Below are 230686 nucleotides of genomic sequence, written 5' to 3'. Positions count from 1 at the left end.
GGCCATCCGCCAGTCGAGTTTCAGGGAGTAGTCGCCGGTCAGCTCCTGCGCGGAGTGCCAGAACAGCCCCATCCCGCCCACCGAGGTGAGCGTGCCGTCCGCGAGGCTGAACTGCCCCGGTCCCGCCTGCTTCCAGCCGCTCGTGGAGGTCCCGTCGAACAGGGACGTGTAGCCGGTCTCCGGGCGGCAGTCGGCGTCGGTCATTCCCGCCGCCCAGCGGATACCGCCGAGGAGGTGGCGCCGGAACGCGGGGTCGGCGTACGACTCCTCGGTGTGCCCGCCACCGGTGTAGAAGGACCGGCCGCCCTGGTAGTCCTTGCACCAGGTGATCGGGTGGTCGCCGGACATGTTCCCGCCCGAGTAGCTGGACTCGTCGAGCGAGGCCAGCACACGGGCGGTGGTGCGCGGATTGGTGCGGTAGTTGTACCACTCGTCGGTGCGCTGCCAGGTGGAACCGAGGTGCGAGGTGGCGTCGTGCGCCCGGTCCTCGACCTTCACGGTGGCGGACTGGATGGCCGGGTGCGAGTGGAACAGCGCGCCGGCCAGTCCTTCGTAGAAAGACCAGTCGTACTCGGTGTCGGCGGCGGCATGGATGCCGACGTACCCGCCACCGCCCCTGACATAACCCTCGAAGGCCGTCTGCTGGGCGGCGTTCAGTACGTCGCCCGTCGTCGACAGGAAGACGACGCTCTTGTACTGGGCGAGGTTGGCGGCGGTGAAGGTCCCCGCGTCCTCGGTCGCGTCCACGGTGAAGTTGTTCGCGGTGCCGAGGCCGCGCAGGGCGGTGATGCCCTCGTCGATCGAGTCGTGGCGGAAGCCCGCCGTCTTCGAGAAGACGAGGATCTTGTACGCCGGGTCAGCCGCGGCCAGGGAGCGTGCTTCGGCGGTGCCGGACCGGTCCGCCGCGCCGGGCAGCGCCATGGCTTGCGGCGACAGGCAGAGCGCGGCACCGACGAACAGGCCGAGGGCTGCTTTCAGGCTGGTGCGCACGAGGTGACGCATGGCAGGTCTCCTCCCTCCTACGGCAGGGTCCATTTCTGGTTGGCGGCTGTGTGGCAGGTCCACAGGTGGACGGGGGTGCCGTCGTTCCAGGTGGCGCCGGACGCGTCGAGGCACTTGCCGGACTGCGGGTTGCGGACGGTGCCGTCGGTATGGGGGGCCCAGGTCTGGGCGCCGGTGCCGTTGCAGGTCCACAGTTGGATCTTCGTGCCGTCGGCGGAGGCTCCGCCGGAGACGTCCAGGCATGTGCCGAGTGCCCGCAGGGTGCCGTCGCCGGGGACCGTCCACTTCTGGGCGGCGGAGCCGTTGCAGGTCCAGATCTGGACCTTGGTGCCGTCGGCGGTCTGGGCGTTGTCGATGTCCAGGCACTTGCCGTTCACGCCCTTCACCTCACCCGTGCGGGGGCCGCCCCCGGAGGTGGTGAAGGTGAAGTCGTCGAGGTCGAAGAGGGCGCCGCTGCCGCCCTTGAAGACCAGGTGGAGGGAGGTGGAGCCGGCGGGCTGGTTGCTCAGGCCGGCCGTCACGTCCTGGAAGGTCTCCCATCCGCCGGTCATGGGCACGGTCGCCGTGCCGAGCAGGGTGCCGGTGGGGGATCCGGCACGGACCTCGATGGTGCCGCCCGCCCCCGCGGAGGAGACCCGGGCGGTGAACCGGGTCGTGTTGCCGAGGACGTACGGGGAGAAGGAGATCCAGTCGCCGTTGTCGATGTTGCCGACGGTCTTGCCGCCGTGCGCGGGAGCGTGGGAGACGACGTCGACGCCGGACGAGGCGCCGTAATGCTCGCCCTGCCTGTGGCTGGGCTGGACGACGTGCTGGTCGTGCGAGGTCAGCGCGGGCTGTCCGGCGGCGCCCTTGTCGGTGTACTCGGCGTCGAGTACCCCGAAGATGTTGGCGTTGGGATCGTGCTCGCCGTCCGCCAGGGTCTGCAGCGTGCCGGTGCACCCGGTGGTCGAGGTCTGCGGATGGCCGTGGCTGTCGTGACCGACGACGAAGGTGATCTTCACCTTGGTGCAGTCGATCACGCCGTCTTCGGGGTCGGTCGCCGTCACCTTGAAGGGGATCGCGTCACCGAAGTCGTGGATGGCCCCGTCGAGCGGGAGGTCCAGCCGCACCGTGGGTGCGGTGTTGCCCACCGTGATCTGCACGGAGGCCGTCGCGGACTTGCCGGTGGCGTCCGTGACCTTGAGCGTGGCCGTGTACTGGCCGTTGCTGGTGTAGGTGTGCGACGGGTCGGCGGCGGTCGAGGTGCCGCCGTCACCGAAGGTCCAGGCGTAGCCGAGCGAGCCGCCGTCCGGGTCGGTGCTGCCTGCCGAGGAGAACGAGACGGCCAGCGGCGCCTTGCCCGAGGTGACGTTCGCTTTCGCCTGCGCGGTCGGGGCGAGGCCGTCGGTGACGTGCTCGATGCGGTACAGCGCCGAGTTCGCGTCACCGCTGAAGTAGCCGGTGCCGTAGTCGAGGACGTACAGGGCGCCGTCGGGGCCGAAGGCCATGTCCATCACCTGGGTGCCGCTCCAGGGGAAGGCGTTGATGGACTGCACGGTGCCGTCCCCGCCGGCCTCGACGCGCTTGATCCAGCGGCGCCCGAACTCCCCGGCGAAGAAGTCGCCGTCGTACTCCTGCGGGAACTTCACCTCGGACGTGGAGTTGGCGTCGTACCGGTAGACGGGGCCGCCCATCGGGGACTCGGAGCCGTTGCCGAACTCCGGGACGGACCCGCCGTCGTAGGGGATCCAGGCGGGCTGGGCGGGCGGCAGGGTGGTCAGACCGGTGTTGTTCGGCGAGTTGTTCGTCGGCGCGGCGCAGCTGAAGGCCGAGCCGGAGGCGCCGGTGGCGAAGTTGTAGTCGATGTAGGCGTCGTTCTTGCCGGTGCAGTACGGCCAGCCGTAATTGCCGGCCCTGGTGATCCGGTTGAACTCCACCTGCCCGCCCGGGCCGCGGGTGGGGCTGGCGGTGCCCGCGTCGGGGCCGTAGTCGCCGAGGTAGACGATGCCGGTGGCCCGGTCGACGCTCATCCGGAACGGGTTGCGGAACCCCATCGCATAGATTTCGGGCCGGGTCTTCGCGGTGCCGGGAGCGAAGAGGTTGCCGCTGGGTATCGTGTATGAGCCGTCGGCGTTGACCTTGATCCGCAGCACCTTGCCGCGCAGGTCGTTGGTGTTGCCGGAGGAACGCTGGGCGTCGAAGGCGGGGTTGCGGGTGGCGCGCTCGTCGATCGGTGTGTAGCTGTCCGAGGCGAACGGGTTGGTGTCGTCGCCGGTGGACAGGTACAGGTTCCCTGCCGCGTCGAAGTCGATGTCACCCCCCACGTGGCAGCACAGGCCGCGGGAGGCGGGCACGTCGAGGATCTTCTTCTCGCCGGCCAGGTCCAGGGTGCCATCGGTCCTCAGCACGAACCGGGAGAGCCGGTTGACCCCGTCGAAGGGGGCGAAGTCGGCGGCCGTGCCGTCCGCCGGGGCGTCACCGGCGGGGGTGCTGAGCTTGGGGGCGTAGTAGAGGTAGACGAACCGATTGGAGCTGAAGCCGGGGTCCACGGCGACGCCCTGCAGCCCCTCCTCGTCGTGGCTGTAGACGTCGAGTCTGCCCGCGACCGAGGTGGTTCCCGCGGCGTTGGTGAGACGGACCGTGCCGTCCCGCGCGGTGTGCAGGACCGAGCGGTCCGGCAGCACGGCCAGGGTCATCGGCTCGCCCGTCTCGGCCACGCCCTTGGCGAGCGTGACCTGCTGGTACTCGACTGCGGCAGCCTTCTGCCCGTCGGCCGGGCCCGCTTGCCGGGCGGTGGTGGCGGCGGCCGGGGACAGGGGGAGCAGACAGCCGACGGCGCAGGCCAGGGCGGTCAGCAGGTAATGGACACGTCTGTGTCCGAGCGGGTTCTCGCGCACAGAGCTCTCCCGAAGTGGGGTGGACGACAGCCCTCGCCGGACTGCCGAGCGGTGCACAGGCGCGCGCCGTCGCGCCGGTGAGCCCGGTCGCAGCGGTCACTTTGACCGGTTCATTTCAAGGAAGTTAGCGACCTTCGCTGAACTCCGTAACCCGCTGAGCACAACTTCCCGACACTTCTTCCCCACCGAGGACAAAGTCCCTGGCGGCAGCTCGGTAGGTGGAGGGCGGGCGGTCGCGCGCACCGCGCCCGCCTCTCCTTCGACGTCGAAATCCGGATCGCATCGAGGGCCGACTCACCCCCGGCCGACAACTGAACCTCAACAACCAGGGCCAGCCAGTACTCCAGCCGTAGATCATGATCGTCATGTCCGAGATGCGGTTTGTCGCCGTTGGTGGCCGGTGCGAACCAGGCTTGGGAGCGGCATCGCCGGTCGGACCGGCCGGGCCGGTGGGCTGTCTCATGGACCAGTCGGACGACGAGCGTGATGAATGGGCGCTGGATCTCGTTGCAGGACAGCGGGACCAGGTCGGCAGGACGCCAGGGGCCGGATCCGGCAACCGCTCAGCATCCGGAACGCCGCGTCCGAGCCAGGTGACACCCAGCCGGAGAGGGCCGGGGGCCGGATCGGACATCGCCATGCGCTGAGGGGGGTGGCAGCGTCCCCTGCCTCGGCGCGGCAAGTCGGTTCAGAATGGCCGGTATGGATCTGGCTGCATTCGGTGAGTTTCTGAGGTCGCGACGCGATCGCATCCGCCCCGGCGAAGTGGGGCTTCCTGAGTCGACACGACGCCGGGTGCCCGGGCTGCGCCGCGACGAGGTGGCTGTCTTGGCCGGCGCCTCGGTTGACTACTACAACCAGTTGGAGCAGGGCCGGGGCGCGCAGCCGTCCGAGCAGATGGTGGCCGCGCTCGCGCGGGCTCTGCGGCTGACGGAGGATGAGCGTGCGCATCTGTACTTTCTGGCCGGCCGTCCGCTGCCACCGCGGCACGGAACGTCGGCGCACGTTCACCCGGGGATGCTCGATCTGCTCGAACGCCTGCCGACCACCCCGGCGGCAGTGATCACCGACTTGCACGCGACGTTGGTACAGAACCGCCTCGCCGCTGCGCTGCTCGGCCCGATCCCCCGGGAGAAAGGCGTCGAGGCCAGCTTCGTGTACCGCTGGTTCACCGACCCTGAGGCCCGGCTGCGGTACCACCCCGACGAACACGATCACCAGTCGCGCGTCTTCGTGGCCGACCTGCGAGCGGTCTCGGCCCGCCGCGGCGGCGACAGCGAGGTGCGCGGACTGATCCGGCGACTGAACTCGGTGAGCAGTGAGTTCGCGGACCTGTGGGCTCATCAGGAGGTCGCCGTACGTCGGGCCGACCGAAAGAGGCTGATGCACCCGGACCTCGGCGCGATCGAACTCAATTGCCTCAGCCTGTTGAGTGAGGACGGTTCCCAGCGGCTGCTGTGGTTCACCGCCCCGGTGGGCGGCGACTCGGCGGAGAAGCTGGAACTGCTCGCCGTCCTGGGCAGCCAGGACATCGGGGCCGCGCAGCAGAGCCGGTCGACTCTACGCTGAGCGCGGCGTTCTGGTGCCCGGCCCACCGGGGCGACCGACCGACCGTCAACGTGTGTTCGAGAGCGGCAACGGCGGTGTGCCGTGGGTGTGGAACGTCTCGATCGTCTTCAACCCCGAGCCTCAGGACTGCAGCGTGATCCGGTCATCGACCCGGTTCTCGTGCACTGCCTGCCCGGCCCGCGCCTCCAGTGCGTCGAATGCTTCTTCGAGCTGCTCGCCGGTACGACGATCTGGCGGACCCCGAACTCAGCGCAGTGCAGCGGTCCGGCGCCGCCGTGAGCGTAGAGGGTGAGGTCGCGCGGTGGTGTCGTTGGTCGATGGTGGGCTCGCGCGACGTATCGGCCATCTGCGAGTCGACGATCCGACGGATGCCGGCTGCCGTGCGCTATCCGGTCGAGAAGCCGAGCAAGGTTGGTGCCGTCATCGGCGACGGCGCGGACCGCCGAGACCCTCGATACCTCGCTTCGCCTCCGGCTCCCGCTTGGGACGCACGCCCACGTAGGCTCCGCAATCGTGCGGCGGCCTCTACGAAGGGTCGGTCACCGGCTCGGACCAGTCCCGACGCTCCAGCCCAGCTCGGAAGCGAGTCGCAGGAGATGATCGCCGACGGATACGGCTGGCCCGGTTGTCCGGTACCAGCCATCTGCCGCGCCGTGACCGTGCTCAGGGGCGGAACCGCCGCCGCGTTTCAGCGGAAGGTGTCCGTCTACTGGCGCGAGCGGGGCCTCGTCCACCATGACGTACTCGGTGCAGTGGATTCCGTGGCCGCGGTCGAACGTGTCGAGCATCCCCGCCACCGGCGTGCCTACGGCGATGGGGGGGCACCGACTCCTGCCGGGTCCCGGCCGGAGGGGAGAAAGCCGTCGGGACGAGGAACTCCCTCGTCCCGACGGCTGCGGTGCGTCACGGCTGGACGATGACCTTGCCCTTGGCGTGGCCCTGGGCGAGGTAGTCGAACGCGTCCACAGCGCCACTGAGCCGGACCGTGCGATCGACGACGATGGCGAAGCCTTCGTTCGCTACCGCGACGACTTTCGCCAGTCGCTCGGCATCGGAAGCGTGGAAGACGAACTCGGCGCGGAACCCGCGAGCGGCGGCACGCTCGAAGTCCGGCGGGACGGGGAGGCTGACCAGCAGGCCACCCGGCTTGAGGACATCGAGCGACCGGGCCTCGGTCTCACCACCGACCGAGTCGACAACCACATCGACATCGGATACCGCGGTCCGGAAGTCGACGCTGGTGTAGTCGATGATCTCATCGGCCCCCAGCTTCCGGACGATCTCGGCGGCAGCACTGGATGCGGTGGTCACGACGTGCGCGCCGACGCGACGGGCCAGCTGGATGACGAAGCTGCCGACGCCGCCGGCGCCCGCGTGCACAAGTACCTTCTGGCCGGACTTCAGCCCCGCGATCTCGGTGACTGCCTGCCATGCGGTCGCCGCGGCGGTGGCCAGGCCGGCGGCGGCCTCGAGCGGAATCGTGGTCGGCGCTGCCACCAGACCCGCCGCCGGGACCACAGCGTATTCGGCGACAGCTCCACCGGCGGTCGGGTCGGTGCGGGTGATCACCGCGTCGCCGATGCTCCAACCCGTCACACCGAGTCCGAGTCGCTCCACCGTACCCGCGAGATCAGTGCCCACGGTCGAGGGGAAGGTGATCGGAAAATACTCCTGAACATGGCCCGCGCCGATCTTGACGTCGAGCGGGTTCAGGGCCGCCCCCGCGACCCGGACCAGGACCTCGCCCGGCCCGGGGACCGGCTCGGGAACATCGTTGACGACCGGGCTGCGGCCGTATGCGGTGTACTGCAATGCCTTCATGGATGTGCTCTCTCGTGTCGTTGCTTCAGCGGGCAGGCGAGGCGTCGACCTGCTGGAACCATCCGAGCCAGTCCTCCAGGTGCCAGGTGCGGACGATGCGCCCGTCGACCAGTTCATGGAACTCGTGGATCCGGATCTGGAACTCCCGCCCGGTCGCCGGGACGCCGAAGGTCTCGCCGCTGTGCACGCCGCGCATCTCGCCGCGCACACCGACGAACCCGTTGCCGTCGGGGCCTCGGCCGTCGACGATCTGGTGGACCACGACGCGGAAGTCGCTGAAGGCCTCGCCGACGCCCTTGATCAGCGGAGCGGCGCCGGCTCGGCCGGGGGGCTGGCCCGGCCCCAGCGGGATGTCGTCCCAGTCGTCGGCGACGATGTCGTCGAGGAGTTCGGGCTTGCCGCTGAACGCCGCGTAGAAGGTTCCGATCAGGTCCTCGATGGTGCGTGTCATCGCTTCTCCTCGATGGTGGTGGTGGGTACGGCGACCGTGAGGAGGTCGTCGATGCCCAGTTGACGGAAGAACGTGAGCTGCTTGGCCGCTCGCACGGCGTCGAGTTCCTCGACGCCCTTGTGCTGCGCGTCGACCACGACCCGGCGGGGGCGCGTGCCCTGGGGCTTCTCGAGCACCTCGACCAGAGCCCGGCCGACGGACTCCACCTGCGCGGGTGAGCCGTCGTTCGCGAGGTCGATGGCGTGCAGACGCTCGGGGATCTGCGCGACCCGGTCCGGCAGGTCGGCGTACTGGGTGACGACGGCCGTGTCCGCGGGCGGGTTGCTGTGCGCGAAGTGGTCGGTCCCCTCGGTGAAGGCACCCGGTACGACGATCACCGTGTCGATGCCCAGAGGCGCCACTTCCAGGCCCATCGACTCGGCGAGGAACTCGCCCGCGGCCTTGCTGGCGATGTAGGTCGCCATGAACGGCTCGGCGAGGTGGGCGGTCGTGCTGCTGATGTAGGCCAGCGTTCCCGAGCCCTGGCGGCGCATCACCGGGAGCACCGCGCGGTTGACTCGCAGCCAGGACACCGCGTTGGTGTCGAGGATGCGCAGGAACTGATCCGGGGTGAACCCCTCGGCGACGCCGGCCATCAGCATGCCGGCGTTGTTGACCACGACGTCGATCCGCCCGTATTCGCCCAGGACGACATCGACGGCGCTGCGGCAGCCGGGTTCGGACAGCACGTCCAGTTCGAGCGCCTTCAGGCGCACGTTCTCGGCGGACGCGAGTTCGCGCAGATCCTCGGCCCGCCGGCTGTTGCGTCCGTCCAGGTCGCGCATCCCGGCGTACACGATGTGACCGGCGCGAGCGAGCTCCACCGCCACGGCGCGGCCGATACCGCTGCCGGCCCCGGTGACGATGACGACGAGGCCGTCTGATTTTTCGGTGGTGGGGGTGGTGGGCATCAGGCGACTCCTCCATTGGTTCTGATGACCTGGCCGTCGACCCGTCCGGAGGCGGGAGAGGGCAGGTGGGTGACGAGGCCCGCGAGATCTACGGTGCCGAGCCGCTCCGCCGGCGACCCGGCGGCCATGCGAGCGATCCGCTCCTCGGACTCGCCGGTGGTGAACGTCTCGGTGTCGACGGCGGACGGCGCCGGAGTTCCCTTGAGGTAGACGCCCAGCATGTAGTCGTCATGCGGTCGTCGTCGGTCGGGTCGGCGACCGGGGATGCCTCGAGCGTTGCCGCTGAGGTCACCACCCGGTGAAGGGTGTCGGACTGCTCCGCTGTGCCGGACGGCTTCGCTGCCCCGGTCCGCGACGTTCACCGACACGGCGGACGCCTTGCCCCCGGCGGCTTCGGAGGCGACGACGTCGCCGGCAGCCGCACCGCTGCGGAGGTGGTCGAGCGCGGTGAGCCCCGCGTCCGCCAGGCCCTCCGCGGTCGCGCGCCCGATGCACCCTGACGCGCCGGTGACGAACGCCACCTGATTGGGCTCCACGGCGGTTGCGCCTCTCTGCTGGTTCGACCTTGCGGAATCAACAGTCGGCTGTGGCGGGCTGTGCGAGAAGGCGTGGCTCACACTGGTGACGGCATCACCACCCTTGTTCGTCACAGCGCGAGGCGGGACCGTCACGGGGTCTGTAAAATGATCCGGTCTGATCCTGAGGCGGTGAGCGGTGAGCGAGTGCCTGTCACCGGGGCCCGGAAGCCGCGGTGGTCGACTCGACCTGGGTGGAGCGCGACGCGAGGTCCGACGCGAAGAGCTCCTTGGTGAGCACCCTCATAGATCATCACCCTGTCCGGTACAACCAGAACCGGCACCGATCAGGAACAGGGAGAACTCGCCGATCACCGAGGGCAGCCGCATGACGTGGACCGCGACGAGCAGTGGAGCGGCACGCTCTACGAGCCGCTCGGCGACGGGAGGCGGACCGTCAGATCGCTGAGCGCGTGGATCGGGCGCCGGACTTCTCGACGACATCGGCGGGCACCTTCGTGAGCAGTCCGCCCCAGCATGGAGCGCCGGACGGGAGCGGGGCTCCGTAGGCGCAACCGACGGGCCGGTCCTGGCCGTAGCAGACCGACCGTGCGGGTTCAACCGTCCCGGCGGCTCAGCCGTCCCGTCCCGTCCCTTCGCGAGTCGGCCGGCGTCGGCGCACGGAGTGCGGGGACGAGCAGGGCGCTGTACAGGAAGGCGGTGTGGAGGAGGGCAGTCTTGGGTGGGGTCGCCGCTGTCGGGACAGGCAGGCGCAGCCAGCAGACGCGTACAGGCTCTGGTCGCTCCGTGCGGAGCGTGTTCGACACGCTCTCCGTAGGCGCGGCCGTCAGAGGTCGCTTTCTCCGTAGTTTCATTCCGGAACCTGTGGCTGGTGCGGCTTCGCGGGGTCGCGCCAGGAGACAGCGGTCACGCCGGTGAGGCGGCGGGCCATGAGGTCCGTCATGCCCACGATCTTCTTGCCCGCGTCCGTACCCCCCTGACTCACGGCGGGCACGCTCGTGGAGGTCTTCCCGCTCTGCGCGGCGATCACGCGCCATCGTCGCGGTTCCGCGCGCACAGTGCGGTTGATGCCGCCGTCAACTACGCCGGAGCCGAGCCGTGCCGGGATTCGGATCATGAATTCTAGATCCACCGAGAAATGCGAAAGTTACAGCAGACGCATTGACGCTGTGGTGACCCTCGCCATACCTTCAACAAGGTTCAACTGCCTCGGACTGCCCTCCCTGCAGGAGCATTATCCGAAACGAGGGAGCATGCGTGACACGTCTGACGTTCCGTTACGCAAGGCCACACCGAAACTCGGCACGGCGCATGGGTTCACCTATGCCGTGAGCTGCCTGCTCTTGTCCCTCAGCGCCCATTTCTTCATCCGGTCCGGTTTGGCACCGATCCGCTCGACGCCCTCTCGCTCGGCGTCCCGCGTCACCTCCCGCTGACGATCGGCGCCCACCAGGCAGCGGTGGCACTGCTGTGCGTCACCGCGTGGGCAGTGCCGAACCGGCGTCGGCCGGTGCGATCGCTCTTCATCACCTTGATCTCTGTGCGGGGGGCTGGCCACCGGCCATCTCGGCATCCGGGCCATCGGGCCCGTGGCCGTCACCGGGCGCGAGTGGCCGCGCGGGCCCTCCCGGCGCGGAAAAGGACTGGTCAAGGGAATTCCGCTGCTCGGCGGCCGACTGCTCGGTGGCCCCGTCGGAGAGGGAAAGGCGACCTTCCTGGTTTCCGTTGACCTCCTCATCGAGCCTTTCGTCGGATTCGATCGACGCTATCCCTCTCTTTCCGATCACGGGTTCTCGCCGACCTCACTCACGGTCTCCGCACTGAATAGCCAGGAACCCGTATCGCCGAAATCCCGGCACGGAGAATCGAATAGCCCGGAGAAGGGGGCCTGCATGACGTATGTGATCGCTCAGCCCTGTGTCGACATCAAGGACAAGGCCTGCCTCGACGTGTGTCCCGTCGACTGCATCTACGAGGGGGAGCGCAGCCTCTACATCCACCCGGACGAGTGCATCGACTGCCAGGCGTGCGAGCCGGCCTGCCCGGTCGAGGCCATCTATCCCGAGGCCGAGCTCCCCGCCGAATGGGCCGTGTTCACCGCCGTCAACGCCGAGTTCTTCGACGCCGCGGGCCTGGGTGCCCCCGGTGGCGCGGCCGCTCTCGGCCCGGCCGGCACCGACCATCCGTACATCATCGCCCTGCCCCAGCCCGAGCCTCAGAAGGAGAGCCGGACATGACCGAACCCGCGTGGAAACAGAACGCCTACCCGGCCCGACTCGAGGAGCGCCTCGAAGGGGACGTGGTGCGCTGCCATCTGAGCCCCCGCAACTGCCGTATCCGCCCCGGCCAGCACGGCTTCTGCATGGTGCGGGCCAACCGGGACGGCCGCCTCGTCAGCCTGAACTACGGACGGTCGGTGCACGCCACCGAGGAGACCATCGAGACCGAGGCCGTCTTCCACTACGCCCCGGGCGCCCGCATCCTCTCCATGGGCAATGTCGGCTGCATGCTCAACTGCGACTACTGCCACAACTGGAAGACCTCGCAGGCCCGGTACGTCGAGGACAAGGACGTGTACCACTACACGCCCGAGCAGGTCGTGGACATCGCGCTGCGCCATGACATCAAGGTCATCTCCTGGACCTACAACGACCCGGTCGTGTGGCACGAGTTCGTCGTGGAGACCGCCGCCCTCGCCCAGCGGGCGGGCATCGTCAACCTCTACAAATCGGCGTTCTTCATCAGCGAGGAGGCGATCGACGAGCTGATCCCGGTGATCGACATCTTCTCGATCTCGATCAAGTCGATGGACCCGAAGTACTACCGCAAGATCACCAAGGGGTGGCTGGAGCCGGTGCTCGCGGGCACCGAACAGGTCTTCCGGGCCGGTAAGCACGTCGAGGTGTCGACCCTGATGGTCACCGACCTCAGCGACGACGAGAAGACCGCCCGCAGCATGGCCGCCTTCGTCGGCGAGCGGCTCGGCACGCACGTCCCCACCCACTTCGTGCGGTTCCACCCCGACTACAAGATGACCGACACCGTCCGCACCCCCGTCGACCGCCTGGAACACGCCCGCAAGGTGGCCATGGACATGGGGCTGCACCACGTCTGCCTGGGCAATGTGTACGACACCGACTCGACCACCACCCGATGTCACAGCTGCGACCGGGTCCAGGTGACCCGCTACGGCCTCAACGCCCGCATCGTCGGCCTCACGCCCGACGGCCACTGTCAGGGCTGCGGCACCGATGCCCACTTCACACTGCTGCCCGGCGCCGAGACCAGGACCGCCGTCCCCGCGCTGCCCGGCCACAAGCTCGACCTCGCCTCGTTCTCCTGGCACGGCGACGTCCGCGCGCTGCACGTCCAGGTGAGCAATCCCTCGCCGGTGTCCAAGACCGTCTACCAGCGCAGGTTCGGCGACCCGGCGGTGCCGGAGAGCTGGGCAGTGATCGACCTGGCGCCCGGCGAGAGCTTCCGGTTCATCGCCGCCAAGTCGACCGCGGACGAGCAGGGCGTGACGGTCGCGATCCCCGAGGGCTGCGCCTCCAGCCTGCACGAGGTCTTCGACCGCGCGCACTTCCCGACCGTGGAGGTCTCCGCGGGCAGCAAGAACGACGACGTGACCCCGTTCCCCGCGTTCCTGCCCATCGTGCGCTGACCGCCCGGCGAGAAGAGAGAGGAGTCCGGCCATGCCGCGTCAGTCGGTCCTGCTGATGGTGCCGCCGCAGCAGTACGGGTACGGGTACATCAATGACTTCTTCTGGCAGGAAGGGCTCCTCTACCTCGCCTCCTACCTCAAGAAGCGCTTCGGCCACGAGCTGGACGTGGAGATCTGCGACGGCAACCACCGCACCATGGACGAGTGCCGCCGACTGCTCCACGAGCGGCGCTACGACCTGGTGGGCTTCCACTGCATCGACCACACCCGCGACGCCACCTTCGAACTGCTGCGCCTGGTCGGCGAGAGTGGCTGCCGCCGGGTCGCCTTCGGTGGCGCGGGCGCGATCTTCGGCCCCGAGCAGTACCTGCTGGCCGCCGGCCGGGCCGACCTCGCCGCCGAGGCCGTGGTGGGCGCCTGCACCGACGCGGGGGAGTACACCATCGAGGCCATGCTCCTGGACACCCCGCCCGCCGAGATCCCCAACTTCGTCTACCTGGACGGCTCCGGGCCCGCCCCCAGGCTGCGCCGCTCCCGCAGGGTCGCCGGGCGGCCGGGACCCACCGAGTACCTCGACCAGCTCCCCTTCGAGCTGTACACGGAGATCCTCGACTACTTCACGCTCCAGCTCTCCCGTTCCGACTACCCCTACCGCCCGCTCACCTACAGCGGGCTCAGCCATGAGGGCTGCCCGCACCGGGTCTGGCGCGACGACACCCTGGTCAAGAGCTGCTCCTTCTGCGCGATCCCGGCCCGGAAGCTCGCCTACCGGCCCCCGGGCGAACTGTGGCAACGGGTGGGCGCACTCGACGAGGTGTGCCGCCGCCGCTTCGACACCCCGCTCAACTCCATCAAGGACTGGGGCGACAGTCTGACCCCGCGCCTGCTGCGGGACCTCATCGACCTGCGCCCCGCCGCACACTCCGGCATGACGTACTCCGGCTATCTCAGCGTCGCCGACATGACCCCGCGCATGCTCGACGCACTGCGGGAGATGAACTGCTGGAGCGTCTACATGGGCGTGGACGGCACCAGTGACCAGGGCCTGGACTTCCTGGAGAAGGGCTACTCCGAGCCCACCCTGTGGGACCGGCTCCACCTCCTGTCCGACGGCTACGACTTCAGGGTCGAGGTCGGGGTGATCCTCGGCGTCGAGGGCGAGACGCCCGGCACCCTCGCCCGCAGCGTCGAGGTGATCCGCCGCATCGGCGATCTGTTCGGCGAGCGGGTCATCGTCGTCCAAGGCAACATGCTGGTGCCGATGCCCGGCAGCCTGGTCTTCAGCAGCCTGGCCCGGCGCTCCCGCGAGCGCGGCCTCGGCGACCCTCTGCGGCTCGACGTACAGGGCCGGATCGACCTGTGGCTGCGGGAGTTCACCCACGTCACCTTCGAGGAGTGCGCCGCGGCCCAGGCCGAGGTCGAGCGGATCTCCCCGCGCCGGCACAGCTACTCGATGCCCCGCCCTGCATGACGGGGCCGCTCCTCGCGGGACTGCTCGCCGGGTACGGCATCGCGATGCCGGTCGGCGCGATGTCCGTGCTGATCGTGACCCTGTCGTCGCGGGTCTCCCTGCGCCGCGGCATGGCGGCCGCCCTGGGGGTGGCGAGCGCGGACGGGCTGTACGCGCTGGCCGCCGTCGTGGGCGGCGCCGCGCTGACCCGCGTCCTCGCGCCCGCCACCCCTCCGCTCCAGGCCACCGCCGCACTGGTGCTCGCGGCGATCGCGGTACGGGGCCTGGCCGGGGCGGTACGGGCCCATCGCGCCCGGCGCCCGGCCCCGCCTCCCCTGGCCGACGTCTCGTCCTTGCGCACGTACACCGGCCTCCTCGGGCTTACGCTGCTCAACCCGGTGACCGTGGTCTACTTCGGGGCGCTGGTCATCGGTGGCCAGTCGGGGGCGGGCGGATCGACAGCGGGCGGGGTGGTGTTCGTCGCCGCCGCCTTCGCCGCCTCCGCCAGCTGGCAGGCGCTGCTCGCCTTGGGCGGCGCGTTCCTGGGCCGCCTCCTGACCGGCGACCGCGGCCGTACGCTGACCGCGGTCACCGGTAACACCGTGATCCTGCTCCTCGCCGCCCGCCTCGCGTGGTCGGCCGCCACCGGCTGAGGGCGGCGGCCCTCCAGCAGGGCGCGAGCCCGCCGCGACGATGGCTCCTGGCGCACACCTCCGCTCCGGACACCCGGCCCGCGGCGGTCGGCCGGGTCGGGTGTCGAGCCGGCGCGGGCGATCGTGCGGCGGTGGGTCTCGTCCGCCAAGCAGCGGTCGGCGTAGAGGGGTGCGTCGCAGCGCCCCGTACTGCTCGAGAATCGCGGCCGGAGCGTGCTGCCGTGAGGACGCGGAGAGCTGCCGACGATCGGGGAGGAGGTGGCGTACCCGAACTCGATCGATGCGGCGGGACCGAGCAAGTCGTCCGATTCTCCTGGACCCATCCCATGTTGATCCCCGGGGGCAGCAGCGGTCCGGAAACCGGCCAGAGCTCGCCGACGAGGATGGGCCGGCGAATGCGGGGAAGCGCCGTCGGACCCCTCGACAACCCCACCGGCCACACCCGATGCTGCGTGATGGCATGAGCGCGACACCCTTACTGCCGGTCCCGGCGGACCGGACCGGCAGCCGAGCCGGGCGGAGAAGCCATGATCCGACGCAGAGCCCTGCTGGCCGCGGCAGGCGGTACGTTTCTCGGCACCACCCTGGCCACCGGTACCGCACACGCGGACGCCACGATCGCCGTCGATCCGGGCACCACGTACGGTACGTGGGAGGGCTGGGGCACCTCCCTCGCCTGGTGGGCGAATGTCTTCGGCGCGCGGGACGACTTCGCCGACGCCTTCTTCACCACCAGGTCCGTCCCGTACGACGGCAGGACGCTGCCCGGCCTCGGCCTCACCATCGCCCGCTACAACCTGGGCGCGTGCAGCTGGAACAGCGTGAACGGCGAGACGATGGCGGCCTCGCCCAACATCCCCGGCTACAAGCAGATCGAGGGCTACTGGCAGGACTGGACGAACGAGGCCCCCACCTCCGCGGCCTGGAAGTGGACGGCGGACACAGCGCAGCGCACCATGCTGGTGAAAGCCACCCAGCGCGGCGCGACCACGGAACTCTTCGCCAACTCTCCCATGTGGTGGATGTGCCTCAACCACAACCCCTCCGGCGCCTCGGACGGCGGCAACAACCTCCAGTCCTGGAACTACCGCCAGCACGCCGCCCACCTGGCCGAGGTGGCCCTGCGCGCGAAGACCGACTGGGGCGTGAACTTCGCCTCGGTCGACCCCTTCAACGAACCCAGCTCCACCTGGTGGACGGCGACGGGCACGCAGGAGGGCTGCCACATGGACGCGTCGGTGCAGGCAGCCGTACTGCCGTACCTCCGCAGTGAGCTGGACGGACGTGGCCTGACCGGCACACGGATCGCGGCGTCCGACGAGACGAGCTACGACCTGGCCCGCACGACCTGGAACTCCTGGGGCGCATCGACGAAGGCCCTGGTCGACCGGGTGAATGTCCACGGCTACCAGGGTTCGGGCGGCCGCCGTGACCTCCTCTACACGGACGTGGTGACCACGGCGGGCAAGGCCCTGTGGAACTCGGAGACCGGCGACAGCGACGGCACCGGCCTCACCATGGCGAGCAACCTCTGCTACGACTTCCGCTGGCTGCACCCCACGGCCTGGGTCTACTGGCAGGTGATGGACCCGTCGTCGGGCTGGGGGATGATCGCCTACGACCCGAACACCCTCCAGCCCGGCGCCGTCCAGACCAAGTACTACGTGATGGCCCAGTTCAGCCGCCACATCCGCCCCGGCATGACGATCCTGGACACGGGCGTGAGCTACGCGGCGGCAGCACTGGACCGGACGACCCGCCGCCTGGTGATCGTCGCGGTCAACACCTCGGCATCCGCCCAGACCCTGACCTTCGACCTCTCCCGCTTCACCACGGTGACGGGCGGCACAGGCGGCCTGGTCCCCCGCTGGAACACGGTGACGACCGGCGGCGGAGACCTCTATACGGCCCGCTCGGACACGTACCTCTCGGGCAAGTCGGTGAGCGTCCCGTTCACGGCGAAGGCGGTGCAGACGCTCCAGATCGACGGCGTGACGATCTGAATCCGGGGCCGCGTCCGAAGGGACTGATCACCGGGGCGTCGACACAGGCCCCGCAGACGGTGCCGGGGATGCCCTGGCCTGCGCATGTCTCATCTCTGACGCAGGTCGGCAGAACGGTGTCCAGGGTACGCCCCGGCACGCGTGCCGAGAACGTCGATCGCACCACCGGGCGGCGCGCCTGGAGGGGACCGCTGTCGCAGGAGGCGGCCCGCCACTCGCCGGGCACAAGTCGGCCGGTCCGACGGGGGGCGGCTGCCTCGTTCCTCTTCTGTTCCACACGGCAGGCGGGGGCTTGGGGGGTGTCCCCCCCCGAGACCCTGCTCCTGCGGGACTGCGACGGCGGAGTGGATGTGGACGGCGGTGGGCAGGCACTTCCCTCTCCGTAGGGCCGGAAGGGCGGAGCCGCCCAGTTTTAGGGAAGCGAAGGCGGAGTACGCCCGCATCACCAGCAAGCGGCACGAAGGGACGTTCGTCCCACCCAACAAGATCACCGTGAACGAGTGGCTGGATCAGTGGCTCGTTATGAAGGCCGAAGACCTGGAGCCGACCACGGTCTACAACTACCGGGTGACGCTGGATCGTGTACGCGGGAAGCTCGGGAACGTCCGGCTGCAGGAACTCACGGAGGACCATGTGGTGGCGTGGATGCGGTGGGCTCTCCAGGGAGGCCGTGTGCGGGGCGGGAAGGCGGGAACAGGTCTCGGGGTCACCTCGGTTGACATGAGCCTGGCCAGACTGAAAGACGCCCTGAACCGCGCTGTCACGCGCGGTCTGGTGACCGTCAATGTAGCCAGTGAGGTGCACATTCCGCTGAAGGTCCGGAAGGCGGAGCGGAAGGCTGAGGAGGTTGTCCAGCCATGGAACGCCTCGGAGGTGGGTGCCTTCGTCGCTGCGATGAAGGGTGACCGCCTGTTCGCGCCGCTGCTGCTGTCCCTGATGGGGCTCCGTCCAGCGGAGGTCTGCGGCCTGCGGTGGTCGGACATCGACCTGGACGCGGCCACGCTCAGCATCGCCAACACCCGGACCATGATGGGCAACCGCACGGTGGTGGAGAAGGACACGAAAAGCATGGCGGGTGAGCGTGTGTAGCCGCTCCCGAGCCTCGTACGGGAGGCGCTGAAGACATTCCGCGCCACGCAGGCAGTGGAACGCCTGGCGGCGGGTGAAGGGTACGAGGGCGGCGGGTATGTGCTCGTGGATGAACTTGGGGGCGCGCTGAACAGTCGGCAGCTCCGAACGCGGGCCTGCAAAATAATGGACGCAAACGGCCTTCGCAGGGTCCGTCTGTACGATGCTCGGGCGTCTTGCCTCACGTACCTCGCCAACAACGGGGTGCCGGATCACCTGCTCGCCAGGTGGGCCGGGCACACCAACGTGAAGACGACGAAGAAGTGGTACGTGAAGCCGGATGTGGCGGACCTGCTTCCAGCGGCGGAGGCATGGGGAGGTCTCGCAGGGGGCGTGTGACAGATCGTGACAGATGAAGGTGTGAACCCGTGACCGAAGGCAAGACCGAGACTCTGCAATACCGCTTTGACGGGCCAGAACATCTACCAGTCCTGATCTTGGGGCCGTCTCTCGGTACCACATGGCACATGTGGGACCGCCAAGTGCCCGAGCTGGCGCAGCAATGGCGGGTCTTCCGGTACGACCTGCCGGGACACGGAGGCGCCCCGGCCCACCCCGGGGGATCCGTCGCCGACGTCACCACGCGGCTGCTGGCCACGCTCGACGAACTCGGCGTGCAGCGCTTCGGCTACGCCGGCTGTGCGTTCGGGGGCGCGGTCGGTATCGAGCTGGCCCTGCGCCACCCCGAGCGCCTCGCCTCGCTGGCGCTGATCGCCGCCTCGCCGCGCTTCGGGACCGCCGACGAGTTCCGCCAGCGCGGGGTGATCGTGCGGACCAACGGCCTCGACCCCATCGCCCGCACCTCGCCCGACCGCTGGTTCACCGGAGGGTTCGCCGCCGCCCAGCCGGCGATCACCGAGTGGGCCGTGCAGATGGTCCGCACCACCGACCCCGGTTGCTACATCGCCGCCTGCGAGGCCCTCGCAGCCTTCGACGTCCGGCACGAACTGGGTCACGTCGGCGTGCCCACCCTCGTCCTGGTCGGCTCCGACGACCAGGTCACCGGCCCCGCCGAGGCGCGCACCCTGGTCGCCGGCATCCCCGACGCCCGCCTCGCCGTGGTGCCCGGCGCCTCCCACCTGGTCCCGGTGGAGCAGCCCGCCGCCGTCACCGACCTGCTCGTACGCCACTTCACCACCGCCTGGCAGCCCGCCCCCGACGCCACCGGCCAGACCGTGCTCCCCGGTGTCCCCGGCGTTCCCGGCAAGCCGGTGCCGGTCGCGGCGCCGCAGTCCGTGCCGGTGGCCGAGATCGCCCCGGCGGTCGCGCAGCCGCAGGCCGCCCAGGGCCGTCCCGACCCCTACGAGGCGGGGCTGAAGGTGCGCCGCGAGGTGCTCGGCGACGCGCACGTCGACCGGGTGCTGGCGGACGCCGACGACTTCGCCGGCGACTTCCAGGAACTCCTCACCCGCTATGCCTGGGGCGAGGTCTGGAACCGTCCGGGCCTGGACCGCCGTACCCGCAGCTGCGTCACCCTCACCGCGCTGGTCGCCGGCGGCCACGCCGAGGAGATCGCCCCGCATCTGCGGGCCGCCCTGCGCAACGGGCTGACCCCGGCCGAGATCAAGGAGGTGCTGCTCCAGGCGGCTGTCTACTGCGGCATCCCCGCGGCGGACCGCGCCTTCCGGATCGCCCAGCAGGTGGTACGGGAGGAGACGACCCCCTCGGAGTGAGCCCTGGAGCGAGCCCCGATGTGAGAGCCGGAGCGAGCCCCGGAGTGACCCGCACCGGCCCCGGGGCCAGGATGGAACCATGAAGCTGACCAAGAAGTCCCACTCCTGCGTCCGCCTGGAGAAGGACGGGCAGACGCTCGTCCTCGACCCCGGAGCGTTCAGCGAGGAGGACGCGGCCCTCGGCGCGGACGCCGTCCTCATCACGCACGAGCACCCCGACCACTTCGACGAGCTGCGGCTGCGCGCCGCGATGGAGATCAACCCGGCCGCCCAGGTCTACACCCTGCGGGCGGTCGCGGAGAAGATCTCGTCGGCGTTCCCGGGCCGGGTGCACACCGTGGGCCACGGCGACACCTTCACCGCCGCCGGGTTCGACGTCCAGGTCCACGGCGAGCTGCACGCGGTGATCCACCCGGACATCCCGCGCATCACCAACATCGGCTTCCTCGTCGAGGGCGGCCGGCTCTTCCACCCCGGGGACGCCCTCACCGTCCCCGACCACCCGGTCGAGACGCTGATGCTCCCCGTGATGGCTCCCTGGAGCAAGATCTCCGAGGTCATCGACTACGTCCGTGAGGTCCGGCCGCAGCGCGCCTACGACATCCACGACGCCCTGCTCACCGATCTCGCCCGTCCCGTCTACGACCGCCAGATCGGTGCGCTGGGCGGCGCGGAGCACCTGCGGCTGGCCTCGGGCGAGACCACCGTCCTCTGAGTGTCGGACCCGCCGGGTAGGTTGTGGGGCATGCGCATCGCGACCTGGAACGTGAACTCGATCACCGCCCGCCTGCCGAGGCTGCTGGCCTGGCTGGAGAGCAGCGGCACCGATGTGCTCTGCCTCCAGGAGGCCAAGGTGGCCGAGGACCAGTTCCCGGCCGAGGCCCTGCGCGAGGCGGGCTACGAGGCTGCCGTCCACGCCACCGGCCGGTGGAACGGCGTGGCGGTGCTCAGCCGCGTCGGTCTGGAGGACGTGGTCAAGGGGCTGCCCGGCGACCCCGGCTACGACGGCGTCCAGGAGCCCCGCGCCGTCTCCGCGACCTGCGGCCCGGTCCGCGTCTGGTCGGTGTACGTGCCCAACGGCCGCGAGGTCGACCACCCGCACTACGCCTACAAGCTCCAGTGGTTCGAGGCCCTGCGGGCGGCCGTCGAGGGCGACGCGGCCGGCAGCCGCCCGTTCGCGGTCATGGGGGACTACAACGTGGCACCGACCGACGACGACGTCTACGACCGCGCCGCCTTCGAGGGCGCCACCCACGTCACCCCCGCCGAGCGTGCCGCCCTCGCCTCGCTGCGCGGCGCCGGACTGTCGGACGTCGTCCCCCGCCCGCTGAAGTACGACCACCCGTACACGTACTGGGACTACCGCCAGCTCTGCTTCCCGAAGAACCGCGGCATGCGCATCGACCTGGTGTACGGCAACGAGCCGTTCGCGAAGGCGGTCACCGACTCCTACGTGGACCGCGAGGAGCGCAAGGGCAAGGGCGCCTCCGACCACGCGCCGGTCGTGGTCGACCTCGACGTCCCGGTGCAGTGATCACGAGCGTTGTCGACGCCCACCGGGCCTACGGAACCAGCAGCCGCAGGTCCACCGAGTCGGCCAGCGCCTTCAGACCCGCGTCCCCGGGATGCAGGTGGTCGCCGCTGTCGTAGGCGGGCAGCATCCGCGCCGGATCGGCCGGGTCGCGCAGTACGGCGTCGAAGTCGAGCACGGCGTCGAAGGCGCCGGAGTCGCGGATCCAGGCGTTGACCTCGGTCCGCTCGGCGTCGACGGCGGCCGTGCACCCCGTCCGGCCGCCGCACGGCACGATCGTCGCCGCCAGCGTCCGCAGGCCGGCGGCGCGCGCCCGGTCCGCCAGCTCGCGCAGCCCCGCGGCCAGCGTCCCGGCGTCCGTGCCCGCCAGCAGGTCGTTGACGCCCTCGAACACCACCGCCGTGCGCACCGAGGGCTGAGCGGCCACGTCGCGGTCGAAGCGGTGCGGGGCGCTCACCCCGGCCTGGTCGGTGGAGACCCCGTCGCCGGGATAGCGGTCGGTGACGACGCGGTTGCCGGAGATCCCGTGGTTGAGCACCCCGTACCGGGGCACCGTGTCCTGCGCCCGCAGCCGGCCGGCCAGCACATCGGGCCACCGCCGGTTCGCGTCCACGGTCGACCGGTCACCGTCGGTGATCGAGTCCCCGAGCAGCACCACCGACCCCGGCCCGCCGCCCACGTCCACCCCGGCCAGCAGCGGCCAGGACGTCAGCGTCGAGGTGTACGCCCCGCCCGGCTCCTCCGCCGCGTGGTCGCCCGGTTCGCTCAGGTACGACCGCTGCACCGCGAGCCGGTGGACGGGCGCCGCCGTCACCGGGCCCGGCAGGTGGAAGCTCACCAGCAGATCGGCGCCGGCGGGGACCGCGAAGGCCAGCGGATCGCTGTACGCCTGTGCCCCCGCCGGGATCTCCACGCCGTCGGCGCCGCCGAACGACAGCCGCGCCGGGATGCCCCGGGCCGCCGCGCCGGACGCCCGCACCGCCACCGTCGCGCCGCCGATCCGTACCGGCGCCGCCGCGAAGGTGTTGTCGAACCGCACCCGCACCCGCGTCCCGCCCACCGAGGTGTGCACCACCAGCCGCAGCGTCCGGTCCGTCCACGGGCCCACCGCCGGGTAGCCCGACGTGGAGGCCGCCCACGTCCCCGTCCAGTCCCGTCCGGCGTCCCGCACCGCCAGTGCGAACACGTGCAGGTCCCGCGCGTACGGCAGCCGTACCGAGGCCACCTCGCGCTCCGCCGCCAGCGGCACCGTCACCACGTACAGCCGGGCCCGCTCGGCGATCCGGCCGGACGGTGCGCTGACGTGCGGCAGCGCCACCGCCTTGGTGGCGAGCGGACCGGTGCGCCAGTCTGGGGAGGCGAGGCGGAACGCCGACCGGGTGCCGTCCGCGTACGCCACCTCGCCCGCTCCGCCCGGCTCGCCGCCGCCGGTGCCCGCCACCAGGAAGGCGAGCGCGTCACCGCGTCCGGTGACCCGCACCTCCTGCCCGTTCGCCCGGACGTTGTCCGGCTCGCCCGGCGCCCGCGCGGGCCACCTCAGCCGCGCCCCCAGCACGGTGAGCGTGCGGCCAGGCGTCCAGCCCGCGGCGGCCAGGTCCCCGGCCGACAGGGAGGCACCCGAGCCGTCGAAGTCCGCCTCGCCGGGGCGGGCGTCGTCGCTGACGGCCGTGTTGTCGAAGTACCGCTCCAGCGGCAGCGGCGCGGCGGCGCGCGCCGGGGCGCCCGGTGACAGGGCCGCCAGCAGGACGAACACGACCGCGCAACCGCGGACCCCTCGGCGCACGGCGGCTCCTCCCCTCGACGGACGGAACGCGAAGGTAGGAAGAGACCCGGCGCGCGTCAACGCGCCGAGCCGTGCGGGCCCGTCATGTCACCCGTAAGCCGTACCCGCGCGCCTGTGGTGCGTACGGCGGTGCGAATGACACGCTGGAGAGATGAACATCCCCTTCCTGGGCAAGAGGCACGCGGATCCGGGGACTCGTGACCCGGAGGGCATCGCCGGCCTGCTCGCCGAGTGCGAACTGCTGCGGTCCCAGGCGTCCCGGGAGGGCGTCGGGCTGGACGACTCACCGGCCTCGCTGGAGCGGCTCGACCAGCTCGTGCCGCGCTGGCGGGACGACGAGGAGATCCTGCCCTGGCTGGGCAACGACGCCGGGCTGTACCTGGGCACCGTCATCGTGCGCACCGTGCCGGGTGCCGCCTGGGGGTTCCGGGCGGACGGCCAGCCCGTCGTGCGGCTCGACTCGGGCCGGGAGTTCGATGTGGTGGCCTCCGGACACGAGTGGGCCGCCAGCGGCGCGCCCGAGCTGTCGCAGTCGTACGCCGAGGTCGCGGAGGCGTGAACGCCCCGCCGCAACAATGGCCTTAAATACGGCTAATGCCCGAAAAGTGCGTGTCGGGTGCGGGGCGCCTCCTCGGCCGGATACGTTGCGGCAGCAGCCAGGACAGAGCTGAGGAAAAGGGCTGGAATGGTCGTCGATCCAGTGATCGAGTCGAGTGACGTCAGGACAGGCCCGTGGGAGAGGGCCTCGGGCAGCGGAGGGCGCGCGAGTCCCGCCCTCCGGCACATCGGGCAACCGGCCTGACCCGGCCGCGGGCACCCCTCCGCACGCCGGACCCGTCCGGTGCCAGCCGCAGATCACTCCTCGTGCCGGACGCGCGAGGGGAAGGTCAGCTGCGCGCCGGCCGGGCGGCGGAGCGGCCCGCACGGATCGCTCGGGGCCCGGCGCCGGACACCCCGTCCGGCGCCGGGCCCCGAGGCGTGCGGGGGCGGGCTTCAGGAGGTCCGGTGGGAGGTGCCCGGTCCGGTGCCGGGGCCGGCGGCGGGCTCGTCGCGGCCCGCGTCACATCCCCCGTCAACTCGACCACGTCCGGCCCGTACGCGTGCGAGCCGACCACCTCGGGCGGCAGGACGAACGTGCCGTTGCCGTGCTCGCGCACCCGGCCGGCGGAGGGTCCTGAACGCGGGGGCGGATGCTGGGGACTCGTCATGGGGTGCCGGCCGGCTGCGGGGGTGGGGTCGTCGCGGTGCGCCGATACGCGCTGGGGCTGATGCCGCGGATCCGCTTGAACGCCGCGCTGAACGCGAACGCGTCGGAGTAGCCCACGGCGCGGGCGATCTCCGCGACAGTCGCCGTCTCGCGCTCGGTCAGAAGGTCCGCCGCGAGCGTCATGCGCCAGTGGGTGAGATAGGTCAGCGGCGGTTCGCCGACCAGGTCGGTGAACCGCTTCGCCAGCGTGGCCCGCGACACCCCGGTCCGGCCGGCCAGCGAGGCAACCGTCCACGGCGCCGCCGGTTCCCCGTGCAGCAGGCGCAGTGCGCCTCCCACCACCGGGTCGCGCCCGGCGGAGTACCAGCCCGGCGGGGTACCGCCGGGCCGGTCGAAGTACTCGCGCAGCGCGCACACCAGCATCCAGTCCAGCAGCCGGTCGAGGACGACCTGCTGGCCCGGCGTGTCGGCGGCGACCTCGGCGGCGAGATGGTCCCACACGGGGTCGGGTCCGCCGCCGGACCCCACGCGCAGTACGACGGGCAGCGCGTCCAGCAGCCTGCGACTGATCTCGCCGCGCACCGGATAGGCACCGACGACCAGGGTCGTCGTGTTCTCCCCGCCGGTGCCGGCGTCGTGCCATCCGAGCCGGTAGCGGGTCCCGCCCTGCTCGGGCGTCGAGCAGAACGCGCCACACTTGACGGGTTCGGCCCGAGTGCCCACCTCGTCGACGAAGAGGAACGGCGCGGGGCCCCGCACGATCACTGTCTCGCCGACGCCCAGACGCTCGGGCGGGCGGCGCTCCGGCACGACCCAGCCGCCTCCGGAGAGGACGGTGCACAAGGTCAGCGGCGCGCCGTCCACGAAGTGCAGGGACCAGGGCGGGGCCAGGGTCGAGCTGCCGAACAACGAGCCCTGGGCCCGCACACCGCGCAGCAGATCGCCGAAAGCATCCACCCGCCAAGCCTAAACGATTCAGACGATTGCCCAGGTGATCTGGCTCATCACCTATGGAACCGTCCGGGCGCGTGCCGTTGACTCGCTGCCATGAGCAACGACATCACTCTTGTCCTCGGCGCGACGGGCAACACCGGCCGACGGGTGGCCGCCCGGTTGCGACTGCGCGACACGCCCGTGCGCGCCGCCTCCCGTTCCAGCCGGACCCCGTTCGACTGGTTCCACCCCGCCGGCTGGGATCAGGTCCTGCGGGGCGTCACCACCGCCTACGTGGTGCCTCCGCCCGTGCCCGGTCCGGTGCACGACTTCGTGGCGCGGGCCGAGGCCGCCGGCGTGCGGCGCCTGGTCCTGCTCTCCGGTCACGGCGCCGACGACTGGGGCGACTCCGCGTTCGGTCTGGACATGCGCTCGGCCGAGGACGCCGTGCGCGGCTCGGCGCTGGAATGGACCGTCCTGCGCGCCTCGAACTTCGCCCAGAACTTCGACGGGCACCCCTTCCGCGCCCCGCTGGCCGCCGGCGAGCTGGCGCTTCCGGCGGGTACGGTCCCCGAGCCGTTCGTCGACGTTGAGGACGTCGCCGACGTAGCGGCCGCAGTGCTGTCCGAGCCCGGCCGGCACGCCGGCCGGGTCTATGAGCTGACCGGGCCGCGCGGACTGACCTGGGCGGAGGCGGTCGAGCTGATCTCCCGGGCGTCCGGGCTGCCCATCGTCTACCGGCGCGTCTCCCCGGCCGAGTACACCGCGACGTTGGTCCAGGAGGGCTGGGACGAGGACGAGGCCCGGCACCTCACCGAGATGTTCGTACTGCTTGAACGCGGGACCGCCGCCTGGACGACGGACGACGTCGCCACCGTGCTGGGACGCGCGCCGCGGACCTTCGAGGACTTCGTCCTGCGGGCCACGGCAGCGCAAGCCTGGCGGCGCTGAGTCCCGCGGGCCCCGGCCTGGCGTACCGGGCTCCGGGAAGCGGAGCCCCGCGCGCCGTCCGCACGTCCACACCACTTGCCGACGTCCGTTCTTCACGTAACTGGAGCCATCGATGCATACCCTGCTGGTCGCCGCCAACCCCGACCCCGAGTCCCTGACGCATTACGTGCTGGGAAGACTTGAGGCGGCGCTTCAACCCGGTTCGGTCGAGATCGCCGACCTGGCCAAGGAGCGGTTCGACCCCCGGTTCACTCCGGCGGACCGTCGGGCGTACCACGACGCCGGCAACTATCCGGCTGACGTCACGGCTGAACACCGTCGTCTTGAGCGCGCCACCGATCTCGTGCTGGTCTTCCCCGTGTACTGGTGGTCGATGCCCGCACTGTTGAAGGGATGGATCGACCGTGTCTTCGTCAACGGCTGGGCTTTCCAACACTCGCCCGCTTCGGGGCTGCAGCCGAAACTGCGGGGTCTCACCACACATCTTCTGCCCATCGCCGGCGACGACTCCGGTGCGTACGAGCGCCACGGGTACGAGAGCGCACTGCGGACGCAGATCGAGCACGGCATCGTCGACTACTGCGGCAGCCGGCGCGGCGCTACAGCGTTCCTCTACAGATCCGAACAGCTCACCCCCGAGGCCACAGTGCGAGATGCCGACCGTGCGGTGCGGACCATCAGCGAAGCCATCCATGCCCGCCTGAAGGAATGAGGCGGCCGCGGCGGTACCACGGCCGGCGGTGGTCCGCGGTCCGAGCCGCCGGGGCGGCGATGTCGCTGGTCGTCGCGGCCGGACGGCGCGGCGGTTCTCCGCGGTTCCAGGTGGTCCTGGACCGTATCCGGGTGCCCAGGACCGGGCCGCCTCGCGCACCCGGCCGGACGAGGTCCGTGCCGACAAGGCGTACGGGGGTTCGAGGCAGGCTCGCCCACGCAGAACCCGGTCGCTCACCGACATGGGACGGCCGGCTCCGCGGCCGCCGGATCCCGGTGGACGACGAGCAGGCACTCGGAGTTCTCCGGCGGCCCGGAGAACGCCTGCCGGCGGCGGAGGCCGACGATGCCGCGGACGAAGTCATTCATGAGCGCGCATGCTGGCGGTCGGAGGTGGAGAGGTGTTCGACTGTCCCCTGACGGGGCATGACGATCAGTCAGCAGGAACGAACGGCAGTAACGAACGGCAGTAACGGTCGGCTATCTCTGGAGGTGTGGGGTGCGGATGCGTCAACCGGTCGCACGGAAACTGGCGGTCCTGGCGGTCTCGGCCGCCGTCGTGTCGGTGGGGGCGGCGGCGCCGCCCGCCGCCCACAGGGGAGACGGCGAACCGGCGAAGACACCGGTCGCCACCGGCTACGGCGGCGCTGTCGCCAGCGTGGACGCGGACGCCAGCGCCGCCGGCATCGAGGTGCTGAGAAAGGGCGGCAACGCGGTCGACGCGGCCGTCGCCACCGCCGCCGCGCTCGGCGTCACCGAGCCGTACTCGGCCGGCATCGGCGGGGGCGGCTACTTCGTCTACTACGACGCCGATTCCCGTACCGTGCGCACGATCGACGGCCGTGAGACCGCGCCGCTCACCGCCGACGAGGGGCTGTTCACGGAGGACGGCGAGCCGATCCCGTTCGCCGACGCCGTCAGCAGCGGCCTGGCCGTCGGCACTCCGGGCACGCCCGCCACCTGGCAGACGGCCCTCGACAAGTGGGGCAGCCGGAGGCTGGGCACGCTGCTGGCCCCCGCCGAGCGGCTGGCCCGCGACGGCTTCACCGTCGACGAGACGTTCCGCTCCCAGACCGCCGCCAACGAGACCCGGTTCCGCTACTTCCCCGACACCGCCGAGCTGTTCCTGCCGGGCGGCGAACTCCCGGTCGTCGGCTCCACCTTCAAGAACCCCGACCTGGCCCGCACGTACAAGGAGCTGGGCCGCAAGGGCGTCGGCGCGCTCTACCACGGCGACCTCGGCGAGGACGTCCTCGCCACCGTCAACAAGCCGCCGGTGGACCCCGGCTCGGGCTGGAACGCCCGCCCCGGCGACCTGTCGGCCAAGGACCTCGCGGCCTACCGCGCCAAGCTCCAGCCGCCGACCAGGACCTCCTACCGGGGCCTGGACGTCTACTCCATCGCCCCGTCCTCCTCCGGCGGCACCACGGTCGGCGAGGCCCTCAACATCCTGGAACGCACCGACCTGTCCGAGGCGAGCAGGACCCAGTACCTGCACCGCTTCATCGAGGCCAGCCGGATCGCCTTCGCCGACCGGGGGCGCTGGGTCGGCGACCCGGCCTTCGAGGACGTACCGGCGAAGGAGCTGCTGTCGCAGCGGTACGCCGACTCCCGGGAGTGCCTGATCCGCGACGACGCCGCGCTCACCAGCCCCCTCGCGCCCGGCGACCCGCGCGACCCGGCCTCCTGCGCGGCCGGCGGCACGGCGGCGCCGACGACGTACGAGGGTGAGAACACCACGCATCTGACGACCGCCGACAAGTGGGGCAACGTCGTCGCCTACACGCTCACCATCGAGCAGACCGGCGGCAGCGGCATCACCGTGCCCGGCCGGGGCTTCCTGCTCAACAACGAGCTGACGGACTTCTCCTTCGCCCCCGCCAACCCGGCGGTCCACGACCCGAACCTGCCGGGTCCCGGCAAGCGGCCCCGGTCCTCGATCGCCCCGACGATCGTCCTGGACCGGCACGACAAGCCCGTCGTCGCGGTCGGCTCGCCCGGCGGCGCGACCATCATCACCACCGTCCTCCAGACGCTGACCGGGTTCCTGGACCGGGGGCTGCCGCTGGTCGACGCGATCGCCGCGCCGCGCGCCAGCCAGCGCAACGCCGCGCAGACGGAACTGGAGCCCGGCCTGTACGACAGTGACCTGCGGGGCGCACTGGAGGCGCTCGGGCACTCCTTCAAGGCCAATCCCGAGATCGGGGCGGCGACGGGTGTGCAGCGGCTGCCGGGCGGGAAGTGGCTGGCCGCGGCGGAGACGGTACGGCGTGGCGGCGGGTCGGCGATGGTGGTACGGCCCGCGCGCTGACGGGAGGGGCGGCGCCGGCCCGCGGGCGCGGCACGCGGCTCAGCCGCGTAACGACACAGCCCCGCACCCCTAGGGAGCCGTCGCGCCCGGAGTGACGAAGGCCAGGCGGCCGTCCCGCACGTCGACGGTCACCTGGCCGCCCTCCGCCACCCGGCCGTCCAGCAGCAGGCGGGACAGCTCGTTGTCCACCTCCCGCTGGATGGTGCGGCGCAGCGGGCGGGCGCCGTACTCGGGCTGGTAGCCGCGCTCGGCCAGCCAGTCCACGGCCGCGTCGGTGAAGTCGACGGTGACGCCCTGGGCGCTGACCATGCGGCGGGTCTGGTCCAGGAGCAGGCTGGTGATCCGCCGCAGCTGTTCGCCGGTGAGCTGGCGGAAGACGACGATCTCGTCGACGCGGTTGAGGAACTCCGGCCGGAAGTGCTCGCGCAGCGGGCGCAGCACCTGCTCGCGCCGGGCCTCCTCGTCGGCCTCCGAGCCGCCGGCCCCGAAGCCCAGGGTGGCGCCGCGCCGGGTGATGACGTCCGAGCCCAGGTTGCTGGTCATCACCACCACCGTGTTGCTGAAGTCGACCGTGCGGCCCTGGGAGTCGGTGAGGCGGCCGTCGTCCAGCACCTGGAGGAGGATGTTGAAGACGTCCGGGTGCGCCTTCTCCACCTCGTCGAGCAGGAGCAGTGAGTACGGGTGGCGGCGCACCACCTCGGTGAGCTGGCCGGCCTCCTCGTGGCCGACGTAACCGGGCGGGGCGCCGACCAGGCGGGAGACGGTGTGCCGCTCCTGGTACTCGCTCATGTCGAGGCGGACCATCCGGTCCTCGCTGCCGAACAGCGCCTCGGCCAGCGCGCGGGCCAGTTCGGTCTTGCCGACGCCGGTCGGGCCGAGGAAGAGGAAGCTGCCGATGGGGCGGTTCGGGCTGGCGAGTCCCGCGCGGGAGCGCAGTACGGCGTCCGAGACGACGCGGACGGCCTCGTCCTGGCCGACGACCCGCTCGTGCAGGTGCTGCTCCAGGCCGAGCAGGCGGTCCTTCTCCTCCTGGGTGAGGCTGCTGACCGGGATGCCGGTCTGCCGGGACACCACCTCGGCGATGGACTCGGTGCAGACGACGAGGTTCTGGCCCTCGTCGGCCTGTCCGTCGCCGGCCGCCTCGGAGATCCGCCGCTTCAGCTCCACGATCCGGTCCCGCAACTGCGTGGCCTGCTCGTACTGTTCGTCCGCGACGGCCTGGTCCTTGTCCCGGATCAGCTGCTCGACGTCGCGCTCCATGGTCCGTACGTCCGTGCCCTTGGTGCGGGCCCGCAGCCGCACCCGGGCGCCGGCCTGGTCGATCAGGTCGATGGCCTTGTCCGGCAGCCGCCGGTCGGTGAGGTAGCGGTCGGACATCTCCACGGCCGCCACCAGCGCCTCGTCGGTGTAGCGGACCTGGTGGTGGGCCTCGTAGCGGTCGCGCAGGCCGCGCAGGATCTCGATGGCGTCCGCGGCGGACGGCTCGGGCACCAGGATGGGCTGGAAGCGGCGGGCGAGGGCCGCGTCCTTCTCGATCCGGCGGTACTCCTCCAGCGTGGTGGCGCCGACGACGTGCAGTTCGCCGCGGGCCAGGGCGGGCTTGAGGATGTTGCCCGCGTCCATCGAGCCGGACTCACCGCCGCCGCCCGCGCCGACCACCGTGTGCAGCTCGTCGATGAAGACGATCAGCTGGTCGGAGTGGGCGCGGATCTCGCCGACGATGTTGTTCAGGCGCTCCTCGAAGTCGCCCCGGTAGCGGGTGCCGGCCACCACGCCGGTCAGGTCGAGGGCGACCACCCGGCGCCCGGTGAGCACGTCCGGTACGTCGCCGTCGGCGATGCGCTGGGCGAGCCCCTCCACGATGGCGGTCTTGCCGACGCCCGCGTCCCCGATCAGCACCGGGTTGTTCTTGCCCCGCCGGGAGAGCACCTCCACGGTCTGCTCGATCTCGTCGTCCCGCCCGATCACCGGGTCGATCCGGCCCTGCTGGGCCAGCTCGGTGAGGTCGCGCCCGTACTTGTCGAGGGTGGGGGTGCCGCTGGTGCGCTGGCCCTCGGCGGTACGGGGCTGCGGACCGCCGGCCTCCGGGGCCTCCGGCGGCAGCCCGGAGGGCGAGAAGCGGGCCGCGTTCAGGATGTGCCCGGCCGCCGAGTCCGGGTTGGCGGCCAGGGCGCTGAGCACGTGCTCGGGGCCGATGTAGCCGGTGCCGGAGGCGCGGGCCAGCTCGTGCGCGTCCAGCAGGGCCCGCTTGACCGCCGGGGTCAGGGAGAGCGAGGTGGGCGGCGGGGCCTCGCCGGGGCCGTGCTGCACCGGTCCGGACCGGTCGTCGATCTGCGACGCCAGGGAGTCGGGGTCGGCGCCGGCCCGGCTGAGCAGGCTGCGGGTCGGCTCGGTGGTCAGCGCGGAGCGCAGCAGGTGCTCGGTGTCCAGGTCCCGGCTGCCGTGTTCGGCGGCGTACTGGGCGGCGCCCCGCACCAGCTCGCGGGCGGGCTGGCTGAGCAGCCGGCCGATGTCGATCTGGCGGGGCCCCTGTCGCGGTCCGCCGAAGAAGCGGGCGAAGAACTCCGCGAAGGGGTCGTATCCTTCCGGTCCGCTGAAGCCGCTGGTCATGGCCTTCCCATCCGGCGTCCCCGCGCCGGTCCGGGACGCCTTCGCTGGTCGACGTGCCGGGGCCGGGTAACCCGGACGGGCTCCGGTCACACACCGGGGCGTGCTCTGCGACCACCCTGGCACGGCCGGCCGGCGGTGGCATCTCCGGTGGGCGGCGAGGAGTACGGGGCCGGGGGGGCGAGGGCCTCGTACCGCCGTCTCCTCCAGCCGGACGGAGCGGTATTAGAATGACGGCATGGTACGCACCCCCCTCACCCCCGAAGAGCGCGCACGCGGCGAGCGGCTGGGGCGGCTGCTGCGTGAGGCGCGCGGCGACCGCAGCATGCCCGAGGTCGCGGCCGTCGCCGGGGTCTCCGCCGAGACGCTGCGCAAGATCGAGACCGGCCGGGCGCCGACGCCGGCCTTCTTCACGATCGTCGCGCTGGCCCGGGCCCTCGGCCTGTCGCTGGACACCCTGGCGGAGTGGTGCGCGCTCGCGACGGCGGAGGCCGGGCCCGACGACGGGGGCGGGGCGCTTCCGGTGGCGGCGGCCTGACGCGGCGGGTGCGGCGCGTGCAGGTGCGGGGCGTGCGCGGGCCCGGGTTTCACGTGGGGCGTGCGCACGCCCCGGGCTCCGCGCGGGGCGTGCGCGGGCCCGTTCGACGGCCGGGGGCGCTCGCCCACCGGAGTGTGAAACCTGATCGACACCCCGCCTTGACGACGATGGTCTTGGCAAGCTCGCCCGAGAGGCTTACGTTCATCCCTCTACGGCCTGTTCTACGGGCGTAGAGGCTCTGGCGTCGCGTCGAAGGAGCAGTTCATGGCCAACGTCGTACGTGCCGCTCTGGTCCAGGCCACCTGGACCGGAGACACCGAGTCCATGATCGCGAAACACGAGGAGCACGCGCGCGAGGCCGCGCGTCAGGGCGCGCGGATCATCGGCTTCCAGGAAGTCTTCAACAGCCCCTACTTCTGCCAGGTCCAGGACCCCGAGCACTACCGCTGGGCCGAACCCGTCCCCGACGGCCCCACCGTCCGCCGTATGCGGGACCTCGCCCGCGAGACCGGCATGGTGATCGTCGCCCCCGTCTTCGAGGTCGAGCAGTCCGGCTTCTACTACAACACCGCCGCCGTGATCGACGCCGACGGCACCGTCCTCGGCACCTACCGCAAACACCACATCCCGCAGGTGCAGGGCTTCTGGGAGAAGTACTACTTCCGCCCGGGCAACCTCGGCTGGCCGGTCTTCGACACCGCCGTCGGCAAGGTCGGCGTCTACATCTGCTACGACCGCCACTTCCCGGAGGGCTGGCGGCAACTGGGGCTCAACGGCGCCCAGTTGGTGTACAATCCGTCCGCCACCCACCGCGGTCTCTCCGCCCACCTGTGGCGCCTGGAGCAGCCGGCCGCGGCCGTCGCCAACGAGTACTTCGTCGCCGCGATCAACCGCGTCGGCCAGGAGGAGTACGGCGACAACGACTTCTACGGCACCTCCTACTTCGTCGACCCGCGCGGCCAGTTCGTCGGCGACACCGCCAGCGACAGCAAGGAGGAACTCGTCGTACGCGACCTCGACTTCGGCCTGGTCGAAGAGGTCCGGCAGCAGTGGGCCTTCTACCGCGACCGCCGCCCCGACGCCTACGAGGGGCTGGTGCGGCCGTGACCCACGACCTGCTGGGCCGCCACCGGGCCGTGCTGCCCGACTGGCTCGCCCTCTACTACGAGGAACCGCTGGAGATCACCCACGGCGAGGGCCGGTACGTGTGGGACGCCGCCGGCAACAAGTACCTCGACTTCTTCGGCGGCATCCTCACCACCATGACCGCCCACGCCCTGCCCGAGGTGTCCAAGGCGGTCGGCGAGCAGGCCGGCCGGCTCCTGCACTCCTCGACCCTCTACCTCAACCGGCCGATGGTCGAACTCGCCGAGCGCGTCGCCCAGGTGAGCGGCATCCCCGACGCCCGCGTCTTCTTCACCACCTCCGGCACCGAGGCCAACGACACCGCCCTGCTGCTGGCGACGACGTACCGGCGCAGCAACACGGTGCTGGCGATGCGCAACAGCTACCACGGCCGCTCCTTCAGCGCCGTCGGCGTCACCGGCAACCGCGGCTGGTCCCCGACCTCCCTCTCCCCGCTCCAGACCCTCTACGTGCACGGCGGCGTCCGCACCCGGGGCCCCTACGCGCACCTCACCGACCGCGAGTTCATCGCCGCCTGCGTCGACGACCTCACCGACCTGCTCGGCCACACCCGCCCGCCCGCCGCGCTGATCGCCGAACCCGTCCAGGGCGTCGGCGGTTTCACCTCCCCGCCGGACGGCCTGTACGCCGCCTTCCGCGACGTACTGCACGAGCGCGGCGTGCTGTGGATCGCGGACGAGGTGCAGACCGGCTGGGGCCGCACCGGCGACCACTTCTGGGGCTGGCAGGCGCACGGCCGGGGCGGCCCGCCCGACATCGTCACCTTCGCCAAGGGCCTCGGCAACGGCATGTCCATCGGCGGCGTCATCGCCCGCGCCGAGATCATGAACTGCCTGGACGCCAACAGCATCTCCACCTTCGGCGGCACCCAGGTCACCATGGCGGCCGGCCTGGCCAACCTCGCCTACCTCCTCGAACACGACCTCCAGGGCAACGCCCGCCGGGTCGGCGGACTGCTCATCGAGCGGCTGCGGGCCGTCGCCGCCGGCGTGCCGCACGTACGGGAGGTGCGCGGGCGCGGCCTGATGATCGGCATCGAGCTGACCCGGCCCGGCACCGACGAGGCCGACCCGCGCGCCGCCTCGGCCGTACTGGAGGAGGCCCGCGCCGGCGGACTGCTCATCGGCAAGGGCGGCGGCCACGACACCAGCGCCCTGCGCATCGCCCCGCCGCTGACCCTGACCGTCGCGGAGGCCGAGGAGGGCGCCGCGGTCCTGGAGCGTGCCCTGCGCGGCCTGTAAGCGCCCTGCCCTGACAGAGGGGAACCGCATGAGCAGCAGCAGCCGTACCGTCATCCGCGGCGGCCTCGTCGTCACCGCCTCCGACGAACTGCACGCCGACGTCCTGATCGAGGACGGCCGGGTCGCCGCCCTCGCCGCCTCCGGCACCCCGGCCGCCGAGTCCCTCACCGCCGCGCACACGCTGGACGCCACCGGCAAGTACGTCATCCCGGGCGGGGTGGACGCCCACACCCACATGGAGCTGCCGTTCGGCGGCACCTTCGCCTCCGACACCTTCGAGACCGGCACCCGCGCCGCCGCCTGGGGCGGCACCACCACCATCGTCGACTTCGCCGTCCAGACCGTCGGCCACACCCTGCGCGCCGGCCTGGACGCCTGGCACGCCAAGGCCGACGGGCAGTGCGCCGTCGACTACTCCTTCCACATGATCCTCTCCGACGTCGACGAGAACTCCCTCAAGGAGATGGACCTCCTCGTCGACGAAGGAGTGAGCTCGTTCAAGCTGTTCATGGCGTACCCGGGGGTGTTCTACTCGGACGACGGCAGGATCCTGCGCGCCATGCAGCGGGCCTCCGGCAACGGCGGCCTGATCATGATGCACGCCGAGAACGGCATCGCCATCGACGTCCTCGTCGAACAGGCCCTGGCCCGCGGCGAGACCGACCCCCGCCACCACGGCGAGGTCCGCAAGGCGCTGCTTGAGGCGGAGGCCACGCACCGCGCCGTCCAGCTCGCCCGGGTCGCGGGCGGCGCCCCGCTGTACGTCGTCCACGTGTCGGCCGAGGAAGCCGTCGCCGAGATCGCCGCCGCCCGCGACAAGGGCCTCGACGTCTTCGGCGAGACCTGCCCGCAGTACCTCTTCCTGTCCACCGACAACCTCGCCGAACCCGGGTTCGAAGGCGCCAAGTACGTGTGCAGTACGCCGCTGAGGCCGCGCGAGCACCAGGCGGCCCTGTGGCGGGGGCTGCGCACCAACGACCTCCAGGTCGTCTCCACCGACCACTGCCCCTTCTGCTTCACCGGGCAGAAGGAGCTGGGCCGCGGCGACTTCTCCAAGATCCCCAACGGCCTGCCGGGCGTGGAGAACCGCATGGACCTCCTGCACCAGGCCGTTGTCGACGGACACATCAGCCGCCGGCGCTGGATCGAGATCGCCTGCGCCACCCCGGCCCGGATGTTCGGCCTCTACCCGAAAAAGGGCACGATCGCCCCGGGCGCCGACGCCGACATCGTGATCTACGACCCGCACGCCGAGCAGGTCATCTCGGCCGAGACCCACCACATGAACGTCGACTACTCGGCGTACGAGGGCAAGCGGGTCACCGGACGTGTCGAGACCGTCCTCTCCCGCGGCGAACCCGTCATCGCGGACCGCCGCTTCGTCGGCCGGGCCGGGCACGGCGTGTACACACCGCGGTCCACCTGCCAGTACCTCGACTAGGAGCCCCGGCCATGGACTTCGGACTCGTCCTGCAGACCGACCGTCCCGCGTCGCGGGTCGTCGGACTCATGCGGCGCGCGGAGCGCAACGGCTTCCGCTACGGCTGGACCTTCGACTCCGCCGTGCTGTGGCAGGAGCCCTTCGTCATCTACAGCCAGATCCTCGAACACACCCGGAAGCTGATCATCGGCCCGATGGTCACCAACCCGTCCACCCGGAGCTGGGAGGTGACCGCCTCCACCTTCGCCACCCTCAACGACATGTTCGGCAACCGCACCGTGTGCGGCATCGGCCGGGGCGACTCCGCCATGCGCGTCGCGGGCCGCAGGCCCGACACCCTCGCCCGCCTCGGCGAGGCGATCGACGTCATCCGCGACCTGGCCGAAGGCCGCGAGGCGCTCGTCGACGGCAAACCGGTCCGCATCCCCTGGGTCACGGAGGGCCGGCTCCCCGTCTGGATGGCGGCGTACGGCCCGAAGGCCCTCGCCCTGGCCGGGCGGCAGGCCGACGGTTTCATCCTCCAGCTCGCCGACCCCTTCCTGACGCGGTGGATGGTCGCCGCGGTGCGCCGGGCCGCCGAGGAGGCCGGCCGCGACCCCGCCTCGATCACCATCTGCGTCGCCGCGCCCGCGTACGTCGGCGACGACCTGGCGCACGCGCGCGAGCAGTGCCGCTGGTTCGGCGGCATGGTCGGCAACCACGTCGCCGACCTGGTCGGCCGGTACGGCGAGCACTCCGGGCTGGTGCCCGAGGCCCTCACCTCGTACATCAAGGAGCGCGAGGGTTACGACTACAGCCACCACGGCCGGGCCGGGAACCGGTCCACCGATTTCGTCCCGGACGAGATCGTCGACCGCTTCTGCCTGCTGGGCCCCGTCGACGCCCACCTCGCCAAGCTCCGCGAACTGCGTGCGGTCGGCGTCGACCAGTTCGCCCTCTACGCCATGCACGACGCCCAGGAGACCACCATCGACGCCTACGGCACGGAGATCATCCCCGCGCTCACCGACTGACACCCGCCGGGGAGGGCACGCCCGCGGCGCGACGCCGGGACGTTCCCGGCTCTGCTGGACCGTCACACCGGGGCGACCGGCCGGCCCGGTGCGGGGGAGCCGAGGCGGGCGGCGTCCAGTTCGTCCCGCCAGGCCACGGAGGTGAGGGCGGAGCCGTACAGCGCGGCGCAGGTCGCCAGGTGTTCGGCGAAGGCGGCGCGCAGCCGGCCGGTGAGGTGGCGGCAGAGCGGCGCCGCCGGGGCCCCGCCGGCGGCGGCGTCGATCACGGCGGCGGCGAGGACGGCCGTACGCAGGGCCTGGGCGGTGCCCGTGCCGCTGAGCGGGTCGAAGCGGACGGCGCCCGCCCCGACGGTGATCCGGCCGGCCGGTGTCAGGTGGCCGGGCGGCAGTGCCGGCGCGTGGTGCAGTCGCGGGGCGGCCGGGATGCCGGTCGCGGCACGCGGTGCGTGGCGCAGTACGCGGCCCAGACCGGAGGAGGCGAGCAGCCGGGCCAGCAGTGCGGTGGGGTCCTCGGCCGGGCCCGGCACCATGGCCTGCGCCAGGCACCGGCCCTCGCCGAGCGGGGTGAGCTGGAGCCAGCCGAGTGCCGTGGTGTCCAACAGCGCGGTCCGCTCGTCCGTCCCGGACCGCAGCGGCGCGGTCCCCGCCAGCAGATGCCGCCGCCCGGCGGTCAGCCGGTCGCCCGGACCGTCCGGTGACCGCGCCGTCACCACCCACCGGGCGGTTCCGGCCGACGGGCCGAGGACCGTCCCGAGCCGCTCCCGCATCCTGGCCGCCAGCACCGCGCCGTCCACCACGCGGGCCGGCTGCGCGAACCGCGTCGGGCGCTCGCCCGCCCCCCAGCGCACCTGCCGCTGATCCAGTCGCCAGGTGCCGTGGAGGAGCCCGTCGCCCCAGAGCGAGCGGAGCAGTTCCAGCGTCGGCCCGGTCAGCAGCAGCGGCCGGGCGCCCGCTGCCGGAGCGTCCGCGGCCGGCCGGACCCGGTGCCCGCGCCGGGCCAGCAGCCAGGCGCAGGTCAGCTCGGCGAGCCCGGACCCGGCGATCGTGACGGCGGTACTCACCCGTCGCCGTCCGCTCCGCCACCGTCGTGCATGGTCAGCACGGCGAGCAGCGCCTCGACGTCGACCCGGTGGCGGGTCGCCAGTGCCCGCGCCCCCGGGCTGCCGAGCGCGAAGATCGCTTCATGGGCCCGGATCGCGGCCAGCGCGGCGGCCCGTGTGAGCTGCCCGACCGCGGCCCCGCCCTGCCCGCCGGGCCCGGTGAGCCAGGCGGGCAGCGTGAACCGGGGCGCCACGCCCCCTGCCGCGAGGATGTGGTTGATCTCGTGCAGGTTGGTCATCGTGCGGCGGGACTGCTCGATCAGCACCCCGCCCGCGCGGTCGCCGAGTCCGAAGGTGGGCCGCAGCATTCCGAGCAGGAGCGCGTAGTACTGGTCGCTGAGCGTCAGCAGGTGCGTCTGCAGCGGCGTTCCGCTGCCCGGCCCGAGGTCGCGCAGGTACTGCTGCTCGGTGAGCGCGGCCAAGTGGCTCCTGACCGCGGTGAAGCGACGGAAGTGGTCGCCGCCCTCGTCGATGATGAGCTTGACCAGGTGGGCCAGCCGGTCGGACTCCGCGAACAGCTCCGGCTTCCTCACCAGCGTCTCGTGCAGCTGGACGTACATCCCGTCGATCCCGGTGCCCACCTCTTGGCTCGGGGCCTCGACGTCGATGAACCACTGCAACTGCTCCGCGGTGAGCGGGCGCAGCGCGAAGGGGTGAACCCCGTCGCGCTCGATCTCCGCCGCACGGCCGAGCACCGCCGGCTCGCCCAGGGTCCCGAGGGCCTCGTTGACCCAGCGCAGATGCCGCATCTCGTCGACCGCGACGGCGAACACCTCCGCGGCGGCCGTGTGGATCAGCGTGGTCTGGGCGCTCGCGCCCTCGGGCAGCTCCAGGGGCGCGTTCAGCGAGTAGTGCGCGAACAGGTACTCCACGCACAGCGCGTGCTCGACCGTGGCCAGCCGCTTCAGCTCCTCGATCACCCTCGCCCGGTCCAGCGGCCGGACCGGGGACGGGCCCGGCGTCCCGAGGGCGTCGTCCTCGCGGTCGTTGAGGACCACGGGGAGCACTTCCCAGTCCGAGATCAGTCCGGGATACGTGAACTCCAGCAGCGTGCGCCTGCCCCGGTTCGAACCGGGCTCCGTCGCGTCCGAATCCAGATCGGCCGCCGGCCGCCGGTCGCGGCGCAGGAAGTTCATCTGGGCGACACCGCCGTCCGCACTGCTCGTGACGTCGGGCTTGGACGCGGCCCAGTACCAGCACCCGCAGTCACGGAAGTCGTACTGCCACGGGGCGCACAGGCTGCGCGTGAGATCGCCCGGCCGGTACGTCCCCGGGTCGATCACCCCGTCCTCGTCCAGGTAGCGGGCCCGCTCGGCGACCAGGACGGCGAGTTCGAAGCCGCCGGACGGGCCGCGCCGGACGAACCCGGCGTCGTTCCGCCGCAGGGCACCCAGGTCTCCGACGGCGAGCGTGCCCTCCGAGGAGGCTCCCGGCCCCGGACCGAGCAGGACGGCGATGCGCCCGGGCAGCAGATCGTGCACCCGCCGCCACACGTCCAGGCCGTCCAGTCCGGCGCAGTCGATGACGGGCGCCGAGAACTCCGTCTGGTCCACCGTCGTACGCCCGCACAGCCCCCAGATGTACAGGGGGCTGTCGGGGTCGTCCACGTCGGCCTGGGTCAGGCCCAGCTCCGCCGCGGCCCCGCCGTGCACGGCGAGCACCTTGGAGCCGCTGCGGCGCTGGAAGTCGACGGTCAGTCCCGGGAAGAAGGCCTTGTCCAGGTTGCGCTGATCGAACTCCAGACCAGGGAAGCAGTTGTCGACACCGCTCTCCGGGCGACTGCCCGCGGGGTTGCCGCGTACGACGTGGTCGGCCCTCGCGGTGAGATTGCGCGGGAAGATCTTCCCTTCGGGGGTCGGAAGGTCGGGCATGCAGGCTCCTTCAGACGGCGTCGACGGCGCCGACGGCGCTCACGGGACTGGCGGGGCTGACCAGCCGTACGGCCGGACCGGGCGACGGGAGGAAGAACTCCGGGGCCGCCTGGCAGAGTTCGACGTACGCCCTCAGGCAGAACTCCAGCCAGCCGCGGATGTAGTCGCAGCCGGGCCGGCCCCGGCGGCTCACCTCGTGGTAGCAGCCGCCGCCGCACAGGTAACGCGCCCAACAGGACCGGCACGGCTCCTGCCGGTCCACATGGCGCGCCGCCAGGTGGGCCGCGCGGGCCGGGACGTCCGACCCGGCGGCGAGCGAACCCATGGCGAAGGCGGGGTCGTCGACCAGCCGGTGGCAGGCGTACAGGCCGCCGTCGGCCGAGGCGCTGAGGTACCCGGCCCCCGCGCCGCACGGGTACGGCCGGTGCGTGCCGCGGTGCAGCTCGCGCATCGCGGTCTGGAAGTTGCCGAACGGACAGGCACGCCCCGCCGACAGCTCCCGCAGCGCCCACTCGCCGCACTCCACCATCTGGTCCAGGAAGCCGGTGAAGGTCTCGGCGGTGATCTCGTACGCCGGGTCGGGCGCGCTGACCACGGCGGCGAAGCCGACCTCGTCGAAGCCCAGTCCGATGCCGTGCTCCAGTACGTCGAGCAGCCGCCCCGTGCGCGGGGTGACGCTGACCCGTGCGGCGAGGTGGCGCGGGCGCCCGTGCCGGGCCAGCACGTCCAGGCCGGCCCGCAGCCGGTCGTAGGCGCTGCCGCCGCCCGGTGCCCTCCGCAGCCCGTCGTGGCCGGCCCGGTCCCCGTCGAGACTGACGGTGACGGTGAAGGGGTGCTCGGCGAAGAGCCGGGCGTCCTCGGGGCGTACGGTCGTCAGGTTGGTGGTGAGCGCGAAGCGGACCGGGTGGCCCGCGGCGGCACCGGCCCGCTCCGCGTAGGCGACCACCTCGTGCACCAGGTCCCGGGCGAGCATCGGCTCACCGCCCATGAAGCCGACCACCACGTCCGCCCCCGGCGCGGCTTCGGCCAGCAGGCGGTCGATCGCCGCGAACGCCGTCCGGCGGGGCATCGCGCGGGCGGCGCCCCCGAACCTGCCCTCGTCCGCGTAGCAGTGTCCGCAGCTCAGGTTGCAGGCCTGCATCACGTTGAGGGAGAGGGAGGACAGCGGTGGCGGCTCGGCGGGGGTGCCGTCGACGCGCTGCTCGGTCCACAGGGGGAGCGACAGCTCGCGGGCCAGCTCCTCCAGGGAGCCCTCCGGGGTTCGCGTCCAGCGCTGGAGCCTGGCCGCGGTCTCCTCGGGCAGGTCGTACACCCGGCTGCCGTCGGCCACGAACAGATGGGCGCCGTGCGCACTGCGGAAGACCCTGAACTCGGAGCCGGGCCCCGGAAGGCCGTCCCCGGGTCCCGGGTCCGGCGGCGGGCGGCGGCCGATGCGGAGCAGCACGGTCATGAGCCGGCCTCCGTGTTCCCGCGCAGCGTCCGTGACCAGTTGACCAGCAGGTCGTACTGCCGGCGGGTCAGGTGGAGGGCGTAGGAGTCGGCGCCGCGCATCGCGACGGGCATCCGCTCGTCCCACACCGGCTCCTCGGGGACGGGCTCGCGAACGACGCGGCGGAGGAGACCGGGCTGCTCGCGCAGCAGGTCCTCCAGGACCTCCAGCGCCACGTACCGGCGGTGCCGCCGGCGCCCGCGGTCGGTCAGTTCGAGCAGGACGCTCGTCAGTTTCCGCGGCGGTTCCAGCGGCGGCGTGCGGAAGCGGCCGTTCTGCACCTCGACGTTGACGTTCCCCATGGTCTCCAGGACCCGCTCGAACAGGTCCCGGACCTCCAGGGCGGTCAGCCGCTCGTCGGCGAGGTACGCGGGATCGTGCACGTCCTCCCGCCGCACCCGGTCCGCCAGCCCGTCGGCCAGCGAGATGAAGGGGCGCCGGTCCGGGGCGAAGTCGGGCGGGCCCACCACGATCCGGGCGGTCGCCGTCAGACCGCCCGGGAGGGTGGCGACGACCGTGCCGTCGCAGACGTCGTCGACGAGGCCGAGGCTCTCCTCCAGCTCCGCGCCCGCGAAGAGGCCGCCCGGGACCGTCCGCGGATCGTCACTGGTGTTCTGCAGCGGGAACCCGCACCAGACCGCACCCGCGTCGAGGATCAGCCGCTCCGGTGGCAGCCGGTACTCCGTGCCCCGCGCGCGGGTCGCCAGGTCGGTCGGCCCGTACACCGCGCCGGCTCCCGGGGTGAACCGCAGCCGCAGTTCCGGCAGGGCGGCGTTCGGGGCGGGCAGCTGGACCGCGCCGAGCGGCAGCCTGGCGCCGGCCGGGACCAGCGGCCGGGCGTCGCCCTGCGGAGAGGTGCCGTCCAGCGGGTGGCGGGTGTGGTCGTCGCCCCGCACCTCGGCGTGCGCCTCGACCCGGTCGCCGGTGGCCTGGGTGTAGTGGTACGCCTTGAGATTGGCGACCGCCACCCGCCAGCGCAGATCCGCGCGGCTCAGCCCGGACTCCGCCAGCACCGCCTCGGTGAGCGGCCCGGTCCTGCGGTCGCCGCCACTGGTCCAGGTGGCGTGCAGCTCGAAGTACGGGCACACCGGCCGCCAGCCGTCGGCGTCCTTGAACCGCGTCTGCGCCGGCATCCGCTCGGACAGTGTGCCGTCGGCGGCGAGGTCGAGGGTGACGGCCGGGACGACGGTGGTCTTGCCGGTACCGCGCGGCGACAGGTCGCTCGGCCCCCAGCGGTAGTTGTCGCACGGCACGGGGGACGGGCCCAGCCGGGCGATGGCGAGCGGCGGATGCAGCCAGATTCGGTCGATCACCGGCATCTCCTAGCGGTGGTGACCCCGGGTACGGAGAAGCGCGTGCGTGGCTCATGGCCTGCGGTCCCGCACGGCGCGACAGAAGAACGGGGCATGGCCGAATGTATGCGGAATGTCCCGATATGCCGCAGTGGACACGCGTGGCGATCAGAAGGACGGCCGGCCTCGGCGCCGCCGCACCCGGCGCGGACGCCGACCGCGTACCGCCGGACTCAGTCCTGGCCGTCCGCCAAGGAGGCCAGGGCCTCCTTGGCGGCCTTGATGGCGCCCTTGTTGATCGTGTCCGTGTCGGGCGCCTTCTTCGACTCGAAGTCGCTGCCGTTGTAGGTGATGACCACCAGGGCGTTGGCGGTACGCACCACCACGGTGCCCTCACGGGTCTGCTGCTTGTCCTCGGTGGTGAGGTTCACGACCGAGTACGCCGCGTCCCCGAGCCCCTCGACCGCGCCGCCGCCGCTCTTGTCGGCGAGCCGCTCGTCGTACGCCCTCTCGGCCGCCTCGTCCGACTCCGCGACCTCGTAGGAGACGTCGAGCCAGCGGTAGTCGTACTCCTTGAGCGCGTTCCACGAACAGGTGCGGCGGACCTCGGCGTCGGTCGAGGCGATCTCCTTGCCGGCCGTCTTGGCGCCCGGCACCAGCGAGGTGACCGTCTTCTTCGCCAGGCTCGCGCACGGGTCGGGGGCGCCGGCGTACGTCTTCGCGGGTGCCTCGGTGGCGGACGCGGCGGCGGTCGGTGTCCCGGACGCGGTCGCCGTCGCCCCGGGCCCGGCGGCCGAGGTGGTGTCGGACGGCGACGACAGAGCCCAGCCCGCCGTGGCGAGCACGGCGACCGGGGCCAGGCGCGCGGTGAGGGCGAGCGGCAGGGGTAGCGAAGGCACGGCGCACTTCTCGTGGGGGACGGTGCGGAGGGGGTCCGCACAGCGGACGGGACGACAGTGTCACACGTCTCCCTGTGGGGCGGAAGGGCGAACTCGGTGCGTGGCCGGCCGGTGACACAGCGGTCTGACGGAAGGCGGTACGACGTCCGCGCAGTGGCCCGCGACGGCCTCGGTACGCTATCGGACGGACCGTCAGAAGTCTTGCGCCCCGGCGCATTTGGGGAAGATGCCCAGGATGAGCGCCCCGCCAGAGGCCGGCGCTGCCGCGGGGGCTCCAGCCGCAGCGGTGCACGCCGCCCGGGGCCCTTCGCGGCGAGCGTCCCGGCGCCCGCCGGGGTGGCGGTGCCGCCCGCTTCCAGGACGGCGCGGGCACCGGCGTGGACCTGGTGCAGGCCGAGCGGCCCGGCCCCGTGGAGCAGTTCGCTGTCGCGCGGGGACACATCACGGTCAGCAGGGCGTCCAGGCGCGCCCGCGCCTCGGTGGCGCCCACCGTCCGGACCGTGGCCGGCGCCTCGCGCGCGGCGCACATGGGGAAAGCCCGCACGGGCCTCCCCGCGCGCACCGGCCGCGCCGTACTTCACCGCCATCGCCGAACCGCGCGTCGCCCTCAAGGGGGCGGTGCCGTCGGTGTGCGCGACGATGCGTTTCGTGGTCTGCGCGATCCCCTCGCCCGACGCGGACGGGCCGAGCGCGGCACTCGCCACCGGCAGGCCGAGCGGCCACAGAGCGCCGCGATGACCGCCGCCCGCCAGTCGGGGCGGGTGTTCGGCGCACCGGCCTGTCGAGCCGGGCTCCGCGCGCAGCGGGGCGGTGGGCCGCGCGGTGCGGCGGGCCGCGACGGCCATCGCCGTGAGGCCGGGGGTCAGGAGGGGGTTCAGCCGCTGAAGACGGCCACCGCGTGCGCCGTGTCGATGTACTCTCTGGCCGCGACGATCTTGTCATTCTTGATCTCGAAGAGGAAGTGGTAGACCTGGTTGAGGACACTGCCGTTGCTCAGCGTGCCCGTCGATTCGGCCTCCACGGCCACCCGATCGCCCTCCGCCGTCATCCCGGTGACGATCATGCGGAGTCCGCCGGGAGTCGATTTCCGGAAATCCGTGATGTGCCTGATGAACTGTTCCTTCGGCATGCCACCGGAAAGAGAGAACGAGTCAGGGTGCGCCATCACGGTCCATACGGCGTCCTCCCGGAGCAGGGCGAAGGTCGCGTTGATGTCGCCGTCCGCGGAGAAGCCCTCCACCAGCCGACGGGCGATCTCCTTGTTCCGCTCGATGCTCATCAGGATCTCCTGCTGTGTCGTGGACGGGCGCGGTGTCCCGCCGTGTCTTGTGGCCTGCCGACCGGTCCGGGCATGGGGGGTTGTCGCGCCGCCTGTCCGCGGACAGGCGGGAGGGCTTGCCGTGGTCAGCGACCACGTTTCGCTCACGGCCACCATCCTGTGCCCGACCGCTTGCACTTTGAATACGTGACAGTCCGGTTTCCCTTTGCGAGCGTGCGGGTATGACCGGTGACCAGCTGTCCGAGGTGCTCGATGTCGTCGAAATCCGCGGGCTGATGTCGGGCGGCTTCACCACGCGAGGGTCATGGGTGGCGCGTTCCGCCCTCGCCGACCCGCTGAAGTTCATCGCGATGGCGCGCGGCCAGGCCCGGCTGACCACGGACGGCGTCGCTGACCCGCTCGACTTGAAACCGGGCGACATCGCGATCCTGAACCACCGCGCATGGCTGGAGCTCCAGGGCGGCACGGGGGAGGGGCCGCCCCGCGAAATCGAGATGCCGGTCGGCTACTCCTCTTTCCACGATGACGCTGCCGACCTGGTCGGGGCCGACGACATCGTCCTCGCCGGACATATCGATCTCAATCCGGCAGGAGAGACCCTGCTGCTGGAGGCGCTTCCACCAGTCGGGCACGTCCGCGGGTCGGCCTCCGCGGCACCCCGCTTGTGCAGCAGCCTCGACCGGATCCTCGACGAGGTGGCCAGCAACCTCATGGGCTCAGCGTTCGCCATCCGGCAGCACGGTCGGCTCCTGCTGCTGGACATGCTCCGCGCCTACATCGATCAGGCCGAACTTCCCCCGGGACGGCTGCGGCTGCTGGCCGACGAACGGCTGCGTCCAGCGCTCGACCTCATGCACGCCGAACCCGGGCGACCCTGGCGGCTGGCGGAACTGGCGCGCGCCGCGTCGATGTCCCGGACGACCTTCGCCTCGCGTTTCCGGCTCGTGGCAGGAATGCCACCGCTCACCTACCTCAGCCACTGGCGGATGCTGCTGGCGCAGCGCGCCCTCCGTGAGGGAGACGACCGCATCGCCTCCCTCGCCTCTGTCCTGGGATATGCATCGGAAAGCACGTTCAGTACAGCGTTCAAGCGGGAGGTAGGGGAGTCGCCGCAGCGTTACCGGTCTCGGATGCGCGACGAGGCGGAGACAGGAGCCGAGCCCCCACGGACATGACGCCCTGACCGGCTCCGAACACAGGAACCCGGCCAACGGCGGGCGCTGGAACAGCACGATGCGGTCGGATGGCCGGCACGGTCAAGCCCGTTCCGGCCATCCCCGTTCCGGTCATCCGCTGTACGGGTCCAGACGCCGGCGCGGTGGCGTCTCGGCACCCAGTGTGCCGGTGTCGGCCTCGGGCACGCCCCGGGAGCTTCGTGACTGCTGCAACCGTTGGCGGATGCGTTGCCGTGCCCAGAGCGCCGAGACCGTGGGCACGATCGCGGGGCGTTCACCGCGGCCGGAGGCTCAGGAACCAGCCACGTTGGCGGGCGCGGTCCAGCCGGTAGCTCGGATCCACTCGGCCAGGTCCAGGGTGGCCGGCTCGATCGAGCGCACCACCGCGGGGTCCGAAGGGTATTCCGCCGCCTTCGCGAACTCGCGGAACATCACCCTGTCGAGGTCGGTGGGAAGCACGCTCAGCGGGAGGACCTCGTACCGTGCCGGGAGCCCGGCGCGCGCGCCGAACGCCGCGGCGATCTGGGGGCCCGTCAGCTCGTCGCCGACGAGCTCGACGGCTCCGCCGGGTGCCTCCGCGGTGCCGAGCAGGAGCGCGGCGGCGACCCGGCCGATGTCCCTGACCGAGATCATCTTCAGACCGACGTCCTCCGGCAGCGGCAGCCTCAGCACGATCTCGCCATGCTCCAGGCTCGGTGCCATCACGCTCGCGAAGTTCTCCATGAAGGCGGTCGCGCGAACCATCGTGGCCCTGAGGCCGGATTTTTTCAGGTGCTCCTCGATCCAGTGCTTCGAGTCGTGGTGCGGCACGCCCGACTCCCGGTCCGCTCCGAAGACCGAGTTGAACACGACGTGCGGGACGCCCGCCTCGACCGCCGCGTCGACGAGCGCGGTACCGATGTGGATCTCCGCCTCGACCTCTTCGAGGCTGTTCGCCTCCGGGGTCATGAAGTAGAACCCCTCGACCGTCGCCAGCGCGGCGGCCAGCGACGCCGGGTCGTCGGCCCGGATGGCCGCCAGCTCGACGCCGCGGGCGGCCAGCGCCTGAGCCCGGTCGGACTGCGGGTTGCGGACCAGAGCCCGCACCCGCGCCTTGTGGTCCAGCAACGCGTCGACCACCGCCCCACCCTGTTGCCCCGTCGCGCCGAAGACCGCGATCGTGCCGGTCGTCTGTGTGTTCATCGCTGCCACCCTTCATTGGTTCATGGCATGAACGAAAGTAGTTCATGCCATGAACTTCGTCAAGGTGTGGGGGCAGCGGGACCTCACGGTGTGATGGGTTGGTTCGAGGTGGGCGGAGAGAGGTCCGAGGTGTCCACGATGGCGGTGGCCAGGCGCTCGAAGTCGCGCTGGTCGTCGGCGTCGAGGTTCCTCGCGATCTCGGGCAGGCGCTTGGCGATCTCGGCGTAAATGGCCTCGGCGAGCACCTTCCCCGTGGGCGTCGCACTGAGCATGACGACCCGTCGGTCCTGCGCCGAGCCTGCCCGGCCGACCAACTCGCGCCGCGCGATGCGGTCGACCAGCTGGCTCAATGCGTTCTTGGTCATACCCAACGACGCGGCGAGGTCGGCCATCTGTCGCGGCTCGTTCCTGACTGCGCAGAGCAGCGTTGCCTGCGAGGGGGTCAGGTCGAACTCGGCGCAGACCTGCGCGTACTTCCGTTGGATCACAACCGAGAGCCAGAAAAGCTTGTCGCCATAGTCCACGCCGACCTCCCCGGTCCGATGACAAACGATCAGCCTACTCGTCGCGGGCCGGCAGGCCGCGCCACCCGCCAGGAGATGCACACCTCTGCGAGACCGGTCTGGCACTCCTGCCGCAACCACTTTGATCGATTTACGCTGTTTCCTTCACCCTCAGTATCCGGCACAGGTTGTCGAGATTCTCCACTGGCTCCTGCGGCGGGCGGATCGGAACCAATGGGACGGATCAGGTACGGATCAGATCCGGTGAGAAGAGACCAGCTCGGCTGAGAACCCGCACACGGAGGTCGATCGCGACACCTCACCATGTCAGCCCGCCGGCCCCAGGCTGATTCCCGGCCACTTTCACTCGCGTGTGGGGTGTGCTCGGTCGAGCGGGATGACGACGGCTGAGCGTTGGGCGATCTGCTCGCGGAGGGCAGTCGCCACGCTGTGGCTGACGTGGTTATCCCCGTCGATGAGCGCTGCGGTTGCCCGGTTGATCGTGGCCCGGCTGACGCCCGCCTGCCGCCAGAGGTTCTGCTTGGTGAGCTTGCCGTCGGTGCGGACGGGGCGACTGGTCGATCGGGGCTTTGCGGTTCGCCGGGAGCGTGGGCAGGCTCCGCAGTCTGGTCAGGGAGGCGTGCTCGGCCTGCCCGATACCGGCAACTGGTCAGCGCCGGGCCCAAAGCCGGTAGCACCGCCGCGGCTGTCGGTGTCGAAAGGTCCCGCGCGTCCGGACCTGGCGGACCATCCGCAACGACGGGCGGCATCGCCCGCGGAGGCGACCTCGCGCCTTCCCGGGCGAGGTCCCGAGCGGCCTCCTGCTGCACCCGCCGCAGGCCCTCGGTCAGAAGTCCGGAATCTCGATCAACTCGGTGGAGGTCCCCGGTGGCGCGGGCATCGGCTCCTCCCGTCGGCCGAACTGGCCCCGCTGGTGCCACTCGGGCTCGTACTGCGGCGCTGTCGCTTCGATCGAATCGGACAACAGATCCATGGCCTGGCCGGACTCCAGCGCGTCGGCGACCTGTTCCAACGACCGCCCGCCCTGGAACAGCTCGTCCATGTCCTTGAAGATCACCGGCTTGAAGCCGGCCGCCATCAGCAACCGAGGCAACAGCACATGGACGTTGAGCCGCCGGTTGGTGTCCTCGTACGGGTGGATGATGTGGATGGTCCGTACCGCCCAGGCGATGGCCTTCAGTTTTTCGCGGGGGGCCTGGGCCGCGCCGAGTTTCTCGTAGAAGCGCTTGAAGACATTGTCGAGGATCTCCTCGACCTCGGTGTCTCTGTAGAGGGTCTCGGTGTACATCCCGTCGGCACCATGGGGCTGGAAGTGGCCGCTCCAGGTGAGTGGATCGCGCGGGATGATACCGAATCTCATCAGGGGGTCCGCCTTGACCATGAGAGGTCTGCCGCCGATCTCCTCATCGAGCACCGAAGGTGTCGGGGAGTCGGCGCGGAGCGGATACATCGTGTGAAGACCGACCTCACCGGACTTTTCCACCTGGTTCCCCAGTTGAGAGCCCACGGTGTTGTGCATGGCCTCGTACATGCGGAAGTCGACGCGGTGGCCGATGGTCGCCGGATCGTTCAGGTATTGCTCGTAGGCGGCGTTCATGCTGCCCTGGAATCCCGGCGACTGCTGGTGGTCGTACAGCTCGCCGGGGTTGTTCGGGTGCGTCCGCCGTGCCTCATCGTGGTGCCGAGGGTCGAGTTGCAGGCGGTACCACTCCTCGCGGGGCAGCACCTCCTCCACATGCTTGGCCTGGTCGGTGACGCGCTGTACCGCCACGGCCCGGTCCGGCCCGTGTGCCCCATCCACGGAAGGCGCGGACGTCTGACCGGCGGAGGTCGGTGAGGCCGCTTCGTCCTGCCGCTCCGAAGCGGCCGTGGGGCGCGCACTGCGGGCGATCATGCGGGTCACCGCAGCGTTGCCCGCGCTGCGCTGAACCTCCCGGAACGCGTCGGCGGTATGCAGGGGCGGCGCGACGGCAGCGGCCCTGGACGACTCCCGCCGCACAACGGCCCCGCCATACGGTGCTTGCGGGATCTCGGGCCGCTCGCGCGGCTTACGCCTGTGCACCTGTTTTCCTCCTCGTCGGTGCTGCCCTCAACTCAGTGGATTGCACATGCGGCAATGGCGTTCAGGTCTGTTCGCGCAGGGTGACGGGGGCGCACGGGCAATGCCGGGCGATGCCGGGCTGGGTCGGTGCGAGCGTCCGGGAAGGCAACAGTACTGCCCTTGCGGTCACCGCTGTTCCAGTTGAATCCACCCGCCAAAGACCGGGTGTGGAGGGCAGTTGGGGCGGATTGGGGCGTTGAGCCAAGGTCGGGTAGTTGACGCTCTCGCGGGTCACGCGAGAAGTGTGGGCGTCCATGTGAGCTGTACGGGGAAGCCGTATCCCAACCGGTCTTGGGACATGCCGGTAGAACAGGGTTCCTGGTCGGGTGGTCTTCCGGCGGTACGCGATTGTCTCGCCCGCGCGTACGGCAACGCGGCCGATCATCCCGAACGGGTTCGCCGGTATCCGCCGGACATGACGGACGCGGAGTGGGCGGTCATCCGGCCGTTGCTGCGGTACCGGCCTGGTTCCGGGGGCGGGGACGGTGGGCGATGCCCGCGGACTTCCCCGCGTGGGGCCGGGTCCGCGCCTTCTTCGGCCGCTGCGCGAGCGCGGGCTGATCACCGGGTTCCACGACCGGCTGCGCGGGAGGGTCCGTGAACGCGAAGGCCGCGAGGGCGAGCCCACGGCGGGCATCGTCGACGCGCAGTCGGTGCGCAGTCGGTGCGGGCGGCCGCGACGGCGCCGGCCGCCTCCCGCGGCTACGACGACGGGAAGAAGGTGCCGGGCCGCAAACGACACATCGCGACCGACACCCGGTCTTCCTGTCGGAAGACCTCACCTGGCTGATGATTGCCCTGTGCCCGACAGTGATCAGGGAACGCGGGCCGTCCACTCCGGGCTGCTGAACTTGCTGTCGGCGAGTTCCTTCGCGCGGGCCATCTCCTCATCGGTGACGCTTCCCTCGGCCAGCCCGTAGCGGTTGCGGAAGGAGGTGAGTATCCGCTCGATGACGGTCTCACGGGGCAGGCCCGTCTGGCGGCGGAGCGGGTCGACGCGCTTCTTCGCGCTCCTGGTGCCTTTGTCGGACATCTTCTCCTTGCCGATGCGCAGGACCTCCAGCATCTTGTCGGCGTCGATGTCGTAGCTCATGGTGACGTGGTGCAGCACGGCGCCGGGGCCGCCGTCGGCGGCGACCATGCGCTTCTGGGCGGCGCCGCCGATCTTGCCGGCCTCGGTGGCGATGTCGTTGAGCGGTTGGTACCAGGCCTTGATCCCCATGTCGGCGAACGCGCCGAGCACCCAGTCGTCCAGGTAGGCATAGGACTCGGCGAAGGACAGCCCGGACACGAGGGGTGCGGGAACGGACAAGGAATAGGTGATGCTGTTGCCCACCTCTACGAACATGGCCCCGCCACCTGTGATGCGGCGCACCACGGTGATGCCGTGGCGGGCGGCACCCTCGGGGTCGACCTCGTTGCGAAGGGACTGGAAGCTGCCGATGATGACCGAAGGCTGGGCCCACTCCCACACCCGGAGGGTGGGGCCGCGACGCCCGGCGGCGACCTCGGCAGTGATGACCTCGTCGAGGGCCATGTGCAGGGCGGGGGACTGGGGCTCGTCGTGGATGAGCTCCCAGTTGTAGTCGGTCCAGTCCGTCGCCTTGGTCAGGGCGCGACGCACTGCCACGGCAACACCCTCCGACGTCAGGCCGTACATGACCGTTCCCTCGGGCAGGGCGGCTTCAATGCGGGCGGCGAGGCCGGCGGTGTCGGTTTCGGCCGCGGCGCCTTCGAGCGCCTGGTCGATGGCGGGCAGGGCCTCGTCGGGCTCCAGGAAGAAGTCGCCTGAGACCCGCACATCGCGGAGTCCACCGTCGACCACAGCAAGATCAACGACGACCAGCTTGCCGCCCGGGACCTTGTACTCCCCGTGCATTTTTCCTCCATGTGCCGTTTTCGGGTCCACGGTAACTCGGGGCGCCGATCATCTGCCCGCTCGGGGTGGCGACGCCGTCCGTCTCACCGAAACAGCGGGTCTCCTTCTGCCTCGGCACTTTTGGGATGACGGTATGGGAGCCGTATGGCGGGTATCGGCGGCCTGGCCGCCGAGTCGCATGCTGGACCTTGCCGCAGTCTTGGCCCTCGATACGGGGTCGGGACCGCGGAGGAGACTCAGGCCGACAGGGCCAGGTCCGCTCGTGAGGGTGGCGGAACCCGGAGCGGGCAGACACGAATCTTTCCCGGACCGCTCTTTCCCTTGTGTACGCGTATCTCGCGCACGAGGCGCGACACGAGGTGGCGGCGGTCTGCCTGGCCGGCCGAGTCATGGATCCTGCGTGCGCCGAGCACTGTCGCTGTGCTCATCGGCGAGCCGTACCTCCACGTCCACCACGACGAGCTCGCCGCCGGGAACCCCGTACTCACCGTGCACTGATCCGCCTCCGTATTCCGGAGCGGGACGGGAACACCGGGAGTGACCCGGGTGTCGCCGGCGCGGCGCCGGCGGGCGGCTCGCCGTGCCGGGCGGCCGGGCGGTCCCACCGCATGTTCGTCCCGATTCCACCCGGAGTACGCCACCCGGGTGGGGATTGTCAGTGGCGCGTGCTCTCATGGACGCATGATCGAGAACAACGAAACCATCGACGAGTTTCTCGCCCGGTACGCCGACGACGTGGAGGAGGCCGTCCGCAAGGCGGCCGCGCAGGAGGTCATGCCGCGCTGGCGGCGGCTGGCCGCCCACGAGGTGGACGAGAAGACCGGACCGCACGACCTGGTGACGGACGCCGACCGCGACGCGGAGATGTACCTCACCGAGGCGCTGGTCGCCCTGCTGCCCGGCTCGGTCGTCGTCGGCGAGGAGGCGGTGCACGCCAACCCGGTCAGCTACGAGGCGCTGCGCGGCGACGCGCCGGTGTGGATCGTCGACCCCGTCGACGGCACCCGGCAGTTCGTCCACGGCGACAGCGGCTTCTGCACCCTGGTCGCCCTCGCCCACCGCGGTGAGCTGCTCGCCTCCTGGACCCACGCGCCGGCCCGCGACCAGTTCGCCACGGCGATACGGGGCAAGGGCGCCTTCCTGGACGGCGAGCGGCTGTACGCCGGTCCGCCCGAGCCCGGCCACGACCTGCGGATCGCCACCTCCCACCCGGACTTCACCACGGACGAGCAGAAGCGCGTCCTGGCGGCCCTGGAGGTCCCGGGCATGGCACCCCGCCCCTGCGGCTCGGCCGGCCTGGAATACCTGGCCGTGGCCCGCGGCGAGGTGGACGCCACCGCGTTCTCCTGGGAGGCCGCCTGGGACCACGCGGCCGGGCTGCTGCTCGTCGAGGAGGCCGGCGGCACCCACCTGACCCTGACCGGCGAACCGTTCCGGATCACGGGCGGCAACGAGCTGCCGTTCACCGCCGCCCGCGACGCGGCCACCGCCCGGCGGACGATCGCGCTGCTGTCCGGCGGCGGCGCCGCCTGACGCCGCCGCGTCAGGGGCCGCGGGTCACCGGTGCCCCGGAGCCGCCGGTGCCCCGGGGCCCCGGACCGCCGGTGACCCTGGGCCTATCCTGGTCCCAGTGGCCGTCGGCTGACGAAGGGGTCCGAAGGTGCCGTCGATGCTCGATGCGGTCGTGGTGGGTGCGGGACCGAACGGACTGACCGCTGCCGTGGAGCTGGCCCGGCGCGGCTTCTCCGTCGCCGTCTTCGAGGCCCGCGACACCGTGGGCGGCGGCGCCCGCACCGAGGAGCTGACCCTCCCCGGCTTCCGGCACGACCCCTGCTCCGCGGCCCACCCGCTCGCCGCCGGCTCACCGGCCTTCCGCGCCCTGCCCCTGGACCGCTACGGCCTCCAGTGGCTGCACGCCGAGCTGCCCATGGCCCACCCGTTCCCCGACGGCTCGGCCGCCGTGCTCTCCCGGTCGGTGGGCGAGACCGCCGCCTCACTGGGACCGCGCGACGCGGGCACCTACCGCAGACTGGTCGAACCGTTCCTGCCGCGCTGGGACACGCTGGTGAGGGACTTCATGTCGCTGCCGCTGACCGCGCTGCCCCGCGACCCCGTCACCCTCGCCCGCTTCGGCCTCACCGGGCTGCCCCCGTCGACCTGGCTGATGCGCCGCTTCCGTGACGAGCGGGCCAGGACCCTGCTGTCCGGTCTCGTCGCGCACGTCATGGCCCCGCTCGGCGGCCTCGCCACCTCCGCCATCGGCCTGGTCTTCCTGCTCGCCGCGCACGCCCACGGCTGGCCGGTGGCCCGCGGCGGCTCCCAGGCGATCTCCGACGCCCTCGCCGCGCACCTCACCGATCTCGGCGGCACCGTGCACACCGACTACGAGGTCAAACGGCTGGACGACCTGCCGCCCGCCCGCGCCTACGTCTTCGACACCTCACCCACCGCGCTGGCCCGCATCGCGGGCTTCGGCCGGGCCTACGACGGCTACCGGTACGGCCCCGGCGTCTTCAAGATCGACTACGCGCTGGACGGCCCCGTCCCGTGGACCGCCCCCGAGGCCCGCGCCGCCGGCACCGTGCAGGTCGGCGCGGACAGCGCCGAGATCGGCACCGCCCTGCACAACGCCTCCCGCGCCGGGCGCGCGCCCGAGCGGCCGTTCCTGATCACCGTGCAGCCGAGCGTCGTCGACCCCACCCGTGCCCCGGAGGGCAAGCACGTCTTCTGGGCGTACGGCCACGTCCCCAACGGCTGGACCGGGGACCTCACCGACGCGATCGAACGCCAGCTGGAGCGCTTCGCCCCCGGCTTCCGCGACCGCGTCCTCGCCCGCGCCACCGCCGGCCCGCCCGAACTGGCCGCCCGCAACGCCAACTACGTCGGCGGTGACATCGCCTCCGGCGCGATCAGCGGTCTTCAGGTGCTGCTGCGCCCCAAGCCGTCCCTCTTCCCGTACGCCACCCCGCACCCGGCCGTCTTCATCTGCTCGTCGGCCACTCCGCCCGGTCCCGGGGTACACGGCATGTCGGGACACAACGCGGCGAAGGCGGTGTGGCGGAGACTGAGGCGGACATGACCGTCATCACCCTGGTCCAGGGCGACATCACGCACCAGCGGGCCGACGCGATCGTCAACGCGGCCAACTCCTCCCTCCTCGGCGGCGGCGGCGTCGACGGCGCCATACACCGCCGGGGCGGCCCGGCGATCCTCGACGCGTGCCGCACGCTGCGCGCCTCGCGGTACGGCCGGGGCCTGCCCACCGGCCGGGCGGTCGCCACCACCGCCGGCGAACTGGACGCCCGCTGGGTCATCCACACCGTCGGCCCGGTGTACGCCGCCGGCCGCGGCGATCCGTCCCTGCTGGCGTCCTGCTACCGGGAGTCCTTGCGGGTGGCCGACGAACTCGGGGCCCGTTCCGTCGCCTTCCCGGCGATCTCGACCGGTTCCTACGGCTGGCCGCTGGACGACGCGGCGCGCATCGCGGTGGACGCGGTGCGGGGCGCCGACACGGCCGTCGAGGAGATCAGGTTCGTGCTGTTCGACGACCGGGCCCACGAGGCGTTCGCCGCGCGCCTCGGCTGACCGCCGTACCGGACCGGCCGCGCCGTCCTGACCGCGGTGGTGGCGGGGGTCGCCAGCGTCATGGTCACCGCGCCGCTCACCCCGCACGCCGTACCCGACGCGGAGATCGAGTACGGGCACGGTGCTCCTCGGCTTGGAGCACCGCGGTGCGGGCCCGGCGCGCCCTGACCGTCACCCGTACCCTCGGCGTCGCCCCCGGCCGGATCGTCATGGCCCTGTGCGCCGCCCAACCGCGGCCCGCCGCGCCGGCCGTCCTGCCGACGGCCGGCGCGCCGACCGCCCTGCCCGCCGGCCGCCGCGGCGGGCGCAGGTGCGCCCGGCCTCCGGTTGACGCTTTAATTGCGACTCATGTGCAATAGCTCATCCGCGTCAACTGCTCTGGGGGACACATGAGGACCCGTCGGATACGAGGCGCCGCCGCCGCGGCCGCACTGGCCGTGGGTGCCGGCGCCTGCTCCGCACCGGGAGGGAGCGGAGGCGAGGGAAAGGGCGGGGCCGAGTCCGTCGTGATCGGGGTGGCCTCCGAACCGGACACCCTCAGCCCGCTGCTCGGCTACGGCAAGGACGGGAACTCCAAGATCTTCGACGGGCTGCTCACCCGTGACGCCGACCTGAAGCTGAAGCCCGCGCTGGCCAGAGCCCTGCCCGAGATCGGCGACGGCGGGCGGACGTACACCTACACCCTGCGCGAAGGCGTCGAGTTCAGCGACGGCGAGCCGCTGACCGCCGAGGACGTCGTCTACACGTACGAGACGATCCTCGACCCGAAGACCAACAACACGGCGCGCAGCGAGCTGGACGCCGTCAAGAGCGTCCGGGCCGGCGGTGACGACCAGGTCGTCTTCACGCTCAAGTACCCCTACGCGGCCTTCGCCGCGCGCACGGTGCTGCCCATCGTCCCCGAGCACATCGCGGGCGGACAGGACCCCAACACCGGCTCCTTCAACACGGAGCCGGTCGGTACCGGACCGTACACGCTCGCGAAGTGGAGCAAGGGCGAGAAGCTCACCTTCAAGGCCAACCCCCACTACTGGGGCGGGGAACCGGCGGTCAAGTCGTTCACCATGGCGATCATCGCCGACGACAACGTCCGCGCCACCCGCCTGCGCTCCGGCGACCTGGACGGCGCCGTCCTGCCGCCCAACCTCGCCGCCACCTTCAAGGACGACGACAGCAGGCGCACGTACGACGCCAAGACCTACGACTTCCGCGCCGTCACCCTCCCCACGGCCGGCCCGGTCACCGGCGACCGCGCGATCCGGCGGGCCCTGGACGCCGCCGTGGACCGCCGGGCCATGGTCGACAAGATCCTCGACGGCGCCGGTCTGCCGGCGTACGGGCCGCTGCCCACCGACGACCCCTGGTACGCCAAGGAGATCGCCCGCGACCAGGACCTGGCCGAGGCCCGCCGCGTCCTCGACCGGGCCGGCTGGAAGACGGGTGGCGACGGCATCCGCGCCAAGGACGGACAGCGCGCCGCGTTCACCCTCTACTACCCCTCCGGCGACAAGGTCCGCCAGGACCACGCCCTCGCCTACGCCTCCGACGCCAAGCGGGCCGGCATCGAGGTGAACGTGGAGAGCGCCACCTGGGAGGTCATCGAACCCCGCATGGGCCGCGACGCGGTCCTGGCCGGCTTCGGCAGCGTCGGCGACCCCGACTTCGGCCTCTACACCCTGCTGCACTCCTCCCTCGCCGGCGACGGCTTCAACAACATGGCCCGCTACGACAACCCGGCCGTCGACCAGGCCCTCGGAACCGGCCGCCGCAGCCAGGACCCCGACGAACGCCGCGCCGCCTACGACACGATCCAGCAGGCGCTCGTCGACGACCCCGGCTACACCTTCCTCACCCACATCGACCACCTCTACGTCCTCGCCGACCGCTGGGAGGGCCTCACCACCCAGCTCGAACCGCACGAGCACGGCTTCGCCAGCGGCCCCTGGTGGAACATCGAGACCTGGCGGCCCAAGGCATGAGCGCGCTCCCCTGGGGAGCGATGGCACGGCTGACGGGACGGCGGGCGCTGTCCGCCGTCCCCGTCCTGGCCGTCGTCACCTTCGGCGTGTTCGCCATCGCCGCCGCCTCCCCGTTCGACCCCGTCAAGGCGTACGCCGGCACCGCCGCGCTCGGTGCCGACCAGGAGACCCTGGACCGGCTGCGCGCCAACCTCGGCGTGGACGAGCCGTTCGTCACCCGCTGGTGGCACTGGCTGACCGACGCGCTCTCCGGCGACCTCGGCCACTCCAGCGTGCTGCGGCAGCCGGTGGCCCAGGTCATCGGCGAACGCCTGGCCTGGTCCGCGCTGCTGTGCGCGGTCGCCTTCACCGCCGCCGTCCTCGCCGGCACCCTGCTCGGCGTCCTGGCCGCCCGCCGCCCCGGCTCCCTCCTCGACCGGGCGGTGACCTCCCTCGCGTACGCCCTGGAGGCGGCCCCGGTCTTCTGGACCGCGCTGCTCGCCGTCTGGCTGTTCGCCCTCCAGTGGGACCTCCTCCCGGCGGGCGGCCTCACCGACACCGCCAGCGAACAGGTCACCTTCGGCCAGGTCGCGAGCCACGTCGTCCTGCCCGCCGCGGTCCTCGCCGTCTCCCAACTCCCCTGGTTCACCCTCTACGTCCGTCAGGGCGTCGGCGACGCCCTCGCGGAGGACCCGGTGCGCGGCGCCCGCGCCCGCGGTCTCGGCGAAGGCACCGTCCTGCTCGGCCACGCGCTGCGCTCCGGACTGCTGCCGGTGCTCACCCTGATCGGCTCCCGCGTCCCCGAACTCATCACCGGCGCCCTGCTGGTGGAGACCGTCTTCAGCTGGCCCGGCATCGCCGCGGCCACCGTCGAGGCGGCCACCGCCGTCGACTTCCCGCTGCTCGCCGCGCTCACCACCCTCGCCACCGCCGCCGTCCTCGCCGGAAACCTCCTCGCCGACCTGCTCTACGGACTCTTCGACCCGAGGGTGAAGCTCAGTGACATGTGACGCCCCCGCCCCGCAGCAGTGGCGGTCCCACGGCACGGCCCGCCGCTCCACCCGCGCCCTGCGCCTGCGCGTCTCGGCCGGCCTGCTGGCCCTGACCGTCCTCGCCGTACTGCTCGTACCGCCGTTCGTCCGGCTCGACCAGCAGGCCGTCGACCTCGCCGCCAAGCTCCTGCCACCGAGCGCCGCCCACCCCTTCGGCACCGACGACGTCGGCCGCGACCTGCTGCTGCGCTGCGTGTACGGGCTGCGCGTCTCGCTGCTGGTGGGGGTGGCCGCGGCGCTGACCGCGACGGTCGTCGGCACCGCGGTGGGCGCCGCGGCCGGGGCGCTGGGCGGCTGGTTCGACCGCGCGCTGATGCGGGTGGTCGACGCGTTCTCCTCCGTACCCCACCTGCTGCTCGGCGTGTTCATCGTGGCCATGTTCCGGCCGGGGGTGTGGCCCGTGGTCGTCTCCGTGGCGGCCACCCACTGGCTGTCCACCGCCCGCATCGTCCGCGCCGAGGTGCTCTCCCTGCGCTCGCGCCCGTACATCGACGCGGCCGTCTCCGGGGGCGCCTCCCGGTGGCGGGTGACGGTACGGCACCTGCTGCCCGGCGTGCTGCCGCAGGCCGCGCTGGCCGCCGTACTGATGGTGCCGCACGCCATGTGGCACGAGTCGGCGCTGTCCTTCCTCGGGCTCGGTCTGCCCACCCACATGGCGAGCCTCGGCAACCTGATCCAGCAGGCCCGCGGTTCGCTGCTCGCCGGGCAGTGGTGGCCCACCCTCTTCCCGGGGCTGTTCATCATCGTCCCCACCCTCGCCGTCGCGGGCCTCGCCGGGGCTTGGCGGGAGCGGATCAACCCCCGGCGGCGATCGGAGCTGATGCTGTGAACGGGCGTCCCCCTGTGCTGGCGGTCCGCGGCCTGTCCGTCCGCTTCCTGATGCCGGGCGGGCGGCGGATCGCCGCCGTCACCGACGTCCGCTTCGACGTGGCGGCCGGTGAGTGCCTGGCCCTGATCGGCGAGAGCGGCTGTGGCAAGTCGGTGCTGGCCTCCGCCCTGCTGGGCCTGCTCCCCGGCAACGCGCAGACCGCCGGCTCGGCCCTCCTCGGCGACCTGGACCTGCTCACCGCGGACGAGCGGACCCTCGCCCGCACCGTACGGGGCCGCAGGATCGGCCTGGTCCCGCAGAGCCCGGCCGCCCACCTCACCCCCGTGCGCACCGTCCGCTCCCACCTCGCGGAGACCGTCGCCGCCCTCACCGGCCCGCGGGGCCGCGCCGCCCTGCGCGCCGCCGCCGAGGAGGCCGCCGCCCGCGCCGCGTTCCCCGCCGGCCACCTCGACCGCCACCCGCACGAACTCTCCGGCGGCCTCGCCCAGCGCGCCGCCACCGCCCTCGCCCTGGTCGGCGACGCGCCCCTGCTGCTCGCCGACGAACCGACCACCGGACTCGACCGGGACCTGGTGGACCGCACCGTCGACGAACTGCGCCGCCACGTCGACGCGGACGGAGGCCCGGACGGGGACGCGCAGGGGGAGGGCCGGGCCCTGCTGATGATCACCCACGACCTGGCGGCCGCCGAACGCATCGCCGACCGGGTCGCCGTCATGTACGCCGGACGCATCGTCGAACTCGCCGACGCGGACGCCTTCTTCGGCACCCCCGGCCCCCGCCACCCCTACAGCCGGGGCCTGCTCCAGGCCCTGCCCGACCGCGCGTTCACCCCCGTTCCCGGCCTGCCCCCGGAACTCGGCGACCTGCCCGCCGGCTGTGCCTTCGCCCCGCGCTGCGCCCGCGCCACCGACGCCTGCGGCACGCTGCCGCCGCTGTCCGGCACGGTCGCCTGCCACCACCCGCATTCCCACCCGCACACCACCGCCGACCCGGAGGCCGCCCGTGCTTGAACTGCGCGCCGTCACCGCCGGATACACCCGGGGCGCCCCCGTCCTGCGGGACGTCTCCCTGACCGTCGCGCCGGGCGAGGCGGTCGGCCTGCTGGGCCCCAGCGGCTGCGGCAAGTCGACCCTCGCCCGGGTCGCCGCCCTGCTGCACCGCCCCGACGCCGGCACCGTCGTCGTCGACGGCGAGCCGGTACGCCGCTGGCGGCACCGCGCGCCGCGCGAGGTGCGCACCGCCTTCGGCGTCGTCTTCCAGCAGGCCCGGCTCTCCGCCGACCCCCGGCTGCGGCTGGCCGACCTGATCGCCGAACCGCTGCGCGCCACCGGCCGCCGCGAGGGCCTGGCCGCCCGGGTCGCCGAACTGGCCGCCACGGTCGGCCTCACCGGCGACCTGCTGGGCCGCCGCCCGCACGAGGTCAGCGACGGCCAGCTCCAGCGGGCCTGCCTGGCCCGCGCCCTGGTGCTGCGCCCGCGCTGGCTGGTGTGCGACGAGATGACCGCCATGCTGGACGCGTCCACCACCGCCGCGCTGGTCGCGGTGGTCGAGGAGTACCGCGCCGCCACCGGGGCGGGCCTGCTGGCCGTGGGCCACGACCGGGTGCTGCTGGAGCGCTGGTGCGACCGCACGGTCGACTGGGGACGGCCGGCCGGGCAGTCGACGGAACAGGGCCCTCCTTCCCCAGGACCGCACAAAGCCCGACGGGGTGATTGATTCGATTGTGTTCGGGTCCTAGGGTGACCGTGTTTCAGTAGTCGCTCCCTCACCGGCAGTTGCCGGGCACCACCCCCGTAACCGCCGTTAGCGCACCGTGCGTTGAGCCGCCCACCGAACCCCACGGAAGGCCACGGTCATGCCGCACCCGTCCCTCTCCTCCGTCGTGCCCCCGGTCGTCAGCCGCCGCCGTCTCCTGGAGGGCGGCGCCGCCGTCCTCGGCGCGCTCGCCCTGTCCGTACCGCCCGCCAGGGCCCGTGCGGCGGCGGCCTCCGACGGCCCCCCGCAGTGGAACGACTTCGGTGTCTTCCGGCTCGGCACCGAGCCGCCGCACACCACGCTCATGCCGTACGCGGACGTCCGCCAGGCACTGGCCGCCGACCGCACCGACTCCCCGTACCGCCTCTCCCTCGACGGTACCTGGAAGTTCGCCTACGCCGACCGCCCCGAGGACCGGGACGCCGACTTCCACCGCACCGACCTCGACGACGGCGACTGGGACACCATCCCGGTCCCCTCCGTCTGGCAGCTGCACGGGCACGACCGCCCGATCTACCTGAACATCACCTATCCCTACTGGGGACCCAACGGCCTGGGGGAGGAGCCGCAGCCCCCCACCGCCCCCACCCGCCGCAACCCCGTCGGCCAGTACCGCCGCACCTTCACCGTCCCCCGCGACTGGGACGGCCGCCGCACCTTCCTCCACTTCGAGGGCGTCAAGTCCGCGCACTACGTGTGGATCAACGGCGAACTGGCCGGATACGACGAGGACTCCTACACCCCGTCCGAGTACGACATCACCGACCACCTCAAGCCCGGCACCAACCAGATCGCCGTCGAGGTCTACCGCTACGCCGACGGCGACTGGCTGGAGGACCAGGACATGATCCGGCTGAGCGGCATCTTCCGCTCGGTCTACCTCTACTCCACCCCCGCCGTGCACCTGCGCGACTTCCGCCTCGACACCCCGCTGGACGACACGTACACCGACGCCGAACTCGCCGTCACCGCACAGGTCCGGGCGTACGGCGGCGACGGCACCGGCCGGTACACCGTCGAGACCCAGCTGTACGACGCCCGCGGCCACGCCGTCTGGTCCCGCCCCCTCCAGGCCGGCGCCGACCTCGGCACGGTGAGCGCCGGTGAGGACGTCACCGTACGCGCCACCAGGGCCGTACCGGCGCCGAAGCTGTGGTCGGCCGAGCAGCCGTACCTCTACACGGCCGTGCTGCGCCTGCGCGACCCCGCCGGAAAGGTGACCGAGACCCTCTCGCACCGGGTCGGTTTCCGGGAGTTCGCGCTCAAGGACGGCCTGATGCGCGTCAACGGCAAGCCGGTCTCCCTGCGCGGCACCAACCGCCACGAGATGCACCCGGACCGCGGCACCGCCCTCAGCCGCGAGGACCTGGTGAACGACATCACGCTCATCAAGCGGCTCAACATGAACAGCGTCCGCACCTCGCACTACCCGAACAACCCGCTGTGGTACGAACTCGCCGACGAGTACGGCCTCTACCTCGTCGACGAGACCAACCTGGAGACCCACGCCATCCGCGACGAGTACCCCGGCGACCACCCCGAGTGGACCGCGGCGTGCGTGGCCCGCGCCCAGAACATGGTGCACCGCGACAAGAACCACCCCTCGGTGGTGATCTGGTCGCTGGGCAACGAGGCCGGCACCGGCTCCACCTTCACCGCCATGCACGACTGGATCCGCTCCTACGACAGCACCCGCGTCATCCAGTACGAGGGCGACGACCGCCCGGGGATCAGCGACATCCGCTCCGAGATGTACGACACCCCCCAGCGGGTCGAGCAGCGGGCGAAGGACACCTCCGACACCCGGCCGTACGTGATGATCGAGTACGCCCACTCGATGGGCAACTCCACCGGCAACTTCAAGAAGTACTGGGACGTCGTCCGCCGCTACGACGTGCTCCAGGGCGGCTGGATCTGGGACTTCGTGGACCAGTCCCTGGCCTGGCCGGTGCCCGCCCGCGTCCTGCTGCGGGAGACCGGCCCCGCCGGGCTGCGCGGCGAGATCATCAACCCCAGCGGCTCCTTCGACCGGGACGAGGGCCTGTCCGGCGGCACGCTCTTCGCCCGCGACGAGAGCCTGGACCTCACCGGTTCCCTCACCCTGGAGGCCTGGGTCACCCCGCGCTTCCTCGGCTACCACCAGCCGATCGTGGCCAAGGGCGACACCCAGTACGCCCTGAAGCAGAACAACCGGAACCTGGAGTTCTTCATCCACTCCGGCGGACAGTGGGTCACCGCGAACTGGGCGCTGCCGGACGACTGGACCGGCCGCGAGCACCACGTCGCCGGTGTCTTCGACGCCGACGCGGGCACCCTGACCCTCTACGCCGACGGCGTGGCCAGAGCCGTCCGCACCACCACCCGGCGCCCCGAGGTGAACACCGCGCCGCTCGCCCTGGCGACCGACGCCGACAACCAGACCCGCGAGTTCAGCGGCACGATCCGCGCCGCCCGTGTGTACGCCCGCGCCCTCACCGCCGCCGAACTGGCCGACGAGGGCCGCGGCAGCGACGACGACGGCGTGCGCTTCTGGTTCGACGCCGCCGAGGTCCGCAAGGAGGAGAAGCGGCCCGGGGAGAAGACCTTCTTCGCGTACGGCGGCGACTGGGGCGACAACCCCAACGACGGCGCCTTCGTCGCCGACGGCATCGTCCTGGCCGACCGCGGCCACACCGGCAAGGCCGCCGAGGTCAAGCGCGTCTACCAGGCGATCGACGTACGGCAGCGCTCCGGCGGCCCCGGCGCGGTGACCCTGGTCAACGAGTACCTCTTCACCGACCTGCGGGAGTTCGACGGCCGGTGGGAACTGGTCGCCGACGGCGCGGTGGTACGGCGCGGGCGGCTGACCCGCGACCAGCTGGCCGTGGCACCACTGTCCGGCAAGGACATCACCCTGCCCGTACGGCTGCCGGCCGACCCGGCGCCCGGCACCGAGTTCTTCCTCCAGGTCTCCTTCACCACCAAGGAGTCCGCCCCCTGGGCGAAGGCCGGCTTCGAGGTGGCCCGCGTCCAGCTCCCCCTCGACGCGGACGCCCCGGCCGTGACCCCCGTGCCGCTGGACCGGGTCCCGGCCCTGGAGCTGGACGAGGACGACGAGGAGATCACCGTCGACGGCGAGGACTTCACCGTCACCGTCGACCGGAGCAGCGGCACCATCACCTCGTACCGGGCGCGCGGCATCCGGCTGCTCACCTCCGGGCCGGTGCCCAACTTCTGGCGGGCGCCCACCGACAACGACCTCGGCAACGGCCAGCACACCCGCAACCGGACCTGGCGGGACGCGGGCGCCCGGCGGAAGGTCACCGACGTCGCCGTGCGGCGGCTCGGGGCGGACCGGGCCGTCGAGATCAAGGTCAGCGGCACGCTGCCGACCACGGTGGAGTCGTCGTACACCACCACCTACACGGTCTTCGGCAACGGCGAGATCAAGGTCGACCACACCCTGCACCCCGGCGCCGCGAACCTGCCGTACATCCCCGAGGTCGGCAGCCTGCTCTTCCTGCCGCGCGGCCTGGACCGGCTGCACTGGTACGGGCGCGGCCCCGAGGAGAACCACTGGGACCGCAACACCGGCACCGACGTCGGCCTGTACTCCGGGACCGTCGCCGAGCAGTGGTCCGGCTACATCCGCCCGCAGGAGAACGGCAACAAGACCGACGTCCGCTGGGTGGCGCTCACCGACCGGCGCGGCGCCGGGCTGCTGGCCTCGGGCGAACCCCTGCTGGAGGTCAACGCCTCGCGCTTCACCCCGGAGGACCTGTCGACGGGCGTGCGGCACGACTACCAGCTCACCCCGAGGGACGCGGTCGTGCTCCGCCTGAACCACCGGCAGATGGGCGTCGGCGGGGACAACAGCTGGGGCGCGCACACCCACGACGAGTTCAAGCTGTTCGCCGACCGGGACTACTCCTACACCTACCGGCTGCGCCCGATCACCGACGTGAAGGAGGCGATGACCGCCGCGCGGCGTCCCACCGCCGCCGAATAGCCGACGGCGCATGAGGCCGGGGGAGTCCGGGCAACCGGGCTCCCATGGGTGAGGTAAGGGTCGGCGCGTGTTCCTGGACGGACCGGCAGCTCGTCGCGAGCGGCTGGTACCCGCGCGGGCGGCGGGACGCCGAGGGGCGCCTCAGGCACTACGCCTCCCGGCTGCCCGTCGTCGAAGTGGACGCCGGATACTACGCGTTGCCCAGCCGCCGCAACAGCGAGCTGTGGCTGGAGCGCACCCCCGAGGGCTTCCGCTTCGACGTCAAGGCGTTCTCGCTGCTGACCGGGCACCCCACCCGGGCCGCGTCCCTCCCCGCCGACCTGCGGGGGGCCGAGCGGGGCCCGGCGCTCCTCGACGAGGTGTGGCGCAGGTTCGCGTACGCGGTCGGACCGCTGCGCGAGGCCGGGCGGCTCGGCGCCGTGCTGTTCCAGTTCCCGCCCTGGTTCGCGCCGGGCGGCGGCGCGGAGGAGACGCTCGAAGCCTGTGCCCGGCGCACGGCGGGCTGGCCGCTCGCCGTGGAGTTCCGGCACCCGGACTGGTGGGCCCCGGACCGGGCCGACGCCACCGCCGCGCTGCTCGCCGGCCTCGGCGCGAGCGCGGTGGGCGTCGACATGGCGCCGGGCCTGCCCGGATCGCTGCCGCCGGTCGTGCCGGTCACCCACCGCCCGCTGGCCGTCGTACGGTTCCACGGCCGCAGCCCGGCCTGGGGGAGGGGCAGCAAGGAGGACCGCTTCCGGTACGGCTACGACGTGGCCGAACTCGCCGCGTGGGTGCCCCGGCTGCGGCGCGCGGCCCGGCACACGGACGAGCTGCACGTGCTGTTCAACAACTGCTGCGGGGACGCGGCCGTACGGGCCGCCGAGACGATGCGGGGGCTGCTCAGCGCTCCGGACCGGTGTCGCTGATCCCCAGCCGCAGGTGCTCCACGTGGAAGACGGCCTGGTCCAGGAGTTCGGCGACGTGGTCGTCGTGCAGCGCGTAGACCACCGACCGGCCGCGCCGCTCGCCCACCACCAGGCCCAGGTTGCGCAGCAGCCGCAGCTGGTGCGAGCAGGCCGACTGCTCCATGCCGACCTGCGCCGCCAGCTCGGTCGCGGGCAGCGGGCCTTCGCGCAGCCGGGCCAGGATCAGCAGCCGGGAGGGGGTGGACAGGGCCTGGAGCGTGGTGGCGACCTTGGCGACATTGTCCGCGTCCAGACGCACGCGTGCGGTCTCCTGCGTGGTGCTGGCGGCTCCGTGACCCATGCGGCCATCCTACGCACCGCCCGGGAACACCCATACGCATGAACGAATGAATGGATGAACGAATGAATGAGTCTTCATGCGTTCCTGTATGGTGTGCGGCGTGTCCACCACCCTTGCCCCCACCGCGCCCGCGACGACGCCCCGCCGGCCGGCGCCCGGCCGCCGCACCCGCGTGCTGGCCCTGCCCGAGGCCCGCTGGGCGCTTGTCTCCCTGCTCGCGTTCCTGCTCGCCCTCACCCTCGACCTGACCGGGGTCACCGCCTGGGCGTACGGCCCGCTGTACGCCCTCGCCTACGCCGCCGGCGGCTGGGAGCCCGCCCTGGAGGGCCTGCGCGCGCTGCGCGAGAAGACCCTCGACGTCGACCTGCTGATGATCGTCGCGGCGCTCGGCGCGGCCTCCATCGGCCAGGTGCTCGACGGCGCCCTGCTGATCGTCATCTTCGCCACCTCCGGCGCCCTGGAGGCGCTGGCCACCGCCCGCACCGCCGACTCCGTGCGCGGCCTGCTCGACCTCGCGCCCACCACCGCGACCCGGGTGACCGGGGACCGCGAGGAGACCGTCGCCACCGCCGACCTGGCCGTCGGCGACGTCCTCCTGGTCCGGCCGGGCGAGCGGATCGGCGCCGACGGCACGGTCGTCGGCGGCGAGGGCGAGGTCGACCAGGCCACCATCACCGGCGAGTCGCTCCCGGTCCTGAAGACCCCCGGCGACGACGTCTTCGCCGGCACCCTCAACGGCACCGGCGCCCTGCGCGTCCGCGTCGGCCGCGACCCGGCCGACTCGGTGATCGCCCGCATCGTCGCCCTGGTCGAGGAGGCGTCCCGCACCAAGGCGCCGACCCAGCTGTTCATCGAGAAGATCGAGCAGCGCTACGCGGTCGGCGTGGTCGTCGCCACCCTCGCGGTCTTCGGCATCCCGCTCGCCTTCGGCGCCGGCCTCACCGACGCCCTGCTGCGTGCCATGACCTTCATGATCGTCGCCTCGCCCTGCGCGGTGGTCCTCGCCACCATGCCGCCGCTGCTGTCCGCCATCGCCAACGCCGGCCGGCACGGCGTCCTGGTGAAGTCGGCGGTCGCGATGGAACGGCTCGGCGAGGTCGACACCGCCGCCCTGGACAAGACCGGCACCCTCACCGAGGGCGCCCCCGAGGTCACCGCCGTACGCCCGCTGCCCGGCTCCGAGCTCGACGAGGACGCCCTGCTCGCGCTGGCCGCCGCGGCCGAACTGCCCAGCGAGCACCCCCTGGGCCGCGCCGTGGTCGCCGCCGCCCGCGCCCGCGGCCTCGCCCCGGCCGCCGCCGAGGAGTTCACCGCCGCCCCCGGCCGCGGGGTGACGGCGACCGTCGAGGGGAGCGTGGTGACCGTCGGCCGGGCCGGCACCGCCGCCGACGACGCCACCACCGTCCAGGTCGCCCGCGACGGCACCCCCGTCGGCACCCTCGTCCTCACCGACCGGCTGCGCCCCGACGCCGCCGGGGCCACCGCCGCGCTCACCGCCCTCAACGGCACCGCCCCCACCCTCCTGACCGGCGACAACGCCCGCGCCGCCGCCCGCGTCGCCGAGGCCACCGGCCTCACCGACGTCCGCGCCGACCTGTTCCCCGAGGACAAGGTCGCCGCCGTACGGGAGCTGGAGGGCGCGGGCCGCAAGGTGCTGTTCGTCGGGGACGGCGTCAACGACGCTCCCGCCCTGGCCGCCGCCCACGCCGGCGTCGCCATGGGCCGCGCGGGCTCCGACCTCGCGCTGGAAACGGCGGACGCGGTCGTCGTCCGCGACGAGCTGAGCGCCGTACCCGCCGTCGTCCGCCTCTCCCGCACCGCCCGCCGGCTGGTCCTCCAGAACCTCGTGATCGCGGGCACCTTCATCACCGTCCTGGTGCTGTGGGACCTGATCGGCCACCTGCCGCTGCCGCTCGGCGTCGCCGGCCACGAGGGCTCGACCGTGCTGGTCGGCCTGAACGGGCTGCGGCTGCTGCGCGAGTCCGCCTGGCGATCCGGGACCGCGCAGGAAGCGTGAGCACGATGTCGGATTCCCGCCAGAAGCGCCGGGCGCGGTGGACGATGCTGGACCCATGCAGATGGGGATGCACACCGACACCGAGCGCTGCGTGCGCGCTGTCCGGTCCAAGGACGCCCGGTTCGACGGCTGGTTCTTCACGGCCGTCCTGACCACCGGCATCTACTGCCGGCCGAGCTGCCCGGTGGTGCCGCCCAAGCCGGAGAACATGGTGTTCCACCCGAGCGCGGCGGCCTGCCAGCAGGCGGGCTTCCGGGCCTGCAAGCGCTGCCGCCCCGACACCACCCCCGGCTCCCCGGAGTGGAACCAGCGGGCCGACCTCACCGCCCGCGCCATGCGGCTGATCGCCGACGGGGTGGTCGACCGCGAGGGCGTGCCCGGCCTCGCCGCCCGGCTCGGCTACAGCACCCGGCAGATCGAACGCCAGCTGCTGGCCGAGCTGGGCGCGGGCCCCCTCGCCCTGGCCCGCGCCCAGCGCGCGCAGACCGCCCGGCTGCTGATCGAGACGACCCGGCTGCCGATGGCCGAGGTCGCCTTCGCGGCCGGCTTCTCCTCCGTGCGCACCTTCAACGACACCGTCCGCGAGGTCTTCGCCCTCACCCCCGGCGAGCTGCGCACCCGCGCCCCGAAGACCGGCGCCGCCGGCGCTCCGGGCGGCGCCCTCGCCCTGCGCCTGCCGTTCCGCGCGCCGTTCAACCCGGACAACGTCTTCGGCCACCTCGCCGCGACCGCCGTCCCCGGCGTGGAGGAGTGGAGGCAGGGCGCGTACCGCCGCACCCTGCGCCTGCCCTACGGTCACGGCATCGTGTCCCTCACCCCCACCCCCGACCACATCGCCTGCCGCCTCGTCCTCAGCGACCTGCGCGACCTGCCCGTCGCCATCAGCCGCTGCCGCCGGCTGCTCGACCTGGACGCCGACCCGGCCGCCGTCGACGGCCATCTGCGCACCGACCCGGTCCTGGCGCCCCTCGTCGACAAGGCGCCCGGGCGCCGCGTCCCGCGCACCGTCGACGAGGCCGAGTTCGCCGTCCGCGCCGTCCTGGGCCAGCAGGTCTCCACGGCCGCCGCCCGCACCCACGCCGCCCGCCTGGTCACCGCCCACGGCGACCCGGTCGACGACCCCGAGGGCGCTCTGACCCACCTGTTCCCCACCCCCGAGGCACTGGCGACGGTGGACCCCGCCACCCTCGCCATGCCCCGCACCCGCCGGGCGACCCTCACCACCCTGGTCCGCCACCTCGCCGACGGCTCCCTCGCCCTCGGCGTGGACAGCGACTGGCCGGCCACCCGCGCCCGCCTCCTCGCCCTCCCCGGCTTCGGCCCCTGGACCGCCGACGTCATCGCCCTGCGCGCCCTCGGCGACCCCGACGCCTTCCTCCCCACCGACCTCGGCATCCGCCGCGCCGCCCGGTCCCTCGGCCTGCCCTCGACCCCGGCCGCCCTCACCGCCCGCGCGGCCGGGTGGCGGCCCTGGCGGGCGTACGCCGTCCAGTACCTGTGGGCCACCGACGACCACCCCATCAACTTCCTGCCCGTGTGAGGACCCGGCATGAACCGACACCACACCGTCACCGACAGCCCCTACGGCCCGCTCACCCTGGTCGCCGAGGACGGCGTCCTGTGCGGCCTCTACATGACCGACCAGCGCCACCGCCCGCCCCAGGAGACCTTCGGCCCCCGCGACGACACCCCCTTCGGCGCCGCCCTCGACCAGCTGACCGCCTACTTCGCGGGCGAGCTGCGCGCATTCACCCTCCCCCTGCGCCTGAACGGCACACCCTTCCAGCGCACCGTCTGGGACCACCTGCGCGCCATCCCCTACGGCGAGACCCGCACCTACGGCGAACTCGCCGCCGCCCTCGGCAACCCGGCCGCCTCCCGCGCGGTCGGCCTCGCCAACGGCCGCAACCCGATCGGCGTCATCGTCCCCTGCCACCGCGTCATCGGCGCGAGCGGCGGCCTCACCGGGTACGGCGGCGGCCTGGAACGCAAGCGGCGGCTGCTGGACTTCGAGCGGGGGGCGGCGCTCTTCTAGGGCCTGTCGTTCGCGTCAGGTCGCAGGGCATCGGCGGCGACGAACACCTGGCAGGCCTGGGCGACGGACGCCGCCTCACCCGGCACCACGGGGCCGGCCGCTCACCGAACATCACCGTCGCCGGCTCCAGCACACCCCCGCGCTCCCGGCACGGCGGATCGTCCTCCCCGGCCGCCACCCGCGCGAGGGCGTCCTCCATCGGCCCCCGCACCCGGCACCCCGGCCCGCTCCGGCTCGCCCACCGCCCGGTGCGCGGCGTCGGGCCGGGCCCCGAGCGCTCCGCGGCCGGTGGAGACGCCCGCTCCGGTGAGCGGCGCGACGAGGGGCTCGCCGGTCATGGGGCCGACGGCAGGGCCGCCCGTCCGGCCGGGGCGAACGGATCACGGGGCGCGACGGGACCGGGCGGCAGTCGAGCTGACGGTGCTGCCAGGGACGGACGCCCGCCGGGTCCCACCGTCCGGCCGCCGCCCGCCGGGGCTCACCGGTCCACTCGCCGCCCGTTCTCCAGCTCCGCCGTCCCCGAGCCCTCCGCCAGGACGTCCAGCGCGGCCAGGACCCGGCCGTGCGTGGCGCCGAGCAGGAAGCCGGACAGCTCCTCGCGCGGGACGAGGCGCCAGGACAGCAGCTCCTCCTCCTGGAGGCGGATGGCCTTGAGGTCCTCCTCGGAGAGGATCCCCCCGTCGTAGAGGTACGCCACCACCGGCGGCCGGCCCGTGCCCCGCACCCAGTCCACCGCGAGCAGCCGGCCCGGGGTGGCGTCGAGGCCGATCTCCTCGGCCGTCTCCCGGCGGGCGCCCTCGCGGGGGGTCTCCCCGTCGTCGGACTCGATGGTGCCGCCCGGAAGCGCCCACCCCTCGCGGTAGTTGGGCTCGACCAGCAGTACCCGGCCCTCGGCGTCCCGGAACAGGGCGGCGGCGCCGGCCAGGACGCGCGGGAGGCCGGCGATGTACGTGGCGTAATCCGAAGTGGTCATCCCCCGCAGGGTATCGGCCGGGCATGACGCCGGGGGCGCGGTCCGGTTAAGGTCACACCGGCGCGACTGCCTTGACGTGCGCGGACGTGCGCAAGGCCCGGAAGAGCAAGGGGAGACCAAGGTGGCTGACGCTGTTGTGGACGGGACCCGGCGGGTCCTCGTGGCCGCGGACAAGTTCAAGGGGTCGCTGACGGCCGTACAGGTCGCCGAGCGGGTGACGGCCGGGCTGCGCCGCGTCGTGCCGGACGTGCGGGTGGAGGCGCTGCCGGTCGCCGACGGCGGCGACGGCACGGTGGCCGCCGCCGTCGCGGCCGGGTTCGAACGCCGGGCGACACGGGTCGCCGGGCCGCTGGGCGCCGAGGTGACGGCGGCGTTCGCGCTGCGCGACGGCACGGCGGTCGTGGAGATGGCGGAGGCGAGCGGGCTGCAGCGGCTGCCGGCCGGGGTCTTCGCGCCGCTGTCGGCGTCGACGTACGGCTCCGGGGAACTGCTGCGGGCCGCGCTGGACGCGGGCGCGCGCACGATCGTGTTCGGGGTCGGCGGCAGCGCGACCACGGACGGCGGCGCCGGGATGCTGTCGGCGCTGGGCGCGCGGTTCCTGGACGAGGCGGGGGAGCCCGTGGCGCCGGGCGGCGGCGGGCTCGCCGAGGTGGCCTCGGCCGACCTGTCCGGTCTCGACCCGCGGCTGTCCTCCGTGGAACTGGTCCTCGCCAGCGACGTCGACAATCCGCTGACCGGCCCGAAGGGCGCCCCGGCCGTCTACGGGCCGCAGAAGGGGGCCTCGCCGGACGACGTGGAGACGCTGGACGCGGCCCTCGCGCGCTTCGTGACGGTGCTGGAGGGCGCGGTGGGCGCGCGGGCCGCCGAGTACGCCGCCGCGCCGGGCGCGGGTGCCGCGGGCGGCATCGGCTACGGCGCTCTGCTGCTCGGGGCGCGGTTCCGGCCCGGCATCGAGGTGATGCTCGACGTCCTCGGCTTCGCGCCGGCCCTGGAACGGGCCGAGCTGGTGATCACCGGGGAGGGGTCGCTGGACGAGCAGACCCTGCACGGGAAGGCGCCGGCGGGTGTCGCGGCCGCGGCGCGGGCCGCGGGGCGCGAGGTCGTCGCGGTGTGCGGGCGGCTGGCGCTGGCGCCGGAGGCGCTGGGGCGGGCGGGGATCAGGCGGGCGTACGCCCTGACGGAGGTCGAGCCGGACGTGGCCAGGTGCATCTCCGATGCCGGGCCGATCCTGGAACGGGTCGCGGAGCGGATAGCCCGGGACTTCCTGAGCTAGGACTCCTGGGGCGGAGCCCGGCGAGGCCGGCACCGACGCCGGGCACAGGAAAGGGGGCCTTGGACCGAACCCGGTCCAAGGCCCCCTCGAACGCCGCTACGGCAGTTGCGCCGCCCGCGCCTCGCGCCGGTTGTCGCGGAAGTTGTTCACCCGCCGGGCCGTCGCGAACAGCGGGATCACCGCGCCCATGACCAGCTGCAGCGCGCAGCCCGTCTGGAGCAGCAGCTGCCCGCTCGGCGCGTCGAACGCCCATGCGGCCAGCAGCCCCATCGACAGCACGATCCACGACAGCATCGCCACCGCGAGACGTCCCCGCGGCTTGGGGTACTCCACCCGGCTCACCATCAGCCAGGCCGTCCCGACGATCGCCAGCACGGTCGCCACGAACGGCAGCTCGAGCAGCACGATCGACACGACCGTCAGCGCCCCGAACGGCGACGGCATCCCCTGGAAGGTGCCGTCCTTCACCGTCACGCACGAGAATCGGGCGAGCCTGAGCACCACCGCCAGCAGCACCACGATCGCCCCGACCGCCGCCAGCCGCTGGTGCGCGTCGTCCGCGACCATGCCGTAGACGAGGACGAAGTACGCGGGCGCGAGGCCGAAGCTGATCAGGTCGGAGAGGTTGTCCAGCTCCGCGCCCATCGGCGAGGACCGCAGCTTGCGCGCCACCAGGCCGTCGAACAGGTCGAAGACCGCGGCGCACAGCATCAGGATCACGGCGGTGGCGGCGCTGTGCCGCGCCATGCCGGTCTCCTGGCTGCCCTGGAGGTGCGGGATCAGGATGCCGGTGGTGGTGAAGTACACCGCCATGAACCCGCACGTGGCGTTGCCGAGGGTGAGGGTGTCCGCTATCGACAGGCGCAGTGAGAGCGGCATCTCCTCCTCTTCGAACACCTCGTCGACCTCGTCGGCGGCCTCCGGCACCCAGCCGGCCTTGGTATCAGGATCAATCACGGTCAATGCGAGTCACCCCAGCCACGGTCTTCTGACCGACCTCGACCGCCACCTCCACACCTTCCGGCAGGTAGAGGTCGACGCGGGAGCCGAAGCGGATCAGGCCGATCCGCTCGCCCTGCTCGACCTTGGTGCCCTGCGGCACGTAGGGGACGATGCGGCGGGCCACCGCGCCGGCGATCTGGACCATCTCGATGTCGCCCAGCTCGGTGTCGAAGTGCCAGACGACCCGCTCGTTGTTCTCGCTCTCCTTGTTGAAAGCGGGGACGAAGCCGCCGGGCACGTGCTCGACCGAGGTCACGGCGCCGGACAGCGGGGCCCGGTTCACGTGCACGTTGAGCGGGCTCATGAAGATCGCGACGCGGGTCCGGCCGTCCTTCCACGGCATGATGCTCTGCACCACGCCGTCGGCGGGCGAGATGACCCGGCCCTGGGCGATCTCGCGCTCGGGGTCGCGGAAGAACCACAGCATCCCCGCCGCGAGCGCGGTGGCGGGGACGGCGACGGCCTTGGCGGCACCCGAGCGGCGGGCGCGGACCAGGCTGACGGCCGCGGTCGCGACGGTCGGCAGGAGCCACGGCGATGCTCCGCGCGCGAGGCGTACGCCGGCGAGGCTGTCGCGAGGTGCAGAGGTTTGGCTGTGGGGCATGGATGACCTTCGTAGCGGATGATGCCGCGCTTCGGAAACGGGGGACGGCGGCTTTCTCGCGATCGTAGCGGGTACGCGCCACAACTGGGTAAGGCAGGAAACCGAGTCGGAGGCCGAAGAACGCCTACGGGGTGTGATCTTCTTCTCCAAGAAAACACCCCGTATCCGGACATCTAGCCCTGGAGTCTGTACTCCTCCAGCAGCCTGCGACCGATGATCATTTTCTGAATCTCGGCGGTGCCTTCACCGATCAGCAGCATCGGCGCCTCCCGGTAGAGGCGCTCGATCTCGTACTCCTTGGAGAAGCCGTACCCGCCGTGGATCCGGAAGGCGTCCTCCACGACCTCTTTGCAGTACTCGGACGCGAGGTACTTGGCCATCCCCGCCTCCAGGTCGTTTCGTTCGCCGGAGTCCTTTTTGCGCGCGGCGTTCACCATCATCGCATGAGCGGCCTCCACCTTGGTGGCCATCTCCGCGAGCTTGAACTGAATGGCCTGGTGCTGGGCGATCTGCCGGCCGAAGGTGTGACGCTGCTGGGCGTAGTGGACGCCGAGCTCGAAGGCGCGCTGGGCGACGCCGCAGCCCCGGGCGGCGACGTTGACACGGCCGACCTCCACACCGTCCATCATTTGGTAAAAACCTCGGCCGGTGGTGCCGCCGAGCACCCGATCGGCCGGAATGCGCAGTCCGTCCATGATCAGCTCGGTGGTGTCGACGCCCTTGTAGCCCATCTTGTCGATCTTCCCGGGGATGGTGAGACCGGGGCGGACCTCGCCGAACCCGGGTTCCTTCTCCACCAGGAAGGTCGTCATCGACTTGTGCGGGGCGGTGCCCTCCGGGTGACCCTCGTCACTCCGTACGAGTACGGCCACCAGGGACGACGTACCGCCATTGGTCAGCCACATCTTCTGCCCGGTGAGCACGTACTCGTCGCCGTCCCGCACCGCCTTCGACGTGATCGCCGACACGTCCGAGCCGAGCGCCGGCTCCGACATCGAGAAGGCGCCCCGGATGTCGCCGGCGGCCATCCGGGGCAGGAAGTGGTCCTTCTGCTCCTGGGTGCCGTGCTGTTTGAGCAGGTACGCCACGATGAAGTGGGTGTTGATGATGCCGGACACCGACATCCAGCCGCGGGCGATCTCCTCGACGCACAGCGCGTACGTCAGGAGGGACTCGCCCAGGCCGCCGTACTCCTCGGGGATCATCAGCCCGAACAGGCCCAGTTCCCGCAGCCCGTCGACGATGGCCTGCGGGTACTCGTCGCGGTGCTCCAGCTCGGTGGCGACCGGGAGGATCTCCTTGTCGACGAAGTCCCGGACGGTGGAGACGATCTCCGTCTGGACCTCGGTGAGGCCGTGGGTCTGGGCGAGGCGTGCCATCGGGTCAGCCCTCCTGGAGTTCGGGACGGCCCGGCTGCTCGCCGCCGCGCGCCTTGACGTACGTCTCGGTGGGCACCATGACCTTGCGGCGGAACACGCACACCAGGGTGCCGTCCTGCTTGTAGCCCTTGGTCTCCACGTGCACGATCCCGCGGTCGTCCTTGGACTTCGAGGGCCACTTGTCCAGCACGGTCGTCTCGCCGTAGACCGTGTCGCCGTGGAAGGTGGGCGCCACGTGCTTCAGCGACTCGATCTCCAGGTTGGCGATGGCCTTGCCGGAGACGTCCGGGACGGACATGCCGAGCAGGAGTGAGTAGACGTAGTTGCCCACCACCACGTTCCTGCCGAAGTCGGTGGTGCTCTCGGCGTAGTTGGCGTCCAGGTGGAGCGGGTGGTGGTTCATGGTGAGGAGACAGAAGAGGTGGTCGTCGTACTCGGTGACCGTCTTGCCGGGCCAGTGCTTGTAGACCGCCCCGACCTCGAACTCCTCGTAGGTGCGTCCGAACCGCATCGCCTCAGCCCTCCGGGATCTCGAACTTCGACGTGCGCCGCATCCCGGCGGCCCGCCCCTTGCCGGAGACGACCAGCGCCATCTTGCGGCTGGCCTCGTCGATCATCTCGTCGCCGAGCATCGCCGAGCCCTTCTTGCCGCCCGCCTCGGACGTGTGGTACGCGTACGCGTCCAGGATCAGCTCGGCGTGGTCGTAGTCCTCCTGGGAGGGCGAGAAGACCTCGTTGGCCGCCTCGACCTGACCCGGGTGCAGCACCCACTTGCCGTCGAAGCCGAGGGCGGCGGCGCGGCCGGCCACCTCGCGGAAGCCGTCGACGTTCTTGATCTGGAGGTAGGGGCCGTCGATCGCCTGGAGGTCGTTGGCGCGGGCGGCCATCAGGATCTTCATCAGGATGTAGTGGTAGGCGTCCGCGCCGTAGCCGGGCGGCTGCTCGCCCACCACCAGCGACTTCATGTTGATGGACGCCATGAAGTCGGCCGGGCCGAAGATGATGGTCTCGATCCGTGGGGACGCCTCGGCGATCGCGTTGACGTTGTTCAGGCCCCGCGCGTTCTCGATCTGCGCCTCGATGCCGATCCGGCCCACCTCGAAGCCCATCGTCTTCTCGATCTGGGTGAGGAGCAGGTCCAGGGCGACGACCTGCTGGGCGTCCTGGACCTTGGGGAGCATGATGCAGTCCAGGTTCGGGCCCGCGCCCTCGACGACCGTGACCACGTCCCGGTACGTCCACTCGGTCGTCCAGTCGTTGACGCGCACGACCCGGGTCTTGCCGGTCCAGTCGCCCTCGTTGAGGAACTTGACGATGGTGTGCCGGGCCTCCGGCTTGGCGAGCGGCGCGCAGGCGTCCTCCAGGTCCAGGAAGACCTGGTCGGCGGCCAGCCCCTGGGCCTTCTCCAGGAAGCGCGGGTTCGAGCCCGGTACGGCCAGGCAGGAACGCCGGGGGCGGAGACGGTCGACGGTCGTCATGCGGGGACCTCCAGGGGGTCGAGCTTGTTCGCGAGCCGGATCTCGTCCACGATGCGGCCGATGATGCCGGTGATGTCGAAGTCCTTCGGGGTGAAGACCGCGGCCACTCCGGCGTCCCGCAGCGCCGCGGCGTCACTGCTGGGGATGATGCCACCGGCGATCACCGGGATATCTGTGGCACCGGCCACACGCAGCCGCTCCAGCACGTCGGGGACGAGCCGCGCGTGCGAGCCGGAGAGGATCGACAGCCCGACCGCGTGCACGTCCTCGGCCAGCGCCGCGTCCACGATCTGCTCGGGCGTCAGCCGGATGCCCTGGTACACCACCTCGAAGCCGGCGTCACGCGCGCGTACGGCGATCTGCTCGGCGCCGTTGGAGTGCCCGTCCAGGCCGGGCTTGCCGACCAGGAACCGCAGCTTGCCGACGCCGAGGTCGCGGGCGGTCGCCGTCACCCTGCGGCGGACCTCCGCGAGCGCCGAGCCCGCCGCGGCCGGGACCGCCACCGGCGCCGCCGACACGCCCGTCGGCGCCCGGAACTCGCCGAACACCTCGCGCAGCGCCCCGGCCCACTCGCCGGTGGTGACCCCGCAGCGGGCGCACTCCAGGGTGGCCTCCATGAGGTTGGCGTCGGAGCGGGCCGCCTCCTTCAGCCGTTCCAGGGCAGAGCTGCACCGGGGATGGTTGAACGGCGGCTGCCACCGCGTGTCCCGCCACTGCCGGAGCGCGGCGACGACCCGCGCCTCCACCGCCGGGTCGACCGTGTGGATCGCGGTGTCCAGGTCGGCGGTGAGCGGGCTGGGCTCGGTGGACTCGAAGGCGTTGACGCCGACGATCTTCTCCTCGCCCGACTCGATCCGGGCCCGGCGTTCGGCGTGCGAGGCGACCAGCTGCGACTTGAGGTAGCCGGACTCCACGGCCGCCAGGGCGCCGCCCAGCTCCTGGATGTGCTCGATCTCCGCCTCGGCCCGCTCGACCAGCTCGGCCACCTTCGCCCCGACCACCGTCGAGCCCTCGAAGAGGTCGCCGTACTCCAGCAGGTCGCTCTCGTACGCCAGCACCTGCTGGATGCGCAGCGACCACTGCTGGTCCCACGGGCGGGGCAGGCCGAGCGCCTCGTTCCAGGCGGGCAGCTGCACGGCACGCGCGCGTGCGTCCTTGGAGAGGGTGACGGCCAGCATCTCCAGCACGATCCGCTGGACGTTGTTCTCCGGCTGCGCCTCGGTCAGGCCGAGCGAGTTGACCTGGACGCCGTAGCGGAAGCGGCGGTGCCTGGGGTTCTCGATGCCGTACCGCTCCCGGGTGACGCGGTCCCAGATGCGGCCGAAGGCGCGCATCTTGCACATCTCCTCGACGAAACGCACGCCCGCGTTGACGAAGAAGGAGATCCGGCCGACGACGTCGCCCATGCGCTCCTCGGGCACCTGGCCGCTGTCGCGCACGGCGTCCAGGACGGCGATCGCGGTGGACATCGCGTAGGCGATCTCCTGGACCGGCGTGGCACCCGCCTCCTGGAGGTGGTAGCTGCAGATGTTGATCGGGTTCCACTTGGGCAGGTGGGTGACCGTGTAGGCGATCAGGTCGGTCGTCAGGCGCAGGGAGGGGCCCGGGGGGAAGACGTGCGTCCCGCGGGACAGGTACTCCTTGACGATGTCGTTCTGGGTCGTGCCCTGGAGTTCGGCGAGGTCCGCGCCCTGTTCCTCGGCGACCACCTGGTAGAGCGCCAGCAGCCACATGGCCGTGGCGTTGATGGTCATCGAGGTGTTCATCCGCTCCAGCGGGATGTCCTGGAGCAGCCGGCGCATGTCCCCGACGTGCGCGACCGGCACCCCGACCCGGCCGACCTCACCGCGGGCCAGGACGTGGTCCGCGTCGTAGCCGGTCTGGGTCGGCAGGTCGAACGCCACCGACAGGCCCGTCTGGCCCTTGGCGAGGTTGCGCCGGTACAGCTCGTTGGATGCCTCGGCGGTCGAGTGGCCCGCATACGTCCGCATGAGCCACGGACGGTCCTTCTGACGCTCTGTCATCGAGGGCCCTCAGACGTTCCGGAAGCGGTTGATGGCGTCGGCGTGCCGGGCGCGCTTCTCCTCGTCGCGCACGCCCAGGCCCTCCTCGGGGGCGAGGCAGAGCACCCCGACCTTGCCCTGGTGCAGGTTGCGGTGCACGTCGTACGCGGCCTGGCCGGTGTCTTCGAGGGCGTACACCTTGGAGAGGGTCGGATGGATCTTCCCTTTGGCGATCAGCCGGTTGGCCTCCCACGCCTCGCGGTAGTTGGCGAAGTGGGAGCCGATGATCCGCTTCAGCGACATCCACAGGTAGCGGTTGTCGTAGGTGTGCTCGTAGCCGGAGGTCGACGCGCAGGTGACGATCGTGCCGCCCTTGCGGGTGACGTAGACGGAGGCGCCGAAGGTCTCGCGGCCGGGGTGCTCGAAGACGATGTCGACGTCCTCGCCGCCCGTCAGCTCCCGGATGCGCTTGCCGAACCGCTTCCACTCCCTCGGGTCCTGGGTGTGCTCGTCCTTCCAGAACCGGTAGTCCTCGGCGCTGCGGTCGATGATCAGCTCGGCGCCCATCCGCCGGCAGATCTCGGCCTTCTTCTCGCTGGAGACGACACAGACCGGGGTGGCGCCGCCGGCCAGCGCGAACTGCGTGGCGTAGGAGCCGAGGCCGCCGCTGGCGCCCCAGATCAACACGTTGTCGCCCTGCTTCAGCTGGGCGCCGTTGCGGGAGACCAGCTGCCGGTACGCCGTGGAGTTGACGAGCCCCGGCGCGGCGGCCTCCTCCCAGCTGAGGTGGTCCGGCTTGGGCATCAGCTGGTTGGACTTGACCAGCGCGATCTCCGCCAGGCCGCCGAAGTTGGTCTCGAAGCCCCAGATGCGCTGCTCCGGGTCGAGCATCGTGTCGTTGTGCCCGTCGCTCGACTCCAGCTCCACGCTCAGGCAGTGCGCGACGACCTCGTCGCCCGGCTTCCAGGAGTTGACGCCGGGCCCGGTGCGCAGGACGACGCCGGCCAGGTCGGAGCCGATGACGTGGTACGGCAGGTCGTGGCGCTTGGCCAGGTCGCTGGTGCGGCCGTAGCGCTCCAGGAAGCCGAAGGTGGACAGCGGCTCGAAGATCGAGGTCCACACCGAGTTGTAGTTGACCGAGGAGGCCATCACGGCCACCAGGGCCTCACCCGGGCCCAGCTCGGGCACCGGCACCTCGTCGAGGTGGATCGACTTGCGCGGGTCCTTGTCGCGGGTGTCGAGCCCCGCGAACATCTCCGTCTCGTCCTTGTGCACGGTGATCGCGCGGTACGACTCGGGGAGCGCCAGGGCGGCGAAGTCGGCGGGTGTCGCTTCGGGGGACTGGATCGCGTCCAGGATGTCCTTCACGGTCACGGTGTTGCCTCCGGCGGTGCGTGCTGCTGCTGAGGGTCGGAAGGGTGCCTGTGACGCAGGCGTCCGGGACGCGGGGACGGCCCGCGGGGACGGCCCGGACCACTTCAACGTATGGCACCCCGTGTCACCTCGCAAGGCACTGGGTGCCAGAAAGTTCGCTCAGGTGAAATCTTTACCCGACAGATGAGCGATGATCGATCAGTGCTCGCTCGGAAACGCGACAACGGCCACCCGGGTGGGTGGCCGTTGTCGCGGAAGGGGTGGCGGTCAGCGTTCCTTGAGCGCCTGCTCGATCGCCCGCATGACCTCGCCCAGCGGGGCGTCCGTGCGGGCGACGGTCACCAGTACCTCGCCCTCGGCGGAGGCCGTCGCCCCGGTCTGGTGGCCGGCCTGGTCGGAGGAGCGGCCGGCCCCGATGCCGGTGCCGAAGGTCTTGCGGACGATGGCGAAGGCGTGGTCGAGCTGGGCCTCCAGGTCGCCCTGCCCGGCCGCCCGCAGCCAGCGGCGCAGTACGTGGTTGTGGGCGGTGACCACGGCGGACGCGGCGACCTCGGCCAGCAGCGGGTCGTCGTTGGCGTCGTCGGCGTGCGCGTGCTCGTCGAAGTGGCCCAGGAGGTAGCGGGTGAACAGGCGCTCGTAGCGGGCCACCGACGCGATCTCCGCCTCGCGCAGGGTGGGCACCTCGCGCGTGAGCTTGTAGCGGGCCACCGAGATGTCCGGGTGGGCCGCGTACATCTTCATGACCTCTTTGATGCCCCGGCACACCGTGTCCAGCGGGTGTTCGTGCGCGGGGGCGGCGTTGAGCACCGCCTCGGCGCGGACCAGGGTGTCGTCGTGGTCGGGGAAGATCGCCTCTTCCTTGGAGCGGAAGTGGCGGAAGAAGGTGCGCCGGGCGACCCCGGCGGCCGCCGCGATCTCGTCGACGGTGGTGGCCTCGTACCCCTTGGTGGCGAACAGTTCCATCGCGGCGGCCGCCAGTTCCCGGCGCATTTTCAGCCGCTGGGCGGCGGCTCGGCCGCCGACGGCAGTCTCCGGCGCGTCGGGCGCGGCTGGTGTACGTGTGGACTTGGCGGGCTGGGACATGAACATGAACGTACTGCATGTGCCCAGCTCGGTGCGCACGGCCGGGGTTCCCCGGGCGGGGTTCCCCGGCCGTCGGCGGCCCCGGTCAGCGGGCGTACTCGCGGAAGCCGCGGCCCGTTTTCCGGCCGAGGCAGCCCGCGGCCACCAGGTGCTCCAGGAGCGGCGCCGGAGCGAGCCCCGGGTCGCGGAACTCGCGGTGCAGCACCTTCTCGATGGCCAGCGACACATCGAGGCCGACCACGTCGAGCAGCTCGAACGGGCCCATCGGATAGCCGCCGCCCAGCTTCATCGCGGCGTCGATGTCGTCGAGGGTCGCGTAGTGCTCCTGCACCATCTTCACCGCGTTGTTCAGGTACGGGAACAGCAGGGCGTTGACGATGAACCCGGCCCGGTCGCCGCAGTCCACGGCGTGCTTGCGGACCTCGGCGCACACCTGCCGGACAGTGGCGTGCACGTCGTCCGCCGTCAGCACCGTGCGCACCACCTCGACCAGCTTCATGGCGGGCGCCGGGTTGAAGAAGTGCATGCCGATCACGTCCTGCGGGCGCGAGGTGGCGCGGGCGCAGGCGACGACGGGCAGGGAGGAGGTGGTGGTGGCCAGCACCGCGCCGGACTTGCAGACCTTGTCCAGCGTGGCGAACAGCTGCCGCTTGACCTCCAGGTCCTCGGCGACCGCCTCCACCGCCAGATCGACGTCGGCGAAGTCGTCGTAGTCGCCGGTGGGGGTGATCCGGCCGAGGGCGCGCGCGGCGGCGTCGGCGGTCAGCCGCCCCTTGCCGACGGAACGGGCCAGGGACGTGCCGATGCGGGCCTTGGCGGCCTCTGCCTTCTCCGGGCTGCGGGCGGCGAGGACCACCTCGTACCCGGCCTTGGCGAAGACCTCGGCGATGCCGGACGCCATGGTGCCCGAACCGGCGACGCCCACCGCGCGGACCGGGCGGCCGGGGACCGGCGAGGCGCTCTCGCGCGGGGTGAGCGCGTCCGGGACGACGGTGGCGCCGCCCGGGGCGTCGTAGGTGTAGAAGCCGCGTCCGGCCTTGCGGCCGGTCAGGCCCGCCTCGCTGAGCTGCCGCAGGACGGGGGCCGGGGCGTGCAGCCGGTCGTGGGAGGCGGCGTACATGGCCTCCAGCACCGTGCGGGCGGTGTCGACGCCGATCAGGTCGAGCAGGGCCAGCGGGCCCATCGGCAGCCCGCAGCCCAGGCGCATCGCCGCGTCGATGTCCTCGCGGGAGGCGTAGCGCGCCTCGTACATCGCCGCGGCCTGGTTGAGGTAGCCGAACAGCAGCCCGTCGGCGACGAAGCCGGGCCGGTCGCCGACCGCGACGGGCTCCTTGCCGAGGTCCAGGGCGAGGTCGGTGACGGCGGCGACGGCGGCGGGCGCGGTGAGCACCGAGGAGACGACCTCGACCAGCTTCATCGCCGGGGCCGGGTTGAAGAAGTGCAGGCCCAGCACGCGCTCCGGGCGGGCGGTGTCGGCGGCCAGCCGGGTCACGGAGAGCGCGTTGGTGCCGGTGGCCAGGATCGCGCCGGGCCGCACGATGCCGTCCAGCTCCCGGAAGATCCGCTGCTTGACCTCGTACGACTCCGGCGCCACCTCGATCACCAGGTCGGCGCCGGCCGCGGCCGTCAGGTCGGTGGAGGTACGGACGCGGGCGAGGGCGTCCGACCGCTCCCGCTCGGTCAGCCGGCCGCGGGCGACGGCGCGGGCGGTGGAGGTCTCCAGCGCGGCGACGGCCCTGGCGGCCTGCGCCTCGCTGATGTCGATGCCGACGACCTCACGGCCGGCCCGGGCCAGCACGTCGGCGATGCCGGTGCCCATGGTGCCGAGGCCGACCACGGCGACGGTGCGCAGCGGGGACAGGGGGGCGTCGGAGAGGGGACTGCCGGAGACGGCAGCATCGGGCAGGGGAGTGGCCATGGCGGGACTCCAGGAATGAGGGTGACGACGGCGGACGCGCCCGCCGCGCCGGGCGGCGCACGGGTGCGTACGGAAAGGAGTGCGGGTGGTGCCGGGCTCACTGGCGCACACGCCCGGCGGAACCGACCGGCCCTGTCCCCGGGCCCGGTCGCGCTGCTCCCACGGCGGCCGCGTCACCAGACCGCCATGAGACGAACACGAGTCGCTGACTCGCTCGTCTGAGCTTAACCGGCGGGTAACGAGCGCGCCAGTCCCTCGTGTTGGTGATCCACGTCCCATCCGGACCGCGCCCCCTCTAGCCTCGGACGCATGGACGAAGAGTTGCGCGCGCTCACGGAGCGCTTACGGGCGGAGGCGGCCGGGGCGCCGGCGTACGACCGTCTGGTGGCGACCGCCGACCAGGACGAACTGGCCGAGCTGCTCACCGGACCCGGACAGCCGCTGTGGGCCAGGGAGCTGGCCGCGTTCCGGCTGGGGCTGGCGGGGGACCGGCGGGCCTTCGAGGCGCTGGTGCTGCTCCTCAACCACCGTGACCCACCGCGCTGCGCCTCCGCCGCGTACGCCCTCGCCCGCCTCGGCGACCCCCGTACCGCCCGCGCCGCCGCCGCCCTGGCCACCAACGAACTGCGCGTCGCCTACGCCCTGCACCCGGTCCGGCTGCTGACCGGGCTGCGCGCCCCGGAGTCCGTCCCCGCGCTGATCACCACCCTGAAGCGGCGGCTGCGCCCGCACGACCCGTACCGCCGGGTGGCGCTCGCCTGCGTCGAGGGACTCGGCGCGCTCGGCGACCCACGGGCCAGACCCGTGCTGACCGAGGCCCTCGCCCACCCGGCGCTGGCCGCGGCGGCGGCACGGGCCCTCAGGTGCCTGCCTCCCGAGAGGTGACGGTCCGTCAGCCGGTCAGTGCCCGCGCGTACCGCACCTCGGGCACCGCGGTCCCGGCCACCTCGAACGCCTCCGCGCCGCCGTCCGCCCGGAACCCGGCCCGCTCGTAGAAGCGGCGGGCACGGGTGTTGTCGCGGAGCACCCACAGCAGCATCCGCGGGTACCGGGCGGCGGTGCAGCGGCGGACCGACTCACCGAGCAGGGACCGCCCGACCCCGCGGCCGAGGTGGCGCGGATCGACGTAGAGCGCGTACAGCTCGGCGTCGGCCGTGCGCGTCTCGCCGTCCCGGTACGGCCCGTGGCAGCCCCAGCCGACGACCGTGCCGTCGCCGTCCCGCGCGACCAGGTTCGTCACGTCGGCCGGGGCGGCGGCGAAGTGGGCGCGGCGGCGCTCGGTGTGCTCCGCGACGCTGAGCCCGTCCAGGTAGGCCTGCGGTATCAGCCCCCGGTAGGCGTGCTGCCAGCCCCGGACGCGGATCTCTGCCACGCGCTCGCAGTCGGCCAGGGTCATCTCCCGTACGGGGAACGAGGTCACGGCGCGACCACCGCCAGTGCCTCGATCTCCATCAGGAACTCCGGGCGGACCAGGGCGGCGACCTGGACCGCCGAGGAGGCCGGCAGGCGGTCGTCGGGCAGGTGGGCGGCGCGGGCCGCGCGGACGGCCGGCATGTGGGCCATGTCCGTCACGAAGTACGTCAGTTTCACCACGTCGCCGAAGCCGGCGCCGGCGGCGGCCAGGCAGCGGCGCAGGTTCTCGAAGACCTGGCGGGCCTGGGCCGCCGGGTCGCCCTCGCCGACGATCCGGCCGTCCTCGTCCAGTGGGAGCTGGCCGGAGACGGCCACGAGCCGGCCCGTGGCCGCCACGACGTGGCTGTACTGCGCTGCGGGGAAGACGCCATCGGGGGCGGGGATTCTGGTCGGCTCGCTCATGTGCCCCATCATGGATCACGGGTCCGAGTGAGCGTTTGCCGCGCGGACAGTCAGCTGCTGTCAGTCGGTGGGCCGGCACCCGGCGTCCAGAAGCCGGGCCGCCCCTGCCGGGCAAGGCACCGGTTCATGTGAGGTGGGCCTTGCCGCGAGAGCCGGGCGCGCGGGCCGCGAGAGCGGTGACGGCGATGGCGACGGATGCGGCGTTCCAGCCGCAGGCGCCGTGAATGCCACTGCCGGGCTGACGGTCCGTCCCGCCCAGATGCATCCGGTCGACGTCAGGGGAGCGGTAGTGGTCGGAGCCGCCGCTGTCGAGAGCGACGGAGCGCGGCACGGGGTGGAGCGGCGCCATGACCGACTTGCGCACCGCGTCCTCGGTCACGTTGGGCGCGTAGTCACTGAGGCGTCGCACGGTGGCGGTGGGAAAGCCCGCCCGGACCGCCTGCCGTTCGTCCGCGGTCAGCGAAGCCAGGCTCGCGAAGGTCGAGTCGACAGCGAGCAGGCGGTCCGGCGTCGACGACTGAGAGGGGTCGGCAAGCGCGGGGCGGAGCAGGGCGCCCCCCGGGGCGGGCAGGAGCCCGCCCCGGATCTCGGCGAGGCGGCCCGCGACGGCGCCGGTGTCGTCCCAGCCGGAAAAGATCTGCACCGCCCGGGACACATCCGGTTCGTCGTCGGCCGGGGTGAAGCGTGGAGCTTCGCCCAGAACGACATGCTGTTTGATCACATCGGTTGCCCCTGGTGGCGCCGGTTCGGGGACGGGGCCCGCTCCGCCGTCCAGCAAGGAGTGTGTCCGCCGGCGCGGCAGGGCCGATGCCACCAGCCGCCGCGCGCCGATCTCCCGTCCGTCCGCGGTGACGACGCCGACCGCGCTGAAAGGGCAATCCGCCCACCTCGAACGCCCTCCGGCGACGCGCCCGCTCCCAGACGCTCGGCGGCGCGAGCCCGGCACGGAGCGCGCGCGAGCCCGGCTCAGAGCAGGGTGAGCTGGGTCGGCTCGGGCTCTGCGGGAGCGGGCGGTTCCGGTTCCGTGATCCGCCGCGCGGCCCCCGCGCGGGCCGGGCCGATGCCGTACTCCCGGGCCAGGTCGTGCACCTGCCGGGTGATCCGGCGCTGGTACCACTTCGGCGCGTAGGCGCCCTCGGCGTACAGCCGCTCGTAGCGGCGCACCAGGTACGGGTGGTGCCGCGCGAGCCAGGCCATGAACCACTCCCGGGCACCGGGCCGCAGATGCAGCACCAGGGGCGTCACGGACGTCGCCCCGGCCGCCGCGATCGCCCGTACCGTCGCCCGCAGCCGGCCGGGATCGTCGCCGAGGAACGGGATCACCGGCGCCATCAGCACCCCGCACCCGATGCCGCGCTCACCCAGCGCCCGTACGACGTCCAGGCGCCGCTCCGGCGCGGGCGTGCCCGGCTCCACGGTGCGCCACAGGTCGGTGTCGGTGAAGCCGACCGACACCGAGATGCCCACGTCCGTCACCCGGGCCGCCCGGGTCAGCGCGTCGAGGTCGCGCAGGATCAGCGTGCCCTTGGTGAGGATGGAGAAGGGGTTCGCGTGCTCGGTCAGGGCGTCGATGATGCCCGGCATCAGCCGGTAGCGGCCCTCCGCCCGCTGGTAGCAGTCGACGTTGGTGCCCATCGCGATGTGCTCGCCCTGCCAGGAGGGCGAGGCCAGGCGGCGGCGCAGCAGGTCGGGCGCGTTCACCTTCACCACGATCTGGCTGTCGAAGTCCAGGCCCGTGTCGAGGTCCAGATAGCTGTGCGTCTTGCGCGCGAAGCAGTAGACGCACGCGTGCGTGCAGCCCCGGTAGGGGTTCACCGTCCATTCGAACGGCATTCGCGAGGCACCCGGGACCCGGTTGACGATCGAGCGGGCCCGCACCTCGTGGAAGGTGACTCCCCGGAACTCCGGCGTGTCGAAGGTGCGGGTGGTGACCGCGTCCGCGTCGAACAGCGCGGCGTCGGACGCCCGGCCGTGACCGGACTCCGAGAGGTTCTCCCAGCGCATGGCGCCTCCTCGGTAGTGCAGGTCCACAGAATAGAACATGTGTTCCCTTGATCGTGCGGCCCGAGGTCCGGTCGCCCGCCCCCGGCCGCCGGGTGCCCCCCGATTTGGTGGCCGGGCGGCGGGGTGGTTGGCTTGCCCCGACCCCTCAGCACCAGGCCCTGGAGGTACCCGATGGCGCAGGTCGAGGCCACGACCGAGCGAATCGTCAACGCGGACGCGGAGACGGTGTTCGACGCGCTCGCCGACTACAGCGGCACCCGCGCGAAACTGCTGCCCGAGCAGTTCAGCGAGTACGAGGTCCGCGAGGGCGGTGACGGCGAGGGCACCCTCGTGCACTGGAAGCTCCAGGCCACCGGCAAGCGCGTCCGCGACTGCCTGCTGGAGGTGACCGAGCCCTCCGACGGCGAGCTGGTCGAGAAGGACCGCAACTCCTCGATGGTCACCACCTGGCGGGTCACCCCGTCCGGCGAGGGACGCTCGCGCGTCGTCGTCACCACGGTGTGGAACGGCGCCGGCGGCATCGGCGGCTTCTTCGAGAAGACCTTCGCCCCCAAGGGCCTCGCCCGGATCTACGACGCGGAGCTGGCCAAGCTCGCCGCCGAGGTCGAGAAGTAGCCAAGGGCCGTACGTGAGGCGGCCGTTGGGGCCGCCTCACCGGTTCGGGTGATCTCCACGCGTCCCCGCCGGACGCCGTAACCCCTCGCGAGTCCTCGCCGTTGTCGCCTGAGCGGGAATGGTGCGCTCAGGCGACGAATTGCGACAAGGGGAGCGGTACGTGGGCGGGATGACTCTGGTGCAGGACGAGCCGGCCGCCGTCGCGCCGCCTGATCCCCCCGGGCCGCCCGAGCCCGGACCGGCCGCCGCGCTCAGTCCGCGCCGGGTCCGGCTGGTCTTCTTCGGGCTGATGCTGGCGCTGCTGCTCGCCGCGCTGGAGCAGATGATCGTCGCCACCGCGCTCCCGAAGATCGTCGGGGAGCTGCACGGCCTGGACAAGATGTCCTGGGCGATCACCGCGTACCTGCTCACCTCCACCGTCGGCCTGCCGATCTACGGCAAGCTCGGCGACCTCTTCGGCCGCAAGGGCGTCTTCCAGTTCGCCATCCTGGTCTTCGTCGTCGGCTCGCTGCTGGCCGGCCGCGCGCAGACGATGGACCAGCTCATCGCCTACCGCGCGGTGCAGGGCGTCGGCGCGGGCGGCCTCATGATCGGCGTGCAGGCGATCATCGCGGACATCGTGCCCCCCCGCGAGCGCGGCCGGTTCATGGGCCTGATCGGCGCCGCCTTCGGTCTCGCGTCCGTCGCCGGACCGCTGCTCGGCGGCTACTTCACCGACCACCTCTCCTGGCGCTGGTGCTTCTACATCAACGTCCCCTTCGGCCTGCTCACCATGGTCGTCGTCGCCCTCGTCCTGAAGCTGCCCAAGCCGCGGGCGCGGGCCCGCCTCGACGTCCTCGGCGCCCTGCTGCTCGCCGCCGCCTCCACCTGCGCGGTGCTGCTGACCAGCTGGGGCGGGATCGAGTACGACTGGGGCTCCAAGGTCATCCTCGGGCTCGGCGCCGGCGCGTTCGCGGCCACCGTGCTCTTCCTGGCCGCCGAGCGCTTCGCCGCCGAACCCCTCATCCCACTGCGCCTGTTCCGCGACTCCGTCTTCAACGTCACCGGCCTGATCGGACTGGTCGTCGGCGTCGCCCTGTTCGGCGCCGCCAGCTACCTGCCCACCTTCCTCCAGATGGTCGACGGGGCCTCCGCCACCGAGTCCGGCCTGCTGATGCTGCCCATGATGGGCGGCATCGTCGGCGCCTCCGTCGTCTCCGGCCAGCTCATCAGCCGCACCGGCCGCTACAGGATCCACCCGATCCTCGGCGGCGCCCTGTCCGTCGCCGGCATGTGGCTGCTCTCCCGGCTCGACGCGGACACGCCCAGGGTGCAGTACAGCGTCTGGATGTTCGTCCTGGGCGCCGGCATCGGCATGGTGATGCCCGTCCTGGTCCTCGCCGTGCAGAACTCCGTGCGCCCCGCCGACCTGGGCACCGCCACCAGCGCCAACAACTACTTCCGGCAGATCGGCGGCAGCGTCGGCGCGGCGATCTTCGGCACCCTCTTCGCCGACCGGCTCACCGACGCCCTCGCCGTGCGGCTGCCCGCCGGTGCCGGGCTGCCCGACGCCGACGCCATCACCCCGCAGCTCGTCCACACCCTGCCGCCGGCGCTGCGGGACGCCTACATCCAGGCGTACGCCGACGCCATGCCGCGGATCTTCCTGTACCTCGTGCCGGTGCTCGTGCTCGGCCTGTTCCTCGCCTTCTTCCTCAAGGAGAAACCGCTCGTGTCCCACAACGCGCCCGTGACCGAGACGGGGACCGCGCAGGCCCCGGCCGAGGTCCCGTCCGCCCGCCCGCACGCCCCGGGCGGAAGGACCCCGGCCCCGCCGCGCTCGCCCTGCCCCGGCGGCGTCCCGGTCTGCGGCACGGTGCAGCACCCCGACGGCACCGTCGTGCCCCGCGCGGCGCTCACCCTCATCGACGCCGCCGGACAGCAGATCGGGCGCGGCGCCAGCGGCGGCGACGGACGGTACGCGCTGGCCACGCCCGGGACGGGGGCGTACGTCCTGATCGCCGCCGCCGGCGGCCACCAGCCGCAGGCCGTCTCCGTGACCGTGGGCGAGCGCCCCGTCGAACTCGACGTCGTCCTCGGCGGCGCCGGACGCCTCGCGGGCGCCGTCCTCACCGCCGACGGCACCCCCGTCCGCGACGCGACCGTCACGCTCACCAACGTGCACGGCGAGGTCGTCGCCAGCACCCGCAGCGGACGCGAGGGCGGCTACGTCATCACCGAGCTGGTGGCCGGCGAGTACACCCTGGCCGGCAGCGCCCCCGCCTTCCGCCCGGCCGCGCTGCCCGTCACCGTCCAGGCGTCCCGCGAGACCCGGCAGGACATCGAACTCGCCGGCGGCGCCCTGCTCAAGGGCACCGTCCGGGCCGGCGGCGGACGGCCCGTCGAGGACGCCCGCGTCACCCTCCTCGACGCCGCCGGGAACGTCGTCGACACGCTCACCACCGGGGCCGACGGCACGTTCCGCTTCGTCGATCTGTCCTCGGGCGAGTACACCGTCATCGCCGCCGGTTACCCGCCGGTCGCGACCGTGCTCCACATGGCCGGCGGCGGCCGTACCGAACGCGACCTCCAGCTCGGCCACGAGGACTGAGCGGACCGGGACGTGGGCCGGCCCCCCCGGCGCCCCTGTCCCTTCGTCCCTCCCAGTGGTGAACGGCGACGGAGGACCGGTGAAGGAACAGGTGGTCCGCTTGTGAGCCGGACCGGTGCGCGGTAGACCGTACTGGTCCGTCGCTCGGGACGGGCCTGGCCGTGGCACCTGGGGGAGTCGGGCATGAGCGTGACAAGTCGGTACCGGGACGCCTGGGAGGGGTTCTGGCGCGAGGCGCCCGACGCGCCGCACGCGGTGTTCTGGGACACGGAACCGGCCCTGACCGCCGGCCGCCACCTCGCCCTCTTCGAACCGCACCTGACCGACCCCGGCCTGCCGATGGTCGACCTCGGCTGCGGCAACGGCACCCAGACCCGCTACCTCGCCGACCGCTTCGCCCACGTCATCGGAGCCGACCTCTCCACCGCGGCGCTCGACCGCGCCCGGCGCGCCGACCCCGCGGGCCGGGCCGCGTACCGGCGACTGGACGCCGCCGACATGAGCGAGGCGCAGACGCTGCACGCCGAACTGGGCGACGCCAACGTCTATCTGCGGGGCGTCCTGCACCAGAGCGAGCCCGGGGACCGGCAGCAGGTGGCCGACTCCCTCGCCGCCCTCCTCGGCGCGCGCGGCCGGGCCTTCCTCGTCGAACCGTCCGAGGCGGCGGTGACCGTGCTGGCCGGTCTCGCCGAGGGTGCCGACGGGCCGCCGCCCAAGCTGGCGCCGGTCCTGCGGCACGGCATCGCGCCCGGCACCCTGGCCGACGACACGCTGCCGGAGCAGCTGCGCGCCGCCGGGCTGACGGTCCTGCGCCACGGCGAACTGCCGCTGATCACCACGGAGTACCGGCCCGACGGCACCCGGATCGAGCTGCCGTCGATCTGGCTGGTCGCCGGACGCGCGTGATGACCTACGGTCCTCCCCCGCCGGGAGCGGAGGAGGACCGTGGGCGAGGCGGGGCCGTGGTCAGCCCGCCGGGCGGTTGCGGCGGCGCAGGAACCAGCCCGTGGCCGACAGGGCGGCCGCGAGCGCGGCCGCCCCCAGCACGGTGACGCCGGTGGCGGCCAGGCTGCCGCCCGGGGACGAGGTGCCCGAGCCGCCGGCGGTGGAGCCGGTGCCGTGCGAGGCGGCCGGGGTGTCCGTGGCGCCGGTGCCGGGGTTGGTGCCGGCACTCGGAGGGGCGGTCGCGTCCGGGTCGTCCGTGTCCACCGGGTCCTGGCCGGTGAAGCTGACCGGGACCTTCACGTCCTGGGAGCGGTCGCCGGAGCGGGTGTGGTCGGCGCGGGTGGCGAGCACGCAGGTGGCCTTGAGGCAGTCGGTGAACTCGTCCTTGGCGTCCACGGTCAGCTCCACCTCGAAGGAGCCGTCCTCGCCGTACGGGGTCGCCAGGTCCTGCCCGTAGTCGGGCGGGTCCGACGAGATCCACGCCGAGGAGTGCGAGCCGCCCGTCATGTCGACGCCGCCGACGCACGGCGTGGGCAGCTCGCCCTCGCCGTTGTCGACGCACAGGGCGACGTAGACGCCCTTCTCCTCGTCGTAGCCGGAGCCGGTGACCTTCAGGGACTGGTTCTCGGTGGCCAGGTCGTTGACCGGGGTGACGGTGAGCCTCTGGCCCTCGGGGCCGGTGACGGTCCGGGTCCCGGAGGGGTCCCGCGGCTCCTCGCCGCCCCCGCCGCCCCCGCCGCCGGCTCCGCCCCCGCTCTCCTCGGTCACCGTGAGGGTGACCGGCGACGTGCGGGTGGTCCCGGCGGAGTTGGTGAACTCCGCGCGGTAGCGGTAGCCGTCGTGGGCGGCCCTGGCCGTGAAGGTGTACGTGGTGGCCGTGGCGTTCTCGACCGAGGACCAGGTCTGGCCGCCGTCCGCGCTGACCTGCCAGCGCACGGCCGGTTCCGGGGCGCCCTCGGCCGCGGCGGCGAAGGCGACCTCGTCGCCCGGGGCCGCGCTCCGGTCGGTGGGGCTCCGGGTGACCTTCGGGGACATCCGGCGGTTGAACCTGGTGACGGTCGCCTCGGCCGGGCTGCTCACGTACACGGCGGTGCCGCCGGGGGCCACGGTGACGGCGGCCTGGCCGAGCTGGCCCTGGTTGCCGGGGAGGGCGGTGGGCCGCGCGGCCTCCTCGAAGGTGGCGGTGTCGTACACCGCCAGCGAGCCGTTGTTGTCACCGCCGTCGCCCGTGTCGCCGTTGTCCTGCCAGACGACGAACGCCCGGCCGGTGGCCGGGTCGAAGGCGACGTCCGCCGCCCGGTCCGGTCCCTGGACCGTGGTCAGCAGCGTGGCGTCCTCGTCGTAGACGCGGACGGTGTTCCCGCTGCCCACCCAGACGTTGCCGGTGGCGGGGTCGGGCGTCACGAACCAGAGGGTCTCCGCGGGGAGTTCCGCCGTGGCGGTCACGGTGAAGGAGCCGGTGTCGATCCGGCTGAGCCGCCCGCCGGCCACCCCGGACCAGGCCAGGCCGCGCGCGGTGTCCGTGCCGAGGGCGCTGCCGCCGTCCAGGGTGAGGGTCTTCTCGACGGCCCCGGTGGCGGTGACGATCTCGGAGAGGGTGCCGCCCTGCTGGACGAGGGTGGTGGCGGCCCGGGTGCCCGGCCCGACGCCGGTGACGGTGGCGCCGCTCAGCCACACGCCCTGGGCGGTGGCGTCGCCGTCCTGGGCGGTGCCGATGCCGCGCAGCGGGTAGTGGAAGACGACGCCGTCACCGGCCAGCGGAGCGGCGATCCGCGCGACCCGGCGGCCGGCCAGGGTGCCGGTGGCGCCGGGGGCCTGGCTGAGGTGACTGCGGACCGTGCCGTCGGCGGCGTCCAGGACGTACAGGCCCTGCTCGTTGACGTCCGCCGTGTCGGCGATGTTGTCGGCGCCGACGTAGAGCTTGCCGGAGTCCGGGTGCAGGAGGAGGTCCAGCGGCTTGCCCGCGGCGGTGAACTCGGCGGTCTTGGCGTAACCGACGGTGCCGGGCGGTACGCCGACGCCGTCACCGCCGTCGTCCCCGCCGCCGTCCCCGGGTTGCTGGCCCTCGAAGGCGACGGGGACGCGGACGTCCTGGGAACGGTCGCCGCTCGCGCGGTGGTCGACGCGGGTGACGATGGAGCAGGCGACCTGGAGACAGTCGAGGCCGCTGTCCCGCGCGGTCAGTTCCAGCTCGACGTCGAAGGTGCCGCCGGCGCCCCAGGGCTGGGCCAGGCCGCCCGCGTACGGGTCGTCCGCGGGGACGATCCACTTGGACGCGCTGCCGCCGCCGGTGACGTCGGCGCCGCCGAGGCAGGGCGACGGGACGCGGTTGTCGCCGTTGTCCTCGCACAGGGCGACATAGATCCCCTTGGCCGCGTCGTAGCCGGAACCGGTCACGCGGACGGTCTCGCCGGCCGGGTCGAGGCCGGCGGAGGCGGAGACCGTGAGTCTCTGGCCGTCCTCGCCGAGCCCCGTGCGCGGGGTGCCGGCGGCCTGCGCGGCCGAGCCGGCGGCGACGGAGGCGAGCACCAGCCCGGCGGCGCCGAGAAGCGCCGCCGGGCGTCTGCGCCGGACCGTTGGGTCAACTGCCATGGTGGTCCTCAAGAGTGGTCACAGACGGGCCGGCGGCCGGTCACTGGAAGGTGATCGGGACGTGGACGTCGTACGTGCGGTCACCGGAGTCGAGGTGGTCGGCGCGGGTCACCACGGCGCAGGTGACGTCCTCGCCGCAGACGGTGCCGTCGTCGAGGGTGGCCTTGACGTAGATCCGCGCGCTGAAGGTGCCGCCGGTACCGAACTTGGAGCTGTTGGCGAACAGGCCGCCGAAGGTGTTGTTCACCCAGTGCGAGGCGCCGGTCGAGCCGCTCTCGTCCTGGCCGCCCAGGCAGGGGGTGGGCTTGGCCGCGCCCGGCGCGCCCTCGACGACGCACAGGCCGACGTAGATGCCCTGGGACGGGTTGAAGCCGGAGCCGGTGACGGTGATGACCTGGCCCGCGGCGGCGGCCGAGTCCGGGGCGGTCACCGACAGGTGGTAGGTGGTGGAGCCGTCGACGACGGTACGGGTCGAGGTGGCGGCGGAGGCGGAGCCGGCCAGGCCCAGGGTCAGGGCCGCCGAGGCGGCGACGGCGAGGGCGGCGCGGGCGGTGGTGCGGGGGTTCAGGACAGCTCTCATGGCGGTCGCCTTCCGGAAGAGGAAAACAGGAAACAGGGGGAAACAGAGGGAAAAGGACGGAACGCAGCGGGGACGAAGGTCAGTCGGCGGTGCGCACGTCGAACCGGGCCACGGCCCGCCCCGGTCCGGACACGGCGGTCAGCTCGACGGTGTGCGCGCCCTCGGTGGCCGTCGCGTACACCGGGAAGGCGCGGGAGACACGGCCACGGGTGTCGGCCACCGTCTGGTACCGGGTGTCGGCGTCGATCGCCACGAGCACGACCTCGCCGGGCGCGAAGCCGGTGCCGGTGACCTCCTGTTCGACGCCCGGGGCCAGGGTGGTGTGGCGCAGGGCGGCGGCCACGGTCGCCGACGGGGCGGGTGTGCCGGCGGGGGCGTCGCTCAGGCTCGGCTCCGCTGCCGCGGGCGCCTCGGTGGCGTCGCCCGTGCCCACCGTCACGTCCAGCCGGCCGAGGCCGTCGCCCGCCGCGAACTCCCGTCCGCTCCACGTGGACAGCAGCCGCGCGCCCTCCTCGGTGAGGGCCGCGTCCAGGCCGCTCCAGGTCACGCCCGAGGTACGGACGGCGGGGGCGGTGCCGCCCGAGGTGAGGCCGGCCAGGGCGACTTCGCGGACCTCGCCCCCGGTGACGGTCCGGGTCCGCAGGGTGCCGGTGCCGTCCCGCAGGTCCAGCCGCAGGCCGCCGAGGACGAGGGGGGCCGCGGCGGTGGCGTCGGTGAGCCGGGCGGTGCCCGCCAGTTCGACCCGTGCCGTACCGCTCGCCGGGTCCGTGCCGCCGCCGGTGGCCGGGAACCAGGCGCGGTCCGCGGCGTCGCGTACGGCGGGTTCGGCGACGTCGAACGACAGGGCCGAGTCGGACAGCGGGGTGCCGTCCGTCGTCCAGCTCGTGTAACCGCCGGATATTTCGCGGGGCTCGCGGGGGAGGGGCTCCGCGTCCTGTGCCGTCGCCGGGCTCGGGCCGAGCAGCGCCAGCAGGGCGCCGCCCGCCGCGACGGCGACGCCGGGTCTCTTGGTCATCTTCCAGTCTCCTCGGGAATCGGGTGCGGCGCCGTCAGCCGGCGTGCCGGGTGCGGCGCCCGCGCGCCAGGAACCAGGTGCCGGTGCCGGCCGCGACCAGTGCGGCGGCGGCGCCCCCGACCGTCAGGGCGGCCGAACCGGTACTGGCCAGAGGCCCGCCGGAGGTCCGGGAACCGGAGTCCGAGCCGGTGCCGCCCGTGCCGGAGCCGCCCGTGCCGGTGCCGCCGGTCGCGGCGGTGCCCGGCGTGCTCGCGGTGGAGCCCGGCGTGGCCGAGGTGCCGTTCCCCGGCGTACCGCCGCCGTCCGAGCCGCTCCCGAAGGTCACCGGCACCCGTACCGTCTGTGACTGGTCGCCGCCCCGGGTGTGGTCGTTGCGGGTGATCACCGCGCAGGTGACGCCTGACTTGGCGCAGTCGGTGTTGGCGTCCTTCGCGCGCACCTTGACCCGCACGCTGAACGTGCCCTTGTGCCCGCTGCCGCCGTAGGGCTCGGCGAGCCCCTCGCCGTAGGAGGGCGGGTCGGACGAGACCCAGACGGAGGCGCCGGACTCGCCCGACATGTCGACGCCGCCGACGCACGGCGTGGGCGTCTTGCCGGCGCCGTTGTCCACGCAGAAGGCGACGTAGACGCCCTTCTCCGTGTTGTAGCCGGTGCCGGACACCGTCACCGTCTCGCCCGCGGGGTCCAGGCCGGACGTCTTCGACACGGTGAGTTTCTGTCCCTCGGGACCGGTCGCCGAGGCACCGGCGGCCGACGCGGGTGCCGTCGAGAGCGCCAGCGCCATCGCGGCGATTCCCACAACTCGACTGCAACGCACAGCACTTGCGCTGTTCACAGCATCACCCCCACCAACGATGAATAAGGTAAACCTAACCTAAGCTAAGTCTCAACTGTGTGGCTCCGGAGAACCGAAAGGGCGAGCGATGCGCATGTGTGGAAGAGGCCGTTCGTCGTCATGGCGCCGGGGGCTGGCCCCCGTCGTTCTCGCCCTCGCGCTCGCGGTGACCGGTTGCGGAGGCGCGTCGGAGGTGTCGTCCGGGGCGAAGGCGCCCGCGTCCGCGGGCGAGCGGGCCGCCGCGGCCGAGCGGCGACTGGCGGAGAACACCCTGACACCGCTGGCGGGCCCGGCCCCCGCCCCGAAGCTGCCGGTCACCGTCACGTCGTCCGACGGCCGGAAGGTCACCGTCACCGATGCCTCGAGCGTCCTGCCGCTCAACGGCGGTGTCGCCGAGACCGTGTTCACGCTGGGGCTCGGTGACCGCGTCGTGGGCCGCGACATCACCGCGACCTTCGCCGAGGCGAAGAAGCTCCCGCTGGTCACCAAGGCGCACGACGTCAGCGCCGAGAGCGTGCTGTCGCTGCGGCCGACCGTGGTGCTGGCCGACACCGACACCGGGCCGCAGGAGGCGATCGACCAGATCCGCGACGCCGGGGTCCCGGTCGTCGTCCTCGACCCCGTGACCGACCTGGACGGCGTCGCCACCCGCACCACCCGGGTCGCCGAGGCGCTCGGCGTCCCGGCGGCCGGCGAAGCCCTCAACGCCCGTACCGACGGGGAACTGGCGGCCGCCCGTGCCGCCGTCCCCGACGGCAGCCGCCCCAAGGTGGCCTTCCTGTACATGCGCGGCAGCGCCGCCGTCTATCTGATGGGCGGCAAGGGGTCGGGCGCCGACTCCCTGATCGAGGCGGCGGGCGCGGTCGACGCGGGCGTCGAGACCGGCCTCGACAAGCCCTTCACCCCGCTCACCAGCGAGGCCCTCGTCGCGGCCCGGCCCGACGTCATCCTGATGATGGACAAGGGGCTGGAGTCGGTGGGCGGGCTGGACGGCCTGGCCGAGATCCCGGGCATCGCCCAGACCCCGGCGGGCGCGGACCGCCGGGTCGTCACACTGGAGGACGGCGTGCTGCTCGGCTTCGGGCCGCGCACTCCGCTGGTGATCGACATGCTCGTGGACCGTATCCACGCCGGGTGAGGCCGGGGAGACCGTGAGACCGGGTGAGGCCGGGGGGCCGGATGTCCGGTCTCGCCGGTCGGCACCGGTTCCCCGCGACCGCGTGCGGGCGGTGGTCCCGGCGCCCCGCGGCGGCCGCTCCGTTCGCGGGTTCGGCCCGGGGTCCCCCGGGAGAGCTACCTGTCTGTCCTCTCCGGGGGGACGCGCGCCTCCGGTGGTCTCTTGTTGAGTCGAGTCGTCAACACAGCGGCCCGACAAGGCCGATCAGCCCAGTAGCCAAGGACGACGCCATGACCACGGTACGCAGTTCCGCGCAGCACGGTCTCCCCAGAGGCCACCGAATCGCCGCAACTCTGCTGGCTTCCACACTGGCGGGAGCCGCACTGGTCGCGTGCGGTGCCGACGCCGAGGGCCTGCGAGTGGCCAAGGCCTCCGGCGAGAGCGTCGGCGAGACCGCGGGCGACGCCGCGATCACCTGGGGCGAGTGCCCGGCCCCGGCCGAGGGGCAGCCCCGTGATTCCCACCTGACCTGCGGGACGTTGGAGGTGCCGCTCGACTACGAGAACCCGGGCGGCGAGAAGATCGACGTGGCGGTCTCCGGGCTGTCCACCGCACAGCCCGGGAAGCGACGCGGCGTTCTGCTGCTGAACCCCGGCGGGCCGGCCCTGGGCGGTCTCGACATGCCCGGGACCATGGCGTCCACACTGCCGAAGTCCGTGCTGGACCGCTACGACCTGATCGGTTTCGACCCGCGCGGCGTCGCACACAGCACCCCGCAGAGTTGCGGTCTGGAGGACCCCAGCGTGTCCGGGCTCTTCCCCTATCCTGCCGCGGACGGCTCGATCACCGGGAACGTGGCCCTCGCCGAAGCCGACGCCAAGCAGTGCGCCGACGCGGTGGGCAAGGGTCTGCGGTACTACAACACCGCCAACACCGCCCGCGACATGGACCGCATCCGCCAGGCGCTCGGTGAGAAGAAGATCTCCTACTGGGGCCAGTCCTACGGCACCTACCTCGGCGCCGTCTACCGCTCGCTCTTCCGGGACCGCACCGACCGGATGGTCCTGGAGGGCAACGTCGACCCCACCAAGGTATGGGCCGGCCAGGTGGCGGACACCTGGGGCAAGGGCATGGCCGACCGGTTCCCCGACGCCGCCCGCGTCGCCGCGGCGCAGGCCGGCACCCTCGGACTGGGCACGAACGTCGCGCAGGTGACCCGCACCTACCTCACCCTCGCCGACCGGCTGGACCGCACGCCCGCAGCGATCCCCGGCACAACGGTGTCGCTGGACGGGGCGCTGCTGCGGAACACGACCTACGCCCTGCTGCTGAACAACGACACCCTTCCCGTGCTCACCCAGTTCTGGAAGGCAGCCGACAACCTGGCCCACGGCAGCACCACGGCCGCCGACATCGCGGTCCTCCAGCAGGCGTCCGCCGCCGCGCCGGCGTCCCCGGGCGTTCCCGCGGACAACCAGGCCACCATGTTCATGGCCCTCACCTGCGGCGACGCCGAATGGCCGCGCGACGTGGCCGGCTACGCCGCCCGCACCGCCGCCGACCGCGAGAAGTGGCCGCTCACCGCGGGCATGCCCGCCAACATCTGGGCGTGCGCCTACTGGGACAAGCCGGCCGAGGCGCCTGCCAAGATCGTGAAGGGCGGCCCGCGCAACACCCTCGTCCTGCAGAACCGCCGGGACAACGCCACCCCGTGGGAAGGCGGCGTCGGGCTGCACAAGACCCTCGGCGGCGGCTCCGCGTTCGTCGGCGTCGACAACGGCGGGCACTACGTCTACGGCGAGGGCTCCGCCTGCGCCGACAAGGCCACCGTCGCCTTCCTGGCCACCGGCCGCCTGCCGCACAAGGACGTCCACTGCACCGACGTCGCCCAGAAGTGACCCGCCGGAAGGCGATGCTCCGCTGTCCGGTCCGCTGTCCGGTCCGCTGTCCGGTCCGCCGTCCGGCCCGGCAGCCCGGCGGAACGGCGCTGTACGGGCAGCGGGTCGGCCGCGACAGGGTCTAGTCGTGGAACGTGGTGGTTGCCTCCAGAGCCGCCCGGCCGGTCGTGACCCGGTTCACCGGCGCGTTCTGGTCGGCGTAGCCGAAGGAGATGCCCACGAGCAGCTTCCCCTCGTCCACACCGAGCTGGTCGCGGACGGTGTCGGCGTAGAAGCTGAGCAGGCCCTGCGGGCAACTGGCCACGCCGTAGGCGGTCATGGCCAGCAGCAGCGTCTGCAGGTAGGCACCGGCGTCGGCGGCCAGTCGCGGCCCGCCGTCGCCGGTGACGAACAGGAAGGCGGCATGGGGCGCCCCGTAGAACCCCAGGCTCTCCGCGTCGTAGGCCGCGCGGGCCGGGTGGTCCTCGGGGCCGATGCCCAGCGCTCCGTACAGGCCGGCGCCGAAGGCGGCCCGCCGTTCTTGGTGGACGGGGGCGTACATGTCCTCGGAGTACGGGTAGTCGGCCGTGACGCGTCGCTCGGCGTGGGCCGTTCGCAGGGCGTCGGCGAGACGGTCCCGGCGCGCGCCGCCGACGACCTCGACCCGCCACGGCTGCGCGTTGGAGTTGGACGGCGCGGCACCGGCCAGGGTGAAGATCGCGCGCAGAGTGTCCTGGGGCACCGGGTCGGGGCGGAACGCGCGGATCGCGCGGCGCCCGCGGATCAGCCGCTCGCCGTACTCCCACGTCGGCGTCCCGCCCGTCTGTGTCCCGCCCGTCTGTGTCCCGCCCGTCTGTGCCCCGCCGGTGGGTGTCCGGCTCGTGTGTGTCCGGGTGAAGGCCGGCCCGCTCATGGAACTCTCCTCAGGATCGCTTAAGTAAACGAGAGCGTTTACCTGGGGATGCACTATAGCCAGTCACTCGCCTGAAGTAAACGAGGGCGTATACTTACGTCATGACCACGGTGACGACCACGTCTCGACGGCAAGGGCGCGGAGGCAGGGAGCGCATCCTGGCCGCCGCGGCCGGACTGTTCGCGGTCCAGGGGATCAACGCGACCGGCATGGAGCAGATCGCGGAGCGGGCGCCGGTGTCCAAGCGCACCCTCTACGCGCACTTCCGGACCAAGGACGAGCTCGTCCTCGCCCACCTCAAGGACCTCGCCTCGGCGGGGCGCACCCTGGAGGGGGCGCTGGTACGCGAGGACGTCCCCGCCAGGGAGCGCGTCCTCGCGCTGTTCGACCCGCCCCCGACGGGCACGGATCCCGTGCGCGGTTGCCCGTTCATCGACGCCGCCGTGGAGTTCCCCGACCCGCGGAACGCGGTGCACTCCTACGCCCGCGAACGGAAACTGCTGATGGTGCGGCTGGTGACCGAGCTGGTGGCGGAACTGGGCTGCCGGGAACCCGCCGACCTCGCCGAGCAGCTCGTCACCCTCGCGGACGGCGCCGCCAGCCGCGCCATGGTGCTGGATGACCCGAACTACGGCCGGCACGCGCGGGCGGCGGCGGAGATCCTCCTGGACAACGCGCTGCCGGCCACGGTCTGACCGGCCCCGCCGGGCCGGCGGGCCACGAACGGGTCGTCCGGAGGCCGGCGGGGACGACGGGCTGCGGGCCCGCTGCCGGAGTGTGGTCCCTGGCAGGCCTGTTCGGCGGCCTGTAGCGTCGTCCGCATGAAGATCCTGATCAGCGCCGACATGGAGGGCGCCACCGGGGTGACCTGGCCCGCCGACGTGCTGCCGGGCACGCCGCAGTGGGAGCGGTGCCGGTCGATGTTCACCTCGGACGTCGACGCCGCCGTACGGGGGTTCTACGACGGCGGCGCCGACGAGGTCCTCGTCAACGAGGCCCACTGGACCATGCGCAACCTGCTCCTGGAGGAACTGGACGAGCGGGCGCAGCTGCTCACCGGACGGCACAAGGCGCTGTCGATGGTGGAGGGCGTGCAGCACGGCGACGTGGACGGCATCGCCTTCGTCGGCTACCACGCGGGCGCGGGCCAGGAGGGCGTGCTCGCCCACACCTACCTCGCCAACCAGATCACCGGCGTCTGGCTGAACGACGTACGGGCGAGCGAGGGGCTGCTCAACGCGCAGGTCGTCGCCGAGTACGGCGTGCCGGTGGTGCTGGTCACGGGCGATGACGTGGCCTGCGAGGACGCCCTCGGGTACGCGCCCGAGGCGCTGAAGGTCGCGGTCAAGGACCATGTGTCGCGGTACGCGGCGGTGTGCCGGACGCCGGCCCGGACCGCCGCCGAGATCCGGGCGGCGGCCAAGGAGGCGGCCACGCTGGCGGTGCGGTACGAGCCGGTCGCCGGCGGGCCGTTCACCGTCGCCGTCGAGTTCGACGCCGAGCACCTGGCGGCGGCCTCGACCGTCGTACCGGGCGTCGAGCGGATCGGCGAGCGGAAGGTGGCGTACACCACCGGCACCATGTACGAGGGCATCAGGACCTTCAAGGCGGTCACCACGATCGCCTCGGCCGCCGTGGAGGAGACCTATGGCTGACCAGCAGGCCCTCGACGAGGTCGTCCGCTTCACCTCCGACCTGATCCGGATCGACACCACCAACCGGGGCGGCGGCGACTGCCGGGAGCGCCCCGCCGCCGAGTACGCCGCCGCCCGGCTCGCCGAGGCGGGGCTCGACCCCGTCCTGCTGGAGCGCACCGAGGGCCGTACCAACGTCGTGGCCCGGGTCGAGGGCAGCGACCCGTCGGCCGACGCGCTGCTGCTCCACGGTCACCTGGACGTGGTCCCGGCCCAGGCCGCCGACTGGAGCGTGCACCCGTTCTCCGGGGAGGTCCGCGACGGCGTCGTCTGGGGGCGCGGCGCGGTCGACATGAAGAACATGGACGCGATGATCCTGGCCGTCGTGCGGGGCTGGGCCCGGCAGGGGGTACGGCCCCGGCGGGACGTGGTGATCGCGTTCACCGCCGACGAGGAGGCCAGCGCCGTCGACGGCTCCGGTTTCCTCGCCGACCACCATCCCGAACTGTTCGAGGGCTGCACCGAGGGCGTCAGCGAGTCCGGGGCGTTCACCTTCCACGACGGCGCCGGCCGCCAGATCTACCCGATCGCGGCAGGCGAGCGCGGCACCGGCTGGCTGAGGCTGACCGCCCGCGGCCGGGCCGGACACGGCTCCAAGGTCAACCGGGAGAACGCGGTCACCCGGCTCGCGGCGGCCGTCACCCGCATCGGCGAGCACGAGTGGCCGCTGCGCCCGACCCCGACCGTGCGCGCCGCCCTCGTCGAACTCGCCGCGCTGTACGGCATCGACAGCGACCTGACCGATGTGGACGCCCTGCTGGAGAAGCTCGGCCCGGCCGCGGGGCTCGTCGAGGCCACCGTCCGCAACAGCGCCAACCCGACCATGCTGGACGCCGGTTACAAGCTCAACGTCGTCCCCGGCGAGGCCGTCGCGTACGTCGACGGACGGTATCTGCCCGGCTTCGAGGACGAGTTCCGGGCCACCCTGGACCGGCTCACCGGACCCGACGTGGACTGGGAGTTCGCCCACCACGAGGTCGCCCTCCAGTCACCGGTCGACTCACCGACGTACGCCCGGATGCGCGCCGCCGTCGAGGAGTTCGCGCCCGAGGGGCACGTGGTGCCGTACTGCATGTCGGGCGGCACCGACGCCAAGCAGTTCTCGCGGCTGGGCATCACGGGCTACGGCTTCACCCCGCTGCGGCTGCCCGAGGGCTACGACTACCAGGCCCTCTTCCACGGCGTGGACGAGCGGGTCCCCGTGGACGCCCTGCGCTTCGGGGTACGGGTACTCGACCGGTTCCTGCGGACGGCCTGAACGAGATGGGGGAGACAGTGCGGACCCTGGCGTACGGATCGTGGCCCTCGCCCATCGACGCGGCGCTCGCCGCCGCGCACGGCGGGCGCCCCGACGACGTGGGCTTCGTCGGCGAGGAGGTGTGGTGGACCGAGCCCCGGCCCGCGGAGGGCGGGCGGCGGAGCCTGGTGCGGCGGCGCGCGGACGGCGGTGAGGAGGACCTGCTGCCCGCCCCGTGGAACGTGCGCAGCCGTGTCATCGAGTACGGCGGCCGGCCCTGGGCGGCGGCGCCGGACGGGGACGGTCCGCTGGTCGTCTTCGTGAACTTCGCCGACCAGCGGCTGTACCGGTGGCGGCCGGGCGGCGAGCCCCGCCCGCTCACCCCCGTCTCGGCGGTCGGCGGCGGCCTGCGCTGGGCGGAACCGCGGCCCATGCCGGAGCGCGGCGAGGTGTGGTGCGTCCTTGAGGAGTTCACCGGCGAGGGTTCCTGCGACGTGCGCCGCGTCCTGGCCGCCGTACCGCTGGACGGCTCGGCCGCCGAGGACCGCGCCGCGGTGCGCGAACTGAGCGACGGACGGCACCGGTTCGTCACCGGCCCCCGGCTCTCCCCGGACGGGCGGCGCGCGGCCTGGCTCGCCTGGGACCACCCCCGGATGCCCTGGGACGGCACCGAACTGCTGGTCGCCGAGGTCGCCGCCGACGGCACCTTCGGCCCGGCCCGGACCGTCGCCGGCGGCCCCGACGAGTCGATCGCGCAGGCCGACTGGGACCGCGACGGTGCCCTGCTGTACGCCTCCGACCGCACCGGCTGGTGGAACCTGTACCGCGACGGACGGCCGCTGTGCCCCCGCGAGGAGGAGTTCGGCGGGCCGCTGTGGCAGCTGGGCCCGCGCTGGTTCGCCCCGCTGGACAGCGGCCTGATCGCGGTCGTGCACGGCCGGGGCGCCACCGCCCTCGGCGTCCTGGACCCCGAGACCGGCGAGGTCGTCGACGCGGCCGGCCCCTGGACCGAGTTCGCCGCCGGGGTCGCCGCGTACGGCGAGCGGGTCGTGGCGGTCGGCGCCAGCCCGCGCAGCGGCCCCGAGGTGGTCGAACTGGACGTCCGTACCGGCCGGGCCCGGGTGATCGGCGCCGCGCACGTCGACGTCGTGGACCCCGCCCACTACCCCGAGCCGCAGATCCGCACCTTCACCGGACCCGACGGCCGCGAGGTGCACGCGCACGTCTACCCGCCCCACCACCCCGGCTGCGTCGCGCCCGCCGACGAACTGCCCCCGTACGTCGTGCGGGCACACGGCGGGCCCACCAGCCGCTCCGCGCTCGTCCTCGACCTGGAGATCGCCTACTTCACCTCCCGGGGCATCGGCGTCGCCGAGGTCGACTACGGCGGCTCCACCGGATACGGCCGGGAGTACCGCGAGCGGCTGCGCGAGCAGTGGGGCGTGGTCGACGTCGAGGACTGCGCGGCCGTCGCCCTCGCCCTCGCCGACGAGGGCACCGCCGACCGGGACCGGCTCGCCGTGCGCGGCGGCAGCGCGGGCGGCTGGACCAGCGCCGCCTCGCTCGCCACCACCGACGTCTACGCCTGCGGCACCATCCTCTACCCCGTCCTCGACCTGACCGGCTGGGGCACCGGGGAGACCCACGACTTCGAGTCCCGGTACCTGGAGTCCCTGGTCGGCCCGTACGACGAGGTGCCCGCCCGGTACGCCGAACGCTCGCCCGCCGAGCACGCCGACCGGATCACCGCGCCGTTCCTGCTGCTCCAAGGCCTGGACGACGTGATCTGCCCGCCCGCGCAGTGCGAACGGTTCCTGGCCAGGATGGCGGGGCGCCGGGTGCCGCACGCCTACCTCACCTTCGAGGGCGAGGGGCACGGCTTCCGCAAGGCGGAGACCCTGGTGCGCGCCCTGGAGGCGGAACTCTCCCTGTACGCCCAGGTGTTCGGGCTCAACCCGCCCGGCATCCCCACCCTGGAGCTGACCGGGTGAACGGCCTGACCCGGCCCGCGCGGCTCGCCCCCGGCGCCCGGGTGGCCGTCGTCGCGCCCAGCGGACCGGTCCCCGAGGAACGCCTCCAGGCCGGCCTCGACGTACTGCGCGGCTGGGACCTCGACCCGGTCGTCGCCCCGCACGTCCTGGACCGGCACGGCACCTTGGACTACCTGGCCGGCGACGACGCCGACCGGGCCGCCGACCTCCAGGCTGCCTGGTGCGACCCGGCCGTCGACGCGGTGCTGTGCGCCCGCGGCGGCTACGGCGCCCAGCGCCTCGTCGACCTGCTCGACTGGGACGCGATGCGCGCCACGGGCCCTAAGGTCCTCGTCGGCTTCAGCGACATCACCGCGCTGCACGAGGCGTTCGCCGTCCGGCTCGGCCTGGTCACGCTGCACGGCCCGATGGCGGCGGGCGTCGACTTCCTGAAGAACGCGCGGGCCCAGGAACACCTGAAGGCCACCCTGTTCGCTCCGGAGACGGTCCGCGCGATCGCCTCCGGCGGCACGCCGCTGGTTTCCGGCCGGGCCCGGGGCGTCACCCTCGGCGGCTGTCTGTCCCTGCTCGCCGCCGGGCTGGGCACCCCGGGCGCCCGGCCCGGCGCGCGCGGCGGACTGCTCTGTCTGGAGGACGTGGCGGAGGAGCCGTACCGCCTCGACCGCTGCCTGACCCAACTCCTGCGGGCCGGCTGGCTGGAGGGGGTACGGGGCGTCCTGCTCGGCTCCTGGGTGGGGTGCGGGCCGCCCGACCGGGTCCGGGCGCTGCTCCTGGACCGGCTCGGCGGCCTCGGTGTGCCCGTCGCCGAGGAGTTCGGGTTCGGGCACTGCGTGGCGGCGCTGACCGTGCCGTTCGGGGTCGGCGCCGAGCTGGACGCGGACGCGGGCACGCTCACCCTGGACGAACCGGCGCTGCGCTGAGGCCCGCGTACGCCGGCGGGAGGCCGCACGACACGCCGTCCCGCCACCTCGCCGAGGGCCCCCGGGTGGGCATACGCCGCTTCACCCTCGACGACGAAGCCGAGTTCACCGCCCGGACCCGGGAGAGCAAGGACCCGCACCACCCCTGGCTCTTCCCGCCGGACACCGCCGAGGCGTACGCCCGGTACGCGGGCCGGCTGATCGAGGACCCGGCCAAGGCCGGGTTCCTGGTCTGGGAGAAGGCCGCGACGACGGAAAGGGTGGCCGACGGGGCGGCCGGAGGGGCGACCGCCGGGTCGACCGCCGGGTCGATCGCCGGGTCGATCGCCGGGTCGATCGCCGGGTCGATCGCCGGGTCGATCGCCGGGTCGATCGCGGGGTTCGTCGACATCAACAACATTGTCGAGAGCGGGTTCCTCAGCGGAACGCTCGGCTACGGCGCCTTCGCCCACGCCGCCTCCATCGCCCTGGCCCGCGCCTGCGGCTTCCGCCTGGAGGGCTTCTCGCCGGAGACGCTGTACGTCGACGGGGCCTGGCACGTGATCACCAGCGGTGGGCGATCACGGCCGGCCCCGGGATCTGACGCGGGCCGCCGTCACGCCTTCCGGTCGGCGTACTCGTACACCGAACCGTCCGGGTGACGGGCGATCAGATTGCGGCCCGCGGGCGTCGGGAGCGGACCGGCGACGACCTCGCCGCCGAGGCCGGTCACGACCTGGGCCGTCTCCTCCACGTCGGTCACGGCGATCGTCGCGGCCACCTTGCGCAACACTTCCAGCTGGGACTCCGGCCCGCTCATCAACAAGAAACAGCCGACCGCCGCCACGTGGACGCCGCCACGTTCGAAGCGCATGGCCCGGCCGCCGGCGAGACCCTCGTAGAAGGGGATCACCTTGTCCAGATCGTCGACGTAGACGCGCAGTGTGGTTCCCAGAATGTCCATGCGGAAAAGCCTAGTTGGCGACGGGGGCGGGCCGCCCATGGACCACCGGGTCGCGGGTACCCGGCCGGCATGGACGACCGACTGACACACGTGCAGCACCTGGACCGGCACCTGGTCGACGAGTTGGCCCAGGTGGCCCGCGAGACCATCCGGGACGAGCTGCGCGAGCAGACGCGCAAGCAGCGCCGTACGGCGACGCTGTACGCGGCGTCCGGCGCCGCCGCCCTCTACGCCGGCGCGGCGGTGGCGCTCGCCGTGGGCCTGGCGCTCGCCGTCGGGCTGCCCGGCTGGGCCGCCGCGCTGATCACGGCCGCGCTGCTCGCCGTCGCCGCCTGCCTGCTGCGCGGCGCCGCGAAGCCCTCCGGGGCGGGTACGGGCGCGGGGCACGGGGCCGTCGGCGGGCGCCCGCTGGGCGGGACGGCACCCGCCGCGCCGCCGAGCGGGGCCCGCGTGCCCCACCCGCCGATGCCGCCCACCGCGCCCGGGACGCCGGGTACGGGGGCCGGGGCGCCCCGCCGGGGCGACAGCGGCGCCGAGGGGCCGCACGGCGGGGCGTGACCACGGGCCGCCGGCGTCAGAGCCGCGGCAGCACCTTCGTGCGGTAGAAGTCGAAGAAGCCGCGCAGGTCGGGGCCGATCTGGTTGACGTAGACCCGGTCGAATCCGGCGTCGGCGAACCGCTTCAGCTCGGCGACGTGGGCGTCCACGTCGTCGCCGCACACCCGGCCGCGGCGCACCATGTCCTCGGTGACCAATGTCTGCGCCTGTTCGAAGTGCTTGGGCGAGGGCAGTACCTGGCCCAGCTCGCCGGGCAGCAGCTCGTTGGCCCACAGCCGGTGCACCGTCCGCACGGCCGCGTCCGCGTCGGTGTCGTAGCAGACCTTCGTCCCGCCGCTGACCGGCTTCCCGGCGCCGCCGCCCTTGCGGTACTGCTCCACCATCGAGGCGTCGGGCATCATCGTGATGTACCCGTCGCCGACGCGGGAGGCGAGCCGGGTGGCGGCGGGGCCGAAGCCGGAGACGTCGATGGGGACGGGCTCGTCCGGCACCGTGTAGAGCCGGGCGTTCTCCACCGTGTAGTGCGCGCCGTGGTGGTTGACCTCCTTGCCGGAGAACAACTGGCGCATCACCTGGATCGCCTCCTCCAGCATCTCCAGCCGTACGTGCGCGGGCGGCCACGGGCCGCCGACGATGTGCTCGTTGAGCGCCTCGCCGGTGCCGACGCCGAGCCGGAACCGGCCGCCGGTCAGCACCGCGCTGGTCGCCGCGGCCTGCGCCACCACCGCCGGGTGCATCCGCACCGTCGGACAGGTCACCGCCGTCTCGACGGGCAGCGACACCGCCTCGGCCAGCGCGCCGATCACCGACCACACGAAGGGGCTCTGGCCCTGCGCGTCGTTCCACGGGTGGAAGTGGTCGGAGATCCACAGCGCCTGGAAACCGGCCTGCTCGGCCATCCGGGCCTGCTCGATCAGCTCGGCCGGACCGTACTGCTCACAGGAGAGGAAATAGCCGTACTCGGGCATGGGGGCCTCCGGGGTGGGGTGCGGGAGGGGACCGGGGGAGGGGGACAGATGGCTGTCGGCCGGGTACCCGGAGGCCGGGCCGGAAACCGGCGGTACGGGTCGCTTGCGCACGTTCGGCACGTTTGGGGGGCCTGACCGGGGGGACGCGAAAGTCCCGACGCGTCGCCGCCGCGGAGGTGCCGCGGGTGTGCCGCGGGCGCCGAGCGGGTCGGCGGCGGGCATGTCCGCGAGGTGAGCCGGATCGGTGAGGTGAGTCAAGGTGAGTGCGGCGAGCGGGCCGGGCAACGAGCCGGCCAAGGGACAGCCGGGCGGAGAGCCCGCCAAGGGACAGCCCGGCGGGGAACCGGCCAAGGCGCAGCCCGGCGGCGAACCCGCCAGGGCCCACCGGGGAGACCGGGCCGCGAGGAGCCGGCCCGCTGTGGAACCCCCGCCGGACCAGCCGCCCCCCGGCCCCGGCGTGGCCCCCGGCCCCGTCAAACGTGCCGACGACGACCCCGCGGAAGGAGACGTATGAACACCGAGGAACTCGTCGAACTCGGACAGCAGCTGCGCGTCGACAGCGTGCGCGCGGCCGACGCCGCGGGCTCGGGACACCCCACGTCCTCGATGTCCGCCGCCGACCTGATGGCCGTACTGCTGGCCAACCACCTGCGCTACGACTTCGAGCGCCCCGCCCACCAGGGCAACGACCGCTTCGTCCTCTCCAAGGGACACGCCTCCCCCCTCCTCTACTCCGCCTACAAGGCGGCCGGCGTCATCGACGACGAGGAACTGCGCACCTTCCGCAAGCTGGGCAGCCGGCTGGAGGGACACCCCACGCCGCGACGGCTGCCCTGGGTCGAGACCGCCACCGGGTCGCTCGGGCAGGGCCTGCCCGTCGGCGTCGGCATCGCGCTGGCCGGAGCGCGCCTGGACCGCACCGGGTACCGCGTGTGGGTGCTGTGCGGGGACAGCGAGCTGGCCGAGGGGTCCGTCTGGGAGGCGGCCGAGCACGCCGGGTACGAGCGGCTCGACAACCTGACCGTGATCGTCGACGTCAACCGGCTCGGCCAGCGCGGCGCGACCCGGCACGGCCACGACCTCGACGCCTACGCCCGCCGCTTCCGCGCCTTCGACTGGCACACCGTCGAGATCGACGGCCATGACGTGGACGCCGTCGACCGGGCCTACGGAGAGGCGCTCTCCACCCGCGGCCAGCCCACCGCGATCATCGCCCGCACCCTCAAGGGCAAGGGTGTCGCGGCCACCGAGGACCGCGAGGGGCTGCACGGCAAGCCGGTCAAGGACGCCGCCGAGGCCATCGAGGAGCTGGGCGGGCCGCGCTCCCTGACCGTGCACGTGCAGGAGCCCGTCGCCAGGTCCGCGCAGGCACCGCACCCGGACGGCGCCGGCCCGCTGGAGCTGCCGCGCTGGGAGAAGGGCGAGCAGGCGGCCACCCGGGACGCCTTCGGACAGGCGCTGACCGCGCTGGGCACCGCCCGCGGTGACGTCGTCGTCCTGGACGGCGAGGTGGGCGACTCCACCCGCGCGGAGCTGTTCGCCAAGGAACACCCCGACCGCTACTTCGAGTGCTACATCGCCGAACAGCAGCTGGTCGCCACGGCCGTCGGCATGGCGGCGCGCGGCAGGCTGCCGTACGCCTCCACCTTCGCGGCGTTCCTCACCCGCGCCCACGACTTCATCCGCATGGCCTCCGTCAGCGGCTCCGGGATCGTGCTCAACGGTTCCCACGCGGGCACCGCCATCGGCCAGGACGGGCCGAGCCAGATGGGCCTGGAGGACCTGGCGATGATGCGGGCCGTGCACGGCTCGACCGTGCTGTACCCGTGCGACGCCAACCAGACCGCGCGCCTGGTCGCCGAGGCGGCCGGCCTCACGGGCATCCGCTATCTGCGGACCTCGCGCGGCGGCAGCGAGGTGATCTACGGGCCCGACGAGGAGTTCCCCGTCGGCGGCAGCAAGGTGCTGCGCTCGTCCGGCGCGGACGACCGGCTCACGTTCGTCGCGGCGGGCGTCACCGTGCCCGAGGCGCTGGCCGCCGCCGACGCCCTGGCCCGGGAGGGCATCGCGGCCCGGGTGATCGACCTGTACTCGGTCAAGCCGGTGGACCGGGACACCCTGCGCCGGGCCGCCGAGGAGACCGGCTGTCTGCTCACCGTCGAGGACCACCACCCCGAGGGCGGTCTCGGCGACGCGGTCGCGGAGGCGTTCGCCGACGGCGGCCCCGTGCCCCGGCTGGTCCGGCTCGCGGTGCGTACGATGCCGGGCTCGGCCGCGCCGGACGAGCAACTGCACGCGTCCGGCATCGACGCCGAGTCGATCGCCACGGCCGGCCGGCTGCTGGTGGAGCAGGCGGTGGTGCCGTGAGCCCAGCCGCCGCACGGAGGGTGCGGGCCGGCCGCGGCACCGTCGAGGTGCACCGGCCGGACAAGGTCCTCTTCCCGGCGGAGAAGGCCGCCGACCAGGTCACCAAGGGCGACCTGGTCGACTACTACCGGGCCGTCGCCCCGTATCTGCTGCCGCACCTGCGGGGCCGCCCGCTGATGCTGGAGCGGCACCCGGACGGCATCGACGGCCCGGTGTTCATGCAGAAGAACACGCCCGCGCACTACCCCGGCCGGATCACCCGCGCGGAGCTGCCCAAGGAGGGCGGCACGGTCTGCCACACCGTCTGCGACGACACCGCCACCCTCCTCTACCTGGCCGACCAGGCGGCCCTCACCCTGCACCGCTGGCTCTCCCGCGCCGACCGCCCGCACCACCCCGACCGCATGGTCTTCGACCTCGATCCGGGCGTCGACGACTTCGAGACCGTCCGCGAGGCGGCCGTGCTGCTGGGCGAGCTGCTCGGCTCACTGCGGCTGCCGTCGGCGCTGATGACCACCGGTTCCCGGGGTCTGCACGTGATCGTGCCGCTGCGCGGGCGGCCCGACTTCGACGAGGTACGGGAGTTCGCCCACCACGTCGCCGAGACCCTGGCCGCCGCCCACCCCACCCGGCTCACCACCGCCGCCCGCAAGAAGGACCGCGGCGACCGGCTCTACCTCGACGTCCAGCGCAACGCCTACGCGCAGACCGCCGTCGCCCCCTACACGGTCCGGGCCAGGCCGGGCGCCCCCGTGGCCACCCCCCTCGGCTGGGACCAGCTGGACGACCCCGCGCTGCACGCCCGCCGCTGGACCGTCGCGGACGCGGTCGAGCAGGCCCGTACCGACCCGTGGGGCGACCTCATGCGGCGTGGCCGGGCCCTGGGGCCGGCCCGGCGGCGGCTGGCGGCCCTGCGCGGCTGACCCGGTGGACCCGGTGGACCCGGTGGGCCCGGTGGACCTGGCGGTCCGGCCCTCACCCGTCCGGCCTGCTCCGGGTTGCGATGAGCAGATGGGTGTGCTCGTGCAGGTTTGGCGAACACTCTTGCGGCCACACGGAGGGGGAGGTGGCCATGTCGAACACAAAGAACACGTCCGATTCGCAACCCACGCAACAGAGTTCACAGGATTCACAGAAGTCTCAGAAGTCGCAGACGTCCGGTGAGTCACGTCGGCCCCGCCCGATGGAGGTGCTGCGCGAGGCACGCGCACAGCTCGCGGAGCTGACCGGCATGACCGCCGAGTCCGTGTCGTCCTTCGAGCAGACGGAGGAGGGCTGGGCCCTGGAGGTCGAGGTGCTCGAACTGGAGCGGGTCCCCGACACGATGAGCCTGATGGCGAGCTACGAGGTGGAACTCGACGCCGACGGGCAGCTCACCGGATACCGCCGGGTCCGCCGCTACGAGCGCGGACGGTCCGACGCACGCAGGTCCGGCGGCCACTAGACCCGGGCCGGGCGGACCGGCCCCATCGGCACCACAGCCACAGATCCACAGCCACAGACCCCGAGATCCGAGGAGGGATCAGCCGGCATGACTGTCGTACCGGCACAGCAGACCGGAGGCGGAGGCGGCAGCAGCGGCCTCTACGACGTGCTCGAACTCGTCCTGGACAGGGGGCTCGTCATCGACGCATTCGTGCGGGTGTCCCTGGTCGGCATCGAGATCCTCAAGATCGACGTCCGGGTCGTCGTCGCCAGCGTCGACACCTACCTGCGCTTCGCCGAGGCGTGCAACCGCCTCGACCTGGAGGCCGGTCCGCGCAAGAACCCGGGCCTGCCCGACCTGGTCGGGACCATGACCGAGTCCGGCGCGCGCGGCAAGTCCAAGGGGGCGCTGTCCGGCGCCGCCGAGACCATCTCGGACGCCTTCAAGCAGGCCCGCGGCGAGGCCGAGACCGAGTCCCGCCCGCGTGCCCGCAGGTCGACGTCCTCGCGCCGTAAGGAGGAGCAGGAGTGAGCACGTACGTCTACGGCATCACCGCGAGCGCGCACCCCTCGCTCCCCGAGGACCTGGCCGGCGTGGGCGATCCGCCGCGCACGGTGCGGGTGCTGACCGAGGGCGAACTGGCGGCCGTCGTCAGCGACGCCCCCGAGGGGCTGCGGCCCAAGCGCAAGGACCTGCTCGCCCACCAGAACGTGCTCGCCGAGGCGGGCGCGGCCGGCTGCGTGCTGCCCATGCGGTTCGGCAGCGTCGCCCCCGACGACAAGGCGGTCACCGGCGTGCTCGCCGAACGCGCCGAGCACTACAAGGAGCGGCTGCGCGCCCTGGACAACCGGGTCGAGTACAACATCAAGGCCAACCACGTGGAAGAGGCCGTGCTGCACCACGTCATGGCCGAGAGCCCGGAGATCCGCGCACTGGCCGAGGCCAACCGGAAGGCGGGCGGCGGCAGTTACGAGAGCAAGATCCAGCTCGGTGAGATGGTCGCCGCGGCGGTCCAGGCCCGGGAGGCGGAGGACGCCGCCGCGCTCCAGCGCGTCGTGGAGCCGGAGGCCGACGCGGTCAGCGTCGGACCCGAGTCCACGGGCTGGCTGGCCAACGTGTCGTTCCTGGTGGACCGGGAGCGGGCCGAGACCTTCCTGGCGGCCGTGGAGCGTGCCCGCCAGGAGCTGCCGCACCTGGAGGTGCGGATCAACGGGCCGCTCCCGCCGTACAGCTTCGTGGAGCCCGGCCCCGCCGAGCCCGCGGGCACCGCGGCGGGCGGCGGCGCCGGTACCGGAGCGGGGTGACGGACATGGGCCTGATCTCCGAGGTGCTGCTGCTGCCGTTCGCACCGGCACGCGGCAGCGCCTGGGCCATCAGACAGGTACTCCAGGAAGCCGAGCGCATCTACTACGACCCGGCCACCGTACGAGCCGAACTGGCCCGCCTGGAGGAGCGGTTGGAGGCAGGCGAGATCACGGAGGAGGAGTTCGACCGGCAGGAGGACGAACTCCTGGACCGGCTGGAGATCGCTTCGCGCCACAGCGCGGGCACGGGCGACGGGACGACACCATGAATCGAGTGGGACTCGGCCTCGCGGTAGGGGCCGGCTATCTGCTGGGACGCACCAAGAAACTGAAAGTCGCGATCGCCGTGGGCACGGCGGTGGCGGGCAAGCGGATGAACCTCACCCCGCGCGGCATCGCGGACCTGGTCTCCACCCAGCTGCAGAACAACCCGCAGTTCAAGGAGATCGGCGACCAGCTGCGGCAGGACATGCGGGGCGTCGGCAAGGCGGCCACGGGCGCGCTGGTCGAGCGGCAGATCAATGGGCTTGCCGACCGGCTGCACGGCCGTACCTCCCAGGTACGCGACCAGCTCTCGGGCGTCGCCTCCCGCGTGCCCGGCACGGACACCGACGAGGACCGTGACGACGAGTACGACCGTGACGACGAGCGCGGCGGTGACGACGAGTACGGCGGTAACGGCCGTAACGGCCGGTACGAGCGTGACGACGGGTACGACGCCGACGACGCCGACGAGGCGGACGAGGCGGACGAGGCGGACGAGGCGGACGAGGCGGCGCCGAAGGCCGCGAAGAAGGCGCCCGCGTCGGCGAAGAAGGCCGCCGCCAAGAAGACCGCCGCGAAGAAGGCCCCGGCGAAGAAGGCCCCGGCCAGGAAGACCGCGGCCACGAAGTCCGCGGCGAAGCGGACGCAGTCGGCGACGAAGTCGGCCCGGGGCGCCGCCCGCGGTACCCGGGCCCGGCTGCCGAAGGGAGGCGGTGAGCGATGACCGACACCCTCGGATCCGCGGCCTCGAAGGCGGGCGGTGCGGCGAAGAACAACCCGCTGACCGACCTGGCCCGCAGCGAGGCCGCCGACCGGCTCAAGGACGAGGTGCAGCAGTACCTCGCCGCCCAGGCCACCCGCGTGCTGGTCGGCGTCGGCCGCAAGCTCGGCGAGACCACCGTCAAGCTGAACGACATCGCCGACGGCAACAGCCCCGGCTTCGCCAAGCTCGCCCTGGACGGCGGCCGCAAGCTCGCCGAGGGCAAGAGCCCGGTGCGCACCGCGATGGAGGTGGGCGCCGGCCGGCTGAAGGACAACGTGGCCGGCGCGTTCAGGAATCTCGGCGGCGGCAAGGGCAAGCGCAAGGGCGGCGCCGGCAAGAAGCCGACGGTCATCATCGAGTACGTCGACGTCGGCGTCCCGCTGCGCACCGCCTACGACCAGTGGACCCGGTACCAGGACTTCAGCACCTTCGCCAAGGGCGTCAAGAGCGCCGGCCGCGCCGACGACACCACCTCGGACTGGCAGCTGAAGGTCTTCTGGTCCAACCGCGGCTGGAAGGCGAAGACCACCGAGCAGGTGCCGGACGACCGGGTCTCCTGGACCTCCGAGGGCGCCAAGGGCACCACGAAGGGCGTCGTCTCCTTCCACCGCCTCGCCGAGAACCTCACCCGGGTCCTGGTGGTCGTCGAGTACTACCCCCAGGGCCTGTTCGAGAAGACCGGCAACATCTGGCGGGCCCAGGGCCGCCGCCTGCGGCTCGACCTGAAGAACTACGTCCGCTTCATCACGCTCAAGGGCGAGGCGGAGGACGGCTGGCGCGGGGAGATCCGCGACGGCGAGGTCGTCCGCAGCCACGAGGACGCGGTCGAGGAGGAGGAACAGGAGGAGCGGGAGAGCCAAGGGGAACACGGGGAACCTGAGGAAGAGGCACCGTACGCCGAGGAGGACGAGGAGGACGAGGAGGCCGCCGAGTACGACGAGGACGAGGAGCCCGAGGCCGAGGCCGAGCCCGAGGACGAGGACGAGTACGCGGAGGACGCCGAGGACGACGAGGACGCCGCGTACGAAGCCGAGGACAAGGGCGGCCTGGACGACCGGGACGACCAGGACGACGCGTACCGCGAGGAAGACGAGTACGCCGAGCACGGGAGCCGTAGATGACGACACCCAGCCGTATGCCCGAACCCTTCGGCCAGGGGCAGAGCGCCAATCTCGCCGACATCCTGGAGCGGGTGCTGGACAAGGGCGTCGTCATCGCGGGCGACATCCGGATCAACCTGCTCGACATCGAGCTGCTCACCATCAAACTGCGGCTCATCGTCGCCTCCGTCGACAAGGCCAAGGAAATGGGCATCGACTGGTGGGAGAGCGACCCGGCGCTCTCCTCGAACGCCAAGCACAAGGAACTCGCCCGGGAGAACCGGGAACTGCGCGAACGGCTGGCCGAGCTGGAGTCGGGCCGCACCCCGCTGGAGCAGGGCGAGCGGGGCCGGGCCCGCGAGGAGGAGGAAGCCCCATGAGCGGACTGCGGTACGTCTACGCCGTCTGCCGCCCCTTCGACGCGGCCCTCCAGTCGCAGCTGACCGGGGTGGCGGGCGACCCGCCCAGAATGCTGCGCCACCACGGTCTGGTCGCCGTCGTCAGCCACGTCCCCGAGGCCGACTTCACCGAGGAGTCCCTCAAGGCCCACCTGGAGGACCTGGACTGGCTGGCGGCGACCGCCCGCGCCCATCAGCAGGTGATCGACGCGCTCACCGCCGTCACCACACCGCTGCCGCTCCGGCTGGCCACGGTCTTCCGGGACGACAGCGGCGTCCGCGTGATGATGGAGGAACGCGAACGGGACTTCCTGCGCACGCTCGAACGGCTGGACGGCCGGGTCGAGTGGGGCGTCAAGGTGTACGTCGAGGGCGGCGGGCGGAGCGAGGCCCAGGAGCCGCCCGGCAAGCCCGCCTCGGGGCGCGACTACCTGCTCCGGCGGCGCATGCGCACCCGGGCGAGCGAGGATCTGTGGCAGCGGGCGGAGGAGTTCGCCGGCCGGCTGCACGAGACGCTGTCCGACCGGGCCGACGACACCCGTCTGCACGCGCCCCAGAATCCCCAGCTTTCCGGCGCCGCCGGGCGCAACGTACTCAACGCCGCCTATCTGGTGCGGCGCGATCTCTCCGAGGAATTCGTGGAACTGGTCGACCGGACAAAGGACGACGCCCCGGGAATCAGGGTGGAACTCACGGGCCCGTGGGCCGCCTATTCGTTCGCCGGGGAGAACGGCGGGGAGAACGCCGGGGAGAACGCCGGGGAAAACGATGGGGAGGGTTCATGACCGTCGTGGAACGCAGGGAGATCGCCCTGGTCGACCTGCTCGACCGGCTGCTGGCCGGCGGGGTCGTGATCACCGGGGACCTCACGCTGCGCATCGCGGACGTGGACCTGGTCCGCATCGACCTGAACGCGCTGATCAGCTCGGTCAACGCCAACGTCCCCTCGCCCTGGGAGGACTGACGTGAGCGAGCGACACGGCAGGATCGAGTTCGAGCCCGACACCGTCGAACGCGACCTGATCAAGCTGGTGCTGACCGTGGTCGAGCTGCTGCGCCAGCTCATGGAGCGGCAGGCGCTGCGCCGCTTCGACCAGGGCGATCTCACCGAGGACCAGGAGGAGCGCATCGGACTCACCCTGATGCTGCTCGACGACCGCATGACCGAACTGCGGGAGCGGTACGGACTGCGGCCCGAGGACCTGAATCTGGACCTCGGGCCGCTGGGACCGCTGCTGCCCCGGGAGTGAACCTCCCGGGGCAGCGGCCTCACCCTGTGTTTCTCACCCCGTGTTCAGGGTCTGTACCGGTTCACCACCGGTACCAGCGACTCCGGCCGCCTCCGGCGCTGGTGCCGCGGACCAGGAAGCCCAGCAGCCACAGCACGATGACGACCAGGGCGACCCACCAGAGCACCTTCAGAGCGAATCCGGCGCCGAAAAGAATGAGCGCGAGCAACAGTACGAGAAGAAGCGGGACCATGATTATTACCTCCTGCCGTACTGGTGTCCCGGATTTCATCGATCAGGCTTCTTTCCGGCAGAGAATTTCTCCGTGCAGGACCGAGAACCAGCCGTCGGGCTGTGCCGCCCAATTCCGCCAGGCCGCCGAAACGGCCCGCAGTTCCTCCGCCGTCGCGTGACCGCCCCCGGTGGCCCGCCCGGCGTACGCCGACTCCACGGTGCGGTCCGCCCACAGGCCGCCCCACCAGGCCCGCTCCTCGGGCGTGCTGAAGGTCCAGGCGCTGGAGGTGGCGGTGATGTCGGTGAACCCCGCCTGAAGCGCCCACGCCTTCAGCCGGCGCCCGGCGTCCGGCTCGCCGCCGTTGGCCCGGGCCACCCGCCGGTAGAGGTCCAGCCAGTCGTCCAGCCCGGCCGACGCCGGGTACCAGGTCATGGCGCCGTAGTCCGAGTCGCGGACGGCGACGAAACCGTTCGGCTTCGTCACCCGCCGCATCTCGCGCAGCGCCCGCACCGGATCGCCCACGTGCTGGAGCACCTGGTGGGCGTGGACCACGCAGAAGGTGTCGTCGGGGTGGTCGAGGGCGTGGACGTCCGCCACCGCGAAGTCGATGTTCGTCAGGTTCCGGCCGACCGCCGTCGACCGGGCCCGGTCCAGGATCTCCGGGGCCCGGTCGACGCCGGTGACGTGGCCGTCGGGGACCAGCGCCGCGAGGTCAGCGGTGATGGTCCCGGGACCGCACCCGATGTCCAGGATCCTCATGTGCGGTTTCAGGGAGCCGAGCAGGTACCCGGCGGAGTTGGCGGCGGTGCGCCAGGTGTGCGAGCGGAGCACGGACTCGTGGTGCCCGTGCGTGTAGACGGCGGTCTCCCGCGGCTGCGGCATCGCTGATCCCCTCTCGGCGGCTGGGGTCACCGTACGCCTGTCGATCACATGATGAGACCTGTCGTTTCGGCATGTGGGATGACGGCTCGTCAGGGTCACGTCAGCGGGCGGTACACCGTGAGCGCCTCGGGCAGTTTCTCCACCGTCACGTCGCCCTCGGTCTCGGTGACCTCGCCGTCGTACGCCAGCAGCGTGCCCGGCGCGACCCCGGCCAGCCGCAGCCGCCCCACCCGTACCGCCGCGTGGGCGGGGGAGCGGGTGAGCGGTCCGGCGAAGGCCGCGGACAGCAGCCGCAGCGCGGGCCGGCTGCCGCCGTGCACCACCCGTACGTCGAGCCGGCCGTCCGCCAGGTCGAGGCGGCGCCCCGGCGTCAGGCCCATGCGGTGGTACGTGCCGTTGCCCGCGAACAGCAGCCACAGCGGCCGGGTGCGGCCCCCGACCTCGGCCCGCAGCGGATGCCGGTCGGCCCGCAGCACCCGTACGGCCGCCAGCACCCCGGCCGGCCAGCCGCCGATCCGGTGCGAGAAGCGCTCCCGCTCGCGCACCAGCTCCGGGTAGACCCCGAGGCTGAAGGTGTTCAGGAAGATCCCGTTCAGCCGCCCGGAGGTGAACCGGCCCACGTCCACCCGCACCCCCTCGCCCCGCTCCAGCGCCCGGCACAGCGCCCGGACGTCCTCCACGCCCAGGTCGTAGGCGAAGTGGTTCAGCGTGCCGCCGGGCAGCACCGCCAGCGGCAGCCCGTGCCGCAGGGCGACCGAGGCCGCCGCGTTCACCGTGCCGTCGCCGCCGCACACGCCGAGCACCCGGGCCCGGCCCGCCGCCTTCTCCAACTCGGCCGCCACATCGGCGGGCTCGGCCTCGATGACCTCGGCCAGCGGCAGCGCGTCGCACAGCGCCCGCACCCGCTCCGAGGTGCCCGAGCCCAGGTTGGCCACCATCACCAGACCCTCGCCGCCGGACAGCGCCGGCATCTCCGCGCGCGGCCGGGCCGGCGGAGTCAGCTGGGCCCGGGTGGGCACCAGTCCCCGTACGGCGAACGCGGCCCCCGCCCCGAGCGCCACCCCCGCCAGCACGTCACTGGGGAAGTGGACGCCCGTGTAGACCCGGGAGGCGGCGACCGCCGCGGCCACCGGTGCCACGGCCGCGCCCCACGCCGGGGACTCCAGAGCCACCCCGGTGGCGAACGCGGCGGCCGAGGCGGCGTGCCCGGACGGGAACGAGGTGGTGATCGGCTGCCGCTTCAGCCGCCGCACCAGCGGCACCGGGTCGAGGACCGGCCGCGGCCGGCGCACCGAACGCTTGCCGAGGGTGTTGATGGTCAGCGAGGCCACGCCCAGCGAGGCGAGGCCGCGTACGGCGGCCCGGCGGGCCCGGGGCGTGCGGGACGCGGCCAGCGCCGCGGCGGCCGCGAACCACAGCACGCCGTGGTTGGCGCTGCGGCTCAGCCGGGGCAGCACCCGGTCGCCGCCGGGCCAGTGCCGGGCGGCCACCGCCTCGAACAGACGGTGGTCCAGGCCGAGGAAGGCCGTGCGGACGGGATGCGGGCCGGGCAGCGGGACGGTGAGGTCTACGTCGGGGCTCATGCCTCCCGCCTACCCGCCGGGTGGCCTTTCCTGCCGCCGGCGCGGGCCGCCCGCGGGCCCGCGCGGAAATGCGGTTGCCCGGCAGGGGACCGTACCGGGGACAATCGCCTCATGGGTCATCTCGAAGCAGCGCACCTGGAGTATCACCTGCCCGACGGGAGGACGCTGCTCGGCGACGTCTCCTTCCGCGTGGGGGAGGGCGCCGTCGTGGCCCTGGTCGGCCCCAACGGGGCGGGCAAGACCACCCTGCTGCGCCTGCTCTCCGGTGAGCTGAAGCCGCACGAGGGCACCGTCACCGTCAGCGGCGGCCTCGGCGTCATGCGCCAGTTCGTCGGCTCCGTACGGGACGAGACGACCGTGCGCGACCTGCTGGTCTCCGTCGCCCCGCCCCGGGTCCGCGACGCCGCCCGCGCCGTCGACACCGCCGAGCACGCCGTGCTGACCGTCGACGACGAGGCCGCCCAGATGCGGTACGCGCAGGCGCTGTCCGACTGGGCCGAGGCGCGCGGCTACGAGGCGGAGACGCTGTGGGACATGTGCACCACCGCCGCGCTGGGCGTGCCGTACGAGAAGGCGCAGTGGCGGCAGGTGCGCACCCTCTCCGGCGGCGAGCAGAAACGCCTCGTCCTGGAGGCGCTGCTGCGCGGCACCGACCAGGTGCTGCTCCTGGACGAGCCGGACAACTACCTCGACGTCCCCGGCAAGCGCTGGCTGGAGGAGCGGCTCGCCGAGACCCGCAAGACCGTCCTCTTCGTCTCCCACGACCGCGAGCTGCTCGCCCGCGCCGCCGAGCGCATCGTCTCCCTCGAACCGGGCCCGGCCGGCGCCGACGCCTGGGTGCACGGCGGCTCCTTCGCCACGTACCACGAGGCCCGCCGCGAGCGCTTCGCCCGCTTCGAGGAACTGCGCCGCCGCTGGGACGAGAAGCACGCCCAGCTGAAGAAGCTGGTGCTGAACCTGCGGCAGGCCGCCTCGGTCAGTCACGAGATGGCCTCCCGCTACCACGCCGCCCAGACCCGGCTGCGCAAGTTCGAGGAGGCCGGACCGCCGCCCGAGCCGCCGCGCGAGCAGGACATCCGCATGCGCCTCAAGGGCGGCCGGACCGGCGTACGGGCCGTCACCTGCGAGAACCTCGAACTGACCGGCCTGATGAAACCCTTCGACCTGGAGGTCTTCTACGGCGAACGGGTCGCCGTCCTCGGCTCCAACGGCTCCGGCAAGTCCCACTTCCTGCGCCTGCTGGCCGGCGAGGACGTCGCGCACACCGGGCTCGTCAAGCTCGGGGCGCGGGTCGTCGCGGGCCACTTCGCCCAGACCCACGCCCACCCCGAGCTGCTCGGCCGCACCCTCCTGGACATCCTGTGGAAGGAACACGCCCAGGACCGGGGCGCCGCCATGTCCCGGCTGCGCCGCTACGAGCTGACCGGCCAGGCCGAACAGACCTTCGAGAGGCTCTCCGGCGGCCAGCAGGCCCGCTTCCAGATCCTCCTGCTGGAGCTGCAGGGCGTCACCGCCCTGCTCCTGGACGAGCCCACCGACAACCTCGACCTGGAGTCCGCCGAGGCGCTCCAGGAGGGCCTGGAGTCCTTCGAGGGCACGGTCCTCGCGGTCACCCACGACCGCTGGTTCGCCCGCGCCTTCGACCGCTACCTGGTCTTCGGCAGCGACGGCCGGGTCCGGGAGACGCCGGAGCCGGTGTGGGACGAGCGGCGGGTCGAGCGGGCGCGCTGACTCACCTCCAGCGCAGCAGCGCCCCCAGCCCGCCCACCGGCGTGTCCTCCCGGTCCTCCGTGTCCGGCAGCGCCGGCAGGACCGAGATCGCCGGGGCGCCGGTCATCACGGCCGAGCGCAGCAGCGCGTCGTCCGCCCGCGCCGACCAGGAGTTCTGCTCGCCGAGGGTCTTCAGCTCGGTGCGCCGCACCGCGAGCTGGTCGGCGTCCTCGCCGATCCACACCTCGCGGTGGGTGTCCGGCCCGTCCGGGATGACCAGCAGCTCGTCGATACGGTGTTCCCGCGCCGCCTCGACCAGCGCCGGCACGCCCTCCACGGCGGCGGCCCGGCCCTCGCCGTCCGGGGTGCGGGCGGCCAGGAACCGGTCCAGGTCCTCCTGGGCCCGCGCGGTGACATGCTCCTCGCGCAGCCGCTGCACCTCCTCGTCGAGCAGCCGGCTCCCGGTGCCGTGCGCGGCCTCCGCCACACGGCCCTGGAGCCGCTTCGGCAGCCGCTCGTGCACGGACCGGCACTCCCGGCCGTCGCCGACCAGGATCAGCAGATCGGCGCCGGTCTCCTCCTGGCACACGGCGAGCGCGTCGGCGATCTCCGCCGCGTTGTGCTCCCAGGTGTTCTCCACCCGGAGCTGGAAGTGCCGCTCCGACCAGTCGACGGAGCTGGTGCGGTGCACCGGCCACTGCCGGCCGGTCACCCCGCCCGCGTCCGAGCCGCCCAGCGCGGAGCGCAGCTCGAAGTCGGCGCCCTTGCGGTCGATGTAGGCCACCACGCACACCGCGTCCTCACCGGCCAGCTCCAGCAGCGGCGACACCCGCGGCAGCGGTGCCCAGTGGACGGTGGTGCCGCCCTGCGGCGGACGGGCCAGCGGGGTGTCGAGGACCACCTGGCCGGCGTGCACGAACAGCGCCCGGCCGTGCGGGTCGGTGGCGTGCCGCAGGCTCTCCACGGCCTCCCGCGCGGCCCGGCAGGTCGCCTCGTCGGCGCCCTGCTCCGCCAGTTCCTGGGTCACGGCCGCGGCCATCAGGTCCCGGGCGTGCGCGGTGTCCTCCGCGTTGCGGGACAGATCGACGTACACGGAGGCCCAGGGGCCCTGGTGTTCATAGAGGGGGTGCAGAAACGCGAGATCCATGGGTCCCTCCCGGATACCGCTCGGGGGTGGTGTGTCACCGGGCGGGTACCCGGCCCGCATGAACGAACACGACACGCGGGACGGCGCCATGACCGGAGTGGACCCGGGTCGCCTGGACGACCAGCAGCTCATGAAGGAGCTGGAGACCATCCACCGCACGCGGCACGACACGCTGCTGTACGGCTCGAACGACGCCCTGCGGGCCCACAACGAGCGGATGGCGCAGCTGGAGGGCGAGTGGCTGCGCCGCAATCCGCGGCGCCCGGTCGCCGCGGGGCGCACCCGGGAGGGGGCGCGGGAACGCGAGTGCGGGGAGTCGGCGACGCCCCGCACACCCAGTACCTGACAGAACCGGGCCGGGTGGCCCGCCCCCGCACGGGGCGGGCCACCCGGCCCGGTTCTTCGCGTGCTCGGCCGCGGGTCAGCCGCCGGCCTTGGCGAACTCCGCGAGATACGTCTCGCAGAACGCCTTCAGATCGTCCGGCTTACGGCTGGTGACCAGGGTGTTGGGGCCGTGGTCGCACACCTTCACCTGCTCGTCGACCCAGGTGCCGCCCGCGTTGCGGATGTCGGTCCGCAGGCTCGGCCAGGAGGTCAGCACCCGGCCGCGTACGACGTCGGCCTCGACCAGCGTCCACGGGGCGTGGCAGATCGCCGCCACCGGCAGGCCCCGGGCGAAGAAGTCCTTCACGAACGCCACGGCACCCTCGTCGGTGCGCAGGAAGTCCGGGTTGGCCACGCCGCCCGGCAGCACCAGCCCGCCGAAGGAGTCCGCCGACGCCTGGCCGGTCACCTCGTCGACGGGGAAGGTGTCCGCCTTGTCGAGGTGGTCGAACGCCTGGATCTCACCGGACTGCGTCGACACCAGGACGGGCTCGTGCCCGGCGTCCTTCGCCGCCTGCCACGGCTCGGTCAACTCGACCTGCTCCACGCCCTCGGGTGCCATCAGAAATGCGATGCGCATACGGCTTCCTGTCCTTTCTCGTCCGTCTGTCTGTCTTCCGTCTCTCTCACGCTCATGTCCGTCGGCCGAGGTCGCCGGGGCCGCCGACGTCGCCGAGGTCGCCGAGGCTCACCAGGCCGACCGGGAGGCCGTTCTCCACGACCGGCAGCCGGCGCACCGCCCGCTCGCGCATCAGCGTCAGCGCCTCCCGGGCCGGCAGCCCCGGGGCGACCACCAGCGGATCGCGGGTGCAGACGGCACCGACGCCCACCGTGAGCGGGTCGACGCCCTCGGCCACGGTCCGCACCGCGATGTCGCGGGCGGTGAGCATCCCGACGACCCGCTGCCCGTCGGCCACCACGACATCGCCGATGCCGTGGTCGCGCATGAGCCGGGCCGCCTCCACGAGCGAGGCCCCCGGGCGTACGGCCACCACACCCGGGGTCATCACGTCCTTGACGTACTCGCCCGTGTGCCCGTCCATGGCGCGCCGGTCACGTCTCCCGGGAGCGGGGCGGCCCGGCGAGGGCCTCGGCCAGCTCCTGGACGGTGGTGTAGCTCGCCTTGTGCGGCAGTGCCTCGACCCGCTCGACCAGGGACTCGGGCGCGTTGCCGCGCCGCAGTCCCCGGGCCAGTTCCCGCGCGCTCGCCGGGAACGACCCGCGGGTCAGGTTCCGGGCCAGTTCCAGCCGGAGCGACTCCAGCAGGGACGGTGCGCGGCTCGGTGTCACCGGGCCGTACGCCACCTCCGGGTCGTCCTCGGCGATCGGCTCGGGGTCGTGCCACTCCTCGGTGCGGGTGGGGTGCCCGGACCGCAGCAGTCCCTGCAGTTCGTGCTTCATCTCGTCGTCACGGTGGGCGCTCAGCCGGTCGCTGCCTCGCTGCATGTCTCCCTCCAGGTCCTTCGGGGTGGGCACCGCGTACCCGGCAGGCGGAGGGCGACACGGATTCACCCGCGCGGAACCGGACCGATTTGTCGCCCCGGCGCACGGCGGGTTTGCGCGGCCGGCAGCGGGAACCCGGCCGGTAGCCCCCCCGCGCCCACCCTCCCCGGGAAGGACGGACAGGACCATGGTGGTGCTGTTCACTGTGCTCATCCCGCCCCTCATGCTCGGCGTGGTACTGGCGCTGGGCCGCTACGAGGAACTGCTGCTGCCGGCCGCCGAACCGGCACCCGAGGGCCCCGAGGCGGCCCCGGCCGTACCGGACGCCAGGAAACAGGCCGGGCCGCGGGGACCCGGCCCCGGTGAGGAACTGTCCTCCGCGGCCTGACGGCGGCGGGAGGTGGGCACCATGCCCGGCACCATCATCGTGGGTCTGGACGGTTCGGCCGAGAGCCGGGCCGCCGCGGCGTGGGCGGCCCGCGAGGCCGGCCTGCGCGCACTGCCGGTGCGCCTGGTGCACGTGTGGGAACCGGTGCCGGAGCCGATGGCGGCCCCGCCGGCCGGCCCCCGGGAGGGTCTCGTGCGCGAGGCCGCCGAGGGGTTGCGCCTGAGCCACCCCGGCGTCGAGGTGACCGCCGAACAACGGGCCGGCAAGGCCGTGGACGAGCTGGTGGACGCGGCCCGGGAGGGCGCCACCCTGCTCGTCCTCGGCTCCCGCGCCCTGAGCGGGCTCAGGGGCTTCCTGGTGGGCTCCGTCGGGCAGGCCGTGATCGCCCGGACCACGACGCCGGTGGTCGTCGTCCGCGCCGGGGAGGAGGCCGCCGGCGAACACCTCCCCGACCCGGCGGGCCCGCCGTCCGAGGCCACCGCGTTCCGGCCGGTCGTGCTGGGCCTGGACACCGACCGGCCTGACGACACGCTGATCGGCTTCGGCTTCGAGGAGGCACGGTGCCGCGCGACCGCCCTGCACGTCGTGCAGGGGTGCGGCCCGGCCCCCTACCACGGCTACGGTCTGGACGCCGGCGCCTGCTCCGACGACGGCCTCACCCGGCAGCGGGCCGCCCGGCTCGGTCAGGTGCTGCTGCCCTGGCGGCACCGGCACCCGGACGTGGAGGTCGTCGAGATGTCCCGTACCGGCAGCCCCGCCGAGCGGCTGCTGGACGCCGCCCGCGACGCGTCCCTGACGGTCGTCGGCCGCCGCGTCCGCCGCAGCCCGTTCGGCGCGCACATCGGTTCCGTCACCCACGCGGTACTGCACCACGCCACGGTCCCCGTCGCCGTGATCGCGCACGACTGACCCGGACCGGCCCCGGTCACAGCCCGCTGCCGCTCCCGCTGCCGCGGGGCCCGTAGAGGTCGAGCAGCCGGACGCGGGCGGCGTGCAGCCGGTGGGCGACCACGCCGCCGACCCGGGCGGCCACCGCACCGCCGGACTCGGCGTCCCCGGCGCACAGCTCGCGCACCGCGTCCGCGTCGAACTCCCAGGCCCGGACCGGGCTCAACGCCTCGCCGGCCAGGCGCCACCGCTGCGGCGGGAAGTGCCAGGAGCAGCCGGCCAGTTCGCCGTGGCCCAGCGACTCGATGACGGCGGCCCGCCGGCCCGGTACCCGCAGGTCCAGCGTCACCGTGCCGGTGCGGATGATCCAGAACCGGTCGGCGCGCCCGCCCTCTTCGCACAGCCGGGCGCCCGCCTCGACGGACACCGTGCGGCCGAGCCGCGTCGGCCGCACGCTCCGGCCGGCCGGGAAAGCCGTGGTGAGTGTGGTGGTGGAGGCCATCTCGGGTTCCTTTCGTCCGGCGCCAGTCCGGAACCGCGCGGACGGGCAGGACACGGGCCGTTCGGCACGCCGCCGCCGAACGGCCCAACCCTGGAACGCCGGCCCCGGGCCGCCCCGGACAGCCGGCCAGGGGGCGGCCGTCTCCTACTTCTTCTCCCGCCCCGGCAGGAACTCCTGCACCTTCGACTTGAAGCCCTGCTTCACCACCGACCCCCTGTCCGCGTCGCCCTTGAGGATCGCGGAGGCGGTGGCCTCCAGCTGGTCCCAGGTGGCGTGCGGCGGAACCGGCGGCACCGCCGGGTCGGTCAGGAACTCCAGCACCGCGGGGCCGTCCGCCGCCAGCGCCGTCCGCCAGGCGCCCTCCACGTCCTCGGGCTTCTCCACCCGGAGGCCGGTCAGCCCCAGCGAGCGGGCGAAGTCGGCGTAGCGCACGTCGGGCAGCTCCTGCGAGGGCAGGAAGGACGGGGCGCCCGCCATGGCCCGCATCTCCCAGGTGACCTGGTTGAGGTCCCGGTTGTTCCACACGGCCACGATCAGCCGCGGGTCCTCCCACAGCTCCCGGTACTTGGCCGCCGTGATCAGCTCGGCCATCCCGTTCATCTGCATCGCGCCGTCCCCGACCAGCGCGATGACGGGCCGCTCCGGGTGGGCGAACTTCGCCCCGATCGCGTACGGCACCCCGCACCCCATCGTCGCCAGCGTCCCGGAGAGCGAGCCGCGCATCTCCCCGCGCATGGTCAGGTGCCGGGCGTACCAGTTGGCGGTGGAGCCGGAGTCGGACGTGACGACGGCGTTCGGCGGCAGCAGCGGGTCCAGGGCGGCGGCCACGTACTCCGGATTGACCGGATCGGCGTCCAGCGCGGCCCGCCGCCGCATGGTGTCCCGCCAGCGCGTGACGTTGGCGCACACCGTGTCGTACCACTCGCGCCCCCGGCCGCCCTCGATCAGCGGGATCAGCCGGTCCAGCGTGGCCCTCGCGTCACCGACGAGGTTCACCTCGTACGGGTAGCGCATCCCGATCATGTGCGGGTCGATGTCGATCTGCACACCGCGCGCCTTGCCGAACTCGGGCAGGAACTGGGAGTACGGGAAGGAGGAACCGATGGTCAGCAGGGTGTCGCAGTCCCGCATCAGCTCGTAGGACGGGCGGGTGCCGAGCAGGCCGATCGAGCCGGTGACGTAGGGGAGTTCGTCGCTGAGGACGTCCTTGCCGAGCAGCGCCTTGGCGACGCCCGCGCCGAGCAGTTCGGCGAGCGTCTCCACCTGGTGCCGGGCGCCGGCCGCGCCCTGGCCGACCAGGATCGCCACTTTGTCACCGGAGTTGAGGACCTCCGCGGCCCGCCGCACCGACTCCTGCGACGGAACCGCCGTCCAGGAGCCGCGGTCCAGGCTGGACGGCACCATCTTGAAGGCGTGCGTGGGCGGCGAGTAGTCCAGCTCCTGTACGTCGCCGGGGATGATGACCGCCGTCGGGCAGCGCCGCGCGTAGGCGGTGCGGATCGCCCGGTCCAGCACGTTCGGGAGCTGCTCGGGCACGGTCACCGTCTCCACGAACTCCGAGGCGACGTCCTTGTAGAGCGAGTGCAGGTCCACCTCCTGCTGGTACGAGCCACCCATCGCGGTGCGGTGCGTCTGACCGACGATCGCCAGCACCGGCACATGGTCGAGCTTGGCGTCGTACAGGCCGTTGAGGAGGTGGATCGCGCCCGGCCCCGAGGTCGCCGCGCACACCCCCAGCCGGCCGCTGAACTTGGCGTAACCGACCGCCTGGAAGGCCGACATCTCCTCGTGCCGGGACTGCACGAAACGCGGCTGGTCGCCGGAGCGGCCCCAGGCGGCGAGCAACCCGTTGATGCCGTCACCCGGATATCCGAACACCTGGTCGACGCCCCACTCGCGCAGTCGCTGCAGTACGTGGTCGGAGACTGTGGCACCCATGGGCGGACCTCCCGGAAGTCGGTGCGGGCGATGTCGGCGGCAGTCGTCCGAGTCACCCCGGCGACCGGCCGGAAACCTCCCGTACGTTTGCCGGGCGGTCCGCGGGGCAGGCGCACCCCCAGTGCTTCGGACAGGAGGCACGCCCGTGGGAGCGGCGCGACGCCGCCCACGGCGGCATCCGTCCGTACCCCCGGACCTGCTCCCGCGGTGACCGCCGACCTCCAGGGTCGTGCCGTCGCACCGGCGTCCGTCCCGCGTCCCCCGGCCGTACCGGACGAACCGCCGCCGGACGCTTCGGCGGACCCCGCACTCCGAGGGAGTTGCGACGCACCATGCCGATCCGAGTTCCCGCCCGGCCCCACCCGCACGACGACGCCCCCGACACCGCGGCCGCCTTCCGAGAACTCGCCGCGCTCCCGGACGGGCCGCGCCGCGCCGCGCTGCGCGACCGGATCGTCGAGGCCTGGCTGCCCATGGCCGAACGGCTCGCGGGCCGCTTCCGCAGCCGCGGCGAGAGCTACGACGACCTGCGCCAGGTCGCCGCGCTCGGGCTGGTCAAGGCCGTCGACCGGTACGACCCCGAGCTGGGCAACGCCTTCGAGAGCTACGCCGTCCCGACCGTCACCGGCGAGATCAAGCGGCACTTCCGCGACCACATGTGGACCCTGCACGTGCCACGCCGGGTCCAGGAGCTGCGCAACCGCGTCCGCCGCTCCGGGCAGGACCTGTCCCAGACCATCTCCGGCCGCGGCCCGACGGTCGCCGAGATCGCCGCGCACGCCGACCTCAGCGAGGACGAGGTCCGGGAGGGCCAGGCGGCCCTGGAGAGCTTCACCGCCCTCTCCCTGGACGCCGGACTCACCGGCGACGAGGACGGCTACGCGCTCGGCGACGTCCTCGGCGGGCCCGACCCGGCGCTGGACACCGTCGTCGACCGCGAGGCCGTCAAGGAACGCCTCGCCGCCCTGCCGGAACGCGAACGCGCCATCCTCTACATGCGGTTCTTCGACGACATGACCCAGAGCCGGATCGCCGAGCAGTTGGGCATCTCCCAGATGCACGTCTCCCGGCTGATCAGCCGGTGCTGCCGCCGGGTGCGGGAACAGGTGCTGCGGGAGACCGAAGGGTGAGGCCGCGGTCCGGCCGGGCAGGGCCGTGAAACGCGGTCCGTCACCCGCCCGGGCGCCGCGGTCCCGCGAACGGAGCAGGGCGGCGCGCGGGCCGGTGCCGGGCGGGCTGTGATGGCGGAGGGGGCGCGAGTGCCGTGCCCCGCAGCCGCCGCTCGAAGGAGCCCGCCCCATGCCCACCGGCCGCACCAAGGGCCGCGCCGCCCGCCGCCGCGCCGCCCGTGTTCTGACGACCGCCGCCCTGGCCGTCGCCGCCCTGGGGCTCGGCGCCGCGCCCGGCCTCGCGGTACCGGGCACGGGCGCGGCGGCCGTGCCGGTCGCCCGCGAAGAGGGCGCCGTCCCCGAGCCTCCCGACGACGAGGACCCGGGCTCCCCCGAGGAGGTTCCGGAGATTCCCGAGATCCCGGACGAGGAGGACGACCTTCCGGAGATCCCGGACGAGGAGGACGCCATCCCCGGGATCCCGGACGAGGAGGGCGACGTGCCCGGCATCCCCGGGGAGGGAGCGGAAGACTCCCCGGACCTCCTCCTCGGCGAGGGGGACCTCCGCCCGGACGAGGCGGCGGCCGGCTCCGGCGGGCGGGCCGGCGGGGAGCCGGGCGGCGCCGGTGAGGGCTCCGCCGGGGGGCGGGGTCCGGCCGGGAAAGCGACCGCCGAGGTCAGCCCGGCCACGGTCCGGCCGGGAGCCCACGTCACCGTCTCCGTCTCCTGCCCCGCCACCGGCGGCTCCGCCCCGGCCTTCCTGGACGCCACCTCGAAGGCGTTCGAGAAGGGCACCGTCAAGCTCCCCAAGGTCCCCGGCCACGCGGGCGGGACGGCCGCGACCGCCTACCGGGGCACGGCCCGGATCGCCCCCGCCGGGAACTCCGGCAAGGGCCCCGGCACGGCCGGCCACGACGCGACGTACACCGTCGACGGCACCTGCCCGGCGGCGCACGGCGGCAAGGGCCACCCGTGGAGCGCGAAGCTCACCGTGTCCGAGAAGGGCGGCGGCGAGCCCTGCCACGAACCCGAGAGGCCCGGCAAGCCCTGCCCGACCAGGCCGCCGTGCCCGGAGCCCGTACCGCACGGCGGGTCCTGCGGCGACACTCCGGTCCCGAACGGCGTGCGCGCGGGGCAGGGCGGCGCCTTCACCGACTCCGTGCCCGCCCTGGTCGCCGGCGGTGTCCTGATCGCGGGCGCCTGCGGCGCGGCCGTCCACCGGCTGCGCCCCCGCCGACGGCCGGCCACCGGGGGCGGCTGACCGTGCGTACCGGGACCGGCGTGAGGGCAGGCCGCCTGCCCTGCCGTCCTGCCGCCGCTCCGCCTAGCCCCCCGCCCCGGTACCGCCGCGTACCCCCGGCCCCTGCCGTCCCGGCCCGTCCTGGCCCGTCCCGCCCCGTCACCGGCCCGCGCTGTGATCCGCGCAACCCGCCCCCGGGGCCATGGCCGGCCGGTGCGCTGGGTACTCAGAGCACGACACGAGCGGGCCACCCCGCCCCGGCGACGGGGCGGCAGTGGAACTGACTGGCGGAGGTGCCCATGCGGCGGACGGTCCCGGAAGGACACGGCCCCGTCCGGTTCGGGCCGCCGCTGCCCGACGACGGCCTGCCCGTACCGGCCGAACTGTCCGCCGTCCTCGCCGCCGCCGCGGACCGCACCGGCCAGGACCCGGTCGGCGGCGCCCCCGCCCTGCTGGACGCGGCCGCCGGCCACTGGGACCGGCGCGGTCTGCCCACCGGGCCGGTCGACGTGGTCGCCGCCCCCGGCGCCCCGCCGCTGCTGCTGGCGCTGACCGCCGCGCTCGGCGGCGACGTCCTGGTGCCGCGCCCCTGCGCCGCCTGGTGGGCGCCGTACGCGCGGCTGCTGGGCCGGCCCGTCTTCCACGTCGCCACGCCGGCCGAGTGCGGCGGCGTACCCGATCCGTACGCCCTGCTGGAGACCGTGCGCCGGGTCCGGGCCGAGGGCGGTGACCCGCGGCTGCTGGTGCTGTCCGTCGCCGACGACCCCACCGGCACCGTCGCCCCGCCCGAGGTGCTGCACGAGACCGTCGAGGCCGCCGTCGGCGAGGGCCTGCACCTGGTCAGCGACGAGACCTGGCGCGACACCCTGCACGACCCGCACGACACCGTGCTGATCAGCCCCGCCGAGATGCTCCCCGAGCACGTCACCGTCGTCACCGACCTGGCCGGCGCGCTGCTCCCGCCCGGCTGGCCCGCCGCCGTCGCCCGCCTGCCCGCCACCGCCGCCGGAAACCGCCTGCACGCGCGCGTGCTCGACGTGCTCACCGCGCTCGGCGCCCGCGTCGCCGCCCCGGTCGCGGTCACCGCCGGGTACGCCCTCACCGAGCCCGAGCCGGTCGTCGCCCACCGGTCGGCCGCCGTCCGCCTGCACGCGCGCGTGGCCGCCGCCGCACACGCCGTCGTGACCGGCGCGGGCGCCCTGTCCCTGCCCCCGCGCGCCGGCCGGCACCTGTACGCCGACCTCGGCCCGCTGCGCCTCGCGCTGGCCGGGCGCGGCGTCGGCGACGCCCAGGAACTGGAGGACCACCTCACCGCACGGCTCGGCCGGCCCGTCCCCGGCGGCCACCGCTTCGGCGACGGCCTCGCCGCCCTGCGCGTACGGCTGTCCACCGGCCCCCCGCCGGGCGCCGCGGACGAGTGGCCCGCCGAGTGCCTCACCGGCCCCGATCCGCTGGAACTGCCCCAGGTGCACCGTGTGTTGAACGATCTGAAGTCGGTGTTCGACGATCTCCACGACGATCGGCGATGGGAGCACTCCCGATGACGCAGCAGTCCGAGCCGGCCACGGGCACGCCCACCCGGGAGCCCGCCGCCCCCGCGGCCACGACGCCCGGCCCCGCCCCCTTCCCGCCGCTCGCCGCCCCCCGCCCCCTGGCCGAGCGCCGGGTGTGGCCGCGCGCCTTCCACGACCGGCTGACCGCCCCGCTGCCCGGCCTGAGGGCCACCGCCCGGTTCGCCCGCGAGGGCGCCGTCAGACCCGGCCGGGAGGGGCTCGCCGACATCCCCCGGCTGCCGGTCGACCCCGGCCCGCTGCCCCGCGTCGGCGCCCACGACCTCGCCGTCACCTGGGCCGGGCACGCCAGCTGGATCGTGCGCGTCGGCGGGCTCACCGTCCTCACCGACCCGGTGTGGTCCCGCCGCATCCTCGGCACGCCCGCCCGGATCACCCCCGTCGGCGTCCCCTGGGACGCGCTGCCGCCCGTCGACGCCGTCGTCATCAGCCACAACCACTACGACCACCTGGACGCGCCGACCCTGCGCCGGCTGCCGCGCGACACCCCGGTGTTCGTGCCGGCCGGGCTCGGCCGCTGGTTCCACCGCCGCAAGTTCACCGTCGTCACCGAGCTGGACTGGTGGGAGGCGGCCGAACTGAAGGGCGTCCGCTTCGACTTCGTACCGGCCCACCACTGGTCCAAGCGCACCCTCACCGACACCTGCCGCAGCCTGTGGGGCGGCTGGGTGCTCACCGCCCCCGACGGCCGGCGGACGTACTTCGCCGGCGACACGGGGTACGGCCACTGGTTCTCCCGCATCGGCCGCCGCTACCCCGGCATCGACCTCGCCCTGCTCCCCATCGGCGCCTACGACCCCCGCTGGTGGCTCAGCGACGTCCACTGCGATCCGGAGGAGGCGGTCAGGGCGGCCCAGGACCTCGGCGCCCGCCGGATGGCCCCCATGCACTGGGGCACGTTCGTGCTGTCCGCCGAGCCCGTCCTCGAACCCCTCACCCGGGTCCGCGCCGCCTGGCGGCGGGCCGGTCTGCCCCGCGAGGACCTGTGGGACCTGCCGGTGGGCGCCTCCCGGGTCCTGGCCGGGTAGCCGAGCCCTCCAGGGCCGGACGACCCGGAGCCGCTACGCCTTGGCCGGCCCCCGCAGCCGCTTCCACACGCTGGGCGCCGCGCTGATCACCACCGTCAGCACGACCGCCGCGACCACGCCCTCCCACGGCTCCTTGAACAGGGAGCCGCCCAGGATGCCGATCAGCTGGTACGTCACCGTCCAGGCCAGGCAGGCCGGCAGATTGCCGCGGACGAAGCGGCGGGTCGGCCACTTGGCCAGCAGACAGGCCAGCATCACCGGGATGCGGCCCGCCGGCACCAGCCGGGACAGCACCAGCACCGCGACCCCGTGCTCGGCGAGCTTCTCCTGGGCCTGCGCGAGCCGGTCCTCGGGAGCACGCGAGCGGATCGCCTCCAGCCACCGCGAGCCGTTCTTCGACTTCATGCCGCGCCGCCCCAGCCAGTACAGCGAGACGTCCCCGAGGAACGCCGCCAGCGACGCCGTCAGGAACACCAGCCCCAGGGACATCGCCGTCTGGTGGAAGGCGACCACCGCCGCCGAACTGACCAGCACCCCCGTCGGCACCACCGGGACCAGCGCCCCGATCAGCACCAGCAGGAACAGCGACGGATAACCCAGTGCCTGCTGGGTGGCGTCCGTCGGGACGACCGTCGCGGCCGATCCGAGCCACGTCACCGGGCGGCCTCCAGCAGCACGCTCTCGCCGTGCCCGAGCCGGTGCACCGCCACACCCGGCGCGTGCAGCGCGGCCAGGCGCACGAACTCATCTCCCGGCGCATGGAATTCATGGGGGCGCACGGCGTCCATCCCGATGGGCCAGTACGTGCCGTAGTGCACCGGCACCGCGCTGCGCGGCGCCAGCCGGGCCAGCGCCTGGGCCGCCCGGCCCGCGTCGAGGTGCTCCTCGCCCAGATGCGGCCCCCAGCCGCCCACCGGCAGCAGCGCCGCGTCGACCGGCCCGACCGCCTCCGCCATGCCGTCGAACAGCCCGGTGTCCCCGGCGAAATACGTGCGTCCCTCGCCCTCGACGACATAGCCGAGGGCGGGGGAGCGGCGCGGCCCCAGCGGCAGCCGCCGCCCGTCGTGCCAGGCGGGCACCGCCCGTATGCGCAGGTCACCGATGGTGACCTCGTCGCCGGGCACGACCTCGGTGACCGACAGACGGGTCAGCCGGCGCAGCCCCGGCACCGTGCGGGGCGCCCCTCGCGGAACGAGCAGGCGCGTACCCGGCGCGAGCCGCGCGAGCGACGGCACATGGAGATGATCGGCGTGCAGATGGGAGACGAGCGTCACATCCGCCCGCCAGGCCTCGGGCGGGGGGAGCGCGCCCCGGCGCCGTCGCAGGTGGGCGAGGCGACGGGCGAACAGGGGGTCGGTGAGCACACGTATGCCCGAGTCCTGGACCGTGCAGGTGGCATGACCCCACCAGGTGACCTCCACCGGCACCTCTTTGCCTCCTTCGCGCGACTCCCCCGCAGCCTACGTCCAGGAGTAGTGTCGGCGGCGAAACCGGAGGTGAGGGGGACGCCATGGGACCGGTGAGAGTCACGGCGATCGCGAGTCTGACGCCGCTGGAGGAACTGGACGCCGACCCGTTCCTGGTGGACTCCCGCAGCCAGCACGCCATGTGCGCCCGCTGGGCCGCCGAGCACGGGTACGTCGTCGCCCGGGAACTGCTCGTCAGCCGCCTGCGGCCGGACCACGACGTCCTCTGGGACGGCGTCCGGCCCGGACACGACCTGTTCGTCGCGCCCAGCCGCCGGGTGCTGGAGAGCGCGCTCGCCTCCGTGGAGGAGTTCACCGCCCAGTGCGCGCGGCGCGGGGTGCGGGTGGAGACCGCCGGGCACGCGGAACCGTCGTACGACGCCCAGATGAAGGCGTGCGTGCACCGCAGGCTGTCCATGCCGACGGCCGGCTACGACGGCCGCTGACCAGCGGTCCGGCCCCCCGGCCCCCGAGGCCCTGGCCGGATCATTCCGTACCCGGACGCTGTGACACGCTGGAGAGCGGTCCGCGCCCGACGGCGGACCGGAACGTGAGGTGTGCGGAGCGTGAACCCGTGAACGGAGGGCGCTGGCGGCGGATCGCCAGTCAGATCGGCCGGAGCGTGACGGTGTGGGCCGTCTCCACGGTGACCATGCTGGTGCTCGCCGGCCTGCTGCCGGACTTCCAGCTCCAGTCCCCCGACGGGGACAGCGCGACCCAGATCGCCGTGACCGCCGCGTTCGGCGCCGGCGCCTTCGGTCTGCTGTCGGCGCTGGTGTGGCCGCTGCTGGTACGGCTGCTGCTGCTGGTGCCGGCCCTCGTCCTCGGCCTGCTGGTCTTCTTCCTCAACGGCGCGCTGCTGCTGGTCGCGCTCCGCGTCAACCCCGCCGCGCACGGCGCCGCCGGTCCCGAGACCGCGGTCGTCGTCGCCGCCGTGATGTCGGCCGTCGCCTCCGCCACCGGCGGCGCCCTCGCCGTCCGCGACGACGACGCCTACCGGCGCCGCCTCTACCGCCTCGCCGACCGCCGCCGCAGAACCGTCCCGCCCTGTCCCACCGGCCACGGCACCGTCTTCCTGCAACTGGACGGCGTCGGCCACGACGTCCTGAAGGCCGCCGCGGACCGGGGCACCATGCCCACCGTCGCCCGCTGGCTCGGCGACGGCACCGCCCCCGGCACCCACCGGCTCACCCCCTGGCGCACCGACTGGTCCAGCCAGACCGGCGCCAGCCAGCTCGGCATCCTGCACGGCAGCAACCACGACATCCCGGCCTTCCGCTGGTACGAGAAGGACACCCGCGAGGTGATGGTCTGCAACCGTCCCTCCAGCGCCGCCGAACTCCAGCGCCGCGCCGTCGAGCGCACCGGTGACGGCGGGCTGCTCACCTTCGACGGGGCCAGCCGCGGCAACCTGTTCAGCGGCGGCGCCGACGAACAGGCCCTCGTGCTGTCCATCGCGGTGCGCCGCCGCAGCCGGGAGACCCGCTCCCGCGCCGGGTACTTCGCCTACTTCTCCGACCCCGCCAACGCGGTCCGCACCGCCCTGTCGTTCGGCGCCGAGGTGGCCCGCGAGATCGGCCAGTCGCTGCGCGCCCGCGTCCACAAGGTCCGCCCCCGCGTCTCCCGCGGCGGCCTCTACCCGTTCGTCCGCGCCTTCGCGACCGTCGTCGAACGGGACGTCGTGGTCGCCGCGGTCATCGGCGACATGCTCGCCGGCCGCACCGCCGTCTACGCCGACCTGGTCGCCTACGACGAGGTCGCCCACCACTCCGGACCGCACAGCCGGGACGCCGAGAAGGTCCTCGCCCGCCTCGACCGCTCCCTCGCGCTGATCGAGAAGGCCGCCGAGCACGCCCCGCGCCCGTACCGCGTCGTCGTCCTGTCCGACCACGGCCAGAGCCCCGGCGAGACCTTCCGCGCCCGCTACGGCCTCACCCTCGCCGACCTGGTCCGGGCCGGCTGCGGGCTGCCCGTGCCGCGCAAGGCGCGGCGCACCCACAGCGGCGCCGAGGCCCGCAACACCGTGCGCGCGGCGATGGGCCGGCCGGTCGAGGAGGGCGGCGAGCAGCACCGCCCCTCGCGCCGCCGCTCCGAGCCGCTCGTCCTCGCCTCCGGCAACCTGGGCCTGGTCTCCTTCCCGGACGTCGGCCACCGCATGAGCCGGGAGGAGATCGACGCCCGCCACCCCGCGCTGCTGGCCACCCTCGCCAACCACCCCGGCGTCGGCTTCCTGCTGGTCCGCAGCGCGGCCCACGCGGGCGACGAGCACGACGGGCTGGTGCTCGGCGCGCGCGGCGTGGAGATACCCCTGGACCGGCTCGACGAGGATCCCGGCCCGCTCGCTCCCTTCGGGCCCGGCGCCGCCGACGCCGTACGCCGCACCCACTCCTTCCCGCACACCGCCGACATCATGGTCAACTCCTCCCTCGACCCGGCCGACGGCGAGGTGCTCGCCTTCGAGGAGCAGATCGGCTCGCACGGCGGGCTCGGCGGCGCCCAGTCCCAGGCGTTCCTGCTCTCCCCGACCTCCCTGACCCCGCCGGTCGCCGAGGGGGCGGAACTGGCCGGCGCCGAGCACGTCCACCGCGTACTGCGCCGGTGGCTGCGGGAGTCCGACGGGCCGCAGATACCGCTGGACGGCACACCGTCCGGGGCGCGGCCGGACGAGGCCCCGTTCGAGGTGCGGCTGAACGATGCGCCGTCCGGGGCGCATCTGGACGATTCACCGTCCCGGGCGCACGGAGACGCACCTTTTGCGGTGCCGGACGGGGTCGTACAGGACAAAAGCGCCTGATTTGGAGGGCCGCCCGGGCGTGTCCGACCATGGTCGGCGGCCCGGCGATCCCGGGCGGCATTTTCCAGAGAGGCGCACCACCCCATGCACGTCACCGGGACCGTTCCCCCGCCGGCCCCGCAGCGGAACCCCGACCGGCACACCCGCCGCTTCGGCCTCCCCGTCGCCACCGCCCTGGTCATGGGCAACATCATCGGCGGCGGCATCTTCCTGCTCCCGGCATCCGTCGCCCCCTTCGGCACGGTCAGCCTGCTCGCCTTCGGCGTCCTGACCGTCGGCGCGATCGCCCTCGCCCTGGTCTTCGGCAAGCTCGCCGCCCGCGACCCGCGCACCGGAGGCCCGTACGTCTACGCCCGCGAGGCGTTCGGCGACTTCGCCGGGTTCCTCGCCGCCTGGGCGTACTGGATCACCACCTGGGTCTCCAACGCGGCCCTCGCCGTCGCCGCCGTCGGCTACCTCGACGTGCTGGTCCCGGTGAACGACCACCGCTGGACCGCCTGCCTGGCCGCGCTCGTCCTGCAGTGGCTGCCCGCGCTCTCCAACTTCGCCGGCACCCGGTACGTGGGCGCCGTGCAACTGGTCGCGACGGTGCTGAAGTTCGTACCGCTGCTGCTCGTCGCCGTCGGCGGGCTGTTCTTCTTCGACGCGGACAACCTCGGCCCGTTCGACGCGAGCGGCGGCGGCGCCGTCGGCGCGGTCTCCGCCTCCGCCGCGATCCTGCTCTTCTCCTACCTCGGCGTGGAGTCCGCCGCCGTCAGCGCCGGCGAGGTCAAGGACCCCCGGCGCACCGTCGGACGCGCCACCGTGATCGGCACCGCGGGCGCCGCCCTGGTCTATCTGCTGGGCACCCTGTCGGTCTTCGGCACCGTCGCCCACGACCGGCTCGTCGGCTCCACCGCGCCGTTCTCCGACGCCGTGAACGCCATGTTCGGCGGCACCTGGGGCGGCTGGGCCGTCGCGCTGGCCGCGCTGGTCTCCATGACCGGCTGCCTCAACGGCTGGACGCTGCTCAGCGCCCAGACCCCGTACGCCGCCGCCCAGGACGGCCTGTTCCCGTCGGCCTTCGCCCGCAAGCGGCGCGGCGTGCCCACGGTCGGCGTCGGCATCACCGTCGTCCTCGCCTCCCTGCTCACCGTCTACAACTACGCCTCCGGCTCGGGTCAGGTCTTCGAGATCCTGGTCCTGGTCACCACCTTCACCGCGACCGTCCCCTACCTGCTGGCCACCGCCGCCCAGCTCTTCCACCTGCTCGCCGGCCGCCGCGACCGGGTGAACCGGGCCCGGCTGGTCCGGGACGCCGTGGTCGCGGCGGTGGCGGCGGCCTTCTCCCTGTGGCTGGTCGCCGGCGCCGGGTACGCGGCCGTCTACCAGGGCGTGCTGTTCCTCTTCGCGGGCGTGCTGGTGTACGCGGTGATGGCGGGCCGCCGCAAGGCCGCCGTGGGATAAATCGGCTGCGACCGGCTCCCCGGGCGCCCACACTGGGGACGGACCTTCTCCCCGACCCTCCCCAGGAGCCCCCCGCGTGCAGCCCGCCGTCACCGTCACCCCCGCCCGCCTTCCGGAACTGCTGCTCGGACTGGCCACGGTGCGGCCGGTGTTCCTCTGGGGCGCGCCCGGGATCGGCAAGTCCTCCCTGGTGCGGAGCTTCGCCGAGTCGCTCGGCCTGGAGTGCGTGAGCCTGCTCGGCACCCAGCTCGCGCCGGAGGACCTGATCGGCGTACCGCAGATCCGCGACGGCCGGTCGGTGTTCTGCCCGCCCGAGGTGATCGCCCGCGACGAGCCGTACTGCCTCTTCCTGGACGAGCTGAACGCGGCGACCCCGGATGTGCAGAAGGCGTTCTACTCGCTGATCCTGGACCGCCGGATCGGGAACTACGAGCTGCCGGCGGGCTCGATCGTCATCGGCGCCGGCAACCGCGCCACCGACAACGCCCTGGCCCGCCCGATCGCCTCCGCGCTGGTCAACCGGCTCACCCACGTCCACCTGGAGGCGTCCCCGAAGGACTGGCTGGTCTGGGCGGGCGAGAACGGCATCCACCCCTGGATCACCGACCACCTCACCGACCGGCCCGACCACCTGTGGTCCAAGCCGCCCAAGACCGAGGAGCCCTTCTCCACCCCGCGCTCCTGGCACATGCTCTCCGACGCCCTGCACTCCTTCGGCCGGGACCTGGACGAGGAGACCCTCAAGGTCCTCGCCCACGGCACCCTCACCCCCGCCCACGCCACCGCCTTCTGCGGCTACGTCAAGATCGTCCGCAGCCGGTTCGGCATCGACGCGATCATCAAGGGCGAGGCCCGCTGGCCGCACCGGCTCCAGGACCGCGACCTGCTCTACTACCTCGCCGACTCCTTCCGCGGCCGGCTCGTCAAGGAACTCCCCGCCGACAAGGAGCACATGTCGGCCGACGGCCGGCAGACCGCGTACCGCGCCAAGTCGCTGCTGGTGCAACTCGCCGAGATATCGGTCGAGGTCGCCCAGAGCGTCATCGCCTCCGACGCCGACGGCAACCCCGTCCTGCCCTCCTGGTTCCTGGTGGAGGCGGCCCGCGACATGCCGCGCCTGGTGGAGGCCCGCCGGTGAGCCGGCCGCCCGCCAAGAAGAAGAAACGGGATCTCGCGGGGGAGGCGTTCGCCGAGGGGCTCGGCCTGGTGCGGGCCAACCCGGCGCTGGCCGCCGTCGAGTTCACCGTCTGCCGCCGAGCGGACTGCGGCCTCGCGCCCCGCGACGGGCTGCTCCGCGTCGACTCCGACGGCGACCTGCACGCCCACCCCGACCGCATGGCCGACCCCGCCGACTGGGCGTGGGCCCTCGCGCACGCCGCCCTGCACCTCGGCTTCGGCCACGTGCCCGCCGCCAAGGGCGCCCGCGTCCAGCCCGACCGGTACGACCTCGCGGCGCGCTGCGTCGTCGTCAACCGGTTCCTCCAGACCTTCCCCGTGGGCCGGGCCCCGCAGGAACTGCCCCTGAGCTACCCGGACGGCGACGAGGAGCGGCTCGCCACGCTCTGGCGGCGCGACGGACTCCCCGCGGCCTACGAGCGCTGCGGCACCGCGGGCTCCGAGGCGGACCTGCTGCTCCTGCGCTGGGACGACTGGTTCGGGCCGCCCCCGGACCGGCAGCTCGCCTTCGCCACCGCGCTGACCCGGACCGTCTCCGCCGCGATGGACGTGGCGGGCGGCCGGCGCGCCACCCTGGACGGTGAGGCGCCCGCCCGCCGCCCCTGGGAGAAGGCGCTGAGCTGGTTCGTCTCCTCCTACCCCCTGCTCGGCGGCATCGCGGCCGGCGTCAAGCTGATCGCCGACGCCGAACTCACCCGCGCCCACGGCATCGCGGTCGCCGCCGTCGACACCGAGGCCGGTGAGATCTACGTCAACCCGCTGCGGCAGCTCGACGACGAGGAGTGGCGGTTCGTCCTCGCCCACGAGATGCTGCACGCCGCCCTGCGCCACGGCGACCGCGTCGGTGCCCGGGACCCCTTCCTCTTCAACGTCGCCTGCGACTACGTCGTCAACGGCTGGCTGGAGGAGATGCGGGTCGGCGCCATGCCCGACGGGCTGCTGCACGACCCGTCGCTGGCCGGCCTGTCCGCCGAGGAGGTCTACGACCGCATCGTCGACGACCCGCGCCGCGCCCGCCGTCTGGCCACCCCGCGCGGCAAGGGCGCCTGCGACGTCCTCGGCGCCCCGCTCGGACCGCCCCGCGACCACGTCGACCTCGACGAGTTCTACCGGCGCGGCCTCACCCAGGGCCTCGACCTGCACCAGGGCCAGGAGCGCGGCTTCCTGCCCGGGGGACTCGTCGAGGAGATCCGCGCGCTCAGCCACCCGCCGCTGCCGTGGGACGCCCGGCTGGCCCGCTGGTTCGACGAGTTCGTGCCGAGCCCGCGGCCGCTCAGGTCGTACGCGCGTCCCTCGCGGCGGCAGGCGGCGACCCCCGACATCCCGCGCGCCGGACGGTACTTCCCGCCCGAGGAGGTCGCCCGCTGCACCTTCGGCGTCGTCCTGGACACCTCCGGCTCCATGAACCGCGTCCTGCTCGGCAAGGCGCTCGGCGCCATCGCCTCCTACGCCGAGGCCCGGGACGTCCCCGCCGCCCGGGTCGTGTTCTGCGACGCCGCGCCGCACGACGCCGGGTACCTGGCCGTCACCGAGATCGCCGACCGGGTCCGGGTGCGCGGCCGGGGCGGCACCGCGCTCCAGCCCGGCGTCGACCTGCTGCACCGCGCCGACGACTTCCCGCCCACCGCGCCGGTACTGATCATCACCGACGGCTGGTGCGACACCCTGCGGGTGCGCCGGGAGCACGCCTATCTGATCCCCCGGGGCGCACGGCTGCCGTTCGCCCCCAAGGGGCCCCTCTTCCACGTGAGCTGAACCCGGGTGTGATCGGATAGGGGCGTACCCGTCCGAACCGAGAAAGGACCTGCCGTGGCCACCACGCGCTCCGCACACACCGTTTGGGAAGGCAACCTGTTCGAGGGCAACGGCGTTGTCACCTTCGACTCGTCCGGCATCGGCGAGCAGCCGGTGTCCTGGCCGTCCCGCGCCGAGCAGGCGAACGGGAAGACCAGCCCCGAGGAGCTGATCGCCGCCGCCCACTCGTCCTGCTTCTCCATGGCGCTGTCCAACGGCCTGACCGGCGCCGGCACCCCGCCCACCAAGCTCGTCACCTCGGCCGACGTCACCTTCCAGCCGGGTGAGGGCATCACCGGCATCCACCTCACCGTGGAGGGCACCGTCGAGGGCCTGGACAACGACGCGTTCGTCGCCGCCGCCGAGGACGCCAAGAAGAACTGCCCGGTCAGCCAGGCCCTGACCGGCACGACCATCACCCTGTCGGCGAAGCTGGCCTGAGCGGGCGCCGCCGCACCGGTGCCGTGCGGGACGCCCCCCGTCGGGCGGCCCGTACGGCACTCGTGTCACGCGGCCGGTCGCCCGCGGCCGGCGGCGGCCGGTCACTCGTACCAGTAGGCGGCCCCGATCCCCTCGTTCCGCCCGGTCCACCAGACCTCCATGCTGCCCGGGATGCGGGAGACCGCGGCGAACCCGTCGCCGGAGGCGGTGTTGTCCGGGGCGAGCTGGTAGCGGTTCCAGGGCTGTCCCTCGTACCAGTAGGCTCCCTCGACCGAGCCGTTGAGCCCGGCCCACCACAGCTCCATGCTGCCGGGGATGCGGGAGACCGACGCGAGGGCCGTCCCGCGGTCGGCGCTGCCGTCGGGAGCGAGCTGGTAGCGGTTCCAGGGCTGTCCCTCGTACCAGTACGCGCCTTCGACCGAGCCGTTCGGCCCGGCCCACCACACCTCCATGCTGCCGTCGACGCGGGACACCGCGGTGATGCCTCCGACGACGGACGCGCTGTTGTCCGGGGCGAGCTGGTAGCGGTTCCAGGGGTGGCCGTCGTACCAGTAGGCGCCCTCGACCGACCCGTTCCCGCCGGTCCACCACACCTCCATGCTGCCGGGGACGCGGGAGACGGCGGCGAGACTTCCGTTGACGGCGGCGCTGCCGTCGGGGGCGAGCTGGTAGCGGTTCCAGGGCTGTCCCTCGTACCAGTACGCGCCTTCGACCGAGCCGTTCGGCCCGGCCCACCACACCTCCATGCTGCCGGGGATGCGGGAGACCGACGCCAGGGCGGAACTGACTCTGGCGCTGCCGTCGGGGGCGAGCTGGTAGCGGGTCCAGGGCTGTCCCTCGTACCAGTAGGCGCCCTCGACCGAGCCGCTCGCTCCGATCCACCACACCTCCATGCTGCCGTCGATGCGGGACACCGCCGTGAGACCGCGTACCCGCGCGCCGGCGACGGGGGCGAGCTGGTAGCGGTTCCAGGGCTGGCCGTCGTACCAGTAGGCGCCCTCGACCGACGCGTTCGGTCCGATCCACCAGACCTCCATGCTGCCGGGGACGCGGGACACCGCCGCGACACGGGTGTCCGCGTCGGCGCTGCCCGCCGGCGCCAGCTCGTACCGCTGCCATGCAGCACACATGTCTGTTCCTCCTCCGTCGATGGATTCGTACGGAAAGTAGCAGTGTGGTCACCCGCCGTCAGTGGCGTGAAGTCGAGGGCGGCAGCGCGGTGTACCACCGCGGAGCCCGTGCGGGGGCGGCCGCGTGGGAGCGGGCGCGTGACGGGGCGGCGCGCCGTCGCGGCGGACCCGCCGCGGCGTTGACAACGGCCCCCTCAAGTTTTTGGCTGGAGGTGGCAGGCGCCCGTGAGTGCCCTGACGGAACCTGACGGCCCCTGACGGAAGGGGACAACGATGGGACGTGCGGTCGGTATCGACCTCGGGACCACCAACTCGGTGGTGGCCGTCCTGGAGGGCGGCGAGCCCACCGTCGTCGCCAACGCGGAGGGTGCCCGGACGACGCCCTCGGTGGTGGCCTTCGCCAGGAACGGCGAGGTGCTGGTCGGCGAGGTCGCCAAACGGCAGGCGGTCACCAACGTGGAGCGCACCGCCCGCTCCGTGAAACGGCACATGGGGGACGCCGGCTGGCGCTTCCCCGAGCAGGGTGACATCGACGGCACCCGCTACCGGGCGCAGGAACTGTCCGCGCGCGTGCTCCAGAAGCTGAAGCGGGACGCGGAGGCGTACCTCGGCGAGGACGTCACCGACGCCGTGATCACCGTCCCCGCCTACTTCGACGACCCCCAGCGGCAGGCGACCAAGGAGGCCGGGGAGATCGCCGGCCTGAAGGTGCTGCGGATCATCAACGAGCCCACGGCGGCGGCCCTGGCGTACGGCCTGGACCGGGAGAACGACCAGACGGTCCTCGTCTTCGACCTCGGCGGCGGCACCTTCGACGTGTCGCTCCTGGAGATGGGCGAGGGCGTCATCGAGGTCAAGGCCACCAACGGCGACACCCTGCTCGGCGGCGACGACTGGGACCAGCGGGTCGTCGGTCATCTCGCCCAACGCTTCGAAGGGCAGTACGGCATCGATCTCGGCCGGGACAAGATGGCGGCGCAGCGGCTGCGCGAGGCCGCCGAGAGGGCCAAGATCGAACTGTCCTCGGCCAGTGAGACCACTGTCAGCCTGCCCTACGTCACCGCCTCCGCCGAGGGCCCCCTCCACCTGGACGAGAAGCTGACCCGCGCGCAGTTCCAGGAGCTGACCGCCGATCTCCTGGACCGCTGCAGGGCCCCCTTCCACCAGGCCGTCCAGGACGCCGGCGTCGAGCTCTCCGCCGTCGACCACGTCATCCTGGTCGGCGGCTCCACCCGGATGCCCGCCGTCACCGGCCTGGTGCGCGAACTCACCGGCAAGGACCCGCACAAGGGGGTCAACCCCGACGAGGTCGTCGCGGTCGGCGCCGCGCTCCAGGCGGGCGTCCTGCGCGGCGACGTCAAGGACGTGCTGCTGCTCGACGTCACCCCGCTGTCCCTCGGCATCGAGACCAAGGGCGGCATCATGACCAAGCTCATCGAGCGCAACACCACGATCCCGACCCGGCGTTCGGAGATCTTCACGACCGCCGCCGACAACCAGCCGTCCGTCGGAGTCCAGGTCTACCAGGGCGAACGCGAGATCGCCGCCTACAACAAGAAGCTCGGCGTCTTCGACCTCACCGGCCTGCCGCCCGCCCCGCGCGGCGTCCCGCAGATCGAGGTGGCCTTCGACATCGACGCCAACGGCATCATGCACGTCTCCGCCAAGGACCTCGCCACCGGCCGCGAGCAGAAGATGACCGTCACCGGCGGCTCGGCGCTGCCCAAGGAGGACATCGACCGCATGATGCGGGAGGCCGAGCGGTACGCCGACGAGGACCGCAGGCGCCGCGAGGCCGCCGAGACCCGTAACCAGGCCGAGCAGCTCGTGTACCAGACGGAGGCGTTCGTCCGGGACAACGGCGACCGCGTCCCGGAGGCCACCCGCTCCGACGTCGAGTCCGCCGTCACCGGCCTGAAGGCCCTGCTGGAACGGCAGGCCGGCACCGCCGAACTGCGGGCCGGAGTCGACAGGCTCGCCGACGTCAGCCGGCGCATGGGCCAGGCGATGTACGCGCGAGCCGGGCAGCCGCCGGCCGACGGCGCCGGGCCCCGGCGGGAACAGGGCGACGACGACGCGGTGGTGGACGCGGAGGTCGTCGACGACGACAAGGGCGGTGGCAAGGACTGACGGGGTGCGAGGCGGCCCCCGAGCCGCCGCACCCGTCGTCATCGTCAGGGCTTGCGGGCGACGCCGGCGTAGAACAGGTCCGTGGGCCCGCTGCTGGGCGGGGTCGGGGAGGGCTCGGGCCGCCACTGGACGCCGGGGACCAGGCCCGGGTCGACCAGCTCCAGTCCGGCGAAGAACCGGCTGATCTCGGTGTGGCTGCGGACGGTGAGGAAGACGCCGCGGTCGCGGTAGACCTGGAGGGCGCGGGCGGTGCTGTCCGGGTCGAAGTCGGCGGTGGTGTGGGACAGCACGAGGTGGCTGCCGGGCGCGAGGGCCGCGAGGAGCCGGTCGACGGTGTCGTAGGCGTGGTCGTCGGGCAGGAAGTGCAGCAGGGCGATCAGGGACAGCCCGACGGGCCGGGACAGGTCCAGGGTGCGGGCCGCCGCCTCGATGATGGTCGCGGGGTCGCGGGCGTCGGCCTGGACGTAGTCGGTGGAGCCCCCGGGCGCGCTGCGGAGCAGGGCCTGGGCGTGGACGAGGACGATCGGGTCGTTGTCGACGTAGACCACGCGGGCCGCGGGGTCGGTGCTCTGCGCGACCTCGTGCAGGTTCGGACTGGTGGGGATGCCGGTACCGATGTCGAGGAACTGCCGCACACCGGCCTCCGCGGCCAGGAAGCGGACGGCGCGGTGCATGAACGCCCGGTTGGCGAGGGCGGGGCCGCGGCCGTGCGGGAGCCCTTGCAGGACGCGTTCGGCGGCCTCCGCGTCGACCGGGTAGTTGTCCTTGCCGCCCAGGTAGTAGTCGTACATCCGGGCCGGGTGCGGCTTGGACGTGTCGATCTTCAGTCCTGGCCCAGGGGTGTCATCGCTCATGACGGCCTCGTCGCTTCGGGAAGTGGGTACCGGCGAGAGCGAATGTATCTCCGTGTGCGGGCCGGACAGTTGGCGGGGGAACCGGCGGGAGAGCCGGGCGCGTGGCCGGAGGCCGCCGGGGCCCCGCCGGGTGTGCCGGGGCAGGCGGCTGCGGACCGGAAGCGGCCCGTGCGTCACCGGACCAGCGCCTCGGCGAGTTCCCGCGGGCGGGCGGCGAACGGGCTGTGGCTGCCCGGCAGGGTACGCACGGTGAACGGCTCGCCCGGCATGGCCCGGTCGGCCTCCGCGATCATCAGGTCCTGCACGGCCGTCGGCAGCGCCCGGTCGTCCGCGCAGCGCACGAAGGTACGCGGCAGACGGCCCCATCGTGCCGCGGTCAGGGGAACGGGGGCCGACGGGAGCGCCAGCGGCAGATCGGGGCTCAGCGCGGAGCGCCAGCGGTCGAAGCGGTCGGCGGGTGTGTCGTGGTAGTGGGTCTGCCGCAGTTCCTCGACGTAGTCCGGATCCGGCGAGAGCGGGTCGATCCGCAGGGCGCCCAGCGCCTCGGGGTCACCGAGGTGGAGGCCCTGCCCCCGTGCGGTGGCGTTCTCGGATGTGCTCAGGTAGTCGAAGAACCGGGGGCGGCCGGCGGGGACGAAGGCGGAGACGTAGACGACGCGGTCGACCAGCTCGGGCGCGCGCTCCGCGGCGAGCGACGCGGGACCGCCGCCCGCGCTGTGCGCGACGAGCACGACACGGCCGTAGCGGCGGACCCGGCGCAGCGTGTCCAGGACGGCGTCGGCGCAGTCCTCCATCGTCAGGCCGGCGAGCCGCGACCTCTCGGTCAGCAGGCCGGGGCGGCCGGGCAGCAGGTAGCCGCTGGGCAGGGGAGCGCCGAAGCCGTGCCCGGGCAGGTCGACGGCGACGCTCGCGGCACCCAGACCGGCGAGCGCCCGCTGCGTCCCCGCCCACTGCCACGAGCCGTGCCAGGCGCCGTGGACCAGGACGAAGACGGTGTCGTGCGGAGCGGAGGAAGTCATGGCCCCATCTCAATCGGCCGCGACAGGCCGATCCAGGGGAAGATATGCCAGGGTGGGCGGCGATACTTCGCGGGTATGGAGGGAGCAGGCATGGAAGCGCGGCACCTGCGGTACGCGCTCGCCCTCGCCGAGCACGGGCACTTCGGCCGGGCGGCCCGCGCGCTGGGTATCGCGCAGCCCCCGCTGTCCAAACAGATCGCCGACCTGGAGCGGGAGACCGGGGCGCGGCTGTTCGACCGGACGCGCCAGGGCGTGCTGCCGACCGCCGCGGGTGAGGCGTTCCTCGCCCGGGCGCGGCGGGCGCTGGACGAGATGGCGGCGGCCGCGGTCGACGCCGGCCGGGCGGCACGCGGCGAGACGGGCCGGCTGCGGCTGGGGTTCATCGCCTCCGCCCTGCTCGACCCGCTCCCGGACGTCCTGGGCCGGTTCGGCCGCGAGCGGCCCGACGTACGGCTGGAACTGCACGAGATGGCATCGCGCCGCAGCACCGCCGCCCTCGTCGCCGGAGAACTGGACGTGGCCGTCACCCTCGGCCCGCCTCGCGGCGCCGGGGCCGAGCACCTGGTGTCCGTCCCGGTCGGCCACGACCGTCTGATCGCCGTGGTCGGCAGCGCCCACCCCTACGCGGGCCAGGCGTCCGTGAGCGTGGACCAGCTGCGACGGCAGCCGCTGATCGTGGCCGCCGGGGACGACGAGCCCGCTGTCGCCACCGGCCTGCGCGCCCTGCTGGGCGAGGACGCCGCCGCGCTGGACGGCGCCACCGTGGCCAGGGACGTACACACGATCATGGGCCTGGCGGCCTGCGGAATCGGAGTGGGCCTCGGGCCCTCGCGCATGCGGTCGGCCCCGCGCCCGGGGATCCGGTTCTGCGAGGTGACCCCCAGGACGGCACTGCCCGACCTGTTCCTGTCCTTCGCCGCCCGGGACCGCTCCCCGGCGCTGGGCGCCTTCCTCGACGTCGTCCGAGGCAACTGCCCCGGTGTCGGTGCCGCACTCGACCGGCGGCTGGGCCAGGCATGACAACCGCACCACCCCGCGGCCCACTTGTTGCCGGAGGCGGGGCGGGGCGGGCGCGAGGTCGTCGACGGCCTTCGGGGAACGGAGGCGGAGGTTCCTGACGCCCGCTCTCCGGATTCTCCCCAGGGCCCGTCGTCCGGGCCGGCCCACGTGAAACCGCGAGGTGAGAGGTCCCATGTTCACCACGCGCCCCACCCTCCAGGGCACCTTCGAAGATCCCACCCGGAGGGAGTGCGACATCAAGACCCTCGCCCACGAAGCAGGCGTCGACCGCACCGCGTTCTACGGCACGCGTCCCTGCGCTTGTCTGCGCATCGAGTTCGAGCGGCGCCTGGGGGTCGTGCGCGAGGCCGACGAGATCCCCGATCCTCGCGAGGCCCGGATCTCCCGGCTCAAGGCAGAAAACATCAAGCTCCGGGAACGGCTCGCCCAGTCGGAGCAGACGGTCGACGAGCTCACCGACTTTCGCGGCCAGGCCCTGGCCCGGCTCGCCGCCCAGCACAAGGAAGTTGTTCGGCTCCGTGAGATCGCCGCCGGGACAACCCGGGTGAGCCGCCTTCCAACACCGCGAACTCCCGTGATGAACCTGCAGCTGACCTGGGCAGAGGCGCAGAAAAGGCGAATCGTCCCACTAGCGGCTGGACCCAACTTACGCTGATCGGGACTTCAGTCCTCTGGGCGAGAGCGGGACGATCCCTGATGATGGTAGGCCCTGAAGCAACAGTCGTCGCCAAAGCAGCAGGAAGCGTACTGCACAAGGTGTCAGACCGAGCTACCAGCACACCGGCATGGCCGAACATGCACGAGGCGCTGCTGGAGTTGCACGAGATCCTGAGCGACTGGTGCGAGGCTGCGAGAAGGACCGGTCAGGCCCTTGAGCGCCTCAGATCCCAGCACCTCACCCGCGTCACGGTGGAGGAGATTTGGGCGACCAACGCCGGGCCGAAGAGAAAAAAGGTGCTGGGGATCCCTTTGAAGCCGGGCTACATCGAGTGGGCACAGCGGGACATTGATGCAGTGATGTCCCCTATGGTCCCCTTGACGCAGCGTTGGAGCGTCACAAAGCGCCGCCAGGCCGCTCGTCGCTCGTTGCGCAGTCTGATGCGCATCTACTGTGCCGACCTGCTCGACGGGTTCGAGGCCGCGGTGGAAGCCCGCTCCAACTGGGTGAAAGATCATCGCGACAAGATCGACCGTGCCCTCAAGCAGGGGATCGGCGCCGACCAGCTGGACCTCATGATCCAGGAGACGGCCGACACCACCTCCCAGTTGGACACCGTGCGGGAGAACCTGAAGCGTTTGATCCAAGAGCGCTACCCGATGGGGAGCCCCGATGGACAGGCCGGGTAGCCAAGCGCCGAGGAAGTGCTCATCCGGCCCTTCGCCTGCCGAGCCGAGCAGTGACAGGTAGCACAACAGCACAACAGCGTCGCTGGATCACAACATGCACTGCTCTCTCCGTCGCGAACGCGGCGTCGAGAGCGGACCAGCACACTGACCACACGAGCCCAACCGCACACGGTCTCTCCGGACGGCAGGCACTCGTTCGCCCTGTTCATGCTGATCCTGCTCGCCGGAGGCGGAGACCGGAACGGCCAGGCGCCAGGGGAGCAAGCGTGAGGGCGGCGACGGCCGCGGCACGTATCAGGTTGTCAGGGGTTTCCCCGGAGGGCCGGAGCGCCTCCGGTCCGGCGCCGCGGAGCCGCTCGGACCGGGGGAGAACCGTGGAGGACACCGGCGGGTCCGAACGGCCCGCCTCGGGACGGGCGACGCCGTTGGCTGCCCGGCACCGGCCGCACCGGGCCGGCACCCAGGCCACCGAGACGGCGCACGCCCCCCGGGTGCCGTACCCACAGTCAAGGGCCGGGCCGCGAACCACGCTTGAACCCGCCCGGCGAGTTGGAACCGCCCGCGCCCGTACAACGCCCGGGCGTGCCGCGCCCGTTGCCGCCCGGCACCCGACGACCGCCGGTCATCACGCCCCGCGCGTGATGACGGCCACGGGCCCGGCGAACGCCCCCGCCGTGCTGACCGCCGGCGATCCCCGCATCGCCGAGCGCGCGTGCTCCGCCGCCCCATGTTCCCCAATATTCACTTTCCGCCCCATATGTTAACGTCGGCATCTTGACTCACACCGGAACTGAGTGCACCCTTATTCCAGGAATGCCGTTACCCCTCCGTCGGACCATGACGGGTTTTCCGGGTCGGCATATGAGCGAGTCGGCGCACAGACGAGACTGCACGTTTCCTGTCCCCTCTTTCTCCAATCCCCTTCTCCCTCGCGGGTTTCACGGCCTTGTCCGAGCACGCTGCTCCACCGCATCACCCTGCCCGATCGACCTGACTGAGCAATGCACCGCACGCGACCGAGAGAATCCGGGGTGGGTCATGAAAATATCCGGTGTGCTGATCAGCGGCCTGGGGTCCTTTCTGCCCGACCGCGTTCCCATCGGATGGGCGGTGGAACGAGGGCTGATCGACCCGGCTGCCGCCGAGCAATACGGAATCACCAGTGTGACGGTCGCGGGCGACGTACCCGCCCCCGAAATGGCCACCCGGGCCTGCCGGCAAGCACTCGAACGGGCCGGACAGAACCCGGAAACCCTCAGCCTGCTGCTCTACGTCAGCGTCTGGTACCAAGGCCCGCACGGCTGGTGTCCGCAGTACTACGTGCAACGGCACACGGGCGCCGGCCAGGCCACCGCCGCCGAGGTCAGACAGGGCTGCATGGGCATGTTCTCCGCCCTGGAACTGGCGGCGAGCCACCTCATGGCCTCGCCCGACCACGAGGCCGCGCTGGTCACCTCCGGCGACAACTTCACCTCCGACCTGCTGGAACGCTGGCGGTTCAGCCCGCACTTCGTCATGGGCGACGCCGGCTCGGCCGCCGTCCTCACCCGGCGTGCGGGTTTCGCCCGGCTCAAGTCCGTCAACGCGGTCACGCTCCCCGAGTACGAGGCCATGCACCGCGGGCCCGAGCCGTTGTTCCCCCCGGGAGCCGGCCGGGCGGGCCGGCTCGACTTCGGCGAGTCCAAGCACCGCTGGCTGGACGGCCCGGACCGCGACCCGGCCGGCCCCCTCAAACTCGTGGCCGCACAGGACGAACTCGTCAGCCGCACACTCGAAGAAGCCGGCATCACCATGGACGACGTGACCCGCGTCGCCTATGCCAACGGGTCACGAGAACGCGTGGAAGGGCGCGCCATGTTACCGCTGGGCCTGCCCATGTCCCTTTCCACATGGGAACAAGGACGTACCGTCGGCCATATCGGCGCCAGCGACCAGACAGTGGCGCTCGAACAGCTCCTCCTCACCGGCGAATTACGCCCCGGAGACCATTTTCTGATGCTCGGGGTCGGACCCGGACTGAACATCGCCAGCGCCGTGATCGAAATCATCGACACCCCGCACTGGTCCACCGCCCGCCCGGCCGCCGCGTCCTGAAAGGCGTCTCATGGATTTCACCCTGAGTGCGGAACAACAGGAGCGGTACACACAGGTGCGGGCAGCCGCGCGAGAACTCACCACGGGGCCTGGTACCACCACGTTCGGAGAGAACCTCAGAAAAGAACTGGCCGGCCTCGGATTATTGGGCGCGGCCGTTCCGGCAGAATACGGCGGAGCCGGCTACGGCGCCCTCGACACGGCCCTCCTCTACGAGGCGGCGAGCGACGGCGGCGCGGACACCGGACTGCTCTTCGCCGCGGCCGCCCACCTCTTCGCCTGCGTCAGACCCGTCCTGGAATTCGCGTCCCCTCGGACACGGAAGACGCTGCTGCCCGCCCTGTGCTCGGGTGACCTGATCGCGGGCAACGCCATGACCGAACCGGACGCCGGATCGGACATCTCCCGGCTGACGACCCGAGCCACCAGAGTCGACGGCGGCTACCTCCTCGACGGTCTCAAGAGCTTCGTCAGCAACGGCCCGGTCGCCGACCTCTACGTCACCTACGCGACCACCGACCCGGACGGCGGCTACTTCGCCGCCACCGCCTTCGCCGTGGACCGCGCCACCCCCGGCCTGGCCGCGGGGGAGCCCCTGCACAAGTCCGGCCTGACCGCCTGCCAGGCGAGCGAGGTGCGGTTCACCCGGTGCTTCGTCCCGGACGACCGGGTACTGGGCAGCCCCGGCCAGGGCCAGCTGGTGTTCCAGACCTCCATGCTGTGGGAACGGTCCTGCCTGTTCGCGCTCTACCTCGGCCAGCAGGAACGGCTCATCCGGCAGTGCGTCCGGCACGCCCGGCAACGACAGCAGTCAGGGAAACGGCTCGCCGACCTCCCGCCCGTCGCGGACCGGCTGGCCGACATGAGACTCCGGCTGGAGAGCGGACGGCTGCTGCTCTACCGGGCCTGCGCCGAGATCGACGCCGGCGAGGACTCCACCCTCTGGGTCGCCCTGGCGAAACTGGCCGTCTCCGAAGCCGCCCTCGCCACGGCCCTCGACGCCGGCCGGATCTTCGGCGGCCGCGCCTTCCTGACCGAGTACGGCATCGAGGAGCACCTGCGCGACGCCGCGCCCGCGACGACCTTCTCCGGCACCTCCGACATCCAACGACAGCTGATCGCCCGGGAGATGGGACTGTGACCCCGCCGCGGTCCCTCCACGCCCTGGTGGCGGACACCGCCGCCCGCACCCCCGGTGCCCCGGCGGTCCGCGACCTGACCACCACCCTCACCTACGGCGAACTCGACGAGCGCGCGGACACCTACCTGACCGCGTTGCGCGCACACGGCGTCCGGCCGGGCGACCGCGTCCTGGTGTGGACCGACAAGACGGCCGACGCGGTGGCCGTGGCCCAGGCGGTCCTACGGTCCGGCGCGATCCACGTACCCGTCCCCCGGAACAACCCCCGGGAACGAGTGTCCCGCATCGCCGCCGACGCCCGCCCGGCACTGATCGTCACCGACCACGCCGACCGCGTCCCCGGCACGACCTGCGTCCCCTGCGCGGACCTGCTCCACAGCGCGGCACACGGCCCGGCCACCCCCGCCCATCACGACGCCCGGCCGTCCGACCCGGCGTACATCCTCTACACCTCCGGCTCGACGGGCACACCCAAGGGCGTCTGCCTGAGCCACGGCAACGCGCTCGCCTTCGTCGACTGGGCCTGCCGCGAACTGGCCCTCACCCCGGCCGACCGGCTGGCCAACCACGCCGCGTTCAGCTTCGACCTGTCCGTCTTCGACCTCTACGCGGCCTTCCGGGCCGGCGCGTCCGTCCACCTCATCGGCGAGGCCCTCGCCCAGGCCGCCCAACCCCTGGTCGACTTCCTGCTGGAGAGCCGCATCACCGTCTGGTACTCGGTGCCGTCCGCCCTGGTGCTCATGGCCGCATACGGCGAACTGCTGGAGCGCGGCCCCGGAGCGCTGCGCGCGTGCGTCTTCGCCGGTGAACCGTTTCCCCCGAAGCCGCTGAAGGACCTCCGCCGTGCCTGGCCCGCCGTCCGCATGCTCAACTGGTACGGGCCGACCGAGACCAACGTGTGCACCTCCTACGAGGTGACCGCGGCCGACCTCGCGCGCACCGGCCCCGTCCCGATCGGCACACCCGTCGCCGGGAACACGGTGACACTGGACGACGGCGAGATCGTGGTCAGCGGCCCCACCGTCATGCTCGGCTACTGGGGCGGTCCGCCGCAGAGCGGACCGTACCGGACCGGCGACCTGGGCCGGTACGACGCCGACGGCCTGCTGGAGTACCGGGGCCGCACCGACGACATGGCGAAGGTCCGCGGCCACCGCATCGAACCGGCCGAGATCACCGGCGTACTCGTCGCCCACGAGGCGGTGCGCGACGCCGCGGTCATCGTCGTGGGCACCGGCCCGGACGCCCGCCTGCACGCCTTCGTGGTCCCCGAGCCCGGCCGCGCCCCCGGCTTCACCGAACTGCGCCGGCACTGCGCGCGCTTCCTGCCGCCGTACATGGCCATCGACGAGGTACACCCCGTCGGTGCCTTCCCCCGCACCGCGAACGGGAAGACCGACCGCGCCGCGCTCGCCGCCGGCCTGAAGCAGGCGACGACGGCGACGACGGCGACGACGCGAGGAGCGGACGTATGACCGGCGCCGCGGCCTGGGACGCCTTCTGGTCGGCGCTGCCCGCCGAACCCGGGGCGGCCCTCTGGGACTCCTCGCCCGAGCTGACCGCGGCACGGCACCTGCCGCTCTTCCGCGACCACGCCGACCCGGCCCTGCCCCTGCTCGACGTCGGATGCGGCAGCGGACGGCAGACACAGTGGCTGGCCCGGCACTTCCCCCGGGCCGTCGGAGTCGACGTCGCCGAGGCCGCGGTGGCGCTGGCGGCCGCCTCGCACCCGGCGCCCAACGTCACCTACCGCCGCGCCGACCTCCTCGACGAGGACACCGCCGTCGCCCTGCACGCCGAGTTCGGTGACGTCAACGTCTACCTGCGCGGCGTCCTGCACCAGCTCGCCCCCGACGACCGGGGGAGGATGCTGACGGCCATCGCACGCCTGCTCGGCGGCACGGGCACCCTGTTCGCCCAGGAGCTGACCGAGCGCACCGGCTGGTACGTCGCCGAACTGCTGGCCGGCGGCGCACACCTGCCGAAAACGGCCGGACTGGCCGCCCACTTCGACTTCGGCGCCCGCGTCGCCCCCGCCCACGACGGGCGCCTGCGGCTGCTGTTCGAGCAGTACGGCTTCGACGTCGTCGCCGACGGCGACATCGCCCTGCACACCACGGAACACACCCCCGGCGGACACCCGCTGGAACTGCCGACGGCCTACCTCGTGGCACACGCGTCGGCATGGCCGTGACACCTGGAGGAACCCATGACGGACCTGGACCGCGTGACCCTGCTCGACCAACTGCTGCGCCACGTGCGCGAAGACCTCGCGACGGGCGTGCCGTCCGACCAGATCACCGCCGACAGCCCACTGCTGGAACAAGGGGTGCTGGACTCGGTGCGCACCGCACGCCTGCTGGCCCACATCCGCACCACCTACGGCGTGCGGGTGCCGCCCGTCCACATGACCGGCGAACACTTCCGCACCCTGGAGACGATCACCGACCTGATCCTGCGCCTGCGCTCACAGACCGCCTCCCTCTGACACCCCCTCGCCTCCGACGCCTCGCCGCGACGCTTGGCTCCCACGCTGCTCTGACAGGAGAACAGATGACGCACGACTACGACATCGGCATCATCGGCGGCGGCCCGGCCGGCTCCACCGCCGCGTCCTACCTCGCCAAGGCCGGTCTGTCGGTCGCGGTCTTCGAAGGCGCGTTCTTCCCACGGGAGCACGTGGGTGAGTCCCTGGTGCCGGCGACCACACCGGTGCTGCTGGAGATCGGCGCCATGGACAAGATCGAGGCGGCCGGCTTCCCGCGCAAGTACGGCGCCGCGTGGACCTCGGCCAACGCGGACGACGTGGACCCGCTCGGCTTCCAGGTCCACGACCACGGCCTCGGCGCCGCCGACGTGCTGTTCAACGAACGCGACCAGCTCGGGGTGGACCGCGACCACACCTTCCACGTCGACCGGGGCCGCTTCGACCACATCCTGCTCAAACACGCGGAGAGTCTCGGCGCGAAGGTGTACTCCGGGGTACGGGTGCGCGGCGTCGACTTCACCGACACCGACCGTCCCGTGCTGAAGACCGCGGTGGGCGGCGGCACCGCCGAGGTGGCGGTACGGATGGTCGTCGACGCCAGCGGACGCGGCACGCTCCTGGGACGGCAGCTCAAGGTCAAGGTGCCCGACCCGGTGTTCAACCAGTACGCCGTGCACAGCTGGTTCGAAGGGCTCGACCGGGAAGCCCTGGCCAACGACGAGAACCAGGCCGAGTACATCTTCATCCACTTCCTGCCGCTCACCGACACCTGGGTGTGGCAGATCCCCATCACCGACACGATCACCTCGGTCGGCGTCGTCACCCAGAAGGCCCGGTTCAAGGAGAGCAGCGGCGACCTCGAAGGGTTCTTCTGGGACTCGGTGGCCAGCCGGCCCCTGCTGCACGACGCGCTGCGGAAGACCGAGCGGGTCCGCCCCTTCAAGGCCGAGGGCGACTACAGCTACGGCATGACCAAGGTGTGCGACGACGCGATGGTGATGATCGGCGACGCCGCCCGGTTCGTCGACCCCATCTTCTCCAGCGGGGTCAGCGTCGCCATGAACAGCGCCCGGCTGGCCTGCGCCGACATCATCGCCGCCGCCGAGGCCGGCGACTTCAAGGCCGCCCGCTTCGAGAACTACGTGACGAAACTGCGGCGCGGCGTGTCCAGTTGGTACGAGTTCATCTCCCTCTACTACCGCCTCAACATCCTCTTCACCGCCTTCGTCCAGGACCCCCGCTACCGGATCGACGTCCTCAAACTGCTCCAGGGCGACGTCTACGACGAGCAGGAACCGGCCGCGCTGACAGCGATGCGCGAGTTCGTCGCCGCGGTCGAGGCCGACCCCGGCCACCTGTGGCACCCGCTGCTGGGCAGGACGAAGGTGTCCCCCGACTCCCGGGCCCTGTTCTGACCGCGCCCCGGGCGGTGCTGTTCGACCTGGACGGGACGCTCGTCGACACCGAACCCCTGCTGCACCAGTCCCTGACGGCCGTCCTCGGCGCGGCGGGCGTGCCGGCCCCGGCCATCCGCCCGGAGGAACTGCGGGGACGGGACGTCGCCGGGAACCTCGCCCGGTTGTGCGGCCTCGCCCGCTCGCCGCTGACCCCCGAGGAACTGTACGCACGGGTCAGCGGCCGCATGCTGGACCGGCTGCGGCTCGGGATCAGCCCGCTGCCCGGCGCCGTCGGCCTGCTCCGGTCGCTGCGGCGGGCCCGCGTCCCGTGCGCACTGGTGTCGTCCTCCTACCGGGCGCTGGTCGACGCCGTCCTGCCCTCCCTCGCGGCCGGCGAGTTCGCCGTGACCCTGGCGGGCGACGAGGTCGCACACCCGAAACCCCACCCCGAGCCGTACCGCACCGCCGCCGCCCGCCTCGGCGTCGCGCCCGGCGACTGCGTCGTCGTGGAGGACTCGCCCACCGGGCTCCGCTCCGGCCGGGCCGCGGGGTGCGTCACCGTCTCGGTCACGCCCACGACGGAGCCGGTCGACCTCGCCGTACCGGACCTGTCCGCACTGACCGTCGAACGGCTCAGGGAACTCACCGAGAAAAGAGGCACATCGACATGAAGCCCGCCCACGTCTTCCTCGCCGGCCTGGGCTGCTGGCTGCCGGAGCCCTACCCGGTGTCCGAGGCGGTCGCCGCGGGTCTGTACGACGCCACGGTCCACGCCGAGAGCGGTCTGCGCGGCGTGCTCGTCGCCGGGCCCGAGGCACCGCCCGACATGGCCGTGCGGGCCGCCCGGACCGCGCTGAGCCGCTCCCCGGGAGGAACCGCGGCCATCGGCACCGTCCTGCACGGCTCGACGTTCTACCAGGGCCCCGAGATGTGGTCGCCGACGGCGTACGTCATGCGGGAGCTGGGCATCACCGGCGCCGGCGGCACGGAGATCCGCAACGGGTGCAACAGCATGCTCACCGGCGTCGAACTGGCCGCCGGCCTGCTGACGCACCAGCCGGAGGACCGCCCGGACATCCTCCTGACCACGGCGGACAACTTCGGCTCACCCCTGTTCAACCGGTGGAACAGCGGGCCGATGGGGGTGATCGCCGCCGACGCGGCCAGCTCCGTGGTCATCAGCCCCACCGACGGCTTCGCTCAGGTGGACGCGGTCGTCTCCCGGGTCTACCCGGAGTTCGAGGCGATGGCCCGCGGCGACGAACCGCTCTTCCCGCCCACCGGGTCCACGGGCCACCGCATCGACACCGTGGAACGCGCCCAGCAGTTCAACGAGCGGGTGCGGCAGACCGGCGGGACGAGCGTCGCCGACGGCATAGCGAAGGCCTGCTCCGAGACCGTGCTCGCCGCCCTGGACGAGGCCGGGCTCGAAGGCGGTGACCTGCGCTGGGTCCTGGTGCCCAACGGCGACGAGGCCACCACCCGCAACTGCGCCATGGAGCCGCTGGGCCTGGACGTCTCCCGGTCGCAGTGGGAGTTCGGCTGCGGGATCGGACACGCCTCCGCCAGCGACCAGTTCATCGCCCTCGACCACCTGCTGCGCACCGGACAGCTCGACGAGGGCGACCACGTCCTGCTGTTCGGCGGCGCCCCGGGCTGGTCGGCCGTCGCCGTGGTCCTCACCGTCCGCGCGCTGCCGTCCTGGACCCGGTGACCCACGATGCCGACCCCTCAGCCGCATCCGATCCCCGAGCCGGAGCACAAGTCGGGGCCGGTGCCGCCCCCGACGCCGATGCCGACAGGAGGTGCCGCGTGACGGCGCAGCAGCAGGACCCGGCGGCCCCCGCCCCGCAGCCCATCGCCATCGTGGGGATGGCGTGCGAGTTCCCCGGCGCGCACGACGTCCCGGCGTTCTGGAAGATGCAGCTCGACGGGGTCGACGCCACCTCGGACGTCCCGGCCGACCGCTTCCCCGCCGACGTCTTCCACGACCCCCGCCCGCGCACCCCCGGACGGATCATCAGCCGCCGCGGCGGTTTCCTGCCCGACATCCGCGGCTTCGACGCCGCCTACTTCGGCGTCTCCGGCCGCGAGGCGAGCCACATGGACCCCCAGCAGCGGCTGCTCCTGCAGACCGCCGCCGCGGCCCTGCAGGACGCCGGCCTGACACCGGAGCAGCTCGCGGGCAGCCCCACCGCGGTCGTCGTCGGGCAGCGGACCGCCGAGTACTGGGACCTGCTGCGGGCCGCCGGGGCACTGGACATCTACGCCAACACCGGCACCTCGCGCAGCGTCCTCTCCGGCCGCCTGTCGTTCTTCTTCGACCTGCGCGGCCCGAGCACCTCCGTCGACACCGCCTGCTCGTCCTCACTGGTCGCCGTGCACCAGGCGTGCGCCGCGCTGCGCGCCGGGGAGGCCACCCTCGCCCTGGCCGCCGGCGTCAACCTGGTGCTCACACCCGAGGAGAGCATCACGTTCTCCCAGGCGGACATGCTCTCCGCGGACGGCCGCTGCAAGTTCGGCGCCCACGACGCCGACGGCTTCGTCCGCAGCGACGGCGTCGGCGTCGTCGTACTCAAGCCCCTGGCACGGGCCGAGGCGGACGGCGACCGCGTCCACGCCGTCATCCACGGCTCGGCGGTCGAGAACGAGGGCCGCAGCAGCGGGTACCTCATGACCCCGTCCGAGACCGCCCAGATCGCCACCATGCGCCGCGCCTGCGCCCGGGCCGGCGTCGACCCGCGCGCCGTCGGCTTCGTCGAGGCCCACGGGACCGGCACCCCCACCGGCGACCCCATCGAACTGCGCGCCCTGGACGCCGTCTACGGCACCGGCGCCGGCCGCACGGCCGCGGACCCGTTGCTGGTCGGCTCCGTGAAGACGAACATCGGCCACACTGAGGCCGCCGCCGGCATCGCGGCCCTCATCCGGGCGGCCCTGTGCGTGGCCCACGGCACCGTCCCGCCCGCCCTGCACAGCACCCGGCTGACCGACGCCGTCGACTGGGACCGGATGGCCCTCCGGATCCCGCAGACCACCCACGACTGGGGCCGCGACGGCACCCCCCGCCACGCCGCCGTCAGCTCCTTCGGCATCTCCGGCACCAACGCCCACGTCGTCCTCGGCGAACACCGCCCCGCACCCGTGCCGCCCCCGGCCGGCCGGCCACGGCCCTACCTCCTGGCCCTGTCCGCCCGGACCCCTGCCGCACTGCGCCGACTTGCCGCCTCCTACGCCGACTTCCTCGGCCCGCACGGAGAGGGCCGCCGGCACCCCCTGCGCGACGTCAGCTTCAGCACCCTGACCCGCGCCGCCCACCACCGGCACCGCATGACCGTCCTCGCCACCGACCACGACCAGGCCGTACGGCAGCTCGGAGGCGACCGCCCGATCGTCGCCGCCCGGCCCGGCGCCCGGTGGAGGACGGTCTTCGTCTTCCCCGGCCAGGGCTCCCAGTGGACCGGCATGGGACGCCAACTCCTGCGCACCCACCCCGTCTTCCGGCAGACCGTCGAGGAGTGCGACCGGCACGTCCGCGCCGAACGCGGCTGGTCGGTGATCGAGGAGCTGACCGGCGGCGACGAGGCCGACTGGCCGATCGACGTCGTACAGCCCCTGCTCTGGGCGGTCGAGGTCGGCCTCGCCGCGCTGTGGCGGTCGTGGGGCGTCGAGCCCGACGTGGTGATCGGCCACAGCATGGGCGAGGTCGCGGCGGCCTGCGCGGCGGGTGCGCTCACCCTCGCCGACGGCGCCGCCGTGATCTGCCGCCGCAGCGCCCTGCTCAAGGAGATCGCCGGCACCGGGACCATGGCCGCCGTCGACCTGCCCGCCGAAGAACTGCGCCGGGAACTGGCCGACGTACCCGACGTGGACGTCGCGGTGAGCAACGGCCCGCGGCGCACCATCATCTCGGGCCGCACCGCGGCGGTGGAGAAAGTACTGGAGACACTGTCCGCACGCGACGTGTTCACCAGGATCGTCAAGGTCGACGTGGCCTCGCACAGCAGCCACGTCGACCACCTGCTGGACGGCCTGCGCACCGCCCTGATGACCGTCCGCCCCCGCCCCGGCGGGATACCGCTGCGCTCCACGGTGACCGGGGACCTGCTGACCGGCCCGGAACTGGACGCCGGCTACTGGGTGCGCAACCTCCGCGACGAAGTCCGCTTCCACGCGGCCGTCGACGCCGAGACCAGCACCCCCGACACGGCGGCCGTCATCGAGATCAGCCCGCATCCCGTGCTCGCCGCGGCGGTCAAGGAATGCCTCCCCGCGGAACGCGCCGACCACCAGGTGACACCGTCGCTCCTGCGCGACACCGACGACCTGACCGCGCTGCTGTCCTCGGCCGCCCAGCTCCACCAGGCCGGCTACCCGCTGCGCCATGCCGCGCTGGTCGACGGCCCGGCCGCCTACGTGGGACTGCCTTCCTACCCCTGGCAGCGCACCGCGTTCTGGTACGAGCCGGCTTCCGGGCCCGCCGTGACCCCCGCGGCGGGAACCGCCCGCACCCCCCACCCCCTGCTCGGCCCGCACACCGGCCTCGACGACGGCGCGCACCGGTGGGAGGGGCCCCTCGACCTGAAGGGCAACGCCTACCTCCTCGACCACCAGGTGCAGGGCCTGGTCATCCTGCCCGGCACCGCCTACCTGGAGCTGGCCCTGGCCGCCGCCACCCGCGCCCTCGGCCCCGACGTCGTCATCAAGGACGTCCGCTACGACAGGGCCCTCTTCCTCACCGCCCAGGCCCCGCCGCCGCTGCTGCGGGTGACACTGCGCCCGGCGGCACCGGGCTGGACCTTCGACGTCGCCACCGCCGACACCACCGCCGACGCCACCGCGTGGACCCGGCACGCACACGGCCGCGTCGAGCGGACACCCGCGGGCCCGCCCCTGTCCGCACCCCCCGAGGTCTCGCCCCGGCAGATCGCCGAACGTCTCCCCGGCCACCTCACCGGCGCCGAGTTCTACCGCCGGTTCGCGGCCCGCGGCAACGACTGGCACGGCGTCTTCCAGGGCATCGGCCGGCTGTGGCACGGCGACGGCGAGGCGCTGGCCGAGATCACCGTCCCGGACCGGCTGACCGACCGCGCACGGCACCACGCCCACCCGGCGGTCCTCGACGCCTGCGGCCAGCTCCTGGCGGCCACCCTGCCCGACACGGCCACCCCCGGCGACCAGCACGCCTTCGTCCTGGGCTCGCTCGACGCGTTCCGCCTGCACGGCCCACTGACCGGCACCCTGTACAGCCACGCGGTGCGGCGCGAGCTGACCGCGGGCCACTTCGGCGGCGACGTCGTCATCAGCGACGAACGGGGCACCCCGCTGGCCGAGTTCCACGGTCTGCGCATCCGCTGGCTGGTGCGCCGCGAGGAACCCGCGCTCCCCACCGACTGGCTCTACCAGCCGCGCTGGCTCCCGGCCCCCGCCCCCGGAGCACGGCCACCGGCCGCCCCCGGCGCCTGGCTGGTGTTCGAGGACGAGGACTTCGGACCGCGCCTCACCCCCACGCACGGCCGGCGGATCGCCGTACGCCCCGGGGAACGGTACGGACGCGACGACGACGGGACGTACCGCGTCGACCCGTGGCGCCTCGACGACTACGCCAGGCTGCTGTACGAGGCCGGCCGCGACCACCCCGGGGGCGTGGCTGCCGTGGTGCACCTGTGGAGCCTGCGCGCGGCCCGGCCGGCGGGGACGGTACCGCTGGGCCTGGGCAGCGCGCTGCTGCTGGAACAGGCGCTGTCCATGACGCGCGGCCAAGGCCCGCACCCCCGGCTCGTCCTCGTCACCCGGGGCGCCGAGACGGTCGCCCGGGCCGACGGGGCACCCGATCCGGAACAGGCCGCCGTACGGGGCTTCGGCCGTACGGCGGCCGGTGAACTGCCCGACGTCCGGCACACCCTCGTCGACCTCGACCCGGCCCGCGGCCCGGAACAGACGGCGGCACTGGCCCGGGAGATCGAGGCCGCCGACGCCGCCGAGGACCAGATCGCGCTGCGCGCGGACGACCGGTACGTCCTGCGGCTGCGCCGCACCTCACCGGCGTCCGCCCCCGGCGACGTCACCGGAACCGCCCCGCCCGGCCCCGGCCCGGTACACCTCCCGGCCGCCGACGAGGTCCGTGTCACCCCGGCGTACGGCAGTCCCGCCCCCGCCCAGTGGCGGGCCCGGGCAACCGCCGGTGTGGTGACGGCCGTCGGCACCGCCGTACGGGGACTGGCCGTGGGCGACCAGGTGGTCGCCGTCGCCCCTCCGGGACCGTCCTCCCAGGTCCTCGCCGACCGCCGGCTGACCCACCGCCTGCCCGACGGCGTCGGTCCCGCCGCGGCCGCCACCGCCGCGATCCCCTACCTGACCGCCTGGTACGCCCTCATGGAACCCGCCGCGCTCCGCGCCGGCGACAAGGTCCTCGTCCACGCGGCCACCGGCCCGGTGGGGCTCGCCGCGATCCAGGTGGCCCGGTGGCGCGGCGCCGAGGTCCACGCCACCGCGGGCAGCGAGAAGGAACGGGCCCTGCTGCGCGCCATGGGCGTCACCCAGGTCGCCGGCCTCGAAGGGGACTTCGCCGGCCCGCTGCTCGCCGGGACCCGGGGCACACGGATGGACGTCGTCCTCGACTCGCCGGCCGGGACCCCCGCCGACCAGAACCGAAGCCTGCTCGCCCCGTACGGGCGTCACGTGGCGCTGGCGCCGGCGGCGGCCGGCCCCGCCGGCGACCTGCCGCACAACGCCTCCTTCCGCACCGTCGACATCGCCGCCCACTGCCGCGAGCAGCCCGCGCGGGCGGGGGAACTGCTCGGACGCGTCCTGCGCCTGATCGCGGCCGGCGAACTGGCGCCGCTGCCGTTGGACGCGTACCCGGCGGACACCACCGGCCCGGCCTGCGACGACCCACCGGGCGCCGCACACGTCGGCACGGCCGTCACCGGCCCGCGGACCCCCGCGCCGGCCCCGCCGACCCGGATGCGGCCGGACGCCACCTACCTCGTGACCGGCGGCGCCGGAGGCATCGGCTCCGCACTGGCCCGCTGGCTCGTCGGGCGCGGCGCCCGCCACCTCCTGCTCACCGGCCGCACCGTGCCCGGCAGGTCCGAGGCGGGGGACAACGTCACCGCCCTGCTGGCGGAACTGCGCGGCCAGGGTGCCGAGGTGCGGTACGCCCCGGTGGACGCGGCGGACGAGCCGTCGATGCGCCGACTGGCCGAGGTGCGCCGCGCCGCCGGCCACCCGCCGGTCCGGGGCGTCTTCCACACCGCCGGCGTGTTCCAGTACCGGCCCGTCGGCGACACCACCCTGCGCGACCTGCAAGCCGTCCTGCGTCCCAAGCTGGACGGCGCCCGCGTCCTGGACCGCCTCTTCGACCACGACGATCTGGACCACTTCGTACTGTTCTCCTCCGGCAACGCCCTGCTGGCCTCGCCCCACGTCGCGGCGGGCGCCGCCGCCAACGCGGGCCTCGACGCGATCGCCCGGGGCCGCCGCAGCCGGGGCCGCCGGGCACTCGCCGTGAACTGGGGCTTCTGGACCGACCGGGGCATGGCCGCCCAGGCCGGCACCGAACTCGGCCGGAACCTGATCCCCCGGGGCATGACCGGGTTCACCGCCGAGACGGGACTCGCCGTCCTGGACCACCTGCTGGCCACCGGCGCGGACGACACCGTGGTCATGCCGGTGGACTGGGCGCGGTGGCGGGCCGCGTACCCGGTCGCGGCCGCCTCCCCGTTCCTCCGGGACGTCATCAGCGGCGACACCCCCCAGCCGCCGCCCGCGCCCCCGGGCGGTACCGCACCGGCCGCCACGGCCACCAGGCCGACGACCGCGAGCACCGGGACCGGGCGGCAGACGCCGACGGCCGGGCCGGGCGACGACGGCACGGCCACGCCGACGGCCGGGCCGGGCGACGACGGCACGGCCCGGCCGGCGACCGGCACGCCGCCGGCGCCCGCCGCCGACCGGGCGGCGCTGTTCCGCGCCGGCGTCGCCGCCGTCCTCCGGGTCGACCCCGACCACCTCGACCCCGACCTGGACCTCACCAGCCAGGGGCTCGACTCACTGATGGCGGCTCAGCTACGACAGGAGGTGCGGCGCTCCCACGGCGTGCTGCTGCCGGTCGGCAAGATCCTCAGCCGGGCGACGCTGCGTGACCTGACCGACCACCTGCTCGCCACGTCCCCGCCCCAGTGACCGTACGCGGCCTTCGCCGGGTCCGCCCGGACGCCGGACGGCAGCGGACCCGAGCGCGAACAGCCCCACGGGGAACGACGGTTCCCCCGCGGCCCCGCCGCGGGGGAGCGGTCATGACGCCGGCGCCGCCGACTCCGGCGCGTGGTGCGCCCGCCGGCAGGCCGCCGGAGACAGGCCCACGTAGGTGCGGAACTGTTTGCGCAGCGCGACCGGGTCGCCGAAGCCGCAGGCGGTGGCGATGCGGGCGACGGGCAGCGTGGTGGTCTCCAGCAGCAGGGGTGCGTGGGCCAGTCGGCGCCGGGCCAGCCACTTGAGCGGGCCGATACCCACCTCCTCGCGGAAACGGCGGGTGAAGGTGCGCACGCTCATGTGCGCGTGGCGGGCCATGTCCTCCAGCGTGACCGGTTCCGCCGGCCGTTCCAGTGCCCACTGCCGGGTCGCCGAGGTGGAACGGTCCGCCTCCTGAGGGCGTGTTCGATGAACTGCGCCTGCCCGCCCCCGCGCCACGGCACCGCGACGCACCGGCGTGCCGCGGCCGCCGCGACCGCCGTCCCGTGGTCCAGCCGGACCAGGTGGAGGCACATGCCGATGCCGGCCGCGCCGCCGGCGGACGTCAGGACGTGCCCCTTGTCGATGAACAGCACATGGGGATCGACCTAGACACCGGGGAGCAGCCGCGCGAACGCGTCGCACAGCGCCCAGTGAGTGGTCGCCCGCCGGCCGTCGAGCAGTCCGGCCGCCGCGAGCAGGAAGGCGGAGGTGCACAGGCTCACGATGCGGGTCCACGGCCGGATCGAATCCAGCCCCGCTGCCGGACCTGCTGTTCGAGGTGAACGCCTGGAGCGGGTTCCTCGGCGCCTTCGTCCACCTCGGCGACGGCACCACCCGCATGAAGGACCTGCCCACCTCGGTGGTCGCGCTGCTGGTGTCCGAGGCGTGCAACATCGGCCTGGCCCCGGTGGTCAACCCCGGGTACGAGGCCCTGACCCGGGCCCGGCTCGTGCAGGTCGACCAGTACTACCTGCGTGCCGACACCATCGCCGCGGCGAACGCGCGGCTCATCGCCGCCCAGGCCGGCATCCCGATCGTGCGCCACTGGGGCGACGGGCTGCTCGCCTCCGTGGACGGGCTGCGGCTACAACTTCAGCCCGCGGTTCCGCGACCTGGACGACCAGCGGTTCTGGCGGGCCCCGATGCCCGGCGTCCAGACCGGCACGTACGGCGCGGTGGAGGACCTGGCCCGCAACCGCGTGAACCTGAACAAGGTGATCACGCACTGGCCGGACATGCTGAAGGTCGCCGGTTCCCTGGTCACCAACCAGGTCCGCGCCTACGACCCGCTGCGCATGTTCGGCCGCGACGGGCGCCCGACGCCGCTCGGGGCGGCGTTCGCGGAGTACGGGCGGATCGCCAAGACCGAGCACCTGCTGCGGGTGGTCGACCCGGTGGACGACACCTACCGCCGGCAGATGAACCGGCAGCTCACCGTGCAGGAGTCCCGCCACAAGCTGGCCCGGGACGTGTGCCACGGCAAGCGCGGCACCGTCCACCAGGCGTACCGCGACGGGATGGAGGACCAGCTTGGCGCGCTCGGCCTGGTCCTCAACGCCATCGTGCTCTGGACCACGAAGTACATCGACGTCCTCTTCGTCCTCATCCAGCTCGGGCGCCTCCGGGTCGCGCAGCGGACGCAGGGCACCGGCGGCGGGCACGCTGGCAGTGAAGCTGTAGCGGCCGAGCAGGTTCAGGTTGCGGTGCTTGAGAGGGGAGAGCCGGGCGATGTCCTCTTCCCGGATCTCGTTTCCGTCACTTCTCGTCAGTGCCGGGTTCCGCGTTGATGGATGCCTGGTGGATATCCGCGTAGGTAGGGGAGTCCTTGATCAGGTCGTCGCAGAACGCGGCGACGTCGGTGCCGATGAGTTCCACGACCCCCTTGCCTCCGGCGACGCCCTCCTCGAAGAAGTCGACGATCCCGGGGAGCAGGGGCCCGTCAGGCAGGCTGATCGGCCCGACCTTGAACAGGTACTTCTGCATCTCCTTGTAGACGATCTGGTAGTCCGGTGGGAGTGCCTTGACCCGAGCCACGTGCGCCCGCCACTGTTTCTTGCCTTCGATGATGTCCTGAATGCTCACGTCAGCCTCCCAGCCGGTTCAATTTCCTCGCGACGTTCCTGTTCAACTGCTCGCGCCACCGGTCGCGATAGGTCCGGGCCCCTGCTCCGCCGGCCAGCGCAGTGCAGAAGCCTTGGATGTCCTCGCCGAGCACCTCCTGGACGCTCTGGCCGTCCGCCGCTGCTACTTCGAGCAGCCCGAGGGCGGAGTCGAGGATCGGCATCAGGTTGCGACCGGTGAAGTCCCCGTAGGGGAAAAGGTGGGCGATGATCTGCCCCCACGCCGCCCGGTAGCCGTCCGGCAGGACATTGACCCGGGCCTCGAACGCCTTCCATTCCCTGGTGAGATCGCTGCCTGTGACCTTCTCCCAGAAGTTCATCTCCCGCCCTCCTTGAGCCTGTCGATGCGTGATGAGAGGTACCGCCACTTCGCCCAGAACTTCGCGAGTTCCTCGCGTCCGGCGTCGTTGAGCGCGTAGAACTTGCGCGGCGGACCGACCTCGGATGGCCGTTTCGTCACCTGGACGAGCCCGTTCCTCTCCAGCCGCAGCAAGATGGTGTACACCGTCCCCTCGATGACGTCGGTGAAGCCGAGCTCGTTCAGCTGACGGGTGATGGCGTACCCGTAGGTTTCCTCGCTGCCGATGATTTCGAGCACGCACCCTTCGAGCGTGCCCTTCAACATCTCCGTCAGGTCGTCCATCGCGGGTGCTCCTCAGCCTGTCAGTACTAGGTGTTACCGAGTACCGCTACACGGTATCACCGAGTAGGGGAGGGCGGCAGTATGGATCGAGGAGTGGGGCGTTGCGGAGCCGGTCCGATGAGTGGCCGCTGCTGTGGAGCCCGGGCCTCGCCGGCCGGTCCTGGATATGCGTCTACCGGATCCCCAGGTTCCTTGTCGGCCAGCTTGTGCCTGTCGGCAGACGAGGGCGCCCTCAAGTGATCAACGCACCACCCACGGATGATCACGTGATCGTGGAGGCACAAGTGCGTGACTACGGGTTCTCGCCGGCTCAGCAAGACGAGATATGGAAACGCTGGCGCGAGGGGAGAGCGGTGGCGTCCGCATCGCCCCGCAGGCGCGGTCAGAGCGGCATCTGAGCGGCAGCGAGCGTGAGGAGATATCCACGCGGCCTCGCCGCCGGGGAGTCGGCCCGGCAACTGGCCAAGCGGCTGGGCCGATCCCCTTCGACCGTCTCGCGCGAGATCGCCCGCAACGGCGGCCGGGACCGCTGATGGTTTGACCGGCCGCGGGCCGCCCCCGCGGGCACGGTCCGCGAACACTGGTGCGGGGGTGGCGAGGGCCACCGGGGAAGGGGGGACGGCGTGGCGGACGGCACCGTTCTGGTGGCGGTGGCGGTGGCGGTGGCGGAGCGCCCGGAGGACGGGAGCGCCACCGCCGGGCAGATGGCGCGCATCGCCGAGGCACTCCGGGCACGCGGCTTGCGGGTCCGGTGGGCGGTGAGGGCCACGGACGCCGAGGCAGTGCTCAGGACCGAGGCCGGTGTGGCCGCCGCGGTGGTCGCCTGAGACCTTCCGCCCGGAGCCGGAGCCGGAGCCGGAGCCGGAGCCGGAGCCGGAGCCGGAGCCGGAGCCGGAGCCGGAGCCGGAGCCGGAGCAGGGGACGGAGCAGGGGACGGAGCAGGGGACGGAGCAGGGGACGGAGCCGGAGCAGGGGACGGGCCGGGCGGCGCGGTCGGTGCTGCGCGGGATCCCTCGCCCAGTGGTTGGGGCACTCGTCGCCGGCCATCACCCTTGGCCACTACGCCCACTTCGTGCCCGAGGCGGGGAGGAAGGCGCGCAGAGCGATCGATAGCCTTCTGGGGGAGCGGGGGAAGGAGGCCGTCGGCGCAAACTCCCCGATTCTCCCCAGGACCCGTCCTGAGCGCTCATCAGCCCGGCCGCGACACGTAGACAGCGAGGTGAGAGGCCCTATGTTCACCACCCGCCCCACTCTCCAGGGCACCTTCGGCATGGTGTCCTCCACCCACTGGCTGGCGTCCGCCGCCGCCATGGCCGTGCTGGAGGACGACGGCAACGCCTTCGACGCTGCGGTGGCGGCGGCGTTCACGCTGCACGTCGTGGAACCGCATCTGAACGGTCCGGCGGGTGAGGTGCCGGTCGTCCTGGCCCCCGCCGGGTCCGCGCCCCGGGTGCTGTGCGGCCAGGGGCCCGCGCCGGCCGGAGCGAGCATCGCCCACTACACCTCCCTCGGCCTGGACCTGGTCCCCGGCACCGGCCCGCTGGCCGCCGCCGTGCCCGGCGCGTTCGACGCCTGGCTGCTGCTCCTGCGCGACCACGGCACCAAGTCCCTCGCGGACGTACTGGAGTACGCCATCGGGTACGCCGAGCACGGGCATCCGGTGGTCGAGCGGGTCGGGGCGACGGTCGAGACGGTCCGGGAGCTGTTCGAGACGGAGTGGACCACCTCCGCCGAGGTCTACCTCCCCGGCGGCCGGCCCCCGGCGCCGGGCGCCCTGCTGAAGAACCCGGCGCTGGCGGCGACCTGGCGGCGGCTGCTCACCGAGGCGCGGGCCGCAGCCGCGGGCGCCGTCGGCTCCGCGCGCCGGGAGGCCGAGATCGAGGCGGCCCGCCGCACCTGGCGGGAGGGTTTCATCGCCGAGGCGCTCGCCGACTTCGCCGCCCGGCCCGTGATGGACACCTCCGGCGAACGGCACGCGGGCACCCTCACCGGCGACGACCTCGCCGCGTATTCCGCGCACTACGAGGAGCCGGTCACCCACACCTGGAACGGCTGGACCGTCGCCAAGGCCGGCCCCTGGAGCCAAGGCCCGGCCCTGCTCCAGCAACTCGCCCTGCTGGACGACGACTTCGGCACACCGGGCAGCGGGGCGGCGTACGGGAGCGCCGCCTACGTGCACACCCTCGTCGAGGGCACCAAGCTGGCGATGGCCGACCGCGAGGCCTGGTACGGCGACGCCGAGGACGCCGACGTACCCCTGCGCACGCTGCTGTCGCCGGAGTACAGCGCGGGGCGGCGGGCGCTGATCGATGCCGGGCGGGCCTCGTACGAGCTGCGGCCCGGCAGTCCCGACGGGCGTACGCCCCGGCTGCCGCCGGCCGCCTCCCCGGACGCGGACCCGAGCGTGGCCGTGACGCCCGGCGCGGGGGAGCCGACCGTCGCCCGGGACGGCGTCACCCGCGGCGACACCTGCCACGTCGACATCGTCGACCGCTGGGGCAACATGGTCTCGGCCACGCCCAGCGGCGGCTGGCTGCAGTCCAACCCGGTCGTCCCCGCCCTCGGGTTCCCGCTGGGCACCCGGCTCCAGATGACCTGGCTGGAGGCCGGCCTGCCCAACTCCCTGACCCCCGGCCGCCGCCCCCGCACCACCCTCACCCCCTCCCTCGCCCTGCGCGACGGCGTGCCGGTGCTCGCCTTCGGCACCCCCGGCGGCGACCAGCAGGACCAGTGGAGCCTGCACTTCCTGCTCGCCGTGGCCCTGCGCGAGAAGTTCCGCGGCAACTACGACCTGCAGGGCGCGATAGACGCCCCGAACTGGCACACCGAGAGCTTCCCGTCGTCGTTCTACCCGCGGCTCATGGACCCGGGTTCGGTCGTCCTGGAATCCCGCTTCGACGACGCCGTGATCGCCGGCCTGCGCCGCCGCGGGCACCGCGTCACGGTCTCGGGCCCCTGGTCGGAGGGGCGGCTGTGCGCGGTCGCCCGCGACCCGGAGACGGGGGTGCTGTCGGCGGCGGCGAACCCGCGCATGATGCAGGGGTACGCCGTCGGCAGGTAGCGGGGCGACGACGGTGCGGCGCGGCCGTGAGCGCGGAGGTCACCGCCGCGCTCCTGCGGGCCCGGGCGGCAGCGTCGCGCACACCGCGTCCAGGACGCACGCGTACGGCGTGCCGAGGGCGGTGAGCCGGGAGCGGAGCCGCTCCAGGGTGTCGCGGTGCTCGACGAGCAGCCCGGTGTCGCCGGTGCGGGAGGCCAGCTCCAGCACGGCGGGCAGGAAGTCGGGCCGCTCCCCGTCGGCGCACTCCAGGCCGTGGGCGCGGTACCGCTCCGCGAAGCCGGCCGGCGACGACCCGTCCGGCCGGGTGCCGCCCTCGCCCCACCGGCCGAGATGCAGGAGGTGCGGGTCGCCGGAGTCGAAGATCCCGGCGTAGTGGGCCCGGAGGTCCGGCGGGGCCGTCACCGCCGCGTGGTCGGTGAACCCCCGCAGCTGCGGCGCGGCTTCGCGCAGCAGCGGCAGCCGGGCCAGGACACCGTCGTCCGGGTACGTCAGACAGAGCGCCGCCGCCTGGTACAGCACCGCGAAACCGGGCATCGGACCTCCCTCGCCGGCCCCGGTTCACGAACCTAGGGCCGGGCGGGGGAGCGCACCCGTCCACGGCACCCGTACGGGTCTGCCCGCGAGGGCGTCCCCGGCAGACACCCCGGCCGCGTCAGGGCTTGCGGGCCACCCCCGCGTACACCGGCACGATGCCCTCCGCCTGCACCGCCACGTCCTCCGGCTCCGGGCGCCACCCGGTCACCGGGATCACGCCGGGGCCCAGCAGCTCCAGCCCCTCGAAGAAGCGCGCGAACTCGGCCAGCGGACGCGGGAAGAACGGGGTGCCGCCGCGGGCGAACAGGGCGGCGGCCTTGCCGACGGCCTCCGGGTTCAGATCCGCGGTGACCTGCGACAGGATCAGGAAGCTGCCCGGCGCGAGGGCGTCGACGTACCGCTTCAGCAGGCCGTGCGCGTCGTCGCCGTCGACGGCGTCACCGAGGTAGTGGGTCAGGGCCACCAGCGACAGGGCGACAGGCCGGCCGAGGTCCAGGGACTCGCCCGCCGCCCCCAGGACCGTCTCCGGGTCGCGGACGTCGGCGTGGACGTAGTCGGTGGAACCCTCGGCGGAGCCGCGCAGCAGCGCCTCGGCGTGCCGCAGCACGATCGGGTCGTTGTCCGCGTACACCACCCGGCACTCGGGCGCGACGTCCTGCGCCACCTGGTGCAGGTTGGGCTGGGTCGGGATGCCGGTGCCGATGTCGAGGAACTGCCGGATGCCGGCCTGGGCGGCCGTACGGACCGCGCGGTGCATGAACCGGCGGTTGGCTCGGGCGCCGCGCACCGCCGTCTCGTCGGCGGCGAGGATCTTGCGGGCCAGCTCCTCGTCGACCGGGTAGTTGTCCTTGCCGCCCAGCCACCAGTCGTAGACACGGGCGGGGTGCGGCCGGCTGGTGTCGATGGCGGGTACGGCGTCGGGTCGGATCATGCGCGGCGGTCTCCTCGGAATGCGACGGTGGGTGTGGGGCTTCCGCGTGCGGGGCGGCGGGCCGGTCAGCAGCGCTCGCGGTACTCGCGCAGGATCTTCTGGGTGCGCTGGGCGGAGGCGGCCAGCGCCGTCATGTGGTCCAGCACCTCCAGGTGCGTGGAGACCTCGTCCCGGGAGTCCAGGTACAGGGCGCCGCTCAGGTACTCGGTGAACACCATGTCGGGCAGTTCCGGTTCCGCGAACCGGAACAGGGTGAACGGCGCGTACGTCCCCGGGTGCGGGCCGGTGGCGAACTCGGCGACCTGGAGGGTCACCCGCTCCCGGCCGGCGAAGTCCAGCAGCTTGTCGAGCTGTTCGCGCATGACCCGGCCGTCGGCGCTCACCGGGCGGCGCAGCACCGTCTCGTCCATGACCACCCACAGGTGCGGCGGCTGCTCGCGCTCCAGCAGCGCCTGCCGCTCCATGCGCAGCGCCACGTGCCGCTCGACGGCGCCCTCGTCGGAGCTGTTGCCGATGGTCCCGGTCTCCAGCACGGCCCGCGCGTACTCCTCGGTCTGGAGCAGCCCCGGCACGAAGTGCGGCTCGTAGGAGCGGATGATGCGGGCGGCGCCCTCCAGGCTCACGTACAGGCTGAACCACTCGGGCAGCACGTCGTGGTACCGCTGCCACCAGCCGGGCCGGTTCGCCTCCTCCGCGAGGTCGACGAAGGACGACACCTCGGCGTCGGGCACCCCGTAGGCGTGCAGCAGGATCTGTACGTACGGGATCTTCAGCGCGACCTCGGCCGTCTCCATCCGTCGTACGGTGGCCGGTGCCACCCGCAGCACCTTCGCGGCGGCCTCGCGGCTCAGTCCGGATCTCTCGCGCAGCTCCTGGAGCCGCTTCCCCAGCACCACCTGACCCACGGTGGGTGCGGGCCTACGGTCACTCACGCCACGCCCCTCCAACGCGCCGAAGTACTTCACCAGTCTTTCACGCCACCCTGCCCGCTCCACAAGGGAGGTCCGGCGGCGCGGGCTGTGGCAGGCTGAGCGGGAGACCCGTCCGGCACCAGGGAAGGAGCGCGGCCCATGCCCGTCGAACCGCTGTCGCACCAGGACGTCGAGGAGCGGCTGGCCGGACTGCCGGGGTGGTCGCTCGACGGCGACCGCCTCACCCGCTCCTACCGGCTCGCCTCGCACACCGCGGCCACCGCGATGGTCGTGCACATCGCCCAGGTCCAGGAGGAACTCGACCACCACTCCGATCTGACCCTCGGCTACGACACGGTGTCGCTCAGCGTGCACACGCACAGCGCGGGCGGCGCGGTGACGGAGAAGGACTTCGAGCTGGCCCGCCGGGTGGAGGATCTGGCCGGGGGTCACGGGGCACACTGACCTGTGTGCTGGACTACGACAAGGAAGCGGAGCGGTACGACGCCGCGCGCGGCGGCGAGCCCCGGGCCGCCGCCGCCGCCGAGGCCGTACTGAGTCTCGTCCCGGCCGGCGCGCGCCGGCTGCTCGACGCGGCCTGCGGCACCGGGATCGTCACCCGGCGACTCGCGGCGGCCCGCGCGGGGCTGCGGGTGACCGGCGTCGACCTCGCCCCCGCCATGGTCCGGCGGGCCGCGGCCCGGCTGCCCGGCGCGGTGGTGCGCGCCGACGGCCGCCGACTGCCGTTCACCGGCGGGGCGTTCGACGCGGTGAGCAGCGTATGGCTGCTCCACCTGGCCGGCAGCGTCGACGACGTGCGGACCGTCGTCGGGGAGTGCGCCCGGGTGCTGCGGCCCGGCGGGGTGTACGTGACCACGGTCGACAAGGGCCCCTCGCACAACGTGGGCAGCGACATCGACGCCGTCCTCGCCGCCCGTCCGCCCAGCCCCGTCCGGGACGCCGCCGGGGCCGTCGGCGCGTACGCCCGCGAGCACGGGCTGTTCCCGGCCGGGCGGGCCCGGTTCACCGGCCTGGGCCAGGGCCGCAGCCCTCGCCGCACCATCGCGGACCTGCGGCGCGGCTGGTTCATGACGCTCCCGCCGGACGGTCCGCTCGCCGACCGCTTCGCCGACCGTCTCGCCGCCCTGCCCGACCAGGACCGGCCCCGGCCCGACCCGGTGTTCACGCTCCTGGCGTTCAGGAAGCCCTGACCGGCGGGTCACGGGGAAGCGGGCGCCTCGGCTCCTCGGACACCTCCCACGCCCGGCGCGCCACCCCGGCGTGCCGGGCGCGCGTCGCTCCGCGCGAGGAGTCCGGCCCCTCGCCCGCCGGCCGGCGCCCGCCCGTGCGCCCCCGGAAACGACCCGGCAACTTCCGTGCCACCGGCGGCGACTGAGAGGGAAACACCGGGAGCACCCCCTTCCGGCCCCCTCAGGAGGCAGTCCCCATGAAGCACCCGCACCGACGCGGCAGACACCGCGTCCGCGCCCGCGTACTCGTCCCCGCCCTCGCCGCGGCCCTGGCCCTGGCCGGCGCCGGGCTGACCGCGCTCACCGCCGACACCGCCGACGCCGCGACCGCCCGGCAGGCCGAGGCACTGGACCGGGGCGTCGTCAGCGTCCACACCTCGGCCGGCAACCTGGTCAGCTGGCGCTGGCTCGGCACCGACCCGAACGACGTGTCCTTCAACGTCTACCGGGCCGGTACGAAGGTCAACTCCAGCCCGGTCACCGGCTCGACGAACTACTTCCACTCCGGCGCCCCGGAACAGGCCGACTACACCGTCCGCGCCGTCGTGAACGGCGTCGAACAGGCCGACTCGGTCCACGCGGTCCAGTTCCGCGCCGGCTACAAGGACGTCCCGATCTCCCCGCCGTCCGGCGGCACCACCCCCGACGGCGTCGCCTACACCTACGAGGCCAACGACGCCTCCGTCGGCGACCTGGACGGCGACGGCGCCCTGGACATCGTCCTGAAGTGGCAGCCCACCAACGCCAAGGACAACTCGCAGTCCGGCTACACCGGCAACACGATCGTCGACGGCGTCAAGCTCGACGGCACCCGCCTGTGGCGGATCGACCTCGGCAGGAACATCCGCTCCGGCGCCCACTACACCCAGTTCCAGGTGTACGACTACGACGGCGACGGCCAGGCCGAGGTCGCCATGAAGACCGCCGACGGCACGACCGACGGCACCGGCGCGGTGATCGGCAGTTCCTCGGCCGACCACCGCAACTCCTCCGGGTACATCCTGTCCGGCCCCGAGTACCTGACCATGTTCAACGGCCGGACCGGCAAGGCGATGGGCACCGTCGACTACGTCCCGGCCCGCGGCACCGTCTCCTCCTGGGGCGACTCCTACGGCAACCGCGTCGACCGCTTCCTGGCCGGCACGGCCTACCTGGACGGCGCCCGCCCCTCGCTCATCATGGCCCGCGGCTACTACACCCGCAGCGTGATCGCCGCCTGGGACTGGCGAGGCGGCGCCTTCACCCGCCGCTGGACCTTCGACACCAACTCCTCCACCAACAGCGGCAAGGGCTACGACGGCCAGGGCTCGCACAGCCTCTCCGTCGGGGACGTCGACAACGACGGCAAGGACGAGGTCGTCTACGGCTCGATGGCGGTGGACGACAACGGCAACGGCCGGTGGACGGCGAAGACCGGGCACGGCGACGCCCAGCACCTCGGCGACCTCGACCCGTCGACGCCGGGACTGGAGTACTTCAAGGTCTCCGAGTCCACCTCCCAGCCCGCCGAGGTGTACCTCGACCCCGCGAGCGGCGCGGTCCGCTGGAAGCTCGGCGCCTGCTGTGACAACGGCCGGGGCGTGGCCGGTGACGTCTACGCGGGCAACGGCGGGGCCGAGGTCTGGTCCGCCTCCGACACCTCCATCCGCGACGAGGCCGGCGCCACCAAGGGCCGCGAGCCGTCCTCCGCCAACTTCCTGTCCTGGTGGGACGGCGACACCGTCCGCGAACTCCTGGACGGCACCCACATCGACAAGTACGGCACCTCCTCCGACACCCGCCTGCTCACCGGCTCCGGCGTCGCCTCCAACAACGGCACCAAGGCGACCCCGGTGCTCTCCGGCGACATCCTCGGCGACTGGCGCGAGGAGGTCGTCTGGCGCACCGGCTCCAACACGGCGCTGAGGATCTACTCGACGCCGGTGCAGACCGGCACGAAGATCACGACCCTGCTGCACGACACGATGTACCGCACGGGCCTGGCCTGGCAGAACAGCGGTTACAACCAGCCCCCGCACCCGAGCTTCTTCCTCGGCGACGGGATGGCGACCGCGCCGCGGCCGACGGTGTACACGCCGTAGCCGAACCCGGCCGCCGGTCCGCGACGGGACCGGCGGCCGGTGACCACCACGGCGCCCCTGCCGGCTGCCGTCCGGCCGCTACGAGGTGACCTCCGCGCCGTCCTGACCGCTCGCCGGTCGCGTGACCACCGTGTGGACCCAGCCCCGGGACAGTCCCAGGCGGGCGGCGAGCACGTCCACGGTCACCCCCCGGCCGTGGGCGGCCCGCAGCGCGTCGTCCCGGAGCCGTCTCCACCGCACGACCGCCCGCTGTCCCGCCGTCGCTCTCTCCGTCAGCACGGCCAGTGTCACCAGTACCTCGCCCAGCAGACTGTCCCACCGCCGCCGCATACGGCCCCCTTCGTCGACCCCGAACCGCCGCGTGTACCCACCACGGTCGAGTGCGGCGCGGGCGGCCCACAAGAGCGCGGGGCAGGCGTGCGGGAGCCCGTGCGGCCGGGTGCGCGCGGAGGGCGCGACCGGTGGGGCCGGCGAGGTCAGTGGGGCTGCCGCAGCCCCGCGACGAGCAGCCGGACCATCCGGCGCGCGTCGTAACGGTCGTCGCTCTCCGCGCCGACGCAGAGGTTCCCCACGCCCCGCATCAGCGTGTACGCCGCGAGGCCGGGGCTGATCTCGCCCGCTTCCTCGGCCGCCGTCAGCAGCCGGGCGCACACGGGGGAGAGGCGGTCGAGGAAGGAGGCGTGCAGCGCCTGGAACGCGGGGTCGTCGGAGTTCAGCACGGCGGCGAGGCCGTGCTTGGTGACCAGGAAGTCGGCGAAGAGGTCCACCCACCGCCCCAGGGCCTCGTACGGTGTCGGGCAGCTCTCCAGCAGGGCCGGGCCGGCCTCGGCGCACGCCTCGATCTGGTGCCGGTACACGGCGACGACGAGGTCGGCGCGGGTCGGGAAGTGCCGGTAGACCGTGCCCGTGCCGACGCCGGCCTCGGCCGCGATGTCCCGGACCGGCGCGTCCACGCCCGACCTGACGAAGACCGCGGCGGCCGCGTCCAGCAGCGTCCGCTGATTGCGCCGGGCGTCCGCCCGCCTGGGCCGGGCCGCGTGCTGCGCATCCTGCTCGCCGTCGTTCACCGCGTCGCTCCCTCCACCGCCTCTTGTAAAGCGGAACGGTGTTCCGTATCGTCGTTGTAGCGGAACACGGTTCCGCTTGTTCCATCATGCCGGACGGACGCCTCGGCCACCAAGCCGCGCCTCCGCACCCGCTCCCCTCGCGTGCACGAAAGGCACCTCCATGTCCGCGTACCAGCCGACCACCACCCCCTGCCCGGTCGTCTCCGTGAAGCCCGTCGTGCTCCCCGCCCCCGGCCGCGGCGACGACCTCCAGGTCCAGGTCTCCGCCCCCGTCACCGGCCGTGACCTGCCGGTCGTGATCCTCTCGCACGGCTACGGCGGCTCACTGGACAGCTACGCCCCGCTGGCCGATCACTGGGCCGCCCACGGCTTCGTCGTCCTGCGCCCCACCCACCTCGACTCCCGCCGCCTCGCCCTGCCCGCCGACGACCCCCGCACCCCGCTGATCTGGCGCACCCGCGTCGAGGACCTCACGCGGGTCGTCGACCACCTCGCCGGCCTGGAGGCCGCCGTGCCGGGTCTCGCCGGGCGGGTCGACCGCGGCCGGGTCGCCGTGGCCGGGCACTCCTGGGGCGCCCAGTCGGCGAGCATGCTGCTGGGGGCCCGGGTCCTCGACGCCGACGGCGTCCCCGGGGCGGACCTGTCCGACCCGCGGATCACGGCGGGCGTCCTGTTCGCCCTGCCCGGGCGCGGCGGCGCCGACCTGACCCCGTTCGCGGCGGAGCACTTCGCCTTCATGAACCCCTCCTTCGACGAGATGACCACCCCGGCCCTCCTGGTCGCCGGGGACCACGACGACTCCGCGCTCTCCGTGCGGGGCCCGGACTGGTTCACCGACGCCTACGCGCTGAGCCCGAAGGACAAGACCCTGCTGACCCTGTTCGGCGCCGAGCATTCGCTGGGCGGCATAGCCGGGCACGAGCACACCGAGACCACCGACGAGAGCCCCGAGCGGGTCGCCCTGCTCCAGCGCCTCACCACTGCCTACCTGCGCAGCGCCCTCGACCCCGACGACCCGGCGTGGCGCGAGGCGAGCGCCGAACTGGCGGCCGGCGGGCAGCGGCTCGGCCGCCTGGAGAGCAAGTAGCCGTGTCCGCCCCCCAGCTTCGGCATCATGACCGCCCCCTCGCAGGCCGACTACGCCGACGTGCTGCGGGTCTGGCGCGAGGCCGACACCGTGCCCGGGATCGAGCACGCCCGGCTCTTCGACCACCTGTTGCCGATCTACGGCGATCCGCAGGGCATCACCTACGAGGGCTGGACCCTGCTCTCCGTGCTCGCCGTGCAGACCAGCAGACTGCGCCACGGTGTGCTGGTCACCAGCAACCGGCTGCGTCCGCCCGCCGTGCCGGCCAAGATCGCCGCGACCGTCGACACCGTCTCGGAGGGCCGCCTGGACTTCGGCATCGGCGCCGGCTCCCGCCCCGGCGTCCCGATGGCCCGGCGCGAGTACGAGGCGCACGGCCTGCCGTACCACGACGGGCGCACGCCGTGCGCGCCCTCGCCGAGGCGTGCACGGTGATCCGGCGGCTGTGGACCGAGCCGGAGCCGTTCGGCTTCGACGGCGCCCACGTCGAGCTCAGCGGCGCGTACGGCAACCCCAAGCCCGTGCAGCGCCCGCACCCGCCGGTCCTCGTCGGCGGTCGCGCCTCGGCGACCCTGCGGGTGGCCGCCGAACACGCCGACATCTGGAACCACCCCGGCGACGACGTCGAGGACGCCGTGGCGCGCGGCGCGATCCTGGACCGCCACCGCGCCGACCTGGGCCGCGACCCGGCCACGATCACGCGCTCCCTCGTCCTGCCGGTCTCCTACGCCGACCCCGCGCCCACCCGGGAGACGGTTCGCCGGGCGGAGGAGGGCGGTTTCCGGCACCTCGTCCTGATGCTGCCGGCGCCCTGTCCCGAGGGCGTCGCCCGGTGGCTCGCCGAGGAGGTCGTCGTGGGGTGAGCCACCGGGAGCGGGGCGTGCTCCCGCCGGAGAGCACGCCCCGCCCGTCACCCGCGCGGTTCAGCCGACCGCGCAGCTCTCGCCCCCCAGAGAGAAGGACGCGGGTTCCGCCTCGGTCCCCGACCCCTCACCGGTGAAGCCGAACCCCACCGACGAACCGGCCGCCACGGCACCGTTCCAGCCGACGTTCCTCGCCGTGACCGCGGTCCCCGACACGGAGTGCTCGGCGTTCCACATCCGGCTCACCTTCTGCCCGTGGGGGAAGGACCAGGTCAGCGCCCAACCGTTCCAGGCCGCCGTCCCGGTGTTGGTGAGCTTCACGTCCGCCTGGAAGCCGCCCGGCCACTGGTGGGTGACCGTGTACGTCACCGCGCAGGCGCCCGCCGGTTCCGGCTCCGTTCCGGGGTCCGTGGCGGAGGTGTCGCCGTAGACGATCCCCCGCCCGTTGGTCGCCACGTACACCCGCCCGTACACCCGGGGGTCGCCGGTGATGGCCGCCCCCGTCCAGCCCCACTGGTGGGCGTCGTCGTTGATCCGGGTCCAGGAGGCGCCCTGGTCGGTGGAGCGGAAGACGCCCCGCACCCCGCCGATCTTCGCGCTGGTGTACAGCGTCTGGTACGAGGCGCCCGGCGCCGCCTTGCCGAAGCCGATGGTGTCGGCCTGCTCGACGTCCGGCAGCTTGGTGAAACTCGCGCCGCCGTCGGTGGAGTGCCACAGGCCGTACGCCCCGTCCGGGGCGCCGCCCGCCAGCCACACGTCGCCCCGCACACCGGGCAGCGCCTTGAACCGCACGCTGTCCCCGCTCGGCAGGCCGGTCGCCGCCGACGCCGAGAAGGTCGCGCCGCCGTCCGTACTGACGTAGAACTTCCCGGACTTGAAGCCGTAGAAGGTGTCCGGGTCGACCCGGTCGGACTCGACGACCGCACCGGCCGGGATGCCGCTCGACGCCTGCCAGGACGTGCCGAAGCCCGTCGTGTACCGCACCCCGGTGCCGACCGGGCTCCACACGAACCGGCTCCCGTCGGCCGCCGCCGCGACCGTGCCGCCGCCGCTCACCCCCGACGGGTCGGTGCCGCCGAACCAGTGGGCGCCGTTGTCCGTGGAGAAGGCGATGTGCGGACCCGAGTCCAGGTTGCCGACGCGGACCACGGTGTCCGGGTCGGACTCCGCGTAGTCCAGGCTGGTGGAGGAGGTGAAATTGGGCGAGGTGAACATCATCGACGGGACCTCGGTCAGGCTGGTGTGCCGGAAGCCGCCGATGTCACCGAGGGCGCTGAGCAGCGGGGCGCCCGACGGGGGAGACGCGAGGTCGTTGACGGCCGTCTCCTCCAGCCCCCGCACCATCGGCGTGATGGTGAACCTGCTCCCGGAGTCCCAGTTGGTGAGGTTCCGCGTGCCGTAGACCGTGGCGCCCGTCCCGTACATCATCCGGTCGCTGTCGAACGGGTCGATCTCCAGCGACTCCGTCATCCACCCCAGCTTGGGTGTCTGCTCGGGCGGCGTCGGATTCGCGCCCCAGGTCAGCCAGGGCGAGGACGAGACGTCCATCGTGTAGCGGTTCTCGCGGTCCGGGTACGAGGTGTAGCTCCACGCCTGCGTCCAGGTGGAGCCGCTGTCCGTCGAGCGGAAGATCTGGGTGTCCGGCCACCAGGAGCTGTACGCCGTCGCCATCACCGTGCCGGGGTGCTGGCGGTCGACGGTCAGACCGCTGAACCCGTAGTAGGTGTCGGCCTCCGCGACCGGGCTGATGTCGGTCCAGGTGCCGGTCGCCGTCGCGTACCGGTACAGCCGGCCCTTGCCGCCGTCGTACGGGCCGCCCGTGTCGCTGTAGGCCAGGTAGAGGTAGCCGTTCTCGGCGTCCAGGACGCCCTTGTGGGCGAGGTACCCGGTCGGCTGCCCGGCGATCCGCTCCCAGGTGGCGCCCGCGTCCGTCGACCGGTAGACGGCGTTCTCCTTGTCGGCGACGCCCACGTAGACCGTCTTCGTCGCCGAACTGCCGCCGCCCGTCGACTCGTCGAAGGTGACCCAGGTGATGCCCTGGTTGTCGGAGGCGTAGCCGCTGGTGTCGCCCGGGTCCTGGGCGTAGTCGCCGGGGTTGGGGAAGGCGGTCACCCGGGACCAGGTGACGCCGGCGTCGGTCGACCGCCACAGGCCGTTGCCGCTGGGCGCGCCCAGGTACAGCACGTCGTTGTCGTGCGGGTCGACGGCCAGGCGCTCGCCCATGCCCCGGCCCGGCATGTTGCCGCCCAGCTTGAACGGCAGGTCCGTCTTCCGCCAGCTCGCGCCCCGGTCGGCGGAGCGCAGGACCGCGCCGTTGCCCGGGTCCCAGCTGTTGGTGTACGTGCCGACCGCCGCGTACACCCGGTCGGGGTCGACGGAGTCGGAGGCGATGCTGACGACACCGGTGTGTCCCCAGTCGTCCCAGCCGACGTGGTCGAGCAGCGGCGTCCAGGTCCCGCTCGCCTCCTGCCAGCGGTAGGCGCCGCCGATGTCGGTGCGGGCGTAGGCGAGGTCCCGCTCGGTCCGGTTGAAGACGATGCCGGGGACGAAGCCGCCGCCGTCGACGCGGGCGTTCTTCCAGGTGTAGGTGTCGGCGGCGACGGCCGCCTGCGGCGTCTCGGCGGCCAGCGCGGCGGGCGGCCCGCCGGTCAGCAGTCCGGCCGCGAGCGCCAGCGCGGCGGTGAGGATCCGGGTTCTGCGCACGGTGGGGGACCGTCCCTTTCGTCAGGGGGGAGACGACGACCGGGCGGCCCCCCAGTGCGGAGAGGGAGCCGCCCGGCGCGGTACGCGGAGCTTTCAGCGGGGACTTATTCGAGGAGCTCCGCGTACGAGCCCATGGCGAGGGCGATGTCCGCCTGGGCCCAGAACCGGTGGTACGTGAACGTGGGCGCGGCACCGCCCGCGAGGTAGCTCTCGACCTTCGACCAGTTCGGGTCGTCCTCGTAGAACGAGCGGATCGACTCGAAGGTGGACGACGCGTCGATCGTGTCGCCGTTCGGCATGGTGCCGGTCCAGCCGCTCGGGACGGACACGGCGTCGTCGAAGCGGTTGTAGTCGGCGCGGGTCTCCGGGACGGCGATGCCGAGCGCGTCCTGGTTGTTCTCCCACATGCCGTCCAGCAGCGCCTTGGCCGTCGAGGCCGCCTCCGCGTCACCGGAGCGGTCGGCGTAGTACGTCAGGGTCTTGGCGTACGCCGCCGCCACCCCGACGTCGTTCGTGTAGTCGGCGACCGTGACGTGCAGGCCGCTGTTGGCACCGGGGGACGAGGCGTTCCAGGTGTCGGGCGCGCCCGACCACTGGAGCGTGGAGGGGATGCGGAAGCTGCCGTCCGGGTTGACCGTCGTCTCCGACAGCGCCCAGTCGACCCACTTGTCCAGCACGGTCTTGGCGTCGGCGTCACCGCTCTGCTGGTAGTACTCGGCGACCCGCTCCATGGACCACGCCTGGAAGCCGAACCACTGGTTGGACGGCGGGTCGTGGTACACCGGCTTCTCGTCGTAGTACATGCCGTAGAACGTCGGCGTCCCGGCCGGCGGGGTCGCGTACCGGCCCTGCCAGCTGTTGGTCGCGCCGCCCGCGATGGCACCCTCGTCGGACTGGAGCCAGCGGTAGAACTCCAGTTGCCGGTCGAGGGACTTGGCCCAGTCGGCCGCACCGGTCGCCGACTTCGGCTTCAGGTCGGCGTAGGAGCTGAGGGCGTACGCCGCCAGGGGGTTCTGGTAGCCGCCGTGGGTGTGGCTGGAGCCGATCCGCCAGGCCCAGCCCGCCGAGGTGTCCACGGCGCCGCCCCAGGCGTAGTACCAGGACAGCAGGTAGTGCGAGGAGTCCTTGCCGGTGCCCGCCGGGCAACTCGCCGGCCCCACACAGCCGCCGACCTTCTTGAAGTACTTGTCGAACATCGCGTACCGCAGGTAGTCGCCCATCTTGGCGGCCTTGGCTACGGTCCCGGAGATCTCCGACTCCTTGCCCTGCTGCCCGGCCCAGACGTCCGCCCAGTACGCGGCCTGCACGGCGCGCGCGTCGGCGTCCGGGGCGTTGGTGAACTTCCACTGCTTGGCGTAGGAGGCGTCACCGGTGAACAGGTCCAGGTACCCGTTCTTCCCGCCGTACTTGAAGGCGTCGCAGGTGGGCTGCGGCACCGTCTCCCACACCGACTCCTGCGCGCCGCGCTGGAAGGTGTTGATGTACGACGGCCCGGTGTCCGACGGACCCGCCTCGCACTTGCCCGGCGAGTTGCCGTAGCCGTAGGTGTTGTCGACGTCCTGGAGCCAGTGCATCCCGTAGACGTCGTCCGTGCCGTACGCCGACTTCAGCTCACCGGCGATCGGGTCCGGGCCGACGGAGACACCGGATTCCAGCTTGGCCGGGTACTCCTGCGGGGTGTCCAGTTCGGGCGCGTAGGTGGCCGGCTTGGACGCGTTGTACGCGGAGTTGGTCGGCTGGTCGGCGTGGGTGGGGATCATGTACTTCTCCATGATGTCCCAGGCGCCGTTGAACCGGGTCCAGTCGCCCGTCACCTTGCCGTACATGGCCTGGAGCCACAGCAGATAGCTGTACGCCTCGGAGGTGGTCTCGTGGCCGTGGTCGGGCGCCTCGACGATCAGCGTCTCCACCGAGTGGTACGGGATGCCCTCGGGGGAGAAGTAGCCGTTCGCCGGGTCGGTGATCTTCCCGTACAGCTCCAGGAAGCGCGCGTCGTACTCCGTCGCGGCCGCGAGCTGGGTGACGGTGACCGTCGCCTTGCCGTGGCCGGGGGCCGTCGACTCGAAGACCGCCGAGCCGGTGCCCGAGGAGTCGGCGCCGATCGTCACCCGCTGCGCGGTGTCCCAGTTCGACGGGGTGAAGGTGAGCGTCCCGCCACCGGTGACCGTGAGGCCGGTGTTGCCGCTGGTGCGGGTGGTGGTGACGGTGACGTTCGCCGTCGGCTGCGTGGACAGCTTGACGTCGTACGTGCCCGACTCACCTTGCTGGACGCCCAGTTGGGCGGGGGTGGCCACCACGGTGGGGCCCGCGGCGACCGTGATGCCGACCGGGGTGGAACTCGCCGACGCGCCCAGGCTGTCGTACGCCTTCGCCACCAGGGAATGACTGCCCACGGTCAAACCAGAGGCGGAGTGCGTGTAGGGCGCGCTGCTGTCGGTGCCCAGCAGCGTGGTGTCGTCGTAGAACTCCACCTTGGTGACGGTGGCGTCGTCGGCCGCGGCGGCGGTGGCCGCCAGCGGCACCGCCGTGCCCTGGCTGTACACGGCACCCGGCGCCGGGCTGGTCAGCACGGTGATCGGCGGCTGGTGGGCGCCGGTGCACGGGGTGCCGTTGACCGAGAACGAGGCCGGCGCGGTGTTGGTGCCGCTGTAGGTGAACTGGGCGCCGGTGGTGACGGCGGCGCCGACGGCTATTCGAGCGTTGTACGCGGCGTTGGTCACCGTCACCGTCGACCCGGACTGCGACCAGGTGCCGTTCCAGCCGTTGGCCAGCTTCTGGTTGCCCGTGTAGCCGTACGTCAGGGTCCAGCCGTCCAGGGCCTCGGTGCCCCGGTTGGTGAGGGTCAGCTCGGCGGTGAAACCGGAACCCCAGTCGTTCGTCTTGTAGTCCACGCTGCACTGGACCGCCGCGGCGTGCGCGGTGGTCGTGCCGGTGCCCACCAGGGTGAGCGGGAGCGCGAGGGCCGCCAGCGCGGCCGTCCACAGGCGCCGCGCGGTGCGGCGTCTTCGACCTCGATGCATGGTGCTGGTTCCTCCTTGCGGCTCGGAGCGAGGGGGGAGGAGCAACAAGCTGTGAACCAGTGGGAGCGCTCCCATGTTGAGGAGAGGGGTGAGTGCGGTCAAGGTGTGGGGAGAGTCGAAAATGTTCGATGGGCAGAGTTGCGGGAATGTTGGCACCTCCTCTGTTCTTTACCGACACTTGGCGCTAACTTCTTCGGCACCAGTGGGAGCGGTTCCATCAGTCGGTACTCCATCAGCCGGTACTCGATGAAGAGGAAACCCGCACTCATGAGCCGTAGCAGAACTGCGTTACTGGCCGCTCTGGCGCTCGTCGCCGGGGCCTCCGGCGCGGCGTACGCCGTCGCTCCCCCGGACGTCGGCGCGGCGGCCGTCCCCTGCACCGTGGACTACAAGGTGCAGAACCAGTGGGACACCGGCTTCACCGCCGCCGTCACCGTCACCAACAACAGCGCCGCCAAGTCCGGCTGGTCCCTGAAGTGGTCCTACGCCGGCAACCAGAAGGTGACCAGCGGCTGGAACGCGAAGATCAGCCAGAGCGGTACGGCCGTCACCGCGGCCAACGAGTCCTACAACGCCCCGCTGTCCACCGGCGGCTCGGTGAGCTTCGGCTTCCAGGCCTCCTACAGCGGCAGCAACGCCGTCCCGGCCACCTTCACCCTCGACGGGGTGACCTGCAACGTCGACGACGGCGGCACGACCCCGACCGATCCCCCGGACCCGGAAGGCCCGTCCGCCCGGGTGAACAACCCGTACGACGGCGCCAAGGTGTACGTGAACCCGGAGTGGTCCGCCAATGCCGCGGCCGAACCGGGCGGCAGCCGGATCGCGAACCAGCCGACCGGCGTGTGGCTGGACCGCATCGCCGCCATCGAGGGCGTCAACGGCGGCATGGGCCTGCGCGACCACCTCGACGCGGCGCTGGAGCAGCGGGGCTCGGACGAGATGGTCGTCCAGCTCGTCATCTACAACCTGCCCGGCCGCGACTGCTCCGCCCTCGCCTCCAACGGCGAGCTGGGCGCGACCGAGATCGACCGGTACAAGACCGAGTACATCGACCCGATCGCCGCGATCCTCGCCGACTCCAAGTACGCGTCGCTGCGGATCGTCACCACCGTCGAGATCGACTCGCTGCCCAACCTGGTCACCAACACCACGCCGCGGGCCACCGCCACGCCCAACTGCGACGTGATGAAGGCCAACGGCAACTACCAGAAGGGTGTCGGCTACGCCCTGAACAAGCTGGGCGACGCCCCCAACGTCTACAACTACATCGACGCCGGCCACCACGGCTGGCTCGGCTGGGACGACAACTTCGGTCCCTCCGCCGACCTGTTCAAGGTCGCCGCGACCACCGAGGGCGCGACCGTGAACGACGTGCACGGCTTCATCGTCAACACCGCCAACTACAGCGCGCTGAAGGAGGAGCACTTCACGATCGACGACACCGTGAACGGCACCTCCGTGCGCCAGTCCAAGTGGGTCGACTGGAACCGGTACACCGACGAGCTGTCCTACGCCCAGGCGATGCGGCAGAAGCTGGTCTCGATCGGCTTCGACTCCAACCTCGGCATGCTGATCGACACCTCACGCAACGGCTGGGGCGGCTCGGCCCGGCCCACCGGCCCGGGTGCCATGACCGACGTCAACACGTACGTCGACGGCGGCCGCTACGACCGCCGCATCCACCCCGGCAACTGGTGCAACCAGAGCGGAGCCGGCCTCGGTGAGCGTCCGCGGGCCAACCCCGCCGCCGGGATCGACGCCTACGTCTGGATGAAGCCCCCGGGCGAGTCCGACGGCGCCAGCGAGCCGATCGACAACGACGAGGGCAAGGGCTTCGACCGGATGTGCGACCCGACGTACACCGGCAACCCGCGGAACAACAACAACATGTCCGGCGCCCTGCCGGACGCCCCGCTCTCCGGGCACTGGTTCTCCGCGCAGTTCCAGCAGCTGATGCAGAACGCGTACCCGCCGCTGTCCTGATCCCTTCCCTTCCCCCCTCCCCGCGGGGGCCGGTCCGGTGAGCCTGCCGGACCGGCCCCCGCGGCCTTTTTTGCGGGAACGGCAAGAAGAGTTGCCGGGGTCGGGCGAACCGGAGCACGCTGGCGGTATCGCGAGACGGGAGGCCGGCGATCATGGCGCACGACCACGACCACAAGCACGACCACAAGCACAAGCACGACCACAAGCACGACCGTCAGCACCATCACCACGACCACGACCACGCCGACATCGACTGGGCCGAGCTGGCCCCGCTGCTGGAGGGCGAGGCGGAGCTGTACACGCCGCTGTACACACGGGCCCTGGCCTGGCTGGCCGGGGAGGTGACCGACCCGGGCCTGGTCGTCGACGCGGGCAGCGGACCCGGTGTGCTGACCTGTCTGCTCGCCGACACCTTCCCGGGCGCCCGGGTGGTGGCGGCCGACGGCGCCGCCCCGCTCCTGGAGCGGGCCCGCGCCCGCGCCGCGCGGCACGGCATCACCGACCGCTTCGACACCCTGACCGGCGAGCTGCCGGAGGTGCTCGGCGCCCTCGACTACCCCGCCGACCTGCTGTGGGCCAGCCGCAGCCTGCACCACCTGGCCGATCAGCGCGCCGGACTCGCCGCTTTCGCCGCCTGCCTGGCGCCCGGCGGCGCCCTGGCCCTCCTGGAGGGCGGACTGCCCGTACGGTTCCTGCCGCGCGACCTCGGCCTGGGCCGGCCGGGACTGCAGGCGCGGCTGGACGCGGCGCACGAGGACGCGTTCACCCGGATGCGGGAGAGCCTGCCGGGCTCCGCCGCGGTGACCGAGGACTGGCCCGCGCTGCTCACCGCCGCCGGCCTGAAGCACACCGGCACCCGCAGCTTCCTGCTCGACCTGCCGGCTCCGGTCTCCGACGCGGCCCGCGCCCACGTGGCCGCCACGCTCGCCCGGATGCGCGACCTGGGCGCCGACGCCGGTCTGGACGCCGGTGACCGCGCCGTCCTGGACCGCCTCCTCGACCCCGACGACGAGGCGGGCGTCCACCGCCGGCCCGACCTGTTCCTGCTGGCGGCGCACACCGTGCACACGGCGGTGCGGACCGGCTGACGACGAAGGCCCGGCACCCCGTTTCCCTCCGGAGTGCCGGGCCTCGTGGCCTTCCGGCGGTGGCCTTCCGGCCGTGCGCCGAGGCGTCAGTCGTTGACCGTCGCCGGGTCGGAACCCACCCGCCGGTCCTCGTTGAGGGCGCTGATCGCCGCGAGGTCCTCGTCGTCCAGACTGAAGTCGAAGACCTCGATGTTCTCCTTGATCCGGGACGGCGTCACGGACTTCGGGATCACGATGTTGCCGATCTGCAGGTGCCAGCGCAGCACGATCTGGGCCGGGCTGCGGCCGTGCTTCTGGCCGATGGCGACGATGGCCGGGACCTCCAGGAGGCCCTTGCCGGAGCCGAGCGGCGACCACGCCTCCGTGGCGATGCCCTGCTCCGCGTGGTACTCGCGCAGGGCGTGCTGCTGGAGGTGCGGGTGCAGCTCGATCTGGTTGACCGCCGGGATGACCGACGTCTCGCCGATCAGCCGCTCCAGGTGCTCCGGCTGGAAGTTGGAGACACCGATGGCACGTGCCCGGCCGTCGGCCAGGATCTTCTCGAACGCCTTGTAGGTGTCGACGTAGGTGCCCCGGTCCGGCATCGGCCAGTGGATCAGGTACAGGTCGACGTACTCCAGGCCGAGCTTGGACAGGGAGGTGTCGAAGGCGCGCAGGGTGGAGTCGTACCCCTGCTCGCTGTTCCAGAGCTTGGTGGTGACGAAGAGGTCCTCACGCGGGAGGCCGGAGGCGGCGATGGCCTTGCCGGTGCCCCTCTCGTTGCCGTAGATCGCCGCCGTGTCGATGCTGCGGTACCCGGCCTTCAGGGCCGTCGCGACGGCGGTCTCGGCCTCGTCGTCCGGTACCTGCCAGACGCCGAAGCCCAGCTGGGGCATCTCGACGCCGTTGTTCAGGATGATCGGGGGGACCTGGCTGCTCACGGGCTGTTGATCCTTCGTTTGTGGTGACGTGGTGCTCCCATGGTCAACGATCACGAGGCCGCGCGCATTCCTGATGGGGAAAAAGCGGGCGGATCCCTGCTTCACACCCGGTACAGGGCGTCCACCTCGGCCCGGTACGCCTGCTCGATGGCCTTGCGCTTGAGCTTGAGGGACGGGGTGAGCAGTCCCTGCTCCTCGGTGAACGGCTGGGCCAGGATGCGGAAGGTGCGGATGGACTCGGCCTGGGAGACGAGCGTGTTGGCGGCGACCACCGCGCGCCGGACCTCGGTCTCCAGGTCGGCGTCGCGGACCAGGTCGGCCGGGGGCATCCGGGGCTTGTTGCGCATCGTCAGCCAGTGCTCGACGGCCTCCTGGTCGAGGGTGACCAGGGCGGCGACGTAGGGGCGGTCGTTGCCGACCACGACGCACTGGCTGACCAGCGGGTGGTCGCGGACCCGCTCCTCCAGCACCCCGGGCGAGACGCTCTTGCCGCCGGAGGTCACCAGGATCTCCTTCTTGCGGCCGGTGATGGTGAGGTAGCCGTCCTCGTCGAGCAGCCCCAGGTCGCCGGTGGCCAGCCAGCCGTCGTGCAGGGACTCGTCGGTGGCCTTCGGGTTGTTGAGGTACCCCTGGAAGACGTTGCCGCCGCGCAGCCAGATCTCGCCGTCGTCCGCGATGTGTACGGTGACACCGGGGATGGGGTGGCCGACCGTGCCGTAGCGGGTGCGCTCGGGCGGGTTGGCGGTGGCCGCCGCCGTCGACTCGGTCAGGCCGTACCCCTCGTAGATCTGCACTCCGGCGCCCGCGAAGAACAGTCCGAGCCGCCGGTCCATCGCGCTGCCGCCGGACATGGCGTTGCGCAGGCGTCCGCCCATCGCGGCCCGGACCTTGGCGTAGACGAGCTTGTCGAAGAACTGGTGCTGCACGCGCAGCCCCGCCGACGGCCCGGGACCCTGGCCCCACGCCTTGGCCTCCAGGGCCTCCGCGTACTTCACCGCCACGTCGACGGCCTTCTCGAACGCACCCGCCCGGCCGTCCCGCTCGGCCTTGCGCCGGGCGGCGTTGAACACCTTCTCGAAGATGTACGGCACGGCCAGGATGAACGTCGGCCGGAACGCGGCCAGGTCGGGCAGCAGGGCCGCCGCGTTGAGCTGCGGCTGGTGGCCGAAGCGGACCCGGCCGCGGATCGCCGCGACCTCCACCATCCGGCCGAAGACGTGGGCGAGGGGCAGGAAGAGCAGGGTGGCGGCCTCGTCGCCCTTGCGGGAGTGGAAGACCGACTCCCAGCGGCCGATGACGGTGTCCGCCTCGTACATGAAGTTGCCGTGGCTGAGCAGGCAGCCCTTGGGACGGCCGGTGGTGCCGGAGGTGTAGATGACGGTGGCCACCGACTCCGGGGTGACCGCCTGGCGGTGCCGGTGCACGACCTCGTCGTCGAGGTGGGCACCGGCCTCGTACAGCTCCCGCACCACACCGGCGTCGAGCTGCCACAGCTGCCGCAGGTCGGGCAGCCGGTCGATGACGGTGGCGAGGGTCATCGCGTGGTCCTCGTGCTCCACGACGGCGGCGCTGACCTCGGCGTCGTGCAGCATCCAGAAGCACTGCTCGGCCGAGGAGGTGGGGTAGACCGGCACGACCTGCGCGCCGATCGTCCACAGGGCGAAGTCGAACAGCGTCCACTCGTAGCGGGTGCGGGACATGACGGCGACGCGGTCGCCGAACCGGATGCCCCGGGCGAGCAGCCCCTTGGCAAGGGCCAGCACCTCGTCGCGGAACTCGGCGGAGGTCACGTCCCGCCACCGGCCCGCCTGGTCCTTGCGGCCCAGCGCGATGTACGCCGGGTCCTCCCGGGCATTGCGGAAGACCGCGTCGGCCAGCCCGCCCACCGGGGGCGGCAGTGCCGACGGAGGGCTCGTGAACTCGCGCAAACCCCGCTACCCCGCTCCCCGTTCCTCGTGACGCCCCGCGCAGCGCGGTGAAAGCTACCCCACCCCGGGGGCGACGGGCGAGGGTGCGGGGCGGTACGGCGGGGAGAATCCACCGCAGAGGGGGAAGGGTCGGGCGCGTTCCTGACGGTTGAGTAAGTATTGCGGCCGTAATCTCCACCGAATCTGTACGGGCTGGTTCAGTGTGTGGGCGGCCGCGGGTGGGTGTGGCTGGTCGCGCCGGTCCCCCCGCCCCTCGGGCGGGCCCGCTGTCCGTTCCTCAAGGGCCGCCGGACCTCACCGCCCCGCGCCGGCCCGCGTCCGCAGGGGCGCCGCTCCCGGACGCGGAACGGCGATTCCCGGCGAGGGCCAGGACCCGGACCCCGGCGACCGCGGCCACCGCCCCGGCCGTCACCGCCGCGGAGTTCAGGCCGGAGGCGAAGGCGGCGCGCAGCGCGTGGTCAGGGAACGCGCCCCGCTCGGGCGCCCGAACGGTGTCCAGCGGGCGGAGGTGTCACCGTTCCCGCGCCGGGTCAGGCGGCTCGCCTACCCGCGCCCCGCGTCCTGACGGTGTGCAGCCGGTCGCCGCTCGCCAGGATCGCCGCCGCCAGCGCGTCCGCCGCGTCCTGCGCCGAGGTGCGCCGCTCCCCGGTGACCAGGACGAAGTCGACGCGGCCCAGTTCCGGCAGCCCGGCCCGGTCCGGCACCCGTACCAGGCCGGGCGGGATCAGGCCCCGGGAGTGCGCCATCACGCCGAGGCCCGCGCGGGCCGCCGCGATCAGGCCGTTGAGGCTGCCGCTGGTGCACGCCACCCGCCACTCGCGGCCCTGGCGCTGGAGCGCCTCCACGGCGAGGGCGCGGGTGATGCCCGGCGGCGGGTAGACGATCAGCGGCACCGGGCGGCCGGGGTCCAGGCGCAGCCGCTCCGCGCCGATCCACACCAGCCGGTCGTGCCACACCAGCTCGCCCCGCCGGTCCTCGGGCCGCCGCTTGGCCAGCACCAGGTCCAGCTTCCCGGCGGCGAGCTGCTCGTGCAGCGTGCCGGACAGCTCCACCGTCAGCTCCAGGTCGACCTCGGGGTGGTCGTGCCTAAAACCCTCCAGGATCTCGGGGAGCCGGGTCAGCACGAAGTCCTCCGACGCGCCGAACCGCAGCCGGCCGCGCAGCCGGGTGCCGGTGAAGAAGGCCGTCGCCTGCTCGTGCACCTCCAGGATGCGGCGCGCGAAGCCGAGCATCGCCTCGCCGTCCTCGGTCAGCTCCACCGAGTGGGTGTCCCGGGTGAACAGCGGCCGCCCGGTCGCGTCCTCCAGGCGCCGCACGTGCTGGCTCACCGTCGACTGGCGCAGCCCGAGCCGCCGCGCGGCCTGCGTGAAGCTCAGCGTCTGGGCCACCGAGAGAAAGGTGCGCAGCTGGGAGGGGTCGTACACGATCCCCAGCTTATTACGGAACGCGATGACAGTCAGTGCGGTGTACCGGATTCCCGATCGCCGGGTGAGGGAGCAGGATGGAGCGGGGACCCGTGTCCCCGTGCCCGGGGACCGACGAAGCGATACGAGCAAGTGGAGCACCGTGAAACGCCTGCGATGGCCGCGCCGGATGCCGGTCGACCCGTACATCCTCCTGCTGCTGGGCACGGTGGGCCTCGCGGCGCTGCTGCCGGCCCGGGGCGCGTCGGCCGATGTCGCCGACGGAGCCTCCACGGCCGCGATCGCGTTCCTCTTCTTCCTCTACGGCGCCCGGCTCTCCACCCGGGAGGCGCTGGACGGACTCAAGCACTGGCGGCTTCACGTCACCGTCCTGGCCTGCACCTTCGCCGTCTTCCCGGTGCTCGGGCTGGCGGCCCGCGGGCTCGTCCCCGTCTTCCTGACCGAGCCGCTGTACCAGGGTCTGCTCTTCTGCACCCTGGTCCCCTCCACCATCCAGTCGTCGATCGCCTTCACCTCGATCGCCCGCGGCAACGTGCCCGCCGCGATCTGCGCGGGTTCCTTCTCCTCCCTCGTCGGCATCGTCGTCACACCGCTGCTCGCCGCCGGTCTGCTGGGCGGTACGGGCGGCGGGTTCTCCGCGGACTCGGTGGTGGGGATCGTGCTTCAGCTGCTGGTGCCGTTCGTCGCCGGGCAGGTGCTGCGGCGCTGGATCGGCGGTTTCGTCACCCGGCACAAGAAGGGGCTCGGGCTCGTCGACCGCGGCTCGATCCTGCTCGTCGTCTACACCGCGTTCAGCGAGGGCATGGTGCGGGGCGTCTGGCACCAGGTCAGCCCCGTCCGGCTGGCCGGGCTGCTGGCGGTGGAGGCGGTGCTGCTCGCCGTGATGCTGCTGCTGACCTGGTACGGCGCCAAGGCGCTGCGGTTCGACCGGGAGGACCGGATCGCGATCCAGTTCGCCGGTTCGAAGAAGTCCCTGGCCTCCGGGCTGCCGATGGCCAGCGTGCTCTTCGGCGCGCACGCCTCGCTGGCCGTGCTGCCGCTGATGCTCTTCCACCAGATGCAGCTGATGGTCTGCGCGGTCATCGCCAAGCGCCGTTCGCACGACCCGTTGCCCGAGGACGGTTCCGCCCCGGCCCCGCCGGTACCGACGGGCGCCGGCAGCCGCTGACCGGTCAGCCGGCCGCGTCCACCCGGTCCAGGGGCAGCCGCAGCACACTGTCCCCGGTCGGTGGCTGGGCCGCGCCGACCTCCCCGTCGCTCAGCGCCCGCCGCCACACCCGTACGTCGTCCAGCGCCCCGGTGAGCCGCGCCCGCCCGTCCATCCGGGCGCCCACGTGCACGCCGAAGGCCGAGTCACGGCTGACCGAGCCCGGTACGTGGGCCGCCTCGGTCTTCTTCCCGTCGAGGAACAGGGTGAGCCGCCCGCCGCCCCGGCGCAGCACCAGCCGGTGCCAGCGGCCGTCGTTGTGCGCGCCGGTGGCGCGTACGTACGCCGACCGGGGCGCCGCCGCCCCCTCCCGCGCGGTCATCAGCCCCGTCACCCTGTCCTGCGCGGGCTCGGCGCGCAGCCACACCTGGGGCTGCTTGGTGCCGATCCCGCCCATCCACAGCAGCGGCTGTTCACCGGTCCTCGCCGTGTAGCGGAACCAGAGCGACACGGTGAAGTCGCCCTCCCCGAGCCGCAGCCCCTCCCGGTACGGCAGCCGCACCTCGTCGTCGCTGCCGTCGAACGCGACCGCGCCGCCGACCGCGCCGTCCGCCGTCGTACCCGCCCCGCCCAGTACGGCGGCGGGCGGGGCGCCCGGCGCGAGGTCGGGGGTGGTGGGGTCGGCGCCGCGCCGGGCCCGGAGCCAGTCGGCGCCGAACCGGGCGAAGCGGATCTCGTCGCGGGCGTCGGCGGTTCCCCCCTCGTACAGCAGCCCCACCGTCGTGCCGTCGAGGGCCGCCATGTCCGAGTAGCCGGACCAGTCGCGGGTGACGACCGTGCCCCGGTCCACGCTGTCCCAGGTGGCGCCGGCGTCCCAGGAGGAGCGGATCGCCATCGTCCGGCGGCGGTCGGGGTCGGCCGGGGCGGACAGCAGCACCCGGTCGCCCAGGCGCAGCAGCGCACCCTGCACCTGCGGGGTGTACAGGTCCGGGACGGCCGCGAAGGGGGCGGCGAAGCTGTCGCCGCCGTCGCGGCTGACGGTCTGGGCGCGGTGGCCGAGGTCGGTGCCGTCCTCCTCGCGCCCGCTGACCAGCAGCGTGCCGTCGGCGAGTTCGGCCAGGGTCACCTCGGACGGCTTCTGCCGGAAGGTGCCGTCGCCGGCCACCGGCCAGGTGTCGGTGGCGCCGATCCGCCAGTGGTCGCCGCCGTCGTCGCTGACGACCAGCGCCGCGTGGTTGGCCGTCACCCGGCCGCCGTCCCAGCTCTCGGCGTTGACCCCGAGGACCAGCCGCCCGGCGTGGGCGCCGGCGGTCAGCTGCACGCCGTGCACGGGGCCGGTCGCGTACCAGGAGTTCCAGCCGGCCGGGCGGATCTCGGCGCTCAGGTCGCGCGGCTCGGACCAGGTGAGCCCGTCGTCGTCGCTGTACTGGAGGTGGGGCACGCGGTCGCAGGGGACCGCGCAGCCGGCGTCGTCCACCCGGCCGGTGTTGTACGTCTGGACCAGCAGGACGCGGCCGGTGGCGCGGTCCACGACCGGCGCCGGGTTGCCGTGGGTGTCGCCGCCGCCGTCGTTGACGACCCGCAGCGGGCCCCAGGTGCGACCGCCGTCCGTGGAGCGCTTCAGCACGATGTCGATGTCGGCCGCGTCCCCGCAGTTGCGGACCCGGCCCTCAGCGAAGGCCAGCAGCGTGCCGTCCGTGGTCCGTACGAGCGCCGGGATGCGGAAGCAGGCGTACCCGGTCTCCTGATCGGCGCGGAAGAGCACCTGTTGGGTGAATTCGGGGGCCTTCGCGTGGGCCGTGGAGGGCAGGGCGAAGGACAGCGCGAGCAAGGAGGCGAGAACGGTCAGCGGGCGTCCGGAACGGGTGCGGGGGCGAAACGGCATGGAGCGGTGGCCCTTCAGGCGGCTGAGCGGTAGCCGGTCGTCAGGGCATCAGTAGATCAAGTCATCACATAACGGATATGTTGTGGCGAATCCCCCGCGTGTCGCCCTGCCCGGAACCCGCCCGACACGGCGCACCACCTGACACGCCGTCACCCGACACGCCGTCACCTCGCAGGCCGTCACCTCGCACGCCGTCACCCGGCACGCCGTCTTCCGGCATGCCGTCTTCCGGCACGCCGTCACCCCGTGCCGGCGCAGGGGGCGCTCTCCGCCGGACGGGGTTCCGCCGTCGTGTCGCGGGCCGGTGCCTCAGCCCCGGGACGCGGCGGTCCGCAGGGCGATGCGGTCCTCGCCCGCGTACACGTTCATCGAGGTGCCCCGCAGGAAGCCCACCAGGGTCAGGCCGGTCTCGGCGGCCAGGTCCACGGCGAGCGAGGACGGCGCCGACACCGCCGCCAGCACCGGGATGCCGGCCATGACGGCCTTCTGGGCCAGCTCGAACGAGGCCCGCCCGGAGACGAGCAGCACGGACCGCGACAGCGGCAGCTCGCCGTTCTGCAGCGCCCGGCCGACCAGCTTGTCGACCGCGTTGTGCCGCCCCACGTCCTCCCTGATGTCGACCAGTTCGCCGTCCTCGGTGAACAGGGCCGCCGCGTGCAGCCCGCCGGTGCGGTCGAAGACCCGCTGGGCGGCGCGCAGCCGGTCGGGCAGCTCGGCGAGCAGGTCCGCGTCGATCCGCACCGGCGGCGTGTCGGCGATGGGCCAGCGGGCCGTCGTACGGACCGCGTCCAGGCTGGCCTTGCCGCACAGGCCGCAGGAGGAGGTGGTGTAGACGTTGCGTTCGAGGGTGAAGTCGGGCAGGGCGACGCCCGGTGCCGTCTGCACGTCCACCACGTTGTACGTGTTGGAGCCGTCGGCGGTGGCCCCCGCGCAGTACACGATGTTCCGCAGGTCCTCCTGACGGGCCAGTACCCCCTCACTGACCAGGAACCCGGCGGCGAGCGCGAAGTCGTCGCCGGGGGTGCGCATGGTGATGGCGAGGGGTTTGCCGCCCAGCCGGATCTCCAGGGGTTCCTCGGCGACGAGCGTGTCCGGACGGGTGTTGACCGCCCCGTCGCGGATGCGGATCACCTTGCGTCGTTCCGTGACTCGTCCCATGTCCTGATCAGCCCCGGTTCTGTACGTGCTGGTGGCCGAAACGGCCCTTGATGCAGAGATTGCCGTGGGTCACCGGGCCGTCGTGCGGCGAGGTGGCCTTGACGATCTCATTGTCCTGTACGTGCAGGGTGAGGGCGCAGCCCACTCCGCGGTACGCGCACGCCGAGTCGGTCAGCGGGGCGTCCTGCTCGACCGCGATCCGGGCGTCGAGGCCGCGCCCGGCGGCGGAGATGGTCCCGTTGGCCGCGCGGGCGCAGGAGAACATGCCGAACGCGCCGCGGTTGCGTGCCAGGCCCCGGGCCGTCCGGTCCAGGGCCTCGTCCGCCGGCCCGGCGGAAAGGCGCGTCGCGGGAGTCCCGTATCAGGGGGTGGGTGAGCCTGGTGTGGTGCGCCGGTCGCGGTTTCCTCATACGGCGCTCCTCGGTGCCGGCTGACGCGTGACTACCGGTCGACTGTGTCGACTGTGTCGACTGTGTCGACTGTGTCGACTGTGTCGACTGTGTCGACGAATATTGTCTACAGTATGGAAGTGGGGGTGGCAAGGGATCGTGCACGGCCGGTGGCGCTGGGTGGTCGTTTGATCAACTGCCTTCTCAAGCGCCGTTCGGATCTTTACGGTGGGGGACTCATGAGTCCCCCTGTCGCCCCGCCCGGCTGGAGCCGCTGGCTCGTCCCGCCGGCCGCGCTCTCGGTCCACCTCTCCATCGGCCAGGCCTACGCCTGGTCCGTGTTCAAGCCGCCCCTCGAATCCGCGCTCGGCCTCAGCGGCACCCAGAGCGCGCTCCCCTTCCAGCTCGGCATCGTCATGCTCGGCCTGTCGGCCGCGTTCGGCGGCACCCTGGTCGAGAAGCGCGGGCCGCGCTGGGCGATGACGGTGGCGCTGATCTGCTTCTCGTCCGGCTTCCTGCTCTCCGCGCTGGGCGCGGCCACCGAGCAGTACTGGCTGATCGTCCTCGGCTACGGTTTCGTCGGCGGCATCGGCCTGGGCATCGGATACATCTCGCCGGTCTCCACCCTCATCAAGTGGTTCCCCGACCGGCCCGGCATGGCCACCGGCATCGCCATCATGGGCTTCGGCGGCGGCGCGCTGATCGCCTCGCCGTGGTCCGCGCAGATGCTGGAGTCCTTCGGCACCGACAGCTCCGGCATCGCGCTCGCCTTCCTCGTGCACGGACTGTCGTACGCCGTCTTCATGCTGCTCGGTGTCCTGCTGGTGCGGGTGCCGCGCGCCCCCGAGACGGCCGACGGACGGCCCGCCCCGCTCAGCGGCGTCCAGGTCTCGGCGCGCTCGGCCGTGCGCACCCCGCAGTTCTGGTGCCTGTGGATCGTGCTCTGCATGAACGTCACCGCCGGCATCGGCATCCTGGAGAAGGCCGCCCCGATGATCACGGACTTCTTCGCGGACACCTCCGCGCCGGTGTCCGTGACGGCCGCCGCCGGGTTCGTGGCCCTGCTGTCGGCCGCGAACATGGCCGGCCGGATCGGCTGGTCGTCCACGTCCGACCTGATCGGACGGAAGAACATCTACCGGGTGTACCTGGGCGTCGGCGCCCTGATGTACGCGCTCATCGCCCTGTTCGGCGACTCCTCCAAGCCGCTGTTCGTCCTCGCCGCCCTGGTGATCCTCTCCTTCTACGGCGGCGGTTTCGCCACCGCCCCCGCCTATCTGAAGGACCTCTTCGGCACCTACCAGGTCGGCGCGATCCACGGACGGCTGCTCACCGCCTGGTCCACCGCCGGCGTCCTCGGGCCGTTGATCGTGAACTGGATCGCGGACCGGCAGGAGGAGGCCGGGCGGCACGGCTCGTCCCTGTACGGGCTGTCCTTCGTCATCATGATCGGGCTGCTCGTCGTCGGCTTCGTCGCCAATGAACTGGTCCGTCCCGTCCACCCCCGCCACCACGTCCCCGCCCCGGACCCCGAGGAGGCCGCCGATGTCACCCGACAGCAGTGAGAGCCCGCCCGACCGGCGCCCGCTGATCGCCTTCGCCTGGCTGTGGGTGGGCGTGCCGCTCGCCTACGGGCTGTACGAACTGGTGCGCAAGGCGACGCAGCTGTTCACCGGCTGAGGGGCCGGGCCGGGTCTGATGAAAGCCGACAAGCCCGGCCCGCGTTTCCTGTCACATCACCTGCCGTCGTACCCGTGAGTCACTGATCAGACTGGTGGATCCCGCAACCGCAGGCAATGAGGGGGATCCGCCCATGCACGGCTCGCGCATCACCGGAGTCGGCCACCACCAGCCCGCCAGAATCCTGACCAACGAGGATCTGGCGGGCATGGTCGACACCAGCGACGAGTGGATCACCAGCCGGGTCGGCATCCGCACCCGCCGGATCGCCGGACCCGACGAACCCGTCGACGAACTCGCCGCGCACGCCGCCGCCAAGGCGCTCGCCCAGGCCGGGGCCACCCCCGCCGACGTCGACCTGGTGCTGGTCGCCACCTCGACCGCCATCGACCGCTCCCCGAACACGGCCGCCCGGGTCGCCGCCCGGCTCGGCATGGGGAGCCCGGCCACGATGGACGTCAACGTCGTGTGCGCCGGGTTCACCCACGCCCTGGCCACCGCCGACCACACCGTCCGCGCGGGCGCCGCGCGCCGGGCCCTGGTCATAGGCGCCGACAAGATGTCCGAGGTCACCGACTGGACCGACCGCACCACCTGTGTGCTGGTCGGCGACGGCGCGGGGGCCGCGGTCGTCGAACCCTGTGCCGAGGGCGAGGAACCCGGCATCGGGCCCGTGCTGTGGGGGTCGGTGCCCGAACTCGGACACGCCGTGCGCATCGAGGGCACGCCGCCGCGCTTCGCCCAGGAGGGCCAGAGCGTCTACCGCTGGGCGACCACCCGGCTGCCCGCCGTCGCCCGGGGCGTGTGCGAACGGGCCGGCGTGGACCCCGCCGACCTCGCCGCCGTCGTCCTGCACCAGGCCAACCTGCGCATCATCGACCCCCTGGCCCTGCGCATCGGCGCCGTCAACGCCGTCGTCGCCCGCGACGTCACCGAGTCCGGCAACACCTCGGCGGCCAGCATCCCCCTCGCCCTGGCCAAGCTGGTGGAACGCGGCGAGATCACCACCGGCGACCCGGTCCTGCTCTTCGGCTTCGGCGGCAACCTGTCGTACGCCGGGCAGGTCGTGCGCTGCCCCTGAGCCGGGCTCCGGGGGATCGATGAGAGGCGGGCATGACCGAACCGTAGACTGTAGACGAAAAACACTTGATACTTTCTTTACCTTCTTCCTTGTCTCCGTCCTTCGCCAGGGGGCCGCGATGTTGTCGACAGGACTGCCGCACGGGGCGGTGCCCAGGCTCGAACGCCCCGGCCCGCTGCGCGACCGCGTCTACGAGGCGCTGCTCGAACTCATCACCACCCGCGCCCTGCGCCCCGGCCAGCACCTCGTCGAGAGCGAACTCGCCGGGCACCTCGGCGTCTCCCGCCAGCCCGTGCGCGAGGCGCTCCAGCGCCTGAACACCGAGGGCTGGGTCGATCTGCGCCCCGCCCAGGGCGCGTTCGTGCACGAGCCGACGGAGGAGGAGGCCGACCAGCTGCTGACCGTCCGTACGCTGCTGGAGGCCGAGGCGGCCCGGCTCGCCGCGGCCCACGCGTCCAGCGCGGGCGTGGCGGCGCTGGAGGAGCTGTGCGCCGAGGGGGAGCGGGCCGTCGCCGCCGACGACGTGGACGGCGCCGTCGCCCTGAACGCGCGCTTCCACTCCAAGGTGATGGAGCTGGCGGGCAACGCCGTCCTCGCCGAACTCGCCGCCCAGGTCGACCGCCGGGTGCGCTGGTACTACACGCCGATCGCCCGGCAGCGCGGCCGGCAGTCCTGGGTCGAGCACCGGGAGATGATCGCCGCCATCGCCGACCGGGACGAGCAGCGCGCCACCCGGCTGATGCGCGAACACACCGAGCACACGCGGCGGTCGTACCACGAGCGCGCCGAGTCCTGAACACGCCATTGCCTGGGGGCTGTACGTACGGTTCTTCGTCCGGCCCTTTGTCCTGCGAGTGGAAAAAGTCGGCGGCAATCTGTGCACAGCTTCTTCCCAGCTTCGGCAGCCGCTGCTACGTTCCCTTCGAAAGCACAGCGGCAGGCAGCCGATTGAGGCGGGGAGGGGCACGTGAGACGCATGACCGCACGACCCGCCAACGCCCACCAGGCCCGGTTGCTCAAGCTGCTGCGTGACGGCGGCCCCAACTCCCGCGCCCAGCTCGGCGACCAGGTCGACCTCTCCCGGTCGAAGCTGGCCGTGGAGGTGGACCGGCTGCTGGAGACGGGACTGGCCGTCGCCGACGGACTCGCCGCCTCCCGCGGCGGGCGCCGCTCGCACAACATCCGGCTCAACCCCGGACTCCGCTTCCTCGGCGTCGACATCGGCGCGACCTCGGTCGACGTCGCCGTCACCAACGCCGAACTGGAGATCCTCGGGCACATCAACCAGCCCATGGACGTCCGCGAGGGCCCCGTCGCGGTCTTCGAGCAAGTCCTGTCCATGGCGGCCAAGTTGCGGGCCTCGGGGCTCGCGGAGGGCTTCGACGGCGCCGGCATCGGCGTCCCGGGGCCGGTCCGCTTCCCCGAGGGCGTCCCCGTAGCCCCGCCGATCATGCCGGGCTGGGACGGCTTCCCCGTACGGGAGGCGCTCAGCCAGGAACTCGGCTGCCCGGTCATGGTCGACAACGACGTGAACCTGATGGCGCTGGGGGAGCAGCACGCGGGCGTCGCCCGCACCGTGCACGACTTCCTCGTCGTCAAGATAGGCACCGGCATCGGCTGCGGCATCGTCGTCGGCGGTGACGTCTACCGCGGCACGACGGGCAGCGCCGGCGACATCGGGCACATCCAGGCCGTGCCCGAGGGCCGCCCCTGCGCCTGCGGCAACCGGGGCTGCCTGGAGGCCCACTTCAGCGGCGCGGCCCTGGCCCGCGACGCCACGGAGGCCGCCGAGCAGGGCCGGTCGGCCGAACTCGCCGCCCGACTGGAGACGGGCGGGAGCCTGAGCGCCGCCGACGTCGCCGCCGCGGCGGCGGCCGGTGACGCCACCGCCCTGGACCTGATCCGCGAGGGCGGCGGCCGCACCGGCCAGGTCATCGCCGGCCTGGTCAGCTTCTTCAACCCCGGCCTGGTGGTGATCGGGGGCGGGGTCACCGGCCTCGGCCACACCCTGCTCGCCGCGATACGCACCCAGGTCTACCGCCAGTCGCTGCCCCTGGCGACCGGCAACCTGCCCATCGTGCTCGGAGAACTGGGCCCCACCGCCGGAGTCATCGGCGCCGCCCGGCTCATCAGCGACCACCTGTTCTCACCCGCGTAGCACCCTCCGTCCGCACCCTTCTGTACAGCGCGTAGCTCCGCCCTGCCCTGACACCGGCCCGCACGCCCGCCGAGGGGACCTCACATGGCACCAGAACCACCGCTGCTCAGCATGTCCGGCATCACCAAGTCCTTCCCCGGAGTCCGGGCCCTGGACGGCGTCGACCTCGACGTCCAGGCCGGTGAGGTGCACTGCCTGCTCGGCCAGAACGGCGCCGGGAAGTCCACCCTCATCAAGGTGCTGGCCGGCGCCCACCAGCCCGACACCGGCACCATCCGCTGGCGCGGCGAGGACGTCACCCTCCGCTCGCCCATCGCGGCCATGCGCCTGGGCATCGCCACCATCTACCAGGAACTCGACCTGGTCGAGCACCTGTCGGTGGCGGAGAACGTCCACCTCGGCCACGAACCGACCACCGCCGGCTTCGTCGTCCGCGGCCGGGCCGCCCGCGCGTCCACCGCCGCGCTGCTGAAACGGCTCGGCCACCCCGAGGTCGACCCGGGCCGCCTCGTCGGAGACCTCTCAGCGGCGCAGCAGCAGATCGTGTCCATGGCGCGGGCGCTCTCCCACGACGTACGGCTGATCGTGATGGACGAGCCGTCCGCCGCCCTCGACCCCGACGAGGTGGACAACCTCTTCCGGATCGTCGGCGACCTCACCGCCGCCGGTGTCGCCGTCGTCTACATCTCGCACCGTCTGGAGGAGATCCGCCGCATCGGAGACCGGGTCACCGTCCTCAAGGACGGCCGCGCCGTCGCCCGCGGACTGCCCGCCGAGTCCACCCCGACCAGCGAGGTCGTCGCCCTGATGACCGGCCGCAACGTCGCGTACGTCTTCCCGGACCGGCCCGCCTCCGCCCCGGCCGCCACCACCGAGCCGGTGCTGAGCGTGCGGGGACTGGCGAGGGAGGGGGAGTTCGCCCCCCTCGACCTGGAGGTCCGCCCCGGGGAGATCGTCGGCCTCGCCGGACTGGTCGGCTCCGGCCGCTCCGAGATCCTGGAGACCGTCTACGGCGCCCGCAAGCCGTCGGCCGGACAGGTGCTGGTCGACGGGCGCCCGCTCAGGCCCGGCAGCGTCCGGGCCGCCGTCCGCGCCGGGCTCGGCCTCGCCCCCGAGGAGCGCAAGGCGCAGGCCCTGCTGATGCTGGAGTCCGTCACCCGCAACGTGTCGGTCTCCTCCATGTCCCGCTTCTCGCGCGGCGGCTGGCTCGACCGGGGCGCCGAACGGGACGCCGCCCGCACCGCCGTCCGCGAACTGTCGCTGCGCCCCGACAACCCGGACGTGCCCGTGCGCACCCTGTCCGGCGGCAACCAGCAGAAAGCCGTCCTCGCCCGCTGGCTGCTGCGCGGCTGCCGCGTCCTGCTCCTCGACGAACCCACCCGGGGCGTCGACGTCGGCGCCCGCGCCGAGCTGTACGCGGTCGTGCGCCGGCTCGCCGACGAGGGACTGGCGGTGCTGCTGGTCTCCAGCGAGGTGCCCGAGGTGCTCGGCCTCGCCGACCGCGTCCTCGTCCTGCGCGAGGGACGGGTCGTGCACGAGGCGCCCGCCCGCGAACTCGACGAACACCGCGTACTCGACCTCGTCATGGAAGGGAGCCCGGCATCATGACGCAGCACGTGTCCCCGCCCCGGGACGGCACCGGAAAGGCGGTACCGGTGGACGGGCCGCCCGCCTGGCGGGGCGTGGTCGCCCGCGCCGACGTCCGCATCCTGTCCCTGCTCGGCGTGCTCGCCGTACTGGTCCTGATCGGCGGCATCACCAAGCCCGACGAGTTCCTCGACAGCCGCAACCTGCAACTCGTCCTCACCCAGGCGTCCGTGATCGGCGTCGTCACCGTCGGCATGACCTTCGTCATCATGTCCGGCGGCATCGACCTCTCCGTCGGCGCGATCGTCGCCCTCGCCTCGGTGTGGGCGACGACGGTCGCCACCCAGGAGTACGGATTCCTCGGCATCCTGTTCACCGCGATCGTGGTCGGCGTGGGCTGCGGACTCGTCAACGGCGTCCTCATCGCGTACGGCGCGATGGTCCCGTTCATCGCCACCCTCGCCATGCTGGCCTCCGCACGGGGCCTGGCCCTGCAGATCACCGACGGGCAGACCCAGATCGTCACCGTGGAGGGCGTGCTCGACCTCGGGGAGCGGGACGCCTATGTGCTCGGCATACCGCCGCTGGTCCTGGTCTTCGCCGCCGTCACCGTCATCGGCTGGCTGGTGCTGAACCGGACCACCTTCGGCCGCCGCACGGTCGCCGTCGGCGGCAACGCGGAGGCCGCCCGCCTCGCCGGCATCGACGTGCGCCGCCAGCGGCTCTACCTCTACCTGCTGTCCGGCCTGTGCTGCGGCATCGCCGCCTTCCTGCTGATCGTCCTGTCCGGCTCCGGCCAGAACACCAACGGCAACCTCTACGAACTCGACGCCATCGCCGCCGCGATCATCGGCGGCACGCTGCTCAGTGGCGGACGCGGCACCATCGTCGGCTCCGTGCTCGGCGTCCTGATCTTCACCACGATCACCAACATCTTCGCCCTGAACAACCTGCAGAGCGACGTCCAGCAGATCGCCAAGGGAGCGATCATCGTCGCCGCCGTGCTGGTCCAGCGCCGTACCGCGAGCACGCCTTGAGGAAAGGGTTGACCGTCATGCCAGAGCACACGCCGTTCGCAAGCCGCAGAGGGCTGCTGTTCGGAGCCGCCGCCGTGTCCGCCGGGGCCTTCCTCACCGGGTGCACGAGCAACGAGTCGGACGACGACGAGGGAGCGGGCACCGGCACCCAGCCCGCCGCCGACGACAAGCCCGGCAAGCAGGTCACCATCGGCTACGCCGGTCCGCTCGCCGACCACGGCTGGCTCAACGCCATCAACGACCAGGCCAAGGGCCGCGCCGAGAAGTACTCCGACGTGACCCTGGAGGTCACCGAGGGCTCCAACGACACCGCCCAGCAGATCGGCCAGATCGAGACCCTCATCAACAAGAAGGTCGACGTCCTGGTGGTGCTGCCCGCCGACGGCAAGGCGCTCACCCAGGTCGGGCTGAAGGCCATGCGGGCCGGAATCCCCGTGGTCAACCTCGACCGCGTCTTCAACACCCCGCAGGCGTACCGCTGCTGGGTCGGCGGCGACAACTACGGCATGGGCCTCAACGCCGGGCACTACATCGGCGAGAAACTCAAGGACAAGGCCGACGCCCGGGTCGTCGAACTGGCCGGCATCGACAACCTCGAACTGACCCGGCAGCGCACCAGGGGCTTCGACGACGCCCTGAAGAACTACCCGAACATCAAGAAGGTGGCCCGCCAGGCCGCCGACTTCACCGTCGAGTCCGGCCAGGCCAAGATGGCCCAGCTGCTCCAGGCCCAGTCGAGGTTCGACGCCCTGTGGAACCACGACGACGACCAGGGCGTGGGCGCCCTGCGCGCCATCGAACAGGCCGGACGCGACGACTTCCTGATGGTCGGCGGCGCGGGCGCGCTCGCCGCGTTCCAGGCCATCAAGCAGGACAACGGCGTCCTGAAGGCGACCGTCCTCTACCCGCCGACCATGGCCGCCTCCGCGATCGACCTGGCCCGCGCGCTGGGCCAGGGCAAGGGGATCGGCGGCCTCGCCGAGTACGAGATCCCCGCGTCGATCACGCTCTACTCGGCGGTCGTCGACAAGGAGAACGTCGACCAGTACATGTCCACCGGCTTCAAGTGAGACCCCCGCCGCCCGCCCCGGGGGCCTGACCAGCCTCCGGGGGCCTGACCAGCCACTGGGGGAGGGGCGGGGGCGGGGCCTGGGTTGACGGGTCTGACGGGTCTGACGGGTCTGACGGGTCCGACGGGTTCTGGGCCGGGGGCCGTGCTCGCGGGCGGACCGGCTCGGGCCGGGGCCGTGCTCGCCGGTCCGACCGGCACCGGAGCAGGGGCACCGCGCTCAAGACGGACCGGCGCCGGGGCGGGAACCGCGCCCACGGCTCCGACCAGCCCCGGACGGAACCGCGCTCACGGCTCCGACCAGCCCGGGGCGGGACCCGAGGGCCATCGCACCACCACGACGAGGAGGACATCCGCATGGGACAGCCGCAGCAGCCCGAGGGGGCCGGGGCGGAGACACCGGCCGCCGGGGCCGCGGACACCGGGGCCATCGCCGCCGGGTCAGTGGACACGGGGACGTCGGGCTTGACGGGGACGCCGGTGACGCCGGGGACGACGGAGGTGACGGAGGTGACGGGGACGCCGGGGGTGACCGGCATGCCCACCGCGACGAGCATGCCCACCGCGACGGGCACGCCCACCGCGACGGGCACCCCGGTCGTCACCGCCCCGGCCCCGGCCGCGGCGCCGTCCGTGTCGAGACCGCCCCTGCGGGTCGGCATGGTCGGGTACGCCTTCATGGGCGCCGCCCACTCCCAGGGCTGGCGCACCGCGGGCCGCGTCTTCGACCTGCCGCTGAACCCTGTACTGGCCGCGATCTGCGGGCGGGACGCCGACGCCGTCCGCACCGCGGCCGACCGGCACGGCTGGGCGGCGACCGAGACCGACTGGCACGCCCTCGTCGAACGGGACGACGTCGACCTCGTCGACATCTGCACCCCCGGCGACAGCCACGCCGAGATCGCGCTGGCCGCGCTGGCCGCCGGCAAACACGTCCTGTGCGAGAAACCACTGGCCAACACCGTCGCCGAGGCCGAGGCCATGACCCGCGCCGCCGAAGCCGCCGCCGCCCGCGGCCAGGTGGCCATGGTCGGCTTCAACTACCGCCGCGTCCCCGCCACCGCGCTGGCCCGGCGGATGGTCGCGGAGGGCCGCATCGGCAGGCTGCGGCACGTCCGGGTGGCGTACCTCCAGGACTGGCTGGTCGACCCCGCCGCCCCGCTGACCTGGCGGCTGCGCAAGGAACTCGCCGGCTCCGGCGCGCTCGGCGACCTCGGCGCCCACATCGTCGACCTCGCCCAGTACCTGACCGGCGAACGGCTGGCCGGCGTCTCCGCCCTCACCGAGACCTTCGTACGGGAACGCCCCCTCTCCTCGGGCCCCGCCGGCGGCACGGGCACCGGCCGGGTCACCGTGGACGACGCCGCCGTCTTCACCGGCCGCTTCCCCTCCGGCGCCCTCGCCTCCTTCGAGGCCACCCGCTACGCCACCGGCCGCAAGAACGCCCTGCGCATCGAACTCAACGGTGAACAGGGATCGTTGGCCTTCGACCTGGAACGCCTCAACGAGCTGACCTACCACGACGGTACGGAGCGGGGGGAACACGCGGGGTTCCGCCGCATCCTCGTCACCGAACCCGAGCACCCGTACCTCGACGCCTGGTGGCCGCCCGGTCACGGGCTCGGCTACGAGCACACCTTCGTCCACCAGGCCCGCGACCTCGTCCACGCCGTCGCCGAAGGCCACGCCCCGGAGCCGTCCTTCGCCGACGGACTCCAGGTGCAACGGGTGCTCGCCGCCGTGGAGGAGAGCGCCGAGAAGAACGCCGTCTACACACCCGTCGCCGTCTGAGGAGGATCTCCCACGATGCCGCGCCCGTTCACACTCTTCACCGGCCAGTGGGCTGACCTGCCCCTGGAGGAGGTCTGCCGGCTCGCCCGCGACTTCGGCTACGACGGCCTCGAACTCGCCTGCTGGGGCGACCACTTCGAGGTCGACAAGGCCCTCGCCGACCCGTCCTACGTCGACGGCCGCCACCAGCTCCTCGACAAGTACGGCCTGAAGTGCTGGGCCGTCTCCAACCACCTCGTCGGCCAGGCCGTCTGCGACGCCATCATCGACGAGCGCCACCAGGCGATCCTGCCCGCCCGGATCTGGGGCGACGGCGACGCGGAGGGCGTACGGCAGCGGGCCGCCGCCGAGCTGAAGGACACCGCGCGGGCCGCCCGCAGACTCGGCGTCGACACCGTCATCGGTTTCACCGGCTCCGCCATCTGGCACCTGGTCGCCATGTTCCCGCCCGCCCCCGAGTCCATGATCGAGCGCGGTTACCAGGACTTCGCCGACCGCTGGAACCCGATCCTGGACGTCTTCGACGCCGAGGGCGTCCGCTTCGCCCACGAGGTCCACCCCAGCGAGATCGCCTACGACTACTGGACGACCCAGCGGGCCCTGGAGGCCGTCGACCACCGCCCCGCCTTCGGCCTCAACTTCGACCCCTCCCACTTCGTCTGGCAGGACCTCGACCCGGTCGGCTTCCTGTGGGACTTCCGCGACCGGATCTACCACGTCGACTGCAAGGAGGCCCGCAAGCGCCTCGACGGCCGCAACGGCCGGCTCGGCTCCCACCTGCCCTGGGGCGACCCCCGGCGCGGCTGGGACTTCGTCTCCGCCGGGCACGGCGACGTCCCCTGGGAGGACGTCTTCCGCATGCTGCGCGCCATCGACTACCAGGGCCCCGTCTCCGTGGAGTGGGAGGACGCCGGCATGGACCGCCTCCAGGGCGCCCCCGAAGCCCTGACCCGCCTGAAGACCTACGACTTCGAACCGCCGTCGGCCTCCTTCGACGCGGCGTTCGGCAACTAGCCCGATTCCCGTTCCGGGGTGACGGCGCACCCCGGCGCCCGCACCGCATGTTCTACGCACCCACCCGTACGGCCCACCCGTTCCCGGAGGGATCTCGTGCACCGAACCAGGCTCAGAACCACCCGTGCGCCCGGAAGGCGCGGACTGCGCACCACCCTCGCCCTGTTCACCGGCCTGCTGCTGGCCGTGGGCGCCCCGGCCGGCGTCGCCGGAGCCCAGCCCGGCGCCGCGGCCCAGGCCGACCCGGCCCCCGCGGCCGAAGGGCAGTTCCAGCAGGTGCCGCTCGCCAAGGGCGAACCCGAGACGGGCGAGCCGATGTCGCTCGCCGTGCTCCCGGACCGCAGCGTCCTGCACACCTCGCGCGACGGCACCCTGCGCCTCACCGACCAGGGCGGCGTCACCAAGATCGCCGGCAAGATCCCCGTCTACAGCCACGACGAGGAGGGCCTCCAGGGCGTCGGCGTCGACCCGGACTTCAAGAACAACCGGGCGATCTACCTCTACTACGCCCCGCCGCTGGACACCCCCGCGGGCGACGCCCCGGAGAACGGCACCGCCGCCGACTTCGCCAAGTTCGACGGCGTCAACCGGCTCTCCCGGTTCGTCCTCAACCCCAACGGCACCCTGGACCTGGCCAGCGAGAAGAAGGTCCTGGACGTCGCCGCCTCCCGCGGCACCTGTTGCCACGTCGGCGGGGACATCGACTTCGACGCCGAGGGCAACCTCTACCTCTCCACCGGCGACGACTCCAACCCGTTCGCCTCCGACGGCTTCACCCCGATCGACGAGCGGCCCGACCGCAACCCGGCCTTCGACGCCCGCCGCAGCTCCGGCAACACCAACGACCTGCGCGGCAAGATCCTGCGCATCAAGGTCGCCGAGGACGGCTCGTACACGATCCCGGAGGGCAACCTCTTCGCCCCCGGCACCGAGAAGACCCGCCCCGAGATCTACGCGATGGGCTTCCGCAACCCGTTCCGGATGAGCGTCGACGACAAGACCGGCGTCGTCTACGTCGGTGACTACGGCCCCGACGCCGGCGCCGCCGACCCGAACCGGGGCCCGGCCGGACAGGTCGAGTTCGCCAAGGTCACCGAGCCCGCCAACTTCGGCTGGCCGTTCTGCACCGGCGACAACGACCCGTACGTCGACTACGACTTCGCCACCGGCACCTCCGGCGAGACCTTCGACTGCGCCGCCCCGAAGAACACCTCGCCGCACAACACCGGCCTGGTCGACCTGCCGCCCGCGCAGGCCGCCTGGATACCGTACGACGACGACTCCGTGCCCGAGCTCGGCAGCGGCTCCGAGTCCCCGATGGCCGGCCCGGTCTACCGCTACGACCCCGACCTCGACTCCGAGGTGAAGTTCCCCGAGGCGTACGACGGCGACTTCTTCGCCGGTGAGTTCGGCCGCCAGTGGATCAAGCGGATAGAGCAGAACGAGGACGGCACGGTCGCGGCGATCAACGACTTCCCGTGGACCGGCACCCAGATCATGGACATGGAGTTCGGCCCCGACGGCGCGCTCTACGTCCTCGACTACGGCCTCTCCTGGTTCCAGGGCGACGACGACTCCGCCCTCTACCGGATCGAGAGCGCCGAGGACGGCTTCTCGCCGATCGCCGAGGTGAGCGCGGACAAGACCTCCGGCGCGGCCGGCCTCAAGGTCAAGTTCACCGCCACCGCCAAGGACGCCGACTCCCCGGAGCTCACCTACAGCTGGGACTTCGGCGACGGCACCACGGGCGAGGGGCTCACGCCCACCCACAAGTACAAGAAGGCCGGCACCTACACCGCGACCTTCACCGCCGAGGACCCCGAGGGCAACACCGGCAACGCCAGTGTCCGCATCGTGGTCGGCAACACCGAGCCCAAGGTGAGGATCGACGTCCCCGGCAACGGCGCCCTGGCCGCCTTCGGCGAGCCCGTCCCCTTCAAGGTGACGGTGACCGACCCCGAGGAGACGGTCGACTGCTCCAAGGTCAAGGTCGTCTACAGCCTCGGCCACGACAACCACGCCCACGAGCTGACCAGTGAGACGGGCTGCGAGGGCACCCTCAGGCCGCCCGCCGGCGACGGCGGTCACGACCCCAACGCCAACATCTACGGCGTTGTCGGCGCCAGCTACACCGACGGCGGCGCAGGCGGCCAGGAGGCGCTGACCGGTACCGCTCGCACCGTGCTCCAGCCGCTGCACCGCCAGGCCGAGCACTTCACCACCCAGCAGGGCGTGTCGGTGATCGACAAGACCGGCGCCAACGGCGGCAAGACCGTCGGCGACATCCACGACGGCGACTGGATCTCCTTCACCCCCTACAAGTTCGACGGGCAGAGGAAGCTGACCGTCCGGGCCTCCTCCGGCGGCGACGGCGGCTTCGTCGAGCTGCGCACCGGCTCGCCCACCGGCAAGCTGCACGGCTCGGCGTACATCCCGCCGACCGGCAGCTGGGAGACGTTCCAGGACGTCGACGTGCCGCTGCGGTCCCTGCCCGGGAAGACCTCGGACGTCTACCTCGTCTTCAAGGGCGGCAGCGGCGCGCTGTTCGACGTGGACGACTTCGAGTTCTCCAAGGAGCCCTTCAAGAACGGCAAGAAGGTCCTCGTCTTCTCCAAGACGGCCGGCTTCCGCCACGACGCCATCCCGGAGGGCGTCGCCGCGCTGAAGGAACTCGGCGCCCCGGCCGGCATCACGGTCACCGCCACCGAGGAGGCCAAGCAGTTCACCACGGCCAACCTCGCCAAGTACGACGCGGTCGCCTTCATGTCCACGACCGGTGACGTCCTCGACGCCGACCAGCAGAAGGCGTTCGAGAACTACATCCGGGGCGGTGGCGGCTACCTGGGCGTCCACGCCGCCGCCGACACGGAGTACGACTGGTCGTTCTACGGCGGACTCGTCGGCGCCTACTTCGACTCGCACCCGGCCCAGCAGAAGGCCACCGTGCGCGTCGAGGACCACGCCCACCCGGCCACCGCGCACCTCGGCGACACCTGGGAGCGCACCGACGAGCTGTACAACTACCGCACCAACCCGCGCGACCGGGTCAAGGTCCTCGCCACCCTCGACGAGACCACCTACCAGGGCGGCACCATGAAGGGCGACCACCCGATCGCCTGGTGCCAGACCTACGAAGGCGGCCGGTCCTTCTACACCGGCCTCGGCCACACCAAGGAGTCCTACGCCGACGAGGCCTTCCGGGCCCATCTGCTCGGCGGCCTCCAGTACGCCGCCGGCCAGGTCAAGGCCGACTGCAAGCCGGACAAGGGCTACCGGAAGATCTTCAACGGCCAGACCCTGGACGGCTGGAAGCAGGCCGGCCCCGGCACGTTCGACATCAAGGACGGCACGCTGGAGTCCAACGGCGGCATGGGCCTGCTCTGGTACCAGGCCAAGGAGCTGAAGTCGTACTCGCTCAAGCTCGACTGGAAGATGCGCGGCGACGACAACTCCGGGATCTTCGTGGGCTTCCCGGCCTCCGACGACCCCTGGTCCGCGGTGGACAAGGGGTACGAGATCCAGATCGACGCCACGGACGCGGCCGACCGCACCACGGGTGCCGTCTACTCCTTCAAGTCGGCGAACATCAAGGCCCGTGACCAGGTCCTGCGCCCGCCCGGCCAGTGGAACTCCTACGAGATCAAGGTCCAGGGCGAACGCCTCCAGGTGTTCCTCAACGGAGTCAAGGTCAACGACTTCACCAACAAGGACCCCGCGCGGAGCCTGACGGACGGCTACATAGGTCTCCAGAACCACGGCGCCGCCGACAAGGTCTCCTTCCGCGACATCCAGCTGAAGGAACTGCCCGACTAGCCCTTCCGGGGCTGTCAGACGGCGGCGGGCGGGGGACGCCGGACCCCCGCCCGCCGTCACCACCCGGCTCCGCCGGGGCATCACCCGGTTCGGCCGGGGCATCACCCGGTTCGGCCGGAGCTCCACCCCGACGCGTTCGACAAGGAGGCTGCCCATGTCCGCGTCCCCCTCTCCTTCCTCTTCCGTTTCTTCTTCCTCTTCCGCTTCCCGTACCGGTGTGTGGCTGATCGGTGCGCGCGGTTCCGTCGCCACGACCGTGGTGGCGGGCTGCGCGGCCATGACCGCCGGCTTGCACCCGGCGACCGGCCTGGTCACCGAGACCCCGCACTTCGCCGCCGCCTCCCTCCCTCCCCTCTCCTCCCTCGTCTTCGGCGGCCACGACACCGTGGACTGCCCCCTCCCCAAGCGCGCCGAGGCACTGGCCGCCGGCGGCGTACTGCCGCCCGGTCTCCCCGCCGCCGTCCACGCCGACCTCGCGACCGCGGAAGGGGAGATCCGCCCAGGCGGCCCCCTGCCCGGCGACACCCGCCCCGCCGAGGAACTGATCACCGCCTTCGCCGCCGACATCCGCGACTTCGTGCGCCGCTCGGGCGTGGCGCGGGCGGTGGTCGTCAACGTGGCCTCCACCGAGCCGCTCGCCACCGGCCGGACCCTGCCGCCCAGCTCCCTCTACGCGGCGGCGGCCCTGCGCGCCGGCTGCCCGTACGTCAACTTCACCCCCTCCACCGGCCTGCACCACCCGTCCCTGGCCGCCGAGGCGGCCTCCTGCGGCCTGCCGTACGCCGGCCGTGACGGCAAGACCGGGCAGACGCTGCTGCGCTCGGTACTGGGCCCGATGTTCGCCCAGCGGGCGCTCACCGTCCGGGCCTGGTCCGGCACCAACCTCCTCGGCGGCGGCGACGGCGCCGCCCTCGCCGACCCGGCCGCCGCGGCGGCCAAGAACGCCGGCAAGGAACGCGTCCTCGCCGACACCCTCGGCACCACCGTCGAGGGCGAGGTCCACATCGACGACGTCCCCGCGCTCGGCGACTTCAAGACGGCCTGGGACCACATCGCCTTCGACGGCTTCCTCGGCACCCGCATGATCCTCCAGACCATCTGGCAGGGCTGCGACTCCGCCCTCGCCGCCCCCCTCGTCCTCGACCTGGCCCGCCTGGTCGCCCGGTCCCACGAGCTGGGCCTGACCGGCCCCCTGCGCGAACTGGGCTTCTACTTCAAGGACCCGGTGGGGGACGGGCCGTCCGCCCTCGGCGACCAGTACGCGGAACTCCTCGGCTTCGCTGACCGCCTGGCAGCGCGACCGACCGGGCACGCGCCCTCCGGCCCCGGGGACCGCCGGTGAACCGGCCGACCGACGCGACGGCGAGCACGGACGCGGTACGAGACGCCTGCGGCCCCACCGGTCGGCCGGACACGGAGCCACGCCCCGGCCTGACCGGGACGACGCCCCAGGGGCGCCACGCCCCCCGCGCGGCCGAGGAGCCCCACGAGCCGCACGGCCCCCACACCTCCCGCGCCCGCGCCTGGGCCGAACTCCTCCGGCTGCCCGCCCTGTTCACCGTCCCCGGCGACGTGCTGGCCGGCGCGGCGGCGGCCGGCGCCCGGCCCGGGTACCGCACCCTGCTCTCCATCGGTTCCTCCGTCTGTCTGTACGAGGCCGGCATGGTCCTCAACGACTGGGCCGACCGCACCGAGGACGCCGCCGAACGCCCCCACCGCCCCCTCCCCTCCGGCCGCGTGCGCCCCTCCGCCGCCCTCACCGCCGCGTGTGCCCTGACCGGTGCCGGGCTGGCCCTCGCGGCGGGTGCCGGCCGTCCCGCCCTCGCGGTGGCCGCACCCCTGGCGGCGACCGTCTGGGCTTACGACCTCGCCCTGAAGCACACGCCCGCCGGGCCGGTCGCCATGGCCGGGGCCCGGGCCCTGGACCTGCTCCTGGGCGCCGCGGCCGGCGCGGGACGCATCCGCTCGGCGCTGCCCTCAGCGGCCCTCCTGGGGACCCACACCCTCGCCGTCACGGCCGTGTCCCGCCGGGAGACCACCGGCGGATCGACGGCGGCCCCGCTCGCGGCCCTCGCCACCACCGCCCTGCTGACCCGGCTGGTGACCCGGCGACCCACCCGACCCCCGGCAGACCGACGGGAAGCAGCCTCCCGCGGTCTGCCGGGCCCCACCCCGGCGATCTGGCCGACGCGGACGGCTGGGCCGGCGCGGACGGATCGGCCAGCACCGGCGGACCGGTCAGCGGTAGTGGACCGGTCAGCGCTGACGGACTGGTCAGCGGTGGCGGACTGGTCAGCGGTGGCGGACCGGTCAGCGGTGGCGGACCGGTCAGTGATGCCGGCGCGGGCCGTGCCGACAGATCCGGCACCGGGGCGGGAGCGGCTCACCGCCGTCCTCGGCGCCGCCTACGCCGCCACGGCCGCCCGCCCCTACTTCCACGCCGCCCTCAACCCCTCGCCCCCGCTCACCCAACGCGCCGTCGGCGGCGGTATCCGGGCCACGATCCCCCTCCAGGCCGCCCTCGCCACCCGTTCCGGTGCGAGCGTCGTGGGTCTGCTGGTCGCGGGGCTCGCCCCGCTGGGCCGACGGTTCGCGAGGAAGGTGAGCATCACATGACGCCGCCCGCACGGCAGGACGCCGCCGTCACCCCCCTCCGGTTCGGCTACGGCACCAACGGCCTCGCCGACCTCCGCCTGGACGACGCCCTCTCCCTCCTCGCCGACCTCGGCTACGACGGCGTCGGACTGACCCTCGACCACATGCACCTCGATCCGCTCGCCCCGGACCTGGCCGCCCGCACCCGCCGGCTCGCGCACCGGCTGGACACCCTCGGCCTGAGCGTCACGGTCGAGACGGGCGCCCGCTATGTCCTCGACCCGCGCCGCAAACACGGTCCCTCCCTCCTCGATCCCGACCCGGACGACCGCGCCCGCCGCGTCGATCTGCTGCTCACCGCCGTACGGGTCGCCGCCGACCTCGGCGCCCACGCCGTGCACTGCTTCAGCGGCATCACCCCCGAGGACACCGGCACCGAGGAGGCATGGCAACGCCTGACCGCCGCCCTCGTCCCGGTCCTGGACGCCGCCGTCACCGCCGGCGTCCCGCTCGCCGTCGAACCCGAACCAGGTCACCTCCTCGCCACCGTGGCCGACTTCCACCACCTGCGCCGCGCACTCGGCGATCCCGACGCGCTCGGCCTCACCCTCGACATCGGCCACTGCCAGTGCCTCGAACCCCTCCCTCCCGCCGACTGCGTACGCGCCGCCGGTCCCTGGCTGCGGCACGTCCAGATCGAGGACATGCGCCGCGGTGTCCATGAGCACCTCCCGTTCGGTGCGGGCGAGATCGACTTCCCGCCCGTCCTCGCGGCCCTCGCCGCCACCGGCTACCAGGGCCTGACCGTCGTCGAACTGCCCCGCCACTCCCACGCCGGTCCCCACTTCGCCGCCCACTCCCTCCCGTTCCTCCACCAGGCGGCGACCGCGGCCGACGTCCCCCTCACCCGGATCCCCACCGCCACCGACCTCCCGGCGCCGGCCGCCCCACCCCCAGGCGTGTCCTCCGCCACCCCACAAGGGAGCAGCTCATGACGCAGCCGCACGCCACCCACCCCACTCGGCGCACGGAAGACACCGGCGCCGCGCGGAACGACGCCCGGGGCCGGGGCACCACCCCCGCCACGACCCCGCCGGCCGACCTGCGTGCCGCCCTCACCGCCCGGCTCGACCCCGACGCCCGCCGCTGGCTCGACCAGGCCCTCGACGAGGCCGGCGCCCACCCCGGCGGCCACGGCCCGATCTCCGCGTGGGAACTGCGCCTCGCCGAGGCCGGCCGCCGCTGCGGCCCGGCCCACGCCGACACCGCCCGCGTCCTGATCCTGCACGCGGCCCGCGCCGGAGCCGACGCGCTGGCCCGGGTCTACCACCAGGGCACCGCCGACGAACGCCGCGCCGTGCTGTACGCCCTGCCCCACCTGGTGCCCGGCACCGACGCGCTGCCGCTCGTCGAGGACGCCCTGCGCACCAACGACACCCGGCTGCTGGCCGCCGCCGTCGGTCCCTACGCGGCCCGGCACCTCGATGACCACCAGTGGCGGCACGCGGTACTGAAGTGCCTGTTCACCGGCGTCGGCGTCGCCCATGTGGCGGAGCTGGACCGCCGGGCCCGCGGGGACGCCGAACTCGCCCGGATGCTCGCCGACTACGCCGCGGAGCGCACCGCCGCGGGCCGTCCCGTCCCAGAAGACCTGCACCGCGTCCTGGCCCTGACCGAACCGGCGACCGAGTCGCACGGCCCGGCAGACCCCCACGGCAAGGAGTCCTGATGCGCATCTTCGACCCCCACATCCACATGACCTCCCGGACCACCGACGACTACGAGGCCATGTACGCCGCGGGCGTCCGCGCCCTGGTCGAACCCGCCTTCTGGCTCGGTCAGCCCCGCACCTCCCCGGCCTCCTTCCGTGACTACTTCGACTCCCTCCTCGGCTGGGAGCCCTTCCGCGCCGCCCAGTACGGCATCGCCCACCACTGCACCATCGCCCTCAACCCGAAGGAGGCCAACGACCCGCGCTGCACCCCCGTCCTCGACGAACTGCCCCGCTATCTGGTCAAGGACCGCGTCGTCGCCGTCGGTGAGATCGGCTACGACTCCATGACCCCCGCCGAGGACACCGCGCTCGCCGCCCAGCTCCAGCTCGCCGCCGGCCACGGTCTGCCGGCGCTGGTGCACACCCCGCACCGCGACAAGCCGGCCGGACTGCGCCGCACCCTCGACGTGGTCCGCGAGTCCGCGCTCCCCGCCGACCGGGTCCTGGTCGACCACCTCAACGAGACCACCGTCAAGGAGGCCAAGGACGCGGGCTGCTGGCTCGGCTTCTCCGTCTATCCGGACACCAAGATGGACGAGGAACGGATGGTCGCGATCCTCCGCGCCTACGGACCGGACCAGGTGCTGGTGAACTCCGCCGCCGACTGGGGCCGCAGCGACCCGCTCAAGACCCGCAAGGTCGCCGACCTGATGCTCGCCGAGGGCTTCAGCGAGGACGACGTGGACCGCGTGCTGTGGCGCAACCCGGTGGCCTTCTACGGACTCAGCGGACGCCTCGACCTGGACGTGGCCCGGCCCGACGCCACCCACGAGGGCAACTCGATCCTGCGCGGCGGTGAGTGAGCGATGCGCTTCCGGCACCCCGACGGCTCCGTCCTCCACCTCGCCTACTGCACCAACGTCCACCCGGCCGAAACCCTCGACGGCGTCCTCGCCCAGCTCCGCGACCACTGCGAACCCGTGCGCCGGCGCCTGGGTCGCGACCGCCTCGGCATCGGCCTGTGGCTGGCCCGCGACGCCGCGCACGCCCTGGTCACCGACCCGTCCGCACTGCGCGGTCTGCGCGCCGAACTCGACCGGCGCGGCCTGGAGGTCGTCACCCTCAACGGCTTCCCCTATGAAGGGTTCGGCGCGCAAGAGGTCAAGTACCGCGTCTACAAGCCGGACTGGGCCGACCCCGAGCGCCTGGAGCACACCACCTCCCTCGCCCGCGTCCTCGCCGGCCTGCTCCCCGACGACGTCACCGAGGGCAGCATCTCCACCCTCCCGCTGGCCTGGCGCACCGCCTACGACGACGCCCGCGCCGAGAAGGCCCGCGCCGCCCTGGTCACCCTCGCCGAACGCCTCGACGCCCTCCAGGAGCTGACCGGCCGCTCCATCCGCGTCGGCCTGGAACCCGAACCCGGCTGCGTCGTCGAAACGACCCGGGACGCCATCGCCCCGCTCACCGCGATCGGCCACGACCGCGTCGGCGTCTGCGTCGACACCTGCCACCTCGCCACCTCCTTCGAAGACCCGCACACCGCCCTGGACGCCCTCACCGCCGCCCAGGTCCCCATCGTCAAATCCCAGCTCTCCGCCGCCCTGCACGCCGAACACCCCCGTCTCCCCGAGGTCCGCGACGCGCTCGCCGCCTTCGCCGAACCCCGCTTCCTGCACCAGACCCGCACCACCACCGAGCCCGGCCGGCTGCTCGGCACCGACGACCTGGACCAGGCACTGGACGGCACCGCCCTGCCCGACGCCTCCCCGTGGCGGGCCCACTTCCACGTCCCCCTGCACGCGGCCCCCGCCGCACCCCTCACCTCCACCCTGGACGTCCTCAAAACCACGCTGACCCGCCTCGTCGGCGGTCCGCACCCCCTCACCCGGCACCTGGAGGTGGAGACCTACACCTGGCAGGCCCTCCCTCCCGAACTGCGCCCCCGGGCCCGCGCCCAGCTCACCGACGGCATCGCCGCCGAGCTGACCCTCGCCCGCGAACTGCTCACCGACCTCGGCCTGAAGGAGCTGCCATGACCGGACCCGCCCGGCCCGAAGGCACCGGCCCCACCCCGCTCCTCGTCCTCGACGTCGTCGGCCTCACCCCCCGTCTCCTCGACCACATGCCCCACCTCAAGACGCTCGCCCAGTCCGGCTCCCGCGCGCCGCTCGGCACCGTCCTGCCCGCCGTCACCTGCGCCGCCCAGTCCACTTTCCTCACCGGCACCCTCCCCGCCGAACACGGCATCGTCGGCAACGGCTGGTACTTCCGCGAACTCGGCGACGTCCTGCTGTGGCGCCAGCACAACGGCCTCGTCACCGGCGACAAGCTCTGGGACGCCGCCCGCCGCGTCCACCCCGGCTACACGGTCGCCAACATCTGCTGGTGGTACGCCATGGGCGCCGACACCGACATCACCGTCACCCCCCGTCCCGTCTACTACGCCGACGGCCGCAAGGAACCCGACTGCTACACCCGGCCCCCGGCCCTGCACGACGAACTCACCGGAAAACTGGGCACCTTCCCCCTCTTCCACTTCTGGGGCCCCGGCGCGGACCTGGTCTCCAGCCAGTGGATCATCGACGCCACCCGCCACATCCTGCGCACCCGTCACCCCGACCTGGCCCTGTGCTACCTCCCTCACCTCGACTACGACCTGCAGCGCTTCGGCCCCGACGACCCGCGCTCCCTCCGAGCCGCCACCGACCTGGACGCGGCCATGGCCCCGCTCCTCGACGACGCCCGCGCCGAGGGCCGTACCGTCGTCGCCCTGTCCGAGTACGGCATCACCCGCGTGAACCGGCCCGTGGACATCAACCGCGCCCTGCGCCGCGCCGGCCTCCTGGAGGTGCACACGCAGGACGGCATGGAGTACCTCGACCCGATGGCCTCCCGCGCCTTCGCGGTCGCCGACCACCAGATCGCCCACGTCTACGTCCGCCGCCCCGAGGACCTCGCCGCCACCCGCGCCGCCCTGGCCGGACTGCCCGGCATCGAGCAACTCCTGGACGACGAGGGCAAGAAGGCCCACCACCTCGACCATCCGCGCGCCGGTGAACTCGTCGCCGTCGCGGAGCCGGACGCCTGGTTCACGTACTACTACTGGCTCGACGACGCCCGCGCGCCCGACTTCGCGCAGCTCGTCGAGATCCACCGCAAACCCGGCTACGACCCGGTCGAGCTGTTCATGGACCCGCTCGACCCCTACGTCAAGGTCAAGGCGGCCACCGCCCTGGCCCGCAAGAAACTCGGCATGCGCTACCGCATGGCGGTCGTGCCGCTGGACGCCTCACCTATTCGCGGCAGCCACGGCCGCCTCCCCGCGAGCGACGACGACGGTCCGCTCCTCATCTGCTCCACCCCCCGCGCTGTCGGCGACCGCGTCGCGGCCACCGACGTCAAGAAACTCCTGCTCCATCTCGCCGGACTCGACTGATGAACGGCCGCGTGCGGCCCCGAGTTCCAGCTACCGACAGTGAAGCACGCACCACTGACAACGACCTGCCACCCGACCCCCCGTCCGGCTTCGGACCGGGGATCGGCGCAGGTCACGACCGAGAAGGCAGGCATCCGTGAGACCGTTCTCCGACATATCCCGCACCGTCACGGACCGTTCCGACGGCTCGGGCACTCCCGACGCCCTCGACGCCTCCCACGGCTCCGACGAGGCCCTGCGCCGCAGCCTCGGGATCAGCCGCCGCCGCGTCCTCAGCACCTGCACCGCCGTCGCCGGCGCGGCCGTCGCCGCCCCCGTCTTCGGCGCCTCACCGGCCCTGGCCCACGACCGGCACAGCGACCGCGGCCACGGACACGGTCACGGGAACGGCCAAGGACACGGCCACGGCGGTGACATCCTCGTCCCCGCCCACAAGCGCGGCATCATCCTCTACACCGTCCGCGACGCGACCGCCCGGGACCCGCTCGCCACCGACCTGCCCTCCGGCTTCCGGGAGGTCTTCAAACAGCTCGCCCGCCACGGTTACCGCCAGGTCGAGTTCGCGGGCTACCGCCAGCACGCCAACGCGCCCGGCGGCGCGGACCTGGAGACGGTCGAGGGTGCCAGGCTGCTGCGCTCCTGGCTCGACGAGTACGGCCTGCGCGCCCAGGGCAACCACGGCTTCATCCCGCCGTCCTGGCCGCTGACCAGCGCCGACCTGGACACCTTCAAGAAGCACCTGGAGATCGCCAACATCCTGGGCCTCGGCCACATGGGCACCGGCGGCGACCCCACCGGCAGCTCCTACCGGGCCGACTGGGACGTCGCCGCCGACAAGTGGAACGCCCTGGGCGAGATCGCCCGCCGGGAGGGCGTCAAGCTCTACACCCACAACCACGACGCGGCGTACGGCTTCCTGCTCGACGGCGGCCCGCTGGACGACCAGGGACGGCCCACCCGCAGCTCCGGCATCCGCAAGCTGGAGTACTTCCTGAAGGTCACCGACCCCAGGGCCGTCTGGCTGGAGATGGACATCTTCTGGGCGCACGTCGCCCAGTACAAGTTCCACACCTACACCGCCCACGACGGCTCGACCCGGAAGAACGTCTTCGACCCGGCCGGCCTGGTGGCCCGCCACAACAAGCGCTACCCGCTGTTCCACGCCAAGGACGGCGTCGTGAGCACGACCAACGGCATGGGCTACGAGATGGTGCCCTTCGGCACCGGCGTCATCGACTACACGACGTTCTTCTCCCGGGTCGGACAGCGCACCTACCGCAACCCGATGATCGAGGACGACAACTCGCCGAGCGCCACCGATCCGGCACAGTCGCTGCGCGAGGCCAAGATCAGCTACGACAACCTCGCGGCCCTGCGCAAGCGCCGCCGCTGACCCGCCCGCACCCGGGACGGCCCCTCCCGAACCCCCGCGGGAGGGGCGGCCCCACGTGTCACTGAGAAACACCTCGGACGCGGAGGCCGCCCCGGCTCAGGTCATCTCCTCCCCCAGGGGACGCGGATTGGGCACGACACGCTTCGCCCTGGGCCTGCCCGGTGCCTTCAGGAACAGCGCCAGCACCGCGGAGGCCAGCCCGATCGAGCCGGCCAGGGCGAACGCGCCCTCGTAGTCCCAGGCGCCGACCACGACCGCGCCCAGGCCGGAACCGACGAGCCCCGAGACCAGTTTCGAGCTGTAGACCATGCCGTAGTTGGTCGCGTTGTTGTTCTCACCGAAGTAGTCCGCCGTCATGGCGGCGAACAACGGGAAGATGGCGCCGCCGCCGAAGCCCGAGACCATCGAGCAGAACAGGAAGAACGGCATCACGCCCGTCTTCCCGGAGGCCAGCACGCCGAACTGGGCGAGGCCGAGCACGACACACACGATGATCAGGGTGTTGCGACGGCCGAAACGGTCGGAGACCCAGCCGATGACGCCGCGCCCGGTGCCGTTGACGATCGCCTTCAGGGACATCGCGGTCGCCACGATGCCGCCCGCGAAACCCATGTCCTTGCCGAACGGCACCTGGAAGGCGATGCCGAAGATGTTGATGCCGGCCGTGCACAGCAGACAGAACCACATCATCCACAGGACGGGTGTGCGCGCGGCCTCCCCGGGGGTGTACTGCTTGACCGCCGGCGGGTTCTTCTCCAGGGCCCGGCGGATCTTCGGGTCGTCGGTCTGCCGCAGCGGGTCGACGTGCGCGGGCCACCAGTTCTTCGGCGGGTCCTTGAAGAACCAGCCCGCCGACGCCACGACCAGGCACAGCCCGACGCCGGCACAGACCAGCACCGTCTGGTAGTTGCCCAGGTCCATGTAGGAGGTGAACAGGAACACGAAGGGCACGGAGCCGTAGGCGAAGCCGCCGTTGACGAAGCCCGTCTTGCCGCCCTTGCGCTCCGGATACCACTTGCCGACCATGTTCACGCAGGTCGCGTAGACCAGACCGGCGCCGATGCCGCTGCACACGCCGAAGCCGAGGTAGGCGACGGCGACGTGCGGCGCGTAGGCCAGGGACACATAGCCCAGCAGGGTGCCGACCGCGCCGATCAGCATCGCCCCGCGCGCGGGGAGCCTGCCGCTCTCCCGCAGGTGCCCGGCCGGCAGGGCCACGGCCGCCTGGAAGAACACCCAGACGCCCATCAGCCAGAAGATGTGCCCGCTGTTCCACAGGTGGGCCTCGTGGAGGGTGTCCTCCGCCGAGGTGAACGCGTACTCGGCTGAACTGATGCCCATCATGCCGATCCACGGCAGGATGACCATCCACTTGCGCGGCCGCCCCATGATGTCGACGTCGGACTCGCCGAGCCGGTACACGCGGCCGTTGTGGTCCGTCACCTCCCGGAGAGGGACGGACGTCGAGATGTCGGTGGTTGTCATGTCGTTCAGCACCCCTTGCGTGCGAAAGCTCTGGCCAGCGCCCCCTGTCCAATGCCTCACGTGTGCGCACGGGTCCTGGGGCCGGCCGACGCGCACCGCCGGCCGGCCCCGCAACCGCCTCAGCTCATGTACCGCCCCCCAGCACGCCCGCCGCGCGGGCCCAGCGGTACTTCGCACCGAGCACGGCCACCGGTTTCTCGGTCGTGTACGGGTACGCCACGACCCCCCGCTCGAAGAGGTACTGGCACGCCTCCTCGACCTCCACGTCGCCCGCGAGAGACGCCACCACGGGCTTCTCGACGCCACGCTCGCGGAATTCCGCCACCACGCGCGCGGTCAGCTCGGCGAACACCAGGGGAGGCGTCACGATGGTGTGCCAGTAACCGAGGACCAACGCGTGGATGCGCGGGTCCTCAAGACCCAGCCGGATCGTCGCCTCGTACGTCGACGGCGGCTCGCCCCCGGTGATGTCCACCGGGTTGCCCGCCGCCCCGAAGGGCGGGATGAACTCCCGGAAGGCCGCGTCCAGGTCCGGCGGGATCTCCATCAGGGACAGCCCGTTGTCCGTCACCGCGTCGGACAGCAGGACGCCGCTGCCACCGGCCCCGGTGATGATGACGACGTTGTCACCCCGGGGAGCGGGAAGCACCGGCAACGCGCGCGCGTACTCCAGCATGTCGTTCAGACCGGGAGCCCGGATCACCCCGGCCTGCCGGAGGATGTCGTCGTACACGGCGTCGTCCCCGGCCAGTGCCCCGGTGTGCGACCCGGCCGCCCTGGCGCCCGCCGCCGTACGGCCCGCCTTGAGGACGACGACCGGTTTCTTCGGCACCGTCGCCCGCGCGGCCGCCACGAAGGCACGGCCGTCCTTGAGGTCCTCCAGGTGCATCGCTATGCACTCGGTGTGCGGGTCCTCGCCGAACCAGGTCAGCAGGTCGTCCTCGTCCAGGTCCGCCTTGTTGCCCAGCCCGACGATCGCCGACACACCCGTCCCGGTGGCGCGGGCGAACCCCAGGATGGCCATCCCGATGCCGCCCGACTGACTGGTCAGCGCGACACCGCCCTTGACGTCGTAGGGCGTGCAGAACGTGGCGCACAGGTCCTGCCACGTCGAGTAATAGCCGTAGATGTTCGGCCCGAGCAGCCGGACGCCGTACCGCTCGGCGATCGCCACGACCTCCTCCTGGAGAGCGTGTTCGCCGGTCTCCGCGAAGCCGGAGGGGATCAGGACGGCGTTCGGTACGCCCTTGCGGCCCACCTCCTCCAGGGCCGCGGCGACGAACCGCGCCGGGATCGCGAAGACCGCGACGTCCACCTCGCCGGGCACGTCCGTGACGCTCTTGTACGCCTTGCGGCCCAAAATGTCGTCCGCCTTGGGGTTCACCGGGTGGATGTCCCCGGCGAAACCGCCGTCGACCAGGTTGCGCATCACCGAGTTGCCGATCTTGCCCTGCTCGTTGGAGGCGCCGATCACGGCGACCGACCGCGGCCGCATCAGGCGGCGCATGGAGGCGAGGATCTCCTCACGCGCGTACCGGCGTCGGGGTTCGGCCCGCGTCTCGCAGAGGATCACGCGGATGTCGGCGGCGACGGCACCCGTCGGGGTGGCGATCACCGGGTTGAGGTCCACCTCGGCGATCTCGGGGAAGTCCGTGACGAGCTCGGAGACCCGCCGGATCTGCTCCGCGACCGCCCACCGGTCCACGCCCTCCTGCCCCCGCACCCCGCGCAGCACCGGGGCCGCCCGGATCGAGTCCAGCATGGACAGCGCCTCGTCGCCGTCCACGGGCGCCAGCCGGAACGTGACGTCCTCGAGGACCTCCACCAGCACCCCGCCGAGCCCGAACGCCACCACCTTCCCGAACGTCGGATCGGTCACCGCGCCGACGATGACCTCCTGCCCCGGCGGCAGCAACTCCTGGACCTGTACGCCATGGACGCGGGCGTCCGCGTCGTACGCGCGCGCGTTCTCCACGATCCGGTGGAACGCCGCGCGCACGTCGGCGGCCCCCTCGACACCGACGACCACACCGCCCGCGTCGGTCTTGTGCGAGATGTCCGGTGACACGATCTTCATCACCACGGGTTCGCCGAAGCGGGCCGCGCACGCCACCGCCTCGTCGACATCGGTCGCCAGTTCCTCGCCGGGTACGGCGATCCCGTACGCGTCGGCGAGCACCTTGCCCTCCGGTGCGGTCAGCGCCGTCCGTCCCTCGGCGCGCACGGCGTCCAGGAGCGCGCGCACCCGCGCCGTCCGGTCCTCGGCCGTCACCTCAGATCACCCCGTCCGACTTGAGCAGGCGCAGTTCCTCGTCGTCGAGGCCCAGCTCACTGACGTAGACGTCTTCGTTGTGCTCGCCCAGCAGCGGGGAGCCGCTGATCTCCACGGGGGAGTCGGAGAGCTTGAGCGGGCTGCCCACGGTGACGAACTCGCCGCGCTCGGGGTGGGGCACGCGGACCACCATCTCGTTGGCGGCCAGCGACCGGTCCTCGATGATCTCCTTGGTGGACAGGATCGGCCCGCACGGGATGTTGTGCGCGTTCAGCCGCTCCAGCACCTCCCACTTCGGCAGGGTGGACGACCACTCCTCGATCAGCTGGAACATCTTGTTCAGCTTCGGCAGCCGGGCCGCCGGCGTGGCCCACTCGGGGTCGTCGGCCAGCTCCGGCCGGCCGATCAGCCCGGTGAGCGGCTGCCAGCCGACCGGCTGCACGATGACGTACACGTAGTCGTTGGGGCCGCCCGGCGCGCACTTGACCGCCCAGCCGGGCTGGCCGCCGCCGGACGCGTTGCCGGACCGGGGAACCTCGTCGCCGAAGTCCTCGTTGGGATATTCGGCGAGTGGACCACGGCTCAGGCGCTGCTGGTCGCGCAGCTTCACCCGGCAGAGGTTGAGCACCGCGTGCTGCATGGCCACGTTCACCCGCTGCCCGCGCCCGGTGCGCTCCCGTTGGTACAGCGCCGCGAGGATGCCCGCCACGGCGTGGACGCCCGTGCCCGAGTCCCCGATCTGGGCCCCCGTCGCCAGCGGCGGCCCGTCCTCGAAACCGGTGGTGGACATCGATCCGCCCATGGCCTGCGCGACGACCTCGTACGCCTTGAAGTCGGTGTACGGGCCTTCGCCGAACCCCTTGATGGAGGCGTAGACGATCCGTGGATTGATCTCCTTGATCCGGTCCCAGGTGAACCCCATGCGGTCCACCGCGCCCGGCCCGAAGTTCTCGACCATGACGTCCGAACGCCGGATCAGCTCGGTGAGGATCTCCTTGCCGCGCTCGGTCTTGGTGTTGAGGGTGATGCTCCGCTTGTTGCAGTTGAGCATTGTGAAGTAGAGGGAGTCCACGTCCGGCAGGTCCCGCAACTGCCTGCGGGTGATGTCACCGGTCGGCGCCTCCAGTTTGACCACGTCCGCGCCGAGCCAGGCGAGCAGCTGGGTCGCGGAGGGGCCGGACTGCACATGCGTCATGTCCAGGACGCGGATGCCCTCAAGAGCTTTCGTTGTCACGGGCGATGTGACGGGTGATGTCACGGGCGATGCGGCGGGCGATGTCACGGGCGATCACCTCACTTGTACATGGTCTGGTTCATGGTTCCGGGGGCGTACGCGTCCGGGTCGACCCAGACGTTGATCAGCGACGGCTTGCCCGACTCGCGGGCCCGGCGCAGCGCGGGGCCGATGTCGGCGGGGTCGCGGACCTCCTCGCCGTGTCCGCCGAGCATGCGCGCGAACTGGTCGTAGGGGACGTCGCCGAGGGTGTTGCCGACCCGCTCGCGGGCCTTGCCGTACTTGGCGGCCTGGCCGTAGCGGATCTGGTTCATGGAGGAGTTGTTGCCGATGACGCCGACGAAGGGGAGGTCGTAGCGGACGAGGGTCTCGAAGTCCCAGCCGGTGAGTGAGAAGGCGCCGTCGCCGAAGAGGGCGACCACCTCCTTGTCGGGCCGTGCCTGCTTGGCGGCGAGCACGAAGGGCACACCGACGCCGAGGGTGCCGAGCGGTCCCGGGTCCATCCAGTGCCCGGGCGACTTGGGCTGCACGACCTGACCGGAGAAGGTGACGATGTCGCCGCCGTCGCCGATGTAGACCGAGTCCTCGGTGAGGAAGTCGTTGATCTCGCTGACCAGCCGGTACGGGTGGATGGGGGAGGCGTCCGACCGGAGCTGCGGCAGCCGCTTGTCGAGCGCGGCCCGCTCCGCCGCGCGCAGTTCGTCCAGCCACTCCTTGCGCCGGGCCGCGCCGCCGTTCAGCCGTCCGGAGGCCGCCTCGGTCACCGCCTTGAGCACCAGCCCGGCGTCCCCGACGATGCCGAGGCCGATGTCGCGGTTCTTGCCGACGGTGCGGTAGTCGAGGTCGATCTGCACGACCGTCGCGTCGGGGGAGAGCCGCTTGCCGTAGCCCATCCGGAAGTCGAAGGGCGTGCCGACGATGACGATGACGTCGGCGCCGGAGAAGGCGTAGCGCCGGGAGAGCTGGAAGTGGTGCGGGTCGCCGGGCGGGAGGGTGCCGCGGCCGGCGCCGTTCATGTATGCCGGGATGTTCAGCGTGCGCACCAGCTCGACGGCGGCCTCGGTGCCTCGGGTGGTCCACACCTGGCTGCCGAGGAGGATCGCCGGCTTCTCGGCGTGCGCCAGCAGGTCGGCGAGTGCCTCGATCGCCTCCGGGTCACCGGCCGACCGGGTCGAGGCCCGGTAGGCGCCGGCCCTCGGCACCCGGGCCTGGTCCACCGGCACCTTCGCGTCGAGCACATCGCGCGGTATCTCCAGGAAGGAGGGCCCGGGAGCGCCGTGGTAGCACTCGCGGAACGCCATCGACACCATGTCCGCCGCGCGTGCGGTGGACGGCACGGTGGCCGCGAACTTGGTGATCGGCGCCATCATGTCGACGTGCGGAAGGTCCTGGAGCGACCCCATCTTGTGCTGGGTGAGGGCGCCCTGGCCGCCGATCAGCACCATCGGTGACTCGGCGCGGAAGGCGTTGGCGACGCCGGTGACGGCGTCGGTGGTGCCGGGGCCGGCGGTGACGACCGCGCAGCCGGGCTTGCCGGTGACACGGGCGTACCCGTCGGCGGCGTGCGCGGCGACCTGCTCGTGGCGGACGTCGACGACCTCGATGCCCTCGTCCACGCAGCCGTCGTAGATGTCGATGATGTGGCCGCCGCAGAGGGTGTAGATACGGTCGACCCCTTCGGCCTTGAGGGCCTTGGCCACGAGGTGACCGCCGGAAATGACGTCCTGGGACTGGGAGTCCTCGGGCATGCGAAATCTGTCCCTTCCATGAGGGGCTGGGGCGCTCTCGCGGTAGATTGCATACAGTCGACGAATACTGTATGAAGCTTGTTATCCCGCATCGGGTGGGTGGTGTCCAGTGGGCGTGCGGCATTTTCGGTCACCGGAGGGGGACTTCCCGGACCACTGGCCCGCCCGCCCGTGACCGGCGCACCGACCCGACCGCACGCCGCAGGTTCCGGGGAGCGCCTCGGGCGAGGCCCCGGGTCACCCCAGGAGAAGGAAACGCAGGTGAAAGGCACTGCGAAACCTTGGTATGGTTGTCCATGTCGCCGCGGGGAACACCCCTGGCGGGCGGCAGACACCTCGTCCGGGTGGCGGAATGGCAGACGCGCTAGCTTGAGGTGCTAGTGCCCTTTATCGGGCGTGGGGGTTCAAGTCCCCCCTCGGACACCAGTCAGCAAAGACCCCTGTTCACCAGGGGTCTTTTGCTTGTCCCCAGGTTGGCGGACGCCCCGGGGAACCACGGGTACGAAGCCCTCCGCGCCTCGTCCGCCCCCCGGCGCCCGGCGCGGTCGTACTCCCGTCTTACCCCCGCTTAAGCGCCACCTCGAATGATGTGGACGGCAGCCGGGCCCGCCCTGGCGTGCCGCCGTCGACATCCACGCCACAGGGGCAGGGGCACTTGATGAAGATCGCCGTGACGGGTTCGATCGCCGAGGACCACCTCATGGTCTATCCGGGCAGGTTCACCGAACAGTTCATCGCCGGGAGCATCGACAAGGTGTCGCTCTCCTTCCTCGTCGACGAGCTGGAGATACGTCCCGGGGGAACCGCCGCGAACATCGCCCACGGACTGGGCCTGCTCGGGCTGCGGCCGCTGCTCGTGGGCGCGGTCGGGGAGGGCTTCGAGCAGTACCGCGCCCGGCTGGAGCGGCGCGGCGTCGACACCGAGTCGGTCCGGGTGAGCGACCGGCTGCACACCGCGCGCTTCGTCTGCACCACCGACAGCGACCACAACCAGATCGGCTCCTTCTACACGGGCGCCATGAGCGAGGCCCGGCACATCGACCTGCGGACGGTACGGGAACGGGCGGGCGGACTCGACCTCGTCGTCGTCTCGCCCAACGACCCCGAGGCCATGCTCCGGCACACCCGCCAGTGCGTCGAGATGGCCGTTCCCTTCGTCGCCGACCCGTCGCAGCAACTGGCCAGGCTGGACCGCGACCAGGTCCGCGCGCTGCTCACCGGCCCCCGCTACCTGTTCACCAACGAGTACGAGAGCGTGCTCATCCAGGAGCGCGCCGGCTGGACGGAGCAGCAGATCCTGGGCCGGGTGGGCAGCTGGGTGATCACGCGCGGCGCCGAGGGAGCCGTGGTCCAGCAGGCGGGACTGCGTCCGGTCACGGTGAAGTCCGTGCCACCCACCGGACCGGCGGAACCCACCGGCGCGGGCGACGCCTTCCGGGTCGGCTTCCTCGCCGCGGTCGCCTGGGGCCTGAGCCATCGCCGCGCCGCACAGCTGGGCAGCGCGGTGGCCACCGCCGTCCTGGAGTCCACCGGCTCCCAGCCGCCGTCCCTGTCGGGCCACGGCCTGCTGGCCAGGGTGCGTGACGCCTACGGGGTCTCCGCGACGGAGGACCTGGGCGGACACCTGACGGGGACGTCCCGGTGAGCGGGCCGAGCGCGGGCCGCGTGGCCGCCCTGCGTGAGGCGCTCGCCACCCGTGTGGTGGTCGCCGACGGTGCGATGGGCACCATGCTGCAGGCGCAGAATCCCACGCTGGAGGATTTC

Annotated in this window: 193 protein-coding genes, 1 tRNA gene and 7 pseudogenes (1 of these 201 cut by a window edge); 122 read left to right on the top strand and 79 right to left on the bottom strand. The window is 72.8% G+C overall.

The genetic code is table 11. The features are described 5' to 3' along the window. Positions 1-1002 carry the 5' portion of a ThuA domain-containing protein gene (locus ACZ3IG_RS21215; RefSeq protein WP_467433938.1) on the bottom strand. Its footprint begins 768 nt before the window's first position, so 1002 of the gene's 1770 nt are visible here — the first part of the coding sequence; its start codon is at positions 1000-1002; its stop codon lies beyond the left edge, outside the window. Positions 1003-1019: 17 nt separating this feature from the next. Continuing rightward, the gene (locus tag ACZ3IG_RS21210; RefSeq protein WP_467433936.1) at positions 1020-3878 is read right to left on the bottom strand and encodes a PQQ-dependent sugar dehydrogenase; all 2859 of its coding nucleotides are present in this window, start codon (positions 3876-3878) and stop codon (positions 1020-1022) included. A 702-nt stretch (positions 3879-4580) separates the two neighbouring features. On the opposite strand from ACZ3IG_RS21210, the gene ACZ3IG_RS21205 reads away from it, so the two are divergent. Beyond that, the gene (locus ACZ3IG_RS21205) at positions 4581-5447 is read left to right on the top strand and encodes a helix-turn-helix transcriptional regulator (RefSeq protein WP_467433935.1); all 867 of its coding nucleotides are present in this window, start codon (positions 4581-4583) and stop codon (positions 5445-5447) included. A 903-nt stretch (positions 5448-6350) separates the two neighbouring features. Here ACZ3IG_RS21205 and ACZ3IG_RS21200 read toward each other — a convergent pair. From ACZ3IG_RS21200 to ACZ3IG_RS21180, 5 genes are all read right to left on the bottom strand, one after another. After that, a complete protein-coding gene (locus ACZ3IG_RS21200; RefSeq protein ID WP_467433934.1) occupies positions 6351-7268 on the bottom strand; it encodes an NADP-dependent oxidoreductase in 918 nt (305 codons plus the stop codon). Between the two features lie 25 nt (positions 7269-7293). Then, entirely contained in the window at positions 7294-7719 is a 426-nt protein-coding gene (locus ACZ3IG_RS21195) for an ester cyclase (protein WP_467433933.1), read from the bottom strand. Next, a complete protein-coding gene (locus tag ACZ3IG_RS21190; RefSeq protein WP_467433932.1) occupies positions 7716-8669 on the bottom strand; it encodes an SDR family oxidoreductase in 954 nt (317 codons plus the stop codon). Before ACZ3IG_RS21190 ends, ACZ3IG_RS21195 begins: the two co-directional genes overlap by 4 nt. Further along, positions 8669-9319 carry a Rossmann-fold NAD(P)-binding domain-containing protein gene (locus ACZ3IG_RS21185; protein ID WP_467433931.1) on the bottom strand — a complete coding sequence of 217 codons (651 nt, stop codon included), beginning with the start codon at positions 9317-9319 and terminating at the stop codon, positions 8669-8671. Before ACZ3IG_RS21185 ends, ACZ3IG_RS21190 begins: the two co-directional genes overlap by 1 nt. Positions 9320-10055: 736 nt before the next feature. Further along, positions 10056-10190, bottom strand: a complete 135-nt coding sequence (locus ACZ3IG_RS21180; protein ID WP_467433930.1) for a hypothetical protein — start codon at positions 10188-10190, stop codon at positions 10056-10058. A 907-nt stretch (positions 10191-11097) separates the two neighbouring features. Between ACZ3IG_RS21180 and fdxA the strand changes: the two genes are divergently transcribed. The 10 genes from fdxA to ACZ3IG_RS21130 all read left to right on the top strand — a co-directional run bounded on the left by fdxA (position 11098) and on the right by ACZ3IG_RS21130 (position 21310). Continuing rightward, complete coding sequence (gene fdxA, locus ACZ3IG_RS21175) at positions 11098-11442, top strand: ferredoxin (RefSeq protein ID WP_467433929.1); 345 nt, start codon at positions 11098-11100, stop codon at positions 11440-11442. Further along, entirely contained in the window at positions 11439-12869 is a 1431-nt protein-coding gene (gene amrS / locus ACZ3IG_RS21170; RefSeq protein ID WP_467433927.1) for an AmmeMemoRadiSam system radical SAM enzyme, read from the top strand. Before fdxA ends, amrS begins: the two co-directional genes overlap by 4 nt. Before the next feature lie 31 nt (positions 12870-12900). Then, on the top strand, positions 12901-14340 hold the full coding sequence (locus tag ACZ3IG_RS21165; RefSeq protein WP_467433926.1) for a B12-binding domain-containing radical SAM protein: 1440 nt from the start codon (positions 12901-12903) through the stop codon (positions 14338-14340). Next, positions 14337-14972 (top strand): LysE family transporter, encoded by a 636-nt coding sequence (locus ACZ3IG_RS21160; protein ID WP_467433925.1) that lies wholly within the window; start codon positions 14337-14339, stop codon positions 14970-14972. Before ACZ3IG_RS21165 ends, ACZ3IG_RS21160 begins: the two co-directional genes overlap by 4 nt. A 527-nt stretch (positions 14973-15499) precedes the next feature. Next, a complete protein-coding gene (locus ACZ3IG_RS21155; protein WP_467433923.1) occupies positions 15500-16975 on the top strand; it encodes a glycoside hydrolase in 1476 nt (491 codons plus the stop codon). A gap of 492 nt (positions 16976-17467) precedes the next feature. Further along, the gene (locus tag ACZ3IG_RS21150; RefSeq protein ID WP_467433922.1) at positions 17468-18064 is read left to right on the top strand and encodes a site-specific integrase; all 597 of its coding nucleotides are present in this window, start codon (positions 17468-17470) and stop codon (positions 18062-18064) included. Positions 18065-18118: 54 nt separating this feature from the next. Beyond that, positions 18119-18442, top strand: a complete 324-nt coding sequence (locus tag ACZ3IG_RS21145; RefSeq protein ID WP_467433921.1) for a tyrosine-type recombinase/integrase — start codon at positions 18119-18121, stop codon at positions 18440-18442. A 29-nt stretch (positions 18443-18471) separates the two neighbouring features. After that, positions 18472-19776: a bifunctional 3-oxoadipate enol-lactonase/4-carboxymuconolactone decarboxylase PcaDC gene (gene pcaDC, locus ACZ3IG_RS21140; RefSeq protein ID WP_467433920.1), complete on the top strand. Its 1305-nt coding sequence runs from the start codon at positions 18472-18474 to the stop codon at positions 19774-19776. Between the two features lie 79 nt (positions 19777-19855). After that, positions 19856-20491 (top strand): MBL fold metallo-hydrolase, encoded by a 636-nt coding sequence (locus ACZ3IG_RS21135; protein ID WP_467433919.1) that lies wholly within the window; start codon positions 19856-19858, stop codon positions 20489-20491. Positions 20492-20521: 30 nt separating this feature from the next. After that, entirely contained in the window at positions 20522-21310 is a 789-nt protein-coding gene (locus ACZ3IG_RS21130; RefSeq protein ID WP_467433918.1) for an exodeoxyribonuclease III, read from the top strand. Positions 21311-21338: 28 nt separating this feature from the next. On the opposite strand, the gene ACZ3IG_RS21125 is transcribed toward ACZ3IG_RS21130, so the two are convergent. Beyond that, complete coding sequence (locus ACZ3IG_RS21125; RefSeq protein WP_467433917.1) at positions 21339-23090, bottom strand: SGNH/GDSL hydrolase family protein; 1752 nt, start codon at positions 23088-23090, stop codon at positions 21339-21341. A 151-nt stretch (positions 23091-23241) separates the two neighbouring features. Here ACZ3IG_RS21125 and ACZ3IG_RS21120 point away from each other — a divergent pair, with 151 nt between their 5' ends. After that, the gene (locus ACZ3IG_RS21120) at positions 23242-23649 is read left to right on the top strand and encodes a DUF6278 family protein (RefSeq protein WP_467433916.1); all 408 of its coding nucleotides are present in this window, start codon (positions 23242-23244) and stop codon (positions 23647-23649) included. Between the two features lie 645 nt (positions 23650-24294). Here ACZ3IG_RS21120 and ACZ3IG_RS21115 read toward each other — a convergent pair. Then, positions 24295-25254 carry an AraC family transcriptional regulator gene (locus tag ACZ3IG_RS21115; RefSeq protein WP_467433915.1) on the bottom strand — a complete coding sequence of 320 codons (960 nt, stop codon included), beginning with the start codon at positions 25252-25254 and terminating at the stop codon, positions 24295-24297. Positions 25255-25344: 90 nt separating this feature from the next. On the opposite strand from ACZ3IG_RS21115, the gene ACZ3IG_RS21110 reads away from it, so the two are divergent. From ACZ3IG_RS21110 to ggt, 3 genes are all read left to right on the top strand, one after another. Further along, a complete protein-coding gene (locus ACZ3IG_RS21110; RefSeq protein WP_467433913.1) occupies positions 25345-26181 on the top strand; it encodes an NAD(P)H-binding protein in 837 nt (278 codons plus the stop codon). Positions 26182-26293: 112 nt separating this feature from the next. After that, positions 26294-26893 (top strand): NAD(P)H-dependent oxidoreductase, encoded by a 600-nt coding sequence (locus ACZ3IG_RS21105; protein WP_467433912.1) that lies wholly within the window; start codon positions 26294-26296, stop codon positions 26891-26893. 504 nt (positions 26894-27397) lie between these two features. Further along, the gene (gene ggt, locus ACZ3IG_RS21100) at positions 27398-29203 is read left to right on the top strand and encodes a gamma-glutamyltransferase (RefSeq protein WP_467433911.1); all 1806 of its coding nucleotides are present in this window, start codon (positions 27398-27400) and stop codon (positions 29201-29203) included. A gap of 69 nt (positions 29204-29272) precedes the next feature. Here ggt and ACZ3IG_RS21095 read toward each other — a convergent pair whose 3' ends face one another. After that, positions 29273-31813 carry an ATP-dependent Clp protease ATP-binding subunit gene (locus ACZ3IG_RS21095; protein WP_467433910.1) on the bottom strand — a complete coding sequence of 847 codons (2541 nt, stop codon included), beginning with the start codon at positions 31811-31813 and terminating at the stop codon, positions 29273-29275. A gap of 235 nt (positions 31814-32048) precedes the next feature. Here ACZ3IG_RS21095 and ACZ3IG_RS21090 point away from each other — a divergent pair, with 235 nt between their 5' ends. The 5 genes from ACZ3IG_RS21090 (at position 32049) to ACZ3IG_RS21070 (ending at position 37189) form a co-directional block, all read left to right on the top strand. Then, positions 32049-32348: a helix-turn-helix domain-containing protein gene (locus tag ACZ3IG_RS21090; RefSeq protein ID WP_215167770.1), complete on the top strand. Its 300-nt coding sequence runs from the start codon at positions 32049-32051 to the stop codon at positions 32346-32348. Positions 32349-32612: 264 nt separating this feature from the next. Beyond that, positions 32613-33455 (top strand): nitrilase-related carbon-nitrogen hydrolase, encoded by an 843-nt coding sequence (locus ACZ3IG_RS21085; RefSeq protein WP_467433909.1) that lies wholly within the window; start codon positions 32613-32615, stop codon positions 33453-33455. Next, positions 33452-34735 carry an aspartate aminotransferase family protein gene (locus ACZ3IG_RS21080; protein WP_467433908.1) on the top strand — a complete coding sequence of 428 codons (1284 nt, stop codon included), beginning with the start codon at positions 33452-33454 and terminating at the stop codon, positions 34733-34735. The genes ACZ3IG_RS21085 and ACZ3IG_RS21080 overlap by 4 nt, the downstream gene beginning before the upstream one ends. Positions 34736-34763: 28 nt before the next feature. Beyond that, positions 34764-36176 (top strand): dihydropyrimidinase, encoded by a 1413-nt coding sequence (gene hydA, locus ACZ3IG_RS21075; protein WP_467433907.1) that lies wholly within the window; start codon positions 34764-34766, stop codon positions 36174-36176. Between the two features lie 11 nt (positions 36177-36187). Then, positions 36188-37189, top strand: coding sequence for a TIGR03842 family LLM class F420-dependent oxidoreductase (locus ACZ3IG_RS21070; RefSeq protein ID WP_467433905.1), 1002 nt, complete (start codon positions 36188-36190; stop codon positions 37187-37189). 62 nt (positions 37190-37251) lie between these two features. On the opposite strand, the gene ACZ3IG_RS21065 is transcribed toward ACZ3IG_RS21070, so the two are convergent. From ACZ3IG_RS21065 to ACZ3IG_RS21035, 7 genes and pseudogenes are all read right to left on the bottom strand, one after another. After that, complete coding sequence (locus tag ACZ3IG_RS21065; protein ID WP_467433904.1) at positions 37252-38250, bottom strand: NAD(P)-binding protein; 999 nt, start codon at positions 38248-38250, stop codon at positions 37252-37254. Beyond that, positions 38247-40160: a ferritin-like domain-containing protein gene (locus ACZ3IG_RS21060; protein ID WP_467433903.1), complete on the bottom strand. Its 1914-nt coding sequence runs from the start codon at positions 40158-40160 to the stop codon at positions 38247-38249. The genes ACZ3IG_RS21065 and ACZ3IG_RS21060 overlap by 4 nt, the downstream gene beginning before the upstream one ends. A gap of 10 nt (positions 40161-40170) precedes the next feature. Further along, the gene (locus tag ACZ3IG_RS21055) at positions 40171-41610 is read right to left on the bottom strand and encodes a radical SAM protein (RefSeq protein ID WP_467433902.1); all 1440 of its coding nucleotides are present in this window, start codon (positions 41608-41610) and stop codon (positions 40171-40173) included. Next, positions 41607-42962: a hypothetical protein gene (locus tag ACZ3IG_RS21050; RefSeq protein ID WP_467433901.1), complete on the bottom strand. Its 1356-nt coding sequence runs from the start codon at positions 42960-42962 to the stop codon at positions 41607-41609. Before ACZ3IG_RS21050 ends, ACZ3IG_RS21055 begins: the two co-directional genes overlap by 4 nt. Before the next feature lie 212 nt (positions 42963-43174). Beyond that, the gene (locus ACZ3IG_RS21045) at positions 43175-43840 is read right to left on the bottom strand and encodes a hypothetical protein (protein WP_467433900.1); all 666 of its coding nucleotides are present in this window, start codon (positions 43838-43840) and stop codon (positions 43175-43177) included. A 578-nt stretch (positions 43841-44418) separates the two neighbouring features. Further along, positions 44419-44685, bottom strand: a pseudogene (locus ACZ3IG_RS21040) (triphosphoribosyl-dephospho-CoA synthase); the annotation flags it as partial. Between the two features lie 29 nt (positions 44686-44714). Next, positions 44715-45119, bottom strand: a complete 405-nt coding sequence (locus ACZ3IG_RS21035) for a nuclear transport factor 2 family protein (protein ID WP_467433899.1) — start codon at positions 45117-45119, stop codon at positions 44715-44717. Positions 45120-45340: 221 nt separating this feature from the next. Between ACZ3IG_RS21035 and ACZ3IG_RS21030 the strand changes: the two genes are divergently transcribed. Further along, positions 45341-46294 carry an AraC family transcriptional regulator gene (locus ACZ3IG_RS21030; protein ID WP_467433898.1) on the top strand — a complete coding sequence of 318 codons (954 nt, stop codon included), beginning with the start codon at positions 45341-45343 and terminating at the stop codon, positions 46292-46294. 291 nt (positions 46295-46585) lie between these two features. Here the strand turns inward: ACZ3IG_RS21030 and ACZ3IG_RS21025 are convergent, their stop codons facing one another. From ACZ3IG_RS21025 to ACZ3IG_RS21015, 3 genes are all read right to left on the bottom strand, one after another. Continuing rightward, a complete protein-coding gene (locus ACZ3IG_RS21025; RefSeq protein ID WP_467433897.1) occupies positions 46586-47476 on the bottom strand; it encodes an NmrA/HSCARG family protein in 891 nt (296 codons plus the stop codon). Positions 47477-47559: 83 nt separating this feature from the next. Next, the gene (locus ACZ3IG_RS21020; protein WP_467433896.1) at positions 47560-48000 is read right to left on the bottom strand and encodes a MarR family winged helix-turn-helix transcriptional regulator; all 441 of its coding nucleotides are present in this window, start codon (positions 47998-48000) and stop codon (positions 47560-47562) included. 826 nt (positions 48001-48826) lie between these two features. Then, positions 48827-50062, bottom strand: a complete 1236-nt coding sequence (locus ACZ3IG_RS21015) for a hypothetical protein (RefSeq protein ID WP_467433894.1) — start codon at positions 50060-50062, stop codon at positions 48827-48829. 682 nt (positions 50063-50744) lie between these two features. Here ACZ3IG_RS21015 and ACZ3IG_RS21010 point away from each other — a divergent pair. Continuing rightward, positions 50745-50891: pseudogene (locus ACZ3IG_RS21010) on the top strand (transposase); the annotation flags it as partial. Between the two features lie 24 nt (positions 50892-50915). Here ACZ3IG_RS21010 and ACZ3IG_RS21005 read toward each other — a convergent pair. Next, complete coding sequence (locus ACZ3IG_RS21005; protein ID WP_467433893.1) at positions 50916-51980, bottom strand: lipoate--protein ligase family protein; 1065 nt, start codon at positions 51978-51980, stop codon at positions 50916-50918. Between the two features lie 681 nt (positions 51981-52661). Here ACZ3IG_RS21005 and ACZ3IG_RS21000 point away from each other — a divergent pair. The 10 genes from ACZ3IG_RS21000 to ACZ3IG_RS20955 all read left to right on the top strand — a co-directional run bounded on the left by ACZ3IG_RS21000 (position 52662) and on the right by ACZ3IG_RS20955 (position 66055). Beyond that, positions 52662-53513: an inositol monophosphatase family protein gene (locus ACZ3IG_RS21000; RefSeq protein ID WP_467433892.1), complete on the top strand. Its 852-nt coding sequence runs from the start codon at positions 52662-52664 to the stop codon at positions 53511-53513. 136 nt (positions 53514-53649) lie between these two features. Then, positions 53650-55059: a phytoene desaturase family protein gene (locus ACZ3IG_RS20995; RefSeq protein ID WP_467433890.1), complete on the top strand. Its 1410-nt coding sequence runs from the start codon at positions 53650-53652 to the stop codon at positions 55057-55059. Beyond that, positions 55056-55565: an O-acetyl-ADP-ribose deacetylase gene (locus tag ACZ3IG_RS20990; protein WP_467433889.1), complete on the top strand. Its 510-nt coding sequence runs from the start codon at positions 55056-55058 to the stop codon at positions 55563-55565. The genes ACZ3IG_RS20995 and ACZ3IG_RS20990 overlap by 4 nt, the downstream gene beginning before the upstream one ends. 389 nt (positions 55566-55954) lie before the next feature. After that, positions 55955-57544, top strand: coding sequence for an ABC transporter substrate-binding protein (locus ACZ3IG_RS20985; RefSeq protein ID WP_467433888.1), 1590 nt, complete (start codon positions 55955-55957; stop codon positions 57542-57544). 20 nt (positions 57545-57564) lie between these two features. After that, positions 57565-58533, top strand: a complete 969-nt coding sequence (locus ACZ3IG_RS20980) for an ABC transporter permease (RefSeq protein WP_467433887.1) — start codon at positions 57565-57567, stop codon at positions 58531-58533. Further along, positions 58523-59404: an ABC transporter permease gene (locus ACZ3IG_RS20975; RefSeq protein WP_467433886.1), complete on the top strand. Its 882-nt coding sequence runs from the start codon at positions 58523-58525 to the stop codon at positions 59402-59404. Before ACZ3IG_RS20980 ends, ACZ3IG_RS20975 begins: the two co-directional genes overlap by 11 nt. Continuing rightward, a complete protein-coding gene (locus tag ACZ3IG_RS20970; RefSeq protein WP_467433885.1) occupies positions 59401-60417 on the top strand; it encodes an ABC transporter ATP-binding protein in 1017 nt (338 codons plus the stop codon). The genes ACZ3IG_RS20975 and ACZ3IG_RS20970 overlap by 4 nt, the downstream gene beginning before the upstream one ends. Beyond that, the gene (locus ACZ3IG_RS20965) at positions 60410-61123 is read left to right on the top strand and encodes an ABC transporter ATP-binding protein (protein WP_467433884.1); all 714 of its coding nucleotides are present in this window, start codon (positions 60410-60412) and stop codon (positions 61121-61123) included. The genes ACZ3IG_RS20970 and ACZ3IG_RS20965 overlap by 8 nt, the downstream gene beginning before the upstream one ends. 139 nt (positions 61124-61262) lie before the next feature. After that, positions 61263-65150, top strand: a complete 3888-nt coding sequence (locus ACZ3IG_RS20960; RefSeq protein WP_467433882.1) for a glycoside hydrolase family 2 TIM barrel-domain containing protein — start codon at positions 61263-61265, stop codon at positions 65148-65150. A gap of 44 nt (positions 65151-65194) precedes the next feature. Beyond that, positions 65195-66055: a DUF72 domain-containing protein gene (locus ACZ3IG_RS20955; protein ID WP_467433881.1), complete on the top strand. Its 861-nt coding sequence runs from the start codon at positions 65195-65197 to the stop codon at positions 66053-66055. On the opposite strand, the gene ACZ3IG_RS20950 is transcribed toward ACZ3IG_RS20955, so the two are convergent. Further along, on the bottom strand, positions 66030-66395 hold the full coding sequence (locus tag ACZ3IG_RS20950; RefSeq protein WP_403543865.1) for an ArsR/SmtB family transcription factor: 366 nt from the start codon (positions 66393-66395) through the stop codon (positions 66030-66032). The two genes, ACZ3IG_RS20955 and ACZ3IG_RS20950, sit on opposite strands and share 26 nt — an antisense overlap. Positions 66396-66483: 88 nt before the next feature. Here ACZ3IG_RS20950 and ACZ3IG_RS20945 point away from each other — a divergent pair, with 88 nt between their 5' ends. The 3 genes from ACZ3IG_RS20945 to ACZ3IG_RS20935 are packed head-to-tail and all read left to right on the top strand — an operon-like array spanning position 66484 to position 70447. After that, a complete protein-coding gene (locus tag ACZ3IG_RS20945) occupies positions 66484-68412 on the top strand; it encodes a heavy metal translocating P-type ATPase (protein WP_467434075.1) in 1929 nt (642 codons plus the stop codon). Positions 68413-68467: 55 nt separating this feature from the next. Next, the gene (locus tag ACZ3IG_RS20940; protein ID WP_467433880.1) at positions 68468-69952 is read left to right on the top strand and encodes an AlkA N-terminal domain-containing protein; all 1485 of its coding nucleotides are present in this window, start codon (positions 68468-68470) and stop codon (positions 69950-69952) included. A 9-nt stretch (positions 69953-69961) separates the two neighbouring features. Beyond that, a complete protein-coding gene (locus ACZ3IG_RS20935; protein WP_467433879.1) occupies positions 69962-70447 on the top strand; it encodes a methylated-DNA--[protein]-cysteine S-methyltransferase in 486 nt (161 codons plus the stop codon). 35 nt (positions 70448-70482) lie between these two features. On the opposite strand, the pseudogene ACZ3IG_RS20930 reads toward ACZ3IG_RS20935, so the two are convergent. After that, positions 70483-70667, bottom strand: a pseudogene (locus tag ACZ3IG_RS20930) (NAD-dependent deacetylase); the annotation flags it as partial. A gap of 258 nt (positions 70668-70925) precedes the next feature. Next, positions 70926-71420 (bottom strand): NUDIX domain-containing protein, encoded by a 495-nt coding sequence (locus ACZ3IG_RS20925; protein ID WP_467433877.1) that lies wholly within the window; start codon positions 71418-71420, stop codon positions 70926-70928. 136 nt (positions 71421-71556) lie between these two features. Between ACZ3IG_RS20925 and ACZ3IG_RS20920 the strand changes: the two genes are divergently transcribed. Continuing rightward, entirely contained in the window at positions 71557-72693 is a 1137-nt protein-coding gene (locus tag ACZ3IG_RS20920; protein WP_467434073.1) for a glycerate kinase, read from the top strand. Positions 72694-72789: 96 nt separating this feature from the next. Here the strand turns inward: ACZ3IG_RS20920 and pssA are convergent, their stop codons facing one another. From pssA to ACZ3IG_RS20875, 9 genes are all read right to left on the bottom strand, one after another. Beyond that, the gene (pssA, locus tag ACZ3IG_RS20915; RefSeq protein WP_215167229.1) at positions 72790-73572 is read right to left on the bottom strand and encodes a CDP-diacylglycerol--serine O-phosphatidyltransferase; all 783 of its coding nucleotides are present in this window, start codon (positions 73570-73572) and stop codon (positions 72790-72792) included. A 70-nt stretch (positions 73573-73642) separates the two neighbouring features. Further along, a complete protein-coding gene (locus ACZ3IG_RS20910) occupies positions 73643-74299 on the bottom strand; it encodes a phosphatidylserine decarboxylase (RefSeq protein WP_403543869.1) in 657 nt (218 codons plus the stop codon). Between the two features lie 173 nt (positions 74300-74472). Then, positions 74473-75678, bottom strand: coding sequence for an acyl-CoA dehydrogenase family protein (locus ACZ3IG_RS20905; protein WP_467433876.1), 1206 nt, complete (start codon positions 75676-75678; stop codon positions 74473-74475). 4 nt (positions 75679-75682) lie between these two features. Then, entirely contained in the window at positions 75683-76189 is a 507-nt protein-coding gene (locus ACZ3IG_RS20900) for a MaoC family dehydratase (protein WP_467433875.1), read from the bottom strand. Positions 76190-76193: 4 nt separating this feature from the next. Further along, positions 76194-77156, bottom strand: coding sequence for an HpcH/HpaI aldolase/citrate lyase family protein (locus tag ACZ3IG_RS20895; protein WP_467433873.1), 963 nt, complete (start codon positions 77154-77156; stop codon positions 76194-76196). Then, a complete protein-coding gene (locus ACZ3IG_RS20890) occupies positions 77153-79180 on the bottom strand; it encodes a protein meaA (protein ID WP_467433872.1) in 2028 nt (675 codons plus the stop codon). The genes ACZ3IG_RS20895 and ACZ3IG_RS20890 overlap by 4 nt, the downstream gene beginning before the upstream one ends. 9 nt (positions 79181-79189) lie before the next feature. Then, complete coding sequence (ccrA, locus tag ACZ3IG_RS20885; RefSeq protein ID WP_467434072.1) at positions 79190-80527, bottom strand: crotonyl-CoA carboxylase/reductase; 1338 nt, start codon at positions 80525-80527, stop codon at positions 79190-79192. Positions 80528-80800: 273 nt separating this feature from the next. Continuing rightward, positions 80801-81616, bottom strand: coding sequence for a TetR family transcriptional regulator (locus ACZ3IG_RS20880; protein WP_467433871.1), 816 nt, complete (start codon positions 81614-81616; stop codon positions 80801-80803). An 85-nt stretch (positions 81617-81701) separates the two neighbouring features. Beyond that, positions 81702-83534: a 3-hydroxyacyl-CoA dehydrogenase family protein gene (locus ACZ3IG_RS20875; RefSeq protein WP_467433869.1), complete on the bottom strand. Its 1833-nt coding sequence runs from the start codon at positions 83532-83534 to the stop codon at positions 81702-81704. Between the two features lie 309 nt (positions 83535-83843). Here ACZ3IG_RS20875 and ACZ3IG_RS20870 point away from each other — a divergent pair, with 309 nt between their 5' ends. Beyond that, positions 83844-84419 (top strand): adenylosuccinate lyase, encoded by a 576-nt coding sequence (locus ACZ3IG_RS20870; RefSeq protein ID WP_467433868.1) that lies wholly within the window; start codon positions 83844-83846, stop codon positions 84417-84419. A 7-nt stretch (positions 84420-84426) separates the two neighbouring features. On the opposite strand, the gene ACZ3IG_RS20865 is transcribed toward ACZ3IG_RS20870, so the two are convergent. The 4 genes from ACZ3IG_RS20865 to ACZ3IG_RS20850 all read right to left on the bottom strand — a co-directional run bounded on the left by ACZ3IG_RS20865 (position 84427) and on the right by ACZ3IG_RS20850 (position 87353). After that, the gene (locus ACZ3IG_RS20865) at positions 84427-84930 is read right to left on the bottom strand and encodes a GNAT family N-acetyltransferase (protein WP_467434071.1); all 504 of its coding nucleotides are present in this window, start codon (positions 84928-84930) and stop codon (positions 84427-84429) included. A 20-nt stretch (positions 84931-84950) separates the two neighbouring features. Next, positions 84951-85349, bottom strand: a complete 399-nt coding sequence (locus ACZ3IG_RS20860) for a RidA family protein (protein WP_467433867.1) — start codon at positions 85347-85349, stop codon at positions 84951-84953. A gap of 124 nt (positions 85350-85473) precedes the next feature. Then, positions 85474-86070: a hypothetical protein gene (locus tag ACZ3IG_RS20855; RefSeq protein ID WP_467433865.1), complete on the bottom strand. Its 597-nt coding sequence runs from the start codon at positions 86068-86070 to the stop codon at positions 85474-85476. A 245-nt stretch (positions 86071-86315) separates the two neighbouring features. Then, positions 86316-87353 (bottom strand): Rv2578c family radical SAM protein, encoded by a 1038-nt coding sequence (locus ACZ3IG_RS20850; protein ID WP_467434069.1) that lies wholly within the window; start codon positions 87351-87353, stop codon positions 86316-86318. Between the two features lie 171 nt (positions 87354-87524). Between ACZ3IG_RS20850 and ACZ3IG_RS20845 the strand changes: the two genes are divergently transcribed. From ACZ3IG_RS20845 to ACZ3IG_RS20835, 3 genes are all read left to right on the top strand, one after another. Further along, a complete protein-coding gene (locus tag ACZ3IG_RS20845; RefSeq protein ID WP_467433864.1) occupies positions 87525-87968 on the top strand; it encodes an SRPBCC family protein in 444 nt (147 codons plus the stop codon). Positions 87969-88128: 160 nt separating this feature from the next. Then, positions 88129-90558, top strand: a complete 2430-nt coding sequence (locus tag ACZ3IG_RS20840; protein WP_467433863.1) for an MFS transporter — start codon at positions 88129-88131, stop codon at positions 90556-90558. A 183-nt stretch (positions 90559-90741) separates the two neighbouring features. Beyond that, positions 90742-91464, top strand: a complete 723-nt coding sequence (locus tag ACZ3IG_RS20835) for a class I SAM-dependent methyltransferase (protein ID WP_467433861.1) — start codon at positions 90742-90744, stop codon at positions 91462-91464. Between the two features lie 60 nt (positions 91465-91524). Here the strand turns inward: ACZ3IG_RS20835 and ACZ3IG_RS20830 are convergent, their stop codons facing one another. The 4 genes from ACZ3IG_RS20830 to ACZ3IG_RS20815 form a co-directional block, all read right to left on the bottom strand. Then, positions 91525-94095: a YncE family protein gene (locus tag ACZ3IG_RS20830; protein ID WP_467433860.1), complete on the bottom strand. Its 2571-nt coding sequence runs from the start codon at positions 94093-94095 to the stop codon at positions 91525-91527. Between the two features lie 40 nt (positions 94096-94135). Further along, positions 94136-94675, bottom strand: coding sequence for a hypothetical protein (locus tag ACZ3IG_RS20825; RefSeq protein WP_467433858.1), 540 nt, complete (start codon positions 94673-94675; stop codon positions 94136-94138). 79 nt (positions 94676-94754) lie between these two features. Beyond that, on the bottom strand, positions 94755-95690 hold the full coding sequence (locus tag ACZ3IG_RS20820) for an HtaA domain-containing protein (protein ID WP_467433857.1): 936 nt from the start codon (positions 95688-95690) through the stop codon (positions 94755-94757). Positions 95691-95724: 34 nt separating this feature from the next. Then, complete coding sequence (locus tag ACZ3IG_RS20815; RefSeq protein WP_467433856.1) at positions 95725-96489, bottom strand: hypothetical protein; 765 nt, start codon at positions 96487-96489, stop codon at positions 95725-95727. Positions 96490-96613: 124 nt separating this feature from the next. Here ACZ3IG_RS20815 and ACZ3IG_RS20810 point away from each other — a divergent pair, with 124 nt between their 5' ends. Then, entirely contained in the window at positions 96614-97663 is a 1050-nt protein-coding gene (locus ACZ3IG_RS20810) for a heme/hemin ABC transporter substrate-binding protein (protein ID WP_467433855.1), read from the top strand. 269 nt (positions 97664-97932) lie between these two features. Next, on the top strand, positions 97933-99540 hold the full coding sequence (locus ACZ3IG_RS20805) for an alpha/beta hydrolase (protein ID WP_467433854.1): 1608 nt from the start codon (positions 97933-97935) through the stop codon (positions 99538-99540). A gap of 121 nt (positions 99541-99661) precedes the next feature. Here the strand turns inward: ACZ3IG_RS20805 and ACZ3IG_RS20800 are convergent, their stop codons facing one another. Continuing rightward, positions 99662-100432, bottom strand: coding sequence for a nitroreductase (locus ACZ3IG_RS20800; protein WP_467433852.1), 771 nt, complete (start codon positions 100430-100432; stop codon positions 99662-99664). 101 nt (positions 100433-100533) lie between these two features. Here ACZ3IG_RS20800 and ACZ3IG_RS20795 point away from each other — a divergent pair, with 101 nt between their 5' ends. The 6 genes from ACZ3IG_RS20795 to ACZ3IG_RS20770 all read left to right on the top strand — a co-directional run bounded on the left by ACZ3IG_RS20795 (position 100534) and on the right by ACZ3IG_RS20770 (position 106915). Next, positions 100534-101127 carry a TetR/AcrR family transcriptional regulator gene (locus ACZ3IG_RS20795; RefSeq protein WP_467433851.1) on the top strand — a complete coding sequence of 198 codons (594 nt, stop codon included), beginning with the start codon at positions 100534-100536 and terminating at the stop codon, positions 101125-101127. Positions 101128-101253: 126 nt separating this feature from the next. After that, positions 101254-102087: a M55 family metallopeptidase gene (locus tag ACZ3IG_RS20790; protein WP_467433850.1), complete on the top strand. Its 834-nt coding sequence runs from the start codon at positions 101254-101256 to the stop codon at positions 102085-102087. Further along, complete coding sequence (locus tag ACZ3IG_RS20785) at positions 102080-103384, top strand: M20/M25/M40 family metallo-hydrolase (RefSeq protein WP_467433849.1); 1305 nt, start codon at positions 102080-102082, stop codon at positions 103382-103384. The genes ACZ3IG_RS20790 and ACZ3IG_RS20785 overlap by 8 nt, the downstream gene beginning before the upstream one ends. Before the next feature lie 5 nt (positions 103385-103389). Continuing rightward, entirely contained in the window at positions 103390-105354 is a 1965-nt protein-coding gene (locus ACZ3IG_RS20780) for a prolyl oligopeptidase family serine peptidase (protein ID WP_467433848.1), read from the top strand. Continuing rightward, on the top strand, positions 105351-106274 hold the full coding sequence (locus ACZ3IG_RS20775; protein WP_467433847.1) for a S66 peptidase family protein: 924 nt from the start codon (positions 105351-105353) through the stop codon (positions 106272-106274). The genes ACZ3IG_RS20780 and ACZ3IG_RS20775 overlap by 4 nt, the downstream gene beginning before the upstream one ends. A 65-nt stretch (positions 106275-106339) precedes the next feature. Further along, on the top strand, positions 106340-106915 hold the full coding sequence (locus tag ACZ3IG_RS20770; protein WP_467433845.1) for a GNAT family N-acetyltransferase: 576 nt from the start codon (positions 106340-106342) through the stop codon (positions 106913-106915). On the opposite strand, the gene ACZ3IG_RS20765 is transcribed toward ACZ3IG_RS20770, so the two are convergent. Next, complete coding sequence (locus ACZ3IG_RS20765; RefSeq protein WP_437083342.1) at positions 106870-107217, bottom strand: VOC family protein; 348 nt, start codon at positions 107215-107217, stop codon at positions 106870-106872. The two genes, ACZ3IG_RS20770 and ACZ3IG_RS20765, sit on opposite strands and share 46 nt — an antisense overlap. A gap of 69 nt (positions 107218-107286) precedes the next feature. On the opposite strand from ACZ3IG_RS20765, the gene ACZ3IG_RS20760 reads away from it, so the two are divergent. Beyond that, positions 107287-107775 carry a phage holin family protein gene (locus tag ACZ3IG_RS20760; RefSeq protein ID WP_467433844.1) on the top strand — a complete coding sequence of 163 codons (489 nt, stop codon included), beginning with the start codon at positions 107287-107289 and terminating at the stop codon, positions 107773-107775. 16 nt (positions 107776-107791) lie between these two features. On the opposite strand, the gene ACZ3IG_RS20755 is transcribed toward ACZ3IG_RS20760, so the two are convergent. After that, complete coding sequence (locus tag ACZ3IG_RS20755) at positions 107792-108742, bottom strand: LLM class F420-dependent oxidoreductase (protein WP_467434068.1); 951 nt, start codon at positions 108740-108742, stop codon at positions 107792-107794. Between the two features lie 259 nt (positions 108743-109001). Between ACZ3IG_RS20755 and ACZ3IG_RS20750 the strand changes: the two genes are divergently transcribed. The 13 genes from ACZ3IG_RS20750 to ACZ3IG_RS20690 all read left to right on the top strand — a co-directional run bounded on the left by ACZ3IG_RS20750 (position 109002) and on the right by ACZ3IG_RS20690 (position 117614). Further along, a complete protein-coding gene (locus tag ACZ3IG_RS20750; RefSeq protein WP_467433842.1) occupies positions 109002-109256 on the top strand; it encodes a hypothetical protein in 255 nt (84 codons plus the stop codon). After that, complete coding sequence (locus tag ACZ3IG_RS20745; RefSeq protein ID WP_467433841.1) at positions 109253-111109, top strand: transketolase; 1857 nt, start codon at positions 109253-109255, stop codon at positions 111107-111109. Before ACZ3IG_RS20750 ends, ACZ3IG_RS20745 begins: the two co-directional genes overlap by 4 nt. Next, a complete protein-coding gene (gene ligD / locus ACZ3IG_RS20740) occupies positions 111106-112032 on the top strand; it encodes a non-homologous end-joining DNA ligase (RefSeq protein ID WP_467433840.1) in 927 nt (308 codons plus the stop codon). The genes ACZ3IG_RS20745 and ligD overlap by 4 nt, the downstream gene beginning before the upstream one ends. A gap of 149 nt (positions 112033-112181) precedes the next feature. Further along, positions 112182-112553 carry a gas vesicle protein GvpO gene (locus tag ACZ3IG_RS20735; RefSeq protein WP_467433839.1) on the top strand — a complete coding sequence of 124 codons (372 nt, stop codon included), beginning with the start codon at positions 112182-112184 and terminating at the stop codon, positions 112551-112553. An 87-nt stretch (positions 112554-112640) separates the two neighbouring features. Next, the gene (locus ACZ3IG_RS20730) at positions 112641-113066 is read left to right on the top strand and encodes a gas vesicle structural protein GvpA (RefSeq protein WP_403545945.1); all 426 of its coding nucleotides are present in this window, start codon (positions 112641-112643) and stop codon (positions 113064-113066) included. Then, positions 113063-113839: a GvpL/GvpF family gas vesicle protein gene (locus ACZ3IG_RS20725; protein WP_467433838.1), complete on the top strand. Its 777-nt coding sequence runs from the start codon at positions 113063-113065 to the stop codon at positions 113837-113839. Before ACZ3IG_RS20730 ends, ACZ3IG_RS20725 begins: the two co-directional genes overlap by 4 nt. Before the next feature lie 5 nt (positions 113840-113844). Continuing rightward, positions 113845-114108 carry a gas vesicle protein GvpG gene (locus ACZ3IG_RS20720; protein ID WP_467433837.1) on the top strand — a complete coding sequence of 88 codons (264 nt, stop codon included), beginning with the start codon at positions 113845-113847 and terminating at the stop codon, positions 114106-114108. Beyond that, positions 114105-114827: a DNA primase gene (locus ACZ3IG_RS20715; protein ID WP_467433835.1), complete on the top strand. Its 723-nt coding sequence runs from the start codon at positions 114105-114107 to the stop codon at positions 114825-114827. Before ACZ3IG_RS20720 ends, ACZ3IG_RS20715 begins: the two co-directional genes overlap by 4 nt. Further along, complete coding sequence (locus ACZ3IG_RS20710; RefSeq protein WP_467433834.1) at positions 114824-115987, top strand: SRPBCC family protein; 1164 nt, start codon at positions 114824-114826, stop codon at positions 115985-115987. The genes ACZ3IG_RS20715 and ACZ3IG_RS20710 overlap by 4 nt, the downstream gene beginning before the upstream one ends. Then, the gene (locus ACZ3IG_RS20705) at positions 115984-116346 is read left to right on the top strand and encodes a gas vesicle protein (protein ID WP_403545954.1); all 363 of its coding nucleotides are present in this window, start codon (positions 115984-115986) and stop codon (positions 116344-116346) included. The genes ACZ3IG_RS20710 and ACZ3IG_RS20705 overlap by 4 nt, the downstream gene beginning before the upstream one ends. Next, positions 116343-117149 (top strand): GvpL/GvpF family gas vesicle protein, encoded by an 807-nt coding sequence (locus ACZ3IG_RS20700; protein ID WP_467433832.1) that lies wholly within the window; start codon positions 116343-116345, stop codon positions 117147-117149. Before ACZ3IG_RS20705 ends, ACZ3IG_RS20700 begins: the two co-directional genes overlap by 4 nt. Further along, on the top strand, positions 117146-117328 hold the full coding sequence (locus ACZ3IG_RS20695) for a gas vesicle protein (protein ID WP_215168427.1): 183 nt from the start codon (positions 117146-117148) through the stop codon (positions 117326-117328). Before ACZ3IG_RS20700 ends, ACZ3IG_RS20695 begins: the two co-directional genes overlap by 4 nt. Position 117329: 1 nt before the next feature. Further along, a complete protein-coding gene (locus tag ACZ3IG_RS20690) occupies positions 117330-117614 on the top strand; it encodes a gas vesicle protein K (protein ID WP_215168428.1) in 285 nt (94 codons plus the stop codon). 61 nt (positions 117615-117675) lie between these two features. On the opposite strand, the gene ACZ3IG_RS20685 is transcribed toward ACZ3IG_RS20690, so the two are convergent. From ACZ3IG_RS20685 to ACZ3IG_RS20675, 3 genes are all read right to left on the bottom strand, one after another. Continuing rightward, the gene (locus tag ACZ3IG_RS20685; RefSeq protein WP_215168429.1) at positions 117676-117846 is read right to left on the bottom strand and encodes a hydrophobic protein; all 171 of its coding nucleotides are present in this window, start codon (positions 117844-117846) and stop codon (positions 117676-117678) included. A gap of 42 nt (positions 117847-117888) precedes the next feature. Next, positions 117889-118710 (bottom strand): methyltransferase domain-containing protein, encoded by an 822-nt coding sequence (locus tag ACZ3IG_RS20680; protein WP_467433831.1) that lies wholly within the window; start codon positions 118708-118710, stop codon positions 117889-117891. Between the two features lie 95 nt (positions 118711-118805). Further along, positions 118806-120293 carry a phosphatase PAP2 family protein gene (locus tag ACZ3IG_RS20675; RefSeq protein ID WP_467433829.1) on the bottom strand — a complete coding sequence of 496 codons (1488 nt, stop codon included), beginning with the start codon at positions 120291-120293 and terminating at the stop codon, positions 118806-118808. A gap of 111 nt (positions 120294-120404) precedes the next feature. Here ACZ3IG_RS20675 and ACZ3IG_RS20670 point away from each other — a divergent pair, with 111 nt between their 5' ends. After that, complete coding sequence (locus ACZ3IG_RS20670; protein ID WP_467433828.1) at positions 120405-122024, top strand: ABC-F family ATP-binding cassette domain-containing protein; 1620 nt, start codon at positions 120405-120407, stop codon at positions 122022-122024. 1 nt (position 122025) lies between these two features. On the opposite strand, the gene ACZ3IG_RS20665 is transcribed toward ACZ3IG_RS20670, so the two are convergent. After that, entirely contained in the window at positions 122026-123150 is a 1125-nt protein-coding gene (locus ACZ3IG_RS20665; protein ID WP_467433827.1) for a baeRF2 domain-containing protein, read from the bottom strand. A 58-nt stretch (positions 123151-123208) separates the two neighbouring features. Between ACZ3IG_RS20665 and ACZ3IG_RS20660 the strand changes: the two genes are divergently transcribed. Further along, positions 123209-123496, top strand: coding sequence for a DUF6158 family protein (locus ACZ3IG_RS20660; RefSeq protein WP_215168434.1), 288 nt, complete (start codon positions 123209-123211; stop codon positions 123494-123496). A 75-nt stretch (positions 123497-123571) separates the two neighbouring features. On the opposite strand, the gene ACZ3IG_RS20655 is transcribed toward ACZ3IG_RS20660, so the two are convergent. From ACZ3IG_RS20655 to ACZ3IG_RS20645, 3 genes are read right to left on the bottom strand one after another with little or no spacing between them, the layout of a single operon-like run. After that, a complete protein-coding gene (locus ACZ3IG_RS20655; protein ID WP_467433826.1) occupies positions 123572-124114 on the bottom strand; it encodes a type 1 glutamine amidotransferase domain-containing protein in 543 nt (180 codons plus the stop codon). Positions 124115-124166: 52 nt separating this feature from the next. Further along, positions 124167-124577, bottom strand: coding sequence for a CBS domain-containing protein (locus ACZ3IG_RS20650; RefSeq protein WP_467433825.1), 411 nt, complete (start codon positions 124575-124577; stop codon positions 124167-124169). Between the two features lie 10 nt (positions 124578-124587). Beyond that, entirely contained in the window at positions 124588-124980 is a 393-nt protein-coding gene (locus ACZ3IG_RS20645) for a DUF2795 domain-containing protein (RefSeq protein WP_467433824.1), read from the bottom strand. A gap of 184 nt (positions 124981-125164) precedes the next feature. On the opposite strand from ACZ3IG_RS20645, the gene ACZ3IG_RS20640 reads away from it, so the two are divergent. Together ACZ3IG_RS20640 and ACZ3IG_RS20635 are read left to right on the top strand one after the other, a co-directional pair. Next, complete coding sequence (locus ACZ3IG_RS20640) at positions 125165-125365, top strand: hypothetical protein (protein ID WP_467433823.1); 201 nt, start codon at positions 125165-125167, stop codon at positions 125363-125365. Positions 125366-125386: 21 nt separating this feature from the next. Next, positions 125387-126274 carry a universal stress protein gene (locus tag ACZ3IG_RS20635; protein WP_467433821.1) on the top strand — a complete coding sequence of 296 codons (888 nt, stop codon included), beginning with the start codon at positions 125387-125389 and terminating at the stop codon, positions 126272-126274. Positions 126275-126290: 16 nt separating this feature from the next. On the opposite strand, the gene ACZ3IG_RS20630 is transcribed toward ACZ3IG_RS20635, so the two are convergent. Together ACZ3IG_RS20630 and ACZ3IG_RS20625 are read right to left on the bottom strand one after the other, a co-directional pair. Continuing rightward, entirely contained in the window at positions 126291-126755 is a 465-nt protein-coding gene (locus tag ACZ3IG_RS20630; RefSeq protein ID WP_467433820.1) for a Crp/Fnr family transcriptional regulator, read from the bottom strand. Positions 126756-126899: 144 nt separating this feature from the next. Beyond that, positions 126900-128693, bottom strand: coding sequence for a thiamine pyrophosphate-requiring protein (locus tag ACZ3IG_RS20625; protein ID WP_467433819.1), 1794 nt, complete (start codon positions 128691-128693; stop codon positions 126900-126902). Between the two features lie 332 nt (positions 128694-129025). Between ACZ3IG_RS20625 and ACZ3IG_RS20620 the strand changes: the two genes are divergently transcribed. The 4 genes from ACZ3IG_RS20620 to ACZ3IG_RS20605 all read left to right on the top strand — a co-directional run bounded on the left by ACZ3IG_RS20620 (position 129026) and on the right by ACZ3IG_RS20605 (position 133641). Continuing rightward, on the top strand, positions 129026-129823 hold the full coding sequence (locus ACZ3IG_RS20620; RefSeq protein WP_467433818.1) for an RNA polymerase sigma factor SigF: 798 nt from the start codon (positions 129026-129028) through the stop codon (positions 129821-129823). Between the two features lie 169 nt (positions 129824-129992). Then, positions 129993-131063: a hypothetical protein gene (locus ACZ3IG_RS20615; protein ID WP_467433817.1), complete on the top strand. Its 1071-nt coding sequence runs from the start codon at positions 129993-129995 to the stop codon at positions 131061-131063. 278 nt (positions 131064-131341) lie between these two features. Continuing rightward, positions 131342-132586: an aminotransferase class I/II-fold pyridoxal phosphate-dependent enzyme gene (locus ACZ3IG_RS20610; protein WP_467433815.1), complete on the top strand. Its 1245-nt coding sequence runs from the start codon at positions 131342-131344 to the stop codon at positions 132584-132586. Continuing rightward, positions 132583-133641: an MBL fold metallo-hydrolase gene (locus ACZ3IG_RS20605; RefSeq protein ID WP_467433814.1), complete on the top strand. Its 1059-nt coding sequence runs from the start codon at positions 132583-132585 to the stop codon at positions 133639-133641. Before ACZ3IG_RS20610 ends, ACZ3IG_RS20605 begins: the two co-directional genes overlap by 4 nt. 33 nt (positions 133642-133674) lie before the next feature. On the opposite strand, the gene ACZ3IG_RS20600 is transcribed toward ACZ3IG_RS20605, so the two are convergent. Beyond that, on the bottom strand, positions 133675-134298 hold the full coding sequence (locus tag ACZ3IG_RS20600; protein WP_467433813.1) for a DedA family protein: 624 nt from the start codon (positions 134296-134298) through the stop codon (positions 133675-133677). After that, on the bottom strand, positions 134295-135068 hold the full coding sequence (locus ACZ3IG_RS20595) for an MBL fold metallo-hydrolase (protein ID WP_467433811.1): 774 nt from the start codon (positions 135066-135068) through the stop codon (positions 134295-134297). The genes ACZ3IG_RS20600 and ACZ3IG_RS20595 overlap by 4 nt, the downstream gene beginning before the upstream one ends. An 83-nt stretch (positions 135069-135151) precedes the next feature. On the opposite strand from ACZ3IG_RS20595, the gene ACZ3IG_RS20590 reads away from it, so the two are divergent. The 6 genes from ACZ3IG_RS20590 to ACZ3IG_RS20565 all read left to right on the top strand — a co-directional run bounded on the left by ACZ3IG_RS20590 (position 135152) and on the right by ACZ3IG_RS20565 (position 142758). After that, positions 135152-135553, top strand: a complete 402-nt coding sequence (locus ACZ3IG_RS20590; protein WP_467433810.1) for a hypothetical protein — start codon at positions 135152-135154, stop codon at positions 135551-135553. 128 nt (positions 135554-135681) lie between these two features. Then, complete coding sequence (locus ACZ3IG_RS20585; protein WP_467433809.1) at positions 135682-137901, top strand: alkaline phosphatase family protein; 2220 nt, start codon at positions 135682-135684, stop codon at positions 137899-137901. An 84-nt stretch (positions 137902-137985) separates the two neighbouring features. After that, positions 137986-139347, top strand: coding sequence for an amino acid permease (locus tag ACZ3IG_RS20580; protein ID WP_467433808.1), 1362 nt, complete (start codon positions 137986-137988; stop codon positions 139345-139347). A 76-nt stretch (positions 139348-139423) separates the two neighbouring features. Beyond that, positions 139424-140485, top strand: a complete 1062-nt coding sequence (locus ACZ3IG_RS20575) for an ATP-binding protein (RefSeq protein WP_467433806.1) — start codon at positions 139424-139426, stop codon at positions 140483-140485. Continuing rightward, entirely contained in the window at positions 140482-142278 is a 1797-nt protein-coding gene (locus ACZ3IG_RS20570; protein ID WP_467433805.1) for a vWA domain-containing protein, read from the top strand. The genes ACZ3IG_RS20575 and ACZ3IG_RS20570 overlap by 4 nt, the downstream gene beginning before the upstream one ends. Positions 142279-142332: 54 nt before the next feature. Next, a complete protein-coding gene (locus tag ACZ3IG_RS20565) occupies positions 142333-142758 on the top strand; it encodes an OsmC family protein (protein WP_403542742.1) in 426 nt (141 codons plus the stop codon). A 101-nt stretch (positions 142759-142859) separates the two neighbouring features. Here the strand turns inward: ACZ3IG_RS20565 and ACZ3IG_RS20560 are convergent, their stop codons facing one another. Next, positions 142860-143888 carry a PLL family lectin gene (locus ACZ3IG_RS20560; RefSeq protein ID WP_467433804.1) on the bottom strand — a complete coding sequence of 343 codons (1029 nt, stop codon included), beginning with the start codon at positions 143886-143888 and terminating at the stop codon, positions 142860-142862. Between the two features lie 273 nt (positions 143889-144161). On the opposite strand from ACZ3IG_RS20560, the gene dnaK reads away from it, so the two are divergent. After that, the gene (gene dnaK / locus ACZ3IG_RS20555; protein WP_467433803.1) at positions 144162-146018 is read left to right on the top strand and encodes a molecular chaperone DnaK; all 1857 of its coding nucleotides are present in this window, start codon (positions 144162-144164) and stop codon (positions 146016-146018) included. A gap of 44 nt (positions 146019-146062) precedes the next feature. On the opposite strand, the gene ACZ3IG_RS20550 is transcribed toward dnaK, so the two are convergent. After that, positions 146063-146872 (bottom strand): SAM-dependent methyltransferase, encoded by an 810-nt coding sequence (locus tag ACZ3IG_RS20550; protein ID WP_467433802.1) that lies wholly within the window; start codon positions 146870-146872, stop codon positions 146063-146065. A gap of 173 nt (positions 146873-147045) precedes the next feature. Continuing rightward, positions 147046-147891: an alpha/beta fold hydrolase gene (locus ACZ3IG_RS20545; protein ID WP_467433800.1), complete on the bottom strand. Its 846-nt coding sequence runs from the start codon at positions 147889-147891 to the stop codon at positions 147046-147048. A 90-nt stretch (positions 147892-147981) separates the two neighbouring features. On the opposite strand from ACZ3IG_RS20545, the gene ACZ3IG_RS20540 reads away from it, so the two are divergent. From ACZ3IG_RS20540 to ACZ3IG_RS20485, 12 genes are all read left to right on the top strand, one after another. Beyond that, on the top strand, positions 147982-148911 hold the full coding sequence (locus ACZ3IG_RS20540; protein ID WP_467433799.1) for a LysR family transcriptional regulator: 930 nt from the start codon (positions 147982-147984) through the stop codon (positions 148909-148911). Between the two features lie 172 nt (positions 148912-149083). Next, the gene (locus tag ACZ3IG_RS20535) at positions 149084-149566 is read left to right on the top strand and encodes a hypothetical protein (protein ID WP_467433798.1); all 483 of its coding nucleotides are present in this window, start codon (positions 149084-149086) and stop codon (positions 149564-149566) included. 140 nt (positions 149567-149706) lie between these two features. Further along, a complete protein-coding gene (locus ACZ3IG_RS20530) occupies positions 149707-150258 on the top strand; it encodes a hypothetical protein (protein ID WP_467433797.1) in 552 nt (183 codons plus the stop codon). A 1053-nt stretch (positions 150259-151311) separates the two neighbouring features. Continuing rightward, positions 151312-152352 (top strand): ketoacyl-ACP synthase III family protein, encoded by a 1041-nt coding sequence (locus ACZ3IG_RS20525; protein ID WP_467433796.1) that lies wholly within the window; start codon positions 151312-151314, stop codon positions 152350-152352. A 10-nt stretch (positions 152353-152362) separates the two neighbouring features. Next, positions 152363-153493 (top strand): acyl-CoA dehydrogenase family protein, encoded by a 1131-nt coding sequence (locus tag ACZ3IG_RS20520; RefSeq protein WP_467433795.1) that lies wholly within the window; start codon positions 152363-152365, stop codon positions 153491-153493. Beyond that, complete coding sequence (locus tag ACZ3IG_RS20515) at positions 153490-154968, top strand: AMP-binding protein (protein ID WP_467433794.1); 1479 nt, start codon at positions 153490-153492, stop codon at positions 154966-154968. The genes ACZ3IG_RS20520 and ACZ3IG_RS20515 overlap by 4 nt, the downstream gene beginning before the upstream one ends. Further along, positions 154965-155687: a methyltransferase domain-containing protein gene (locus ACZ3IG_RS20510; RefSeq protein ID WP_467433793.1), complete on the top strand. Its 723-nt coding sequence runs from the start codon at positions 154965-154967 to the stop codon at positions 155685-155687. The genes ACZ3IG_RS20515 and ACZ3IG_RS20510 overlap by 4 nt, the downstream gene beginning before the upstream one ends. A 15-nt stretch (positions 155688-155702) precedes the next feature. Next, on the top strand, positions 155703-155981 hold the full coding sequence (locus ACZ3IG_RS20505; protein ID WP_467433792.1) for an acyl carrier protein: 279 nt from the start codon (positions 155703-155705) through the stop codon (positions 155979-155981). A 65-nt stretch (positions 155982-156046) separates the two neighbouring features. Then, the gene (locus ACZ3IG_RS20500) at positions 156047-157396 is read left to right on the top strand and encodes an NAD(P)/FAD-dependent oxidoreductase (RefSeq protein ID WP_467433790.1); all 1350 of its coding nucleotides are present in this window, start codon (positions 156047-156049) and stop codon (positions 157394-157396) included. A gap of 14 nt (positions 157397-157410) precedes the next feature. Continuing rightward, a complete protein-coding gene (locus tag ACZ3IG_RS20495) occupies positions 157411-158049 on the top strand; it encodes an HAD family hydrolase (RefSeq protein ID WP_467433789.1) in 639 nt (212 codons plus the stop codon). After that, entirely contained in the window at positions 158046-159092 is a 1047-nt protein-coding gene (locus ACZ3IG_RS20490; RefSeq protein ID WP_467433788.1) for a ketoacyl-ACP synthase III family protein, read from the top strand. Before ACZ3IG_RS20495 ends, ACZ3IG_RS20490 begins: the two co-directional genes overlap by 4 nt. A gap of 98 nt (positions 159093-159190) precedes the next feature. Then, positions 159191-165565, top strand: coding sequence for a type I polyketide synthase (locus ACZ3IG_RS20485; protein WP_467433786.1), 6375 nt, complete (start codon positions 159191-159193; stop codon positions 165563-165565). Positions 165566-165676: 111 nt separating this feature from the next. Here ACZ3IG_RS20485 and ACZ3IG_RS20480 read toward each other — a convergent pair whose 3' ends face one another. After that, on the bottom strand, positions 165677-165952 hold the full coding sequence (locus ACZ3IG_RS20480) for a helix-turn-helix domain-containing protein (protein ID WP_467433785.1): 276 nt from the start codon (positions 165950-165952) through the stop codon (positions 165677-165679). A gap of 421 nt (positions 165953-166373) precedes the next feature. Here ACZ3IG_RS20480 and ACZ3IG_RS20475 point away from each other — a divergent pair. After that, positions 166374-167199, top strand: a pseudogene (locus ACZ3IG_RS20475) (Tn3 family transposase); the annotation flags it as partial. Between the two features lie 172 nt (positions 167200-167371). Here ACZ3IG_RS20475 and ACZ3IG_RS20470 read toward each other — a convergent pair. From ACZ3IG_RS20470 to ACZ3IG_RS20460, 3 genes are read right to left on the bottom strand one after another with little or no spacing between them, the layout of a single operon-like run. Beyond that, positions 167372-167698, bottom strand: coding sequence for a DUF1048 domain-containing protein (locus ACZ3IG_RS20470; RefSeq protein WP_467433784.1), 327 nt, complete (start codon positions 167696-167698; stop codon positions 167372-167374). A 1-nt stretch (position 167699) separates the two neighbouring features. Then, complete coding sequence (locus tag ACZ3IG_RS20465; protein WP_467433782.1) at positions 167700-168056, bottom strand: DUF1048 domain-containing protein; 357 nt, start codon at positions 168054-168056, stop codon at positions 167700-167702. Continuing rightward, the gene (locus tag ACZ3IG_RS20460; protein ID WP_467433781.1) at positions 168053-168379 is read right to left on the bottom strand and encodes a PadR family transcriptional regulator; all 327 of its coding nucleotides are present in this window, start codon (positions 168377-168379) and stop codon (positions 168053-168055) included. Before ACZ3IG_RS20460 ends, ACZ3IG_RS20465 begins: the two co-directional genes overlap by 4 nt. A 284-nt stretch (positions 168380-168663) precedes the next feature. Between ACZ3IG_RS20460 and ACZ3IG_RS20455 the strand changes: the two are divergent. From ACZ3IG_RS20455 to ACZ3IG_RS20445, 3 genes and pseudogenes are all read left to right on the top strand, one after another. Then, positions 168664-168900, top strand: a pseudogene (locus ACZ3IG_RS20455) (helix-turn-helix domain-containing protein); the annotation flags it as partial. 102 nt (positions 168901-169002) lie between these two features. Continuing rightward, a complete protein-coding gene (locus ACZ3IG_RS20450) occupies positions 169003-169206 on the top strand; it encodes a hypothetical protein (protein ID WP_467433780.1) in 204 nt (67 codons plus the stop codon). A 404-nt stretch (positions 169207-169610) separates the two neighbouring features. Then, positions 169611-171440 (top strand): gamma-glutamyltransferase family protein, encoded by a 1830-nt coding sequence (locus ACZ3IG_RS20445; RefSeq protein WP_467433778.1) that lies wholly within the window; start codon positions 169611-169613, stop codon positions 171438-171440. 39 nt (positions 171441-171479) lie between these two features. On the opposite strand, the gene ACZ3IG_RS20440 is transcribed toward ACZ3IG_RS20445, so the two are convergent. The 3 genes from ACZ3IG_RS20440 to ACZ3IG_RS20430 all read right to left on the bottom strand — a co-directional run bounded on the left by ACZ3IG_RS20440 (position 171480) and on the right by ACZ3IG_RS20430 (position 173837). Beyond that, entirely contained in the window at positions 171480-171974 is a 495-nt protein-coding gene (locus ACZ3IG_RS20440) for a nitrate reductase molybdenum cofactor assembly chaperone (protein WP_467433777.1), read from the bottom strand. A 118-nt stretch (positions 171975-172092) separates the two neighbouring features. Next, on the bottom strand, positions 172093-172905 hold the full coding sequence (locus tag ACZ3IG_RS20435; RefSeq protein ID WP_467433776.1) for an SAM-dependent methyltransferase: 813 nt from the start codon (positions 172903-172905) through the stop codon (positions 172093-172095). 65 nt (positions 172906-172970) lie between these two features. Beyond that, positions 172971-173837 (bottom strand): helix-turn-helix domain-containing protein, encoded by an 867-nt coding sequence (locus tag ACZ3IG_RS20430; protein WP_467433775.1) that lies wholly within the window; start codon positions 173835-173837, stop codon positions 172971-172973. Between the two features lie 138 nt (positions 173838-173975). Here ACZ3IG_RS20430 and ACZ3IG_RS20425 point away from each other — a divergent pair, with 138 nt between their 5' ends. From ACZ3IG_RS20425 to ACZ3IG_RS20415, 3 genes are all read left to right on the top strand, one after another. After that, entirely contained in the window at positions 173976-174281 is a 306-nt protein-coding gene (locus tag ACZ3IG_RS20425) for a 4a-hydroxytetrahydrobiopterin dehydratase (protein ID WP_467433773.1), read from the top strand. 5 nt (positions 174282-174286) lie between these two features. Further along, positions 174287-175027: a class I SAM-dependent methyltransferase gene (locus tag ACZ3IG_RS20420; protein WP_467433772.1), complete on the top strand. Its 741-nt coding sequence runs from the start codon at positions 174287-174289 to the stop codon at positions 175025-175027. Between the two features lie 236 nt (positions 175028-175263). Then, positions 175264-177147 (top strand): rhamnogalacturonan lyase, encoded by a 1884-nt coding sequence (locus tag ACZ3IG_RS20415; protein WP_467433771.1) that lies wholly within the window; start codon positions 175264-175266, stop codon positions 177145-177147. A gap of 78 nt (positions 177148-177225) precedes the next feature. Here the strand turns inward: ACZ3IG_RS20415 and ACZ3IG_RS20410 are convergent, their stop codons facing one another. Together ACZ3IG_RS20410 and ACZ3IG_RS20405 are read right to left on the bottom strand one after the other, a co-directional pair. After that, positions 177226-177477 (bottom strand): hypothetical protein, encoded by a 252-nt coding sequence (locus ACZ3IG_RS20410; protein WP_467433770.1) that lies wholly within the window; start codon positions 177475-177477, stop codon positions 177226-177228. A 146-nt stretch (positions 177478-177623) separates the two neighbouring features. Beyond that, complete coding sequence (locus ACZ3IG_RS20405) at positions 177624-178214, bottom strand: TetR/AcrR family transcriptional regulator (protein ID WP_467433769.1); 591 nt, start codon at positions 178212-178214, stop codon at positions 177624-177626. Between the two features lie 160 nt (positions 178215-178374). Between ACZ3IG_RS20405 and ACZ3IG_RS20400 the strand changes: the two genes are divergently transcribed. Together ACZ3IG_RS20400 and ACZ3IG_RS20395 are read left to right on the top strand one after the other, a co-directional pair. Further along, entirely contained in the window at positions 178375-179301 is a 927-nt protein-coding gene (locus ACZ3IG_RS20400; RefSeq protein WP_467433768.1) for an alpha/beta hydrolase family protein, read from the top strand. Positions 179302-179328: 27 nt separating this feature from the next. Then, positions 179329-180164, top strand: a pseudogene (locus ACZ3IG_RS20395) (LLM class flavin-dependent oxidoreductase). 60 nt (positions 180165-180224) lie between these two features. On the opposite strand, the gene ACZ3IG_RS20390 reads toward ACZ3IG_RS20395, so the two are convergent. Together ACZ3IG_RS20390 and ACZ3IG_RS20385 are read right to left on the bottom strand one after the other, a co-directional pair. Further along, positions 180225-182867 carry a cellulose binding domain-containing protein gene (locus ACZ3IG_RS20390; RefSeq protein WP_467433767.1) on the bottom strand — a complete coding sequence of 881 codons (2643 nt, stop codon included), beginning with the start codon at positions 182865-182867 and terminating at the stop codon, positions 180225-180227. A 104-nt stretch (positions 182868-182971) separates the two neighbouring features. Then, positions 182972-185887 (bottom strand): glycoside hydrolase family 48 protein, encoded by a 2916-nt coding sequence (locus tag ACZ3IG_RS20385; RefSeq protein ID WP_467433766.1) that lies wholly within the window; start codon positions 185885-185887, stop codon positions 182972-182974. A 267-nt stretch (positions 185888-186154) separates the two neighbouring features. Here ACZ3IG_RS20385 and ACZ3IG_RS20380 point away from each other — a divergent pair, with 267 nt between their 5' ends. Both ACZ3IG_RS20380 and ACZ3IG_RS20375 read left to right on the top strand, forming a co-directional pair. Next, positions 186155-187873: a glycoside hydrolase family 6 protein gene (locus tag ACZ3IG_RS20380; RefSeq protein WP_467433765.1), complete on the top strand. Its 1719-nt coding sequence runs from the start codon at positions 186155-186157 to the stop codon at positions 187871-187873. Between the two features lie 152 nt (positions 187874-188025). Continuing rightward, positions 188026-188961: a class I SAM-dependent methyltransferase gene (locus ACZ3IG_RS20375; protein ID WP_467433764.1), complete on the top strand. Its 936-nt coding sequence runs from the start codon at positions 188026-188028 to the stop codon at positions 188959-188961. Between the two features lie 86 nt (positions 188962-189047). Here ACZ3IG_RS20375 and ACZ3IG_RS20370 read toward each other — a convergent pair whose 3' ends face one another. The 3 genes from ACZ3IG_RS20370 to ACZ3IG_RS20360 all read right to left on the bottom strand — a co-directional run bounded on the left by ACZ3IG_RS20370 (position 189048) and on the right by ACZ3IG_RS20360 (position 193233). After that, positions 189048-189881 (bottom strand): aldo/keto reductase, encoded by an 834-nt coding sequence (locus tag ACZ3IG_RS20370; RefSeq protein ID WP_467433763.1) that lies wholly within the window; start codon positions 189879-189881, stop codon positions 189048-189050. Between the two features lie 101 nt (positions 189882-189982). Next, on the bottom strand, positions 189983-191809 hold the full coding sequence (locus ACZ3IG_RS20365; RefSeq protein ID WP_467433762.1) for an AMP-dependent synthetase/ligase: 1827 nt from the start codon (positions 191807-191809) through the stop codon (positions 189983-189985). A 530-nt stretch (positions 191810-192339) separates the two neighbouring features. Beyond that, positions 192340-193233, bottom strand: a complete 894-nt coding sequence (locus ACZ3IG_RS20360) for a LysR substrate-binding domain-containing protein (RefSeq protein WP_467433761.1) — start codon at positions 193231-193233, stop codon at positions 192340-192342. Positions 193234-193402: 169 nt separating this feature from the next. Between ACZ3IG_RS20360 and ACZ3IG_RS20355 the strand changes: the two genes are divergently transcribed. Next, positions 193403-194401, top strand: a complete 999-nt coding sequence (locus ACZ3IG_RS20355) for a bile acid:sodium symporter family protein (RefSeq protein WP_467434066.1) — start codon at positions 193403-193405, stop codon at positions 194399-194401. Positions 194402-194405: 4 nt separating this feature from the next. On the opposite strand, the gene ACZ3IG_RS20350 is transcribed toward ACZ3IG_RS20355, so the two are convergent. From ACZ3IG_RS20350 to ACZ3IG_RS20340, 3 genes and pseudogenes are all read right to left on the bottom strand, one after another. After that, the gene (locus ACZ3IG_RS20350) at positions 194406-196265 is read right to left on the bottom strand and encodes an exo-alpha-sialidase (protein ID WP_467433759.1); all 1860 of its coding nucleotides are present in this window, start codon (positions 196263-196265) and stop codon (positions 194406-194408) included. 309 nt (positions 196266-196574) lie between these two features. Further along, complete coding sequence (gene fdhD, locus ACZ3IG_RS20345) at positions 196575-197423, bottom strand: formate dehydrogenase accessory sulfurtransferase FdhD (RefSeq protein WP_467433758.1); 849 nt, start codon at positions 197421-197423, stop codon at positions 196575-196577. Between the two features lie 7 nt (positions 197424-197430). Then, positions 197431-197655, bottom strand: a pseudogene (locus ACZ3IG_RS20340) (2Fe-2S iron-sulfur cluster-binding protein); the annotation flags it as partial. Positions 197656-198051: 396 nt separating this feature from the next. Between ACZ3IG_RS20340 and ACZ3IG_RS20335 the strand changes: the two are divergent. The 19 genes from ACZ3IG_RS20335 (at position 198052) to ACZ3IG_RS20245 (ending at position 222183) form a co-directional block, all read left to right on the top strand. Continuing rightward, positions 198052-199377 (top strand): OFA family MFS transporter, encoded by a 1326-nt coding sequence (locus ACZ3IG_RS20335; protein WP_467433756.1) that lies wholly within the window; start codon positions 198052-198054, stop codon positions 199375-199377. After that, positions 199358-199492, top strand: coding sequence for an MFS transporter small subunit (locus ACZ3IG_RS20330; protein ID WP_403542689.1), 135 nt, complete (start codon positions 199358-199360; stop codon positions 199490-199492). Before ACZ3IG_RS20335 ends, ACZ3IG_RS20330 begins: the two co-directional genes overlap by 20 nt. Before the next feature lie 133 nt (positions 199493-199625). Continuing rightward, positions 199626-200573 (top strand): beta-ketoacyl-ACP synthase III, encoded by a 948-nt coding sequence (locus ACZ3IG_RS20325; RefSeq protein ID WP_467433755.1) that lies wholly within the window; start codon positions 199626-199628, stop codon positions 200571-200573. Positions 200574-200691: 118 nt separating this feature from the next. Beyond that, positions 200692-201369, top strand: coding sequence for a GntR family transcriptional regulator (locus tag ACZ3IG_RS20320; protein ID WP_467433754.1), 678 nt, complete (start codon positions 200692-200694; stop codon positions 201367-201369). Between the two features lie 180 nt (positions 201370-201549). Then, positions 201550-202731 (top strand): ROK family protein, encoded by a 1182-nt coding sequence (locus ACZ3IG_RS20315; RefSeq protein WP_467433753.1) that lies wholly within the window; start codon positions 201550-201552, stop codon positions 202729-202731. Positions 202732-202815: 84 nt separating this feature from the next. Next, entirely contained in the window at positions 202816-204339 is a 1524-nt protein-coding gene (locus ACZ3IG_RS20310; protein ID WP_467433752.1) for a sugar ABC transporter ATP-binding protein, read from the top strand. Then, positions 204336-205355 (top strand): ABC transporter permease, encoded by a 1020-nt coding sequence (locus ACZ3IG_RS20305; RefSeq protein ID WP_467433751.1) that lies wholly within the window; start codon positions 204336-204338, stop codon positions 205353-205355. The genes ACZ3IG_RS20310 and ACZ3IG_RS20305 overlap by 4 nt, the downstream gene beginning before the upstream one ends. 17 nt (positions 205356-205372) lie before the next feature. Continuing rightward, positions 205373-206425, top strand: a complete 1053-nt coding sequence (locus ACZ3IG_RS20300) for a substrate-binding domain-containing protein (protein WP_467433750.1) — start codon at positions 205373-205375, stop codon at positions 206423-206425. 659 nt (positions 206426-207084) lie between these two features. Continuing rightward, a complete protein-coding gene (locus tag ACZ3IG_RS20295; protein WP_467434065.1) occupies positions 207085-208215 on the top strand; it encodes a Gfo/Idh/MocA family protein in 1131 nt (376 codons plus the stop codon). Between the two features lie 15 nt (positions 208216-208230). Then, on the top strand, positions 208231-209229 hold the full coding sequence (locus ACZ3IG_RS20290) for a sugar phosphate isomerase/epimerase family protein (protein ID WP_467433749.1): 999 nt from the start codon (positions 208231-208233) through the stop codon (positions 209227-209229). 96 nt (positions 209230-209325) lie between these two features. Beyond that, the gene (locus ACZ3IG_RS20285) at positions 209326-213042 is read left to right on the top strand and encodes a ThuA domain-containing protein (protein WP_467433747.1); all 3717 of its coding nucleotides are present in this window, start codon (positions 209326-209328) and stop codon (positions 213040-213042) included. A gap of 154 nt (positions 213043-213196) precedes the next feature. Next, positions 213197-214384: an inositol-3-phosphate synthase gene (locus ACZ3IG_RS20280; protein WP_467433746.1), complete on the top strand. Its 1188-nt coding sequence runs from the start codon at positions 213197-213199 to the stop codon at positions 214382-214384. An 89-nt stretch (positions 214385-214473) separates the two neighbouring features. Then, a complete protein-coding gene (locus tag ACZ3IG_RS20275; protein WP_467434064.1) occupies positions 214474-215658 on the top strand; it encodes an SCO3242 family prenyltransferase in 1185 nt (394 codons plus the stop codon). Next, positions 215655-216632 carry a sugar phosphate isomerase/epimerase family protein gene (locus ACZ3IG_RS20270; protein ID WP_467433745.1) on the top strand — a complete coding sequence of 326 codons (978 nt, stop codon included), beginning with the start codon at positions 215655-215657 and terminating at the stop codon, positions 216630-216632. The genes ACZ3IG_RS20275 and ACZ3IG_RS20270 overlap by 4 nt, the downstream gene beginning before the upstream one ends. Next, positions 216629-217366 carry an EboA domain-containing protein gene (locus ACZ3IG_RS20265; protein ID WP_467433744.1) on the top strand — a complete coding sequence of 246 codons (738 nt, stop codon included), beginning with the start codon at positions 216629-216631 and terminating at the stop codon, positions 217364-217366. Before ACZ3IG_RS20270 ends, ACZ3IG_RS20265 begins: the two co-directional genes overlap by 4 nt. Then, complete coding sequence (locus ACZ3IG_RS20260) at positions 217366-218214, top strand: TatD family hydrolase (RefSeq protein ID WP_467433743.1); 849 nt, start codon at positions 217366-217368, stop codon at positions 218212-218214. The genes ACZ3IG_RS20265 and ACZ3IG_RS20260 overlap by 1 nt, the downstream gene beginning before the upstream one ends. Positions 218215-218217: 3 nt before the next feature. Continuing rightward, on the top strand, positions 218218-219390 hold the full coding sequence (eboE, locus tag ACZ3IG_RS20255) for a metabolite traffic protein EboE (RefSeq protein ID WP_467433741.1): 1173 nt from the start codon (positions 218218-218220) through the stop codon (positions 219388-219390). Continuing rightward, positions 219387-220790 (top strand): nucleotide pyrophosphatase/phosphodiesterase family protein, encoded by a 1404-nt coding sequence (locus tag ACZ3IG_RS20250; protein ID WP_467433738.1) that lies wholly within the window; start codon positions 219387-219389, stop codon positions 220788-220790. The genes eboE and ACZ3IG_RS20250 overlap by 4 nt, the downstream gene beginning before the upstream one ends. Positions 220791-220926: 136 nt before the next feature. Next, entirely contained in the window at positions 220927-222183 is a 1257-nt protein-coding gene (locus tag ACZ3IG_RS20245) for a sugar phosphate isomerase/epimerase family protein (RefSeq protein ID WP_467433736.1), read from the top strand. A gap of 96 nt (positions 222184-222279) precedes the next feature. On the opposite strand, the gene ACZ3IG_RS20240 is transcribed toward ACZ3IG_RS20245, so the two are convergent. From ACZ3IG_RS20240 to ACZ3IG_RS20225, 4 genes are all read right to left on the bottom strand, one after another. Further along, positions 222280-223668: an OFA family MFS transporter gene (locus tag ACZ3IG_RS20240; RefSeq protein WP_467433734.1), complete on the bottom strand. Its 1389-nt coding sequence runs from the start codon at positions 223666-223668 to the stop codon at positions 222280-222282. A 124-nt stretch (positions 223669-223792) separates the two neighbouring features. Next, a complete protein-coding gene (locus ACZ3IG_RS20235; protein ID WP_467433733.1) occupies positions 223793-225940 on the bottom strand; it encodes an acetate--CoA ligase family protein in 2148 nt (715 codons plus the stop codon). Between the two features lies 1 nt (position 225941). Continuing rightward, complete coding sequence (gene frc / locus ACZ3IG_RS20230) at positions 225942-227174, bottom strand: formyl-CoA transferase (protein WP_467433730.1); 1233 nt, start codon at positions 227172-227174, stop codon at positions 225942-225944. Positions 227175-227233: 59 nt separating this feature from the next. Then, on the bottom strand, positions 227234-228922 hold the full coding sequence (locus ACZ3IG_RS20225) for a thiamine pyrophosphate-binding protein (protein WP_467433729.1): 1689 nt from the start codon (positions 228920-228922) through the stop codon (positions 227234-227236). Positions 228923-229260: 338 nt separating this feature from the next. On the opposite strand from ACZ3IG_RS20225, the gene ACZ3IG_RS20220 reads away from it, so the two are divergent. Further along, a tRNA-Leu gene (locus ACZ3IG_RS20220) sits at positions 229261-229348 on the top strand. A 232-nt stretch (positions 229349-229580) separates the two neighbouring features. Then, entirely contained in the window at positions 229581-230567 is a 987-nt protein-coding gene (locus tag ACZ3IG_RS20215) for a carbohydrate kinase family protein (protein ID WP_467433727.1), read from the top strand. Positions 230568-230686 lie beyond the last annotated feature (119 nt).

This window comes from Streptomyces sp. NPDC016677 (assembly GCF_055562815.1).
This window is presented reverse-complemented; position numbering and strand designations above follow the sequence as displayed.

Coding starts and splice junctions, on each gene's coding strand:
- ACZ3IG_RS21205 (WP_467433935.1), top strand. CDS start 4,581: ATGGATCTGGCTGCATTCGGTGAGTTTCTGAGGTCGCGACGCGATCGC.
- ACZ3IG_RS21200 (WP_467433934.1), bottom strand. CDS start 7,268: ATGAAGGCATTGCAGTACACCGCATACGGCCGCAGCCCGGTCGTCAAC.
- ACZ3IG_RS21195 (WP_467433933.1), bottom strand. CDS start 7,719: ATGACACGCACCATCGAGGACCTGATCGGAACCTTCTACGCGGCGTTC.
- ACZ3IG_RS21190 (WP_467433932.1), bottom strand. CDS start 8,669: ATGCCCACCACCCCCACCACCGAAAAATCAGACGGCCTCGTCGTCATC.
- fdxA (WP_467433929.1), top strand. CDS start 11,098: ATGACGTATGTGATCGCTCAGCCCTGTGTCGACATCAAGGACAAGGCC.
- amrS (WP_467433927.1), top strand. CDS start 11,439: ATGACCGAACCCGCGTGGAAACAGAACGCCTACCCGGCCCGACTCGAG.
- ACZ3IG_RS21165 (WP_467433926.1), top strand. CDS start 12,901: ATGCCGCGTCAGTCGGTCCTGCTGATGGTGCCGCCGCAGCAGTACGGG.
- ACZ3IG_RS21160 (WP_467433925.1), top strand. CDS start 14,337: ATGACGGGGCCGCTCCTCGCGGGACTGCTCGCCGGGTACGGCATCGCG.
- ACZ3IG_RS21155 (WP_467433923.1), top strand. CDS start 15,500: ATGATCCGACGCAGAGCCCTGCTGGCCGCGGCAGGCGGTACGTTTCTC.
- ACZ3IG_RS21135 (WP_467433919.1), top strand. CDS start 19,856: ATGAAGCTGACCAAGAAGTCCCACTCCTGCGTCCGCCTGGAGAAGGAC.
- ACZ3IG_RS21130 (WP_467433918.1), top strand. CDS start 20,522: ATGCGCATCGCGACCTGGAACGTGAACTCGATCACCGCCCGCCTGCCG.
- ACZ3IG_RS21120 (WP_467433916.1), top strand. CDS start 23,242: ATGAACATCCCCTTCCTGGGCAAGAGGCACGCGGATCCGGGGACTCGT.
- ACZ3IG_RS21110 (WP_467433913.1), top strand. CDS start 25,345: ATGAGCAACGACATCACTCTTGTCCTCGGCGCGACGGGCAACACCGGC.
- ACZ3IG_RS21105 (WP_467433912.1), top strand. CDS start 26,294: ATGCATACCCTGCTGGTCGCCGCCAACCCCGACCCCGAGTCCCTGACG.
- ggt (WP_467433911.1), top strand. CDS start 27,398: ATGCGTCAACCGGTCGCACGGAAACTGGCGGTCCTGGCGGTCTCGGCC.
- ACZ3IG_RS21095 (WP_467433910.1), bottom strand. CDS start 31,813: ATGACCAGCGGCTTCAGCGGACCGGAAGGATACGACCCCTTCGCGGAG.
- ACZ3IG_RS21090 (WP_215167770.1), top strand. CDS start 32,049: ATGGTACGCACCCCCCTCACCCCCGAAGAGCGCGCACGCGGCGAGCGG.
- ACZ3IG_RS21085 (WP_467433909.1), top strand. CDS start 32,613: ATGGCCAACGTCGTACGTGCCGCTCTGGTCCAGGCCACCTGGACCGGA.
- hydA (WP_467433907.1), top strand. CDS start 34,764: ATGAGCAGCAGCAGCCGTACCGTCATCCGCGGCGGCCTCGTCGTCACC.
- ACZ3IG_RS21070 (WP_467433905.1), top strand. CDS start 36,188: ATGGACTTCGGACTCGTCCTGCAGACCGACCGTCCCGCGTCGCGGGTC.
- ACZ3IG_RS21060 (WP_467433903.1), bottom strand. CDS start 40,160: ATGCCCGACCTTCCGACCCCCGAAGGGAAGATCTTCCCGCGCAATCTC.
- ACZ3IG_RS21055 (WP_467433902.1), bottom strand. CDS start 41,610: ATGACCGTGCTGCTCCGCATCGGCCGCCGCCCGCCGCCGGACCCGGGA.
- ACZ3IG_RS21035 (WP_467433899.1), bottom strand. CDS start 45,119: ATGAGCATCGAGCGGAACAAGGAGATCGCCCGTCGGCTGGTGGAGGGC.
- ACZ3IG_RS21030 (WP_467433898.1), top strand. CDS start 45,341: ATGACCGGTGACCAGCTGTCCGAGGTGCTCGATGTCGTCGAAATCCGC.
- ACZ3IG_RS21025 (WP_467433897.1), bottom strand. CDS start 47,476: ATGAACACACAGACGACCGGCACGATCGCGGTCTTCGGCGCGACGGGG.
- ACZ3IG_RS21005 (WP_467433893.1), bottom strand. CDS start 51,980: ATGCACGGGGAGTACAAGGTCCCGGGCGGCAAGCTGGTCGTCGTTGAT.
- ACZ3IG_RS21000 (WP_467433892.1), top strand. CDS start 52,662: ATGATCGAGAACAACGAAACCATCGACGAGTTTCTCGCCCGGTACGCC.
- ACZ3IG_RS20995 (WP_467433890.1), top strand. CDS start 53,650: ATGCTCGATGCGGTCGTGGTGGGTGCGGGACCGAACGGACTGACCGCT.
- ACZ3IG_RS20990 (WP_467433889.1), top strand. CDS start 55,056: ATGACCGTCATCACCCTGGTCCAGGGCGACATCACGCACCAGCGGGCC.
- ACZ3IG_RS20985 (WP_467433888.1), top strand. CDS start 55,955: ATGAGGACCCGTCGGATACGAGGCGCCGCCGCCGCGGCCGCACTGGCC.
- ACZ3IG_RS20980 (WP_467433887.1), top strand. CDS start 57,565: ATGGCACGGCTGACGGGACGGCGGGCGCTGTCCGCCGTCCCCGTCCTG.
- ACZ3IG_RS20960 (WP_467433882.1), top strand. CDS start 61,263: ATGCCGCACCCGTCCCTCTCCTCCGTCGTGCCCCCGGTCGTCAGCCGC.
- ACZ3IG_RS20955 (WP_467433881.1), top strand. CDS start 65,195: ATGGGTGAGGTAAGGGTCGGCGCGTGTTCCTGGACGGACCGGCAGCTC.
- ACZ3IG_RS20950 (WP_403543865.1), bottom strand. CDS start 66,395: ATGGGTCACGGAGCCGCCAGCACCACGCAGGAGACCGCACGCGTGCGT.
- ACZ3IG_RS20945 (WP_467434075.1), top strand. CDS start 66,484: ATGGTGTGCGGCGTGTCCACCACCCTTGCCCCCACCGCGCCCGCGACG.
- ACZ3IG_RS20940 (WP_467433880.1), top strand. CDS start 68,468: ATGCAGATGGGGATGCACACCGACACCGAGCGCTGCGTGCGCGCTGTC.
- ACZ3IG_RS20935 (WP_467433879.1), top strand. CDS start 69,962: ATGAACCGACACCACACCGTCACCGACAGCCCCTACGGCCCGCTCACC.
- ACZ3IG_RS20925 (WP_467433877.1), bottom strand. CDS start 71,420: ATGACCACTTCGGATTACGCCACGTACATCGCCGGCCTCCCGCGCGTC.
- pssA (WP_215167229.1), bottom strand. CDS start 73,572: ATGCCGCTCTCACTGCGCCTGTCGATAGCGGACACCCTCACCCTCGGC.
- ACZ3IG_RS20910 (WP_403543869.1), bottom strand. CDS start 74,299: ATGCCCCACAGCCAAACCTCTGCACCTCGCGACAGCCTCGCCGGCGTA.
- ACZ3IG_RS20905 (WP_467433876.1), bottom strand. CDS start 75,678: ATGGCACGCCTCGCCCAGACCCACGGCCTCACCGAGGTCCAGACGGAG.
- ACZ3IG_RS20900 (WP_467433875.1), bottom strand. CDS start 76,189: ATGCGGTTCGGACGCACCTACGAGGAGTTCGAGGTCGGGGCGGTCTAC.
- ACZ3IG_RS20895 (WP_467433873.1), bottom strand. CDS start 77,156: ATGACGACCGTCGACCGTCTCCGCCCCCGGCGTTCCTGCCTGGCCGTA.
- ACZ3IG_RS20890 (WP_467433872.1), bottom strand. CDS start 79,180: ATGACAGAGCGTCAGAAGGACCGTCCGTGGCTCATGCGGACGTATGCG.
- ACZ3IG_RS20880 (WP_467433871.1), bottom strand. CDS start 81,616: ATGTCCCAGCCCGCCAAGTCCACACGTACACCAGCCGCGCCCGACGCG.
- ACZ3IG_RS20875 (WP_467433869.1), bottom strand. CDS start 83,534: ATGGCCACTCCCCTGCCCGATGCTGCCGTCTCCGGCAGTCCCCTCTCC.
- ACZ3IG_RS20870 (WP_467433868.1), top strand. CDS start 83,844: ATGGACGAAGAGTTGCGCGCGCTCACGGAGCGCTTACGGGCGGAGGCG.
- ACZ3IG_RS20865 (WP_467434071.1), bottom strand. CDS start 84,930: ATGACCCTGGCCGACTGCGAGCGCGTGGCAGAGATCCGCGTCCGGGGC.
- ACZ3IG_RS20860 (WP_467433867.1), bottom strand. CDS start 85,349: ATGAGCGAGCCGACCAGAATCCCCGCCCCCGATGGCGTCTTCCCCGCA.
- ACZ3IG_RS20850 (WP_467434069.1), bottom strand. CDS start 87,353: ATGCGCTGGGAGAACCTCTCGGAGTCCGGTCACGGCCGGGCGTCCGAC.
- ACZ3IG_RS20845 (WP_467433864.1), top strand. CDS start 87,525: ATGGCGCAGGTCGAGGCCACGACCGAGCGAATCGTCAACGCGGACGCG.
- ACZ3IG_RS20835 (WP_467433861.1), top strand. CDS start 90,742: ATGAGCGTGACAAGTCGGTACCGGGACGCCTGGGAGGGGTTCTGGCGC.
- ACZ3IG_RS20830 (WP_467433860.1), bottom strand. CDS start 94,095: ATGGCAGTTGACCCAACGGTCCGGCGCAGACGCCCGGCGGCGCTTCTC.
- ACZ3IG_RS20825 (WP_467433858.1), bottom strand. CDS start 94,675: ATGAGAGCTGTCCTGAACCCCCGCACCACCGCCCGCGCCGCCCTCGCC.
- ACZ3IG_RS20820 (WP_467433857.1), bottom strand. CDS start 95,690: ATGACCAAGAGACCCGGCGTCGCCGTCGCGGCGGGCGGCGCCCTGCTG.
- ACZ3IG_RS20810 (WP_467433855.1), top strand. CDS start 96,614: ATGCGCATGTGTGGAAGAGGCCGTTCGTCGTCATGGCGCCGGGGGCTG.
- ACZ3IG_RS20805 (WP_467433854.1), top strand. CDS start 97,933: ATGACCACGGTACGCAGTTCCGCGCAGCACGGTCTCCCCAGAGGCCAC.
- ACZ3IG_RS20800 (WP_467433852.1), bottom strand. CDS start 100,432: ATGAGCGGGCCGGCCTTCACCCGGACACACACGAGCCGGACACCCACC.
- ACZ3IG_RS20795 (WP_467433851.1), top strand. CDS start 100,534: ATGACCACGGTGACGACCACGTCTCGACGGCAAGGGCGCGGAGGCAGG.
- ACZ3IG_RS20790 (WP_467433850.1), top strand. CDS start 101,254: ATGAAGATCCTGATCAGCGCCGACATGGAGGGCGCCACCGGGGTGACC.
- ACZ3IG_RS20785 (WP_467433849.1), top strand. CDS start 102,080: ATGGCTGACCAGCAGGCCCTCGACGAGGTCGTCCGCTTCACCTCCGAC.
- ACZ3IG_RS20780 (WP_467433848.1), top strand. CDS start 103,390: ATGGGGGAGACAGTGCGGACCCTGGCGTACGGATCGTGGCCCTCGCCC.
- ACZ3IG_RS20765 (WP_437083342.1), bottom strand. CDS start 107,217: ATGGACATTCTGGGAACCACACTGCGCGTCTACGTCGACGATCTGGAC.
- ACZ3IG_RS20760 (WP_467433844.1), top strand. CDS start 107,287: ATGGACGACCGACTGACACACGTGCAGCACCTGGACCGGCACCTGGTC.
- ACZ3IG_RS20755 (WP_467434068.1), bottom strand. CDS start 108,742: ATGCCCGAGTACGGCTATTTCCTCTCCTGTGAGCAGTACGGTCCGGCC.
- ACZ3IG_RS20745 (WP_467433841.1), top strand. CDS start 109,253: ATGAACACCGAGGAACTCGTCGAACTCGGACAGCAGCTGCGCGTCGAC.
- ACZ3IG_RS20735 (WP_467433839.1), top strand. CDS start 112,182: ATGTCGAACACAAAGAACACGTCCGATTCGCAACCCACGCAACAGAGT.
- ACZ3IG_RS20730 (WP_403545945.1), top strand. CDS start 112,641: ATGACTGTCGTACCGGCACAGCAGACCGGAGGCGGAGGCGGCAGCAGC.
- ACZ3IG_RS20720 (WP_467433837.1), top strand. CDS start 113,845: ATGGGCCTGATCTCCGAGGTGCTGCTGCTGCCGTTCGCACCGGCACGC.
- ACZ3IG_RS20715 (WP_467433835.1), top strand. CDS start 114,105: ATGAATCGAGTGGGACTCGGCCTCGCGGTAGGGGCCGGCTATCTGCTG.
- ACZ3IG_RS20710 (WP_467433834.1), top strand. CDS start 114,824: ATGACCGACACCCTCGGATCCGCGGCCTCGAAGGCGGGCGGTGCGGCG.
- ACZ3IG_RS20705 (WP_403545954.1), top strand. CDS start 115,984: ATGACGACACCCAGCCGTATGCCCGAACCCTTCGGCCAGGGGCAGAGC.
- ACZ3IG_RS20700 (WP_467433832.1), top strand. CDS start 116,343: ATGAGCGGACTGCGGTACGTCTACGCCGTCTGCCGCCCCTTCGACGCG.
- ACZ3IG_RS20695 (WP_215168427.1), top strand. CDS start 117,146: ATGACCGTCGTGGAACGCAGGGAGATCGCCCTGGTCGACCTGCTCGAC.
- ACZ3IG_RS20685 (WP_215168429.1), bottom strand. CDS start 117,846: ATGGTCCCGCTTCTTCTCGTACTGTTGCTCGCGCTCATTCTTTTCGGC.
- ACZ3IG_RS20680 (WP_467433831.1), bottom strand. CDS start 118,710: ATGCCGCAGCCGCGGGAGACCGCCGTCTACACGCACGGGCACCACGAG.
- ACZ3IG_RS20675 (WP_467433829.1), bottom strand. CDS start 120,293: ATGAGCCCCGACGTAGACCTCACCGTCCCGCTGCCCGGCCCGCATCCC.
- ACZ3IG_RS20670 (WP_467433828.1), top strand. CDS start 120,405: ATGGGTCATCTCGAAGCAGCGCACCTGGAGTATCACCTGCCCGACGGG.
- ACZ3IG_RS20665 (WP_467433827.1), bottom strand. CDS start 123,150: ATGGATCTCGCGTTTCTGCACCCCCTCTATGAACACCAGGGCCCCTGG.
- ACZ3IG_RS20660 (WP_215168434.1), top strand. CDS start 123,209: ATGAACGAACACGACACGCGGGACGGCGCCATGACCGGAGTGGACCCG.
- ACZ3IG_RS20655 (WP_467433826.1), bottom strand. CDS start 124,114: ATGCGCATCGCATTTCTGATGGCACCCGAGGGCGTGGAGCAGGTCGAG.
- ACZ3IG_RS20650 (WP_467433825.1), bottom strand. CDS start 124,577: ATGGACGGGCACACGGGCGAGTACGTCAAGGACGTGATGACCCCGGGT.
- ACZ3IG_RS20645 (WP_467433824.1), bottom strand. CDS start 124,980: ATGCAGCGAGGCAGCGACCGGCTGAGCGCCCACCGTGACGACGAGATG.
- ACZ3IG_RS20640 (WP_467433823.1), top strand. CDS start 125,165: ATGGTGGTGCTGTTCACTGTGCTCATCCCGCCCCTCATGCTCGGCGTG.
- ACZ3IG_RS20635 (WP_467433821.1), top strand. CDS start 125,387: ATGCCCGGCACCATCATCGTGGGTCTGGACGGTTCGGCCGAGAGCCGG.
- ACZ3IG_RS20630 (WP_467433820.1), bottom strand. CDS start 126,755: ATGGCCTCCACCACCACACTCACCACGGCTTTCCCGGCCGGCCGGAGC.
- ACZ3IG_RS20625 (WP_467433819.1), bottom strand. CDS start 128,693: ATGGGTGCCACAGTCTCCGACCACGTACTGCAGCGACTGCGCGAGTGG.
- ACZ3IG_RS20620 (WP_467433818.1), top strand. CDS start 129,026: ATGCCGATCCGAGTTCCCGCCCGGCCCCACCCGCACGACGACGCCCCC.
- ACZ3IG_RS20615 (WP_467433817.1), top strand. CDS start 129,993: ATGCCCACCGGCCGCACCAAGGGCCGCGCCGCCCGCCGCCGCGCCGCC.
- ACZ3IG_RS20610 (WP_467433815.1), top strand. CDS start 131,342: ATGCGGCGGACGGTCCCGGAAGGACACGGCCCCGTCCGGTTCGGGCCG.
- ACZ3IG_RS20605 (WP_467433814.1), top strand. CDS start 132,583: ATGACGCAGCAGTCCGAGCCGGCCACGGGCACGCCCACCCGGGAGCCC.
- ACZ3IG_RS20590 (WP_467433810.1), top strand. CDS start 135,152: ATGGGACCGGTGAGAGTCACGGCGATCGCGAGTCTGACGCCGCTGGAG.
- ACZ3IG_RS20580 (WP_467433808.1), top strand. CDS start 137,986: ATGCACGTCACCGGGACCGTTCCCCCGCCGGCCCCGCAGCGGAACCCC.
- ACZ3IG_RS20560 (WP_467433804.1), bottom strand. CDS start 143,888: ATGTGTGCTGCATGGCAGCGGTACGAGCTGGCGCCGGCGGGCAGCGCC.
- dnaK (WP_467433803.1), top strand. CDS start 144,162: ATGGGACGTGCGGTCGGTATCGACCTCGGGACCACCAACTCGGTGGTG.
- ACZ3IG_RS20550 (WP_467433802.1), bottom strand. CDS start 146,872: ATGAGCGATGACACCCCTGGGCCAGGACTGAAGATCGACACGTCCAAG.
- ACZ3IG_RS20545 (WP_467433800.1), bottom strand. CDS start 147,891: ATGACTTCCTCCGCTCCGCACGACACCGTCTTCGTCCTGGTCCACGGC.
- ACZ3IG_RS20540 (WP_467433799.1), top strand. CDS start 147,982: ATGGAAGCGCGGCACCTGCGGTACGCGCTCGCCCTCGCCGAGCACGGG.
- ACZ3IG_RS20535 (WP_467433798.1), top strand. CDS start 149,084: ATGTTCACCACGCGCCCCACCCTCCAGGGCACCTTCGAAGATCCCACC.
- ACZ3IG_RS20530 (WP_467433797.1), top strand. CDS start 149,707: ATGCACGAGGCGCTGCTGGAGTTGCACGAGATCCTGAGCGACTGGTGC.
- ACZ3IG_RS20520 (WP_467433795.1), top strand. CDS start 152,363: ATGGATTTCACCCTGAGTGCGGAACAACAGGAGCGGTACACACAGGTG.
- ACZ3IG_RS20510 (WP_467433793.1), top strand. CDS start 154,965: ATGACCGGCGCCGCGGCCTGGGACGCCTTCTGGTCGGCGCTGCCCGCC.
- ACZ3IG_RS20505 (WP_467433792.1), top strand. CDS start 155,703: ATGACGGACCTGGACCGCGTGACCCTGCTCGACCAACTGCTGCGCCAC.
- ACZ3IG_RS20500 (WP_467433790.1), top strand. CDS start 156,047: ATGACGCACGACTACGACATCGGCATCATCGGCGGCGGCCCGGCCGGC.
- ACZ3IG_RS20490 (WP_467433788.1), top strand. CDS start 158,046: ATGAAGCCCGCCCACGTCTTCCTCGCCGGCCTGGGCTGCTGGCTGCCG.
- ACZ3IG_RS20480 (WP_467433785.1), bottom strand. CDS start 165,952: ATGGCCCGCCACGCGCACATGAGCGTGCGCACCTTCACCCGCCGTTTC.
- ACZ3IG_RS20465 (WP_467433782.1), bottom strand. CDS start 168,056: ATGAACTTCTGGGAGAAGGTCACAGGCAGCGATCTCACCAGGGAATGG.
- ACZ3IG_RS20460 (WP_467433781.1), bottom strand. CDS start 168,379: ATGGACGACCTGACGGAGATGTTGAAGGGCACGCTCGAAGGGTGCGTG.
- ACZ3IG_RS20445 (WP_467433778.1), top strand. CDS start 169,611: ATGTTCACCACCCGCCCCACTCTCCAGGGCACCTTCGGCATGGTGTCC.
- ACZ3IG_RS20440 (WP_467433777.1), bottom strand. CDS start 171,974: ATGCCCGGTTTCGCGGTGCTGTACCAGGCGGCGGCGCTCTGTCTGACG.
- ACZ3IG_RS20435 (WP_467433776.1), bottom strand. CDS start 172,905: ATGATCCGACCCGACGCCGTACCCGCCATCGACACCAGCCGGCCGCAC.
- ACZ3IG_RS20425 (WP_467433773.1), top strand. CDS start 173,976: ATGCCCGTCGAACCGCTGTCGCACCAGGACGTCGAGGAGCGGCTGGCC.
- ACZ3IG_RS20415 (WP_467433771.1), top strand. CDS start 175,264: ATGAAGCACCCGCACCGACGCGGCAGACACCGCGTCCGCGCCCGCGTA.
- ACZ3IG_RS20410 (WP_467433770.1), bottom strand. CDS start 177,477: ATGCGGCGGCGGTGGGACAGTCTGCTGGGCGAGGTACTGGTGACACTG.
- ACZ3IG_RS20400 (WP_467433768.1), top strand. CDS start 178,375: ATGTCCGCGTACCAGCCGACCACCACCCCCTGCCCGGTCGTCTCCGTG.
- ACZ3IG_RS20385 (WP_467433766.1), bottom strand. CDS start 185,887: ATGCATCGAGGTCGAAGACGCCGCACCGCGCGGCGCCTGTGGACGGCC.
- ACZ3IG_RS20380 (WP_467433765.1), top strand. CDS start 186,155: ATGAGCCGTAGCAGAACTGCGTTACTGGCCGCTCTGGCGCTCGTCGCC.
- ACZ3IG_RS20375 (WP_467433764.1), top strand. CDS start 188,026: ATGGCGCACGACCACGACCACAAGCACGACCACAAGCACAAGCACGAC.
- ACZ3IG_RS20355 (WP_467434066.1), top strand. CDS start 193,403: ATGCCGGTCGACCCGTACATCCTCCTGCTGCTGGGCACGGTGGGCCTC.
- ACZ3IG_RS20350 (WP_467433759.1), bottom strand. CDS start 196,265: ATGCCGTTTCGCCCCCGCACCCGTTCCGGACGCCCGCTGACCGTTCTC.
- fdhD (WP_467433758.1), bottom strand. CDS start 197,423: ATGGGACGAGTCACGGAACGACGCAAGGTGATCCGCATCCGCGACGGG.
- ACZ3IG_RS20335 (WP_467433756.1), top strand. CDS start 198,052: ATGAGTCCCCCTGTCGCCCCGCCCGGCTGGAGCCGCTGGCTCGTCCCG.
- ACZ3IG_RS20330 (WP_403542689.1), top strand. CDS start 199,358: ATGTCACCCGACAGCAGTGAGAGCCCGCCCGACCGGCGCCCGCTGATC.
- ACZ3IG_RS20325 (WP_467433755.1), top strand. CDS start 199,626: ATGCACGGCTCGCGCATCACCGGAGTCGGCCACCACCAGCCCGCCAGA.
- ACZ3IG_RS20320 (WP_467433754.1), top strand. CDS start 200,692: ATGTTGTCGACAGGACTGCCGCACGGGGCGGTGCCCAGGCTCGAACGC.
- ACZ3IG_RS20315 (WP_467433753.1), top strand. CDS start 201,550: ATGACCGCACGACCCGCCAACGCCCACCAGGCCCGGTTGCTCAAGCTG.
- ACZ3IG_RS20310 (WP_467433752.1), top strand. CDS start 202,816: ATGGCACCAGAACCACCGCTGCTCAGCATGTCCGGCATCACCAAGTCC.
- ACZ3IG_RS20305 (WP_467433751.1), top strand. CDS start 204,336: ATGACGCAGCACGTGTCCCCGCCCCGGGACGGCACCGGAAAGGCGGTA.
- ACZ3IG_RS20300 (WP_467433750.1), top strand. CDS start 205,373: ATGCCAGAGCACACGCCGTTCGCAAGCCGCAGAGGGCTGCTGTTCGGA.
- ACZ3IG_RS20295 (WP_467434065.1), top strand. CDS start 207,085: ATGGTCGGGTACGCCTTCATGGGCGCCGCCCACTCCCAGGGCTGGCGC.
- ACZ3IG_RS20290 (WP_467433749.1), top strand. CDS start 208,231: ATGCCGCGCCCGTTCACACTCTTCACCGGCCAGTGGGCTGACCTGCCC.
- ACZ3IG_RS20280 (WP_467433746.1), top strand. CDS start 213,197: ATGTCCGCGTCCCCCTCTCCTTCCTCTTCCGTTTCTTCTTCCTCTTCC.
- ACZ3IG_RS20270 (WP_467433745.1), top strand. CDS start 215,655: ATGACGCCGCCCGCACGGCAGGACGCCGCCGTCACCCCCCTCCGGTTC.
- ACZ3IG_RS20265 (WP_467433744.1), top strand. CDS start 216,629: ATGACGCAGCCGCACGCCACCCACCCCACTCGGCGCACGGAAGACACC.
- ACZ3IG_RS20260 (WP_467433743.1), top strand. CDS start 217,366: ATGCGCATCTTCGACCCCCACATCCACATGACCTCCCGGACCACCGAC.
- eboE (WP_467433741.1), top strand. CDS start 218,218: ATGCGCTTCCGGCACCCCGACGGCTCCGTCCTCCACCTCGCCTACTGC.
- ACZ3IG_RS20250 (WP_467433738.1), top strand. CDS start 219,387: ATGACCGGACCCGCCCGGCCCGAAGGCACCGGCCCCACCCCGCTCCTC.
- ACZ3IG_RS20240 (WP_467433734.1), bottom strand. CDS start 223,668: ATGACAACCACCGACATCTCGACGTCCGTCCCTCTCCGGGAGGTGACG.
- ACZ3IG_RS20225 (WP_467433729.1), bottom strand. CDS start 228,922: ATGCCCGAGGACTCCCAGTCCCAGGACGTCATTTCCGGCGGTCACCTC.
- ACZ3IG_RS20215 (WP_467433727.1), top strand. CDS start 229,581: ATGAAGATCGCCGTGACGGGTTCGATCGCCGAGGACCACCTCATGGTC.